The 200,145-nt window shown below is 65.3% G+C and carries 180 protein-coding genes and 2 pseudogenes; 98 read left to right on the forward strand and 84 right to left on the reverse strand.

What is annotated here, in order from left to right; all coding sequences use genetic code 11:
* Positions 1-403: 403 nt before the first annotated feature.
* Both BLV04_RS10825 and BLV04_RS10830 read right to left on the reverse strand, forming a co-directional pair.
* Positions 404-808 carry a DUF1523 family protein gene (locus BLV04_RS10825; protein ID WP_093031422.1) on the reverse strand — a complete coding sequence of 135 codons (405 nt, stop codon included), beginning with the start codon at positions 806-808 and terminating at the stop codon, positions 404-406.
* An 80-nt stretch (positions 809-888) separates the two neighbouring features.
* Complete coding sequence (locus BLV04_RS10830) at positions 889-1,221, reverse strand: hypothetical protein (protein ID WP_139191906.1); 333 nt, start codon at positions 1,219-1,221, stop codon at positions 889-891.
* A gap of 56 nt (positions 1,222-1,277) precedes the next feature.
* Between BLV04_RS10830 and BLV04_RS10835 the strand changes: the two genes are divergently transcribed.
* Together BLV04_RS10835 and BLV04_RS10840 are read left to right on the forward strand one after the other, a co-directional pair.
* Positions 1,278-1,787 (forward strand): VOC family protein, encoded by a 510-nt coding sequence (locus BLV04_RS10835; protein ID WP_093031873.1) that lies wholly within the window; start codon positions 1,278-1,280, stop codon positions 1,785-1,787.
* A gap of 223 nt (positions 1,788-2,010) precedes the next feature.
* A complete protein-coding gene (locus tag BLV04_RS10840; RefSeq protein ID WP_093031429.1) occupies positions 2,011-4,950 on the forward strand; it encodes a M28 family peptidase in 2,940 nt (979 codons plus the stop codon).
* A gap of 76 nt (positions 4,951-5,026) precedes the next feature.
* On the opposite strand, the gene BLV04_RS10845 is transcribed toward BLV04_RS10840, so the two are convergent.
* The 4 genes from BLV04_RS10845 to bchE form a co-directional block, all read right to left on the reverse strand.
* The gene (locus BLV04_RS10845) at positions 5,027-5,743 is read right to left on the reverse strand and encodes an ABC transporter ATP-binding protein (RefSeq protein WP_245731843.1); all 717 of its coding nucleotides are present in this window, start codon (positions 5,741-5,743) and stop codon (positions 5,027-5,029) included.
* Positions 5,736-6,992 (reverse strand): ABC transporter permease, encoded by a 1,257-nt coding sequence (locus BLV04_RS10850; RefSeq protein WP_093031434.1) that lies wholly within the window; start codon positions 6,990-6,992, stop codon positions 5,736-5,738. The genes BLV04_RS10845 and BLV04_RS10850 overlap by 8 nt, the downstream gene beginning before the upstream one ends.
* The gene (locus tag BLV04_RS10855; RefSeq protein WP_093031437.1) at positions 6,989-8,194 is read right to left on the reverse strand and encodes an efflux RND transporter periplasmic adaptor subunit; all 1,206 of its coding nucleotides are present in this window, start codon (positions 8,192-8,194) and stop codon (positions 6,989-6,991) included. The genes BLV04_RS10850 and BLV04_RS10855 overlap by 4 nt, the downstream gene beginning before the upstream one ends.
* 388 nt (positions 8,195-8,582) lie before the next feature.
* Positions 8,583-10,247: a magnesium-protoporphyrin IX monomethyl ester anaerobic oxidative cyclase gene (bchE, locus tag BLV04_RS10860; RefSeq protein WP_093031440.1), complete on the reverse strand. Its 1,665-nt coding sequence runs from the start codon at positions 10,245-10,247 to the stop codon at positions 8,583-8,585.
* A 204-nt stretch (positions 10,248-10,451) separates the two neighbouring features.
* Here bchE and BLV04_RS10865 point away from each other — a divergent pair, with 204 nt between their 5' ends.
* The 3 genes from BLV04_RS10865 to BLV04_RS10875 all read left to right on the forward strand — a co-directional run bounded on the left by BLV04_RS10865 (position 10,452) and on the right by BLV04_RS10875 (position 12,656).
* Complete coding sequence (locus tag BLV04_RS10865; protein ID WP_175534595.1) at positions 10,452-10,889, forward strand: hemerythrin domain-containing protein; 438 nt, start codon at positions 10,452-10,454, stop codon at positions 10,887-10,889.
* Between the two features lie 3 nt (positions 10,890-10,892).
* Positions 10,893-11,159 carry a DUF2249 domain-containing protein gene (locus BLV04_RS10870; RefSeq protein ID WP_093031446.1) on the forward strand — a complete coding sequence of 89 codons (267 nt, stop codon included), beginning with the start codon at positions 10,893-10,895 and terminating at the stop codon, positions 11,157-11,159.
* 198 nt (positions 11,160-11,357) lie between these two features.
* On the forward strand, positions 11,358-12,656 hold the full coding sequence (locus tag BLV04_RS10875) for a hypothetical protein (RefSeq protein ID WP_093031449.1): 1,299 nt from the start codon (positions 11,358-11,360) through the stop codon (positions 12,654-12,656).
* 144 nt (positions 12,657-12,800) lie between these two features.
* On the opposite strand, the gene BLV04_RS10880 is transcribed toward BLV04_RS10875, so the two are convergent.
* The gene (locus BLV04_RS10880; protein WP_093031452.1) at positions 12,801-13,442 is read right to left on the reverse strand and encodes a TusE/DsrC/DsvC family sulfur relay protein; all 642 of its coding nucleotides are present in this window, start codon (positions 13,440-13,442) and stop codon (positions 12,801-12,803) included.
* A gap of 201 nt (positions 13,443-13,643) precedes the next feature.
* Here BLV04_RS10880 and BLV04_RS10885 point away from each other — a divergent pair, with 201 nt between their 5' ends.
* The 5 genes from BLV04_RS10885 to BLV04_RS10910 all read left to right on the forward strand — a co-directional run bounded on the left by BLV04_RS10885 (position 13,644) and on the right by BLV04_RS10910 (position 17,290).
* Entirely contained in the window at positions 13,644-14,600 is a 957-nt protein-coding gene (locus tag BLV04_RS10885; protein ID WP_245731844.1) for a LysR family transcriptional regulator, read from the forward strand.
* Positions 14,597-15,268 carry a hemerythrin domain-containing protein gene (locus BLV04_RS25645; protein WP_245731845.1) on the forward strand — a complete coding sequence of 224 codons (672 nt, stop codon included), beginning with the start codon at positions 14,597-14,599 and terminating at the stop codon, positions 15,266-15,268. The genes BLV04_RS10885 and BLV04_RS25645 overlap by 4 nt, the downstream gene beginning before the upstream one ends.
* A gap of 141 nt (positions 15,269-15,409) precedes the next feature.
* A complete protein-coding gene (locus tag BLV04_RS10900) occupies positions 15,410-15,856 on the forward strand; it encodes a hypothetical protein (RefSeq protein WP_093031455.1) in 447 nt (148 codons plus the stop codon).
* The gene (locus BLV04_RS10905; RefSeq protein ID WP_093031458.1) at positions 15,853-16,488 is read left to right on the forward strand and encodes an SCO family protein; all 636 of its coding nucleotides are present in this window, start codon (positions 15,853-15,855) and stop codon (positions 16,486-16,488) included. Before BLV04_RS10900 ends, BLV04_RS10905 begins: the two co-directional genes overlap by 4 nt.
* A gap of 256 nt (positions 16,489-16,744) precedes the next feature.
* Entirely contained in the window at positions 16,745-17,290 is a 546-nt protein-coding gene (locus BLV04_RS10910) for a hypothetical protein (protein WP_093031461.1), read from the forward strand.
* 69 nt (positions 17,291-17,359) lie between these two features.
* Here the strand turns inward: BLV04_RS10910 and BLV04_RS10915 are convergent.
* From BLV04_RS10915 to BLV04_RS10980, 16 genes and pseudogenes are all read right to left on the reverse strand, one after another.
* Positions 17,360-17,839, reverse strand: a pseudogene (locus BLV04_RS10915) (Uma2 family endonuclease); the annotation flags it as partial.
* Positions 17,840-17,854: 15 nt separating this feature from the next.
* Complete coding sequence (locus BLV04_RS25270; protein ID WP_217633688.1) at positions 17,855-18,028, reverse strand: hypothetical protein; 174 nt, start codon at positions 18,026-18,028, stop codon at positions 17,855-17,857.
* A gap of 138 nt (positions 18,029-18,166) precedes the next feature.
* The gene (locus tag BLV04_RS10920; protein WP_093031464.1) at positions 18,167-20,005 is read right to left on the reverse strand and encodes a nitric oxide reductase activation protein NorD; all 1,839 of its coding nucleotides are present in this window, start codon (positions 20,003-20,005) and stop codon (positions 18,167-18,169) included.
* A gap of 64 nt (positions 20,006-20,069) precedes the next feature.
* Positions 20,070-21,173 (reverse strand): 4Fe-4S binding protein, encoded by a 1,104-nt coding sequence (locus BLV04_RS10925; protein ID WP_093031467.1) that lies wholly within the window; start codon positions 21,171-21,173, stop codon positions 20,070-20,072.
* The gene (locus tag BLV04_RS10930) at positions 21,166-21,579 is read right to left on the reverse strand and encodes a magnetosome magnetite crystal formation protein family (protein ID WP_093031469.1); all 414 of its coding nucleotides are present in this window, start codon (positions 21,577-21,579) and stop codon (positions 21,166-21,168) included. Before BLV04_RS10930 ends, BLV04_RS10925 begins: the two co-directional genes overlap by 8 nt.
* 99 nt (positions 21,580-21,678) lie before the next feature.
* Complete coding sequence (locus tag BLV04_RS10935; protein ID WP_281241835.1) at positions 21,679-22,557, reverse strand: CbbQ/NirQ/NorQ/GpvN family protein; 879 nt, start codon at positions 22,555-22,557, stop codon at positions 21,679-21,681.
* Positions 22,558-22,563: 6 nt separating this feature from the next.
* Positions 22,564-22,845 carry a cytochrome C oxidase subunit IV family protein gene (locus BLV04_RS10940; protein ID WP_093031472.1) on the reverse strand — a complete coding sequence of 94 codons (282 nt, stop codon included), beginning with the start codon at positions 22,843-22,845 and terminating at the stop codon, positions 22,564-22,566.
* 8 nt (positions 22,846-22,853) lie between these two features.
* Entirely contained in the window at positions 22,854-23,438 is a 585-nt protein-coding gene (locus tag BLV04_RS10945; RefSeq protein ID WP_093031475.1) for a cytochrome c oxidase subunit 3 family protein, read from the reverse strand.
* Positions 23,439-23,728: 290 nt separating this feature from the next.
* On the reverse strand, positions 23,729-25,387 hold the full coding sequence (locus BLV04_RS10950; RefSeq protein WP_093031478.1) for a nitrite reductase: 1,659 nt from the start codon (positions 25,385-25,387) through the stop codon (positions 23,729-23,731).
* Positions 25,384-26,613 carry a heme d1 biosynthesis radical SAM protein NirJ gene (nirJ, locus tag BLV04_RS10955; protein WP_093031481.1) on the reverse strand — a complete coding sequence of 410 codons (1,230 nt, stop codon included), beginning with the start codon at positions 26,611-26,613 and terminating at the stop codon, positions 25,384-25,386. Before nirJ ends, BLV04_RS10950 begins: the two co-directional genes overlap by 4 nt.
* A 42-nt stretch (positions 26,614-26,655) precedes the next feature.
* Positions 26,656-27,642, reverse strand: coding sequence for a siroheme decarboxylase subunit beta (gene ahbB, locus BLV04_RS10960; protein WP_093031485.1), 987 nt, complete (start codon positions 27,640-27,642; stop codon positions 26,656-26,658).
* Positions 27,639-28,217 (reverse strand): siroheme decarboxylase subunit beta, encoded by a 579-nt coding sequence (gene ahbB, locus BLV04_RS24400; RefSeq protein ID WP_139191907.1) that lies wholly within the window; start codon positions 28,215-28,217, stop codon positions 27,639-27,641. The genes ahbB (BLV04_RS10960) and ahbB (BLV04_RS24400) overlap by 4 nt, the downstream gene beginning before the upstream one ends.
* Positions 28,214-28,726: an AsnC family transcriptional regulator gene (locus BLV04_RS24405; RefSeq protein WP_139191908.1), complete on the reverse strand. Its 513-nt coding sequence runs from the start codon at positions 28,724-28,726 to the stop codon at positions 28,214-28,216. Before BLV04_RS24405 ends, ahbB (BLV04_RS24400) begins: the two co-directional genes overlap by 4 nt.
* Positions 28,723-29,946 carry a cytochrome D1 domain-containing protein gene (locus tag BLV04_RS10970; protein WP_281241836.1) on the reverse strand — a complete coding sequence of 408 codons (1,224 nt, stop codon included), beginning with the start codon at positions 29,944-29,946 and terminating at the stop codon, positions 28,723-28,725. Before BLV04_RS10970 ends, BLV04_RS24405 begins: the two co-directional genes overlap by 4 nt.
* Complete coding sequence (locus BLV04_RS10975) at positions 29,943-30,293, reverse strand: c-type cytochrome (RefSeq protein ID WP_093031488.1); 351 nt, start codon at positions 30,291-30,293, stop codon at positions 29,943-29,945. Before BLV04_RS10975 ends, BLV04_RS10970 begins: the two co-directional genes overlap by 4 nt.
* A gap of 204 nt (positions 30,294-30,497) precedes the next feature.
* Entirely contained in the window at positions 30,498-32,225 is a 1,728-nt protein-coding gene (locus BLV04_RS10980) for a nitrite reductase (protein ID WP_093031491.1), read from the reverse strand.
* 301 nt (positions 32,226-32,526) lie between these two features.
* On the opposite strand from BLV04_RS10980, the pseudogene chrA reads away from it, so the two are divergent.
* Positions 32,527-33,930, forward strand: a pseudogene (chrA, locus tag BLV04_RS10985) (chromate efflux transporter).
* A gap of 208 nt (positions 33,931-34,138) precedes the next feature.
* Here the strand turns inward: chrA and BLV04_RS10990 are convergent.
* The 4 genes from BLV04_RS10990 to BLV04_RS11005 form a co-directional block, all read right to left on the reverse strand.
* Positions 34,139-34,999, reverse strand: a complete 861-nt coding sequence (locus BLV04_RS10990; protein ID WP_093031494.1) for a formylglycine-generating enzyme family protein — start codon at positions 34,997-34,999, stop codon at positions 34,139-34,141.
* A 63-nt stretch (positions 35,000-35,062) separates the two neighbouring features.
* Positions 35,063-35,482, reverse strand: a complete 420-nt coding sequence (locus BLV04_RS10995) for a DsrE family protein (RefSeq protein WP_093031882.1) — start codon at positions 35,480-35,482, stop codon at positions 35,063-35,065.
* A gap of 276 nt (positions 35,483-35,758) precedes the next feature.
* On the reverse strand, positions 35,759-37,180 hold the full coding sequence (locus BLV04_RS11000; RefSeq protein WP_093031497.1) for a cbb3-type cytochrome c oxidase subunit I: 1,422 nt from the start codon (positions 37,178-37,180) through the stop codon (positions 35,759-35,761).
* Positions 37,181-37,205: 25 nt separating this feature from the next.
* Positions 37,206-37,658 (reverse strand): c-type cytochrome, encoded by a 453-nt coding sequence (locus BLV04_RS11005; protein WP_093031499.1) that lies wholly within the window; start codon positions 37,656-37,658, stop codon positions 37,206-37,208.
* Positions 37,659-37,843: 185 nt separating this feature from the next.
* Here BLV04_RS11005 and BLV04_RS11010 point away from each other — a divergent pair, with 185 nt between their 5' ends.
* Positions 37,844-38,563 carry a Crp/Fnr family transcriptional regulator gene (locus BLV04_RS11010; RefSeq protein ID WP_093031502.1) on the forward strand — a complete coding sequence of 240 codons (720 nt, stop codon included), beginning with the start codon at positions 37,844-37,846 and terminating at the stop codon, positions 38,561-38,563.
* Between the two features lie 154 nt (positions 38,564-38,717).
* On the forward strand, positions 38,718-40,979 hold the full coding sequence (locus BLV04_RS11015) for an NADP-dependent malic enzyme (RefSeq protein WP_093031505.1): 2,262 nt from the start codon (positions 38,718-38,720) through the stop codon (positions 40,977-40,979).
* Between the two features lie 975 nt (positions 40,980-41,954).
* On the opposite strand, the gene BLV04_RS11020 is transcribed toward BLV04_RS11015, so the two are convergent.
* A complete protein-coding gene (locus BLV04_RS11020; RefSeq protein WP_093031508.1) occupies positions 41,955-42,518 on the reverse strand; it encodes a hypothetical protein in 564 nt (187 codons plus the stop codon).
* A gap of 261 nt (positions 42,519-42,779) precedes the next feature.
* On the opposite strand from BLV04_RS11020, the gene BLV04_RS11025 reads away from it, so the two are divergent.
* The 9 genes from BLV04_RS11025 to BLV04_RS11065 all read left to right on the forward strand — a co-directional run bounded on the left by BLV04_RS11025 (position 42,780) and on the right by BLV04_RS11065 (position 52,120).
* Positions 42,780-44,354, forward strand: a complete 1,575-nt coding sequence (locus tag BLV04_RS11025) for an AmpG family muropeptide MFS transporter (protein WP_175534596.1) — start codon at positions 42,780-42,782, stop codon at positions 44,352-44,354.
* 205 nt (positions 44,355-44,559) lie between these two features.
* Positions 44,560-45,120, forward strand: a complete 561-nt coding sequence (locus BLV04_RS11030) for a L,D-transpeptidase (RefSeq protein WP_093031511.1) — start codon at positions 44,560-44,562, stop codon at positions 45,118-45,120.
* Between the two features lie 120 nt (positions 45,121-45,240).
* Positions 45,241-45,666 carry a Tat pathway signal sequence domain protein gene (locus BLV04_RS11035; RefSeq protein WP_093031514.1) on the forward strand — a complete coding sequence of 142 codons (426 nt, stop codon included), beginning with the start codon at positions 45,241-45,243 and terminating at the stop codon, positions 45,664-45,666.
* Between the two features lie 70 nt (positions 45,667-45,736).
* Positions 45,737-46,546, forward strand: a complete 810-nt coding sequence (locus tag BLV04_RS11040) for a MotA/TolQ/ExbB proton channel family protein (RefSeq protein WP_093031517.1) — start codon at positions 45,737-45,739, stop codon at positions 46,544-46,546.
* Positions 46,536-46,925, forward strand: coding sequence for an ExbD/TolR family protein (locus BLV04_RS11045; RefSeq protein ID WP_093031520.1), 390 nt, complete (start codon positions 46,536-46,538; stop codon positions 46,923-46,925). Before BLV04_RS11040 ends, BLV04_RS11045 begins: the two co-directional genes overlap by 11 nt.
* A 6-nt stretch (positions 46,926-46,931) precedes the next feature.
* Positions 46,932-47,336 carry an ExbD/TolR family protein gene (locus tag BLV04_RS11050; RefSeq protein WP_093031523.1) on the forward strand — a complete coding sequence of 135 codons (405 nt, stop codon included), beginning with the start codon at positions 46,932-46,934 and terminating at the stop codon, positions 47,334-47,336.
* A gap of 7 nt (positions 47,337-47,343) precedes the next feature.
* Positions 47,344-48,204, forward strand: a complete 861-nt coding sequence (locus BLV04_RS11055; RefSeq protein ID WP_175534597.1) for an energy transducer TonB — start codon at positions 47,344-47,346, stop codon at positions 48,202-48,204.
* Positions 48,205-48,309: 105 nt separating this feature from the next.
* Positions 48,310-49,899 carry a bifunctional metallophosphatase/5'-nucleotidase gene (locus tag BLV04_RS11060; RefSeq protein ID WP_245731846.1) on the forward strand — a complete coding sequence of 530 codons (1,590 nt, stop codon included), beginning with the start codon at positions 48,310-48,312 and terminating at the stop codon, positions 49,897-49,899.
* Positions 49,900-50,308: 409 nt separating this feature from the next.
* Entirely contained in the window at positions 50,309-52,120 is a 1,812-nt protein-coding gene (locus tag BLV04_RS11065; protein ID WP_139191909.1) for a phage tail protein, read from the forward strand.
* A gap of 60 nt (positions 52,121-52,180) precedes the next feature.
* On the opposite strand, the gene BLV04_RS11070 is transcribed toward BLV04_RS11065, so the two are convergent.
* A complete protein-coding gene (locus BLV04_RS11070) occupies positions 52,181-53,137 on the reverse strand; it encodes an acetyltransferase (RefSeq protein WP_093031531.1) in 957 nt (318 codons plus the stop codon).
* A 290-nt stretch (positions 53,138-53,427) separates the two neighbouring features.
* Between BLV04_RS11070 and ndk the strand changes: the two genes are divergently transcribed.
* From ndk to BLV04_RS11125, 11 genes are all read left to right on the forward strand, one after another.
* Complete coding sequence (ndk, locus tag BLV04_RS11075) at positions 53,428-53,856, forward strand: nucleoside-diphosphate kinase (protein ID WP_093031534.1); 429 nt, start codon at positions 53,428-53,430, stop codon at positions 53,854-53,856.
* 8 nt (positions 53,857-53,864) lie between these two features.
* The gene (gene rlmN / locus BLV04_RS11080) at positions 53,865-54,989 is read left to right on the forward strand and encodes a dual-specificity RNA methyltransferase RlmN (protein ID WP_093031537.1); all 1,125 of its coding nucleotides are present in this window, start codon (positions 53,865-53,867) and stop codon (positions 54,987-54,989) included.
* Complete coding sequence (gene pilW / locus BLV04_RS11085; protein ID WP_245731847.1) at positions 54,980-55,780, forward strand: type IV pilus biogenesis/stability protein PilW; 801 nt, start codon at positions 54,980-54,982, stop codon at positions 55,778-55,780. Before rlmN ends, pilW begins: the two co-directional genes overlap by 10 nt.
* Before the next feature lie 11 nt (positions 55,781-55,791).
* Positions 55,792-56,868 carry a RodZ domain-containing protein gene (locus BLV04_RS11090; protein ID WP_093031543.1) on the forward strand — a complete coding sequence of 359 codons (1,077 nt, stop codon included), beginning with the start codon at positions 55,792-55,794 and terminating at the stop codon, positions 56,866-56,868.
* A gap of 57 nt (positions 56,869-56,925) precedes the next feature.
* Positions 56,926-58,200 (forward strand): histidine--tRNA ligase, encoded by a 1,275-nt coding sequence (gene hisS, locus BLV04_RS11095; protein ID WP_093031546.1) that lies wholly within the window; start codon positions 56,926-56,928, stop codon positions 58,198-58,200.
* Between the two features lie 61 nt (positions 58,201-58,261).
* Entirely contained in the window at positions 58,262-58,888 is a 627-nt protein-coding gene (locus BLV04_RS11100) for a YfgM family protein (RefSeq protein ID WP_093031549.1), read from the forward strand.
* A 17-nt stretch (positions 58,889-58,905) separates the two neighbouring features.
* Positions 58,906-60,207 carry an outer membrane protein assembly factor BamB gene (bamB, locus tag BLV04_RS11105; protein WP_093031551.1) on the forward strand — a complete coding sequence of 434 codons (1,302 nt, stop codon included), beginning with the start codon at positions 58,906-58,908 and terminating at the stop codon, positions 60,205-60,207.
* 5 nt (positions 60,208-60,212) lie between these two features.
* A complete protein-coding gene (gene der / locus BLV04_RS11110) occupies positions 60,213-61,613 on the forward strand; it encodes a ribosome biogenesis GTPase Der (protein ID WP_093031554.1) in 1,401 nt (466 codons plus the stop codon).
* A 279-nt stretch (positions 61,614-61,892) separates the two neighbouring features.
* The gene (locus BLV04_RS11115; protein ID WP_093031556.1) at positions 61,893-62,363 is read left to right on the forward strand and encodes a DUF2721 domain-containing protein; all 471 of its coding nucleotides are present in this window, start codon (positions 61,893-61,895) and stop codon (positions 62,361-62,363) included.
* A gap of 177 nt (positions 62,364-62,540) precedes the next feature.
* Positions 62,541-63,902: a TrpB-like pyridoxal phosphate-dependent enzyme gene (locus tag BLV04_RS11120; protein ID WP_093031559.1), complete on the forward strand. Its 1,362-nt coding sequence runs from the start codon at positions 62,541-62,543 to the stop codon at positions 63,900-63,902.
* A 47-nt stretch (positions 63,903-63,949) separates the two neighbouring features.
* Positions 63,950-64,723, forward strand: coding sequence for a LysM peptidoglycan-binding domain-containing protein (locus BLV04_RS11125; RefSeq protein WP_139191910.1), 774 nt, complete (start codon positions 63,950-63,952; stop codon positions 64,721-64,723).
* Here the strand turns inward: BLV04_RS11125 and lexA are convergent.
* Positions 64,687-65,355: a transcriptional repressor LexA gene (lexA, locus tag BLV04_RS11130; RefSeq protein ID WP_093031565.1), complete on the reverse strand. Its 669-nt coding sequence runs from the start codon at positions 65,353-65,355 to the stop codon at positions 64,687-64,689. The two genes, BLV04_RS11125 and lexA, sit on opposite strands and share 37 nt — an antisense overlap.
* A 62-nt stretch (positions 65,356-65,417) precedes the next feature.
* Here lexA and nth point away from each other — a divergent pair, with 62 nt between their 5' ends.
* The 3 genes from nth (at position 65,418) to BLV04_RS11145 (ending at position 67,183) form a co-directional block, all read left to right on the forward strand.
* Entirely contained in the window at positions 65,418-66,056 is a 639-nt protein-coding gene (nth, locus tag BLV04_RS11135) for an endonuclease III (RefSeq protein WP_093031568.1), read from the forward strand.
* A 101-nt stretch (positions 66,057-66,157) separates the two neighbouring features.
* Positions 66,158-66,604: a DUF1841 family protein gene (locus tag BLV04_RS11140; protein ID WP_093031571.1), complete on the forward strand. Its 447-nt coding sequence runs from the start codon at positions 66,158-66,160 to the stop codon at positions 66,602-66,604.
* Positions 66,605-66,751: 147 nt separating this feature from the next.
* Positions 66,752-67,183, forward strand: coding sequence for a host attachment protein (locus BLV04_RS11145; RefSeq protein WP_093031574.1), 432 nt, complete (start codon positions 66,752-66,754; stop codon positions 67,181-67,183).
* Positions 67,184-67,287: 104 nt separating this feature from the next.
* On the opposite strand, the gene BLV04_RS11150 is transcribed toward BLV04_RS11145, so the two are convergent.
* From BLV04_RS11150 to BLV04_RS11185, 8 genes are all read right to left on the reverse strand, one after another.
* Positions 67,288-68,580: a replication-associated recombination protein A gene (locus BLV04_RS11150; RefSeq protein ID WP_093031577.1), complete on the reverse strand. Its 1,293-nt coding sequence runs from the start codon at positions 68,578-68,580 to the stop codon at positions 67,288-67,290.
* Positions 68,581-68,769: 189 nt separating this feature from the next.
* Entirely contained in the window at positions 68,770-69,477 is a 708-nt protein-coding gene (lolA, locus tag BLV04_RS11155; protein ID WP_093031580.1) for an outer membrane lipoprotein periplasmic chaperone LolA, read from the reverse strand.
* Positions 69,478-69,539: 62 nt separating this feature from the next.
* Positions 69,540-72,080 (reverse strand): DNA translocase FtsK, encoded by a 2,541-nt coding sequence (locus BLV04_RS11160; protein ID WP_093031583.1) that lies wholly within the window; start codon positions 72,078-72,080, stop codon positions 69,540-69,542.
* 135 nt (positions 72,081-72,215) lie between these two features.
* Positions 72,216-72,974 (reverse strand): P-loop NTPase family protein, encoded by a 759-nt coding sequence (locus BLV04_RS11165; protein WP_093031586.1) that lies wholly within the window; start codon positions 72,972-72,974, stop codon positions 72,216-72,218.
* Between the two features lie 177 nt (positions 72,975-73,151).
* Entirely contained in the window at positions 73,152-74,636 is a 1,485-nt protein-coding gene (locus BLV04_RS11170; protein WP_093031589.1) for a Ni/Fe hydrogenase subunit alpha, read from the reverse strand.
* 186 nt (positions 74,637-74,822) lie between these two features.
* Complete coding sequence (locus BLV04_RS11175; protein ID WP_093031592.1) at positions 74,823-75,362, reverse strand: NADH-quinone oxidoreductase subunit B family protein; 540 nt, start codon at positions 75,360-75,362, stop codon at positions 74,823-74,825.
* Positions 75,362-76,081, reverse strand: coding sequence for a 2Fe-2S iron-sulfur cluster-binding protein (locus tag BLV04_RS11180; protein ID WP_093031595.1), 720 nt, complete (start codon positions 76,079-76,081; stop codon positions 75,362-75,364). The genes BLV04_RS11175 and BLV04_RS11180 overlap by 1 nt, the downstream gene beginning before the upstream one ends.
* Positions 76,078-77,910 carry an NADH-ubiquinone oxidoreductase-F iron-sulfur binding region domain-containing protein gene (locus BLV04_RS11185; protein ID WP_093031597.1) on the reverse strand — a complete coding sequence of 611 codons (1,833 nt, stop codon included), beginning with the start codon at positions 77,908-77,910 and terminating at the stop codon, positions 76,078-76,080. Before BLV04_RS11185 ends, BLV04_RS11180 begins: the two co-directional genes overlap by 4 nt.
* Positions 77,911-78,150: 240 nt before the next feature.
* Here BLV04_RS11185 and BLV04_RS11190 point away from each other — a divergent pair, with 240 nt between their 5' ends.
* Complete coding sequence (locus BLV04_RS11190; protein ID WP_093031600.1) at positions 78,151-79,002, forward strand: Uma2 family endonuclease; 852 nt, start codon at positions 78,151-78,153, stop codon at positions 79,000-79,002.
* 27 nt (positions 79,003-79,029) lie between these two features.
* Here the strand turns inward: BLV04_RS11190 and BLV04_RS11195 are convergent, their stop codons facing one another.
* Entirely contained in the window at positions 79,030-79,416 is a 387-nt protein-coding gene (locus tag BLV04_RS11195) for a YchJ family protein (RefSeq protein WP_093031602.1), read from the reverse strand.
* A gap of 192 nt (positions 79,417-79,608) precedes the next feature.
* Here BLV04_RS11195 and BLV04_RS11200 point away from each other — a divergent pair, with 192 nt between their 5' ends.
* From BLV04_RS11200 to BLV04_RS11210, 3 genes are all read left to right on the forward strand, one after another.
* A complete protein-coding gene (locus tag BLV04_RS11200) occupies positions 79,609-80,082 on the forward strand; it encodes an Hsp20 family protein (protein WP_093031605.1) in 474 nt (157 codons plus the stop codon).
* 257 nt (positions 80,083-80,339) lie between these two features.
* Complete coding sequence (locus BLV04_RS11205) at positions 80,340-81,695, forward strand: DegQ family serine endoprotease (RefSeq protein ID WP_093031608.1); 1,356 nt, start codon at positions 80,340-80,342, stop codon at positions 81,693-81,695.
* A gap of 214 nt (positions 81,696-81,909) precedes the next feature.
* On the forward strand, positions 81,910-82,251 hold the full coding sequence (locus BLV04_RS11210; RefSeq protein ID WP_093031611.1) for a TusE/DsrC/DsvC family sulfur relay protein: 342 nt from the start codon (positions 81,910-81,912) through the stop codon (positions 82,249-82,251).
* Between the two features lie 119 nt (positions 82,252-82,370).
* On the opposite strand, the gene malQ is transcribed toward BLV04_RS11210, so the two are convergent.
* Complete coding sequence (malQ, locus tag BLV04_RS11215) at positions 82,371-83,879, reverse strand: 4-alpha-glucanotransferase (protein ID WP_093031614.1); 1,509 nt, start codon at positions 83,877-83,879, stop codon at positions 82,371-82,373.
* 184 nt (positions 83,880-84,063) lie between these two features.
* Here malQ and BLV04_RS11220 point away from each other — a divergent pair, with 184 nt between their 5' ends.
* From BLV04_RS11220 to BLV04_RS11280, 13 genes are all read left to right on the forward strand, one after another.
* A complete protein-coding gene (locus tag BLV04_RS11220; RefSeq protein ID WP_093031617.1) occupies positions 84,064-86,016 on the forward strand; it encodes a methyl-accepting chemotaxis protein in 1,953 nt (650 codons plus the stop codon).
* A gap of 14 nt (positions 86,017-86,030) precedes the next feature.
* The gene (gene cheB / locus BLV04_RS11225; protein WP_093031620.1) at positions 86,031-87,107 is read left to right on the forward strand and encodes a chemotaxis-specific protein-glutamate methyltransferase CheB; all 1,077 of its coding nucleotides are present in this window, start codon (positions 86,031-86,033) and stop codon (positions 87,105-87,107) included.
* Positions 87,107-88,576, forward strand: a complete 1,470-nt coding sequence (locus tag BLV04_RS11230; RefSeq protein ID WP_093031623.1) for a CheR family methyltransferase — start codon at positions 87,107-87,109, stop codon at positions 88,574-88,576. Before cheB ends, BLV04_RS11230 begins: the two co-directional genes overlap by 1 nt.
* A 10-nt stretch (positions 88,577-88,586) precedes the next feature.
* The gene (locus BLV04_RS11235; protein ID WP_093031626.1) at positions 88,587-90,887 is read left to right on the forward strand and encodes a hybrid sensor histidine kinase/response regulator; all 2,301 of its coding nucleotides are present in this window, start codon (positions 88,587-88,589) and stop codon (positions 90,885-90,887) included.
* 147 nt (positions 90,888-91,034) lie between these two features.
* Complete coding sequence (locus tag BLV04_RS11240) at positions 91,035-91,385, forward strand: response regulator (protein ID WP_093031629.1); 351 nt, start codon at positions 91,035-91,037, stop codon at positions 91,383-91,385.
* A gap of 10 nt (positions 91,386-91,395) precedes the next feature.
* Positions 91,396-93,201, forward strand: coding sequence for a diguanylate cyclase (locus BLV04_RS11245; protein ID WP_093031632.1), 1,806 nt, complete (start codon positions 91,396-91,398; stop codon positions 93,199-93,201).
* Positions 93,191-93,739 (forward strand): chemotaxis protein CheW, encoded by a 549-nt coding sequence (locus BLV04_RS11250; protein WP_093031635.1) that lies wholly within the window; start codon positions 93,191-93,193, stop codon positions 93,737-93,739. The genes BLV04_RS11245 and BLV04_RS11250 overlap by 11 nt, the downstream gene beginning before the upstream one ends.
* 5 nt (positions 93,740-93,744) lie before the next feature.
* Positions 93,745-94,266 (forward strand): hypothetical protein, encoded by a 522-nt coding sequence (locus tag BLV04_RS11255; RefSeq protein ID WP_093031638.1) that lies wholly within the window; start codon positions 93,745-93,747, stop codon positions 94,264-94,266.
* Positions 94,263-96,650 (forward strand): putative bifunctional diguanylate cyclase/phosphodiesterase, encoded by a 2,388-nt coding sequence (locus tag BLV04_RS11260; RefSeq protein ID WP_093031641.1) that lies wholly within the window; start codon positions 94,263-94,265, stop codon positions 96,648-96,650. The genes BLV04_RS11255 and BLV04_RS11260 overlap by 4 nt, the downstream gene beginning before the upstream one ends.
* 43 nt (positions 96,651-96,693) lie before the next feature.
* A complete protein-coding gene (gene kaiC, locus BLV04_RS11265; protein ID WP_093031889.1) occupies positions 96,694-98,433 on the forward strand; it encodes a circadian clock protein KaiC in 1,740 nt (579 codons plus the stop codon).
* Complete coding sequence (locus BLV04_RS11270; RefSeq protein ID WP_093031644.1) at positions 98,430-98,711, forward strand: circadian clock KaiB family protein; 282 nt, start codon at positions 98,430-98,432, stop codon at positions 98,709-98,711. Before kaiC ends, BLV04_RS11270 begins: the two co-directional genes overlap by 4 nt.
* Complete coding sequence (locus BLV04_RS11275) at positions 98,711-101,443, forward strand: bifunctional diguanylate cyclase/phosphodiesterase (RefSeq protein WP_093031647.1); 2,733 nt, start codon at positions 98,711-98,713, stop codon at positions 101,441-101,443. Before BLV04_RS11270 ends, BLV04_RS11275 begins: the two co-directional genes overlap by 1 nt.
* A 178-nt stretch (positions 101,444-101,621) precedes the next feature.
* A complete protein-coding gene (locus tag BLV04_RS11280; protein WP_245731848.1) occupies positions 101,622-105,599 on the forward strand; it encodes an EAL domain-containing protein in 3,978 nt (1,325 codons plus the stop codon).
* A gap of 176 nt (positions 105,600-105,775) precedes the next feature.
* Here BLV04_RS11280 and BLV04_RS11285 read toward each other — a convergent pair whose 3' ends face one another.
* The gene (locus BLV04_RS11285) at positions 105,776-106,375 is read right to left on the reverse strand and encodes a fasciclin domain-containing protein (RefSeq protein ID WP_093031650.1); all 600 of its coding nucleotides are present in this window, start codon (positions 106,373-106,375) and stop codon (positions 105,776-105,778) included.
* 330 nt (positions 106,376-106,705) lie between these two features.
* Here BLV04_RS11285 and BLV04_RS11290 point away from each other — a divergent pair, with 330 nt between their 5' ends.
* On the forward strand, positions 106,706-106,909 hold the full coding sequence (locus tag BLV04_RS11290) for a hypothetical protein (RefSeq protein WP_093031653.1): 204 nt from the start codon (positions 106,706-106,708) through the stop codon (positions 106,907-106,909).
* Here BLV04_RS11290 and BLV04_RS11295 read toward each other — a convergent pair.
* Both BLV04_RS11295 and BLV04_RS11300 read right to left on the reverse strand, forming a co-directional pair.
* Complete coding sequence (locus BLV04_RS11295; protein ID WP_093031656.1) at positions 106,894-107,787, reverse strand: glycosyltransferase; 894 nt, start codon at positions 107,785-107,787, stop codon at positions 106,894-106,896. The two genes, BLV04_RS11290 and BLV04_RS11295, sit on opposite strands and share 16 nt — an antisense overlap.
* On the reverse strand, positions 107,784-109,211 hold the full coding sequence (locus tag BLV04_RS11300; protein WP_093031659.1) for a GH1 family beta-glucosidase: 1,428 nt from the start codon (positions 109,209-109,211) through the stop codon (positions 107,784-107,786). The genes BLV04_RS11295 and BLV04_RS11300 overlap by 4 nt, the downstream gene beginning before the upstream one ends.
* A 183-nt stretch (positions 109,212-109,394) precedes the next feature.
* Between BLV04_RS11300 and BLV04_RS11305 the strand changes: the two genes are divergently transcribed.
* Positions 109,395-110,369 carry a metallophosphoesterase gene (locus BLV04_RS11305; protein ID WP_093031662.1) on the forward strand — a complete coding sequence of 325 codons (975 nt, stop codon included), beginning with the start codon at positions 109,395-109,397 and terminating at the stop codon, positions 110,367-110,369.
* Positions 110,370-110,448: 79 nt separating this feature from the next.
* Here the strand turns inward: BLV04_RS11305 and BLV04_RS11310 are convergent, their stop codons facing one another.
* From BLV04_RS11310 to BLV04_RS11325, 4 genes are all read right to left on the reverse strand, one after another.
* Positions 110,449-112,557, reverse strand: a complete 2,109-nt coding sequence (locus BLV04_RS11310; protein WP_093031665.1) for a GGDEF domain-containing protein — start codon at positions 112,555-112,557, stop codon at positions 110,449-110,451.
* Positions 112,548-113,042, reverse strand: coding sequence for a CDP-archaeol synthase (locus BLV04_RS11315; protein WP_093031893.1), 495 nt, complete (start codon positions 113,040-113,042; stop codon positions 112,548-112,550). The genes BLV04_RS11310 and BLV04_RS11315 overlap by 10 nt, the downstream gene beginning before the upstream one ends.
* 164 nt (positions 113,043-113,206) lie before the next feature.
* Positions 113,207-113,677, reverse strand: a complete 471-nt coding sequence (locus BLV04_RS11320; RefSeq protein ID WP_093031668.1) for an aminoacyl-tRNA deacylase — start codon at positions 113,675-113,677, stop codon at positions 113,207-113,209.
* 148 nt (positions 113,678-113,825) lie between these two features.
* Positions 113,826-114,626, reverse strand: a complete 801-nt coding sequence (locus BLV04_RS11325) for an inositol monophosphatase family protein (protein ID WP_093031671.1) — start codon at positions 114,624-114,626, stop codon at positions 113,826-113,828.
* A gap of 77 nt (positions 114,627-114,703) precedes the next feature.
* Here BLV04_RS11325 and BLV04_RS11330 point away from each other — a divergent pair, with 77 nt between their 5' ends.
* From BLV04_RS11330 to BLV04_RS11345, 4 genes are all read left to right on the forward strand, one after another.
* Complete coding sequence (locus BLV04_RS11330) at positions 114,704-115,495, forward strand: RNA methyltransferase (RefSeq protein WP_371828641.1); 792 nt, start codon at positions 114,704-114,706, stop codon at positions 115,493-115,495.
* Positions 115,496-115,516: 21 nt separating this feature from the next.
* On the forward strand, positions 115,517-116,284 hold the full coding sequence (gene cysE, locus BLV04_RS11335) for a serine O-acetyltransferase (protein WP_093031677.1): 768 nt from the start codon (positions 115,517-115,519) through the stop codon (positions 116,282-116,284).
* Between the two features lie 85 nt (positions 116,285-116,369).
* Positions 116,370-116,852 (forward strand): Fe-S cluster assembly transcriptional regulator IscR, encoded by a 483-nt coding sequence (gene iscR / locus BLV04_RS11340; protein ID WP_093031895.1) that lies wholly within the window; start codon positions 116,370-116,372, stop codon positions 116,850-116,852.
* A 162-nt stretch (positions 116,853-117,014) separates the two neighbouring features.
* On the forward strand, positions 117,015-117,590 hold the full coding sequence (locus tag BLV04_RS11345) for an iron-sulfur cluster co-chaperone HscB C-terminal domain-containing protein (protein WP_245731849.1): 576 nt from the start codon (positions 117,015-117,017) through the stop codon (positions 117,588-117,590).
* Positions 117,591-117,666: 76 nt separating this feature from the next.
* On the opposite strand, the gene BLV04_RS11350 is transcribed toward BLV04_RS11345, so the two are convergent.
* Positions 117,667-118,095 carry a rhodanese-like domain-containing protein gene (locus BLV04_RS11350; RefSeq protein WP_093031680.1) on the reverse strand — a complete coding sequence of 143 codons (429 nt, stop codon included), beginning with the start codon at positions 118,093-118,095 and terminating at the stop codon, positions 117,667-117,669.
* 197 nt (positions 118,096-118,292) lie between these two features.
* On the opposite strand from BLV04_RS11350, the gene BLV04_RS11355 reads away from it, so the two are divergent.
* Positions 118,293-119,279: a lysophospholipid acyltransferase family protein gene (locus BLV04_RS11355; RefSeq protein WP_245731850.1), complete on the forward strand. Its 987-nt coding sequence runs from the start codon at positions 118,293-118,295 to the stop codon at positions 119,277-119,279.
* A 34-nt stretch (positions 119,280-119,313) separates the two neighbouring features.
* Here the strand turns inward: BLV04_RS11355 and soxZ are convergent, their stop codons facing one another.
* From soxZ to BLV04_RS11380, 5 genes are all read right to left on the reverse strand, one after another.
* Positions 119,314-119,625 carry a thiosulfate oxidation carrier complex protein SoxZ gene (soxZ, locus tag BLV04_RS11360; RefSeq protein ID WP_093031686.1) on the reverse strand — a complete coding sequence of 104 codons (312 nt, stop codon included), beginning with the start codon at positions 119,623-119,625 and terminating at the stop codon, positions 119,314-119,316.
* Positions 119,626-119,679: 54 nt separating this feature from the next.
* Positions 119,680-120,153, reverse strand: coding sequence for a thiosulfate oxidation carrier protein SoxY (soxY, locus tag BLV04_RS11365; RefSeq protein ID WP_093031689.1), 474 nt, complete (start codon positions 120,151-120,153; stop codon positions 119,680-119,682).
* Between the two features lie 408 nt (positions 120,154-120,561).
* On the reverse strand, positions 120,562-122,121 hold the full coding sequence (locus tag BLV04_RS11370; RefSeq protein ID WP_245731851.1) for a M48 family metalloprotease: 1,560 nt from the start codon (positions 122,119-122,121) through the stop codon (positions 120,562-120,564).
* Between the two features lie 168 nt (positions 122,122-122,289).
* The gene (locus BLV04_RS11375; protein ID WP_093031692.1) at positions 122,290-123,609 is read right to left on the reverse strand and encodes a vWA domain-containing protein; all 1,320 of its coding nucleotides are present in this window, start codon (positions 123,607-123,609) and stop codon (positions 122,290-122,292) included.
* Positions 123,602-124,645, reverse strand: coding sequence for an AAA family ATPase (locus BLV04_RS11380; protein ID WP_093031695.1), 1,044 nt, complete (start codon positions 124,643-124,645; stop codon positions 123,602-123,604). Before BLV04_RS11380 ends, BLV04_RS11375 begins: the two co-directional genes overlap by 8 nt.
* A gap of 423 nt (positions 124,646-125,068) precedes the next feature.
* Here BLV04_RS11380 and BLV04_RS11385 point away from each other — a divergent pair, with 423 nt between their 5' ends.
* Positions 125,069-125,266 (forward strand): Alvin_2107 family globule sulfur oxidation protein, encoded by a 198-nt coding sequence (locus BLV04_RS11385; protein ID WP_093031698.1) that lies wholly within the window; start codon positions 125,069-125,071, stop codon positions 125,264-125,266.
* 133 nt (positions 125,267-125,399) lie between these two features.
* On the opposite strand, the gene BLV04_RS11390 is transcribed toward BLV04_RS11385, so the two are convergent.
* Entirely contained in the window at positions 125,400-127,889 is a 2,490-nt protein-coding gene (locus BLV04_RS11390; RefSeq protein ID WP_093031701.1) for an ABC transporter permease, read from the reverse strand.
* Positions 127,886-128,575: an ABC transporter ATP-binding protein gene (locus tag BLV04_RS11395; RefSeq protein WP_093031704.1), complete on the reverse strand. Its 690-nt coding sequence runs from the start codon at positions 128,573-128,575 to the stop codon at positions 127,886-127,888. Before BLV04_RS11395 ends, BLV04_RS11390 begins: the two co-directional genes overlap by 4 nt.
* Here BLV04_RS11395 and BLV04_RS11400 point away from each other — a divergent pair.
* The 3 genes from BLV04_RS11400 to rnk all read left to right on the forward strand — a co-directional run bounded on the left by BLV04_RS11400 (position 128,574) and on the right by rnk (position 130,908).
* Positions 128,574-129,224 carry an arylesterase gene (locus tag BLV04_RS11400; RefSeq protein ID WP_175534598.1) on the forward strand — a complete coding sequence of 217 codons (651 nt, stop codon included), beginning with the start codon at positions 128,574-128,576 and terminating at the stop codon, positions 129,222-129,224. The genes BLV04_RS11395 and BLV04_RS11400 overlap by 2 nt on opposite strands.
* 130 nt (positions 129,225-129,354) lie before the next feature.
* Complete coding sequence (locus tag BLV04_RS11405) at positions 129,355-130,482, forward strand: NAD(P)/FAD-dependent oxidoreductase (protein WP_093031707.1); 1,128 nt, start codon at positions 129,355-129,357, stop codon at positions 130,480-130,482.
* Between the two features lie 12 nt (positions 130,483-130,494).
* The gene (gene rnk / locus BLV04_RS11410; RefSeq protein WP_093031710.1) at positions 130,495-130,908 is read left to right on the forward strand and encodes a nucleoside diphosphate kinase regulator; all 414 of its coding nucleotides are present in this window, start codon (positions 130,495-130,497) and stop codon (positions 130,906-130,908) included.
* 95 nt (positions 130,909-131,003) lie between these two features.
* Here rnk and BLV04_RS11415 read toward each other — a convergent pair whose 3' ends face one another.
* The gene (locus tag BLV04_RS11415; protein ID WP_093031713.1) at positions 131,004-131,834 is read right to left on the reverse strand and encodes a TerC family protein; all 831 of its coding nucleotides are present in this window, start codon (positions 131,832-131,834) and stop codon (positions 131,004-131,006) included.
* Positions 131,835-132,181: 347 nt separating this feature from the next.
* Here BLV04_RS11415 and BLV04_RS11420 point away from each other — a divergent pair, with 347 nt between their 5' ends.
* The gene (locus BLV04_RS11420; protein WP_093031716.1) at positions 132,182-133,192 is read left to right on the forward strand and encodes a sodium-dependent bicarbonate transport family permease; all 1,011 of its coding nucleotides are present in this window, start codon (positions 132,182-132,184) and stop codon (positions 133,190-133,192) included.
* Between the two features lie 72 nt (positions 133,193-133,264).
* Positions 133,265-133,588 carry a P-II family nitrogen regulator gene (locus BLV04_RS11425; RefSeq protein ID WP_093031720.1) on the forward strand — a complete coding sequence of 108 codons (324 nt, stop codon included), beginning with the start codon at positions 133,265-133,267 and terminating at the stop codon, positions 133,586-133,588.
* A 143-nt stretch (positions 133,589-133,731) separates the two neighbouring features.
* Here the strand turns inward: BLV04_RS11425 and BLV04_RS11430 are convergent, their stop codons facing one another.
* Positions 133,732-136,455, reverse strand: coding sequence for a cation-translocating P-type ATPase (locus tag BLV04_RS11430; RefSeq protein ID WP_093031723.1), 2,724 nt, complete (start codon positions 136,453-136,455; stop codon positions 133,732-133,734).
* Positions 136,455-137,297 (reverse strand): universal stress protein, encoded by an 843-nt coding sequence (locus tag BLV04_RS11435; protein ID WP_093031726.1) that lies wholly within the window; start codon positions 137,295-137,297, stop codon positions 136,455-136,457. Before BLV04_RS11435 ends, BLV04_RS11430 begins: the two co-directional genes overlap by 1 nt.
* 228 nt (positions 137,298-137,525) lie before the next feature.
* Here BLV04_RS11435 and BLV04_RS11440 point away from each other — a divergent pair, with 228 nt between their 5' ends.
* Positions 137,526-137,732, forward strand: a complete 207-nt coding sequence (locus tag BLV04_RS11440) for a hypothetical protein (protein ID WP_217633690.1) — start codon at positions 137,526-137,528, stop codon at positions 137,730-137,732.
* A 45-nt stretch (positions 137,733-137,777) separates the two neighbouring features.
* Here the strand turns inward: BLV04_RS11440 and BLV04_RS11445 are convergent, their stop codons facing one another.
* From BLV04_RS11445 to BLV04_RS11455, 3 genes are all read right to left on the reverse strand, one after another.
* Positions 137,778-139,232, reverse strand: a complete 1,455-nt coding sequence (locus tag BLV04_RS11445; RefSeq protein WP_175534599.1) for a TrkH family potassium uptake protein — start codon at positions 139,230-139,232, stop codon at positions 137,778-137,780.
* Entirely contained in the window at positions 139,232-140,635 is a 1,404-nt protein-coding gene (trkA, locus tag BLV04_RS11450) for a Trk system potassium transporter TrkA (protein ID WP_093031729.1), read from the reverse strand. Before trkA ends, BLV04_RS11445 begins: the two co-directional genes overlap by 1 nt.
* A 118-nt stretch (positions 140,636-140,753) precedes the next feature.
* Positions 140,754-141,797 carry an FAD:protein FMN transferase gene (locus tag BLV04_RS11455; protein ID WP_245731852.1) on the reverse strand — a complete coding sequence of 348 codons (1,044 nt, stop codon included), beginning with the start codon at positions 141,795-141,797 and terminating at the stop codon, positions 140,754-140,756.
* 290 nt (positions 141,798-142,087) lie between these two features.
* Between BLV04_RS11455 and BLV04_RS25885 the strand changes: the two genes are divergently transcribed.
* Entirely contained in the window at positions 142,088-142,216 is a 129-nt protein-coding gene (locus BLV04_RS25885) for a hypothetical protein (protein WP_281241837.1), read from the forward strand.
* Between the two features lie 162 nt (positions 142,217-142,378).
* Here the strand turns inward: BLV04_RS25885 and secF are convergent, their stop codons facing one another.
* The 7 genes from secF to BLV04_RS11490 all read right to left on the reverse strand — a co-directional run bounded on the left by secF (position 142,379) and on the right by BLV04_RS11490 (position 149,199).
* Complete coding sequence (gene secF / locus BLV04_RS11460; protein ID WP_093031732.1) at positions 142,379-143,329, reverse strand: protein translocase subunit SecF; 951 nt, start codon at positions 143,327-143,329, stop codon at positions 142,379-142,381.
* A 254-nt stretch (positions 143,330-143,583) separates the two neighbouring features.
* Positions 143,584-145,440 carry a protein translocase subunit SecD gene (gene secD / locus BLV04_RS11465; protein WP_093031735.1) on the reverse strand — a complete coding sequence of 619 codons (1,857 nt, stop codon included), beginning with the start codon at positions 145,438-145,440 and terminating at the stop codon, positions 143,584-143,586.
* 147 nt (positions 145,441-145,587) lie between these two features.
* Entirely contained in the window at positions 145,588-145,926 is a 339-nt protein-coding gene (gene yajC / locus BLV04_RS11470; RefSeq protein WP_093031907.1) for a preprotein translocase subunit YajC, read from the reverse strand.
* Between the two features lie 225 nt (positions 145,927-146,151).
* Positions 146,152-147,261: a tRNA guanosine(34) transglycosylase Tgt gene (tgt, locus tag BLV04_RS11475; RefSeq protein ID WP_093031738.1), complete on the reverse strand. Its 1,110-nt coding sequence runs from the start codon at positions 147,259-147,261 to the stop codon at positions 146,152-146,154.
* A 6-nt stretch (positions 147,262-147,267) separates the two neighbouring features.
* Positions 147,268-147,981, reverse strand: coding sequence for an HAD family hydrolase (locus tag BLV04_RS11480; RefSeq protein ID WP_093031909.1), 714 nt, complete (start codon positions 147,979-147,981; stop codon positions 147,268-147,270).
* A gap of 41 nt (positions 147,982-148,022) precedes the next feature.
* Positions 148,023-148,559 (reverse strand): peptide-methionine (S)-S-oxide reductase MsrA, encoded by a 537-nt coding sequence (gene msrA, locus BLV04_RS11485; RefSeq protein WP_093031741.1) that lies wholly within the window; start codon positions 148,557-148,559, stop codon positions 148,023-148,025.
* A 346-nt stretch (positions 148,560-148,905) separates the two neighbouring features.
* On the reverse strand, positions 148,906-149,199 hold the full coding sequence (locus tag BLV04_RS11490) for a DUF2934 domain-containing protein (RefSeq protein ID WP_093031744.1): 294 nt from the start codon (positions 149,197-149,199) through the stop codon (positions 148,906-148,908).
* Between the two features lie 207 nt (positions 149,200-149,406).
* Between BLV04_RS11490 and BLV04_RS11495 the strand changes: the two genes are divergently transcribed.
* From BLV04_RS11495 to BLV04_RS11505, 3 genes are read left to right on the forward strand one after another with little or no spacing between them, the layout of a single operon-like run.
* Positions 149,407-149,958 carry a DUF2760 domain-containing protein gene (locus BLV04_RS11495; protein ID WP_093031747.1) on the forward strand — a complete coding sequence of 184 codons (552 nt, stop codon included), beginning with the start codon at positions 149,407-149,409 and terminating at the stop codon, positions 149,956-149,958.
* On the forward strand, positions 149,955-151,796 hold the full coding sequence (locus BLV04_RS11500) for an Hsp70 family protein (protein WP_093031750.1): 1,842 nt from the start codon (positions 149,955-149,957) through the stop codon (positions 151,794-151,796). The genes BLV04_RS11495 and BLV04_RS11500 overlap by 4 nt, the downstream gene beginning before the upstream one ends.
* A 12-nt stretch (positions 151,797-151,808) precedes the next feature.
* Complete coding sequence (locus BLV04_RS11505) at positions 151,809-152,006, forward strand: hypothetical protein (RefSeq protein ID WP_093031753.1); 198 nt, start codon at positions 151,809-151,811, stop codon at positions 152,004-152,006.
* 15 nt (positions 152,007-152,021) lie between these two features.
* Here the strand turns inward: BLV04_RS11505 and mdoH are convergent, their stop codons facing one another.
* Genes mdoH through BLV04_RS11520 form a run of 3 tightly spaced genes read right to left on the reverse strand, consistent with a single transcriptional unit; the run spans position 152,022 to position 156,288 of the window.
* Positions 152,022-154,133 carry a glucans biosynthesis glucosyltransferase MdoH gene (gene mdoH, locus BLV04_RS11510; RefSeq protein WP_093031756.1) on the reverse strand — a complete coding sequence of 704 codons (2,112 nt, stop codon included), beginning with the start codon at positions 154,131-154,133 and terminating at the stop codon, positions 152,022-152,024.
* Complete coding sequence (locus BLV04_RS11515; protein ID WP_139191911.1) at positions 154,130-154,726, reverse strand: hypothetical protein; 597 nt, start codon at positions 154,724-154,726, stop codon at positions 154,130-154,132. The genes mdoH and BLV04_RS11515 overlap by 4 nt, the downstream gene beginning before the upstream one ends.
* Entirely contained in the window at positions 154,723-156,288 is a 1,566-nt protein-coding gene (locus tag BLV04_RS11520) for an OpgD/OpgG family glucan biosynthesis protein (RefSeq protein ID WP_093031762.1), read from the reverse strand. The genes BLV04_RS11515 and BLV04_RS11520 overlap by 4 nt, the downstream gene beginning before the upstream one ends.
* Positions 156,289-156,979: 691 nt before the next feature.
* Between BLV04_RS11520 and BLV04_RS11525 the strand changes: the two genes are divergently transcribed.
* The 9 genes from BLV04_RS11525 (at position 156,980) to BLV04_RS11565 (ending at position 167,946) form a co-directional block, all read left to right on the forward strand.
* Positions 156,980-158,662 (forward strand): ABC transporter ATP-binding protein/permease, encoded by a 1,683-nt coding sequence (locus BLV04_RS11525; RefSeq protein ID WP_093031765.1) that lies wholly within the window; start codon positions 156,980-156,982, stop codon positions 158,660-158,662.
* A complete protein-coding gene (locus BLV04_RS11530) occupies positions 158,659-160,047 on the forward strand; it encodes a GH1 family beta-glucosidase (RefSeq protein ID WP_093031768.1) in 1,389 nt (462 codons plus the stop codon). Before BLV04_RS11525 ends, BLV04_RS11530 begins: the two co-directional genes overlap by 4 nt.
* Positions 160,048-160,207: 160 nt before the next feature.
* Positions 160,208-162,331 carry a glycogen synthase gene (locus BLV04_RS11535; protein WP_245731853.1) on the forward strand — a complete coding sequence of 708 codons (2,124 nt, stop codon included), beginning with the start codon at positions 160,208-160,210 and terminating at the stop codon, positions 162,329-162,331.
* Between the two features lie 72 nt (positions 162,332-162,403).
* Positions 162,404-163,735, forward strand: coding sequence for an alpha-amylase family glycosyl hydrolase (locus BLV04_RS11540; RefSeq protein ID WP_093031775.1), 1,332 nt, complete (start codon positions 162,404-162,406; stop codon positions 163,733-163,735).
* 153 nt (positions 163,736-163,888) lie between these two features.
* Positions 163,889-164,659, forward strand: coding sequence for a hypothetical protein (locus BLV04_RS11545; RefSeq protein WP_139191912.1), 771 nt, complete (start codon positions 163,889-163,891; stop codon positions 164,657-164,659).
* The gene (locus BLV04_RS11550) at positions 164,652-165,005 is read left to right on the forward strand and encodes a magnetosome protein MamC family protein (protein WP_093031782.1); all 354 of its coding nucleotides are present in this window, start codon (positions 164,652-164,654) and stop codon (positions 165,003-165,005) included. The genes BLV04_RS11545 and BLV04_RS11550 overlap by 8 nt, the downstream gene beginning before the upstream one ends.
* A complete protein-coding gene (locus BLV04_RS11555) occupies positions 164,998-165,168 on the forward strand; it encodes a carbon monoxide dehydrogenase (protein WP_093031785.1) in 171 nt (56 codons plus the stop codon). The genes BLV04_RS11550 and BLV04_RS11555 overlap by 8 nt, the downstream gene beginning before the upstream one ends.
* Positions 165,165-165,686, forward strand: a complete 522-nt coding sequence (locus BLV04_RS25650) for a hypothetical protein (RefSeq protein WP_245731854.1) — start codon at positions 165,165-165,167, stop codon at positions 165,684-165,686. The genes BLV04_RS11555 and BLV04_RS25650 overlap by 4 nt, the downstream gene beginning before the upstream one ends.
* A gap of 97 nt (positions 165,687-165,783) precedes the next feature.
* Complete coding sequence (locus BLV04_RS11565; protein WP_245731855.1) at positions 165,784-167,946, forward strand: heavy metal translocating P-type ATPase; 2,163 nt, start codon at positions 165,784-165,786, stop codon at positions 167,944-167,946.
* A 150-nt stretch (positions 167,947-168,096) separates the two neighbouring features.
* Here the strand turns inward: BLV04_RS11565 and BLV04_RS11570 are convergent, their stop codons facing one another.
* Positions 168,097-168,471, reverse strand: a complete 375-nt coding sequence (locus BLV04_RS11570) for a cupin domain-containing protein (RefSeq protein ID WP_093031788.1) — start codon at positions 168,469-168,471, stop codon at positions 168,097-168,099.
* Between the two features lie 231 nt (positions 168,472-168,702).
* On the opposite strand from BLV04_RS11570, the gene BLV04_RS11575 reads away from it, so the two are divergent.
* Positions 168,703-169,056 carry a heavy-metal-associated domain-containing protein gene (locus BLV04_RS11575; RefSeq protein WP_093031791.1) on the forward strand — a complete coding sequence of 118 codons (354 nt, stop codon included), beginning with the start codon at positions 168,703-168,705 and terminating at the stop codon, positions 169,054-169,056.
* A gap of 184 nt (positions 169,057-169,240) precedes the next feature.
* Here the strand turns inward: BLV04_RS11575 and BLV04_RS11580 are convergent, their stop codons facing one another.
* Together BLV04_RS11580 and BLV04_RS11585 are read right to left on the reverse strand one after the other, a co-directional pair.
* Entirely contained in the window at positions 169,241-170,335 is a 1,095-nt protein-coding gene (locus tag BLV04_RS11580) for an alpha/beta hydrolase (protein WP_093031794.1), read from the reverse strand.
* 521 nt (positions 170,336-170,856) lie between these two features.
* The gene (locus BLV04_RS11585; RefSeq protein WP_093031797.1) at positions 170,857-172,386 is read right to left on the reverse strand and encodes a helicase HerA-like domain-containing protein; all 1,530 of its coding nucleotides are present in this window, start codon (positions 172,384-172,386) and stop codon (positions 170,857-170,859) included.
* Positions 172,387-172,582: 196 nt separating this feature from the next.
* Between BLV04_RS11585 and BLV04_RS11590 the strand changes: the two genes are divergently transcribed.
* Positions 172,583-173,035: a rhodanese-like domain-containing protein gene (locus BLV04_RS11590; protein WP_093031800.1), complete on the forward strand. Its 453-nt coding sequence runs from the start codon at positions 172,583-172,585 to the stop codon at positions 173,033-173,035.
* Between the two features lie 47 nt (positions 173,036-173,082).
* Here the strand turns inward: BLV04_RS11590 and BLV04_RS11595 are convergent, their stop codons facing one another.
* Positions 173,083-173,499, reverse strand: a complete 417-nt coding sequence (locus tag BLV04_RS11595) for a hypothetical protein (RefSeq protein ID WP_093031804.1) — start codon at positions 173,497-173,499, stop codon at positions 173,083-173,085.
* 202 nt (positions 173,500-173,701) lie between these two features.
* Here BLV04_RS11595 and BLV04_RS11600 point away from each other — a divergent pair, with 202 nt between their 5' ends.
* The 3 genes from BLV04_RS11600 to BLV04_RS11610 all read left to right on the forward strand — a co-directional run bounded on the left by BLV04_RS11600 (position 173,702) and on the right by BLV04_RS11610 (position 175,505).
* Positions 173,702-174,322, forward strand: coding sequence for a hypothetical protein (locus BLV04_RS11600; RefSeq protein WP_139191913.1), 621 nt, complete (start codon positions 173,702-173,704; stop codon positions 174,320-174,322).
* A gap of 68 nt (positions 174,323-174,390) precedes the next feature.
* Complete coding sequence (locus tag BLV04_RS11605; RefSeq protein WP_093031810.1) at positions 174,391-174,969, forward strand: peptidylprolyl isomerase; 579 nt, start codon at positions 174,391-174,393, stop codon at positions 174,967-174,969.
* 344 nt (positions 174,970-175,313) lie between these two features.
* Positions 175,314-175,505: a hypothetical protein gene (locus tag BLV04_RS11610; RefSeq protein ID WP_093031813.1), complete on the forward strand. Its 192-nt coding sequence runs from the start codon at positions 175,314-175,316 to the stop codon at positions 175,503-175,505.
* A 195-nt stretch (positions 175,506-175,700) separates the two neighbouring features.
* Here BLV04_RS11610 and BLV04_RS11615 read toward each other — a convergent pair whose 3' ends face one another.
* From BLV04_RS11615 to BLV04_RS11625, 3 genes are all read right to left on the reverse strand, one after another.
* On the reverse strand, positions 175,701-175,958 hold the full coding sequence (locus BLV04_RS11615) for a type II toxin-antitoxin system Phd/YefM family antitoxin (RefSeq protein ID WP_093031816.1): 258 nt from the start codon (positions 175,956-175,958) through the stop codon (positions 175,701-175,703).
* 149 nt (positions 175,959-176,107) lie between these two features.
* Positions 176,108-176,791, reverse strand: a complete 684-nt coding sequence (locus tag BLV04_RS11620; protein ID WP_093031819.1) for a ParA family protein — start codon at positions 176,789-176,791, stop codon at positions 176,108-176,110.
* A gap of 54 nt (positions 176,792-176,845) precedes the next feature.
* Positions 176,846-177,556 (reverse strand): class I SAM-dependent methyltransferase, encoded by a 711-nt coding sequence (locus BLV04_RS11625; protein WP_093031823.1) that lies wholly within the window; start codon positions 177,554-177,556, stop codon positions 176,846-176,848.
* Positions 177,557-177,618: 62 nt separating this feature from the next.
* On the opposite strand from BLV04_RS11625, the gene BLV04_RS11630 reads away from it, so the two are divergent.
* Positions 177,619-178,020: an HIT family protein gene (locus BLV04_RS11630; RefSeq protein WP_175534600.1), complete on the forward strand. Its 402-nt coding sequence runs from the start codon at positions 177,619-177,621 to the stop codon at positions 178,018-178,020.
* 213 nt (positions 178,021-178,233) lie between these two features.
* Here the strand turns inward: BLV04_RS11630 and gloA are convergent, their stop codons facing one another.
* Positions 178,234-178,617 (reverse strand): lactoylglutathione lyase, encoded by a 384-nt coding sequence (gene gloA, locus BLV04_RS11635; protein ID WP_093031829.1) that lies wholly within the window; start codon positions 178,615-178,617, stop codon positions 178,234-178,236.
* A gap of 410 nt (positions 178,618-179,027) precedes the next feature.
* Here gloA and BLV04_RS11640 point away from each other — a divergent pair, with 410 nt between their 5' ends.
* On the forward strand, positions 179,028-179,231 hold the full coding sequence (locus tag BLV04_RS11640) for a cold-shock protein (RefSeq protein ID WP_007191453.1): 204 nt from the start codon (positions 179,028-179,030) through the stop codon (positions 179,229-179,231).
* Between the two features lie 126 nt (positions 179,232-179,357).
* Positions 179,358-180,953 (forward strand): ABC-F family ATPase, encoded by a 1,596-nt coding sequence (locus tag BLV04_RS11645; protein ID WP_093031831.1) that lies wholly within the window; start codon positions 179,358-179,360, stop codon positions 180,951-180,953.
* A gap of 43 nt (positions 180,954-180,996) precedes the next feature.
* On the opposite strand, the gene BLV04_RS11650 is transcribed toward BLV04_RS11645, so the two are convergent.
* The 4 genes from BLV04_RS11650 to BLV04_RS11665 are packed head-to-tail and all read right to left on the reverse strand — an operon-like array spanning position 180,997 to position 186,322.
* Positions 180,997-182,133, reverse strand: coding sequence for an ABC transporter permease (locus BLV04_RS11650; RefSeq protein WP_093031834.1), 1,137 nt, complete (start codon positions 182,131-182,133; stop codon positions 180,997-180,999).
* A gap of 1 nt (position 182,134) precedes the next feature.
* Positions 182,135-184,888 (reverse strand): ribosome-associated ATPase/putative transporter RbbA, encoded by a 2,754-nt coding sequence (gene rbbA / locus BLV04_RS11655; protein WP_093031837.1) that lies wholly within the window; start codon positions 184,886-184,888, stop codon positions 182,135-182,137.
* On the reverse strand, positions 184,852-185,937 hold the full coding sequence (locus BLV04_RS11660; RefSeq protein ID WP_093031840.1) for an HlyD family secretion protein: 1,086 nt from the start codon (positions 185,935-185,937) through the stop codon (positions 184,852-184,854). Before BLV04_RS11660 ends, rbbA begins: the two co-directional genes overlap by 37 nt.
* 55 nt (positions 185,938-185,992) lie before the next feature.
* On the reverse strand, positions 185,993-186,322 hold the full coding sequence (locus BLV04_RS11665; protein ID WP_093031843.1) for a hypothetical protein: 330 nt from the start codon (positions 186,320-186,322) through the stop codon (positions 185,993-185,995).
* 156 nt (positions 186,323-186,478) lie between these two features.
* Here BLV04_RS11665 and BLV04_RS11670 point away from each other — a divergent pair, with 156 nt between their 5' ends.
* A complete protein-coding gene (locus tag BLV04_RS11670; RefSeq protein ID WP_093031846.1) occupies positions 186,479-186,922 on the forward strand; it encodes a hypothetical protein in 444 nt (147 codons plus the stop codon).
* 12 nt (positions 186,923-186,934) lie between these two features.
* Here BLV04_RS11670 and BLV04_RS11675 read toward each other — a convergent pair whose 3' ends face one another.
* Positions 186,935-187,789: an alpha/beta hydrolase family protein gene (locus tag BLV04_RS11675; protein WP_093031849.1), complete on the reverse strand. Its 855-nt coding sequence runs from the start codon at positions 187,787-187,789 to the stop codon at positions 186,935-186,937.
* A 207-nt stretch (positions 187,790-187,996) separates the two neighbouring features.
* Here BLV04_RS11675 and BLV04_RS11680 point away from each other — a divergent pair, with 207 nt between their 5' ends.
* The 9 genes from BLV04_RS11680 to BLV04_RS11720 all read left to right on the forward strand — a co-directional run bounded on the left by BLV04_RS11680 (position 187,997) and on the right by BLV04_RS11720 (position 199,608).
* Positions 187,997-189,538: a DUF2867 domain-containing protein gene (locus BLV04_RS11680; protein ID WP_245731856.1), complete on the forward strand. Its 1,542-nt coding sequence runs from the start codon at positions 187,997-187,999 to the stop codon at positions 189,536-189,538.
* 15 nt (positions 189,539-189,553) lie between these two features.
* On the forward strand, positions 189,554-190,486 hold the full coding sequence (locus BLV04_RS11685) for an alpha/beta fold hydrolase (RefSeq protein WP_093031852.1): 933 nt from the start codon (positions 189,554-189,556) through the stop codon (positions 190,484-190,486).
* 88 nt (positions 190,487-190,574) lie between these two features.
* Positions 190,575-191,963, forward strand: a complete 1,389-nt coding sequence (locus BLV04_RS11690; RefSeq protein WP_093031855.1) for an isochorismate synthase — start codon at positions 190,575-190,577, stop codon at positions 191,961-191,963.
* Positions 191,960-193,750 carry a 2-succinyl-5-enolpyruvyl-6-hydroxy-3-cyclohexene-1-carboxylic-acid synthase gene (gene menD, locus BLV04_RS11695; RefSeq protein ID WP_093031858.1) on the forward strand — a complete coding sequence of 597 codons (1,791 nt, stop codon included), beginning with the start codon at positions 191,960-191,962 and terminating at the stop codon, positions 193,748-193,750. The genes BLV04_RS11690 and menD overlap by 4 nt, the downstream gene beginning before the upstream one ends.
* A 69-nt stretch (positions 193,751-193,819) precedes the next feature.
* Positions 193,820-194,635: a 1,4-dihydroxy-2-naphthoyl-CoA synthase gene (gene menB / locus BLV04_RS11700; protein ID WP_342721908.1), complete on the forward strand. Its 816-nt coding sequence runs from the start codon at positions 193,820-193,822 to the stop codon at positions 194,633-194,635.
* Between the two features lies 1 nt (position 194,636).
* Positions 194,637-195,530, forward strand: a complete 894-nt coding sequence (locus tag BLV04_RS11705) for a 1,4-dihydroxy-2-naphthoate polyprenyltransferase (RefSeq protein ID WP_245731857.1) — start codon at positions 194,637-194,639, stop codon at positions 195,528-195,530.
* Positions 195,527-196,603 (forward strand): o-succinylbenzoate synthase, encoded by a 1,077-nt coding sequence (menC, locus tag BLV04_RS11710; RefSeq protein WP_245731858.1) that lies wholly within the window; start codon positions 195,527-195,529, stop codon positions 196,601-196,603. The genes BLV04_RS11705 and menC overlap by 4 nt, the downstream gene beginning before the upstream one ends.
* Before the next feature lie 36 nt (positions 196,604-196,639).
* Positions 196,640-198,220, forward strand: coding sequence for a peptidoglycan D,D-transpeptidase FtsI family protein (locus tag BLV04_RS11715; RefSeq protein WP_093031867.1), 1,581 nt, complete (start codon positions 196,640-196,642; stop codon positions 198,218-198,220).
* Positions 198,217-199,608, forward strand: coding sequence for an FtsW/RodA/SpoVE family cell cycle protein (locus tag BLV04_RS11720; protein ID WP_093031870.1), 1,392 nt, complete (start codon positions 198,217-198,219; stop codon positions 199,606-199,608). Before BLV04_RS11715 ends, BLV04_RS11720 begins: the two co-directional genes overlap by 4 nt.
* The last annotated feature ends 537 nt before the right edge of the window (positions 199,609-200,145 follow it).

The following is a 200,145-nucleotide window of genomic DNA, read 5'->3' on the forward strand; positions in this document are numbered from 1 at the left end:
CCAGGGGGTCAGGGCCTGACTCAGGATGGGGTCATCCGGCTCATCGGCGGGCGCCGCCGCGGTATCGGGCTCCTGCGCCGCGAGCATCGGTGCGATGGCAATGGCGATCGGGAGCCACAGCCAGGGAAGAGCGAAGACACAGGGTCGTGAGTGCGACATGGGAACCACCTCGGGGGCGGAGATGGGAAAAGGGGACGGATTTATGTGTTACGGAAGTTTATCCCTCGTACCTTCGCGCTTGCGGGAGGCACCGATTCGCAAAGAAACGGCGCTTTTCGGTCTTCGGCGTTTGCGCGATTGCCTCGTCTAATCCGCCACGCCTGCGCGTGCTCGTCGTCTTCCCGGAGGCTCCGTGGGCACGCCCTCGCGACCCGCTCGGGGTCGGCGAGGGAGACCACCGCAGCTAAGAAGCGCTCTCGCCTTCTTTGCCCGGTGCTTCGCTGCAGTTCTCGGGCGCATCGATGGACGTGGCGTTGGGAAACATATCCAAGAACTGGATGCGCATGCCGTAGCCGTGGACCTTGACCGGGGTCTGCGGACAGTTCCGCGAGATGCGGCTGGCCTTGGCTTGCAGGTCCGCCGAGTCGAACTTGAAGTAGGGGAGCAGGAAGCCCGCGTCTGCGTTTCTGAAGACGAGTGTGTCCGAGGTATCGGCGTAGACCGTCTCGATCCGATACTGCACCGTGCGCCCGTCGCCGGTCATACCCGTGATTTGAACCTTCCAGGAATCTGGCCCCCAGAGCAGCCACAGAAAAGCAAGGACGATGACGACGATAACGACAGAGACAGTTATGGCTTTTTGTTTCATCTCGGGCTCCGTTGTCAATGATACGATGAAGTATAGGATCTCCGGATGGGTGGTGCTCGGACACACCCTCGGGCAGATCACTAGTCATAGCTCCGATCGGCCGAGACCTTTCCGCGAAAAATCCAGCGGATCGTGGTGATGTCGATGAGACTCACCGGGAGCGCGACCATTCCTATGCCTTGGAAGATGAAGCTCGACGAGGCCCCCGGCGCGGCGGCCTGCGCGACTGTGACTTGATAGGAAGCCCGCCAGGGCAAGAGCATGCCGATGAGGATGGCGAACGCAGTCAGGAACAGTGTCGAGGCGATCAGGCATGGCTGCCGATCACGGCGGACCCGCACGCAGTGGGAGAGCACCCGGGCTGCCGCGCTGGCAACCAGCGGATGGCCGAATGGACTGGGTCGCGCGAGCAACGCTCGACGACCCGAGAACAGAACTTCAGGTGGGCAAGAGAGCGTGGAGCGAGCTCATGAGCGCAATCATCAACATCGATGTCCCCGACATTGAGCGTGCTATCGAATTCTATACTGCGGCCACCGAATGTCAGCTTGAACGGCGCCTGGATGATACGGCCGCAGAGCTATCGTGCGGCGCCGTCAATATCTACTTGCTGGAACATGCGACGGGCAGCACCGCAAACGCCGATAACGAGCAAAAACGACACTATTCTCGTCACTGGACACCGGTTCATATCGATTTCGTGGTCGCCGACCTCGATGAGGCGATCGTAAAGGCAGAAAACGCGGGCGCTGTACGCGAATCAAATGTAGAGATCTGGCACGGCGCTACCCACGTCACCTTCTCCGATCCATTTGGTCACGGGTTTTGTCTGATTCGTTTTCGTGAAGCAACTTATGAATTGGACCCGAGGGAACCGGAGACCGACCACGGATCCGTTCCCTGCTTCCTTCCGAGAGTTCGGACCCACCGCGGCGGCATTGGCCACAAAGTCCGCATCGAGACCCGATCCGATCGATGAAATACGCGTTTCGGACTTGGTGGCCAGCCAGCAGACCCGCAGAAGGCCCGATGCATCGCATCGGCGAAATCGGTGCCATGCTCGGTGCTCGACCAATCCAACGCATGCACGATGACTTCGTGCTCGCGTCCGAGGGTTTGTGACCGCTGCCCGACGCCCTTACCCTTACGAAAATCAGAACCGCTCTAGCGGCACATCGACACCACCCGAGGATGTCCGACCCATGCACCGATTGCTCCGTTGCACGACCGCACTTGCCGTAGCCGGACTTGTCTCCGGTTCAGCGCTCGCCCTGGCCGACGCCTCCCCCGGTCACGAGGCGCAATTGCTGTCGAACCCCCGTCAGCTGATCTTCGAAGGCAGGCGTTCGGGCGAGGGGTATTTCAGCGCCGATGGCCGGCTCATGATCTTCCAGAGCGAGCGCGAGTCCGGGAATCCCTTCTACCAGATCTATCTGCTCGACCTGGAGACCGGGGACACGCGCCGCGTCTCGCCCGGCATCGGCAAGACCACCTGTGCCTGGATTCATCCGCAGGGCGATCGCGTCCTCTATGCCTCCACGCATGAGGATCCCGGCGCCGAGGCGGCGCAACGCGAGGAGCTGGAGAAACGCGCCTCGGGACAAGGCAGCCGCTATTCCTGGAGCTTCGATGCGGCCTACGAGATCTACGAGGCGGACGCCCGGGGCAACATCCTGCGCCGTCTCACGACCGCCGAGGGCTATGATGCCGAGGGCTCCTGGTCACCGGACGGTAAGACCATCGTGTTCGCCTCGAATCGTCATGCCTACGTCGGCGATCTCTCCGATGACGCGCGCGCTGCCTTGGAGCAGGATGCCTCGCGTTCCATGGAGATCTACATCATGGACGCCGACGGTGGCCAGGTGCGCCGACTCACCGACTCGCCCGGCTACGACGGCGGCCCCTTCTTCAGCGCCGACGGCAGCCGTATCGTCTGGCGGCGCTTCGACGAGGCCGGCAAGGTCGCGGAGATCTGGACCATGCGGCCCGACGGCAGCGACCAGCGGCAGATCACCCGGCTCGGCGTCATGTCCTGGGCGCCCTTCTTCCACCCGAGCGGCGACTACATCATCTTCGCGAACAACGCGCACGGCTACGACAACTTCGAGCTTTATATCGTCGACAGCGACGGACGACGCCCGCCGGTGCGCGTGACCGACACCCCCGGTTTCGACGGTCTGCCCGTCTTCACGCCCGACGGCAAGCAGCTCTCCTGGGCGAGCAGCCGCACGGTGGACAAGCAGGCGCAGATCTTCATCGCGGACTGGGATGATGCCGCCGCGCGCGCACTGCTCGGACTGGACACAACCGAGGACACCGCGACACCGCCGGACCCGACATCCGGCATGGGGATGCCCGCTCCGACCCGCGCCGAGATCGCCGCCGAGGACCTGAGAACCCGTGTGGACGCGCTCACGGCCGAGCCCATGGCCGGCCGCATGACGGGGACCGCGGGCAGTCGTCTCGCAACCGACTATGTCGCGGACGCGATGACCCGCATCGGGCTCCAACCCGCCGGCGATCAAGGCGACTGGTTCCAGCCCTATCGCTTTATCTCGGGTGTCACCCTTACCGAGGGCAATCGGCTGACGTTCACCGACACGGATGGCCGAGCCGCCGAGCTCACGGTCGACCAGGATTGGCGGCCGCTTGCCTTTTCGGGCAGCGGGGCGGTCGAGCCGGCCGAGGCCGTTTTCGTGGGCTACGGCATCGTCGCGCCCGCCGCCGAGGGTCAGCCGGCCTACGACAGCTATCGGGATCTCGAGGTCGCCGACCGCTGGGTCCTGGCCTTTCGCGGTCTGCCCGAGGACGTCTCGCCCGAGCGTCGTCAACATCTGAGCGAATACGCGGATCTGCGCTTCAAGGCGATGGTGGCGCGCGAGCAGGGCGCGCGCGGCCTCGTCCTGGTGAGCGGCCCGAGCGCCCGGTTCAAGGATCAGCTCGTCGCGCTCGAGAACGAGGCCGGCGCGGGCCCCGGCAGTCTCCCGGTCATCTCCGTGACAGATGCGCTCGGACAGCAATTGCTCGCCCCTGCGGGCAAGGATCTCGCTGCGGTCCAGCAGGCACTCGACGGCGGCGATGCCGTGTCGGGTTTTGCGCTGCCGAATCTTCGGCTGGCCGCCGACATCCGTCTGCAACGCGAGGACTCGGTCGATCGCAACGTCCTCGGGCGCCTGCGTGCGGGCGAGCGCCCGAGCGAGGAGGTGGTGATCGTCGGCGCCCATGTCGACCATATCGGCGACGGCACGAGGCTCGACTCGCGCGACGACACACCCGGACGCATCCATCCCGGCGCCGACGACAATGCCTCGGGCGTGGCCGCGCTGCTGGAGATTGCCGAAGATTTGGCGAGCCGCAAGGCCCGCGGTGCGCTCGATCTGCGTCATGACGTGATCTTCGCGGCCTGGACCGGCGAGGAGATGGGTCGGCTCGGCTCGGCCGCGTTCGTCGAGGCGCGCACCCCGGGCGATGAGGGTCTCGGCGAGCAGGTGCTGGCCTATCTCAACCTCGACATGATCGGTCGCCTGGATTCGCATCTCAGCATCCAAGGCGCCGGATCGAGCAGCCTCTGGCGCGGGGAGATCGAACGGCGCAATGTCCCGGTCGGCCTGCCGGTGCAGGTCCAGGACGATGCCTATCTGCCGACCGACTCGACCTCCTTCTATCTCGCCGGCGTGCCGGTCCTGAGCTTCTTCACCGGCGTACACCAGGATTACAACACCTCGCGCGACACCGCCGATCGGCTGAACTACGAGGGTCTGACCCGCGTCGCGCGTCTCGCCGGTCTCCTCGCCGCGGCCGTCGCGGTCCGCGACACGGCACCCGACTATATCGCGCAGGAGAAACCGAGCACGGGCGCAAGCCGCGCCAACCTCCGCGCCTATCTCGGCACCATCCCGGCCTACGACAAGACGGACCTGAAGGGTGTGCTGGTCGACGGGGTGGCCAAGGACGGACCGGCCGAGCGCGGCGGCATGCGTGCCGGCGACCTGATCGTCTCGGTCGCCGGCCGCAGGATCGAGAACATCTACGACTACACCTATGCGCTCAATGCGCTGAAGGCCGACGAGCCCGTGACCGTCACGGTCGAGCGCGACGGCACCGATCAGCCACTGTCCATCGTGCCGGCGGCCCGGGAATAGTGCCGTTGCGTGATCTGTTTGTCGCTTTCCCCGGCAATCGCCTGTCGCCTCGACGTAACCGATGACCGCTTTCGGGCTAATCCAACGCCCTTCCCTCCCCTGCCTCCTCGTGCGTGCGCCCGTCGCGGATGTGATAGATGCGCCGGAAGGTCGGGATGATCTTCTCGTCGTGGGTGACCACGATGACGGCGGTGCGATACTGCCGGGCCATGCGGTTGAGGATGCGGATGACGCCGAGGGCGCGCTCGCTGTCGAGCGGTGCGGTGGGCTCGTCGGCGAGGATCACCGGTGGGCGGTTGACCAGGGCGCGGGCGATGGCGACACGCTGTTGCTCCCCGCCGGAGAGCTGCGACGGCATGGCGCGGGCGCGATGCTCGACATCCAGCGCCGCGAGCAGCTCGCGCGCCCGCTCGCGCGACTCGCCGTTGGGACGACCCGCGAGCATCGGCAGCAGGGCAACGTTGTCGGTGACGTCCAGGAATGGGATGAGATAAGGCGCTTGGAAGACGAAGCCGATCTTGTCCCGACGCAGGGCGCGCAGATCGCGGATGCGCCAGCCGTCGTCGTAGATGGGATGATCGCCCAGGATCATGCGCCCGCCGGTGGGCTCGATCACGGCACCCAAACACTTGAGCAGGGTGCTTTTTCCGGACCCCGAGGGCCCGACGAGTCCGACCACCTCGCCCGGGGCGACGGCCATGTCGACACCCTTGAGCGCGTCTACCGCGGTGTCGCCGCTGCCGTAGCGCTTGCGCAACCCCTCGATGCGGATGCCTTGTGTGTCGTCAGCCACCGATGGCCTCCGCCGGATCGACCCGGAGCGCGGCGCGGATGGCGACCAGGCTTGCCAGCACACAGATGATGACCACGACCAGGAATCCACGCGCGGCATCGCCGGGGAGCAGCAGGACGTATTTGGGAAAGATGGGCGCCCAGAGGGTCGCCACGGTCTTGCCGACGACGAAACCGATCACCCCGAGCCCGACCGCTTGTTGCAGGATCATCCCGGCGATGGTGCGGTTGCGCGTGCCGATGAGCTTGAGTACGGCGATCTCGCGGATCTTGCCGAGCGTGAGGGTGTAGATGATGAAGGCCACGATGGCCGCGCTCACCACCGAGAGGATCACCAGGAACATGAAGATCTGACGGGCAGAGGTGGCGATCAGCTTGGCCTGGAGGATCTCGTTCATCTCGGCGCGGGTGTAGACGGTCAGGTGCTTCCAGCGTCGGATGTCGGCGGCGACCTCATCGGCGTCGGCGCCGGGCTCGAGACGCACCAGGATGGCGTTCACCGAGCTGCTCTGGGTCTGGGCGGCCAGCACGGCATCGAGCACCTCCGGCTGACCGGGTCGGTTGAAGACGGGGTTGGCCGCGGTGCGGCGACGCTGCGCGATGATGGCGTCGTTGTCCTTCAGAAACTGCGCCTCCTGGGCGTCCTTCAGCGGGATGTAGACCATGGGGTCACCGCCCGAGGAGACCGCGCGCCGGGTCAGCCCGACGATGGTGTAGAGGTTGCGGCGGATGCGCACCTGCTCGCCGAGGCGAAAGCCGGTGGTCACGTCAGCGACCGCCTCGTAATGACCGCGCGTGAGATGGCGCCCGGCGACCAGGAAGGGCGGTTGGCCGGGCTCGCCGAAACCGCCGGGGACCACGCCGACGATCATGGCGCGGCGCTCGCGCGCGGCCTCGTCGCCGGCCGGATCGCTGGTCTGATTCGAGGCGGCCTGATTGGGGGCGACGGGCCGCACCTGCATGGTCAGATAGGTGACGTTGGCCGCACGCGCGACGCCCGGCAAGGTCAGGATGCCCCGGTAGAGGTCGTCGGCGAGGGTGGACGGCTCCGCGTAAGGTCCGAGCGTGTCTTTCTGCACCGCCCAGAGGTCCGCCCCGCTGTTGTCGAGCAGCACCTCGGCATCATCGACCATGCCGCGGTAGATGCCGGCCATGGAGAGCGTCACGCCGATCAGGAGTCCGAGACCCACACCGGTAAAGACGAACTTGCCCCAGGCATGGAGGATGTCGCGCCCGGCGAGGCTGATCATCGGGGCAGGCCGGGGATCCGCTCGACGATCTCGACCCGACGGCCGGGCCTGAGCGGGACGCGGGAGTGCAGGATCACCCGATCGCCGGACGCCAGGCCGTCGCGGATTTGGACCCAACCCTCCAGGTCACGCGCGCCGGTCTCGACCGCGGCGAAGCGCGGACCGCCGTCATCCAGCACCCAAACGCCGAGCTGGCCGTCGCGACGGTGCAAGGCGGCATTGGGCAGCGCCGGGGCCGGTTCAAGCGGCTCCAGGGCCACGGTCACCTCGGCCAGCTCGCCGAGTCGGGGCAGCGGTTCGGGCAGCGGTTCGGGCAGCGTCGAAAATGCGATCTTCGCGCGAAACTCCTCGGTGACGGCGTCGGACCGCGGCTCGATCCGCAGCACCTCGCCGGGCAAGGTGTCCAGCGGCAGCGAGCGCAGCGCGATGCGGGCCCCCAGATCGGCACGCAGCGCCCCGGCGCCGAGCTGATCGAAGCGGACATCGATCCAGAGATGACTCGGGTCGATCACCTCCACGACCGACTGTCCCGCTACGACGGTGCTGCCGGGCTCGGCGTCGCGCGAGACCACCAGTGCGTCCACCGGCGCGATCAGGCGCAGATTGGCCCGCTGCTGCACCAATGCCTCGCGCTCCGCGCGGACCCGCACGAGATCCTGCTCCGCGGATTCCAGATTGGCTACGGCCAGCGCCAGACCCGCCTCGGCGACCTGGGCCTCCTGACGCTTGGCCTCCGCCGTATCCTCGCTGGCCGTGCGCGACAGCAGAAGCTGCTCGTAGCGCGCGACCTGGGCGCCGGCGAAGTCCCGCCGCGCCTGTGCATCGCCGACTTGGGCATGGGCCGCGACCACGCCGGACTCGGCGCGGCGCAGTGCCGCGTCCGCCGCGGCGACGCGGTCGTCGAGATCGACCGGGTCCATCTCCCCGAGCAGTTGGCCGGCCTCGACCCGATCACCCACCTGCACCTCGACCCGCCGCACCCGCCCGGCATAGGTCGGGCCGATGCGGTACGTATACCGCGCCTCGACCGTGCCAACCCCGAACAGGGTCGGGGTGACGGGACGCATCTCGACGGTGGTCAGGGTCACGGGCACCGGGGCCAGCGGACCCGAGGTCAGCGCCAGCCAGAGGAAGGCGCCGATGAGCGGAACGAGCACCGCGAGCAGGAAGACGACACGCAGGCTTGGCTTGGGAAGGTTCATTGGGGGCTCAAAAGCAATGGCGAGCGACTCGGGGGAGCCGTTCGAGAAGGATGGGGATGGAGCCGCGTGTCGGCCTTGACTCAGGTCAAAGGTGCGGGGTGCCCACTCTCCGGGGAGAGTCGAATCGCCGTCGGGTCTGAGAACTGGATCCGCCGCAGAGACACCACGACGGAGGTGATGGTGATCGCAGAGCGATCAGAAATCGACACGAACGCGGCGATGCCTTGATCCGCTGACACATCGGTCCAGGTTGGATGGGGCGGTAATCGGGGCGACGCACCGCGGGCGTCACGCGGCGCAGAGCGCCAAGGGGCATGCGTGACACCGCGCAACGGTGTCACGAGCCCCTGAGGGTTTGGGTGGCCGGTCTGTTGAGTGAGGCCCTTCCCTACTCGATCATCACCTTGACCGACGCCTTGGCGGCGGTCTTGGGCAGTGTCGGCGGCGCGACTGTGAGGGCATCGATCTCGGCCTGATCGAGCTGGTCCTTGCCGCCGCCGCAGGCCATGATCTGCGCCTGGACGTCGCCCTTGATCTTGCGGCTGTGCTTGGCCTTCCAGTCGGTGCCGCCCTCGGCGACACGGGTGCGTTTGGGGTCGAAGTGGAAGTCGACCTTCTTCTTGGACTGCGGACCCCAGTAGTTGACCTTGCCCAGATCGTAGAACTTGCGCTCGAAACCTGCCTTCAAGAATGCCTTCAGACAGCCGAGCAGATAACGCCGCCGCTCGCCGCTGCCTGCCCAAGGGTAGGAGAAGAGCGCCTTGTGCATGTAGAAGCGGCGATAGTTGTGCATGACGCGGTCGAGCAGCTCGGCGCGATCCATGGCGGCCGGCTTGATGATGGGCGTGACGAAGTTGTACTTCTCGTAGTCGAAGATCTCGACCTTGTCGCCCAGCTCGCGGAAGAGATCCGTGAAGGGCCAGGGGGTGTACATGGCCCAGTTGGCGAGGTCCGGCTTCCAGTCGCGCGCCATCTGGTAGGTCTCTTCGAGCGTCTCGGCGGTCTCGTTCTCGAGCCCGACGATGAACTGCGCCTCGGTGAGGATCCCGGCATCGCGCAGCAGACCGATCGCTCGCTTGTTGTCGGCGACCGTGGTCTCCTTGTTGAAGCGGTCGAGCTTGAGCTGCGCCGCGGCCTCGGTGCCCAGCGAGACATGGATCAGGCCGGCCTTGCGATAGAGCGGCAGCACGTCCTCGTCGCGCAGGATGTCGGTGACGCGGGTGTTGATGCCCCAGAGGATCCCGAGATTGCGCTCGATCAGCTCCTCGCAGAAGGCGATGAACTTCTTGCGATTGATGGTCGGCTCCTCGTCGGCGAGGATGAAGAAACCGACGTCGTGGTCGCGCACCAGGGTCTCGATCTCGTCGACAACCTTCTTGGGATCACGGATGCGGTAGTCGCGCCAGAACTTCCACTGCGAGCAAAAAGAGCAGGTATAGGGACAACCGCGGGCCATGTTCGGGATGGCGACGCGCTTGTTGAGCGGGATGTAGTTGTACTTGTCCCACTCCAGCACACCCCAGTCGGGTGTGATGGCGTCCAGGTCCTTCACGGTCGGGGCGGCCGGGGTGGCGATGATCTTGCCGTCGACGGCGTAGGCGATGCCTTTGACCTTGCCGCGCTCCTCGGGCCAACGGCCTTCGTCGATGGTGCGGACCAGATCGACGATGATCTCCTCGCCTTCGCCTCGCACGATGGCGTCGATCCAGGGCGCCTCGCCGAGGACCTGCTGATACATGAAGGTCGCATGCACGCCGCCGAGGACGGTGACGATCTTCGGATCAACCTCCTTGACGATCTCGAGCAGACGCTGGGCCTTATAGATGGAGGGCGTGATGGCCGTGCAGCCGACGATGTCGGGGCGATAGGCGACGATGGCGGCGCGGACCTGCTCCTCGGACAGATCGTTGGTCATGGCGTCGACGAAGCGCACCTCGGTGAAGCCCGCGGTCTTGAGCGCACCGGTGAGATAGGCCACCCACGCCGGCGGCCAATTGCCGGCGATCTCGGCGCCGCCCGAGTGGTAATTTGGGTGGATGAAGAGAATGCGCATGCGTCGAGCCCCCGGCCGATGGTGAGTGTCAATGAAGATTGACAGTCGACCTCCTCGTCGTCCTTGACACAGGTCAAATCCGCCCGGGCGACTCGGAAATGCAGGTCTTGCCGGCGCGATCGCGTACGATGGGATCTGACCTAGGTCAAGGACGCACCGCGCCATGCCGGGAGAATGCCGGGTCATTCAACCGGAGGATTCGCCATGACCGACTCGATCGCCACCTTCATGACCGACGACCATCAGCGCTGTGATCAGCTGCTCGCCGCCTGCGAGCAGGCGGTCTCGGGCGGCGATTGGAAGCGACTCGCGGAGCAGGCAACCGTTTTTTCGAAGGCCCTGATCGGCCATTTCGACATGGAGGAGCAGGTGCTGTTTCCGGAGTTGGTCGCCATCAGCCCCTGGGCATCCGGGCCGACCGGTATGATGACCATGGAGCACGGCCAAATGCGCGCTTTGGTGGAGGAGCTCAACGAGGCGGTCGACGAGCAGGATGCAGACGCCTGTCTCGGGATCCTGGAGACGCTCCATCTGGTGATCCAGCAGCACAACTCGAAGGAAGAAGGCATCCTCTATCCGATGGCCGAGGAGAGTCTGGGTGACCAGACCACAAAAATTCTGAACCGACTGCAGGCGGGCTAAACCATGGACAGAACACTCGACGTCAGCGATCTTCCCGCCCCGGAGCCGATGGAGCGGATCCTCGATGCGCTCGCCGACCTGCCGCCGGATGATCGCCTGTGCGTACTCCATCGTCGCGAGCCCTATCCGCTCTACGACATGCTGCGACGCATGGGCTATCGCTGGGAGATCAGCTCCGAGGACGATCGGTATCGCATCCTGATCTCGCCCGTGCCGAAGCATCAGCGTCCGGTCAGTCGATTGCGGCAACAGGGTGCGAGCCGTTTTTAAACCGCGCGCGTTGGGCCATGCGGTGTTCAGTGCTCGGATTCCAGGTTTGTCCCTGCTCACGAGCGTCGGAGCCGCGCGGTTTAAAAAGATCAATTTATTCGTTTTTTTGAACCGCGTCGCGCCAATAGCTTCAGGTGTCCGCAACGCTGCCTCTAAACGACAAAGCGACCCCAGGCGCTCCGGACGCGGTTCAAAAAAATGATGGGCACCGGCGGACTCTCACTCGATCAGGCCCCGCCGATCGACATCCCCGCGCGCTTCTTCCTGACCGCGCCGCTGTTTGCGATCGCCGCCGGGCTGCTCTTGGCCTGGCAGGGCCCGACCCTCTTGGTCTCGCGCTGGATGCCCGGCGCACTCGCCGCGACCCACCTGATTGCCATCGGGTATCTCGGTCTAATCATGTGTGGTGCACTTCTGCAGATGCTGCCCGTCGTCGCCGGTGCAGCGGTCCCGGCGGTGCGCCTGGTCGGCACGGCGACGCATCTCCTGCTCACCGTCGGTGCCGCCGGGCTGGCTTGGGGGCTAGCGGGAAGCGGCCCGACCCTGATCCGGGTCGGCGCCGGTGCCGCGGCACTGGGATTTCTGGTCTTCGTGATCCCGGTCGGCATCGCCCTGGTGCGGGCACGCGGTGCGCCGGGGACCCTGCTGGCGCTGCGCACGGCCGCCCTGGCCCTGGCGGTCACGGTTGCCTTGGGGCTGTTGCTGGTCGCCGTCCTCCAGGGGTGGATCCGGGTTGCGGAGCACACCCGTTGGGTCGATACGCATGCAGCCTGGGGGTTGATGGGCTGGGTCGGGCTGCTGGTGGTCGGCGTGGCCGTCCAGGTCCTGCCTATGTTCTACGTCACCCCGACCTATCCGGCGCCGATGCGGCGCTGGTTTGCACCGGCCGTCCTGGTCGGGGTCGGCGCGGCGAGCGCTGCCTGGATCATGGGGGCCGACCTCGTCGGGCAGGCCGTCTTCGGTACGATCGCGCTCGGTTTCATCGGCTTTGCCTTCATCACCTTGCGCTTGATCAGCCTTCGCGAGCGACCGAGACTCGACCCGACATTGCTGCACTGGTGGGCAGCGATGCTGAGCCTCTGCGGCGCTGCGCTTGCTTGGACCTTCGCAGCACCGCCGACCCTGATCGGCGTGCTCCTGCTGGTGGGGGTAGGCGTCGGGCTACCGGCCGGTATGCTCTTTAAGATCCTGCCGTTCTTGACCTGGTTTCACCTACAGCATCGCCAGCTCGGGAGCGGACGGTTCGACCTGCGCATCCCGCATATGGGTAGTCTGCTGTCGACGCGATGGGCACGGGTTCAATTCGGCCTGCATCTCCTCGCCCTGGCACTGCTCGCGGGTAGCCTGTGGGTTCCGGTGCTGGCCCGCCCGGCGGGCATCGCGCTCGCGCTGTCCTCGTTGGTGCTGCTCCTGTTGCTGATCGGCGTCGCGCGTACCTATCGACGGTTCGCTGCCCTGCTCCGGCCGGCGCCTTCAAGAGCGGGGCCGCAAACCTGAATCGACCTCATCCGACTGCGCAACCCCCTCTCCCCAGCCCTCCCCCGCGAGGGGGGAGGGAGCACGTCTAAACCAGGCATTGGCGTCTCCCCCTCCCCTCGCGTGAGGGGGCCGGGGGGGAGGGGCGTGAACGCTTGCTGGCGCTCAGTGCTCGCCCTTCGTGCGTAGCAGGCCGGCCAACCGGTTGCCTTGCTTCTGCGGCCCGCCGCGCGGAAAGAGTCGATGCAGATAGCGATTGCTGCCCTTCTCGCTGCCCCAGACCTTTCGGAAATGGGCGATCATGTCGCGCACCATGGCCTGGGTGCCATGCTTGGCATAGCTGGCTCTCAGGAAGCGAATGATCTCCCAGTGCTCGGCGTTCAGCTCGAGCCCGTCGTAGGCAGCCAAGGCGCGGGCAAAGTCCTCGGACCAATCCGACGGATCCACGAGGTACCCTTCGCTGTCTGTGAGGATCGCGCGGTCGCCGACCTGGATGCTGCGCGTGGTCATGCTCGGGTAGGCGTTGCTGCCGGAGGGAAACTCGCCCGGCAGCCCCTTCGAGTCGCGCTCGGATTGGGTGATCGACCAAAGCTCGATCGGGATCTCCCCGTCGAGGCGCCCGTCGAAACGCTCGACTCCGGACACCAACACCTTGCCGCTGGTCGGCGGCAGATCGAAGCGCGCCAGGCCCGCGCGGTCGGTGAGGACAGGCGCGGTCTCGGACCCGTCCGCGTCCAGCTTGAGGACCACTGGTGTGCGTTTCAGCGGCTCGTTCGTGACCTTCATGGACACCTTCACGTCAATCATGGTCTTGTCTCCGACTCCATCGATTTTGATCTATATCATCAAATTAGCCTCTACTTGAACCCGAGACAAACGAATCCTTTCGGCGGTAGATATCGGATCTTTCGATGCCAAAGAACTGAAGCCGCGTTTGCTCCAGCGCGTGGGGATTGATACAAAGGCGGACAAAGATGACACGAGCGCATGCCATGCCGAACGCGGCTTATGGACATTGACCAGGTCAGAACCTTCTTGGCAGTCGCCGCGCACGGGAGCTTCCAAGAGGCTGCCAACCGCGTGCACGTCACTCAATCCACGGTCAGCGCGCGCATTCAGGGCCTCGAGACTTACCTGAACGCCCGTTTGTTCGTGCGCAACCGCTCGGGCGCGACACTCACGCCCGCAGGCCGGCGGTTCCTTCGGCACGCCAAGACCCTGGTGCTCACCCTCGAGCAGGCACGCCACGACGTGGGTCTGCCGAGCCGCTTTCGGGCCAGCATCACGGTCGGTGCCCGTATCGCCTTGTGGGACGGTTTTCTGCCGCTCTGGGCCGGGCGGATGCGCGAGCTTGCCCCGGACGTCTCGCTGAGCAGCGAGATCGGTTTCGAGGACGACCTGATGCGGCGTATCGTCGAAGGCACGCTGGACCTCGCCTTGATGTACACGCCCCAGCACAGCGCCGGGCTGCAGGTCGAGCACTTGTTCGACGAGACCCTGGTCCTGGTGACCAGCGACCCGAAACGCACCGAGCTGGACGACGGCTATGTCTACGTGAGTTGGGGGCCGACCTTCTACGCCCAGCACAGCAAGGTCTACCCGGATCTGGAGCGACCGGCCCAGATGGCGAACATCGGCTGGCTCGGTCTCCAGTTGATTCTGGCCAACGGTGGAACCTGCTTCGTCCCCGAGCGGGTCGCTGCACCTTACGTGCGCGCAGGATGCCTGCACGTTGCGCCCGACAGCCCGAGGTTTCTGTTGCCGGCCTATGTGGTCTATCCCTTGGAAAGCGAATCGCCCGTGCTCGAAACGGCGCTGTCGACCTTGCGCGCCGTCATCGCGGAACGATCGCCTGCCGACGGCGGCACGTCCACGGAGTGCACGCCCGAGCCGATCGCCGGGTCCGAACACCCGCCGGAGCGTCCGCATGCACCCGGCCCGGCTCCCGAGATGAAGCAGTCGTGACCGATCGGGTCGAGCTTGCGGAGCGAATCAAGTCGGCCTGCCTGCAGGCCGCGTCGGCGGCCTATGAGCAGGCCGGCATCAGCGGTCTGTGCGGCGAGGGCCGTTGGGAGCTCGCAGTCCAGGCGATCAAAGCCCTTGATTTGGCCCCTTTGCTCGAAACCCGGACGCCCGAAACCCGGACGCCCGAAACCCAGAGACCGGCAAGCCCGAGACCAGAAGCGAGGAGAGGATCCATGCAGCGCATCGAACCCTTGCGGCGCCTGTCGAGCGAGCATCACACTGGCCTGGTCATCGCTCGGCGGGCGCGTGAGCTGGCGCGAAAAGCACCCGACGCCCGCGAGGCCGCCTGGGCAGATCTGAGGCAACGCTTCGCCGATGAGCTCGAGCCCCATTTCAAGCTCGAAGAGCGCGGACTGTTGCCGGCCCTGCAAGCGGCCGGCGAAGGCGTGCTGGTGGAGCGAACCCTGGCCGAGCATCTGAGAATGCGTGCCATGATCGATGCGGGCGGACCGGAAGACCTCGCCGCATTCGCCGAAGCGCTTGCGGATCACATCCGGTTCGAGGAGAAGGAGTTGTTCGGGGTCGCGCAGCGTGTCCTGGGGGCAGACGCACTGGAGCGGATCCAGGCGCTACACGATCGCGAGGCAGCGCCGGTCTGCCGCGCTTGATCTCCGTCAAGGGATCTGAGTCCCCTTGCTCTATGCTGAGAATCGAGCTTGGTTTTGATCCGGATGATGAGAACAGAGGTCGTCGGCGACCCGAGCACACCCGCGAAGACACCGACCCCGCCGAAACCTTGGAGGCCCCGCATGAGATTTCCGATCCTGACCGGTCTGTTGCTGATGTCCACGGGGCTCGCTTTCGCCGATCCGACCGAGTCGACCGAGGTCGGCTTCCCAGAGGTCCGGACGTTGGGAACGCTGAACGGCCAAGCGTTGGCCTGTCGGCAGTTCGATGCGTCCAGCGAGGCGAAGGCATTGATCATCGGCTATGCGCCCAAGACCCGCCGCTACGGAACCCTCTTCGAGACGGCGACCAACGCTGCCTTCCTCGCGGCGACCAAGGACGACGCGCCCTGTCCGACCGCGGCCGATCTGGCGGCGCGACTGGCGGAATCGGCGGAAGCACTGAAGGCGGTTTTCCCCGAACAAGCGAACCCGGAGCAGGCGAAACCGGAGCAGGCGAAACCGGAACCGTCGGAGCCGCAACCGCCCGGCGCCGAGCCGTCCCTGTCGAACGACGAGACCGGATCATGAAGATCCCCGTCGTCGCGCCGCTGGTTGCAGCATTGCTTCTGGCAGCCGGCATAGCCACGGGATCGGTCGACGCCGCCGATGCGCCAGCCGACGACGAGTCCCCGCCGAGCGGACGTTATCTCCTGATGGACGCCAACGGACGGGCCGTCACCAACGCCGATTTCCCCGGTCAATTCCAGCTCATCGCCTTCGGTTACACCTACTGTCCGGACATCTGCCCGACCACGCTGGTCGAGGCCGCGGCGATCCTGAAGCAGTTGGGCGATCGGGCGGAACGCGTTCAGCCGATCTTCATCACGGTCGATCCGCAGCGCGATACCCCGCAGGTGCTGGCGACCTATACCGCCTACTTTCACCCGCGCATCATCGGTCTCACCGGCTCTGCATCGCTCATCGATCGCGCCGCTCAAAACTTCAACGCCCGTTACCGGAAGGTCACCGAGCCGGGCGCACCGGCCGATCGCTACCACGTCGACCACAGCGCCGGCATGTATCTCCTCGGCCCCGACGGGAGCTATATCCGTAAGTTCGGTTACTCGACACCGGCCGCCGAGATCGCCGAGCGGATCGACGCCTTGTTGTCCGAGACACACAAGGCCGACCCGACGTGGAGCGCTCCGCCGCCACGGTGAGACTCAAGCCGAGGAAAGGCGAATCGAAGACTCTTCACTCTGGATGGGCGGGTGATCAATGCGTTTTCGTTCAGAAACGCAGATGCAACCGTCCCGGCGCGCGTGAAAATGATCCTGAGCTTCACTGCGATCACACCTTTCCCTTGTGTGCGCTGGACCGCAGGCGTCAAACTCCCGCGCGCGGCGCCGATGCCTTGGTGCAAGGGGGTACCGGCGGGGTCGCGTCGCCCACGAATCAAGAACTGGAGATTTCGGGATGAGAACAGGTGAAAAGGTCGTCGCTGCAATCGCTCTGGCTGTAGGTGCGGTATCGTCCGCGTTTGCTCAGCAGGCCCCGGGGTGGAATATCGCTTGGGGAACCGCGCAGCCAGTGCCCTTGAGTCCGTGGGCCACTGCCCTGCTCGGTTTGTTGTTGGTCGTAGCGACCTACGCCTTCCTGCGCAGGCGCAGCAAGCAGGGAGGGGTCGCCCTTATGGCCGCGGCCGCCATCTTCGGCTCGACTCACCTGCCGGAAGATCTGTGGGCAACGCCGTCATACGACTATACGATCTCCACACCCTCGGGCTCGGCGTTCGTGAGCTGCCTCAACGTCGGTGCGGGCTCGGAACGACAGCCAGCGAATGGAATCGCTTACATCTTCGTGGGCACGACACTCGAGGAAGGCGTGATCCTTTCCCGGGTCGACCCCAGCTCCCCGCTCAGTGCTGCCTCCGCGGTCACCCCGGCAATTGCCAACGAGTGCAGCGTCGGACTTCGAGTCACGCCAGCCGCACCGTGCACCTTGCCCTGCAATCCGACTTAGAGATACGTCGATCGGCCGTGTCCGCCCAAGGCGGGCACGTAGTCGACCAAAATCCGTCTCAATCCACCACTAATGATGCTGAAGACGCTGCTCCAGCTCGGCGAGTCGCGCCTCCAACGCTCGGCGCTGTCTGAGCTCCTCCTCGGCACGCGCCTCGGCATCCTGTCTTGCCTGCTCGGCGGCTTGGCTTGCCTGCTTGGCCGCTTGTCGTGCCTGCTCGGCCTCCTGCCGCGCGAACTCCGCCTCCGCATGGCTGCGCAGCGGCTCGCCGGTGGCGGAGTCATGAAAGCGCAGTTGTCCCTCCTCTAACCGCAGATCCAGGCCGAGCACGGCGCTATGCATCAGCAGATCGGAGCCCGATCGCTCCTGCACGGGCAGCGGCCAATAATTGCGCTCGATGAGCTGCAAACCCTGTAAACGTGGTTCCAGATAATCCCCGGTCGGGTCGTACTGCCAGTATTCCTTCACCCCGAGCAAGGCATAGACACCGCGTTTGGCGCCTTGGTCCTCCGAATAGGTGCTCTTGGACGTGATCTCGAGCACGATGTCGGGTGCCTTGGGTTCCTACCACAGCTTGTAGGAGGCGCGATCATGCGATGGCGCACCCATCACCACGAAGACATCGCGCGCCACGACGGTCTTGGGATTGCCCTGCTCGTAATAGACGAACATGTTTCCAGACACATAGACATCCGGGCAGTCGCGGAAATGAATCCGCAGCGACTCGACCGCGTACATCAGCGGCTCGCGTTGAAAATCGCTCTCGGCAGCGAGTGAACTCGGATGTCGCGTGCTAAACCGCGCCGGCTCCAGCGGCCGTCAAGTCTGCCGAGACCGATCCCATCCAAAAACATCGCACACCGCGCTGGGCGCGGTTTAAGCCGTCAGCCGCGCATAAAGAACCGGGAGCTGCGCCGGAAGCTCGGTGGGCCGGCGGATGACGACATAGCCGCCGGTGCCGAAGAGGTGGGGGAGATAGTCGTTGCCGCGCTCGTCGATGGTGACGCAGAAGCAGGTCAGGCCGAGGGCACGGGCTTCCTGGACGGCGCGGCGGGTGTCTTCGATCCCGTAGCGGCCTTCGTAGCGGTCGAGGTCGTTGGGTTTGCCGTCGGAGAGGATCAGCAGGAGACGGCGGCCGCCCGGCTGCGCGGCGAGCAGGCGAGTCGAGTAGCGGATGGCGGCGCCCATGCGGGTGTAATAGCCGGGCTTGATGGCGGCGATGCGCCCGCGCACGCCGGCGCCGTGCGGCTCGTCGAAGTCCTTGAGACTGTGGATCCGCACCGGATCGCGACGACGCGAGGAAAATCCGAGCATGCCGAAGCGATCGCCGGTCGCTGCCAAGCTCTCGGCGAAGAGAAAGAGACTGTCGCGGATGACATCGATGACGCGTGCGCGGTCGTCCACCCAGGTGTCGGTCGAGAGCGAGAGGTCCGAGAGCAGTAGACACACCAGATCACGCGCCCCTTTGCGCATGTCGCGATAGAGTCCGTCGGCATGGGTGCCGGCCCCGGCATGGCGATCGGTGGCGAAACGCAGATAGGCGTCCAAGTCGATCTCCTGTCCGTCGGACTGGCCGCGCTGCCAAACCCGCGCCGGGGCGAGAGCCTGAAACTGATGACGCAGCCGATGGGCCGTACGGCGCAGGTGCTCGGGCAGCTCGCAGGGTGCCGCGTCCGCGGCGATGAGCGGGACCACGCGACACTGATTCGGGCACAGTGTGCCCTTTCGCCAGTCCCACTCGGGCAAGAGGATCCCCTCCGAGAGGACGAGGTCGTCCTCGGACTCGGCCGGCAGGTCCAGGTCGAACTTGAGACGCGCGCCGGATGCCTTACGGTCGCGCGCGACCGAGATGCGATCCAGATCGGCGGCGGCGGTGCGGGCGCGCTCGAGATCGTCCTCCTCGTCGGTCCCGCGGTCGACCTGGACATGCTCGCCCCAGGTGAGGATGTTCTCCATTCGGATCGTGATCAGCCCCTGGTCCTTCTCCGGCATGGCGACCCGCTCGGCACGTCGCCGACGGCGCTCGCCGAGCGACTCGACGGCGGCATCGCGATCGATGTCCTGCGACTCGCCGCCGGAGGGGTCCGACCAGGCGCCGGCCGGGAGCTCGGGATCGGGATGCAGCCAGAGGACGACCGGATACGGCGGACGGCGCGCCGCCGGGAGCCGCGCGACACTGCCGGGATCCTCCAGCGCAAGACGGATGGCCTCTTCGCGCGCACGCTCATCCGCCGGCAGGGCACGCGGATCCGGGCGCAGGTCGAGATGGGCATCGAGCAGCCGCCGGTAGCGCGGGCGCAGGCCCGGAAAACGCTCGAGCGTCCGGCGGGCCTGGTCCTGACTCTCGACGAGCCAATCTCGGGTCGGGCCTGTCTGCTGGGCCGCGAGCCCGGCGAGCCAGATGTAGAGATCGCGATTGAGCGCCCGCTCCGGGAAGAGGTCGATCCGGGCGGGCAGACGTAAGGAGCGCTCGTCGCGCCAGGCCAGCTCGACCTTTTCGTCGAGCCCGGCGAGTCGTTGCAGGAACCCGCGACGGGCCCCGTGTGCGCTCGCCTCGGCCGCTTCGACCTGGAGTCCGCCGTCGCCGCCCAGAGCACGGAAGAAGATCCCGATCGGGACGGCCACCTCTTCGAGCGTCACCGCCGCAAAGGGGTGCCGCCGCTCCGAGAGACGGGTGATGGCGCGATGCCAGAGTGCTCCGACTTGTTCTTCCATGTCGGCGGTCAGCGGATCCGGGAAAGGCGGTCGAGCCGCAAAGGCGCACGGGATGCGACGGTGTTCATGAGGTTCGAGCCGTCGCGTCGCCTGTCTGCGCGGTCCAGGACGGGCCCATCGCGTCGCTCGGTTTGTCTTGGTGTCTGTCGGGCCTGTGCCGTGACTCGGAAGGCAGGCCGGATTCCTGATTCGGCGTGCTCGGACGTCCGGTGACGACCGGCAACGCCTCCGCACCTTCGACCCAGCGCAACAGACTCTGCTGCGGGTCGCCGTGCTGGACCTGTGTGCAGGCCGAGATGCATTCGGCGCACTCGGTGCAGGTGAACATCTTGCGCTTGATCGTGCGCGGCTTCAGACGCATCGGACAGGCATGGTCGCAGGCGTTGTCGCAATCGGCGCAGGCGGCGGCGCGGCGGGTGTCGAAGCCGACCACCATGGCCCGATCGTTGGCCATCCAGGCGAGGCTCTGGAACAGGCCGACCGCGCAGACATAGCGGCAGAAGAAATGGCGCGCGAGCAGGAACTCGACCGTGAACGCGATCGTGGCCGCCGTCAGGAAGATGCTCTGGTTGCGGGTCAGGGTGCCGTTGAGCAGGTTGTGGTAGATCTCGAAGGGCGGCAGGAGATAGGTGAGCAGGGCCAGCGCCCAAAGGAAGGCGAAGCCGACCACGGCGAGCAGGGTCGGGATCCAGTACCAGCGGTTCCAATACGGAGCCGACGCCGGGGACTTCGCGCTCGGATCCTGCGCGCCGGTCACCGTCATCGGAATCGGACCGCGCAGCGGCGGCGGCAGGGTGCGGCGCTCCCAGATGCTGGGTTTGCCGGAGGCGCGGCGCATCAGGGCGTTGATCGTCTCGACGACAGAGAAATGCGGGCACAGCCAACCGCAGTAGAGACGCCCGTAGCGCCAAGCAATGAACAAGAAGAGCGCGGCACCGCCGAAAATCGGCAAGAAACCGCGGACGAAGAGGTTGAGCGTGGCGTCCCCGATCCCGGTACGACCAGCGAGAAAGTCCTCGATCCCGAGCGTCCAGTGCTGCCCGAACAGGATCGCGTGGCCGAGCGTCAGATCGATCCGAAAGAGATCCAGCGGCGGCGCCAGCAGGAAGAGCGAAAAGAAACCGACCTGAAACCAGGCACGCCGCTGTTGCAGCCGGGTTCTAGACATGGCGTTTTGCCTGAGGACACCCGCCCGGCAGCGGCGGCCCGACCAAGGGGTAGCGCCAGCATTGTCCAGCCAACGCCTTGGTCAGGCCGAAGACACCGAGCAGGACCAGCGTGGTGTGACAGACGATGAAATAGAGGATCACCAGCGTCCAGACATACATCGCACCGGCACCGGCAATCGCCATGACCGCGGAGATCACGATGATCAGGAGCACTCCGGCCCAGAGACTCGCGCGGACCGTTTGGTCCAGATGCGCGGCCGCCAGCGGTGCGCGACCCTCGCGCCCCCAAAACGCGAGCGCCAGCAGAAGCAGGAAGCCGATCCCGGGCAGGATCAGCAGGTTGGCGAGATACAACGACTCGGCGGCGATAGCGATCCGCTGACCTTCAGGCCGGGTACTCTTCATGAGGCTTCAACCGCTTTTAAAACGCGCCGACTCCAACGGTGGTCACTTCTACCGGGGCCGATCCCCTCCAAAGACATCGCATACCGCGCCGGGCGCGGTTTAAACGAGTGTCGCATCGATCACCTCCGCGAGTGCCGCGATGGTCTCGGCATCGTCGGTCAAGGGCTCGACCAGCGCGGCGAGACAGGCGTCGCGTGGGTCCATCCCGGCCTGGATCAGCGTCGCTGCGTAGACGAGCAGTCGGGTCGAGACGCCTTCCTCCAGATCGTGGTCCTTGAGTGCGCGCAGCGAACCGGCGATCCGCACCAGCAGCTCGGCCCATGCGCTCTCGATCCCGGTCTCTCCGATCAGGATCGCGACCTCCAGGCGTGGCTCGGGAAAGCCGAGCGTGACAGCAACGAAGCGCTGACGCGTGCTCGGTTTCATCCCCTTGAGCAGGTTCTGATAACCCGGGTTGTAGGAGACGACCAGCATAAATCCGGGCGGCACCTGCAGCGTCTCGCCGGTGCGCTCCAACGGCAGGATACGTCGATCGTCGGTGAGCGGATGCAGCACCACCGTGGTGTCCTTGCGCGCCTCCACCACCTCGTCGAGATAGCAGATGGCGCCCTCGCGCACCGCACGGGTGAGCGGACCATCGCTCCAGAAGGTCCCCTCGGCGCCGATCAGATGGCGGCCCACCAGGTCCGCCGCGGTCAGGTCGTCATGACAGGCGACGGTGTAGAGCGAGCGCTCCAAGCGCTCGGCCATATAGCGCACGAAGCGGGTCTTCCCGCACCCGGTTGGCCCCTTGATCATCACCGGCAGGCGGTTGTGGAAGGCGTATTCGAAGAGCGCGACCTCGCGGCCTTGCGGCTTGTAAAAGATCGACTCGCGCTGGGTCTCGCTCTGGGTCTCGGCGGACGCCTGCGCCGCATGACCGGCCATCGCGCCGGTGTTCGGAATCGAGATCGGACGAACGGCGTGTCTGGATGTCATCTGTGCTCAGCCGGCAAGTGTGAAGGCGATGGTGATCAGGGTTCCCGGGATCAACAGCCACAGGAGAATGACGAACCGCCAGGGTCCGCGTAGGCCCTTCAGACCCATGAAGAAATCGCCGATGAGCTGACCCTTGATCAAGGCAAAGCCCAGAACGAGCAGCGACAAGACCAAGGCCCTGCTTCCCGAGAGCAGATCGAAATGGCCGACGGCGAAGGTCACCAGCGTCAGCACGACGAGCAGCAGATAGACCCGTGTGCAGGGGCGCATCGCGGTTTGCGTGTTCATGACGGTGTTCATCGCATCACGTAGACCAAGGGGAAAAGGATGAGCCACACCAGATCGACCATATGCCAATAAACACCGCCGGTCTCCATGCCGGTATGCTCGCTCGCCGAGTAGGCGCCTTGGTGCGTCTTCAGCGCCACCGCCGCCAGAATCACCATGCCGAGCACCACATGCAGGAAATGGAAGAAGGTCAAGGAGAGATAAAACATATAGAAGGTGTTGCTGCTCAGCCGCACACCTTCGCCGAAGTGGTGGACATACTCCGCCGATTTAACGACCAGAAACAGGGCACCCATGGCCAGTGCGGCAAGCAGCCAACGGACGCTCGTTTTACGTTGATCCTCGCGGATGGCCGCAAGGGCACGCACCACAAAATAGCTGCTGGTAATCAGTGTAAGGGTGTTGATCAGCGCTGCGCCCTTATCGAGCGTAGCCTGGTATTCATTGAACATCGCCACGTCACCCATGCGGGCGAAGGCATAGGAGGCGAAGAAGATGGCGAAGACCGCCAGCTCGGCGAGGATAAAGATCCAAATCGCCAAATCACCCGGCGGGTAACGGACGGGCGGCGCTGCCGTGAGCGTTGCGGACATCGAGGGCTCTTGATCAGGTCGGATCGGGTCGGATCGGGCGTCGGCGGCCCTTGATTGCCCTGCATCCTAGCGGTGCGGTCGGATATCGGCTTTGATCGACATCAAATCGGGTTGCGGCCGGAGTCGGCCTCCGGGCGGGGTTTTCGGGACCGACGTGGACGTCTGTCCTCGGGGCGAGCACTCAACAACCACCGCCAAAGCCGGTGGGTCTGCGTCATGAGCTGAACGTCCGGATACGCATCGACTCGACGAGGCGCCTAAAACTCCACCTTGAATTCCGGCGCCGGGCCTCAGTGACTGGTCCCCGTCGACCCGCTGATCTTGTTGTGGACGTTGTACTTGCCCGACGGTTTGTTCATCGGCAGGCGTTTGACCTCCTCCAGCGTGGCCGCGTCGTAGATGACGAGTGCCCCGTTCGGGGCCGGCTCCGAGACACTGACCAGGGCGTATTTCCCGTAGCGGTCGAACTCCACATGCGCGGCGGTCAGGCCGGGCGAGGGGCGTAGCGTCTTGACGATCTCGAGCGTGCCCTTGTCGATCACATGCAGGGCATCCCGGTGCGGACCGAAGAAGACGTCCACCCAGGCGTAGGGCGACGCCTCGTGGCTGCGCATGAAGAATCCGGGGCCGAGCGTCTCGATCCGCGCGATGGTGTGCCAGTCGGTCATGTCGATGACGCTGACGCGCGACTCCTTCAGGTGCGGCGTGGCCAGCACCTGACGGCCTTGATACTCCCAGGTGATGCCGGAGCCCAGGTGCGGCATGCCGGCGAGGTCGAGGTCGGCGATCTTTCGGCGTGCGTCCAGATGCACCACCTGACCTTGATCGGCGTCGCGGGCGGCGCCGAGCACCAGCCGATAACTCGGGTCGAAGAAGAAATCGTCCAGATAGTCGGCCAGCAGGGTCCGTTGCACCGGGAAGCGGCCGGTCTGGCGGGCGGTGCCCTCGCCGAGCCGATAGTCGTGCATCGGCCCGTTGTAGACCGGCAGCGGATCATCGGCCAGCTTGATCTCCCAGATCTCGGGTATGTCCTTGAGTGCGGCGACGAAGCTGCTGCGCGGCGGGGCCGCATAGACGGCACTGACGCGCGAGCCGCGGCCGGAGTCGTCGACCACCGGGATCACATTCAACGGGGTTAGATCCTCGGCGCTCAGAATGACCAAGGAGTGCGGGAGATAGTTGGCCACCGCCACATAGCGACCATCGCCCGAGAGGGCCAGATTACGCGTGTTGATGCCTGCGCGGATCTCGGCGACCGACTGCAGGCTGTGGAGATCGAACTTGCTGATCCAGCCGTTGCGCGAGGCGAAATACACGAAGCGCCCATCGGGGGTGAATTTGGGGCCGCCGTGTAGTGCCGGGTGGGTCTGGAACCGATGGATGGGCTCGAGCCGATCGCCGTCGAGGATGGTGGCGTGATGATCGCCCAGCTCCACAACCACGAACAGGTTCAGCGCATCGGCGCCGTGAATCGGCTCCGCCGGAAGGTCGGCTGGATCGACGAGACGTCGGTGGCTGGCGAGGATGCGCTCGAGCGGCCAGGTGGGTGTCTGCTCCAACGGGGTGAGGATCAGGCCGGCGAGCGCATCCGCCATCGCAGGCTCCAGCGCACCGGAGAAGCCCGGCATCTGGGTCGCGGGCCGACCCGCGAGGATGGTCGCGCGTGCGTCCTCCGGGGTGAGTCGGCCGAGCGTTTCCGGGATGAGCGCCGGCCCCATGCCGCCGAGTCGGTCCGCGCCGTGACACTGGGCGCAGACGCTCGCGTAGATGCCTGCGGCGTCCGGGGTCGGAGACGGGACAGGTGCAGAGGCGGGTAACGGCGCAGGCGTCTCTGCGTCGGCGGCTTGTGCGGGCTGCGCCGGTGCCAATGAGAGCGCCAGAGCCAGGCAGAGGCCGAGCCGGACCAAAGGCCGTGTAATCCTCGACGCAGTGACGGATCGGGATGTCATGCCGCGTTCCTCGCGACGTCCCGATCGCCGGTCGATGCGGGTCGCAGGCCAGGGGCCTCGCCGAAGGTCTCGGCGATCTCCGCGTCGGTCAGATAGCAGCCCGGGTCCTCGCTCCAGGGATCGCCGGTGAGGCGCCAGGCACGCGTGCGGCTGTTGCCTGCGCAGATGTCGAGATGGCTGCAAGTGGCGCAGCGGCCTTTGAGCGGGCGCGGGTGCTGCTTGAGTCCGTCCATCAGGGGGTCAGAGCGATCGTCCCAGATGACGCCGAAGGGGCGCTCCTTGACGTTGCCGAGGCTGTAGTCCCACCACATGGTGTCCGGATGCACCCGGCCTTCGTTGTCGATGTTGGCGATATTCACGCCCGAGGCATTGCCGCCCCAGCGACGCAGCATGGTGCGCAGCCGCGGCAGCGCATCGGGCTGCCGGCGCGCCGCCCAGTGCAGCAGATAGACCGCGTCGGCATCGTTGTTGCCGGTGACGATCTCGCGCCGACGTCCGGCGCGCACATCCGCCCAGCAGGTCTCGAACAAGAGATCCATCGCCTCGCGCGTCAGCCGGTGGTGCGGGTCGTCACCCCGGTTGCGATAGCCGCGACCGGCATAGTTGAGGTGCGAGAGATAGAACTTGTCGATGTCTTCTTCGTCCATCAGACGCAGCAGCTCCGGCAGCTCGGCGGCGTTGTCGCGCGTCAGTGTGAAGCGCAGACCCACCTTCAGGCCGGCCGTGCGACAGTCGCGCAGTCCCTGCAGTGCGGCTGCGAAGGCGCCCTCCCGGCGGCGGATGCGGTCATGGGTCTCGCGCAGACCGTCGAGACTGATGCCGACATAGTCGAAGCCGGTCGCGGCGATCTCCGCGAGGCGCGCCGCATCGATCAGCGTGCCGTTGCTCGACAGACCGACGTAGAAGCCAAGCGCCTTGGCGCGGCGGGCGATGGCGAAGATGTCCGGATGCAGCAACGGCTCCCCACCCGAGAGGATGAGCACGCGCACGCCGTAGGCGTGCAGGTCGTCCATCACGCGGTCGATCTCGGCGCGGTCGAGCTCGCCGGGGAAGTCCTTGTCGGCCGAGGTGGCGTAACAATGGCGACAGGTCAGATTGCAGCGTCTGACCAGATTCCAGATGACGACAGGGCCGGTTTGGCCGGCAGATGCCGTCGGCTGCGCGGGCCGAGTCCCGGCATCCGTCCCCGGGCGCAGTGCGTGAAGATAGCGGCTCAGACGAAACATGGTGTCGGGATCCGGTCGATCACTTGGGGTTGACGGGTCGGCCTAGCCTGCCCAACGCAGACCGGTCTTCTTGAGCACGGCGGTGCTGAAGAGCGTGGCGTGGGCGCGGCTCTCCGCGCCGATCTCATCGACGAGGCGCGCCACACGGGCCTCGACCTCCTCGCGCCCCCGGCCATGCACCATCGCAAACAGGTTATAGGGCCAGAGCGGCGGATGCCGGGGACGCCGGTAACAATGGGTCACCTCCTCGCGCGCGCCGAGCCGGCGTCCGACCTGCTCGACCCGATCGTCCGGGACATCCCACACCGTCATTCCGTTGCCGCGCAGGCCGAGCTTGTAGTGGTTGGGCACCGCGCCGATGCGCCGGACGGCGCCGCTCGCGAGCAGCTCCGCGAGCCGTGCGAGCAGGGTCTGCTGATCGGTGCCGATCTCCTCGGCGATGGCCGCATAGGGCTCGGGGACCAAGGGCAGGCCGGCCTGGGTGCTCGCGACAATGGCGCGATCGAGCCTGTCCGGCGGCCGCGCCGGGGCGAATGGTCGCGGCTCGACCCGCCGGATCCCCACCGCACCCTCGGCATCGAGATGCAGGTTGAACCCCAGATGGAAGGATTCGAGCTTCGGAAAGTCGTGCACCGGCAAGCCGGTCTCGCGCTCGATGGTCCGGATGGCGTCATCGCGCGCCGCCGTGCCCTCGGTGGCGAGCACGAACCACATGTTGAGCGGATGCTCGCGCCGGTAGTTGTGCGCAACCTCCTCGAGGGCGTTGACCTGCTCGGCGACGCGCGCGAAGTCGACCTCGGGCACCGCCAGCGCGGCCAGCGTGAAACAGCCGCCGAGCCGCTCGGCATCGAACAGAGGACCGAATCGGCTCAACCAACCCTCGTCGCAGAGTCGCCGGATACTCTGGATCAGGGTGGTCTCGTTCGTGCCGAGCTCGGCCGCGACGCCGTGGAAAGGACGCTCGACCAACGGGAAACCACCCTGAAACCGGTTGATGAAGGCGCGCTGCAGCGGGTCGAGTCCGCTCATGCCGGTACCTCCATCCGGGCGCGGGCCGCCGGACGCCGGGCCGGAGCCCGCGTCGAGGACGGCCGCTCGCCGTAAGATGCGCCGCGCTGCTTGAAACAGCGCAGGCTGAACAGGACCGCCGAGTCGATCTCGGCGAGTCCGCACTGCTGTTTGATCTCCTCGACCTGCGCGAGCACGGTCGCACGGTCGCGGCCGTGGATCATCGTAAACAATGTATAGGGCCACTCCGGAGGGCGCGCCGGGCGGCGATAGCTCAGCGTCACGCAGGCGAAGCGCCCCAAACAGCGCCCGACCTCGGCGACCCGCGCCTCCGGCAGTGCCCAGACCACCATGGCGTTCGACCCGTAGCCGAGCGCACGGTGGCGCACCACCACGCCGAGGCGCTTGATGGTGTCGTCGGCGAGCAGCCGCCCGATCCGCGTGATCACCTCGGACTCGTCGAGCCCAAGCGTCTCGGCCACCATGGCATAGGGGCGGGGGCAGAGCGGCAGCCCCTGCTGGATGACCGCGAGGAGATCCCGATCGATCGCGGAGCGACGACCTGAAGGGCCGGAAGGACTGTTTGAGTGATTCATGTCCATTGCAGTCTGAACCCAAGGTCGATGTGGTATTCCTCGAGCATCGGCAGATCCATGACCGGGATCCCGGTGCGCGACGCGATCTCCTCGAGCACGACGCGCAGTCGATCCGCATCCGGCGCGGTCAGCACGAACCAGAGATTGAACGTGTGCTCGCGCTCGTAGTTGTGATTGACCTCGGGATAACCGCTGACCACGGCGGCGACCGCCTCCAGACGCTCGGGGGCGACACGCATCGCGGCCAGGGTGCTCACGCCCGCGCGGCCCGGGCGCACGACCGGGCCGACGCGGCTGACGATGCCGGCCCGGCACAGAGACTCGAGCCGTGCGATCACCTCGGCCTCGCTGATCCCGAGCTGCTCGGCGATCTCGCGATAAGGTCGCGGCGTGAGCGGGAAGCCCTGCTGAAAATCATCGAGCAGGCGCCGGTCGAGTGCATCGAGCACAGGTGCGCGGATCGCATCGGGCGCCGGCGAGGGCGACGGGCCGGTCGGCTGCCTGCTCATAGTCCGATCCGGTGCGCGCGGGCGCTCAGAAAGATCCCGCTCGGCTTGTCCGCCGGGATGGTGGCCACGGGGGCAAGGGTCGCGGTGTCGTAGACCTGCACCTGGTCGCGATCGCGCACCGAGACCCAGACCTCCTCTCCGCGCGGCTCGAACTCCATGTGCAACACGCCGGGACCGGGCTCCAGGGACTGGACGACGGCGTTCGTCTCGGTGTCGATGACCTGGACGATGTGGTTGTGCGGCAGTGCAAAGTTGACCCACACCTGACGCCCGTCCGGTCGGGCCATGACGAACACCGGCTGACCGGCGACCGGGATCTGCCCGACCTGCTGCCAGGTGTCCAGATCCACGACCAGCACCGCGTGGTGACCGACCGCCGGGATGAAGGCCCGACGACCGGCGACGGCCCAGCCTTCCAGATGCGGCATCTTGTAGACGGGCAGCGCTTCCTCGCCACGGCCGTAGCCGCCGAGGATGCGCCGCACGCCGGCCTGCGGATGCCAAAGATCGAGCATGGCGAGCCCGTCCTCGCCGAACAGCCCGGCGATGTAATACCGCCCGTCCGGGGTCAGCAAGGCATCGTAGGGGTTGGTGCCGATGTCGGTGAACCGCTGAATCGCGGGTTCGGCGGGATCGCTCAGGTCGGCGATCCAGATCTCGCCGGCGTCCCAAAGGCTGAAGACGAAGCGCTGACCGGGGGCGTCGACCAGGCCGATCACCTTCGAGCGTGCGCCGTCGTCGCCGTACGTCGCCGGGATGTCGGCGACCGGCGCCAGTGTGGCTGCATCAAAGATCCGCACGCCGCCTGGCTCGTAGTTGGCGACGGCCACCAGGCGGCCGTCCTGCGAGATGGCCCCGCCGATACTGTTGCCGGCCTGCTCCGTCCGGCCGACCAGACGGGCGGTCAAGAGGTCGACCTTGGAGAGTCCGCCGTCCCGCCCAAACACGAATGCATAACGCCCGTCGCGCGAGAAGACGACCGATGCATGCGACAGATCGCCCAGATCGGTGATCCGGCCGATCGCGTGGTTGCCGCTGGTCTCGATGATCTGCACCGAGCCGGCCGCCCGCTCGATGACCACGCCCAGATCGCCGGTGCCGCGCTCCGCGGCGTCCACCGGCAGGCTCGGCGCCAAGCTCAGCACCGGCACAAGCACCAGTACCGCGAGCATCGAGGGCCAGCGCGTCGGCGGCCTCCGACCTGTCCACAAGGCGATCATGGCACATCCCCCTTGAGTGTCTGCGCCAGCCAGGCCGCATCCGCCGGCGAGAGCAGCGGATGCCATGGCGGCATGGCGGTCCCCGTCTGACCATGCAGGATGACGGAGGCCAGGTATTCAACCGGCTTGTTCGCCAGGGTTTCCGACAACAGCGGTGGACCCAACCCGCCCAACAGCTTGAGTCCGTGACAGGAGCCGCAGTCCTGCACCAGTAGATGCCGTAACTGGGCTTGTCGCTCGGGCGTCGGCGGATCGACGCCATCGACCGTGCTCGGATCGGCAGCCAAACCGCCCGAGAAGACAGCAAGCAGCAAGAGGGGCTTCGTAAGGGTCAATGATCGAGCCATGATCCCACCTCCATCGGACCGCGCTCGGCGCACCAGTCAGGCGCGATTCGCTCCGAGCCGGGACGCGCCCTTCGACGTCGGCGCAGCGCGGCCGAGCACAAGAAATAGAGACTCGAACCGCGTCGCGGACAGGGTGCGTCGATCGCCCGGACGCCGATCGACGCACCTCGCCGTCGGATGGCTCCGAACGCGGCTCGACCCGGCTCAGTAGACGTCGTGCACGGTGTTGTAGACGTTGAACTTGCCGGTCGGCGTCACGATCCGCGGATCGTTGATGACCTTCTTCAGGCTGAGTGTCTTGTCGTCCAACACGACCAACGCCGATGACTGGTCCTGGTTGTTCCAGACCGAGAACCAAACCTCGTCGCCCGCCTGATTGAACTCGGGCTGCACCACCCGCTTCGGGCCTTCGCCGAGATCCGCCCATTCCGCGATCGGCAGCACCTTGTAAGGCGCGCTCAGGTCGTCGATGTCGAAGACCGCGATGCTCTGCGCCAGCTTCTCGACCGAGTTCAGCGCGGTGTCGACATAGAGATGGCGCGAGTTGGGATGGGTCTTGATGAAGAGCGATCCCCCGCCCTGGCCTTGCAGCGTGCGCACCACCTTCCAGGCCGAGTCCGGGTGTCCTTGCGGATCGGTCCCGATCAGGCTGACCGAGGCGTCGCCGAGATGGCTGGTCGCCCACACCGGTCCGAACTCGGGATCGACGAAGTTCGCGCCGCGCCCGGGGTGCGGAGTGGCGCCGACATCGACCACGGCGGCAAGCCGTTGCTCCTGCGAGTCGACGACGACGATCTTGTTGGATTTGTTCGCGGCGGTCATGAAATAACGCCGTGAGGCATCCCAGCCGCCATCGTGCAGGAAGGGCGCTGCTGCGATCTCGGTGATCTTGAGATTGGCGAGATCCTCGTAGTTCACCAGCAGGACCTTGCCGGTCTCCTTGACGTTGACGATGAACTCGGGGTGCGCATGCGAGGCCACGATGGCCGCAACGCGCGGCTCGGGATGATATTCCTGCGTGTCGACCGTCATGCCGCGGGTCGAGACGATCTTGAGCGGCTCGAGGGTATCGCCGTCCATGATGACGAACTGCGGCGGCCAGTAGGTTCCGGCGATCGCGAGCTTGTCTTCCGAGCCCTTGTGCTTGGAGGTCTCCACCGAGCGGGCCTCGAGCCCGACCTTGATCTCGGCGACGGTGGCCGGGTTTTCCATCCAGAGGTCGATCAGGTTGACCCGCGCATCGCGTCCGATCACGAACAGATAGCGTCCGGAGGCCGACAGGCGCGAGATGTGGACCGCATAGCCGGTCGGGATGACGGACACGATCTCCTTGGTGTCGCCGTCGATCAAGGCGATCTTGCCGGCGTCGCGCAGCGTGACCGAGAACAGATTGCTCAGATTGAGATCATTCATCTGTTTGGTGGGCCGCTGTTCCGGCGGCACGAGCAACTGCCAGGTCGCCTTCATCTCGGCGACGCCGAACTCGGGGGGCTGCGGCGGCTCATGTTGCAGATAGCGCGCCATCAGGTCGATCTGCTCGGCGGTCAGGTTGCCCGAGGTGCCCCAGTTCGGCATACCCGCCGGCGAGCCGTAGGTGATCATCGCGCCGAGGTAAGGGGTTCCGAGCTGCCGGGTGATGTCCGTGGTGAGCGGCTTGCCGGTCGCGCCCTTGCGCAGCACGCCATGACAGCCGGCGCAACGCTGAAAGAAGATCTCTTTGCCCTGGTTGAATTCATCGACCGTCATCGGCGGTCCGTCGCCGGTGATCATGTCCTTGGTGGTCGTCGGGTCGACGCCGCTCGGAGCCCCTTCGTACTTCAATTCGCTTCCGGCGTGACCGGCGGGCGTCTCGGTTTCGGCGAGTGCCATGCCGGTCGCGACGCCGGAGAGTGCAAGCAACAAACCGACTTGGATACGCTTGGGTATCGTCATCCTGTACCTCTTGCCTGTATCGGGCTGTAGTCGAGAAGCGTCGCGGTAAAACAACTATAGTTCGCGCGGTCTTCTCAACCTTGACCTGAATCAAATCGAATTCGGGCCGTTTGACCGCCTGTATTGGATCACGAGACAGCCTCACGCGACGATTGCTGCAAGATGCATCGCGTCCAAGGGCATTTCTGATCATACTGCGCCATCACATCGATAGCCGGCCTATCGGAAACCCTTTTCGGCGTGAGCGAGGCCATTTCAGGAGACCGGCAGGCCGGAGAGGTTTCCCGTTCCGAGATCATCCATGTCGACGACACGCCTGACCGCTAAACCATCACCCGGTCGATCGCCCGCAAGAGCGCCTGCGGGCTCGCCCCCACAACCCGTGACCCTCGAGGATGCCTTTCGTTATTGGCTCAAGCTCGGCTTCATCAGCTTCGGCGGACCGGCCGGACAGATCGCGATGATGCATACCGAGCTGGTGGAGCGGCGCCGTTGGATCAGCGAGCATCGTTTCCTGCATGCGTTGAACTACACCATGGTGCTGCCCGGCCCGGAGGCGCAGCAGCTCGCGACCTATATCGGCTGGCTGATGCACGGCACGCTCGGCGGCATCATGGCGGGCGTCCTTTTCGTGCTGCCGTCGCTCGCAATCCTGATCGCGCTGACCTTCGTCTATCTGGCGTACGGCGACCTTCCGGTCGTCGCGGGCATCCTCTACGGCATCAAACCGGCGGTGACGGCGATCGTGGTGTTCGCGGCCTGGCGCATCGGGTCCAGAGCGCTGCGCAACGGCGCACTCTGGGCAATCGCCGCAGCAGCCTTCGTCGCCATATTCGCGCTGAACGTGCCTTTTCCGGCGATCGTGCTCGGCGCGGGCCTGATCGGCTATCTGGGCGGGCGGATCGCGCCGGATCGATTCAAGACCGGCGGCGGACATGGGTCCGGCAGCGGCGACTATGGTCCGGCGATCATCAACGACAACACGCCGCTGCCGGCGCGCGCTCGCTTCTCTTGGCGGCAGACCTTGGGCTACGCCCTGGTCGGACTCTCGCTCTGGGGTCTGGTCGAGGGCCTACTCTGGCTCGGCTTCGGTTGGCAAGGAACGCTGACCCAGATGGGCTGGTTCTTCACCAAGGCGGCGTTCGTCACCTTCGGCGGTGCCTACGCGGTGCTGCCTTATGTCTATCAGGGCGGGGTCGAGACCCACGGCTAGCTGACCGGGACCCAGATGATCGACGGTCTGGCGCTGGGCGAAACCACCCCCGGACCGCTCATCATGGTGGTCGCCTTCGTCGGCTTCGTGGGTGCCTGGACCAAGGAGATCTTCGGACCCGATGCCCTGCTGCTCGCCGGGATCGCAGGGGCGAGTGTAGCCACCTTCTTTACCTTCCTGCCGTCGTTCCTCTTCATCCTGATCGGTGCCCCGGCAATCGAAGCGACGCGGCATGATCTGACGTTCACCGCGCCGTTGACCGGCATCACCGCAGCCGTCGTCGGCGTCATCGTCAATCTGGCGGTGTTCTTTGCCTGGCATGTCCTCTGGCCCGAGGGCAGCGCGGCGGCGCCGTTCGACGGACCCTTCGAGTGGTTCTCGCTGGTGCTCGTGATCGCGGCTTTCGTCGCCTTGTGGCGATTCAAGGTCGGCGTCATCCCGGTGATCGCGGCCTGCGCACTGGCGGGACTGGGTTACTCGCTCCTGCGTTAAACCGCGCCCGGTGCAGTATGTGTAATTTGCTGGACTGGTTTGACCGTGCCAGCTCTGACGACTGTTGGAGTTGGCGCGGTTTAAAGTACTAAAAATATCAAACTCTAAACCGCGTCTCACCGGGATCGAGGATGTCTCCGATGCCAAACGCACATTGAAAACGACGCATGTCGCTCTAGACGCGGTTTAGTCCGGCCGCGGCCGTGGATCAGCGCTCCGGATCAAGCTCGCGCACGACCCGAAAGCCCATGTCGTCGCTGGAGCCGGTCGGGAAGTCCCGCCACCGATTCGCCGAGCGCACCTCGCGGGGCGGAAAGCTCCAACTGCCGCCGCGATAGACCCGCTGACCACAGCCCGCGGGATTCTCATGGGCGCTCCCGTCGGCAGGCGCCTTCGCGAAGGTCTCCGCGAAGCAATCGGCGACCCATTCGAAGACATTGCCCGCCGTGTCGTAGAGGCCGAAGGGGTTGGGTTGAAAGGAGCCGACCGGCGCCGTCTCGTAACCGTCCCACGCACTGCCGCAACCGGCGCAATTGGCGAGATCCACACCGAGGTCATCGCCCCACCAGAAACGCGTGTCGGTCCCGGCGCGCGCGGCATACTCCCATTCAGCGTCGGTCGGCAGTCGGTAGACGCGGCCCGTTTGCTCGCTCAGCCACCGGGTGTAAGCGACGGCGTCGTTCCAGGTCACGTTGACGACCGGGCGCCGACCCCGGCCCCAGCCGGAGTCGTCCGGCTTGACGCGGCCCGTCGCGTCGCAGAAGGCATCGAATTCATCGAAGGTGACCTCGTAGACCCCGATCGCGAACGGCCTCGAGAGGATCACATCGGTCGGAGGTTTTTCGTCGACATCCGTGCTGTTTCCCTGCAGATCGCCGCGTACAAAGCGGCCTGACGGCAGGGCCATAAGCTCCGGAGCCAGCCCGCCGCCGGCGAGCGAATCGCGCAGCGGTTCGGGCGGACGCGCAGGCGAATGCCGGTCGATATCGCCGGGCGGCTCGACCGATGAATGGACGCTCGAGCAAAAGGATGTCAGCAAGAGTGCCGTCGACAGGGGCATGCGCTTCATCGACCTGTTCTCGAGGGTGATCGAAGGGCGAAAGCCGGCAACGGCTTGGCCCTTCGAAGGGCACTACCAAGTCAGGGTTTGCGTATCGTCTTTGAAGAGTGCGCCGCCGGTCAGATCGGGGTTGCCGACCTGAGCACCGGGGATGAGATCGGCCTCGGCGACGCCGTAGTGCTTCATGCACATGGGACACACGAGCACCAGGGCGCCCTTGTCGATCATCGCGGCCAGTTTCTCTTGGTGCTCGCCGAAGGTCGCGGCATTCGCCTTCGCGCCGATGAAGACACCCTTGTCGTTGAGGAAGATGGTCAAGGGGTGGCCGCGTTCGAGCTGATTCTTCCCGAAGCTGATGCCCATGTTCGCGCGGTGCGGGTCATCGGTGGTCAGATTGATGAAGAGCGGATCGTCGTCGCTCGCCAGGACGGGCGCCATCAGGCCGCCGGCGGTCAAGGCGAAGGCCACGAGAAGCGTGGACAAAAGACGCATAGCGATGTCCTCGAGGTTGTGGTTGGTATGGTCGTCGCGATCCCGGTGATCGTTGGATCGGCAAGGGACCCGAGCACCGCGTCGAAAAGGTGATCGGGTCGAAGCAGCGTAACCCGAGAAGACGTCGCCCCGAAAGGTGTTCGGAAGCCGATTCAGCATCGGCCTCGACGTGCCGCAGCCGGCTGGCTGCGGCACGTCGCGCTCGGCATAGACCTAGCGTCCGGGGCCGAATCGGGGCCGGATTGTCGCGACCGGCCCCGCTCTGCACACCGTGACTCAGACGGCCGCCGGACTCGGTTGCACCTTACCGGCATCGATCGCCTGCGGGTGCTTGGCATCGTGCGCCGCGACGAAGAAGGACGCGATGTAGGTGCCCAAACCGCCCAGGAAGACGAGCCCGGAGATCACCCGCAGCCAATAGAAGAGAGCGATCTTGTCCTGCACCACCATGAAGGGCAGAGGCGTCTCCGTGTAGCGTTGCAGGAAGATCTGAAGAATACCCGCCGCGGTGAGGAACAGCGTAATGAACACCATGGAGACACTCATGAGCCAGAAGGCCCACATCTCCAGGATCTGCGAGCGCATGCTGTTGGCCTCCCGGCCATTCAGGAGCGGCATGGCGTAGGAGATCATGGTGATGTTGATCAGCACATAGGCCCCGTAGAAGGCGAGATGCCCATGGGCGGCCGTGATTTGCGAACCGTGGGTGTAGAAGTTCACCGGCGCCAAGGTATGCAGGAAGCCCCAGACGCCTGCGCCGAGGAATGCGAGCACCGCGGTGCCGAGCGCCCAGAGGACGGCAGCCTTGTTCGGGTGATTGCGCCGACGTTGGTTGACCATGTTGAAGGCGAACACCGTCATCATGAAGAAGGGCAAGGGCTCGAGTGCCGAAAAGATGGAGCCCCACCATTGCCAGTACTCGGGCGGACCGATCCAATAGAAGTGGTGTCCGGTGCCGATGATGCCGGTGATCAAGGCCATGGCGATGATGATGTAGAGCCACTTCTCGACCACCTCGCGATCCACGCCGGTCGTCTTGATCAGCACGAAGGCGAGCATGGCCCCCATGATGAGCTCCCAGACGCCCTCGACCCACAGATGCACCACCCACCACCAGTAGAACTTGTCGAGCACCAGGTTGGTCGGGTTATAGAAGGAGAAAAGGAAGAAGAACGCCAGACCGACCAGACCGATCAGCATGACCAGACTCACGACCGTCTTGCGTCCCTTGAGCACCGTCATGCCGATATTGAACAGGAAGGCGAGCGCGACGATCACGATACCGACCTTGGTGATCGTGGGTTGCTCCAGGAACTCGCGCCCCATGGTCGGCAGGATATCGTTCCCGGTCATCTCAGCCAGGCGCGCGTAGGGGACTGCCAGATAGCCGATCACCGTCAGGGCTGCGGCGATCAGGAAGATCCAGAACATCACGAGAGCCAGCCAGGGGGCATACAGCTCGCGCTCGCTTTCCTCCGGTATCAGGTAGTAGGCCGCGCCCATGAAACCCATCAACAGCCACACGATCAGCGTATTGGTGTGAACCATGCGGGCGACATTGAAGGGGATTTCCGGGAAGAGAAAATCACCCACGACATACTGGATACCGAGAATGATCCCGAAGATCACCTGGGCGAGAAAGAGTCCGATCGCCGCAATAAAGTACGGCTTGGCGACGGCTTGAGATTTATATTTCATCGAATGGATTCTCCGGTGCTGCGAATCAGCCTTGAATGTTCGGCGGCCAGCCTGCCGTATTGATCTCTGAGCTGTATTTCAGGAACTCGGCGATGGCGTCGAGCTCCTCGTTGCTGAAGTTGAATTGCGGCATGCTGCGGCGACCGGGGATACCCATCGCGGGGCGACTCTGGATGAACGCCTTGATCGCCTCTTTATTGTTGCCGAAGCGGGTGTAGATGTTCCCCAGCTCGGGGGCAAAATAGGCCCCTTCGCCGAGCAGGGTATGGCAGCCGATGCAGTTGTTGGTCTCCCAGAGCTCCTTACCCTTGGCGATGCGCTGACCGACCTCGGTGGAGAGGTCCAGCTGATGACGTTGATCGCGTTCGGGCAAGGCGAAGGATGTGTCGAGCGTCAGGGCGAGAAACAGCAGGATGAAGAACACGGAACCACCGTAGAAGATGTTCCGCGCCATGGATTTGGTAAAGACTTGCGCCACGGGATGAGGCCCTCGGTGATGGATCGAACTGTGGCCGCATTGCACGTTCCCGACGCATCCTCCGCCTTGATGCAAATCAAACCGATCCTGCCGTCGATCGCGGCTGGCCGGCTTGACACATCCCTCCCGCTCCCGTAGATCGATCCGAGATCCCAACCAACGGCGAACGCCCGACAAGGCATCCGATGATTGACGAGTTGAAGACCGCCCCCCTCCTCGCCGGCCTAAGCCGCGGCCAACTGGAGCGCGTAAGCCAGCACGCGACGCGTGTCACCCTCGGCGCCGAGCAGCTTCTGTTCAGTCAGGGTGAGCCCGCAGAGCGCTTCTACCTGGTTCTAAAGGGCCAGATTCAGCTCTTTCGGCTCTCGCCAGGCGGGGCGGAAAAGGTCATCGAGCTGGTGTCCCCGGGCCAGACCTTTGCCGAGGCTCTGATGTTTCTCAACGCCCCGCGCTATCCGGTTTGTGCCGGCGCATTGGCGCCATCCGAGCTGCTGAGCCTGGACGCGCGGGATTTCGCACAGATGCTGCGCGAGTCCGTCGACACCTGTTTCCTGATGCTCGGCTCGCTGAGTCAGCGTCTGCGCGGGTTGATCGGCGAGATCGACAACCTCACCATGCACACGGCAAGCAGCCGAGTCGCTCGCTATCTGCTGAGCAAAGTCCCTCCCGAGAGGCGCTCGCTTAAGCTGGACGTGCGCAAAGGCGTACTCGCCTCGCGCCTGTCGATCCAGCCGGAGACCTTCTCGCGTGTGATGAAGGAGCTTGCCGGGCGAGGCATCATCGAGGTCCACGGCGCCCAGGTCACCATTCTCGACCGTACAGCCCTCGGCGAGGTCGCGGAGCTACAAGACAATGTGGAGCTGGGTCCGCCGAGCAGCGGACCGGTGGGGCTGCTCAAAGGCTGACTCAAGAAGACGAATTCACCCCGGGCGCAACCCGAGACGAATCCGGTTGAAATCTTTGCAGCAATCTGCTGCGCCGCAGCATAATAGCCGATACAAGACGGCCTCACCGACCGAGTCGGCCAAGCACGCCGCACACCACCCAACGGAGACCCAGATGCCGGACTCATTCGACCAGAACGCGCTCGACTATCACCGCTATCCCAAGCCCGGCAAGCTGGAGATCAAACCGACCAAGCCCATGGGCAACCAGCGCGATCTGGCGCTGGCCTACTCGCCCGGGGTCGCGGCAGCCTGCCGCGAGATCGAGAAGGACGCGATGAATGCATCGCTCTACACTGCGCGCAGCAACCTGGTCGCGGTCATCACCAACGGCACGGCGGTGCTGGGCCTCGGCGCCATCGGCGCGCTTGCCTCCAAACCGGTGATGGAAGGCAAGGCGGTTCTGTTCAAGCAGTTCGCGGATATCGATGTGTTCGACATCGAGATCGAGGAGCGCGACCCGGAGAAGTTCATCGAGACGGTCGCGCGCATGGAGCCCAGCTTCGGCGGCATCAACCTCGAGGACATCAAGGCGCCGGAGTGCTTCATCATCGAGCGCGCGTTGAAGGAGCGGATGGGCATCCCGGTCTTCCACGACGACCAACACGGCACCGCCATCGTGGTCTCCGCGGCCATCCTCAATGGTTTGCGTGTGGTAGGAAAGGACATCGGCAAGGCCCGCCTGGTCACGGCCGGCGCAGGGGCTGCCGCGCTGGCCTGTGTCGATTTGCTGGTCAGCATGGGTCTACCCAAGGAGAACGTCACCCTCACCGACATCGCCGGCGTGGTGTACAGCGGCCGCACCGAGGAGATGGACCCGTACAAAGGGCGTTACGCGATCGAGACCGAGCAGCGCACCCTGCAGGAGGCCATCGAGGGCGCCGACATTTTCCTGGGGCTTTCCGCCGCCGGCATCCTCAAACCCGACTGGCTGATCAAGATGGCGGATGCGCCCATCATCATGGCGCTGGCCAACCCCGTCCCCGAGATCATGCCGGACCTGGCCCGAGCCGCCAGACCGGACGCCATCATCGCCACCGGACGGTCGGATTTTCCGAATCAGGTCAACAACGTCCTCTGCTTCCCCTTCATCTTTCGGGGCGCACTGGATTGCGGTGCCAGCGAGATCAACGAGGCGATGAAGATCGCCTGCGTCAAGGCGATCGCCGATCTCGCGATGGCGGAGCCGTCGGACATCGTGCGCGCGGCCTATGGCGGGGGCCAGTTGACCTTCGGACCCGAGTACCTGATCCCCAAGCCGTTCGACCGGCGTCTTATGGAGAACCTGGCCCCCGCGGTCGCTCGCGCAGCGATGGAGAGCGGGGTTGCCACCCGACCGATCGCCGACCTGGACGCCTATCGAACCGCCATGCATCTGCGGGCCTATCGCACCGGGATGACCATGAAGCCCGTCTTCGATCAGGCACGGGCCGCGCCCAAGCGCGTGATCTACGCCGAGGGCGAGGACGAGCGCGTCCTCCAGGTCGCTCAGCAGGCCGTCCTGGAGGGGATCGCCCGTCCGATGCTGATCGGCCGTCCGGAGGTCATCGGAAACCGCCTCAAGGATCTGAGCCTGACCATGCGTCCGGATCGTGATTTCGATCTAATCGTGCCCTGCGAGAACACCAACTTCGAGACCCATTGGCGGACCTTCTACGAGCGCGTCCAGCGTCGCGGCTACGCGCCGGACGAAGCGCGCGAATACATCCGAAACGACCCCACAGTATTGGCCGCGACTATGGTCCGCTGCGGGGACGCCGACGCCATGATCTGCGGCGTAGTCGGGCGTTACGCACGACACCTGAAGCATGTCGAAGAGGTGATCGGCACCGCGCCGGGCGTGCGTCACCTCACCGCCATGAACGCCATCGTCCTTCCGGCCGGGCCGCTCTTCATCGCCGATACCTACGTGCAGTCGGACCCGAGCGCGGAGGATCTCGCCGAGATCACCTTCCTGTGCGCGGCGCAGGTTCAGCGCTTCGGGTTGCGGCCCAAGATCGCGCTGCTCTCGCACTCCAACTTCGGAAGCCACGAGTCGCCGGCCGCGCGCAAGATGCAGGAAGCGATGCGACTCCTGCGCACCCGCGCCCCGAACCTCGAGGTCGAGGGCGAGATGCACGCCAACCTAGCCCTGGACGCCGCCGTGCGCGAGGCGCGTTTCCCCGACTCGAAGCTGAGCGGTCGCGCGAACCTTCTGATCATGCCCAACCAGGACGCCGCCAACATCGCCTTCAACCTGCTGCGGACCATCAACGAGGGCGGCGCCTTCGGCCCGATGCTCCTGGGGGCCGACCGCGCCGTCCATATCGTGACGCCGAGCACCTCGGTGCGTGGTCTGCTCAATATGACGGCTTTGGCCGCGGTGCAGGCCGAGTGACCCAAACGCGTCAGCAGATGACCACGTAGGTCATCGACGGCGGACCCCTGCATTGCGCATCGGTGTCCGCCACCCGCCTCGCCCGGTAACTCCGGTTGCTTCCGAACGGAAAACCGCCCGCCAACGGGCGGTTTATATTTTATATATATTTCAGATTGTTATATTCGTGAAGCGCTGTGCAGCAAGCGACCTGCGGTTCCGGCCGGTCGGCGAGTCCGGCCTGGCGTCGCACGCAATCGAACATTGGCACGTCCACTGCTTATTAGAGCAGCGAAGGCAGAAACCACAAATCGACAGGAGCCCAAGGGACTCAGCAGGGACCAGGACGGGACCGAGCATGGAGCATGCAGGGAGCATCGGCACGTCGCTCGATCAATCGACCGAGCGACGTGTCCCCGATCAACGGCGGCAGGAGACATCCGAAACGCATGAGTAGGCGACCCTAAAGGTACAGCTTCGGAGTCGCCGAAGGACGCACACAACGTGGCCGATCGGGCAGGTGGTCCGAATCCACTCCCGGTCAACGACATTCAGCCAAGCCAAGCAAGCACTCGGGGTCGGGCCCCCTCCTCCGCCCGCCTCCGACACTTAGGCCATCGTGATTCGCCAAGGCGAGTGCGATGGCCTTTTTATTTTCAGATCATCGCGTTGCGAGATCCGCGCTGGCGACGGACCGACGCCGGAAACCGTCACCTGATGACAGGCTTGGTCAGCGTCGCCCCCATGACAGGGCGCCCGCCCAGGACCAACCCTCATGGTGTCGTCTGGCACGGAATGTGATGTTCACGGGATGTCGGCAGTTTCAGGAACGCGAACCTGCCCCTCGAACGTTCGGGCTCGTGAGCAGGGAGGCCAAGGCGGTGACCGCCGAGGACGCACAGCTCCACGCGCACGGGTCCGGCGTAGGCCACTGCAGCCGACGGTTGCAGTGGCCGCCTTTCACTAAGGATCGCGCCTACGCGGCAAAGCACGGTTTCAGTCGGAAGATTTACCCCCGGTCAGTTTCTGCCAGACGATCAATCCCACCAAAACGGCGACGGCCAGCACCGACATCATGAGCGCGGCGTCATCGAGAAATGCGACCACGATACCGCTGACGATCAGAAATACACCGACGACCGACATCCGCGGATTGCCGTGAACCCCCGAAAGGAATGCCGTCAGTCCGAGTAGGAAGATGATCTGCAATCCGGTCAGCTCGGCGTTCAGAACATCCTTGAGCTGCGGCAAATAGAGGATCCAAACCAAGACAAACAGGGCCCCCCAATGCAGGATCGTCTTGAGCGCAAACGCGGTCCGATCCTTGGTGTCCTCGCCCGCGGAGCTCCAGCCGATCGCCAACGCAACGAGGCCGAAGACCGGGATCAAGATCTGCCAGTAGAGCAGCGCGAACTCCAACCGCATGTCGGTGAAGGCGACGCCCGCAATGACGGCGACGAAGAGAAGAACATAGGGCCATTGCTCCAGCATGAGACGAACAAGGCCGCTGCGCTGGCCGGCATCGGGCTGGGTCAGACTGGGTTGGTTTGCATTCGACACGTTTGAGTCTCCTAATGGTTGTCCTTCACTCGAGTCGCGGTTTGCGTTGTACGAGTGCGACCCGTCTGCCGGCTGACCACGCCAACGATGTGGGTTCCCGTACGGAGTCCATGGTAGTACGTCCGAGGCCCGGCGTCAGGCGAAGACTACGCGTTCGACCTTGAGCGAAGGACTCGCCGAACGGTATCCTCCGCGGCGTTTTTGCCCATTTGCAGTCGCCGCTGCACCGGCTCCGTCCGGCTCGGCGACATCGAGAGCCCCATGACGCCAGTCGATACAAACAACAAAGGGGGATGGAAGACGACGGCGCGCGAGCTCTCCAACCCGAAAGTGCTCTCAATGCTCTTCCTCGGCTTCTCGGCCGGGATCCCGCTTTTGCTGATTTTCTCCTCGCTGTCACTGTGGCTGCGCGAGGCAGGGGTCGAGCGCCAAGCCGTCACCTTTTTCAGCTGGGCGGCCTTGGGTTATTCGTTCAAGTTCGTCTGGGCGCCCCTGATCGACAAGCTGCCGCTGCCTGTCCTGACCCGTCGATTCGGACGGCGACGCGCCTGGTTGCTGGTTTCCCAGCTCGCGATCATCGCCGCCATCGTCGGCATGGCGTTGGTGGATCCGGCGACCGGCACCGGGCATGTGACGCGCATGGCGATAGCGGCCGTGCTGCTCGGCTTCTCGGCGGCAACCCAAGACATCGTAATCGACGCCTACCGGATCGAATCCGCCGCGCCGCGCCTACAGGGACTCATGTCATCGACCTATATCGCCGGCTACCGGATCGGCATGGTTGTCGCGGGCGCCGGTGCGCTCTATCTGGCCGCACTCTTCGGCTCGGAGGCAGGAGACTACAGTTTTCCGGCCTGGCAGCTCACCTACCTCGTCATGGCCTCGACCATGCTGATCGGAGTGCTGACGACGCTGCTGATCTCCGAGCCCGAGACTCGGCGTCCCGACGCGCATGTCTACGGGGCATCCGACTATCTGCGACTGGTCGGCGTCTTTCTTGTGGCCGCGGCTGCCTTTGCCGGCGGGTTCTTCATCTCGGGCGGGGCCTTCGCCGGGCTCAAGGCTTGGGCGGGCGGCGGGCCGATCGCCGGCTTCCTCCTGGAGACCCTGCATTTTGCCGTTGCCGTGTCCGCGGCGGTCGCTGTCGGGTGGCTGTTGGTCGCCGCCGGGGCCGTGAACGCCGCGATGGCGCACGAGACCTGGATCGAGCCGGCACTGGATTTCTTCCGCCGCTACGGGCTGAAGACCGCCTTGCTCCTGCTGGCCCTGATCGGGCTCTATCGGATCTCGGACATCGTGCTCGGGGTCATCTCAAATGTCTTCTATCAAGACATCGGCTTCTCCAAGCCGCAGATCGCGACCGCGGTCAAGACCTTCGGGGTCATCGTGAGCATCCTCGGCGGGCTGCTCGGCGGGCTGATGGCGACCCGTTACGGCGTCATGCGGATCCTCATGCTGGGGGCGATACTGTCCGCGGCAACAAATCTCATCTTCGTCGTCTTGGCGCTTGCGGGGCCTGACCTGACCTGGCTCTACATCGCGGTCGCGGCGGACAATCTGGCGGCCGGCCTGGCCAGTGCCGCCTTCGTCGCCTTCCTGTCGAGCCTGACCAGTGTCTCCTTCACCGCCGTACAGTACGCCATCTTCAGCTCGCTCATGACGCTGCTGCCCAAGGTCCTGGGCGGTTATTCCGGCTCGATCGTCGACGGGATCGGCTATCCCGGTTTCTTCGTCTTCACGACCTTGATCGGCGTCCCGGTAGTCCTCCTGGTTTGGCTGGCCGGCCGCAGCTTGGCGATCGACGACCGTGCAAAAGAGGCCGCTGCGGCGGCGTGAGCCCCGGAGCGTCTTAGAACAACCGGAGCGGCGCTGACCACAAGGCCCGCGGGATGCGGCTGTATGGCGCTGGAGGACTGCGGATTGGGTAATCCGAGGGCAAAGTGACCCGTACTCGACCCCGGGATTGTGGGATCGAGACGATCGGGACCTCATATAGAGGATTTATGGGAGAGGTGTCCGTCAACGGGAGCCCGCGCATATCATGGTTGTTTTGTACCGGATCTTGACTCTGCTCATCGCGGCCGCCTTCATCGTTGGCTGCGCTCAATCCCCGACCAGACCTGCGCCCGAGCGCCAAACGGGCGACGCGTCCGAGAGCGTCGACGGCGCGCGCGCATCCGACCGGGAAACGGATCGTGCCGAGGGCGAGACTGCCGTGGAGCCCGTCGCCGCACCGAGCGCGGAACAGGCGAAACGCGCCTTGACGATCCGGATCGGCAGCCAGTCGTTCGTCTACGAGGAGGGCGATCACGTCGTCCGCACCGGCCCCATCTCCTCCGGAAGCGACGGTTACCCAACGCCGCGCGGCACCTTCTCGGTGCTCAGCAAAGACAAGGACAAGGTGTCGTCCAGGTATACGAACCAGCTCGGCATGCAGGCTTGGATGCCCTACGCCATTCAGTTTTACGGCCACTATTTTCTGCACGAGGGCTGGCTTCCGGGCTATCCGGATTCACACGGCTGCGTGCGTGTCGGCGAGAAGGATGCGCGTTTTCTGTTCGAGCGCATGAAGATCGGCGACCTCGTGAGCGTCGTCGACTAAGCGTACCGAGATCCGCCGGGACCGGGCCTCGTTGGATCTCGAAATCCGATCGGCCCCGATTGACCCATGCCCCGGAGGGCGGCGAAGATCCTGGGCTCGATAGCTGACAGGATCCATCGGATGAATCACCGCAACCTCATGCAGGCCCTCCTGCTCCTGAGCATCGGCACCTTCACGGGTATCGGCAGCGCTCAGGAGATCAAGCTCGAGCTCAACAAGATGGAGCCCCAGCCCGAGACGAAGGCCTGTCGCGCCTACCTGGTCTTCGACAACAGCGCCGGACCGGCGATCGAGGCCCTGCAGCTGGACCTGATCCTGTTCGACCAAGCAGGCGTGATTGTCCGACGCCTGGCGGTCGACACCGCACCTTTGCGGGCGGCCAAGACAACCGTGAAGCTGTTCGATATCCCGGTTCTCGACTGCGCCGACATCCGCCGGATCCTGATCAACGAGGTCCTCGAATGTCGCGACGCCGAGGGCCCGCAGACCGATTGCATCGAGCGCCTGACACTGTCGACGCGCGCCGAGACGCAATTGGTGAAGTGATCGATGACGCCGCACCGCGCCGAGGCCAGCGCCGCGGCCAACACCGAAGCCAACACCGAAGAGTGACCCGATGCCTGAAACCCTGACTGCCGCCGCACTCGCTCCGCTGACCGCAGCGGCGGCCGAGGTGTCGGATCCGTTGACGACAGCGTCATCCTGGCTCGGCATGATCATGCCGTCCCCGATCGCAACCGCCATCCCCGAGCCCCTGCGCGCCCTACTCGACGCCGGCGGACCGGTGATGCTGATCCTGGCGGCGATGTCGGTCCTCGCCCTGACCATCGTCCTGATCAAGCTCTGGCAGTTTGCCCGCTTGCGCAACGGCGGCGCCGAGTCCATCGAGCCCGCTCTGCACGACTGGCAGGCCGGTCGACGTCGCGAGGCGGTCGAGCGGCTCGCGGACGCACGCAATCCGCTCGCCGAGGTGGTTCGGACCGCCATGCTCGGGAGTCTCCACGCGAACGATCCGGCGGCGCTGCGCGAAGAGGTCGAACGCCGGGCCCAGAGGCTGCTGACGGCCTTGCGCAGCCATCTGCGCGGGCTAGAGGTGATCGCGAGCCTCAGTCCGCTACTCGGTCTGCTGGGGACCGTGATCGGGATGATCGACGCCTTCCGCGCCCTGGAGGCGGCGGGCAATCAGGTCGACCCGTCAGTGCTCTCAGGCGGGATCTGGGTCGCCCTGCTGACCACGGCCGCGGGGCTGTCGGTCGCCATCCCGAGCGTCGTCGCGCTGAATTGGCTTGAACGTCTCCTCGAGGGTGTGACCCGTCGCTTGGAGGATCAGGTGACCCGCGTGTTCACCGGCGGGCTTCGGCTCGAAGAACCTGTCGAGGCGCCACAACGGCCGGCAGCGACGCAGAGGATCCCCGATGCGCTTTGACTCGCCCGGGCCGCATCGTCGACTGATCGGCTTGACGCCTTTGATCGACGTGGTCTTTATCCTGCTGGTCTTCTTCATGCTCGCCTCCAGCCTGATCAAATGGCAGGCTGTGGAGATGGGCGAGCCGGCCTCGGCGAGCGCCGGGACCCCGGTGGTCGGGTCTTGGCTGGTGCGCGTGCAGCCCGAGGGTCTGGATCTCAACGCCGAGGCGATCGCCACCGCCGAGCTCGCCGAACGGGTCGCGGCCCGGATCGGCGAAGACCCGGCGCAGCGCATCCTGGTTCAACCGGCGCCGGGCGTCAGCCTGCAGCGCCTGGTCGACGTCTTGGACCTCCTGCGCGAGGCCGAGGCGACGAACCTGACCCTTTTGCGCCTCTGAATCGCCATGAGATTGAAACGCTCCAAGCCGGCAGCCGACAGCGAAGCCAATCTGATTCCGCTCATCAATGTCGTCTTTTTGCTGTTGATCTTCTTTATGTTGGCCGGCCAACTCGCCCCGACCGAGTCGATTGCCCTGGCCCCTCCGCGCTCGGACAGCCCGCAGAGCGCACGAGCAGCGCCGCTTGTCTTGCTGATCGACCGAACGGGACGGATGAGCCTCGACGACGAGTTGCTCGACGACACGACCCTCACGGAGAGAGTCGCCGAAAAACTCGCGGAGAGCCTTCCGCACGTTCAGATCAAGGCGGACGCGACCCTCGAAGCACTTCGCTTGGTCGATCTGCTCAAGCAGTTGCGCGCGGCAGGGGTCGAAGACATCGACCTCTTGACCTTGGCGCGAGATGAATGAGCCTGGAATGATGGAGCCTCGACGCTATCAGTGGGTGCTCGCGCTCCTCTTCGCCCTCGCCGCCCATCTCGTCCTCGCGAAGCTGCTCGAGCCGCCGGCTCCGATCGAGCTGGACGATCCCGGCATCCGCATCTCGCTCGGAGGGGCCGGACCTGCCGGCGACGGCGCTGCGGGCGCGGTCGAATCCATTGCAGCCGAGGTGGTCCCGGCGGCGACCTCGGAGGCGACCGCGATCCAGGCCGTCAGCGCCCCCGCCATCGCCCCCACACTCGCGACGGCCACCGAGACCATCCGGGCCGCCGAGCCCGCACCGCCGGCGCCGATCACTGCCGTGGAGCCCGTGCGTCCGAAGCCGAAGGCCGATCCGGTCCGCAGCCGCGAGACGCCGCCGCCACGGACCGCTCGGGCCGCGCCCAAGCCCAAACCCGAGACGGGTTCGAAGACGACGAAACCCCGATCGACCTCAGCCAAGACAGCATCCGTCGATGCGAACACCGGCGGAAAACCAGGCGCAGGCGGCAAAGGTGCCGCGGCCGGAGCGGAGGGCGGCGGAACGGCCGGAAAGGGCGACGGGGGCAAGTCCAAAGACCGTTACTACACCGAGCTCGCGGCCTGGCTGGAGCGTCACAAACGCTACCCCTCCCAGGCCCGGAAGATGCGCCAGGAAGGCATCGTCAGGGTCCGCTTCGTGATCGACCGCAGCGGAAAGGTTATCTCGCATCGTATCGAGACGAGCTCGGGTCATACCGCGCTCGATCATGCCGCCTCGGAGCTGCTGCGACGGGCATCCCCCATGCCGGCGATCCCGGCGAGCATGGGCCGGTCCAGGCTCGAGATCGTGGTGCCGATCGCGTACCGATTGCGTTGACAAGCCTCGGCGAGGCGACCATTCCAGCGCAGCTCGGGCAATCCCGTTGGACGTCTCGCGCGCTTTGGACATAAGCTTTCCGCTCCGCCCGCCGATTCGCCAGCCATGAGCCTAAACACAGTCTCCGTCGCCGACGAGATGAGCCAAGACCCTGAGGTCGCCGATCTCTCGGCGGAGGGTCCGAGGCAGTCACGGTGGTCCGTTATCCTTGGGTCTTGTCTCGTGCTCGTCGCTCTTCTGGCACCGGCCCTTGCCCGGACCACCTGCGAGCCGGGCCAGGCGCTCACCCTCCTGCACTTCAACGACATCCACGGGCAGCTCGAGCCTTACGAAGACCCGCGCGACGGGACCGAGCGCGGCGGCATCGCCCGCCTCGCCGCAACCGTTGCCGAGGTTCGGGCGGAGGATCCGAGCCGACCGGTGGTCCTGTTGTTCGCGGGCGACCTCCTGCAAGGGACACTGACCTCCAGCCTCTTCCTGGGCGTGCCAGACGTCGTCCTGCTCGGACGCATGGGCGTCGACGCCGCGGTCATGGGGAATCACGAGCTGGACTACGGCCAAGAGGTCTTTCGCCGCTTGACCGAAGAGGCCGCATTCCCTTTCCTGAGCGCCAATGTGGCGTCCGACCCGGAGCCCTTGCCCGTGCTCTCTTCGGTCGTGATCGAGCGGCCGGATGCGCCCAAGGTCGCGGTCCTGGGACTCACGACACCGGAGCTGACCACCGCGACCCATCCGCGCAACATCGAGGGCATCGGCGTAGAGGAGCCGACCGCTGTCGCCCGACGCCTTGTGCCGGCGCTTCGCGACGAGGCCGACCTGGTGGTGGTGCTCTCGCACCTGGGGATTTCAGCCGATCGCCGGCTGGCCGAATCCGTGCACGGCATCGACCTGATCGTCGGCGGCCACAACCACAACCTCTACGCACAGCCGGTGTTTGTGGAGAATGTCCCCATCGTCCAGGCCGGAGAGCGCGGCGGCTGGCTGGGACGCATGGATTTGCGCTGCCGCGAGGGCCGACTGACGGGAACCGACTACGCACTGATCCCGATCGATGCCGTGAGCCCCGAGGATGCGGAGATCGCCGATGAGGTCCGGCGCATCACGCTGGACGCCGAGCTGGAGCTGAATACCGAGGTCGGCTTCAGCACGCAGGAGCTCAGCGCCTGGCGCGAGCTGATTCGCCGCGAAGAGGCCCCCTTCGGAAACTTCGTGACCGATTTGGCGCGAGAAATCACCTTGACGGATGTCGCGCTGCTCAACGGCGGCGGCTTTCGGGCCAGCATCCCCGCCGGGCCTGTCACACTCAAGTCGATCTATGAGGCCTTCCCTTTCCGCAACGAGCTGGTTCTGGGCGATTTGACCGGCGCCCAGCTGCTCGCCGCGCTCGAACGCAGCGCAGCACTGGACCCGTCGGATAACCCCGGCGGCTTTCTCCAAGTCTCCGGGGTGCGCTACACGATCGCGGACGGGCGGCTTGCGAGCGCCACCGTCGGCGACCTCCCCATCGACCCTGCCCGCCGTTATCGGATCGTGACCTCCGACTTTCTCGCGGCCGGCGGAGACGGCTATGCCATGCTCGAGGAGATGACCGATCCCGTCATGACCGGGCGCCTGATCTCGGACATGGTCATCGAGGGTTTCCGCACGGAAAGCCCGGTGAGCGTCGCGACCGACGGGCGAATCCTGCGACGCTGAATCTCGGCTCGCCCCGCAGCACCCCTCGCCAACCTTTTTCGTCGTCCCCGTCAAGGCCGACGCCTGCCATTCGGCGACGTCGGCGTGTCCATCGCCGTGCACGGAACGGCATCGCCTGCTTCCCTCGGAGCTTCGCCTGGGCCGGCATCGCGCGATCTCGTCAATGTGACCGACCGCACACTTTCCTGCCCATGACACCCCCTTCAACCGCGTTCTGCTGCCTACATCGCAGATCTGTCTCACCGCAATTGGTTAACTCGGCACATAGGGATCCGGAGACGCAGATGCGCGCGATCGGGGACGAGCCATTCGACTCGGCTCCCGAGCCCTCAAAGCCCCTCCGGGCAACGCTGAGCACAGAGTGATTCCGAGGACAGGTCTCGTCACTCGTACAGAAACGGTGAACGCCATGCTGCACACTCGGACGCTCCAAGATCACCTTCGGACCGACATTCAACTCGGTTTCACTCTGTTGGTGCAGCTGTTCTTCCTGCTCCTGTTGTCATCGGCAAGCGGCATGTCCGAGGCAGCGACAGCGGGCGAGGTCCGACTCGCGTGGAATGCAGTGAACGACAGCCGAGTGGCTCGCTATGAACTGCACTACGGGACCGCCAGTAAAACCTACAACTCGAAGGTCCAAGTCACGACGGCTTCAGCCACCGTCTCCGGTCTGACGGGCGGCTCGAAATACTTCTTCGCGACGCGTGCGTGCACGAGCGACGGAGCACTCTGCAGCACCTTCTCCAACGAGGTGAATGTCAGTATTCCGGCGACCGCCCAGTTGACGCCGGCATTGACTACCCCGAGCGGCACGGCAAACCTGACGGCAGAGGGTGCGACCGACTGGGTCCATTGGGGCATCGACAAGCCCGCGAGCATCAGCCGCAAGGCAAGTGCAGCAACGCCGATCGGGGCCTTGACAACGATCGGCGGAACTTCATCGCGCTTCGCCAACACGGCCCGTTTGGCGTACAGCTGGACCAACGGAACGCCCAAGGCCAGTGCAACGACCCGAGCAGGTCTCTACATCAGCGGCCTAAACAAGGGGTACGAGCTGCGTGTGCCGGCGGATACGAGCGCACGGACCCTGACCCTCTACCTCGGCGGCTTCAAGACGCGCGGGCGGATCGAGGTTCGCCTCAGCGACAACAGCGCACCGGCGTACACCAAAACGGTCGAGAATCTCAATGCCGCATTCGATCGGCGCCTCGCCCTGAACTATCGGGCCGCCAGTGCAGGCCAGACCCTGATCGTGCGCTACACCCAGGCCATCAGCGGCGGCAACGTCTCCATCCAAGCGGCAACCCTGCGAAACAGCGCAACAACAGCCACGGCTTCTATTAAGACCATGGCCGAAGAGCAGAACACGTCAACCGCAAGCGCCGGCGTTCCATCTGACCCGAGTACGGCTGCAAACGTGGTCGCGGCGACGGGCCCGGCGATCGAGATCGGCGAGGTGGAGATCAATCAGGAATGGCAGCGTGTCGAGCTCCGGCGCGAACTCAAAGACCCGGTTGTCGTAGTCAAGGCGTTGAGCAGTTACGACGCCGAGCCGGCGATCGTCCGGGTCGACGCGATCGACTCCAGAGGCTTCTCGATCCGCGTGCAGGAGTGGGACTCTCTCGACGGCGCGCATGACTTGGAGACCATTTCTTATCTCGTGATGGAGCGCGGACGTCATCAACTCGCCAACGGGGCGTGGGTCGAGGCCGGCTCGCTGGTCACGGGCACGACGCTGGCATTCCAACGTCATCTCTTCAGCGCCCCCTTTGAAGACGCCCCGGTGGTCTTCGCCACCGTCGCCAGCTTCAACGAGAGCGACGCCGTCACGGCACGACTGCACGCCATCGAGACCGACGGGTTCGACGTCGGGTTGCGCGAGCAGGAGGCCAATGTGCAACAGCATCTGCCCGAACGTGTCGACTTCATCGCCTGGGAGGCATCCTCGGGTGTCGTCGACGGGCTGAGATACGAGGTCGGCCGCACCGGTCGCAAGGTCGACCACAAGGCATACAACCTGGTCTACCAAACCGCCTTCGTGCAGCCTCCGGTACTCGTCGCCGACATGCAAACGACCCATGGCGACGACACGGCGGCCCTGCGGTGGCAGAATTTGAACGTCGAGTCGGTGGACCTGCGAGTGCAGGAAGAGCAGTCGCGTGATCGGGAGACGACGCACGTGCTCGAGGATGTCGGGTACTTCATCGCCGACGTCGAATAGGACTCGAACCGGGCCGTGTCCGATGCCGCAGCGCCTCTTCGGAGGCGCTGCGGCTTCTCGTTATGCGAACGCGGCGCGGAACCGATCCAGGAAGGAGTCGTATTCCGCCTCGGGGAGCAGGTTGATCCCCGCCGCCGCCTTGCGTCCGCCGCCGCTCGGAAAACTGCGACAGAGCACATCCGCGCCGTCCGGGCGCGCGAGCGGCGCGCGGACACTGACGAGAAATCCGCCCGCGGGCAACAGGGTCAGCATGGCGTGAGCCTGCTCGGGCGCCTGCTGGGCCAGCTCGTTGGCGAAAACGCCGCTGGCACGGCGCGCCCAAGGCTCGGCCGGGAGGATGAAGAGACGGTGCCGCTCGCTCTCGAACGCGGGGGCGACGGCGCGCGCTCGGGCCATGTCGTCGGCATAGCCGTCGCGCAGGGCGGCAAACGTCCGATCCTCGACGATAAAGGTCAAGGGATCGGCATAGGGCTGCAAGCTGCGGAACAGCACGTCCGGGGCAAACAAGAGGTCCTCGACCGTCTCGCCGTAACCGTTGTAGTTGAGAAAGATGCCGAGATCGCGCAGCAGCCCGAGCTCGCCTTCGGTCAGGCCCAAGGGCTCGGCGGCGCGTCGGGCGGACGTGTCGAAGTTGTCACCGAAGGTCCCGACCACGGCCCATGCGCGTTGCGCGCCCTGAAGATAGTCGTCGACCAGCAGACTGGTCCCCTTGTCGGGCAGCGTCTCGATGTGGACATCCAGCGCCGGGTGGGCCGGGATCTCGCCGGCGAAGTGGTGATCGAAATAGCGGATGCGCGCACCCTGCCCCAGCAAACGCTCGACCGCACGGCGATTCTTGTCGAACGAGATATCGAGCGCGGTGACTTGGTCGCCCTCGACCGCGTCGACCCGCTCGAGCAGGTCGATATCGCGTTTCACACCGGTGACCAGGATGCTCTCGATCGGCTCGGCCAGGCGCAGTTGCTGCAGGGCACAGAGACCGTCGGCATCGCCGTTGAAAACATCGTAATGACTCATCTGGAAAACCGTTTGCGTGCAGAAGGATGTCGGCCGATTATCCGCCGAACCGCCCGGCCGGTCCAAATCCGCATCCCCTCTCGCCGATGCCCGACGACGCCGTTCACGCCGGACATGGTCTAGCCGGCGTTGCTCGAGGCGTTCGCGATCGGTAGACTTCGTAATCCACTCAAGTCTCCGACGGGGACGGGCCGCTTGGCGAGCCGACGGGCAGATTGCCCCGAGAACCCCAGCTCGCGATTCCGGCGATCCGACCCAACCTCTTTACGCATCCTCTATTTGGAACCACCATGGCCATCGAGCAGACCCTGTCCATCATCAAGCCCAACGCGGTGGCGAAGAACGCCATCGGCGCCATCCTGAGCCGTTTCGAAGCCGCCGGGCTGCAAATCGTCGCCGCGCGGATGCTCCACATGAGCAAGGAGCAGGCTTCGGCCTTTTACGGTATTCACCAAGGCAAGCCCTTCTTCGACGAACTGGTCGCGTTCATGACCTCCGGTCCGGTGATGGTCCAGGTGCTCGAAGGCGAAGACGCAGTCGCGAAGAATCGCGACATCATGGGTGCGACCAACCCGGCCAATGCCGCACCGGGCACCATCCGTGCGGACTTCGCCGATTCATTCACCGAAAACGCAGCGCACGGCTCGGATGCCGCGGATACCGCGGCCGTCGAGATCGCCTTCTTCTTCCCGGAAGGCGTCTGCCCGCGCACCCGCTGAGGATCCCCGTGACCAACGCCGAGCTCAAGCCCAATCTACTCGACCTGGATCTTGCCGACTGCGAGAGACTGGTGCTCGGGCTCGGTTTCAAGGCGTTTCACGGCCGCAGCCTCTTCAAGTGGATCCACAAGCACGGCGTCGTCGATTACGACGCCATGACGGACCTGTCCAGGGCGCTGCGCGATGCGCTGCGCGAGACCGTCGAGATCCGCCTGCCGCGCATCATCCACGATCAGCCCTCCGCGGACGGCACCATCAAGTGGATCATGGAGCTCGAAGACGGCCAGCGCATCGAGACCGTCTTTATCCCGGAAGGACGCCGCACCACCATCTGCGTCTCCTCGCAGGTGGGTTGCGCGCTCAACTGCTCCTTCTGCGCGACCGCGACACAGGGTTTCAACCGCAACCTGACGGTCGGGGAGATCGCCGGTCAGATCTGGCATGCGACACGACAGATGGGCTCCGCGCCCTCCAACGTGGTCATGATGGGCATGGGTGAGCCGCTGGCCAACTTCGATGCCGTCGTCAAGGCGATGGACATCATGCAGGACGATTTCGCCTACATGATCGCCAAGACGCGCCTCACACTCAGCACCTCGGGTATCGTCCCGAATATTTATCGGCTGCGCGAGGTAAGCGACGTCTCGCTGGCCGTCTCGCTGCATGCACCCAACGATGCCCTGCGCGACGAGCTGGTCCCGATCAATCGCAAGTACCCGCTCGCCGAGCTGCTGCCGGCCTGCAAGGCGTACGTGGGCACCGACAAGCGCCGCCGTATCACCTGGGAATACGTGATGCTCGACGGCATCAACGACAGTCTCGCGCATGCCAAACAGATGATCCGCCTGCTCGAGGGGATTCCGTCGAAGGTCAACCTGATCCCCTTCAACCCCTTCCCCGGAAACCAGTACGGCACCTCGCCGCCCGAGCGCATCGAGGCCTTTCGTGCACGGCTCGCCGGTGCCGGCATCTTCACCATGACCCGCAAGACACGCGGCGACGAGATCGCGGCTGCCTGCGGACAGCTCGTCGGGCGGGTTGAGGATCGCACCCGTCGGCTCGGGCGCTCTGCGGTCGCGATCCCGTTGAGCGACGGGGTCCGGACCGGGAAGGCGGCGACGCCATGGCCATGACCGGTCACCTCGCCGGCCGGCTCATGACGAACGCAGTCCTGGTGACGAGCGCACTCTGTTTCGGCTTGGTCGGCTGCGCGAGCAAAGCGACTCAGCAAGATTCCGATCCGCTCGGGCTCGATCCGCAGGACAGCCCCGCGGCCCTTTACGTCGAGATGGCCGAGGAGTACTACAACCGCGGCCAGACCGAGGTCGCATTCCGTCGCGCTCAGCAGGCGATCGAGGCCGACAAGAATTACCCCAAGGCCCACGTGTGGCTGGCCTTTATGTACGAGGAGATGGGTAAGCCCGACCTCGCGGCCACGCATTACGAGCGCGCCGTCAAGCTCGCGCCGAACAACTCGGATGTCCTCTATGCGTTCGGCGCCTATCAGTGTCGACAAAAGCGCTACACCGAGGCAGATGTTTACTTCAAGAAGGCGCTGGACAACCCACTCTACTCGACTCCTTGGGTCGCAATGACCAACGCGGGCACCTGTGCGAGCAGCGCCGGTGACGCTGTGAAGGCGGAAGGCTACTATCGCGCTGCCGTCGCCGCCAACCCCGGCTTCGGCCCGGCGCTGGTGAAGCTCGCGGAGATCGAGCTCAAACGCGGCAACATGCAGGGGGCAAAGCTCTATCTGGATCGCTACTTCGAGCCGACGACCTTGCGCACCCCTGCGACGGCCCGGGAGGCACTCGCCACCGCGGTCACGACCGAACGTGCACTGGGTAACCGAGCACGCGCAGCCGAGTACGAGAAGGCGTTGCGCGCAAACTTTCCGGATGCGTCCGAGACCCGCGAGCTGTAGGGACCTCAAGAGTGACAAACCAGACACAATCGACCGACCCGAACGACCAGAACGTGGTCGAGTTCGGCGATAGCCCGGGGCGACGCCTGCGGGTGCAGCGCCAATCTCGTGGCCTGGCGATCGAGCGGATCGCCTCGCAGCTACACCTCAAGCCCGAGATCATCGAGGCGCTCGAACAGGATCGCTTCGACCTCTTGCCCGACCCGGTCTTCATCACCGGCTATCTGCGCAACTACGCGCGCATGCTCGGCCTTGACCCGACGCCACTGATTGCCGCCTACCAAGCCCACGCCGGGACACCGAAGAGCTTCGAGCCAACCCGCCCGATCCCCGGATCCGATCGCGATTCCGGCGGCACCCGCATCCTGGTGCGCCTCGTCAGCCTCGCCTTGGCCGCCGCGGTCGTCGCGATGATTGCACTTTGGTGGCACGATCGCCCCGAGCTCGCCCCGGAGCTGGGCCTCGACACGACGGAACCGGATCCGCTGGTCATGGATGCCGAGGGCAGTGGCGAGAGCGAAGGCGTCGATACGCCGGCAGCCGAGATCACCGAGCAGACGCCCGAAGCGGTGACCGAAGCGACCCCGGCGGATGGCCTCGCAACACCGGGGGAGCCCGAGGCGCCGATCACCGAGCGTTCCGAGGTCGACCCCGATCGACCCGGCACCCGCCTCGTCTCGCCCGCATCCATACCCGATTCGGCGCCCGAATTGTCACCTGAGCCGTCGACCGAGCCGACAGCCGACCCGGTCGCCGAGACCACCAGCGGGCCGCTTCAAACGGCTGCGACGTCTGATGTCGACACCACGACGCCCGTCCCCGAGACCACGACGGCGACGAAGGGCATCGTCCTTGAGTTTACGGGTCCCTCTTGGCTCGAGGTCCGCGACGCCGCCGGACAGCGCCTGATCGCCGGCGAGATGAAGGCCGGGGATCGGCAGGAGTTGACGGGGCAAGCCCCTTTCCGGATCACCGTCGGGCGAGTCAACAACAGCAGCATGACGGTCGACGGCAAGCCCTTCGATCTGGAAGGTCGTTCGCGCGGCAACGTGGCGCGCTTCTCGTTCGATCCCGCATCGCCCGAGTGACGGTGCGCTCAGGCCGAACCCATCCGAGCGTCGCCCGCACACATCGAGCCGCCGAACATGAGTAAATACATCCAGGCCATTCGCGGGATGCACGACATCCTGCCCGAGGCCGTCGCCACCTGGCATCGCATCGAGGACACCGCGCGCACCATCCTCGCGGGCTACGGCTATGCCGAGATCCGCACGCCGATCATCGAGGTCACGGATCTGTTCAAGCGCTCCATCGGCGAGGTCACCGACATCGTCGAGAAGGAGATGTACAGCTTCGAGGATCGCAACGGCGACAGCCTGAGTCTGCGCCCGGAGGGAACCGCGAGCTGCGTGCGCGCCGCGATCGAGCACGGACTGCTCGTCCAGCCCCAGCGCCTGTGGTATCGCGGCCCGATGTTCCGCCACGAGCGCCCGCAGCGCGGCCGTTACCGGCAGTTCAATCAGATCGGTGCCGAGGTCTTCGGGCTCGCGGGACCGGATATCGATCTCGAGCTGATCCTGCTGACCGCAAGGCTGTGGCGCACGCTCGGCTTGAACGGCCTGCGTCTCGAGATCAACAGCCTCGGCGACCCCGAGGAGCGCCGGCTTTATCGCGAGCAGCTGGTGAGCTATCTGGACGCGCGGCGCGAGCATCTGGACGCCGAGAGTCTGCGGCGTCTGCACACCAATCCTCTGCGCGTCCTGGACTCCAAACACCCGGAGACACAGAAGGTCGTCGCCGATGCGCCGACGCTGATGGACCACCTCGGCGAGGAGAGCCTGGTACACTTTCACGGCATCCGTCACGGTCTGGATCAGGCGGGTATCCCCTACCGTCTCAATCCGCGGCTGGTGCGGGGTCTGGACTACTACAACCGCACTGTGTTCGAGTGGATCACCGAGGACCTGGGCGCCCAAGGCACCGTCTGTGCCGGCGGCCGCTACGACGGACTGGTCGAGCAGCTCGGTGGCCGCGCAACACCGGCCGTCGGTTTCGCCTTGGGCCTCGAGCGCTTGGTGGAGCTGCTCGCGCTCGCGGGTCACGCCGGCGAGCCTACGGTGCATGCCTACCTGGTCGCGGTCGGCGATCAGGCCCAGCTCGAGGCCCCGATCTTGGCCGAGCGTCTGCGCGATGCCCTGCCCCGCCTGCGACTCATGTCTCACTGCGGCGGCGGCAGCTTCAAAAGCCAGTTCAAGAAGGCCGACAGGAGCGGCGCCACCTTCGCACTCGTCCTCGGCGAGGCGGAGCTGGTGCAGGGCATCGTCGGCGTCAAACCCTTGCGGGACGACAGCGGTCAGCAGGAGCTCGGGTTCGACGGTTTGGTCGATTTCCTGACCCGCGAGATCGAGAGCCCGGATTGATGGCCGCGGGCGGCGACGTCAGCTAGGCCGAACGGGAATCCACGCCACAACGGAGAGCGAAGTGAGTTACGAGACCGACGACGAAAAAGTCGAAGCCATCAAGACTTGGTGGAAAGAGAACGGCGTGGCGATCGTCATGGGAATCGCCATCGGCCTGGGCGCCATCGTCGGCTGGCGCTACTGGGGCGATTATCGCGACAGCGTCGCCGGCCAAGGCTCGGCGGTCTTCGATCAGGTGCTCTCAAACGCCGCGACCGGTCAGACCGAGGCGGTCGTGACCCAGGCCCGCATGCTGAGCGACGAATTCGCCTCGACGCCCTATGCGGCGCTCGGCGCGCTGGTCGAGGCGAAGGCGCTCTACGAGTCCGGCCAAGCCGAGTCGGCCATGACCGCCTTGACCGGAGTGATCGCCGCCGCACCGGACCCCGCGCTGGCCCGCATCGCAGCGCTTCGCCTGGCGCGGATTCAGGTTGCCGAGGGCCGTCTGGACGAAGCGGCCAAGACCGTTGCGGATCACGACACCAGTCCCGAGTTTGCCGGGGACTTCGCCGCGGTGCGAGGCGACATCGCCGCTGCACGGGGGGATACCGTCGCGGCACGCGCGGCCTACGAGCAGGCGATCGCCGAAGGGACCGGGTTCTCGCAGTTGATCCGTCTCAAGCTCGACAACCTACCCGCCGCCGGATAGCGGTCGGAGAGCCGTCTATGGTCACGCAATCGAAAGCGGGCGCCGCCCGACTCGGGGTACTGCTTCTCGCCGGCCTGTTGAGCGGTTGCGGAATGATCCCCTGGATCGGCGCCGACAAGGATCCTACACCACCGACCAAGCTCACGGAGATCGTGCAGACGGTCGGCTTGACGACCCTCTGGTCGGCGCGAGTGACGCGCGGCACGGCCGAGCGGCGGCTCTATTTGGTTCCGGTGCTCGCCGCCGACCGACTCTATGTCGCCGATTCACGCGGTCGGTTGGTCGCCGTCGCCGCGGACAGCGGTCGCGTCCTCTGGGAGCGCGACACGGATCTGCAGTTCAGCGGCGGCCCCGATGTGAAGGGCGACCGCTTGGTCATCGGCACCAGTCGGGGCGAGCTCCTCGCCTTCTCCAGCAGCGACGGCAAGGAGCTCTGGAGGACTCAGCTCGGCAGCGAGGTCCTCTCGGTCCCCCGCCTGACGGACACGGCGCAAATCATCGTCCACACCCTCGACGACAGCATCTACGGGATCGATGCCAACACCGGCGCCCAGCAATGGCGTGTCAATTATCCGGCGCCCGTGCTCACCTTGCGCGGCAGCAGCAGTCCGGTCGTAACACCCACCGGGATTCTCGTCGGTCTCTCCGGCGGCAAGCTCCTGAACCTCGACCCCGCCGACGGCACCCCGCTCTGGGAGGTCGCCATCACCCGCCCGAGCGGGCGTTCCGAGCTCTCGCGCATCGCCGACATCGATGCCGACCCGGTCGTGATCGGGACCATTGCCTTCGTCGGCTCCTACAACGGCGACTTGGCCGCCGTCGACATCACCACCGGCACCATCATCTGGCGACGCGAGCTCTCCGCACACGCCGGACTCGCCGCCGATGCCTCCGACCTCTTCATCACGGACTCGAGCGACCAGATCTGGGGCGCGGACCCGAGCGACGGCGCCGGGCGCTGGCGCCAGGAGGGCTTGCGCTACCGTCAGGTGACCGCCCCGGCGTTGGTAGGCAACCTGATCGCGGTGGGCGACCTGGACGGCTATGTCCACCTGCTCACGCGCGCCGACGGGCGTCTGGTCGGGCGCACCCGCATTACAGGGAAAGGGGCGATTACGGCACGACCCTTGGTCGTCGGCAACCGTCTCTACGTCTTCGCCGACGACGGTACCCTGGCCGCATTGAGCATCGGCGGTGCACCCGCCGCCAAGATGGGCCTGCGCGGCAGCGCGCCCGCCGACGCCGGTGCAGCCTCGCGCGATGTCGACACCGCACCGGCCGATTCGCCGGGATCCGCATCACCGGAGTCCAGCCCCTGAACGGCATGCTGCCCGTCATTACCCTCCTCGGCCGGCCCAACGTGGGCAAGTCGACGCTCTTCAATCGCCTGACGCACACGCGGGATGCACTGGTTGCGGACTTTCCCGGCCTGACCCGAGATCGCCAATACGGGATCGGCGTCGTGGGGCCGAGCCGCTATGTCATCGTCGACACCGGCGGCATCAGCCAGGCCGTCGACGGGGTCGAGGCCCTGATGGAGCGCCAAGTCCAGCTCGCGATCGACGAGGCGGATCATCTGCTCTTCCTCGTCGACGCGCGCGACGGCTGCACCCCCGGCGACATCGAGATCTCCGCTCGGCTGCGCCGCATGGGCAAGCCGGTCAGCCTGGTGGTCAACAAAAGCGACACCATGGACCCGGTGCTGGCCACCGCCGATTTCCATCGACTCGGTCTCGGCGAGCCCAGGGCGGTCTCGGCCACCCACGGGCGCGGCGTGCAGGACCTCATCGACGCGGTCTTCGCCGGATTTCCGGCGGCCGACGAGGAGGGTGTCGGCGCCGCGCAGACCGAGGAAGGCATCCGCGTCGCGATCGTCGGGCGCCCGAACGCGGGCAAATCGACACTCATCAACCGCATCCTCGGCGACGACCGGCTGGTCACCTTCGACAGTCCCGGCACGACGCGCGACAGCATCTTCGTGCCTTTCGAGCAACAGGGTCGCCACTACACCCTGATCGACACCGCGGGCATGCGTCGCCGCGCCCGGGTCGACGACGTGATCGAGAAGTTCAGCGTCATCAAGACACTCCAGGCGATCGACGCGGCCAACGTCGTCATCCTCGTGCTCGATGCACACGAGGGCGTCGGCGAGCAGGACGCCACGCTCGCGGGACATATCATCGAGCGCGGACGCGCACTGGTGGTCGCGATCAACAAGTGGGACGGACTGGACCCCGACCAACGCGAGCAGATCAAGACCCAGTTCGCGCGCAAGCTCGCCTTTCTCGACTTCGCCAAGATGCACCTGGTCTCCGCACTGCACGGCAGCGGCGTGGGCCTCCTGCTCGACGAGGTCGAAAAGGCCTATGCCAATGCCACACGCAACCTCTCCACACCCGAGCTGACGCGACTGCTCGAGGACGCCGTCCAGGAGCATCAACCGCCGCTGGTTCACGGGCGGCGCATCAAGCTGCGCTATGCCCACCAAGGCGGACGCAACCCGCCCATCATCATCATCCACGGCAACCAGACCGAGTCGGTCCCGGACACCTACAAGCGCTATCTGATCAACCGCTTCAGGCGCGAGCTCAAGCTCCTCGGCACCCCGTTGCGGATCGAGTTCAAGAGCGGCACCAATCCCTTCGCGGGTCGCCGCAACAAGCTCACACCCAGCCAGATCAAGAATCGCCAGCGCCTCAAGACGTTCGTCAACCGCAAGCGATAGGCGAAAACCCGGAATAGACGCGTCCGGAAGACGCCGATTCGATCTCGCTATCGGCCGCCTAAACCGCGTCCAGAGCGACATGCTCATTTTCGAGTGAGCTCGATGTTTGAACGTTTGGTGCATCCACGACCCTTAGCGGGGACGCGGTTTAAAATGATCTATTTTTTAATCTCTTAAACCGCGCCGACTCCAACGGTCGTCAAGTCTGCCGGGGCCGATCCCATCAAAAAACATCGCATACGGCACCGGGCGCGGTTTAACGCTCGACCGAGGATCGACGTGATTCAGGAATCTCCCATTACCGATATCGCGCAGATCATCCAGCTTGCGGTTGCGCCGGTGTTTCTGCTTTCGGGTATCGGCGCCATGCTCGCGGTCATGACCAACCGGTTGTCGCGCGTCGTAGATCGAGCTCGCAGGGTTGAAACAGAGGCCAAAGCAAATCTCGAGGATGGAACGGATCCGGAGCCCGAGCTCAAGCTCTTGTCTCGTCGAGCAAAGCTGATCGGCCTCTCGATCGGGCTATGCACCATCACCGCCCTCCTGGTCTCCACGGTGATTGCGATCCTCTTCCTCGGGGCCTTTCTGACCTTCGATGCAGCGGTCCTAGTGGCACTGCTCTTCATTGCCGCAATGTTCGCGTTCATCGCAGCCTTGTTGTTCTTCCTGCGCGAGGTCCTGCTGGCCACGGCCGGCCTGCGATTTTTGCGACGGCCACCAGCTTCGACGCCCGGCGTCAAGCAATCGTGACGCTGGGTTTCGTGCCGATTCTTCGGTGTGCGAGCGCGCGCGGAGTCGATCGGCAGAGGGCGCCGCCCGGATGGGATTCAAGATCGGTCACAAAACTGGCACACTTGCCGATGGACGAGAAAGACCGGCGGCGAAGATGGCCGGTCGCCATATCCACTACCGAGGTCCGACCACAGCATGAGCGACTCAGTCAAGTATCTGCTCGACGAGCAGCATCTCCCGCGCACTTGGTACAACATCAACGCCGATCTTCCGACGCCTCTCGATCCGGTGCTGCATCCGGGCACCCAACAGCCGATTACGGCGGACGATCTGGCGGTAATCTTCCCGCGTGCCGTGATCGAGCAGGAGATGAGCACCGAGCGCGAGATCGAGATCCCCGACCCCGTACGCGAGGTCTATCGGCAGTGGCGCCCGTCGCCGCTCTACCGGGCACGTCGGCTGGAGAAGGCGCTCAAGACGCCGGCGAAGATCTACTACAAGTACGAGGGCGTGAGCCCCGCCGGCAGTCATAAGCCCAATACCGCCATCCCGCAGGCCTTCTACAACAAACAGGAAGGCGTCAAACGCATCACCACCGAGACCGGGGCCGGTCAATGGGGCTCGTCGCTCGCCTTGGCAGGATCCATGTTCGGCCTCGAGATCGTCGTCTACATGGTCAAGGTGAGCTTCCACCACAAGCCGTATCGACGCGCCTTCATGGAGACCTTCGGGGCCCAGTGCATCGCCAGCCCGAGCGAGACGACCGCGTCCGGACGCGCCGTCCTCGCTGAGCATCCCGACAGTACCGGCAGTCTCGGCATCGCCATCAGCGAGGCCGTCGAGCTGGCCGCCCAGCGCGACGACACCAAGTATGCGCTCGGCAGCGTACTGAACCACGTCCTGCTGCACCAGACGGTGACCGGTCTCGAGGCACAAAAGCAGCTGGAGATGGCCGGCGACTACCCGGACATGATCATCGGCTGCACCGGCGGCGGGAGCAACTTCGCCGGCATCGCCTTCCCCTTCCTGGGCGAGAAGCTGCGCGGCGGACGCGACATCGAGCTGATCGCGGTCGAGCCCTCGGCCTGTCCGACGCTGACGAAGGGTCTCTTCGCCTACGACTACGGCGATACCGCGAAGCTGACCCCGTTGGTGAAGATGTATACGCTCGGCTCCAGCTTCGTTCCGCCTGGCTTCCATGCGGGCGGGCTGCGTTATCACGGCATGGCGCCCCAGATCAGCCATCTGACCAAGCTCGGCTACATCACGCCGACCTCCTATAATCAGTTGGACTGCTTTGCCGCCGGCATCCAGTTTGCCAAGGCCGAGGGCATCATCCCGGCACCCGAGGCCAACCATGCCGTGAAGGCCGCGATCGTGGAGGCGGAGAAGTGCCGCGAGTCCGGCGAGGCCAAGACCATCCTCTTCAACCTTTGCGGACACGGCAACTTCGACATGCAGGCCTATACCGATTACCTGGCCGGCAAGCTGAAGGATCTGACCTACGCCGAGGACGAGGTCGCGATGGCGTTGTCGGGGCTTCCGAGTATCGGCTAGATCGCAGACAGGCCAGCGCAAGCCGAGGCGACGCCAGGAGAATCACGATGACCCGGGATCGTTCTCGGCGCGCAGTGCCCTTAACGGCGATCTTGATGATGCTCGTTGCGGCTGCGTCCGGCGGCGCCGAGGCTCCGCCGGACGATCGAGAGTCGACGACCGCGCCCGATACAGAGATCGAAGCCTTGACCCTGCGTCTCCTCGGTATGGAGGGAAAGCTCAAGGAATCCGCACATGCCCGCAAGAGCGCCGATCAAGCCCGCATGGAGGCGGAGCGCCGGCTTGCGGAGGGAAGCCAGGAGATCGAGCGCCTCAATGGCGAGGTGCAGCGCCTCAAGGAGGCGCTGCTCGACCTCGAGCGGACCCTCAGCGAGCGCGACGGGAAAATCTCGGAGCTCGATGCCCGCAGACTCTCGCTCACCACTGCCCACGAGGCACTCGAGCGCCGGTTCGAGGCGCTCCGGGCACGGGTCCCTCCGCAGGACGGCGGCACACTCGATCAGGAGCAGGCGCGTCAGGCCGCGAGCGATGCCTATAGGGAGCTGCGCAAGACACTGCAGGATCCGGACGTGAAAAGGGATTCAATCGCGGGGCAGGCAGTCAATGCCGCCGAGAAGGTCCTACACCAGCGTCAACTCGCGCTGGCACGCGTGCTGGACGCTCAAGGTGCCTATCGAATCCGCCCCAACGACTCGTTGGCATTGATCAGCAGTCGATGCTACGGCGACAGCAGTCAATGGCGTGCTCTGTTCGAGGCGAATCGTCATGTCCTCGAAGACCCCGATCAACTGATGCCCGGAGTGACGCTGGTCGTACCTTGAGCCTTGCCGCTGGCGAAACGCCGAAGCAGGCCGACCACCAAGCCTTCGATGACCAGATCTTGCGTGCGCAGATCGACCGGGATCGGCTCGAAGCTCGGATTCTCGGGCATCAGATACACCCGGTCGGACCCGTTTCCTTCCCGACGCAGGCGCTTGACCGTGACCTCGTCGCCCAAACGGGCCACCACGATCTGGCCGTCGCGCGCCTCGGAGGTCGCATGGACCGCCAGAAGGTCGCCGTCGAGGATTCCGGCATCGCGCATGCTGCTGCCGCGAACCCGCAACAGATAGTCCGCGCGGGGATGAAACAGGTCCGGATTGACCGGGCATGAGTCCTCGATATGTGCAGCGGCCAGGATGGGACTGCCGGCGGCGACACGCCCGATGATCGGAAGCTCGACCGCACGAGCGGCGGCGTGATCGACAAGCCTGATACCGCGCGAACGCCCCCGCGTCAGCTCGATCGCACCGTGCCGGGCCAAGGCGCGCAGATGATCTTCGGCCGCGTTGGCGGAACGAAAACCGAAGGTCCGGGCAATCTCCGCGCGTGTCGGCGGTACCCCGGTTTCGTGGATATGCGACCTGATCAGCTCCAGGATCTGCTGCTGCCGAGGGGTCAGGTCAGTGTTCATGTCGGAGAATCGCTCGACGAAATAGGCTGTTATTTTATACAGCCTCACAGGATTATCCATCGATGAACAAAGAAAAGCGCAGGCGTCTCTTCGAGCGTCTTCGCGCCGCCAACCCGGCGCCGACCACGGAGTTGGTGTATCGCACGCCCTTCGAGCTCCTGGTGGCGGTGATCTTGTCGGCACAGGCGACGGACAAGGGGGTCAACAAAGCCACGGCGCGCCTATTCGCGGTCGCCGATACGCCCGAGGCGATCCTCGCCTTGGGCGAAGAGGGCCTCAAGGCGCATATCCGCACCATCGGACTCTTCAACAGCAAGGCTGCCAACATCATCAAGACCTGTGCGATCCTGGTCGGGGAGCACGGCGGTCAGGTCCCGCGCGAGCGCAAGGCCCTGGAGGCGCTGCCCGGCGTCGGACGCAAGACGGCCAACGTGGTTCTCAATACCGCCTTCGGCGAGCCGACGATGGCCGTCGACACCCATATCTTCCGCGTCGCCAACCGCACCGGGCTGGCGCCCGGAAAGACGCCGCTCGCGGTCGAGCAGGCATTGCTGCGCCATATCCCCAAGATCTTTCTGAAGGACGCCCATCACTGGCTGATCCTGCACGGGCGCTATGTCTGTCTCGCACGCAAACCGCGCTGTCCCGAATGCCCGATCGCCGATCTCTGCGACTATCGGGACAAGACGCCGCCGCCGTGACACAAGGATCGAACGCCATTGCCAAACGAACCGTCAAAACACGGCCTGTCCAAGGCTGTATCGAGCCCGAATCCCCTGTATTCCATCGAGATTCTCAAACCATGTTCGCAAACGACCGTGAAAGCCATCGTCGCACCTTCATCACCGCTTGGGAGAAGGCCCAAGCCGGGCAACCCCTGGAGCCTGTCGAGGCTCAGATCGTCGAGGTCCTGCACCGACACCCCGAATATCACCGTCTCATGGCGGAGACCGAGAAGACCCTGGAGCGCGACTATCTCCCCGAGCAGGGCGAATCCAATCCATTCCTGCACATGGGCCTGCACCTCGCCATCCTCGAGCAGTTGAGCGTCGATCAGCCTGCGGGCATCCGTGGGCTCTATAGCCGCCTCATACAGATCACCGGCGACCCGCACGAGACCGAGCACCGCATCATGGAATGCCTCGCCGAAGCACTCTGGACGCTGCAACGCAACCAAACACCCTTCGACGCCGCGGGGTACCTCGAGTGCGTGGAACGCGCTGCCGGCGGGAGTCGACCGGGCCACTGATTTTCGTGACGGGCCTGTTACACTGAAAGAGACGGGAGCCGCGGGGCGCGGCGACGTATGACCCCGCATCAAAGAGGCGATCGTCCCGTCTCACCCAAGGCCCCGGCCGCAGCGCGGTCGGGCTCAGCACGGGAGTAAGACGACATCATGTTGACTTGGATACTGGCCGCCGACAACAGCCGCGCACGCATCTTCGCCACCGAGAAATCGGCAGGCGCGCTGCGCGAGATCCACACGCTGACCTTCCCGGAAGGCCGGCTTCACGAGGGCGATCTGACAACCGACAAGGGCGGTCGAGGTCATGACCCCATGTCAGGGGCGCACGGTATCAACGGCGAGGAGGCGCACAAGCAGGAGAATGCCGAACGCTTCGCCGGTCTGGTTTGCGAGACGCTGGAGAGCGCGCGCAACAAAGGGGAGCTTCAAAAGCTCTACGTCATCGCTGCTCCGGCTTTCTTGGGGATGCTGCGAAAACATCAGTCCCCTTCGCTCAAACAGCTGGTTGCCGGGGAGATCGACAAAAACCTGACGACCCAGAGCCCCGAGGCGATCCGCAAGAGTCTGCCGGATTTTCTCTGAGTCGGGCGCGCCCGGGAATCTGATCTGGATCGGAGCGCTCCACGCCACGGGACCCGTGGGTTGTGCCGAGCCATGCGAGGCACAACCTCCCGTCCAGGACACGCTCAGTCTCCTCCCGCGGCCTTGTCGAGCGCTTCGAGACGCTCCAGCTTCTCGCGGATCCGGATCTCCAGACCGCGATCGACCGGCCTGTAATAGCGTCGTCCCGCCAACGCATCCGGGAGATAGGTCTCCCCCGCCGCATATCCCTCGGGCTCGTCGTGGGCATAGCGATAAGCACGGCCATGACCCAGCTCTTTGAGCAGTTTGGTCGGGGCATTGCGTAGATGGACGGGCACATCCAGCGAGCCGGATGACCGGGCGTCGGCCAGGGCCGCGTTCCAGGCCAGATAAACCGCGTTGCTCTTGGCGGCGCAGGCGAGATAGACGACCGCCTGGGCGAGTGCCAGCTCGCCCTCCGGGGAGCCGAGACGCTCATGCGCCTGCCAGGCGTTGAGTGCCAGGTCCAGTGCACGCGGATCGGCGTTGCCGATGTCCTCGCTCGCCATCCGCACGATGCGCCGCGCCACATAGAGCGGATCGCAGCCGCCGTCGATCATCCGCGCCAGCCAATAGAGCGCGGCGTTTGGGTCCGATCCACGCACCGACTTATGCAGCGCCGAGATCTGGTCGTAGAAGATGTCCCCGCCCTTGTCGAAGCGTCGCACGCTGCCGGCAATCACCTCCGCGACGGTCGCCGACGTGATCTCCTCGCCCGCCGTCATCCGGGCCGCCAATTCGAGCAGATTCAGCGCCCGACGGGCATCGCCGTCGGCGCTGCGCGCAAGCAGATTCGCGGCCTCCTCGGACAGGCGCAACCCACGATCGCCGAGTCCCTGAACCGGGTCTGAGAGGGCGCGCGCGAGGACGCGCTCGATGTCCTCCGTCTCCAAGGCATGAAGCAGATAGACCCGTGCACGCGAGAGCAGTGCATTGTTCAACGCAAACGATGGATTCTCGGTCGTAGCCCCGATAAAGGTCAGGGTGCCGTCTTCGACATGCGGCAGGAAGGCATCCTGCTGGGCCTTGTTGAAACGGTGCACCTCGTCGATGAAGAGCAATGTGGGTCGCTGCTCCAGATCACGCACCGTCCGTGCCGTGGCAACCGCGTCGCGGATGTCCTTCACGCCCGCAAGGACGGCGGACAAGCTGAGGAAGCGCGCACCCGATACCCGCGAGATGACACGCGCGAGCGTGGTCTTACCGGAGCCGGGCGGCCCCCAGAAGATCATCGAATGGAGTTGGCCCGACTCGATCGCCTCACGCAACGGCTTGCCCGGTGCGAGCAGGTGCTGCTGGCCGAAGAATCCGTCCAATGTTGTCGGACGCATCCGCTCGGCGAGTGGCGCATCAGTCATTCTGAACCGCGTCCGAAGCGGTGACCACCGGTCCACCGGAGCCCGACGCCCGGCAGTACTCGAGACATTCGCGGCGAACGCGGTTCAGAAGAAAAAATTAAACTCCTGAAGCGCGTCTGCGCCGACGCCCGTTGAGATCCGCAAGGGCGATCCGAACAGCAAACAGTACAGGTCATACCGAGACGCGCTTCAGTCGAAGGAGAGAAAATCGTCCATCGCCCCCTGCTCCATCTTGAACAGATCCGGGCTCAGCTCGGCGTTGCGCTCCGCACCCGTGAAGTTCAGCCGGGTAGTCTGCCCGAAGCTGTCTTCCATGATGAGACTTTCCAGGTTGTCCTTGCCGAATCCGAGCTCGATTCGAAGGACGTCGGTGTCCTGTGCCTTGGGGACCAGCTCGACCCAGGTCCGGCCGTCGGTGCTTTCGATCGGCGACGCCTCGAAGTGTTTTTCGATCGGTCCGCCGTCGGCCAGAAGCAGCGCCGGCGTTCCGCTCAGAGCCCGACTCTGGCTCTGATGCGAAACCTGCTTGAGCTCCAGATCGTGGAGATAGACCCGGCTGCCGTCGGCGATGATGACTTGGCGGTTCGGGGTGCTGTACTCCCAGCGGAAACGGCCCGGGCGCTGCAGATAAAGTGTGCCGCGCGACTCCATCATCCGAGTGCGCTCGGCATTGAAGGTGAACTGCTCGAAGTCGGCGCGCAGGCTGCTGAGTCCGGCCAGATAATCGTTGACCCGCTGTGCGCCCTCGGCGGCGTATGCAGTCGCACTCCCGAACAGAAGGATCAGCGGCAAGAGCACGGCGAGCACGACAAGGCGCAAGCGCGATGATCGACCGGTATTTGCAAAACGCCTCGGGTGATGCCCGAACCGATCAACCAAGCGGACGAAATCTCTCATATGAAATCCTGAATACGCCGACATGAACCACGGAAGACACGAAAAAACGCGAAAGATTCAGATCAGTCCTTGATCGGCGGAGGTGCCAACACCTCGCGATTGCCATTGGTTTCGGCCGGACCGACGATCCCGATCCGCTCCATCTCCTCGATCATGCGCGCCGCTCGGTTGTAGCCGATCTTCAGACGTCGTTGTACCCCCGAGATGGAGGCACGCCGGCTTTCGACAACAATCTGGACCGCATCGTCGAACAGCGGATCCGTATCCTCGGTGTCGCCGCGCGGCTCCGGATCGATGCCGGGCAGCACTTCGGTCGGCTCGCGCAGCACGTCCTGCAGATACTGGGGAGCACCGAACTGCTTGAGGTGCTCGACGATCCGATGGACCTCGTGATCGTCCACGAAGGCGCCGTGCACGCGCTGCGGGATGTTGCCGCCCGGCGGCAGATAGAGCATGTCGCCGTTGCCGAGCAGCTGCTCGGCGCCCATCTGATCCAGGACGGTGCGCGAGTCGATCCGCGAGGACACTTGGAAGGCGATGCGGGTGGGGATGTTGGCCTTGATGAGCCCGGTCAGGACATCGACCGACGGGCGTTGGGTGGCGAGCAGGAGATGGATACCCGAGGCGCGTGCCTTCTGTGCCAGGCGCGCGATCAGCTCTTCCACTTTCTTGCCGACCACCATCATCATGTCCGCCAGCTCGTCGATCACCACGACGATATAGGGCAGATGCTCCAGCGCAGGCACCTCGATACCCTGCTCGGCGGCGAAATCGGCCGCGATGGTGGGGTCCGGGATGGTGCGGCCTTGCGCCGCCGCGTCGGCGATCTGACGGTTGTAGCCGCCGATGTTGCGCACCCCGAGCTTTGCCATCAGGCGATAGCGGCGTTCCATCTCCCCGACACACCAGCGCAGCGCGTTGGCCGCTTCCTTCATGTCGGTCACGACGGGCGTCAGCAAATGTGGGATCCCCTCGTAAACCGAGAGCTCGAGCATCTTCGGATCGACCATGATGAGCCGCACGTCCTGCGGTCCGGCCTTGTAGAGCAGGCTCAGGATCATGGCGTTGATGGCCACCGATTTACCCGAGCCGGTCGTGCCGGCGATCAGCACGTGCGGCATCTTGGCCAGATCCACGACGACCGGCAGACCGGAGATGTCGCTGCCCAGACCCAAGGTCAGGGGCGACTTGGCGTCCTGATAGGTCGCCGAGCCGAAGGTCTGGCGCAGAAAGACCGTCTCGCGCTGCTGATTGGGGATCTCGATGCCGATCACCGACTTGCCCGGGATGACCTCCACCACGCGCACGCTGATGGTCGAGAGCGCGCGGGCCAGATCCTTCGCCAGTCCGGTGATCTTGCTGACCTTGATGCCGGGTGCGAGCTCAAGCTCGAAGAGCGTGACGACCGGACCGGGATAGACGGCGACGACCTGGACCTGGACGCCGAAATCGGCGAGCTTGAGCTCGACCTGTCGCGAGAGATCCTCGATCTGCTCGTCCGAGTAGGCGCGTCCGCTCGGACGCGGGAGATCGAGCAGGTCGAGCGGCGGAAGACTGACCTCGTCGGTCCGACCGGTTGCGGCATGGGTGGCGCAAGCAGCCTGTACCGAAGGGGCCTGTGTGGCGGGGATCTGCGGCTCCGGCCGGGTCACCGGGCGCGGCGGCGTCTTGATCCGCGGTGCCGCCGCCGGCACGGGTTTCTGACCACGCTTGAGATCATCGAGCGACAGGGTCTCTGGTTCGGCCATGGCCTCCCGGACACGCCGCGGAAGCCCCTCGAAACGACGACCGGGCCGCTCGCCGGGCTCATGACCCGGTGCTTCGGCGCCGGTTGCTTCCGTGCCGGTCGCGTCCTGCAAGCGCGAGCGCATCGATGGTCCGTCGGATTGCGTCGGGTCGATCAGGTTCAATGCCTCGGGAAGCCCGGTCGACTCCGCCGCTGCGGCAGCCTGCCGACGCAACACCAGGCCCGTCGCAGCACCCTGCACGAGATTCGCGACCCAGGCCGCGGCCTGCAGAACGGCAGCGCCCGTGTTGTCGACCACCTTGAGCCAGGAGATCCCCACGAAGAGCGTAAAGCCGACCAAAAGGGCACCGCCGAGCAAAAGATTGGTACCCGTGCTGTTGAACGCGGCGCGCATGCTACCGCTGACAAGCAGGCCCAGACCGCCGCCGGCGCCGTTCGGCAGATGGGCGCCGAGCTCGGCGAGATGGATCGCGGCATAGCCGCAGCCGGCAACGATGGTGATGAAGAACCCGATCCAGCGCAGCGCCAGGATCCAGGTGCGCGGCGCCGGCTCCTCGCCGCGGCCGCGGAACACCAGCCAGGCGCTCCAGCCGACCATCACCGGGAGCAGATAGGCGAAGAACCCAAACAGAAACAGCGTGACATCGGCAAACCAGGCACCGGCCCGTCCGGCCGAGTTGCTGACCTGCGAGACGTCGCCGACGTAGGACCAACCCGGGTCATCCGGTGAGTAGCTGGCCAGAGCGAGCACCAGATAGAGCGCCACGACCATGAGTGTCCACATGGCGCCCTCGCGGAGCGCGCGCTCCACGTAGTCGCTGAACGTCAACTGCCCGTATCGTGTCGCCTGCGCCATGACTCTCTCCGAAATTTTGGCTCCCCATAATACCGTTGCCGGTGCTTCTTAGGGTAGTTTCGATGACCGGATCCGTCCTGAACCCCGCCTGAGTCAGGGCGATGACCGCACCGGCAAGCGCCGCGGGATTTGCGGTCAGCCGGGCGAGGTCTCGTCCATTGCGCCCGTCAACCACTCCTGAACGGACTCGGCCGGCGGCTGCACCGCGAGGACCGGACCCAAGGAGGCGATCTGTTCGTTGGCCTTGCGCATCCAGACCTTGAGCCGCTGGCGATCCATCAGACCCAGCCCGCCCGGTCGACTCTGGCCGGCGGCCCAGAAGCTCGCCGCGAGATGGTCGACCTTGCGCATCGTGGCCGCGTGCAGCTCGGGGAGCTCGATGAAGCGGGCACCGACGGCCTCGGCGGCGACGCGGGCCGGAGAGTTGCGGAACGCGGAGAAATCCTTTCCGCGACCGTAGTTCTGCACCACGACATAGGAGGCCGCATCCGCATAGCGGTCGACGAGGCGCTGGAGCAAACCGATGCCGTCGGCCCCGTCGTCCATGACATGCCAGAAGACCACTCCGACCCCTTCGTCGGCAGCAAGCGTGAGAAAGTCGTTCTGATCGATCCAGCGAAACAAGGGCGCAGAGGTCTGGGCGGCCAGGTCGACCAGCACATTCTGCGGCGCCGCAAGCGCGGCCTCCATCAACTGATCGGCATCCTCGAAGGCGTCGAGCAAGACGGGTCTGGAGTAGTCGCCGTAGAAGCGGAGCATGGCCCCATGGGATTGGTCGGTGTCGAAGACCGTAAAGGGTTGGTTGTTGTCGATATGATGTTGCGCGAGCAGGCGGGCCAGCACGGACTTGCCGACGCCGCCCTTCTCGCCGCCGATGAAATGGATCTTGCTCATGTGTGGATGCTCCGGGTGTACGCGTTGATGGGCGCGGAGCATGCACCGAGGGCGAGCGTCTCGCAAGGCCCGGCCGAAGGCTGTCCCTCGGTGCCGTAGGCGATGCCGAACCGCACGACGCGCCGAGCCACGCAGGATAGATCCCGGGTCCTCGGCGTCGACACGATCGACGCAATCTCAGAGGGCGATCGAGCCATCGGCGTGCCGCACCAACCGCCCGACCCTTTGTCCATCGGCGTCGAGCAGCTCGAGCTCGAGGGGCATCTTGCCGAGCGCGTGGGTCGCGCAGGACAGACAAGGGTCATAGGCCCGGATCGCGACCTCGATGCGGTTGAGCAAGGGCTCGGTGAGCGTGTGACCGTCGAGATCGTCGGCGGCGACACGGCGGATGGACTCGTTCATCGCCTGATTGTTGTTGGTCGTGGAAACGATAAGGTTGGCGCGGGTCACCAGCCCGTCGGGGTCGATCTCGTAGTGGTGGAAGAGTGTCCCGCGCGGTGCCTCCAGCACGCCGATGCCGGTGGTTTGCAGCCTGCCGTCGCGGCGCAGGTCCGTGCCCTGCAGGTCGGGGTCCAAGAGCAGATCCCGGATCGCCTCGGCGCAATGCAGCAGCTCGATCATCCGCGCCCAATGGGTTGCGAGTGCGGCCTGCAGCGGGCGTCCCTCTCCGGCGGCCGCGAAGTCCTGACGCTCCTGCTCGGCGAGCGAGGTATGAAAATGCTCGCAGTTGTTGACGCGCGCAAGCGGGCCGACCCGATACCAACCCTGCTCCGGTCCGAGCGCCACGATGAAGGGAAACTTCATGTAGCTCCAGGGCTTGATCTCCTCGTGGATCAGCTCGGCGTAACCCTGATCGTCCGCATGATCGAAGATGGTCTCGCCCTGCGGGTCGCGCGCGCGCAGCCCACCGTCGTAGAGCTCGAAGCCACCGTCCGGTGCGACCAGACTCAGTGTATTGGCATCGACGGCGGCAAAGCGGTAGTGAAAATCGGGGCGCGTCAGGATGATGCGCTTGATGAGCTGAACTCCTTTCTCGGCCCAGTCGAGGATTCGGTCGATGTCGGCCAAGAGCAGATCGCGCTCCTCGAGGCTGACATTCTTGTTCACCCCGCCCGGCAGCGCGCCGGTGCCGTGGACACGCTTGCCCGAGGTCACACGGATGACCTCCTGCCCGAATTTGCGCAGCAGCACGCCCTGCATCGCGATCTCCGGATGATCCCGGATAACGCCGACGATGTTGCGGTGGGCCACCGCGTCGTCGATGCCGAAGAGCAAATCGGGCGAGGAGAGATGGAAGAAATGCAGCGCGTGGGACTGGAGCACCTGCCCCAGATGCATCAGGCGACGCACCTTCTCGGCCGTCGGTGTCAGCCGATCAACCCCGATGAGCCGATCGCACGCCTTGGCTGCGGCCAGGTGATGGCTGACCGGACAGATCCCGCACAGGCGCTGCACCAGTACCGGCAGCTCCCAATAGGGTCGCCCCTGGATGAACTTCTCGAAGCCCCTGAACTCGACGATATGCAGCCGCGCCTGCTTGACGTGGTTGTCCTCGTCGAGCAAAAGGGTCACCTTTCCGTGACCCTCGACGCGGGTCAGAGGTTCGATGCAGACCCGTTTGAGGGTCTCGGGGTGCCGGGCGGTCTCCAGGTTCGTGGTCATGGTAGAAACCTCGGGCGGGTTCGGGGTTCCGCGCTGAGGAACCGTTCAAAAATAAGAAAAGCAAGGCGGCGAAAGAACGCCTTTGCGTTTCGAAATGCCGGATTTAAACCGCGCCGACTCCAACGGTCGTCAAGCCTGCCGGGGTCGATCCCATCCAAAAACGTCGCATACCGCGCTTGGCGCGGTTTAATCAAAATGAATCTGCAAATAGGGAAACGCGATCGGCCTGCCCTCCAAAAACGCGGTCAGAAAGGTCCAGATGGCATCGGCCGAGGGCGGGCAGCCCGGCAAAAAATAGTCGATGGCAACCACCTCGTGGATCGGATGCACCTGGTTGAGCAGCAGCGGGATCTCGGGATCGCTCGGGATCCCCGGATTGTGCACCCCGATGCCGTCGCAATAAGACTCGCGCAGGCACTCGGCGAGGCCGAACTGGTTACGCATCGCCGGGATCCCGCCGTTGACCGCGCAGGCACCGACGGCGACCAGGGTCTTGCAGCGACGTCGAAACTCGCGCAACACCTCGACGTTCTCCGCGTTGGCGACCCCGCCCTCGATCAAACCCAGGTCGCAGTCGCCGAGCGTCTTGATGTCGGTCAAAGGGGTGCGGTCGAAGGTCACCAGATCGACCAGCTGCAGGATGCGCTCGTCGATGTCCAAAAGGGACATATGGCAGCCGAAGCAGCCACAGAGCGAGACGGTCGCGACACGAGGTTTGTCGGCCATCAGACCACCTCCTCCTCGTGTGCACGCACGTCGCCGACAATGCTGATGGGCTCGCGGTCGTAGAGGCGCTCGCCGATCGGTGTCTCGTAGCCGCGCCCCTTCGGCAGGATGGCGCCGGTCGGACAGACATGGGCCGCCTTGTCGCCCGCGGCAAAGCTGGAATCGCCCAACAGACCACTGGGCGAGTCGATCACCAGATGGCTGTCGAGACCTCGCCCGCTGATGGCGAAGACCCGCTTGCCGTCGTGGTCGCGGCTGGCACGCACGCAGAGCTCGCAGAGGATGCAGCGGTTGAAATCGATGATGACGTCCGAGTGCGAGGCATCGACCGGCCGGCGCGGGAAGAAGTGGGTGAAGTGCGGTGCGAGCATCCCGGTGTAGTAGGCGACCGCTTGGAGCTGACACGCCCCGCTCTTCTCGCAGGCCGGACAGACATGATTGCCCTCCACGAAGAGCATCTGCAGGATAGCCCGGCGCGTCTCCTGAATCGACTCGGAGCAGCTGTCGACCTCCATTCCCTCGCTCGCCGCGGCGGTGCAGGCCGAGACCTGGCGCCCGCCGATGTCGACCAGGCAGACACGGCAGCTGCCGTGCGGCGCGAACTCCGGGTTGTGGCAGAGGTGCGGGATATAGACCCCGGCGGCAAGCGCCGCATCCATGATGGTCTGGCCGGTCTCGAAGGGGATCTCGCGGCCGTCGAGCTTGAAGGTCTTGCTCATGCCGTCTCTCCCGATAGCGCGTGGATATGCGCGCCGGGGTCATTGCGGCCCGCAATTCCTCGGGCCTCCGACAACGCCGCATCCAGATCGAAAGACGGGGTGTGGGCCTCGCGCGCCAGGCGCCGTCGATAGATCGACGGGAACTTGTCCAGCGTGTTGAGCACATGGTTGGGCGCCGTATGACCCAACCCGCAATAGCTCGCTTGGCGCATCACGGCGCCGATGTGGCGTATCTCGCTGAGGTCGTATTCCGAGCCCTGACCGGCGACGACCTTCTCGACCAGGTTGCGCAGGAGCGCCCCGCCGACCCGACAGGGTGTGCAGAAGCCGCAGCTCTCGTGCGCGAAGAAGGCGGCGAAGTTGCGGACCATGTCGAGCAGGTCGCGGCTGTCGTCGAAGATCATGAAGGAGCCGGCGGTCGGCAGGTCCTCGAAGGCGATGATGCGATCGAAGTCCGCCGGCGAGAGGGTCGCTCCCGCCGCGCCCGAGATCTGGACCGCTTGGGTGTTCTCCGCCCCGCAGTCGGACAGGACGCGATGGACCGGCGTGCCGAACGGATACTCGTAGATACCGGGCCGCGCGCAGTCTCCGCTCACCGAAAGGATCTTGCTGCCGGCGGACTGATCGGTGCCTTCGCCGCGGAGCCAATAGCCGCCCCATTGGACCACCCGCGCGGCGGCGAGAAAGGTCTCGACATTGTTGACCACCGTCGGCTGATCGTCGAAGCCGCTGGTCACCGGGAAGGGCGGGCGCTTGCGCGTGACACCGCGCTTGCCTTCCAGCGACTCGATCAGCGCCGATTCTTCGCCGCAGATGTAGGCGCCCGCACCCAGGTGGATCTCGATGTCGAAGTCGAAGCCGTCGCGGCCGAGAATCCTCGCACCGAGCAGCCCCTCGGCGCGACGGCGTTGCAGCACTGATTCGAGATGCGGCAGGAGGTAAAGATATTCGCCGCGCAGATAGAGGAAGCCCCGGCGGGCGCCGATGACGCCGGCGCAGACCGTCATGCCCTCGATGACGAGATCCGCATAGTCGGTCAGCAGGACGCGATCCTTGAAGGTCCCGGGCTCGCCCTCGTCCGCGTTGCAGACGACATAGCGATCGGTCCCCGGAGCCTCGCGACAGAAGCGCCATTTGAGTGCGGTGGTAAAACCCGCCCCGCCGCGTCCGCGCAGTCCCGAACGCTCCACCTCCGCGAGCGCCGCGTCTGCGCCCTCATCGAGAAGTCGACGCAACGCAGCACCGTCGGTCGCCGGATTGCCGAGGAGAAGTCCACGCCGACGGATGTTGTTTTCGACCCGGAAGAACTCGCCCGGCCAACGGTCGAGCGGGATGCCCTCCTGCACCAGATCGGCGATCCGATCGACCCTCTGCGCATCTAGGTTGGTCACGGCCTGGCCGTTGATCAAGAGTGCGGGGCCTTGGTCGCACATCCCGGTACAGGAGGCGAGACCGACGCTCACGCGCCCGTCCGAGCGGATCAGGTCACGTCCCCACGCCGGCAGACCCATCAACCCGAGACGCTCGATCAATAGACGGATCAGACGCCGACTACCCAGCATCCTGTCGGTGATGTTGTCGCTGAAACGGATCTCGAAGGCGCCGCGCGGGCGCTCATGCAGAAAGGCGTAGAAGGCGATGGCGGCGCGCACCTGGGTGCGTGTGACATCCAGTGCAGCGGATAAGGCTTCCACCGCCGCGTCCGGGACGTAGGAAAAACGCTGCTGGACGCGGATCAGATGCTGAAGCAGGTGCCGCGGATCTCGGCCATGGGTTGCAAGCGACTCCGCCACGAACCCCTCGACCGTGACGGCTGCGGACACGTTCATCGACACCTCCCGCGGACTCAAGCATCGGGCTGGACATCGTGCTGCCTCATGGCAGTATAGAACATGGTAACGAGGACTTGCCGCCGTTCGGGCCGATCAATCTCGCAGGATGGCGGGCACCTTGGAGCCAGGGCGTCTCACCCCGGTGTCCATCGTTTGCGGTCCTCCCGATTCTCGAAACCAGGCGCACCTCGACCCTGAAAACGCAAACCGCACCCCTCCCCGACGGAGTCTCGCGCCATGACCAGAAAGCTTGGCGGTTTCAACCTCCCCGGACCCTTCCGGGCGGATCAACTCAAGCCCGGCGACCCCTACGAGCTCTCGGGCGGACACCCCATCGAGTGCCTGCCGGTCGGTGGACGGGGCTCGCGGGCCAATCTGATCGGCGCCACCATCCTCGACAGCGACCCGGACGTGGAGTCCGCCGGCGTCGACACCGGCTTCGCGCTAACGCCGGACACCCTACGCGCGCCGGATGTTGCGGTAGGCAATGTCACCGACGCGCCGGGCTGGGTGAAGGGCACGGCACCGCCGCTGGCGGTCGAGTATGCGGACACCGGCCAAGACGAGGCGGAGTTGACAGCCAAGATTGCCGACCTGCTAGCGGCCGGAACCCGCCTGGTTTGGGTCGTGCGGCTGGTCGGCCCGCACCGAGTCGAGATCCATGCACCCGAAAGCGCGATGCGACTCGCCTATCCCGGCGAGGTGCTCGCGGCCCCCGGCATCCTGCGCAATCCGGTGCCGGTCGCGGCCCTCTTCGACCGCGACGCCGCGCATGAGGTGACCTTACGGAACCTGTTGCAACGCAAGGGTTACCGTGATCTGGAGCAGGTGCGCGAAGACGGAAAGATAGAAGGCAAGCTGGAAGGCAAGATAGAGGGCAGGGCCGAGGGGCGTAGCGAGGGCGAGCTGGCGGCCTTGCGGGATGCGCTCAACCTGATCCTGGATCAGCGGGCATTCAGCATCGGACCCGGGCAGCATGCGGCGATCCGGGAGTGCGTCGATCCCGACCAATTACGCCGATGGCTGCGACTGGCGATCGGCGCCACCTCGGAATCCGAGATCTTCGGGGCGTCGGCGAATGGCGCCTGAACGGCGGCCGGACGCCGGCATCGAGACTCAGACCACTGCATCCACATAAAACCACCGACCCTCCTCTCGCACGAACCGGCTGGTTTCATGGAGACGATGTGCGCGGCCGCCGATCTTGTAGCGGGCGACGAACTCGACGATCCCGTGCCGATCACTCGGGCCGCCCGCCTCGACCCGACGCACCTGCAGGCCGAGCCAACGCGCCGGCTCGCACTTGAGATCGAGCGCCGGAGGCCGCGTGGAGGCATGCCAGGTGCTCAAAAGATAATCCGTCCGCCCCCGGACGTAGGCGACATAGCGCGAGCGCATCAGGGCCTCGGCGGTATCCGGACACAGATCCGTGTCCAGATAGCGCCCGCAACAGGCCGGATACTCCGCGGGTGCGCCGCACGGACACCGATCAAGCTGTTTCATAAGACCTCTTTAGCCGACGCTCGGAGCCTGCGACTCCCGCGAATCAAGTTGACATAACATTTTTCGCCGCACCCCTTGACATCGACCCGGCGCGATTCTACTTTACATAACGCAGGCGCTCGCAAGAGGTCTGCAGAGACCGCGGTTCACGAGAACGCGCAACTTCCATATTGCTCAACAGAGGATATGTCAATGACAAACATCGACTTTTCACCACTCTTCCGCTCCATGATCGGTTTCGATCGGATGTCGTCCGCGTTGGAGACGGCCTACCGCTCCGAGCCCGGCGGCTACCCGCCTTACAACATCGAGGCCAGCGGCGAGAACGACTACCGCATCACCATGGCGGTCGCCGGTTTCACCGAGAAGGACCTCACCATGGAGGTCAAGGAGAACATCCTGACCGTATCGGGTGCGCGGTCGGACGACGAGGACAAGGGTCAAACCAAGTTCCTCTATCGCGGGATCGCCAACCGCAACTTCGAGCGTAAGTTCCAGCTTGCCGACTATGTCCGGGTCCTGGATGCGCGGCTCGAAAACGGCCTCCTGCATGTCGACCTGCGTCGCGAGATCCCGGAGGCGATGAAGCCCCGCAAGATCGAGATCCGCGGCGAAACGGGCCGGTATCTCGAGGGCGAGGCCCACAAGACCCAAGCCGCCGCCTGATTCGAAGGTGGTGCGTCACGCGGCTCGACCGCGTGACGCCTCGGGTCGATCAAGAACGTCGATCGTAAAACAAGCCGGGCCATTGCCCGGCTTGCTCGCGTGTGCGCTGCGTTGGGTCTTGGATCCGCGCCTCCGTCGAGAGCAGGATTCCCGCCCGACGACCGATCACCCGCCAGATTGAAAGCCTTTGCGCCCTTTGCGCCTTTGCGGTTCAAATAAGCCATTCGATCAACACTCTCGACATCACATTCGGACCCATGCGTCTCTCCTCCTTGATCCGCCTGTGCTGGATCCTGCTCGCCCTGGCGAGCGGCAGCGCCCGCGCGGCTCTGCCTCTCCAGGTCGCGGGCGAGCCCCTACCGAGCCTCGCCCCCATGCTCGAGCAGGTCGTGCCGGCCGTCGTGAACATCTCCACCGTCACGCGCATCGAGGCGGCCGAGCATCCGCTGATGCGCGACCCCTTCTTTCGCCGCTTCTTCGAGATGCCGCCCGAGCATCGGCACCGCGAGGGCAACAGCCTGGGCTCGGGGATCATCGTCGATGACGAGCGTGGCCTGGTCCTGACCAATCAGCACGTCATCGCCAAGGCAAGCGAGATCCGGGTGACCCTGCACGACGGGCGCACCCTGGTGGCCGAGCTGGTCGGCGCGGACCCGGAGACCGATATCGCGGTCCTGCGCATCCCGGCCGAAGACCTGGCCGCCTTGCCGGTGGTGGACTCGGATGGGCTCAAGGTCGGCGACTTCGTGGTCGCGATCGGCAACCCCTTTGGCCTCAGCCAGACGGTGACCTCGGGCATCGTCAGCGGACTCGGCCGTTCGGGTCTCGGGATCGAGGGCTACGAGAGCTTCATCCAGACCGACGCATCCATCAATCCGGGCAACTCGGGCGGTCCGCTGGTGAACCTGCGCGGCGAGCTGGTCGGCGTGAATACGGCGATTCTCGCACCGGGCGGCGGCAACATCGGGATCGGTTTCGCCATCCCCGCGAACATGGCGCGGGCGGTCATGGATCAGCTCGTGGAGCACGGATCGGTTCGACGCGGCCTCTTCGGCGTCGCCATCCAGGATCTCACGCCCGAGCTGGCCGCCGCACTCGGCATCGCGCAACGCGACGGGGCCGTGGTCAACGCGGTGGAGCCCGACTCGGCCGCAGCAGCGGCAGGTCTTCAAGAAGGCGATGTGATTCTCGCGATCAACGGCGCTGCCGTAAAAGGGGCCGACGATCTACGCAACCGATTCGGCCTGTTGCGCGTCGGCGCGGGCGTCGAGCTCGAGATCTCGCGCGGGGGCAAGACGCGCCGGCTCAAAGGGACCATCGCCGACCCTTACGCGGCATTCGTCGAGGGGCGTCGCGTCGCCCCCGATCTCGCGGGTGCCTTGCTCGGCGAGCTCGATCGTCGCGGCGGCGTTCCGGCACTCCCCGTCGGGACCGTGGAGCCCGGCAGTCCTGCATGGAACGCGGGTCTTCGCGAGGGTGACCGCCTGCTTCAGGTCAACGGCCAACGGGTCGCAAGCCTGCGCGACGTCGCGCAGGTCCTGCGTCAAACCGGAGACATCCTGAGCCTGCGTGTCCAACGCGGCGATGATCTGGTCGTCCTGGCCCGACGCTGACCGGGCGTTCGCGATCCGTTGATCTGGATCCGGTTGCATCCGCCGGATTTCGGTCCATGATTAGCCGAAATTGCATTGACAATTGTCTAGTCGGATCTCGTGCATCAGACCACGCATAGGTCCGGCACGACCCCGAACATGGACCGAAAGCCATCGGACAGGCACAAAACCACCAAAGCAGTACCGAACCACCTCACGGGTGGAGGAGCACGCGATGTCAGCCATGCAGATCGCCGGACGGCAGCTCGAGATCAACAAGCAGGGCCATCTGGCCTATTTCGACGATTGGGAGCCTTCGGTCGCCACGGCCTTGGCGGAAGAGGAAGGCCTGAGCCTGACCGAATGTCATTGGGCAGTGATCAATTTCCTTCGCGAATATTACGCAACGCATGAGATGCCGCCGTCCCCGAAGGTCATCATCAAGACCGTCGGCGCGCATGTTTCACCGCATACGCCCTGCTCGCGCAAGCACCTGGAAGGGCTCTTTCCGGACGGGGGCTGCAAGCAGGCCTGTCGTCTCGCGGGGTTGCCCCGCTATTACTGTCATTCCTGCTAAACCGCGCCCGGTGCGGTATGCGTCATTTGGCGGATGGATTGGCCGCGCCGGCTCCGACGACTGTCGGAGCCGGCGCGGTTTAAAGGATTAAAAATCTTAAATTCCAAACCGCGCGCAGCTCAACCGGGGTAGGGCAATCGACCGTAAATCCGGCTCAGGACACGCAGCCGCTCGGCTGCGTCGTCCGTCAACATGTCCTCGCGATAGCGCCAAAGCCAGTTGCCCTCGGACGTCCCGGGGCGGTTCATGCACGCCTCGGCGCCCAAACCCAGAACATCCTGCATCGGGAAGAGCGCAAGCGCGGCGACCGACCCGAGCGCGCTGCGAATGAAGTCCCAGTGGATCTCGCTGCCGTCGCTGTTGAGATAGAGCATCGCGTTGTGTCGGGTTGTCGGGTCGCGCAGCGCCCACCATCCGAGCAGGGTGTTGTTGTCGTGGGTGCCGGTGTAGACCGCGAGGCTGGAACGATGATTGTGGGGCAGGAAGGACGAGCGTCCGAATCCGCCCTCGGTGTCCTCGAATCCGAATTGCAGGATCGCCATGCCGGGCAGCTCCAGGCCGTCGCGCAGCGCCTCCACGTCCTCGGTAATCACACCGAGATCCTCGGCGATCAGCGGCAGGCCCTCGCCGAGCGTTGCGCGCAGCGCGTCGAAGAGCGCCATCCCGGGACCCGGCATCCAACGGCCGTTGACGGCGGTCTCCTCCGTCGCCGGGATCTCCCAGTAGCCGGCGAACCCCCGAAAGTGATCGATCCGCACCAGGTCGACCAGCTCCAAGACCCGTCGTAGGCGTTGTACCCAGAAACTGTAGCCGTCCGCCGCCACCTTCGGCCAATCGTAAAGCGGATTGCCCCAACGCTGCCCGGTTGCGCTGAAATAATCCGGCGGCACACCGGCGATGACCGTCGGATGACCCGCCTCGTCGAGCTGAAACCACTCCCGATGCGTCCAGACCTCGCTCGAATCATGGGCGACGAAGATCGGCATGTCGCCGATGAGACGCACACCGCGGCTGTTGGCATAGGCGCGCAGCCCGGACCACTGCGTGTAGAAGAAGTACTGGATCAGACGTTGGGCATCGAGCTCGCGCGCATGGGCCTTGCTCCACCGCGCCAGGGCCTCCGGCTCGCGTCGGGCGAGATCGGCGCGCCACTCGGTCCAGGGGCGGTGTCCGTGGTGGACCTTCAGCGCATGATAGAGGGCGAAGTCGTCCAACCAGTCGGCATGCGCCCGACGGAAAAGGAGGTAGTCCCCGCGATCGCTCTCGCTCGCGTGCTCCTGAAACGCATGCACGGCGCGGGCGATCAGCGCACGCTTCCACGGGATGACGGCATGGAAATCGACCTGATCGCTCGAAAAATCCGGGGGATCGAGCTCCTCCGGGTCGAGCCACCCCCTTTCCAGCAAGAGCTCCGGGCTGATCAATAACGGATTGCCGGCAAAAGCGGAGGTGCACTGATAAGGCGACTCTCCGTATCCGGTCGGCCCCAACGGCAACATCTGCCACAGCCCCTGCCCCGCTGCCGCGAGAAAATCCACGAAACGTCGGGCCGAGTGCCCGAGATCTCCGATCCCGTAAGGGCCGGGCAGCGATGTCGGGTGGAGCAAAATGCCGCTGGTGCGGTGCATGCCGTGACTCCAAAGTCTGGGCGAGGGATAAAAGCCGCGAGTCTACCCAAAGCGCGCTCGAAAAGCCGCGCGGGATTGCTCGCGGGTTCTCACCGTGGCCGATTTGAATTCAGCTACACTCCCTACGTAATTTCCGCGGCGGACCGACGTCGGGCGCCCGCTTCCACATGAGAGACGCGTCCAGATGTTCAAGCAAATCCGTCTGTGGGCCAATATCCTCCTCGTGATCGGCGCCGCGATTATCCTGGCCATCACCACGCTTACACTCGTAAGCCTGCACAATCTCAAGACGGTGAGCCGCACGGCGGAGGAGTCCGAGCTGCGTCAGTTCGCGGCGATGGTCCAGACGCAGATCCGCGAGGAGGTCGACTTGGCGGAGGCATTGAGCGTTCTGGTCGCCGAGATGCCGGAGGTCCAGGCGCGTTTCTCCGCAGGCGATCGTGACTGGCTCGTCGAGCAGCTTCATCCGCCGTTCGAGGCCCTCGCGCGCGACTTCGGCGCGGTTCAGTTCCAGTTCCACACCGCGCCGGCCATGTCCTTTCTGCGTCTGCATATGCTGGAGAAGTTCGGCGACGACCTCTCGAGCTTCCGCCAGTCGATCGTGGATACCAACCGTGACATCAAGCCGCACCGCGGGCTGGAATTCGGCGTCGCCGGCCTCGGCGCCCGCGGCGTGGTGCCGGTGCTCCGCGAGGGGCGACATCTGGGCTCGGTCGAGTTCGGCATGTCCTTCGGCCAAGCCTTCTTCGACGACTTCAAAGCAAGCTACGGCGTTGAGGCCGCCTTCTATATCCTGCGCGACGGCAAACTGGAGACCTTTGCAAGTACCCATGAAGGTCAGCCCTTCCTCGGCCCGGATGCGCTCGAGGTGGCCTTCGCAGGCGAATCCCAGGTCGCAGAGCTTCAGATCGGCACGAAACCCATCGCCGCCTATGCCGAGATGATTCCGGATTATTCGGGCAACCCGCTCGGCGTCGTCGAGGTGGCGATGGATCGCACCCCGTACGTCGCCGTCCTCGACAAGACGCGCATGCAGGCCACGATCATCGGAGTGCTCGTCGCGCTGTTCAGTATCGGGATCTCGCTGATCACCGCCAGTGCCATCACCAAGCGGATCCGCCGCCTGGCCAACGAAATCAATCGCGTCACCAACGGCGATCTGAGCGGCGGCGGCGCGATCGACGGCAAGGACGAACTCGCCGACCTCGCCCGCACGCTCGACGGGATGCGCGGACATCTCAACGCATTGGTCACAGGCGTGGAGACGACCGCATTCTCGGTCCACGCGGCCTCGCGCGAGATCGCGCAGGCGATCGACGGACAGGCCGCGACATCCAGCCAGATGTCGGCCTCGGTGGCCGAGATCACCTCCACGATGGAAGAGCTCTCCGCCTCCTCGACCCAGATCGCGGAATACTCCCAGTCCGTCGTCACCATCGCCGGTCGGACCTACGACGACAGCCTGCGCGGGTCGGATGCCATGCAGCACCTAGTGGAAAAGATGCGGCGGATCGGCGAGGACAATCAGAGCGCGCTGAACGAGATCCTCGCGCTCGGCACACGCTCCAAGGAGATCTCCAAGATCATGCAGATCATCGACACGGTGGCGGACCAGACCAAGCTGATCGCCTTCAACGCCGCCCTGGAGGCATCCTCCGCGGGCGAGGCGGGAAAACGCTTCGGCGTGGTCGCCGCCGAGATCCGCCGACTCGCCGACTCGGTGACCGAATCCACCGGAGAGATCACCGGCAAGGTCGCCGAGATCCAGGAGTCGATCAACCGGCTCGTGATCAGCTCGGAGAAAGGCTCCACCGGGATCCAGCAGGGGATCGCGGACTCGGCCAGCACGGCCGACATCCTCCAGGCCCTGGTGGAGGCCGCGAGCGAGACCTCGACATCCGCCCAACAGATCAGTCTCTCTACCCAACAGCAGCGGACCGCCAGCGATCAGGTCGTGGTCGCCTTGCGCGAGATCGTCACCGCCAGCTCGGAAACCGCCGGCGCCGTGCGCCAAATTGCCGATATCGCGCGCGATATGAACGAGCTCTCGGGTGCCCTTCAGGGCAGCTTGGATCAGTTTGTGCTCAAGGGTGCACAGACGCCTTCCGCAGACGCCGGAGTATCGAGCCGGCCCTGATGACGGAGTGATCGATGCAACCTGTACGCGTCTTGGTGGTCGACGACAGCCGCTCCGCAAGGAGCCTGATCCGTGCGCTGATTGAAGCCGCACCGGGGCTTGTCGTCTGCGGCGAGGCGGCGGATGGTCGGGAGGCGGTCGAAAAGGCCCTGGCACTCAAGCCGGACGTGGTCACCATGGATCTTCAGATGCCCGAGATGGACGGGATGCAGGCGATCGAGGAGATCATGGCCCGCCAAGCCGTGCCCATTCTGGTGCTTTCCGACCTGGCCGACGCCCCCAACGCGATGGCCGCGATCGCGCGCGGCGCGCTCGAGGCCGCGCGCAAGCCGACCTTCGACGAGGGGCCGGGGCTGGCGTCGCGCCTGCGCATCCTGGCCCGGATTCCGGTCATTCGCCATATTCGCCGCAACGGCGCGCTCACCTTCAAGCAGGGATCCGACGATCCGGCATCTCCGGCCCGGCTTGACGCGCGCGTGCCGACTGAACCGAGCCGCCCCGGCTCGCCTGTCGTGGCCATCGCCTCCTCGACCGGCGGACCTCAGGCGCTCGCGCGAATCCTTCCGGACCTTCCGGCGGACTTTGCGGCCCCGGTTCTGATCGCCCAGCACATCTCCGACGGCTTTGCCGGGGCGATGGCCGACTGGTTGAGCCGACTCTGCGCGCTGCCGGTGAAGATCCCCGTCGAGGGCGAGGCACTCATGCCGGGGCAGATCTATCTCGCCGATTCCATCACCCACATGACGCTCGGTGCCGGACGCCGCATCCGCTTGGAGCAGCGTATGGAGAGCGACATGTATCGCCCGAGCTGCGATCGGCTGCTGGCCAGCGTCGCGGCGCAGGTCGGGCGCGATGCCGTCGGCGTGATCCTCACCGGGATGGGACGCGACGGCGCACAAGGGATGCTCGCGCTCGCGAAGGCCGGCGGAACGACCATTGCCCAAGACGAGGCCACCTCGGTCATCTTCGGGATGAACCGCGAGGCGATCTTTGCCGGCGGCGTGCAGATGACGCTGCCGCTCGATCTCATCGCAGGCAAGCTGTGCATGCTGGCGGGTCGTCGCGCCGTGCTCGGCATCGGGATCGCCTGATGCCGATTCAAACCTTCAAAACGTTCGTCAAGGATCGCCTCGGGCTGCATTTCGGCCCGGACGCGGATGGACGACTCCGCTCCATCCTGGCGGGCAGGATGGCGGCAACTGCCGCGGGGTCGACCGACGACTATCTGACATCCGTCGCCGCCGATCCGGTCGAGCTCGGGCGTCTGACCAGTCTGCTGACGGTCAACGAGACCTACTTCTACCGTGAGCCTGCGCATCTGAAGCTGCTCGTGGATCGGCTCGTACCTGCACGCCTGGCGCAAGCCGAGCAAGGCAATCCGATCCGGATTCTCTCCTTGGGATGCTCCACCGGCGAGGAACCCTATTCGATCGCCATCGCCTTGCGCGAGCGTTACGGCGATCTCGCCGAGCGTCTCTTCCGCATCACCGCGGGCGACGTCGACGATGCCGCACTCGAGCGCGCACGCACTGCGCTCTACGGCCCGTTCGCCTTTCGGACCCTGCCCGTCGAGCTCCGGGATCGCTGGTTCTCCGCGATCGACGGCAGGCACCGCCGCATCGATGCCGCGATCCGACGACAGGTCGATTTCATCTCCTGGAACCTGCTCGCACCCGCCTACCCGACGGCGCTGCAGGGACAAGACGTCATCTTCTTCCGCAACGTCTCCATCTACTTCGACCCGGCGACCCGCAAGGCCGTCATGGCGCGGCTGCGTGACCTGCTCAAGCCACAGGGTCATCTGATCGTCGGCACCTCCGAGACGCTGGCCAACGACTTCGGCCTGATGCGCCTGCTCGCCCTGGACGGCGTCTTCCTGTTCGAGAAGATGCCGGTCGAGCCCTCGCCACGGCGCACGCCCCGCGGACTCGATGCACGCTCGGCCACTGCCGTACAGACGCGCCCGAGCGCACGCGCGCCCCGAGCCGAAGCAGCAGGATCCGCCTCGACCGACCGACGCGATCCGTCGGTCGAGAACCCGGCCGAGCAGGGGCGCTATGAGCAGGCCCTGGCATCGGCCCGATCCGAGCGTTTCGAGGAGGCGCTTCGCCATCTCGCCCCGCTTTGCGATCGCGAGGACGCCGCCGTCGAGCATCTCGCGCTCCAATCCCATCTGCTGCTCGAGCGCGGCGACACGGCCGGTGCCGAAGCGGCCGCGCAACGCGCGCTGACGCGAGACCCCTGGTCTTCGGACGCCCTCCTTTTGCTCGGCCGATGCGCGCGTCTGCGCGGCGACACACAGGGGGCGATCAGCGCCTTGCGTCGGGTGGTTTACGACAAACCCGACTGCTGGCGGGCCCATTATCAGCTCGCCGAAACCTATCGCCAGCAAGGCGAGACGGGGCCGGCAGAACGCGAATACCGGATCGTGCTGCGCCAGCTGCGCAACGAGACACTCGCGCTGCAGGGCACGGGCGCGCTGCCTTCGCTCCTGTCGGTGAAGGATCTGCGTTTCCTGTGCGAGACGCGTCTGGCTCGTCTCGCCGACGCCGCGGCCTGAGAACCGGCTCATGTCACTCGACATCACCAAATTCATCGGCCGTTTCGTCGACGAGGCGCGCGAGCATATCGCCCGGCTGGAGACCGGAGTCGCCCGACTCGGGACGACGGACGACGGCGGCCGAGACGGGATCGACACCCTGTTCCGCTCCGCCCACACCATCAAGGGATCCTCGCGCATGCTCAAGCTCGCGAGCATCGCCGAGACCGCACACCATCTCGAAGACGTGCTCGGCGTCTTGCGCGAAGGCAAGATCCAGCCCGATCCGGCGCTCGCCGCACTGCTGATGCGGGGTGTCGATGCGATCGGCGCAATGATCGAAGAGGTCGCCGCCAACGGCGCGGGCGCGGCCTCCGGGCCGCCGGACCAAGCCCTCTGCGAGCGGCTCACCCGAGCCGCCGCGGGTGATTGGTCGGAGCCGGTCCCGACGCCCGTTCCCAACCCTTCGGCCGCAGCTGATACGCGCTCGACCCCTGTCGACACCCCGTCGGAAACCCCGACGCAGCCCTTACCCGCGCCCTCATCCGCGGCGGACACGACGCCGAAGCCCCCGCAACCGACAGGCACCGAGACCGCGACAAGCATCCGCGCACCCGAGAGCGTGCGCGTGCGTATGGACAAGCTCGACACCCTGGTCAAGCTGATGGGCGAGATGGTCTCCAACCAGGCGCGTCTGCGTCACGTCCTGGGCGAGGCGCGCCTGCTCGATGCCGCGGCCCGGACGCTCGCCGTCCGCACCGTCGGCGAAACGGCGTCCGAGTCGGCCGAGCTTGCCCGCGCGCTGCACAGATTCACCCTCGATCTGCGCGACCTGACGCTCGATCAGGAGCGACTCATCGGCGAGCTCAACGATCGCGCACTCGGCATGCGGATGCTGCCTCTGGGCACGGTCATGGATCCGATCGCCCGGGTTGCGCGCGAGCTCGGGCGCTCGCTCGGCAAGGAGATTCGGTGCGAGACGAGCGGCAGCGAGATCGAGCTCGACCGTCAGATCATCGACCACCTCGGCGATGCGCTGGTCCATCTGGTGCGCAACGCCATCGACCACGGCATCGAGTCGACCGAGGAGCGTCTGGCGGCGGGCAAGCCGGCGCTCGGGGAGATCCGTCTCTCGGCACGCCAGGAGGGCGGCGCCGTGCTGATCGCCATCGGCGACGACGGCCGCGGACTCGACCGCGCGCGGATCCTCGAGAAGGCCGTCCAGAAGGGCCTGATCGAAACGGGTGCCGGCCAAGAGATCACCGACGAGCAGGTCGCCGATCTCATCTTCCAACCCGGATTCAGCACCAGCGCCATCATCACCGAGGTCTCGGGTCGCGGTGTCGGTATGGATGTGGTCAAGCGCGCCATCACCGACGACCTCCAGGGCTCGGTCTCGATCAACTCTCGCGCGGGCGCCGGAACCACCCTGACGCTCAAGCTCCCGCTCTCGCTGGCGGTGATGCGCATCCTGCTGCTCGAAGCGGCCGGACACTGCTTCGGGATCACCGCGCCGCACGTCTCCGAGCTGATCCGCACCTCCCGGTCCGAAACGATTCAGGTCGCCGGACGCCCGGCCGTCGTGCTCCGCAACGAGCTGGTCCCTCTGATCCCCCTGGCCGATCTCCTGGGCCTGCCCGCGTCGGCCGAGTCATCCGCGCGACGGCGTCACGGACTCGACGAGGAGGCGCTCCTGGTCGTCATCATCGGGGTGCGACAAGCCAAACTCGGGCTGGTGGTGGATCAGCTGGTCGACGAGCGCGACATGGTCCTCAAACCGCTGCCCGAGCACATGCGCGGCCGGGGCGCCTTCGGCGGTCTGGTCGGCGGCGTGGTCGTCACCGGCACCAACGCCTTGGTGAGCCTGCTCCAGGCCCCTGCCCTGCTGGACGCGGCACGACGCATCCGCGGCGAGGCGATCAAAGCCGCGGCGAAGGATTCGGCGCCCCGACACGAGGGACAACAGGGCCAGCACATCCTGGTGGTGGACGACTCGCTGAATACGCGCGAGATCGAAAAAGAGGTCCTGGAGGCGTCCGGCTACCGCGTCACCCTGGCCGAAGACGGTCTCGACGGTTGGCAGAAGGCCGTGGGCGGACGCTTCGACGCGGTCCTCACCGATGTAGAGATGCCCGGTCTGGACGGCTTCTCGCTCACCGCCAAGCTGCGCGAGAACGACAAATACCGCTCCACGCCCATCATCATCGTCACCTCGCGTCAAACCCGCGAGGACAAACAGCGGGGCATCCAGGTCGGCGCCGACGCCTATATCGTCAAGGGCGACTTCGACCAATCGAATCTAGTCGAGACCTTACGGAATCTGCTCGGCTGATCACACACAGCTTATGAGGAACGGTTCAAAAATGATTGAAACAACTCGACGAGAGAACTCCTTCGCCACGGCTGTCGTTGTCGATTACGACAACGATTAGATTCGGTGCTCGACTTATTTCCGACACGTTACTATGGACGATTTGTCATGCGTATCTTGATCGTCGACGACGACCCTTTCGCCGGAGCGATGGCCGAGGCCATCCTGGATGCGGAGGGGCACGACTGTAAGCTCATGGAGAGCGGCGTGGAGGCACTCGAGTCCCTCGGCGAGGACGGCAGCGAATTCGACCTGGTCATCTCCGACATGCACATGCCGCTGTTGAGCGGTTTGGACCTGTTCCGGGAGATGCGCGATCGGGGCATGGCCACACCCTTCGTCCTCCTCACCGGCGACGACCCGGAGCCGTTGCGCGCGCAGGTATCCGGTCTTGCCGCCTGTCTGACGAAGGATGCGTCGCTCGAGGCCACCTTGGCGGCGGCCGTCGCCGAGCTCTAACGAGGAACCCATGGCCGCCGAACGGGGAAACGCCCCCATGCCCGCAGCGCCGAACAAGGCCGAATCCTTTCAGATCCGCAAGGCGCGTCTACGCGCGTCCTTTCTCTCTCAGCTGCCCGGACGCCTAGCCGATGCGCGCCGTGCCGTCGCCGAGCTGCGCGCGGGCGAGATCGATCACGCGCATCTCGACGCGCTCTACATCCTTTTCCACACCCTGAAGGGATCGGGCGCGACCTTCGGTTTCCGACAGATCAGCGATGCCGCCAAAAGCGCCGAGCAAGCCGTGCGCCGTGCTATGGACTCGGGCGGGCGGATCGAGGCCGCGCTGCCCGGCGAGCTCGAGCCCTTGATGAGCGATCTGGATGCCTTGGCGCTCGCCGCCGCGGTGCAGGTGGACTTGGAGGTGACACCTGGATTCGAGCTTCCCGAGCCGGAGCCCGAACCGGCATCCGGACAAGCGCCCGACACGGCGCCCGACGCCCGTCTCGGGCAACCCGCGGATCGCAGCCAGCGGATGGTCTATCTCTGCGACGACGACCCGGATCTTGCCGCGCAACTGGCCGGTCAGCTCGGCTGTTTCGGCTACCGCGTGCGTGCCTTCACGAACCTCGCCGACCTGCGCGAGGCGGTCGGCATCAAACGCCCGTCGGCGATGATCCTCGACGTCGTCTTTCCGGAGGACGAGAACGCCGGGCCGAAGATGCTGGCCGAGCTTAGGGCCGGAGAGGAGGAGGCGATCCCCTGCATCTTCATCTCCTGTCGCGACGACTTCGGCGGGCGCCTCCAGGCCGTACGTGCCGGCGGCAGCGCCTATTGCACCAAGCCGATCAAGACGGTCGAGCTGCTGGAATTCCTCGATCGGCTCACCAACCCGCATCCGCCCGAACCCATCAACGTCCTGGTGGTGGACGACGACCGCGAGCTGGCCCAGTTCCATGCGACGGTCCTTGAAGAAGCCGGAATGGTCGCCGAGGCGGTGAGCGATCCGGAGCAGGTGCTGAGTCTGCTCGACACCTTCGATGCCGATCTGGTGTTGATGGACATGTATATGCCGGACTGCTCGGGGCCGGAGCTGTCGCGGATCCTGCGCCAGATTCCGGGGCATGTGAGCCTGCCGATCATCTATGTCTCCTCCGAGACGGACGTGGAGCGCCAGCACAAGGCGCTCGCGGTCGGCGCCGACGGCTTTCTGACCAAACCGATCGAGCCGGACCGGCTGATCGCCGAGGTGAGTCTGCGGGCCGAGCGGATGCGCATCCTGCACTCCCTGATGGTTCGCGACGGCCTGACCGGACTCTTCAACCACAACGCCATCATGCAGTTTCTCGAGGTCGCCGTGGCAAACGCACGCCGGGCCGGAACATCCCTGTGCTTCGCCATGATCGACGTCGATCACTTCAAATCGGTCAACGACACCTACGGTCATCCGACCGGAGATCAGGTCCTGATGGCGCTGAGTCGCACACTTCGCCTGCGCCTGCGCGAGGACGATCTAGTCGGGCGTTACGGCGGGGAAGAGTTCGCGGTGGTCCTAAACGGGGTGGGTGTGAGGCAGGCCAAGTGCATCCTCGATGCCCTGCGCACCAGCTTCTCCAACGTCACCTTCTTCTCGGACGGACAGGAGTTCCGCTGCACCTTCAGCGTCGGGGTGTCGGACTTTCCGACCTTCGACAGCCCGGAGGCCATGACCGAGGCCGCCGACCGGGCGCTCTACCGGGCCAAGAAGGGCGGTCGCAACCGGGTCGAGATCGCGGCGGGGCAAGACGCCTTGCCAGAGCCTTCGTCCGAATCGACGGGGACATCCGATGGATCTTGAACGAACCGAATCGCAGGCCATGCCATCCGACCGCGACGAGCTGGACATGCTCCTGGATCGGCGGCGCGAAGCCGACGCTCGCATCGTCGAGGTCGAGACCGCCAAGGTTAAGCTCGTGATCTTCGTCGTCGGCGAGGCGTTGCTTGCCTTCCCGTCGCGCGTGCTGGTGGAGATCCTCCCCCTCGCGACCATCCATTTCGTCCCGGGCTGTCCGCCGGCGCTGGAGGGCGTCATCAATGTCCGCGGCGATATCGCCTCGGTGGTCCGCCTCGGCGATCTGCTCGGCATGACACATGTTCCGTCCGCCCGTCGCTCCGCCATTCTGCTCGCCCGGGGCACCCGCGTGCACAGCGGGTTGCGGGTCGATCGGGTGGTCGATGTCCTGGACGTCGTCGAGGAGTCCATCCAGGCTCCGCCGGACAGCTTGCCCGAGCCTCTGCGCGGGCTCGCAACCGGGGTATTCGAGCATGAGGGACAGGTCGTGATCCTGCTCGATATGGATCGGGTATTTCAGAGCCTCTTGCCCGAGCAACGGTGACGCGGATGGAACGGACACACGAGACGCGCGGAGAGGGCGGCGACGGCGGGATCGACTTGGTGGTCTTCGGCGTCGGCGCGCTGAGATTCGCCGTTGTCTCCAAGCTCATCCGAAGCATCGCGGATCCCGCCGATACCCCGGAAACACAGGCACCCGCATTGGCCGATCTCCTCGGGCTCGCGCGCCCGTCCTGCCCCGTGTCGGCCCGCACGCACGGATCACGCGAGCGTCTGGTCCGGTTCAGGCACACCTTGCGCGACGGGGCGCAGGACTCGGGGATGCGCATCGAGGAGCCGGTCTCGCTGCGGCGCGTGCCGATCGACGCGATCCATCCACTGCCCGCACTCGTGGAGGCGCTGTCCGCGCTGCCCTGCGTGCGCGGGCTCGTCGCACTCTCGGCGCCGAACGCGGAAGACTTCGCCATCCTGCTCGACCCCCGTCGGCTCCCGGAAGATGCCTTCACGCCCCCCGGCTCCTGCAAGGCGGCGCCGGCATGGATGATCGGCCAACGACGACAGGAATCATGACGCGCAATCCCAACAGCAACCCGGAAAAACCGAACCGGGACGGCCTGCACCCGAGCGGACAGGAGACTGTCGATGGCTTGCGCCTGCGGGCTGCCGAAGCCCTCGAAAGCGGGCGCTTCGATCTCGCCGACGAGATCCTGGCCGGCATCGACGGCCAAGAGCTTCAACTGGCCAAGTTGGTCGAGAACCTGCGCGTCTATCAGGCGGAGCTGGAGATCCAGAACGAGGAGCTACAGCGCAGCCAACAGCAGGCCCAAGACGCGGCCGCACGCTTCTCGGCCTTCTTCAACAATCTGCCCTTGGCCGGGTTGGTCATCGATCGACAGGGGCTGATCAAGGAGGCAAACCAAGGGGCACGGACTCTTTTCGGCCTTCGCGATCGAGTCGGACACCAGCACTTCTTCGCCCGTCTCATCGCGGATACCGACCGCGGCGAGGTGATCCACGCCTGGTCGAACCTAGACGGTGATCAACCTCGCGAGCTCGCCGAGCTCGGTTTTCTGACACTGGAAGGTGATCGCTTCGTCGGCGATCTGCATCTCGCCAAGCTCCCCTGCACCCTCGACGACGAGCCCAGGACGATCTGCGCCGTCGTGGATCGCACCGAGTCCGTGCGCCAAAGTCGCGCACTCGCGGAGGCAACCGAGCAACTGCGCCGCAGCGAACGCTTTCTCGACGCCACCGGAAGGATCGCAAAGGTCGGCGGCTGGGAGATGGACGTGTCGACCGGCCAAGTGCGCTGGACCGACATGACCTATCGCATCCACGACCTATCCCCGTCGGATGATCCGCCCCTGACCAAGGCGTTGGCCTTCTTCGATCCCGAGGATCGCCAGTTGCTCGAGCATCGCATCGACCGGGCGATTGCTCGTGCCGAGCCCTATGACCTGCAACTGCGCATGACCACCGCCAAGGACCGCGCGATCTGGGTCCAGACGACCTGTCAACCCGTCAGCGAGGGTGATCGCGTGACCAAGCTCCAAGGAACGATCCAGGACATCAGCCACCTCAAACGCTCCGAAGAGCAACTGGAGTTCCTCGCCCATCACGACCCTTTGACGGGCCTGGCCAACCGAAGCCTCTTTCGCGCGCGACTCGAGCTGTGTCTGCAACGCGCGGCGCGCAGCGGCGCGCATGTCGCCCTGCTGTTTCTGGATCTGGACCGCTTCAAATACGTCAACGACAGTCTCGGACACTCGGTCGGAGACCAGCTGCTCGAACGGGTCGCCGCGGCGCTTGCCAAGCAGGTGCGCTCCTCCGACACCATCGCGCGTCTCGGCGGAGACGAGTTCGTGGTCATCATGGACGATGTCGGCAATCCGCGCTTCGCGGGCAAATTCGCCCGGCGACTCCTCGGCATGCTGGATCAGCCATTCGCGACCGAGACACGCGAGCTCTACGTCACCGCCAGTATCGGCATCAGCATCTATCCCGAGGACGGCGCGGACATGGACACCCTCCTACGCCATGCCGATATCGCCATGTATCGGGCCAAGGAAAACGGCCGCAACGGTTTTAATTTCTACGAGCCCGCCATGTCGGCGGGCGCCGCGGAGCGTCTGCGCATGGAGCATGAGCTGCGCGGCGCCTTGGCGCGCGACGAGATGCTGCTCCACTATCAGCCGCAAGTCGCCTTGAGCGATTGCAGCCTGCGCGGCGTGGAGGCGCTCTGCCGCTGGCAGCACCCACGTCTGGGACTGGTCGCGCCCGATCAATTCATCCCGGTGGCCGAGGACAGCGGCCTGATCGGCGAGCTGACCGCCTGGGTGCTCGAGCAGGCCTGCCGTCAGCTGATCCTTTGGGACCGGGCCGGCTTCCGGATACCGCGTCTCGCCGTGAATCTGCCGATGCGCGAGATCGAGCGCACCGACCTGGTGAACCGGGTCCGCCGCACGCTCGAGCGCACCGGACTGACGCCGGATCGTCTGGAGCTCGAGGTCACCGAGTCGATGATCATGCGCCGCCTGGATCTCGCCGTGACCACACTCGATGCCTTGCGTGCACTCGGCGTGATCCTGGCGCTGGACGACTTCGGCACGGGACATTCATCCCTGGCCCACTTGAAGCGGCTTCCGCTGAATCGACTGAAGATGGACAGGTCCTTCGTCGAGCGGCTCGGCAAAGACCGCGACGACGAGGCGATCGCCCGTGCCGTGATCGCCTTGGGGCGCAGCCTCGGACTCGGGGTCATCGCCGAGGGCATCGAGACCCGCACGCAGCATGATTTTCTGCGTGACGAATTCTGCGACGAAGGGCAGGGTTACCTGTATGGTCGACCCTTGGCTGCAGCAGCCTTCCTGGAGAGTTGGTCCGTGATGGAGGGAGGGATGCACCTGTCGGCCGATCGGACGGCAGAGGCCCCCGAGCCCGAACCAGGCTCCTGATCCTATTCGAAATAGCGCTACGAGAAAAGAAATGCAGGTCACCATGACCACAGCTTCGGACAACGCCGTCATCCCGGCAGCCGACGCGGCCGAAGAGTCCACCAACAAGCAACCGATCGCCACCGGCATCGAAGGGCTCGATTTCGTCCTTCAGGGCGGTCTCCCGGCCGGGCGTCCTACACTCCTGCGCGGCGCCGCCGGCACCGGCAAGACCGTCATCGCGCTGACCTTTCTCTGCCATGGGATCGCGGCGGGCGAGACCGCGGTCTTCGTCACCTTCGACGAGGCCCCCGAGGCACTGCTCGGTCATGCCGAGGGCTTCGGGTTTCCCGCCCGGCGTTATCTGGCCGAAGGGCGTCTGCGTATCCTGGACATGCGTCCGGATCGCAACGAGGTTCAGGTCGGCGAGACCATCGAGCTCACGGCCATCCTCGCGCGCATCGGCTTTGCGCTGGACAGTCTGGGCGCAACACGTCTCGTGCTGGACGCCGTCGACGGCATGGAAACGGGTTACGCGGATCTGCCCAGCCTGCGCGGCGAGCTCACGCACGTCTTCGACTGGATCCGCGATCGCGCCGTGACCTGTCTCATCACGGTCGGCGAATATGCCGATTTCAGCACCCGCTACGGACTCGAGGACTATATCGCCGATTGCGTGATCGCCTTGACCCAAGAGGTCAGCAACCGCGTGATGACACGCGTGCTGCGCGTGGTCAAACGCCGAGGCGCGGCGCACGGCTCCAACGAGAATCCCTTCCTGCTCGACCGCGGCGGGATCTTCCTGGTCCCGGTGACCGGCTCCGTCCTCAGCGCCAAGGTGTCCGACGCGCGTCTCTCGACCGGCATCTCCGGTCTGGACGCCATGCTGGGCGGCCAAGGCCCCTACCGGGGTTCGATTACGCTCCTGTCCGGACAGGCCGGCACCGGCAAGACCAGTATCGCCTGCAGCTTTGCGCGCGCCGCCTGCGAGGCCGGGCTCTCGGTCCTCTACATCAGCTTCGAGGAGAGCCTCGACGAGCTGATCCGCAACCAGCGCAGCATCGGCATCGATCTCGACCGTTATCACCGCACGGACGGCCGCAGCGTCGACGGTCTCGGCGCCCTGCTGCTGCAGCCGGTTCGCGCGGTGGAGCTGGGTCTCGAAGAGCATCTGATGCGGGTCATCCGCTCGGTGCGCCAACATCGCCCGGCGCTCGTCATCTTGGATCCGGTCAGCGGTTTGGCCGGTCGCAGCCGCGACCCGGTCGCCAAGGAGATGCTGCTGCGCCTGCTCTACCTGATCAAGGAGGAGGGCGTCACCACGGTCGCCACCGAGCTGCTCGGCGACGACAGCGCGGGCGTCAGTCATCTGGATGTCTCCTCCATTATCGACGTCTGGATCAAGCTGCGTCGCCACGAGAACGACGGCGAGATGAATCGGCTGATCACGGTCGTGAAGGCCCGCGGCCTGCCGACCTCCGACCAGGTCAAGGAGTTCAGGATGAGCACGGAGGGACTGCGCATCGTCGATCCCTATCTCGGCGAAAGCGGCATCGTCTACGGAACCGCGCGGATGGCGCGTCAGGCCGAGGACGAAGAGACGATCGACCAGTTGCACATCGAGCTCGAGCGCGCGCACCAATTGCGCGCCGAGCTGAGCGAGATCCAGGCCGCCAATGAGCGCCTGGCGCGGGCCGAGCACGAGGTCAAGACCGCCGATCTCGACCGTCAGGTCGCCCAAATCGAGCGCCGCCTGGCAGCCATCGAGCGCACCCGTGCCGCAATCGGACGAGGACGCGCATGACGAAACATCTGTTGAGACTCTATATCGCCGGTCGGACGCCCGCTGCCGATCGGGCCGTGCACAATCTGGAGCAGCTCGCCGTCGAGGTCGCCACGGCGGATCTGGTGATCCAGATCGAGGTGATCGACATCCTCGAACGTCCGCAGCTCGCCGAGGACGAGCGCATCCTCGCCACCCCCGTGGTCATCAAGCAGCTGCCCCCGCCGATTCGACGGGTCGTCGGCGATCTGTCCGAGCGCGAGAAGGTCTTGATCGGTCTCGACCTCAGGGTCGACTGATGGGCACCGGCCGCGTCGACTTCGAGCGGATCGTCGCCCTGGCATCGGACGCCATCCTGATGCTGGACCGGCACGGCATGATCCGCTATGCGAATGCCGCTGCCGCGTCGCTCTTCGGCCGCTCGACCGAGGCGCTCGTGGGTGCGGATTTCGGCTTCGTCGTGATCCCGGACGAGCCGACCGAGATCGAGATCCCGCGTGCGGGAAGCGTGATCTCGGCGGACATGCGCAGCGTGGACATGATCATGGACGGGCATCAGGTGGCCGTGGTCTATCTGCGCGACGTCACCGAGCGCAAGGTGGCCGAGCGCGCCATCTTGACCCATCAAACGCGGCTGGAAGAGGCTCAGCGGATCGCCCGCCTCGGCTATTGGGAATGGCAACCCGAGAGCGGCGCGATCTGGTGGTCGGACATGGTCTACCGGATCTTCGGCATGGAGCCGAGCGACGCTGCGCCGAGCTACGACGCCTTTTACGCACGCGTGCACCCCGAGGACCGGGCGCTGGTCTTGGAGAACGAGCAAGAGGCGCATCTCACGGGGAGGCTCGACGAGGAGCACCGTATCGTCCTTCCGGACGGCACGCTGCGCTGGGTCCGACAGGTAGCCCGGGCCGAGCCCGACCATCCGGATCGTCCGCGCCGCTTTCACGGCACCGTCCAGGACGTCACAGACGACAAGCTCGCGGAGGCCAGACTGCATGATCGCGAGCGGCTCATTCAGATGGCCGCGAACCTCGCGCGAATCGGCGGATGGAATGTCGACCTCATCGCCAACCGGGCGACCTGGTCGGACGAGGTCTGCCGAATCCACGAGGAGCCGCCCGGCACGGTGGTGCGCGTCGAGGACGGCATTTCTTACTATGCCCCCGAATGGCGCGAGCGCATCACACGCGTCTTCACCGCCTGCGCACGCGAGGGTATCGGCTACGACGAGGAGCTGCAGATCATCACGGCGACAGGCCGGCGGGTCTGGGTGCGGACGATCGGCGCCGCGGTACGCGATATCTCGGGCCACATCACCCACGTGCAAGGTGCCTTTCAGGACATCACCGAGCGCAAGACCGCCGAAGAGCGCCTGCGCCTCTCGGCGGCCGTCTTCGAGAACACCAGCGAGGGCATCATCATCACGGATACGACCCCGGCGATCATCGCGGTCAATCCGGCCTTCACCGAGATCAACGGTTACGGCCCCGAGGAGGTCCTGGGTCGTAACCCGAGCCTGCTCAAATCCGGAAAGCATGATCCGCGATTCTACGAGGAGATGTGGCGGGGCCTGTTGGACCTGGGTCACTGGCGCGGAGAGATCTGGAACCGCCGCAAGGACGGCGAGATCTATCCGCAATGGGTCAATATCAACGCGGTGCGCTCGGCGCTGGGCCAGACGACGCACTATGTCGGCGTCTTCTCGGATCTGAGCGACGTCAAACGCTCCGAGGCACAGATCGAGCGCCTGGCCCACCGCGACCCGCTCACCGATCTCCCCAACCGGCTGCTGTTCCGCACCCGCCTGGAGCAGGCCCTGCTGCGCGCGAGCACGAGCCGAGCCCGCGTCGGTATGCTCCTGGTCGACATCGACGGCTTCCGGCACATCAACGACAGCCTCGGACACGCGGTCGGCGACCTTGCGCTGCGGGAAGTCGCCAAGCGTCTGACCGAGCTGGTGCGTATCGACGAAACCGTGGCACGCCTGAGCGGCGACGAGCTCGCCGTGCTGATCGAGGGCGACGAGGACATCGACACCCGTGCCGCGCTGATGGCCGAGCGCATCCGCGAGAGCCTGAAGAAACCCTTCACGGTCGAGGCCACGGAGCTCTTCATGAGCGCAAGCATCGGGATCGCCATCTATCCCGAGGACGGGAGCGACGTCTCCGAGCTCATGCAGAACGGCGACGCCGCCCTTTACCAAGCCCGCGAGGCCGGCGGCAATACGTACCGCCACTATGCGCGCAGCCTGACCGACTATGCGCGCGAGCGGGTGACCTTGACCTCGGAGCTGAACCGCGCGATCGAGCGCGACGAGCTGCGCCTGCACTACCAGCCGCTGGTCGACACCGAAAGCTGTCGGGTGAACGGGCTCGAGGTTTTGGTGCGCTGGCAGCATCCCGAGCGCGGCATGGTGTTGCCGGACAGCTTCATACGGTTGGCCGAGGAGACCGGACTCATCATTCCGCTCGGCGCCTGGGTGTTGCGAAGCGCCTGCATCCAGGCCCGCGAATGGGAGACTGCGGGGATTCCCTTCGGGCGTATCGCGGTGAACGTCTCGGGGGTTCAGATCCAGCGCAGTGATTTCGCACGGACGCTCGAATCCATCCTCGACGAAACCGGACTGGGCGCCGAGCGTCTGGAGCTCGAGCTCACCGAGACCTTCGTCATGGATCTACGCGAGGACGCGCAACGGCTACTCGGTGATCTCAAGCGGCTGGGGATCGCCCTGGCGATGGACGATTTCGGCACCGGCTATTCGTCGCTCGCCTATCTCAAGGGATTGCCGTTCGATACACTCAAGATCGACCGGAGCTTCATCGGCGGGCTTCCCGACGACCCCGCCAGCGCCGCCATCGTCACCGCCATCACCACGCTCGGCCACAGCCTGGGGTTCGAGGTCCTGGCCGAAGGGGTCGAGACGGAGGCACAGCGGCGGTTTCTGCTCGGGGTCGGCTGCCGCCGTGCGCAAGGCTATCTGTTCAGTCCGCCGGTGCCGCCGGAGGCGGTCGTTCGGCTCTTGTCGTGACTCGACCCATCCGGAACATCTCGGGCAGTTCATGAATCGGTCACTATGGGCCTATCATTGCGAAACCCAAGCCGGCGCGGACCGGCGGGCCGATAGCGGAGGTCGACCGTCCAAGGGCGGGCGATGAGCCGCACCATCCTGTTCCGAAGGCCACGGGGCCTCGGCGAGGCGTGACGACGTGACGACAACACATCAATTGGGCTTCGCCGAGATGACGGATCTGCGCGAGCGAGCGCGCCGGATCCTGCGCGACCATACCTTCGACGAGACCATGGATGCCTTCGAGCAGGGTAATCTCGATCTCGAGAGGCTCCTCGAAGAGCTGCATATCTACCATGCCGAGCTGTACATCCAGCAACAGGCCCTGAACGACAGCCGGCACATTACCGAGCGTGCACTCGCGCGCTTCACCCGACTCTATCGCGAGCTGCCCTTTCCGGTCTTGCTCATCAACGCACAAGGCCACCTCAAGGAAGGCAACGCGGCGGCGCAGCGGCTGCTGCCGTTCGATTGTCGACTCTTCATCCATCTCGCCGTCGAGGGACAGACGAGAGTCCTCGAAAATGCGTTGCTCGATTCACGCAGAGCCGGCCGTGCGGATTGCAGGGAGGTTCGTCTGCGGGGTCAGGGCAACAGCATCGTCACCGCCGATCTGCGTCTGATCCGTCTCCCGGAAATCGACGGAGACGAGGCGGAGATCGTCTGCAACCTCGTGGACCAGACCGAGCAGGTCGCGCAGCGCGAGGACCTGGTCGCCGCCAACCGCCGCCTGCGCATCCAGGAAGAGCGCTATCACGTCGTCGCCGACTTCGCGCCGGACTGGGCCTACTGGATGGGCGAGGACGGACGCTTCCGTTATGTCTCCCCGGCCTGCGCGCGGATCACCGGCTATCCGGCGGCCGCCTTCCTGAAGGATCCGGAGCTCTTGTCGCGGATCATCCATCCGGATGACCGTGACGGATACCTCATGCATCTCCACGGCGCACACGCAACCCATCGATTCAAGCCGATGCGTTTTCGCCTCTACACCCGCACGGGCGAATTGCGCTGGATCGAGCATCTGTGCGTTCCGGTCACCGGCGACGGCGGACGCCCGCTCGGACACCGTGGCTCGAATCTGGACGTGACCGAAAAGGTCAGGCTCGAAACGGCACTCGGCATGGCCTCCGAGGTCATCGATGCGAGCTCCACGATCGCGTTTCATTGGGCGCCCGAGCCGGGTTGGCCGGTCATCTATGCCTCGCCGAACGTTCGGCGTTGGGGCTATGCCCTCGAACAGCTCCTCTCGCGGCGCTTGAGCTACCTCGATGTGGTGCATCCGCAGGACTGCGTCCGCGTGGTCGCCGCCTTCGAAACCTTTATTCAAGAGAAGCGCGACGTCTTCCGTCAGACCTATCGGGTCTGTTGGGCGGACGGCTCGGAACACTGGGTGGACGAGGAGACGCGCGGCGTGTTTGGCCCGGACGGCCGACTCCTCTACTTTCATGGGATCGTGACCGATGTCACCGAGCGCGAACAGGCAGAACGAGGCCTGAAACGCCAATTGGACCTGCAGGCGCTGGTCGCCCGGATCTCGTCGCGGCTGATCGATGTCACGGGCGATACACTCGAGCAGACCATTGACTGGTCGCTCGAGCGGATCGGCCGCTCGCTCGGGGCCGATCGCAGCTATCTGCTTCGACTTTCCAACGACCATAAGCGCATGGATATGACGCATGAATGGTGCGCGGAAGACATACGGGCGGTCATCGACGAATGCCAAGCGCTTTCACTCGAGCATTACCGTTGGTGGGCCGAGCGTCTGGCGGAACGGGATCCCGTGTTGATTGCGGATGTTTCCGCGCTTCCCGCGGAGGCCACAGCCGAGCGCACCGAGCTCGAGCGCCAGGGCGTGCGCTCGATCGTGACCGTCCCCATGACCCGGCACGGCCGCGTTTGGGGCGCCCTCGGGCTCGATGCGATGACTCGGCCGCGCAGCTGGAGCAACGACACCGTGCAGATGCTGCAGGTGATCGGCGAGGTGATCGCGGGGGCCTTGCTCAGGACCGAGTCCGAGGTTCGTCTCACGGCCAGCGAGAACCTCTATCGGCATGTCACGGACATGATGAGCGACGTCGCTTACTCCTGCGTGGAGCGTCCCGGCGAGGGCTTCCGGATCGACTGGATGACCGACTCGGTGGAAGCGCTGACGCGTTACACCTTGGCCGAGGTGCGGGAGATGGGATGCTGGAGCCGGCTGCTGATCGACGAGGATGTCGGGATCTTCAACGACAAGGTCGCAGGACTAGCCCCGGGAGCAAGGGCCGATTGCGAGCTGCGTCTGCGCCGCAAGGACGGAGCGATTCGCTGGCTCCGCGCGACGACCGAGTGCGTCGCCGAAGACGCCGACCCGACGCAGCGTCGGCTCTACGGCGGCCTCCTGGATATCACCGAGCACAAGTCGCGCGAGGCCGAGATCGAGCGGCTTGCGCTCGTAGTCGAGCAAAGCCCGAGCATCGTGCTGATCACCGACATCGCGGGGGCGATCGAGTACGTCAACGCACGCTTCTGCGAGAGCACCGGGTATCGGCCGCAGGAGATCCTGGGTCGATCGGTCGATACCCTGCGATCCGCTACCCGTACCGCGGACGAGAATTCGGAGATCTGGAGCGCGCTGCAGCGCGGCGAGGTCTGGACGGGAGAATTCCAGGTTCGCAAGAAGTCGGGCGAGACCTATTGGGAGTACGCCCACATCACGCCGTTGCGCAACGAGCAGGGCCTGGTCACCCATTACGTGAAGCTTGCCGAGGATATCAGCGATCGCAAGGCACTCTCGCAGCAGGTGAGTTACCTGGCCCGTTACGATCCGCTCACCGGCCTGCCCAATCGGACATTGATGCGCGAGCGCGTCGAGCAGGCCCTCATCGCGGCCAGTCATGCCGACAGGGTTCTCGCGCTCCTCTCGATCGACCTGGACGATCTGAGGTCGGTGAACGACTCGCTCGGTCACCCGGCGGGCGATGAGTTGTTGCGCGCGGTGGCTGAACGTTGGCAGCCGCTCTTGCGGGACGAGGATACCCTGGCCCGCTTCAGCGGCGACAACTTCATCGCCCTGGCCACCGGGCTGCGGCGTGCCGAGGACGCCTCCAGGCTTGCCGATCGGATCCGCGACGCGTTGGCGCAGCCGATCATCCTCGGCGAGCAGGGCGTCGTGGTGAGCTGCAGCATCGGCATCGCGCTCTATCCGGACGATTCGAGCACGGCCGAAGAATTGATCAGTCACGCCGATACCGCACTGCACGGCGCCAAGATCGAAGGGCGCGGGCTGCACCGGTTCTTTACCTCGGCCTTGAACGATGATCTTCAGGAGCAGTTTCGCACCGAGCAGGCCCTGCGCCGCGCGATCGAGCGTCATGAGCTGCTGCTTTATTACCAGCCACGCGTCGACATCGTCACCGGCCGGATTCTGGGTTTGGAGGCCTTGGTGCGGTGGGATCACCCGGAGCTCGGGTTGATCCCGCCGGGTCGCTTCATCCCGGTCGCCGAGTCGAGCGGATTGATTCTGCTCGTCGGACCCATCGTCGTACGACTCGTCTGCGAGCAGATCGCTGCTTGGCGCAATGCCGGCGTTGCGTTGGTGCCGGTGGCGTTCAACCTCAGCGCCACGGAGCTTTATCAGGAGGGACTTGCGGGCCGGATCTCGACCATCGCGGCCGAGGTCGGGGTCGATCCGGATCTCTTGGAGATCGAGGTTACGGAGAGCACGGCCATGCGCTCGATCGAGCAAGCGGTCGAGGTCCTGTCGGAGCTGCGTGATCGCGGATTCACACTCGCAATCGATGACTTCGGGACCGGCTTCGCCTCCTTGAGCTACTTGAACCGATTGCCGGTACAAACGATCAAGATCGACCGCTCCTTCCTGGCCGAGATCGGCAGCGGAGGGCCCGGGGAGTCTCAGGCCGAGACGATCGTCAAGGCCATCATCGGGCTGGGCGCAAACCTCGGTCTTCAAGTCATCGCCGAAGGGGTCGAGACCGAAGCCCAGAATACCTTCCTGATCAATCACGGCTGTCGGGAGGCGCAAGGCTACCTCTTCTGTCGACCGGGACCGGCCGATCGCATCGAGGCGCTGCTTCGAGGAGGGATCGTCGAGCCGGGAGCCGAGCCGATCGACTGAGCGGCGATGGTTACGGCGGCTCCTTCGAAATGTCGGCCTCAGTCATCCACCCGCACGGTGGAATGGTTGACGATCGATTGAAAAAGGGCGCATCGCGCGGTCCGGACCGCGCCGATACGCCCTTCGAGGTCACAACGGCAACGGGGTCAGAAGGGCGGGAGACCCGCCCGATCCGACTAGAGCATCACGCGATCGATCACGTGGACGATGCCGTTCTTGGCGACGATCGACTGCGACACAGTCGCATCACCCACCTTCAGGTTGCCCTGGATGCCCACTGGAACCCGCTCGCCGGCCAGATTGGTGGCGGTCAGACCCTGCATCATCTGGGTCGCGCTCAGGCGACCCGGGGCGACGTGTGCCGAGATCAGCGACTGGAGTGCGACGGGATCCGCCAAGAGGGCCTCGAGCTGCTCCTTCGGAACCCGCGCAAAGGCCTCGTTGCTGGGCGCGAAGATCGTGTAGGGGCCGTCACCCTCGAGCATGGCCTCGGACCCCGCCGCCTTGATGGCCGCCTGCAGCTGACTGAAGATCGCCGAGCCGCCGGTGATGTCGCCGAGCGTCTTCTCCGAAGCGTAGCCCGGCGCGCGCGTGGTGTCGTATGCGTTGAGGGAATCGGACGGCGTGGCGTTGACCAGTCCGGCGCGCGCCCGCTCGCGGGTCTCCTCGTCGGCATACTTGCTGCCAAGTGCCAGTGCAGTCAGCGGACCCAGTGCCACCGCCAGAACGACGGCGATGGTCCAAGGATTCGTCTCGGGTGCCTTTTCGGTGCTCATCGTCGAATACCTCTGCGTGTTTGACCAAGTTTAAGGACTGCGACGGTGGCGGACGACGTCGAAGTCGCACTGCCACCGCATTTACCTACCGACGCGGTCAAGTATTAGGGCAACCTGAACAGAGACAAGAAATACTATTTTAAGAACATGGTCATTTTGGCTTTTGCGGTCTTGATGGCTCGGAATCGAAATCGCGCTCGCAGAGACCAGGATCCATCATGTCGGGCTCCGCACTTGATTTTGTTCGGTATCCGCAAACATAGCGGATGGGACCGACACCGGTCTTGCCCATCATTTGCACACCGGACTCAACCCACAGGAGCAATAGTCATGTCAGCCGGAGCCGTTAAGGGACTCGAGGTCTTGTTGATCGCAGGCGGCGTCTTCTGGTTCGCCTACTCGCAGATGAAGGCGTTGAAGCAGCCACCCCCCGGCCTGGAGAAGCCGGAGGGCGAGCACGACGATGTGTCGTCGGCGCAGACCGCTGCCGGCGACCCGAGACAAGGGCTGAGCTCGTCTCAGCGCGAGAGATAGGCCCGGACGGACTCTTTCAGGGTATCGAAATTCCGTCTGATCTCCGCCATGGCATCCTGAACCTCGGGGGTCACCTCCTTGGAGATCCGGCGGATCGCTGCAGCGTGCTCGTCTCGCCACTCCTCCATCCGCTCGCGTAGACGTTTCAGGGTCTCGTCCGCTCCGCCGGCCTTGTCTTTCTCGTCGTAGCCGAAGCCATATTCGACAATGTCTTCGGTCACCTCGCCCTTGAAGAGGCGGTACAGCTCGACCTGGACACACTTGGCGCTGTAGCTGAAGCGCCCATCCTTCTCCAAGCGACGCACGCTCATGCGGATCCGGGTCGACTCGAGCATGTGCAGCGGCGCATACCGGGCAGCGCGCTTGACGAAGTCGTGGTCCTCGGCGAGACGCAGCGATTCGTCGAATCCCCCGACGCGATCGAACAGCGCACGATCGACGAAGATCGCAAATCCGCCGGCATGCGGATCCGTCTTGAGGCTGAGCTTGACGAAATAGTTGGCCAGCTCGAAGAGCAGCTCGTCGAGCGGATTCTCCGAGTCCGGCTCGAACCAACAGGTGGCGAGCCGCATGTCTTCGCCGTCCATCTCCGCGAGGGCCTTCTCCAGAAAGTCATCCGGCGGCAGCACATCGGCGTCGAAAAAGAACAGACGCTCGCCCTGCGCGACGGCCGCGCCGCGGTTGCGCCCGACCGCCGGCATCCCCCCGTCGACGAGGGTCACGCCGCGCGAACGACAGATCTCGCGCGTGCCGTCGGTCGAGCCGGCATCGGCGACGATGATCTCGAAGTCGCGAAAGGTCTGTCGGTCGAGCCGATCGAGCAGCTTGGGCAGCAGATCGGACTCGTTCAACGCGGGAATAATGACGCTTGCCTTCATGGTGTTGCCCTCGCGAGGTCGTGCTCTTCGATCAGATCGAGCGAGTCGTCGAGCGCCGTGGCAAGCAAGGAGCGGTACATGGGCTCGGGGAGGTCGAACCCGCCCGTGCGGCAGACCGATGCGTACCAGTAGGCACTCGACTTGGGTGTGCGTTGCAGGGTGTCGTAGTCGACGTGGACCAGTCCGAAGCGCTTGGACAGGCCCAAGGCCCATTCGAAATTGTCCAGCAGACTCCAGACGAAATAGCCGCGAATATCGCTGCCGGCATCCAGTGCCTTGCGCAACATGAAGAGATAAGCCTCCAGATAGTCACGCCGCGCCGGGTCCTGCACGCTGCCGTCGGCCTCCACGCGATCGGCGAAGGCCGCACCGTTCTCGGTAATATAGACCGGCGGGTTATCGTATCGCTCGCGCAGCCAGGTGAGCGTGTCGAGAAAGCTGCGCGGGTAGATCTCCCAGTCCATGTCGGTATGTACCGCGTTCGGATCCGGGCTGCGCGCCAGCCGAAAACCGAGCCAGGGCAGCCGACTGCGCTCGATGATGATGCGCGAGTAATGGTTCACGCCGACGAAGTCGACCGGCTGGCCGATCAGGTCCAGGTCACCCGGGCGCAAGGTCCAGTTGAAGGCCGAGAGGAGACGCCGAACCGGGTTCGGATACCTGCCGGCCAGGATGGGATCGGCGAAGAGCCGATTCGCCAGGGCATCGATACGCTCGGCGATCCGGACATCGGCGCGCCGCCGCGGGATCACCGGAAACAGATTGAGCGCGGGTCCGACCTGCGCATCCGGCACCAGGCCGCGCAGACGCTGCAATGCCGCACCATGCGCCAGCAACAGATGATGCGCGACGCGAAACGCCATCAAGGGGTTCCGCCGACCGGGCGCATGATCGCCGGAGACGTAACCCGCGGCGACCACCGTGAGCGGTTCGTTGACGGTGACCCAATGCTTGACGCGATCCCCGAGACGGCGCGCGACGACCTCGGCGAAATCGGCGAAACGCCAGACCGTCGCACGTGCCTCCCAGCCGCCGCGCTGCTCCTCGAACCAGGGGAGATCCCAGTGATACAGGGTCGCGAAAGGCCGGATGCCGCGCTCGAGCAGCCCCTCGACCAGACGATCGTAGAAATCCAGACCCCGCCGGTTCACCCGTCCGTCCGGTCCGCTCATCACACGCGGCCAGGAGATCGAGAAACGATAAGCCCCCAGGCCAAGCGCCGCCATCAGATCCAGGTCGTCGGTAGAGCGGCGATAATGATCGCAGGCGATGCCTGCGTGGCTGCCGTCCTGCACACGCCCGGGGCGCGCCGTGAAGCGATCCCAGATCGAGGGCGCCTTGCCGTCGACATCGGGGGCGCCTTCGATCTGAAAGGCCGCGGTGGCGGCACCCCAGGTCAGGTTCTCGGGAAATTGGATTCGCATCGTCCTGGATCGCCTCCGTCCAAGCCCGCCAAAGGACAATGCACGGCGCAGCCCATGCATCGGATCCGCGTCACGCTTTCGAGCCCGGTCTTATGATAGCGTCGACCCAAGATGAAAGGATCAACCCGAACAACACACCCTTCGACCCCGTCTTTACACGACCGTCAAGGCATCGAGCAAGTCATGGACACCGAAGACACGACGAGCGATCTCGACGGGGTCGACCTCACCGGCATGGCCGCACGCATCGGCCGCACCCATCTGCGCCAACGCTTGGGTCTGGAAGACGACCATGAGGTCTTCGTGCTGCGCCGCCCCGGCGCCCACTTCTTCTACCCCGAAAATTGGTACTCGGTTCACGGTGTGATTCGTGCGTGTTTGCGTATCAGCGGACTCTACGCCCGCGCCCAGCGCAACGCCCGCAACATCCAGGTCAAACGCCACCGCGTCGCCGTCGCGAACCTTCCCTCGGCCTTCGAAGGCTTTCGCATCCTGCATCTGACCGATCTGCACGTGGACATGGAGAGCCGCAATGCCCATGCGATCAGCGATTGCGTGCGCGGCCTCGATTATGACCTCTGCGTGCTGACCGGCGACTATCGCGCCCGCACCTTCGGGCCGATCGACCGTGTGCTTGCAGGCATGGCGACGATTCGACTCCAGCTCAAGGGGCCGGTGTACGGGGTGCTGGGCAACCACGATACCCTGCGCCTGGTCCCCGGACTGGAGGCGCTCGGGATCCGATTGCTGCTGAACGAGGCGGTCGTCATCGAGCGCGATGGCCAGTTGATCCACCTCGCCGGTGTGGACGACGCCCATTACTATCAGGTCCACAATATCGATCGCGCCTCCGCCGAGATCCCGGACGAGGCATTCTCCATCCTCCTCTCGCACACCCCCGAGATCTATCGGCTGGCCGCCCATGCGGGGTTCAGCCTGATGCTCAGCGGTCACACCCACGGCGGCCAGATCTGCCTGCCCGGCGGAATCCCTGTCGTCTGGGACGCCCGGTGTCCCCGCGCCATGGCGTCGGGCCCCTGGCGCTACGGCACGCTGACCGGCTACACCTCGGTCGGCGCCGGCACCTCGGTGGTCAACGCCCGACTCAATTGTCTACCCGAAGTCACCCTGCACGAGCTGCGGCGCGCGCCCATCTAAACCGCGCCGACTCCAACGGTCGTCAAGCCTGCCGGGGCCGATCCCATCCAAAAACATCGCATACCGCGCTGGGCGCGGTTTAGGCGCCGAAGTCGACGACGCGGTTGCGCCCCTGGGCCTTCGCACGGTAGAGGGCCAAATCAGCACGACGGATCAGATCGGTCGCCTCCAACTCATGCGGATCAGCCACCGCCGATCCGATCGAGACGGTGATCCCGGGTAGATCCAGTCCGTGGCACTGCAACCGCATCTCCATGACGGCCGATCGCAGCGCTTCCAAACGACGGCGCGCATCGTCCGGGGTTGTACCGGGCAGGATCAGCATCAACTCCTCCCCGCCATAGCGGCAGACGATGTCGCTCCCGCGCACCCATCCACCCAGAAAGTGGCCCACCGCCGACAGGGCGAGGTCGCCGGCCTCGTGGCCGTAGGTGTCGTTGAATCGCTTGAAATGATCGAGGTCGAGCATCGCGACGGTCAAGGGCTCGCCGACACGGTTGCATCGCGCAAGCTCGCGCGGCAGGGTCTCTTCCAGATAACGGCGATTGAAAAGGCCGGTCAGCCCGTCGCGGATCGCCTGCTCGCGCAGCGCCTCGCGCAGCGCCAGGTTCGACAAGGTCAGTTTGATGGATTCGCCGACCGTCATCGCGAGCGTGCGCAGCTCGGCGAAGCCGCCGTCGCACAAGGTATCGGCCGCCACGATCTGCAGCAATCCCAGAGGCTGATCCTTGATCGCCAGCGGGACGCAGAGATAGCGACTTTCCGGCGGGCCTTGAAAGCGGTTGCAGCCACGACAGCCGTGCGGATCGGCGACGGCAAAGATCCCGCCCTGCCGGAAGGCTGCGCAGTCCCTCGCCGGGAAATGCGGGCGCAGGCCATGGCAGGCGCCCCAGGATGCGACAAGCGCGAGCGCTTCGCCTTGCTCATGCGCAACGACCAGCCCGCCCCCGTGCGAGCCGAAGAGGCTCACTGCGCTGTCGGCGAAGATTTCGTAGGCCGCGGCGCGACCCTCGCACGACAGCAAACGCTCGTTCATGCGATTGAGCGCGACCATTTGGGCATCGTGGCGCTGCAGGTCCCTGAGACTTCGTCGCAACGCCTCCTCGGCGTGTCTGCGCTCGGTGATGTCCTGTACTTGGGAGATGAAGTAGAGCGGTTGTCCCCGTGAGTCGCGCACCAAGGACGAGGAGACCTGTCCGTGAACGACATGGCCCAGGCGATGCCGGTAGCGTTTCTCGAAGGTCGCGTTCTCGGTTTCGCCTCGGACCGCGCGCGCGATGAATCCGGGGCTGACCGCGGCGTCTTCGGGTAGCGTAAGGGCATTGACCGACATCCCCTCGAGCTCCGCGTTCGTGTAGCCGAGGATCTCGCTCATGCGATCGTTCACCTTCAGAAACCGAGCCTGCAGATCGACCAGCACCATACCGGTATTGGCGTTGTCGAACGCCAAGCGGAATCGGGTCTCGCTCTCGCTCAGAGCCGCCGCCGCGCGTTCGCGCCCCGCGATATCGTCCTCGAGGCGCCGCTGAGCCAGCAGATAGTCGTACTCGATGCGCTGCGCGTTCATGATGATCTGGCTCAACGCAAGCAGCAGGACCGCCATGATCCCCCAGAGGATGAGCGCGCCGTGCGGTGGGGACGCCGCGAGAAAATCCGCGATCGGTGCGGCCACGACACCGGAATAGACCGCACGCGTCAGCTCGGTCAGGGTCAGAATGCCGATGGTGAATGCCTGCAGGCGGTCTCCGGAGCCGAAGTAATCGGGACGTTGCGTCATGAGCACCCGTAGCGCCCAAAGCTGCACGACGCTGGAATAGACGCCGAAGAGAACAATTCGCGCATTGATGCTCGGCGCGACGAAGGTGAACCAGGCCAACAAGGTCGCAAAAGAGAGCAGTAAGCCGAGCTCCGCCAGACGATGCGTCGGGCGGTCCCGAAAGAGCTGCAAGCCGCGTAGATACAGGGTGAGATCGGCCAGCAACAGAACATTGGCCAGAACGACCGTCAACCAGGGCGAGAGCTCGCCGCGCGACAACATGAGAATGCCGCCGAGCGTTCGGCAGAAGGTCCCGAGCACCCAATATCCAAAGCCCGGATAGGTGCGACGCGTGAAGAAGACAGTCGCCATGCCGATGTTGGTGGCGACCGAGATCGCCAACCCGGCAATCAAAAGGGTCGTCAGCTCCATCCGCGGATACTCTTGATCATGCGACGCAGGCGTGCCGAAAACGGCGTCAAGAGCAGATCGATCAGCGCGAAGGCGATCACGACGATGACGACCCCGGATGCCGAGAGATCCAAGGCAGTCATCAGCAGGATCGCCGGGATGAGTGCCTCCGGGATTTCATCCAAAAAGAGGGCGGGTTCACTGGGCTGCCGCCCCAGACGTCGTTTGATGAAGCTGGCAAGGAGATCCCCCGACATGGCGCCCAGAGCGGCGATCAGGCCGAAGAGCCAGGGCAAACCAAGCAGAACGGCAAGCCACGGCGTCGTCAGCAGAGCCGCGCCGAGACCGCGCCAGGTCTTCGAGGAACCCAGCCAAGGGCGACCGTCTCGGAAGGTGCGCCCGCCATCGAGCGGGTGCGCGAGACGATGCCCGAGAAGCAGACGCGCCAAGACCGGAACGCCGTTCGCCCAGACCACCAACGCCAGCATCTGTAGGGTCGGAGTCATCGGCGCAGCATGATTCCCGAACGGTCGCCCCTTGATCATGCCGCTCGCTTCGGAGCGGCATCCTGAAATCCATCACCCGACCGCCGGCCCTCGGATGAACGCCATCGTCGGTGCCGTCAAGACCTTAAATGAAGCACGAGGCGCTCGACGGCCCGAGTGCAGCGTCAAATATGCCGTCCGACGTCGACGACCTCTGCAACACCCATGAGGTCGGCAAACCGAGCCCCGGTGATCTTGATCAGGTGCTCGTGGTCACCGGATTCGAAGTAGACCTCCGGCAGATTCATGAGATGACGATCCACGAGCGTCCTCAGCTCGTATGCCGTACCGATCGGAGGCACGGCGCCCGGCTCGCAATCCGGGAACAGCCCCGCCAACTCGGCCTCGGTCGCCAGGCCCACCGGCTCTCCGAGGTACTCGTGAAGTCGCCCGAGGTGGACATGATAGTCGGCCGGGACGACGACGAGGAGATAGCGCCCGTCTTGATTGACGACGACCCCCTTCGCCAGATGATCCCCCGGGACGTGCGCCGCCTGCGCCGTATCCATGCTGGCACCGGTGTGAGGATGACGAACCAAGGTGTAGTCGATGCATTGCTCCTTGAGGTAGGACTCGAGCGTGCACGGGATGGACATGATGACCTCCTGCGTTGGATTGACCTACAGGGAAGTCTAGACCTTTCAACCGGGGTTCGTCGGCGTCGAACCACATCTGCGCCGACGCCCGAAGCGGACTACAGGAGCGAGATCGAGCGACCAAGGCCCCGATCCCGCCGGAGGCGGTTTAAGCCTTCAACTGCTCGGTGAGATGCGGTGTCAGGAGATCCAGCATCGCGCGATGCACCTTGAGGTTCCCGGCGATCAGATTGCCGGTCTCGAGAAAGCTCTTTCCGCCGGCGAGATCCGTGACGGTGCCGCCCGCCTCGGCGACAAGGAGCGCGCCCGCCGCGCAATCCCATTCGGCGAGACCGATCTCCCAGAAGCCGTCGGTGCGTCCGGCCGCGACATAGGCGAGATCCAGCGCGGCCGAGCCCGGCCGGCGCAGACCCGCGGTCGCCAGTGTCATGTCCTTGAACATGCGTAGATAGACGTCGATGTGGCGCTGGTCGCGAAAGGGGAAGCCGGTCCCGATCAGGGCACCTTCGAGCGAGGGGCGATTGGCGACGCGGATCTTGCGGTCGTTCAGTTGCGCGCCCTGACCGCGGGCGGCACTGTACATCTCCTCGCGCAGCGGGTCATAGACCACGCCGCACTCGAGCTGGCCCTTGTGCTTGAGCGCGATCGAGACCGAGAACTGCGGGAAGCCGTGCAGGTAGTTGGTCGTGCCGTCGAGCGGATCGATGACCCACTGGAAATCTCCTCGACCCTGCGCGCCGCTTTCCTCGGCGAGGATCGCATGATCCGGGAAGCGTGCCCGCAGCTCCTGGATGATCAGCGCTTCGGCACCGCGGTCGATGTCGCTCACGAAATCGTTGCGACTCTTGGACTCGACCTTCAGCGAGTCGACACGGTCCATGTAGCGCAGAAGGAGTTTGCCGGCACTGCGTGCGGCGCGAATAGCGATATTGAGGCTTGGGTGTTGCATAGTGTGCAAGATAACCGATGCGCGTCACCGATCAAAGATTGACAATCTACTGATGTTCTGAAGAACTTGCATCCATGATGACAGAGAACCCCGACAACGCCCTTGCGCGCATCCGTTTCGTCCTGGTCGAGCCCACCCTCGGCGGGAACATCGGGGCGGTGGCCAGGGCCATGAAGACCATGGGCCTCTCGCGACTGGAGCTGGTCGCACCCAAGCAGCTTCCGGATGCCGAGGCACTGGCCCGCGCCTGCGGAGCGGACGATCTGCTGCAGCACGCAGGGATTCATGCGGACCTGCCCGCAGCCATCGCAGACTGTCGACTCGTGATCGGCACGAGCGCGCGCCGGCGCACGCTCGACTGGGAGACCCTGGAACCGCCCGAAACTGCCCGGAGGCTCCTCGCGGAGGCCGCCGAGGGCGAGGCCGCGCTGCTGCTCGGGCGCGAGAGCTCCGGCCTGACCAATGCGGAGCTGGCGCGCTGCCAGTTTCTGGTCCACATCCCGACGAACCCGGACTTCAGCTCGCTCAACCTGGCGGCTGCGGCACAGGTCTTCGCCTACGAGATCCGCCGCTGTCGGCGCGAAGGTCTCTCCGAGCCGACGGGCGCACCCTCGAATGCCCTGTCGGGCGAGCCCGCGCGCGATCTCGCCACGGCGCAGGAGCTCGAGGGTCTGCACGCTCACCTGGCCGACACCCTGCGCGACATCGGCTTCGGCGACCCGGACAGCTCCAAGAAGCTGCTGCTGCGCCTGCGCCACCTCTTCAATCGCGCTCGCCCGGATCGCGTCGAGATCAACATCCTGCGCGGCATCCTGAGCGCCGCGCAGGGCCGCAAGAGCAGCAAACGGCCAACGCCTCCGACCGACTGACTCGTTCAAAGGCTTGTATTTATGTTCGAACGATTGAAGGAAGACATCGCCTGCGTCTTCGAGCGCGACCCGGCAGCGCGCACCGCATTCGAGGTCTTCACCACCTACCCGGGACTGCACGCGGTGCTGGTCCATCGGCTGACGCACCGGCTGTGGAAACGCAATCTCAAGTGGCTCGCCCGCGTGCTCTCCAATCTGGCGCGACTCTTCACCGGAATCGAGATCCATCCGGGCGCCGTGATCGGCCGACGCTTCTTCATCGATCACGGCATGGGTGTGGTAATCGGCGAAACGGCGGTGATCGGCGACGACTGCACCCTCTATCACGGGGTGACCCTGGGCGGCACCACCTGGCAAAAAGGCAAGCGCCATCCGACCCTTGGGCGCGATGTCGTCGTCGGCGCCGGGGCCAAGGTCCTGGGCCCGCTCCTGATCGGCGACGGCGTGCGCATCGGCTCGAATGCCGTGGTCGTGAAGTCGGTCCCGGCGGGCGCGACGGTCGTCGGCGTCCCCGGTCGCATCATCGAGCCGGCGAAGGACGCGACCACTCGCCGGCGCGCCGACACCGCCAAGCGGATCGGCTTCGATGCCTACGGCGCGACACGCGACGCCCCCGATCCGATCGCCAACGCCATCAACCGCATGCTCGACCACATCCACCACATGGACCAGCGCGTCGAGCAGATGTCCAGAGCCCTCGAAAGCCGCGGCATCATGCAGCACTTCGAGCACGACCCCACGCTCGACGCGGTCGAGATCCCGCCCGCAACCGACTCGGACTCGGTTTAATCGCAATTTCGGTATGGATTAATTGATCGCCGTGGTCGGGTACCGTATCATGCTGTGGGATATCGATTAACGGAGCGAGGTGCTCGTGAGACTGACAACGAAGGGCCGCTATGCGGTCACGGCAATGCTCGATCTGGCCATCCATCAGGGCCAAGGCCCCATCGCGTTGGCCGACATTGCCCAACGCCAAGGCATTTCACTGTCCTACCTCGAGCAGCTGTTCGCGAAGCTGCGACGGCGCTCACTCGTTACCAGCGTCCGCGGGCCGGGCGGCGGGTACAACCTGGCCCGCCAGGCAGCCGACATCCATATCGCCGAGGTGATCGCCGCGGTCGACGAGAACGTCGACACGACCCGCTGCGGCGGCGCACACAACTGCCAAAACAACGGCCCCTGCCTGACCCACGATCTCTGGCATGACTTGAGCGACCGCATCTACGACTATCTCAACCACATCAGCCTGCAGCAGCTCGTGGACCGCCGGGACGAAACCGGTAACCGCCCGGGCACAACCTGCACGGCGGTCGATGTCAAGCTCGGCGTTCAGCGCATCGTCGCGAACGCCTGAAGCGGAGCAGGCCCTCGCGGCCTCGTTGTACGAGACCGACGCCTTCCGAGCCGAAGGCGCGTCTCGACCTCGCCGCAACGATGCTCTGCGCTTGCCTTCGGTGACCTGCACGCACTAGGATTCGATCTCGGTTGTCGGATTCCGGGTCGAGGCGCGCCGCAGGTGGCAACGATCTCCGCCGTTGTGGACGGCTCCAAAAACTATTTCAATCTCTTCGATCTTCCGATCGCGTTTGTTGTCGACCAATCCCGCCTGTCCGAGCGCTACCGTGCACTGCTCGACGGGGACGCCGCAACATCCTACGGCGATCCGCGATCGGCCCACGACTCGGCGCCGGAGCAGTCGCCGATCGAGATCGAGCTGGCTTACCGGACCTTGCTCGATCCCCTGGCGCGGGCCGCCTACCTGCTCGATCTCCTGGATTGTCGAAGCGAAGGCTATGGGGCGAGCGCCGGCGAATACGGCGCCCTCGGGGGCTTCCTGATGGCCGAGATCGAGCTGCGCGAAAGCCTCGACGAGGCGGCAAGCCGGCCGGATTCGGCTGCCGCGGTGGCCGGAATCCTGACCGATCTCGCCGAGCAGGGTGCCTCTTTGGAGAAGGATCTACAGCGCGTGCTCGCCGATCCGTCGCCGCAGAATCTGACCGCCGCACGGGAGATCCTTCGACGACTTGAGCTCGTCGGTACCTGTCGGCGTGATGCGGAGGACCGTCGAGCGGCATTGACGTCCCGGGTCTGAGCGATGCCGTCGAGCCCCCCGGCGATCGCCCGACCCGGGACGGATCGGGCCGAGCGACGCGCAGCGCCTATCGGACTCAGCACTGCTCCCAAGGCAGGCCCCGAAAGCGCCAACCGCCCTGGGTGCTTCTATGGTGCTGCTCGTCGAGATCGCCCTCGAAGCCCTCGTCGACGTGATAGACGGCCTTGAGCCCGTCCTGGACCAGCGCTTTGCCGGCTTCGAGCGAGCGCTTGCCGCTGCGACAGATCAGGATGACGGGAGCGCACGGCCCGCCCGGCTCGCAGACGGCGCCGCCGAGCAACAGCTTGCGGATCTCGGTCACGAAGTGCGGGTTGACCACCCAATCCGGCTCGTCGATCCAGGGGACATGCACGGCACCCTTGGGATGGCCCACGAACAGAAACTCCATCGAGGAGCGGATATCCACCAGGACCGCCTGTGGATGCTCTTCGAGCATCTCGAAGGCCTCTTGGGGTGTCAGTGGTCTCGGATGATCATCGTTCACGCGGGGATACCTCGTTTGGTGGTTGTCGTTTTAGTCGTTGCTCGCCGCGTCGGCCCCGGTGCAGACAGGCCCCCGTGGAAACATGCGGCGGTCAGCAGTTTATCAAGCAACTCGGATCTGTCATCCGAATCGGAGGTGCGACGCAACATCGTACCCGACGGGGATCGACCGGACGCGAAGAATGAAAGGAGATGGGTTTGGGACACAAGGCGCAATCCGTCGAACGACCGAGCAGCGCAGGCGTAAAAGATGCCTTGGTACGCAACCTCATGCATCTGCTGGCCCGATTGCCGCTCGGCGTACTGCAACGCCTCGGCTCGGGCATCGGGCTGCTGATCGGGTCATGGCCGAACAAGCAAAGACGCAACGCACTCATCAATATCGCACTCTGCTTCCCCGCGCTCGACGGGAAGGAGCAGGTCCGTTTGCGCAACCAAAATCTGCGCGAGTTCGGCAAGACCTATGTCGAGATCGCTCATCTGTGGTTGCGGCCGGCGGACGAGGTGCTCGCGCTGGTGCGCGAGGTGAGAGGGGGCGAGCTGTTGGAGCGGCGCGAGGGCAAGGGCTTGATCGTGCTCTCCCCGCACCTGGGCGCCTGGGAGCTGGCAGGGTTACACCTCGCGGCACAGGGCCCGACGGCCATCTTCTACAAGCCGCAGCAATATCTCGACGACATGATCCTCGCCTCTCGCGCACGCAGCGGCGCCGAGCTGGCGCCGATCACGGCGAAGGGCATCCGGGTACTTGTCCAGGCGCTGGAGCGCGGCGATTACGTCGGCATCCTACCCGATCAGGAGCCCAAGGCCGACAAAGGCGCTGTCTTCGCGCCATTCTTCGGGATTCCGGCCTTCACCATGCTCCTGGTCAACCGACTGTCGCGCCGCACGGGCGCGCCCGTGATCTTCATGTTCGCGGAACGTTTGAAGGGAGCAAAGGGCTTCAGGATGCACTGCATCCCCGCTCCGGCCGGAATCGCCAGCGAGGACGACATCGAGGCAGCGACCGCCTTGAACAAAGGGATCGAGCAGTGCGTCTCGGTCTGCCCGGAGCAATACGTTTGGCCCTACAAGCGCTTTAGACGGCGCCCGAACGGCGCCCCGGGGATCTACAACGGACCGCTTTCGGATCGCCATACACTCGCACAGGTGTCGCGATTACACCGGAGGATGTCGGAAGTGACGTGAGCACATCCCTGTGCTCGGTCGGACGGCCCCGCGATCAGGTGATCTTGTCGGCCGCGTTCTGAGTCTCGCCCATGTTGTCGGTCCAGGTGATCTCGATCGGATCACCGACCTCGCCGCCCTTGAACTTGAACGCCAGATAGGGGTTCTTGGAAATGCCGCCGCTCCAGTTGGCGGTCATCACGACCTGATCCTTGGATTTGCAGACGACTTCCTGGATGAAGTGCGCAGGAACCAGCTCGCCGGTCTTGCTGTCCTTTCGCAGCCCGGTTTCCATCGGGTGACTCATCAAGCACTTGACTTCGGTCTCGCCGTCTTTGAGCTTGGCGCGGATCTTGATGTCTGACATCTCTGTATACCTCGAGTTTGGTGTCTATGCCGTGTCCCGCGGGGAGCGACTCGATCAGCCGCCGCAGCCGCCGATGGTGACCTTCACTTCCTTGGCATTGCTGTAGAGCTTGTCGCCGGTCTGGACCACGGCGACGACGTTGGAGGTCTTGGCCATCTTGATCCGGGTAGACACGAAGGGGACCGCGGACTCTCCCAAATCGAACGACGCAATGAGCGGCGTCTGGTTCTGGTCGGCAACGATCGCGATCGACTTGACACCTGCCATGTCCGTCTCGACGGTGACCGGCACGACTGCACCGTTTTCGGCGATATCCGGGGCCTTGATCTTGATCGCCTCGCTGGTCTCGGCGGCATCCGATCCCATCAGGCTCGTCAGGGCTGTCGGCAGATCCTTCGCATGGAAGGCCGCCTCGTTCCAGCTCGCAAGGACCAGGCTGGGGGACAGCAGACCGGCGCCGACAGCAACTCCGACGGTACCTGCGGCGAGTGAACCCTTGAGCAGGATTCGACGTTTTGCATCGATCATGGGACATCTCCTATGGAGCATGGGTGGGTGTACTGGGATGCATTGAGCATCGCGCGCGTCGGGGCAGGTTGCGGCCGAAGCCGAACCGATGCCCCCGATAGGCCGGTTCGACAAACATGCAAGCACTCGGGATATTTGTCGGGTTCGATCGACTCGGGTGCCGGCTCTCGTCCGAGATTCGGATATGGCGGCGTGGACGCCCGAGTCCTCGCGGCCCGATCCGACTCGCGTGGGGTATGAACGGTGAAATCCTCCACATCTTTTCGATCTTATTATGCGGTCGGCCGACGGCCGCCTTTTCGGCGGAAACTTCCAATACAACCGGCTTTAAATCCGCTCGTTCGAGTGCTAACCCGACATCGACACCCGGACAATGTTACCTCAGTCCTACCGGACTTGGAACGCTCTTCATCGCACGTTCGGGGTCGCCGCGCGCAGGGGGTTCCCGCCCCGCCGCTTCTCGTCGCGCTCTTCTTCACGCCATGCATCGAGGCGAACCTGAATCTGCGCCGCCTCGTGATATGGGACGTCGGGCCGACGCAAGGCCAGCTCGAGATGCCGAATGGCGGGCTCGAGGTCGCCTTCGACATAGAGCTTCTCCGCACGATAACGATCGACGGTCGACCGATCGCCAGCCTTGGTCGCCGCCTGCACGAGCGCCTCGTAGAGCATGGCGTTGGCCGGCCGCACACGCACGACGGCCTTGAACTCGTCCACCGCACGCGCGGGCTGACCCGCGGACATGAGGGCCTCCGCGTAGGCGACCCGTAAAGGCCACTGACCGGGGAAGAGGCTCACCGCCTGTTTCAGATGTGCCAAGGCGTCGGCACTGTTGCCGAGCGCGAGATCGAGCTCGGCGTCCAGGACAACGAATTCGGCCTGGCTCGGATGGGCCACGATCAGCTTGTCGCTCTCGCGCTTCGCCTCGGTAAACCGTCGCGCGCGCTGCAGTGCGAGGGCATAGCCGTAACGCTCGGCAATCTCTTCGCGAAAACGCCCACCCCGCAAGGTGTCCTCGAAATGCGCAACGGACTGCTCGGCTCGCCGATAAGAGCGCTCGCGCAGCTTGGCGCGCGTCAGCTGAAATCGCAGGCTATCCGGGCGCTGACGCACGCCGAAGCTCTCGGCACGCCCGAGTGAGTCAGAGATGCGATCGGCCGTCACCGGATGCGTGCGCAGGAACTCCGGGGCGTTCGACTCGTAGACCCGCGTGGCCTTGGCGAGTCGCTCGAAGAAGCCGGCCATCGCGAAGGGGTCGTGACCGGCACCGGCCAGCGCCTGGATCCCGATGCGGTCCGCCTCCTTCTCGTTGTCGCGCGTGAAGTTGATCTGGCGCTGGAGCGCGGCGGCCTGCACGCCGGCGATGGCCGCGGCCCCGGCGTCGGGCGAGACCTGAGCGCCGAGGATGGCCGCGGCGATGAGCAAGGCAGTCGTCGGCAGACTGAGCTTGCTCTGATCCTCGAACGAGCGCATCAGGTGGCGCTGGGTGACATGGGCTATCTCATGGGCCATCACGGCGGCGAGCTCGCTCTCGGTCTCCGCCGCCAAGACCAGTCCGGCGTAGATGCCGATATAGCCGCCGGGCCCCGCAAACGCGTTGACCACAGGTTCGTCGATCAGGAAGAAGGAAAAGTTGCCCCCGGCGGTTCGATCGGCCTCGACCAAGGCGGTACCCAAGGACTCGATATAGCTTGTGGCGAGCGGATCGTCCATCACGGGGAGGGCGTTGCGCACGCTGCGCATGAAGAGCTTGCCGAGCCGCGCCTCGGCGGACCGGGTCATCATGCTGTCCGAGGAGCTGCCCATATCGGGAAGACTGTAGGCATCGGCCGACACCGACGTAGATACGACCGCCAAGAGCGCAAACCCGCCCAACGCCAACCGCCGAAACCGACCGATAAACATACGGATCATCATGGTTTGGTGAGACGCAACGCGCCCCTCGTAGTTCCTCAAAGCGCGCGCCATGCACGACCCTTTCCGGTTTCGACGGCCAACACGTCCCCACGATCCGCGACGCTCATTCCGTGCACGCTCTCCGAACGCAATAGTCCATCTAAACCGCGTCGTGCCGAGGCTGTTGATCCCGCCATCGCCCAAGCCACCTCGATAAGCTCATGGCGCTCCGGACGCGGTTTAGTTGAGCTGAATGCGCTGCCCCCAAGGCACCTTACCACGCCCCTTGACCAGCCAGATCACCGGAAACGACGGCTCGACCGGCGGAAACTCCCCTTGGGCATCGGTGAAGTAGACCAGAAGATCCGGGCGGAGACCCTCGCGATCGATCCACTGAAAGACCGGGCGAAAGCTGGTGCCCCCGCCGCCGCGGATCGTCTCGGGCAGCCGGAAGCTCTCCCAAGGCTCGAACCGAAACGGCGCACCTTCACACAAGGCCGCATCGCAGGGCAAGAGGGTCACGCGGGCGCGCACCTGGCCCTTGAGCGCGTCGATCTCGCCGATGAATTCCTCCAGCTCCGCCGCCTGGATCGAGCCCGAGGTATCGACGGCGACAACCAGGTCGGTCTGCTGGGCACGCAGACTCGGCCTGATGAAGTCGCCGGCCCGGCGCGACGGGCGCGCGTAGCTGTAGTCCTCGCGCGAGACGGCCGTCATATAGCGGGCCAGCAGCATCCGCCAGGGCAGGCGCGGCTGCAGGAGATGGTCGATCATGCGAGCCATCTCGCGGCCGAGCTTGCCGGCCTGCTGCGCCTGTTGAGCAGCCCCGGCGAGACGCTGTTGCCATTGCACCGAGAGCGTCTCCTGCTCGTCCGGGGTCAGGGGATTGGGCTCGGGCTGGGATTGCCCGAGGCCGCTGTCGGGCCCGCCGGATTGATCGGGTTGCGCCGAGCGGTTCGCCCCCTGCCCTTCTTCGGACTCGCCCTGTTGCGATTGCGGCTGCTCCGGCTGGCGATCGAGATCCTTCTCGCTCATGCCGGAGCGGCTGCCGCCCTGCCGGCTATCGCGATCGTAGGCGTGCGTGTCCAGGGTCTCGGACTCATCGTTGTCGTCGATGAGCGGGTAGATCTCCTCGGCGGTCATGCCCTTGTAGGGCGGCATCACCAAGGCGTTCGGCGGCGGCGTCAGACCCTCGTCGATCAAGAGCGGATTGATCGCGTAATCACAGGCGAGATCCCACTTATGTTTGATGCGATGCTGTCGCCGCGCGAAATGCGACAGCGCGCAGTGCAGGGCCTCGTGCGCAAGCATGAACTGGGTCTGGTCGAGGCTCAGGCTCGCGATGTACTCGGGGTTGTAGTAGAAGGCACGCGCATCGGTCGCCGTGGTCGGGCACCACTCGGGGTTCGACGCATGCATGGGCAGGCGCAGCACCAAGGCCCCGAGAAAGGGCTTGTCCAGGATCAAGCGCGTACGGGCCGCCGCGAGCTTGGTCTCGATCACACGCCGCTCGGCATCGGATACCGCCGCGCTACCCGCACTGCCGGCACCGCTACTCATAGAGCATCACGTCGGCAACGACCGCAGCCCAATCGGCGAAGGCCGGCACCTCGAAGAGGCTGTTGCCGACCGCACGGTGCAGATCGGACACCAGCATGACACCCATCTCGCGCTGCGGAAAACGACCCGCGTAGGCGAGGATGTTGCCGATGACGCGGTCCTTGTCCGGCTCCCCCTGCGCGCGGATGGCACGCCCGACCAGGGCCGCGGCGACGGCGTATTGGAGATCGATCTCGCGCGGCACAGGCACGACCTCGCCCGCGAGAATGGCATCCAGATCCGGCATCTGATCCAGGCTGTCGACGAAGGCGGCGACCTCGATCCCCGCCGCCGGCCCGACACAGCCCTGCAAGGTGCCCTGCAGCAGCTCGGGGATGTCCTCGAACTTCTTCAGACAGCGGTGCGCGAACTCCCAGGAGCGCGGCGAGGGGAAGGCGACCGGGTTGTGCGCCGGGTCGAAATCGAACAGCAGCTCGGGGCGGAAGCGCAGAAAGCCGATGACCCGTTCGTCGATGCCCTGCGCATAGGCCCAGGCGACCCAGTCGTCCAGGTGGGTCTCGACCTCGAAGTGCGAGAAGCGGTTGGCCAGCGGCGCGGGCATGCTGTAGGTCACGCCGCGATCGCCTTGGCGATTGCCGGCCGCGAAGATCGCCCACCGGTCGGGGACGCGATACTCGCCGAGTCGCCGATCCAGGATCAGCTGATAGGCCGCCGCAGACACCGCCGGAGGCGCCGAGGTGATCTCGTCGAGAAAGAGGATCCCGGCCGACGCATGGCGCTCGGCATCCGGCAGGATGGCGGGAATCGCCCACTCCACCCGATCCCCGGCGCGGAACGGGATCCCGCGCAGATCGCTCGGCTCCATCTGCGAGAGGCGGATATCGATCATGGGCACCCGATGGCGCTCGGCGATCTGCGCGACCATTTGCGACTTTCCGACGCCCGGAGGGCCCCAGAGCATCACGGGGGTATGGTGACCTTCCGCGGTACTGGAAAACTCGCGGTCGAGGACACGGAGCAACTGGGCTGGACGCATAGCGGGTCGTCTTCCTCTTGGGTCTGGTGCGAAGGTGCCTCATCCGCGAGGCCCGGGGCGATGGCCGCCCGAGATTGGCCGGATATGGGCGCGATATCAGGTCGTCATCGCAATTGGGTTGGCATGAGAGTGGGTTTTGGCGCTCGGCTTCACAAGTCGACACCTCGCCGGGCTACAATCCGTGCCCGGCCGGGTGCGTGATCACCTTGTCACACATAAGAAAAACGCTGTATTCTTATAGCCCTTCTCGCCCCCTCATGACCCTGCGAGTCGTGCGGGCAAGGCTCCTTACGAGACTCGAGAGAGGACCCGAGGATCCGGGTCGACGCACCCGAATCCACGTCGCCAATAAGATCAAGATTTCTGAAGGCGAGGCGTTCCCAAGCCGACCCTTCGTCAACGATAAGAGCCCGGAGAGCGGACATGAACCAGTTCTATTACGACGCCGTAACCAAAATGGAACAACTCGGTGTCGACGACGAGTACATCCAAGGCTGGCAGTGCGGTTTCCTCCAGAATCCGAAGCGCGAAGAGCAGCGCCTCACCGAGGCCTACGAGGCCGGCTACGGCGACGGCGAAGAGAAGAACACCGACAATTTCGGGGACTGGGTCAAGGCCTGACCCCGATTCGGGCGAACGAAAAAGGCGGGGAGACCCGCCTTTTTTTGTGCCTGTTATTCCGAGCCTACTCGGCGACGGACAAGAGGACGCGCACCATCACGAGGTGCGAGCAGCCTCGGCGCCGAGTCGCCCCCTACCCCGCCTGCCGAAGCGTCTGCAAAGGCGGGCGAATCAACAACGGATAGGTCGCCAAGGTCCCGGCGATGCCGATCAAGGCCCCGGAGCCGAAGACACCGATCAGCCAGAGCATCGGATTGAAGCTGAAGGTCAAGCCGAAGAGCTGCTCGGCCAGAAGCCAGCCGGTCAGCTCCGCGAAGATGGAGGCCAGCGCCCCCGCGAGGATGCCCGCCGCGGTGAACTCCACGGCCAGACTGGTCAGCAGCGCCCGACGTCCGGTGCCCAGTGTGCGCAGGATGCCGTGCTCGAGTCGGCGCTCCTCCAGGCTGGCTTGGATGCCTGCGTACATGACCAGGATCCCGGCCGCGAGCGTGAAGAGAAAGACATATTCCACCGCCATCACGCCGCGGTCGACCACCTGCCGAACCTGCGTCAGCAAGGCGTCGACGTCGAGCAGGGTCAAGCTCGGGAAGCGCTTGACCAACTCCGGCATCAAGGTCTCCCGATCCTCGGGCAGATAGAAGCTGGTGATGTAGGTCGCGGGCTCGGAGCCGAGGAGCGCGGGAGAGGAGATCACGAAGAAGTTGACGTTGAAGCTGTCCCACTGGACCTCGCGCAGGCTGGTGACGGGCGCACTCACCTCGCGACCGGAGACCAGGAAGGCGATCTCGTCGCCCAAGGCGATACCGAGCGTCTCGGCGATGCCCTCCTCGACCGAAAACTCGGGAGGTGCATCCGCGCCCGACCACCAGGCGCCGGCGACGATGCGGTTGTCGGATTGCAGGTCCGCGCCCTGGCTCAGGTTGAACTCGCGCGATGCGAGCTGCTCGGCCCGCGGATTCTCGTAGTCGGACGGGACGATCTCGCGGTCGTTGATCCGCACCAGCCGGCCGCGGATCATTGGGTAGATGGCCGACTCGCCCAGCCCCCCCTCGCGCAGGAACTGGCCAAGCGGCTCGACATCCTGCGGCTGGATGTTGATCAGAAAGTGATTCGGCGCACCTTCGGGCAAGGTCTCCTGCCAGGCCGCGAGCAGATCGACGCGCACCACCGCCAGCAACAGCAAGGCGAGGATGCCGAGCCCCAGGCCGGAGATCTGCAGGACGGCGGCGGAGGGGCGCCGCGCCAGGGCCGCAAGCCCGAGTCGCCAGACCCCGCGGGCACGCCCGGCGAGGCCGCCGGCGAGACGCACCAGCACGAGCACCGTGATGACCAGGCTCGCGACCGCACCGAGCACGCCGGCCATCAGCTTCCAGGCCAATTGGAAATCATCCGCCTGCCAGATGATCAAGAGGGCCAGGGCCGATGCGGCGCCGACCACCGTCAGGATGGCCGAGCCGCGCGGAGCACCCAGATCGCGACGCAGCGCACGCAACGGCGAGACCTGCGCCAGTTGAAACAGGGGTGGCAGCGCAAAGCCCAGGAGCGCGACCAGACCCGTCGCCACGCCGACGACGACGGGCGCAAGCGAGGGCGTCGGCAGATCCGTCGCGAACCACTCCGAGAGCAGGCTCATCAGCCCGAGCTGTCCCAGCCAGCCGAGCAGACAGCCCACCAGGCTGGCGACCAGACCGAAGAGCACCAGCCGCATCATGAAGACCCGCATCAGCAGGTGATTGGGCGCACCCAGACAGCGCATCACGGCGACGGCATCGGTCTGGCGCTCGACGAAGCGACGGCTGGCCAGGGCGATGGCGGCCCCGGCGACCAGCAAGGTGACGAGTGTGGCCAGATGCAGGAAACGCGAGGCACGATCGACCGCGGATTCGAATTCGGGTCGGGCGGTGCTGCCGTCGATCAGATCGATGTTGACCGGCAGACCGGCCTCGATGGCCCTTTTGAAGCGCTCGACGGCCGTAGCCTCGCCGGCGACCAGAAGGCGATGCTCGGCCCGACTCGCCTCGGTGATCAATCCGGTCGCCGCGAGATCCGCCTGGCTCAGCATGACCCGCGGGGCCAGCGCAAAGAGCGCACCGCCGCGGTCCGGCTCGTTGCTCAGGATGGCGCCCATGCGCAGACGCGACTCGCCGAGTCCGACCTCGTCGCCGAGCGCCGCACCGAGCAGGGGCAGGAGACGCGACTCCACCCAGACCTCGCCGGGCGGCGGTCCCGTCTCGACCTCGCGATCCGGCGCGTCGAAGGCATCGCGGACGCTCAATCGCCCGCGCAAGGGATAAGCGGTGTCGACGGCCTTCACCTGGACGAGCTGCGGCCCGCCCTCGCCCACCACGACACTGCGAAACTCGATGATCTCCGCGGTGGTCAGACCCAAGCGATCCGCCTGCTCTCGGTAGTCGGCGGGCAGCGGGGTGGCCGACTCGAGGGCGAGATCGGCCGCGATCAGCTCCCCGCCCTGACGGGCCATGGCGCTTTCGACACGATCGGTGAAGAAACCGACCGCAGTGATGGCGGCAACGGTCAAGATCAAAGCCGAGGCGAGCAGATAGAGCTCGCCGCTGCGCCAGTCCTGACCCAGCAGTCGCAGGGTGATCCGCCAGGTCTTCACGAGCCTTGCTCCAGGTGGCCGGCGGTCATGTGCAGACGACGATCGCAGCGCTCGGCCAGACGCGGGTCATGGGTGACCAGCACCAGTGCCGCACCGGCGTCGCTGCGCAGGTCCAAAAGGAGGTCGATGATGTGCTCGCCGGTGACCTGGTCGAGGTTTCCGGTCGGCTCGTCGGCAAACAGCACCTCGGGACGCGGGGCATAGGCCCGAGCGATCGCGACACGCTGCTGCTCACCGCCCGAGAGCTGACGCGGATAGTGTCGGGCACGCGGGGTCAGACCGACCCGATCCAGGGCCTCGTCGGCGCGGCGTGCGGCGTCGCGCGTCCCGGTCAGCTCGAGCGGAAGCAGCACGTTCTCGCGCGCGGTCAGGGTCGGCAGGAGCTGGAAGTTCTGGAAGACGAAGCCGACTCGCCCGCTGCGCAGCGCCGCGCGTCCGTCCTCGTCGAGATCGTCGACGCGCTGACCGCACAGCCACACCTCGCCCGACGTGGCACTGTCGAGACCGGCCAAGAGCCCCAATAATGTGGACTTGCCCGAGCCGGATGCACCGAGGATGGCCACCGCCTCGCCGGCCTGGATCTCCAGGTCGAGGCGCTCCAAGATGGTCAAGCCGCCGGCCGGCCCCGTAACATGCTTCCCCACTGCGACCGCTTTCGACACGGCCCGAGGTCTTTGTCCCGACATGATCCGTCTACTCCTGCTGACCTGTATGTTGTTGCCCGCCCTGACGCTCGGAAAAACCGCGAACGACGCGTCGGCCAACTCGCCGGTCATGCCGCCGGTGATCCTGATCCTCGGCGACAGCCTGAGTGCGAGCTATGGTTTGGATCGCAAGAGCGGCTGGGTGTCGCTCCTCGAGGAGCGTCTGCGCGAGCGTGGAATGGCCTACCGCGTCGTGAATGCGAGCGTCTCGGGCGATACGACAGCCGGTGGCCTGACGCGGCTCGGTGCGCTGCTCGATGACCACGCACCCGCGATCGTTCTCATCGAGCTCGGTGCAAACGACGGCTTGCGCGGGCTGGGATTCGAGGTCATCCGCAACAATCTAACGACGCTGGTGGAGCGCAGCAGCGCGGCCGGCAGCCGAGTCGTCGTGACCGGCTTGCGTCTCCCGCCCAACTACGGTGCGGCTTACACCGACGGCTTTCAAGCGGTGTTCCGGGAGGTCGCCGAGACCGAATCCGTCCCCTTGGTGCCGGATCTGCTCGCCGGAGTCGCCGAGGATTGGGATCTGATGCAGGCCGACGGACTGCACCCGACCGCCGAGGCGCAGCCGCGTATCCTGGACAACGTCTGGCCGATCTTGGAGCCGCTGCTGGAGGCGAGTCGATAGGTCGCGGCGGCGCGCCTTGCGCGCCCCCCGTAGCCACCCTATTCGTGTCCACTTCTCCCGGTCTCACCGCCGGATCAGGGTACAATCTCAAGCATAGAAACGTCCCGTCTCGGGACCACCGGAGTCATCCATGCATCGCATCACCATCGTCGGTTCCGGATTCGCCGGCCTCACCGCCGTCCAAAGCATCCGACGCACAGCTCCCGACGCCGAGATCACCCTCGTCAGCGCGAAGCCCGAATTCATCTATTATCCAGGCCTGATTTGGGTCCCCTGCGGCATCCGCAGCGGCGAGGATCTGCGCATCGATCTGCGCCCCTTCTTCAAGCGCATGCGGGTGCGCCATCTCGCCGGAGAGGCGACCGGACTGAGCGCGGACGGGCGCACGCTCGAGACCACCGCCGGCCCGGTCGAGAACGACGGACTCATCATCGGCAGCGGCGGACGCTTCATCAAGAAGCTTCCCGGCATCGAGCATGCCATCACACCCTGCGAGGGCATCGCCGCCGCGGAGGCGATCCGCGATCGCGTCAAGGCGATGGACGGCGGCAGCATCGCCATGGGCTTCGCCGGCAACCCCAACGAGCCGAGCTCGATGCGCGGCGGACCCATCTTCGAGTTTATCTTCGGGATGGATAGCCAACTGCGCAAGGAAGGGCGTCGGGACCGTTTCCGCCTGCACTTCTTCACCCCGGCTGAGCGACCCGGCAACCGGCTCGGCCCGAAGGCGGTCGACGGCATCCTCGCGGAGATGAAGCGCCGCGGCATCGAGACCCATCTGGGCCACAAGCTCAAGTCGTTCTCGGAGTCGAAGGTGACGACCGAGGGCGGGGAATTCGACGCCGACCTGATCCTCTTCATGCCGGGTATGACCGGCAACAGCTGGTTCGACAACACCGCCCTGCCGCGCTCGCCGGGCGGGCTGTTGCAGGCGGATGCACATTGCCGGGTCGCCGGCTACGAGCGGGTCTATGTCGCAGGTGATTCGGGCAGTTTTCCCGGTCCTGACTGGATGCCGAAGCAGGCCCACATGGCGGACCTGCAAGCGCGCGCGGCGGTGAAGAATCTGCTCGGCGAGCTGCAGGGCCGCGCGCCGAGCGAGACCTTCAAGGTCGAGCTGGTCTGCATCGTGGACGCCAACGATACGGGCATGCTGGTCGCGCGCACCGAAAAGAACAACTGGGTGCTCCCTTCGACACGGCTCTTCCATTGGATGAAGCTGGGTTTCGAATGGTGGTATCTGCGCCCCTACCGTTAGGCAGGACACGACATGAGCACGCGACCCAACATCATTCTTTCGACGACGGATGCCGAGCGGCTGGAGCGGCTTCTGGACTCCGTCGATGACGCCGAGTTTCCCGGCAAAGCAGACCTGGAGGCCGAGCTCTCTCGGGCAATCGTGGTGGATGCGAAGGATATTCCGCCCAAGGTCGTCACCATGCGATCGACCGTGAAGTTTCGCATCGAGTTATCCTCGGAGGAACGTTGTTTGACGCTCGTCTACCCGAGCGACGTCGATGACAGCGGTCGGACCATCTCGATCCTCGCCCCGGTCGGAAGCGCCCTGCTGGGCCTGTCCGAGGGCGACGAGATCGACTGGCCGAAACCGGGCGGAGGCACGCTGCGCGTGCGTATCGACGAGGTGACCTACCAACCCGAGCGCGCGGGCGAATACCACCGCTGAGCCCCTCGAAAAGCAGCCTGACCGCAAGGAACGCCTGGGTTTTCCCCGCCTGAGGTCTGCCGCGCGGCTCGCCCGACGGACGAGTCGCGCAACCATCACGTCACCCTGTTCTTGCCTTCGGCTCCGATGCCCGAGCTTTGGCCGATCGGGCCGCCGGACGGCGTCGGGTCCGGGGCGACTTCGAGATCTTCGTAGAGGCGGTGCAGCTGGACGACCTCGGTCGACTTCTTTCGCAGACGCAGGTTAAGCATCTCCACCATGAAGGAGAAGGCCATCGCGAAGTAGAGGTAGCCCTTGGGCACCTCCTGCCCCGTGCCCTCCGCGACCAGCGCGACGCCAACCAAGACCAGGAACGACAGAGCCAACATCTTCACGGTCGGGTGGCGATCGACGAACTCGCCGATCGGCTTGGCCGCGAACATCATGACCGCAATCGCGATGACGATCGCGGCGACCATGACGCTGACCTCGTCCGCCAGGCCGATCGCCGTGATCACCGAGTCCAGCGAGAAGACGATGTCGATGATGGCGATCTGGACAATCACGAGCGGAAGGAGCGTGGCGACATGCTTGGGAGCCTGATGCTCCTCGCCCCCTTCCAGGCTGCCGTGGATCTCCATCACCGCCTTGTAGATCAGGAAGAGACCGCCGAGCAGGAGGACCAGATCACGGCCCGAGACGGGATGCCCCATCACCTCGAACCAGGGCTCCACGAGGCGCGCCAGCCAAGCGATCGACAGCAGCAGCAGGATGCGTGTCCCCATAGCTGCCAACAGGCCGAACTGGCGGGCAAAGGGGCGCTGATGCTCGGGCAGATTCGAGACCAGCAAGGTCAGGAAGATGATGTTGTCGATGCCCAAGACGATCTCGAGCACCGTCAGCGTCAACAGGGCGCTCCAGAGATTGATATCCCATAACCATTCCATACGAATTCGTGACCTTGCGAGGTTGTTGCCGACGTGGAAGGCTCACCACCGACACTCAAGATCGGTGATGCCGATGTGCGGTCCGGCGATGCGGTGTCTCGCCTGGCCCTTCGAGATCCTGCAGGATCAACAGCGAGGGGGCGACGACCGTGCAAAATGATCGCATACCCCGGGCGACACGAACATCCTGCAACCCGCCCGACCGCCGTGCTCGAGGCCGGGCAGACACATCTATATTCATTGATCTATTACATCAAAAACATCGATTATTATCGAAGTCTTTACAGCATTAACCTCCGGATCTCATCCCGATCATCCAAGCCCCCGTCCGGGACCCTGGAGGCACGATGTCTGCGTTTTCCAACCTGCTGATCCCGGCCGTGCTCTTCTTCGCACTGGGCTTCATCGCACGTCTGATCAAATCGGATCTGCGCTTTCCGCCCGATCTGGCGAAGATCCTGTCCATCTACCTGCTGGTCTCCATCGGCCTGCACGGCGGCGTGGAATTGGCGAAGGCGGATCTCGGCGAAGCCTTGGCCGCAGTGATCTGGGCGCTCCTGCTCGGCCTCCTGCTGCCGATCATCGGCTTCGGGCTCTTGCTCGCAACGCGCCGGGTCGGTCTGCTCGATGCCGCCGCGATCGCCGCGCATTACGGCTCGGTCAGCGCCGGAACCTTCTTGACCGCAATCGCCTTCCTCGGCAGCCAAGGGATCGAGTACGAGCGTTATCCCTTGATCATGCTCGCGATCATGGAGTCACCGGCCATCGTCGTCGGTCTCTTGCTCGCGAGCTGGAGCCGGGGGCGCGTCGCCAAGGCCGCACCGGATCGCGGCGCGCCTCGCGCCGACCGCGGGACGGGTCACATGGGCGACATCCTGCGCGAAGCCTTCACGAACGGCAGTGTGGTGCTTCTGATCGGGTCGATGCTGATCGGGGCCATCGCGAACCCGAAGGCGATGGAGTCGCTGCACCCCTTCACCACCGACATCTTTATGGGCATGCTCTGCCTCTTCCTGCTGGAGATGGGACTCGAGGCAGGGCGGCGCTTCGGCGACTTCCGGCGCGTCGGGTTGGCCCTCGGCGCCTTCGGACTGGTGATGCCGCTGATCGGCGGCGTCATCGGCGTGCTGGTCGGACACCTGATGCTCGGTTTCGGCGTCGGCGGCACGACGCTGGTCGGGGTGCTCGGTGCAAGCGCCTCCTACATCGCGGTCCCGCCCGCGATGCGCTTGGCGGTACCGGAGGCCAATCCGTCGTTTTATCTGACCTTGTCGCTCGGCGTGACTTTCCCGTTCAATGTCGTCTTCGGCATCCCGATCTATCACCAGCTGGCCCTGCTGGTGGCCGGCGGGGCCTGATCGACGCACGCGGCGCGGCCACCCGCGTGTCCCGTCGGACGTTCTCATCGCAAGCCGCAGGAGCCTACGCAGATGCACCGCCTTGTCCCTGAAAAACTCGTCACCGTCATCACCACCGACGTGCTCGAGCACCGCCTGATCGCCGCGGTGCGTCGCCGCGGCGCAAGTGGCTATACCCTGCTGCGTGCTCGCGGCGCCGGTTCCGACGGGTTGCAGTCGGGCAACCTGGAGATCGACACGAACCTGCTTCTGAAGGTCATCCTGCCGCCGGAGCGCATGTCCGGCCTGCTCGATGATCTGGACGCGCTGATCGGCCAGGGCTACCACCTGACGGTGTTCGTGGCCGATGTCGCGGTGCTCGATCATGAGAAATTCGAGCGTCCGATGGAAACCTGAGAGCGCCGAATCAACCGGCTTCATCGGGCGTCTGTCGACCCAAGACCGAGCGCACGAAAGGCGGGCTTGGCGCTGACCGGAATCACCCTCGCGGTCCTGTTCGCCAGGCATCACGTCAACGGCCGAAGCAAGGCCAACGGCGGTTAGGCGATCGGTTCGGCGCGGCGCCGATCCCAATGGGCCGCCAGGCGCTTGCGGGCATAGTCCAGACCGAACAGCACCGGGATGCCGAGCCAGGCGAGCGCATAGATCGCCGGGGCGACCGGGCCGGTGTGCAGGACGGACTGAACGGCCGGAACATAGAGGATGGCCCAGGAGAAGAGGATCTCGGTCGCGATTCCCAAGAGCAGCAGAGGGTTGGCGAGCAGACCGCAATCCAGGCCGCTGTGTCGCAACGACCTTCGGCCGACGACGTTGCCGATCTGCATCAGGACGATGCTGGCCAGAGTGATTCCCGTCGCCGAGTGATAGAGGGGCGCGTTCTGCGCCAGCTCTTGCCCCCAGCGCCAGCCGCCCTCGTGCAGAACCAGGAAGAAGAGACTCAGTGACCAGGCGGCCTGAATCAGGCCAAGAAACAGGTAAGCCGTCAGCATCAGTCGCGGTGAGAGCAGGCGCTCATCAAGGCGCCGCGGCGGCTGTTGCATCAGGTCTCGCTCGGGCGTCTCCCGGCCCAGCCCGATGGCGGGCAGCATGTCGGTCCCCAGGTCGATCGCCAGGATTTGGACAATGGTCAGCGCCAGCGGAATCGGCAGCAGGATATAGAGCAGGACGGGCACGATCTCCGGGATATTGCTGGCCAGGACATAGGTCGTGAAGCGCTGCATGTTGCGGAAGACGGCGCGCCCCTCCTCGATGCCCGCAACGATCGATGCGAAGTTGTCGTCGAGCAGCACGATGTCGGCCGCCTCGCGCGCCACGTCGGTCCCGCTCGCGCCCATCGCGATGCCGACATCGGCCGCCTTGAGCGCGGGGGTGTCGTTGACGCCGTCGCCGGTCATGGCGACGACCTGACCCAGACGCTTGAGCGCGAGGACGATCTTCATCTTCTGCTCGGGCGTAGTGCGGGCGAAGACGGTCACCCCCTCGCGCAGGCGCGCGACCAACTGCTGCTCGCGTAAGCGCTCCAGCTCGGCGCCGTGCAGGATCCGCCCCTCGGCGGGCTCGTCCGGGCGCAGGATGCCGCAGGCCCGCGCGACCGCCTCGGCCGTGTCGGGATGGTCGCCGGTAATGAGGAGCACGCGCACACCCGCGGTCTGGCAGCGGGCCACGGCGCCGGGAACCTCTGGGCGGATGGGATCATCGAGCGCCAGGAAGCCGTGCAGCACGAGACTGCGCCCCAAGGACTCCTCCGGCGCCTGCGGATCGGGCAACCGATCGAGCACCCGCGAGGCGACCGCGATCACGCGCCGACCCTGCGCCGAGAGACGATGCACGACCGTGTCGCACGCCAAGAGCCGCGGCTCGTCGACGGCGACGGTAAGGCCTTCGCCGTCGACGAGCCCATTCACCATGGGCCGCAGCGACTCCCAGGCCCCTTTGATCGCGAACCGCGCCTGCGAGCCATCGGCGAAGACACCCGCCTCGCGCCGTTTGGCCAAATCGAACGGAAAGTGACGACGCGTCTCGACGAGGATCGCGTCCGGCTGCCTGAACAGCTCTCTGTGGCGCTCGGCGATGGCCACATCCAGCGGATCGCCGGACCAGCCCGGATCCCCGTGCAGCGCTGTCCGCGCCCGCCGGACCTGGGAGGCGATCAGCGCGGCCTCGAGGAGTGCGCGCAGCGCGTCGGGATCCTCGATCGGCAGCCCCCGCACCGGATCGACCAGCGCCGCAATCACCAACCGGTTGTAGGTCAGGGTGCCTGTCTTGTCGGTGCAGACGGTGTGAACGGCACCGAGCGACTCGACCGCCTCGAGGTTTTTGACGAGCACCTGTTTGCGCGCCATGCGCAGACTGGCCATCGAGAGCGCCAGCGTCAGGGTCGGCAGCAGACCCTCGGGGACGTTGGCCACGATGATGCCGAGCATGAAGACGATGCTGACCCAGAGCGAGCGACCGGCGGCAATCCCCGCGACGAAAAACACCAGCGCCATCAGCACCGCGATCAGGGTCAGCACCCGGACCATCCGGTTGGTCTCGCGCTCCAGCGGGGAGGGCGGTCGACGCACATCGCGCGCGAGGGCCGCGATCTTGCCCAGCTCCGTGCGATGGCCGGTCGCGAAGGTGACTGCGGTCCCGTTGCCGCGCAGCAGGCTGCAGCCGGCGAACGCGATGTTGGAACTCTCGATCAGTCGGCCCTTGGCGGGCCGGGTCGCCAGCGGCTGCGAGCGGGATTCACCCGTCAAGGGTGCATTGTTGGCCAGCAGATCGTCCGCCTCGACCAGTCGCGCGTCGGCCGCGACACGGTCACCCTCTTCCAGAAGCATGACATCGCCCGGCACCAGATCCTCGGCCGACACCGTGCATTCGATGCCCTCGCGGCGCACGCGCACGCGCTGCGGCAGAAAGCGGCGCAGCGCATCCATGGCGCGCTCGGCCCGCATCTCCTGCGCGAAGGCGAACACGGCGTTGAGGACCGAGACGCCGAGCAACGCCCAGCCGAGCACGCGCATGCCCTCGCCGGGCTGGATCGCCTCGGCGACGAAACAGACGACGGAGGCGATGTCGAGCAGGATGCTGAAGAAGTTGACGACATGCTTGAACAAGACCCGCACCCAGCGCCATCGCGGGGGCGGTTGCAGGCGATTCGGACCGATCTCGGCCCGTCGCGCGGCGACCTCGCTCTGCGTCAGTCCGGAGGGGCGGCTGCGCAACAGGTCGAAGACCCGCTCCGAGACGACCTCATGGATCTGGGCCCCGTCCGCCATCAGGCCGCTCCGCGGTAGATGGCGACGTCGCAGCTCGCGTCGCGCAGAATCTGCTCGACCGGATCGCCGTACAAGAACCGCTCGGCTGGATGGCGTTCGGACACCCCCAGATACACCAGTCGCGACTTGGTGCGGTGCGCCGCGATCAGGATCTCGCGCGCCACCTGGTCCGAGACCACGACCTTGGCGTCCATCACCTCGGGCCCCAGCCCGAGCTGCTCGACGATCTCCTGCTCGATGCGCTCGCAGTAGGCTTGGCCCGGCGCGAGGAGGCGTTCGGCCAGCTCATGCGACATCCGTAGAAACCGCCGGCGGCCGACCCGTACGATCAAGACGATATGCAGGCGCGTCACTTGCGGGGCGAAGAGCCTCAGGAACGGCATGCCCGAGCGAAAGCCGTCCGGGCGCTCGGTGACCGGAATCAGCAACCGCCGCGGCGATCCCAGCAAGCCCGGATGGACCACACGCACGGCCAGGACGTTGCAGTGACCCGAGCGCAGCAGCCGTCCCGCGATCGTCTCGCGCAGAGCACCGTGGCCCGGCGCCCGAGCCGGCACGCCGCACAGCAGGAAATGCTCCGGACCGGCGGGGACGGCGGAGCGGATCGCACTCTCAAGACCCCGTTCGGCGGGCGGTAGGATCTCCTCGATGAGCCGGACCCTCTGATGCTCGCATTCCCGTCGAATCCGTCCCAGCTTGTCCTCGAGGATCGTCGGCAGGATCTGTCCGCCGCGAAAGTGGATCAACCGCAAGGTCCGGTCGTGCTGAGCAGACGCCAATTGGACGGCGTAATGGCTGACCCAGTCTCCGTTGATGGAACCGTCGTAGGCGAAATGAAGCATAGCGACCGTCCGCCGCGCCTGGATCGATCGGGGGATCGGGGCCCTGCCGCGGTCACCGACCCGAAGCGCCGCCGGGACGATAAGTGCTCAAGCGAATGCGTTGTCCCCCTCGAAAGAATTATGGCAGACCATGGCGAGGCCGGACCGGGGCGTTGGCGAGCCGGCCCTGCGGCACACGGCAACTGCTCGGCATAGACGCCCGGGAAGGGCTGGACAGGGACGACCGGCATGCCGCAGGCACAACAGGCAACGGACGAGAACACCCACGCCTTTATTCAATGGCGATCGTGCAACGGCCTGTCGTTGACCCAGGCCGCGGCGGCACTGGGTTTGACTACCCGCACGATCAGCGCCTACGGCACCGGGGCACGTCCGGTGCCGCGTTACATCGCACGGGCGTGCCGCGGGTGGGAGGCCGGGCGGCGGCAGGGATGATTGTTGGGGGTGTCCGGCGACGACGACGGCGACGACCCGTTCGCCTTACTTGCGCCAAAACCGCGGCGTAAAGAGGATCAGGAGCGAGAAGATCTCTAGCCGCCCGAGCAGCATGGTGAAGCTCAAGACCCAGATCTCGTAGTCGGTGAGGCTCTGATAGTTGGTGGCCGGGCCGACTTGTCCGAGGCCCGGACCGGCGTTGTTGATGCAGGCGATGACGGCCGTGAAGGCGGAGATGAAGTCCAACCCGCCGAAGATCAGCAGGAAGGTCAGCCCGACGATGCTCATGGCGTAGAGAAACATGAAGCCGAGAATGGCGAAGACCACCTGGTTCGGGATCTGAATGCCGCCCACCGTGACGGGTGCGGCCATGGTCGGATGGATCAGACGGCTGATCTCGCGCGAGCTCTGACGCGTCAGGATCAGGGTGCGGATCATCTTGATGCCGCCGCCGGTGGAGCCGGAGCTGGCGGTCACGCAGGAGAGGAAGAGCATCCAGAAGGGCACGAAAATGGGCCATTGCGCATAGTCGACACTCACGAAGCCGCAGTCGGTCGCGATGCTGATCAGATTGAAGCTCACCTCGCGCAGCGCGGTCAGGGCATCGCTGTAGGTGCCGACGATCAAGAGATAGAGGGTGCAGCCCAAGGTGCTGACCAGCAGGACAGCCAGCACGCCCTTCGCCTCGGCATCGCGCCAATAGGCGCGCAGGCTGCGCGCCCGCCAAGCGGTGTAGTGGGTTGCGAAGTTGAGCGCGGCGATCACCATGAAGACGATGATCACCACCTCGATGAGCGGTGAGTGGAAGGCACCGATGCTGGCGTCGCGGGTCGAGAAGCCGCCGAGCGAGAGTGTCGAGAAGGCATGGCAAACGGCGTCGAACCAGTCCATGCCGGCCAGTTTGAGCGCAATGACGCAGGCGATCGTGATCCACAAATAGATCGTCCAGAGGATGGTCGCGGTGTCGGCGATGCGCGCGGTGAGCTTGGTGTCCTTGATGGGGCCGGGCACCTCGGCGCGCAGCAACTGCATGCCGCCCACTCCCAGGAGCGGCAGGATGGCGACGGCCAACACGATGATCCCCATGCCGCCCAGCCAGTTGAGCGTGTGTCGCCAGAGATTGATGGACGGCGCGACCTGATCGAGCCCGACCATGACCGTCGCGCCGGTGGTGGTGAGCCCGGACATGGTCTCGAAGAAGGCGTCGGTGAAGCTTAACTGCTCATGCAGCATGAGCGGCACGGTGGCGATCGCGGCCGTCAGGGTCCAAGCCGCGGCGACCAGGATGAAGCCGTCGCGGGACTTGAGCTCGCGAAGATGACGGCGCGTCGCGATGACCAACAAGGCGCCGACGCCGACGCACGCGAGCAGGCTTGTCACGAAGGTCGCAAAAGTCCCGTCGCGGTAGACGAGAGCGCAGCCGATGGGCAGCAGGTAGGTCAGGCTGAAGACCAGCAGCAAGCGTCCGAGCGCGTTGATGACCGACGGCAGGCCGGACATCAGAAGAATCCAAAGCCCACTTGGAAATAACGCTCGACCTTGGGGACCAGCGATTTGTTGATCAGAAAGAGGATGATGTGGTCTTCCGCCTCGATGACGCGATCATGATGCGCGATGATGACCTCGCGACGATCCGCGCGACCCGGCTCGGGACGCGGCCCGCGCACGATGGCCCCGACCGTGACCCCGGCCGGAAGATCCAGCGTGTCGATGCGCCGCCCGATGACCTTGGATGTCCCGCTATCGCCGTGGACGACCAACTCCATCGCCTCGGCCGCCCCGCGACGCAGGCTATGCACACGAGCGACATCGCCGCGTCGGACATGGGCCAGCAGTGAGCCGATCGAGATCTGCGCGGGCGAGATGGCGATATCGATGCGATCGGCCTGCACCAGGTCGGCATAGGCGCGCCGGTTGATCAGGGCCAGCACCCGTCGCGCCCCCATGAACTTGGCGAGCAATGCAGAGAGGATGTTGTCCTCGTCGTCGTTGGTGAGGGCGAGAAAGATGTCCATGTCCTCAATCCCCTCCGACGCAAGCAACTGCTCGTCGGTCGCATCTCCGATGAGCACGAGCGCGCGATCGAGGGCTGCGCCCAAGGTCTTGGCGCGGTCTTCGTTGGACTCGATGATCTTGATCTGGAAGCGGCCCTGTGTCGCAGTCGCAAGACGTTCGCCGATGTTGCCGCCGCCGGCGACGAGGATGCGTCGCGTCGGCCGCTCGCGGCGGCGCAGCTCGCTCATCACCTGACGGATATCGCGGGTCGCGGCCAGACAGAAGACCTCGTCGCCGGACTCGATCAGGGTGTCGCCGTCGGGGATGATGGGTTGATCGCCCCGGTAGATCGCGGCGATTCGCGCGTCCAGGGTCGGGATATGGCGACGCAGGTCGGACACCGGGCGACCGACCAGGGGACCGCCGGCGAAGGCGCGCACCGCCACCAGACTGACCAACCCGTCGGCAAACTCCAGCACCTGGAGCGCCTCGGGAAACTCGAGCAGCTTGACGATATAGTCGGTGACGATCTGCTCGGGGCAGAGACTGAAGTCCACCGCGAAGTTTTTCGCGTCCAACAAATGGGGATAACGACCGTAGTCGGCCGAGCGCAACCGAGCGATCTTGGTGGGCGTGTTGAAGAGTGTCGCCGCGGTGCGGCAGGCACAGAGATTGGTCTGATCGCTTTGCGTGACTGCGACCAGCAGCTCCGCGTCGGCCATACCGGCGCGCTCGAGCACGGCCGGCAGGGCGGCATTGCCGACGACAATCCTCAGATCCAGGCGGTCCTGAAGACGCGCCAGTCGCGGCAGGTCGGTGTCGACCACCGTGATCTCGTTGTCCTCCGAGACGAGGCTTTCGGCGACCGAGCTGCCGACCTGGCCGGCACCGAGGATGACGATTTTCATGCGATTGGGCCGCCTCCATCAAGATCTGGAATACCCAGCCCGGTCGGACTGCTCTTTCACCGACCGACCGGCGCGTACCAGGGTTCGGCGACGATTGGCCCGACCCGACGGCGGCAGCTTATTCCGACTTGGACCGCGCGAGATAATCCTCGAAAGCCGGGCTCGCGACACCCCGCAGCCCGTCGCCCTCGCGAACGATGAAATAGGCTGCGATCCCCCGGGATGCGGCGAGTGCCGGCGCGCGCTGCTCGCCGAGGACCATGAACGCGGTGGCAAGCCCGTCGACGACGATCGCGCGCTCGCCTACGACGGTCGCAGACCCCAGTTTGCGCTCGATCGGAGCACCCGTCGCGGGATCGATCTCGTGTGAATAGCGTTTGCCGTCCTTCACGAAGAAGTTGCGATAGTCACCCGAGGTCGAGATGGCCTGCTCGGAGACCGGGACGATCAGGTGCACGGCGCGTTGGTCCGGCAGTGGCTCCTCGATCGCGATGGCCCAGGGTTGGCCCTTGGGGTTGAGCCCCTTCGCGCGGATGGTGCCGGCCACCGCAACCATGTAATCGGCCACCCCCCGCACATCGAGATCCGCCGCGACCCGGTCCGCACCGTACCCTTCCCCGAGCGCGGAGAGATCGATGTAGACATCCCCCCGGACCTTGCGCAGGGCCGGCGGAGAGGCGCGCAGCTCCAGCTTGCGCCAACCGACGCGTTCACGCGCGGCCTGAATCTGCTCGGGGGTCGGCAGCTCGTCAGGTCGTGCCTCGGGTCCGAATCCCCAGAGGTTGACCAAGGGGCCGACCGTGATATCGAAGGCACCGTCGCTCAGGGCAGCGATGCGCTGGCCTTCCGCGATCACGTCATGAAGCTCGGGCGAGATGGGGATCCAATCCGTGCCGGGATTCGCGTTGAGGCGGGACAGCTCGGAGGTCGGCTCGTACGTCGAGATCTCGGCGATCACCTTATCGAGGACCGACTCCACCTCGAGCTTCAGCGCATCCGTGGTCATCCCGAGCGGAGGGCGGGCGACCTTGACCGAGTAGTAGGTGCCCATCGTCGGTCCTTCGATCTCGATCGAAGGGACTGCACGCTCGCCGCAGCTGGCCAGGAGCAACGCGCACGAGACCGGAAGGAGCTTCCAGACGCGCATGCCGGAAAGACCCATACAAATCACCTCGTGAAGGAAGAACTGCTCGTGAAGACGGGCGTGACCGCCCGGTCTACAACCTGAACACCTCGCCCCCGAACCGACGGCGCGATTGTGGCACCCGCTCCGAAACACTTGCCGACTCGCGACGCGTGGGCATACCCCGGCTGCGAACACCGCGACCGAGCTCCAAACGGCATCGGCCCCACAGCTCGGTATCGAGTATCTTTCTCACACAGGAGCCGGATATCCTGCCGCCCGGCGTCGTGAAGCTGCCCTGAATCGGAGCCAACCTCAAGCGCCTGCTGGTGATCAGCAGTGCCGCGCGGATTCGCTATGTACTGGTCCTGTTTGCGGTGCTCGGCGGGATTGCGGCCTTCGGTCTGGTCGGACTTTTCATTGGAGCCATCGTGATCGCGATCCTGCTTGCCGTCTAGCCCGAATGGATCGCCGAGCCGACGTCCGGAGGCTGAGATTCGGCCGACGTCCGTGTCCCCGTTGCGCCAACCTGGTATAGGCCGCCGCCAACAGCCGGAGCACGAGGACGGCCGACCGATTCTTCCTTGCAGGTCGACAACCCGCATCGCGAGCGGCGTGACTCAAGGCAGGGTGTTGCCTGCCTCGGCACCTTCTTTGGGAACCGTCAGGAGGTCCGCGCGGCTGATACCGAGCATGATCACGGTGGCGGTCGCGACGAAGATGGTCGAATAGGTTCCGACTACGACGCCGATGATGAGCGCGAGCGAGAAGCCGCTGAGTGCCTCTCCGCCGAACGCGTAGAGCGCGATCAAGACCAGCAGCGTTGTTCCGCCGGTGATAACCGTTCGCGACATGGTTTGGTTGACCGCCATGTTGGTGATTTCAATCGCAGTCTCCTTGCGCACCTTGCGGAAACTCTCACGGATGCGGTCAAAGATCACGATGGTGTCGTTCAGAGAGTAGCCGATAACGGCGAGAACCGCAGCCAATACCGTCAGATCGAACGGAATCTGAAAAAGCGAGAAGATCCCGACGACGAAAAAGGCATCATGCAGGGTAGCCGCGACGGCACCGACGGAGAAACGCCACTCGAAGCGCACTGCTACGTAGATCAGGATACCGATGAGGGCGAAGAGCACCGCAAGACCGCCTTGCTCCCGAAGCTCCTCGCCGACCTGGGGTCCGACGAACTCGACGCGACGCAGCTCGACCTGTCCTTCGACGGCGTCGCTGAGTGCCTTGAAGACCTCCTCGCTCAATTGCGCTCCGGCCTCTTCGCCCTCCTGCGGTGCGAGTCGGATCAGGACGTCGGTGCGTGCACCGAAATGCTGAATGGTCGCGCCGGTAAAGCCTTTCGCCTCGAGCGCGGCGCGAACGTCGCTCAGCTCGGCGGGGTTTTGATACCCCACCTCGAGCACGGTACCGCCGGTGAAGTCCAGACCGAGATTGAACCCGCGTATCAGGATCGACAGGAGGAAGATCAGCATCAACGCCCCGGACAGGATAATCGCCGGTCGGCGCATGCCCATGAAGTCGATGTTCAGCTCGTTGATGACACCTAGGTCTCTCATCGAAATCGCCCTTGATTTAGGGCGCTCTCGACATCGAGCGCCCTGGATTGTGATCGTCATTGGTTAAATCGCGTTAGGCGCGGCGTGCATCGTTTCAGCGTGCTGATCGGCTAGCCATCCATCCCCAAGGTTCGGAGAGGAACGCGATTTAAGTCCTTAACCCGTTTTCACTTGAACCGCGCAACGCCGAGACCTCGGGCGGACTCGACGGCGCACCCCGCACCGGGGCAGCGAGCCCCCGCCAAGGACGCGGTTCAAATGGCCAACTTCTTCACGCGCCGTCCACCGTAGATCAGATTGATCAGGGCACGCGAGGCGAAGATGGCGGTGAACATCGAGGTCAAGATACCGATGACCAGTGTCACGGCAAATCCCTTGATCGGCCCGGTGCCGAAGCTGAACAAGACGACGGCGGCAATAAGGGTCGTGACGTTCGCGTCGACGATACTCGAGAGCGCCTTGTCGAAGCCGGCATGGATACAGGCTTGCGGCGAGCTTCCGTTGCGGATCTCTTCGCGTATTCGCTCGTAGATAAGGACATTGGCATCGACCGCCATACCGACGGTCAGGACGATCCCGGCGATTCCGGGCAAGGTCAGGGTCGCCTGCAACATCGACAGGATCGCGACGATCATGATGACGTTCGCGACCAGGACGACATTCGCCACCAAGCCGAAGACGCGGTAATAGAGCGCCATGAAGAGCAGGACCAGCGCCAAACCCACCATCACGGACATAAAGCCCTGATCGATGTTGTCTTGGCCGAGACTGGGCCCGATGGTGCGCTCCTCGACGATCTGAATCGGCGCGGCCAAGGCGCCCGAGCGCAGCAAGAGCGCAAGGTCATGCGCCTCGTTGCTGCCGTCCAAACCGGTGGTCTGGAAGCGACGCCCGAAGGGCTCGCGGATCGTCGCAACGCTGATGACCTCCTCGACCTTGCGGGTGCGCTTAACCGCCTCGCCGTCGACGACCTCGGTGGTGGTCACGTTCTCGATGAAGACGACAGCCATCGGCTTGCCGACGTTTTCGGTCGTGACATCCCGCATACGTCGGGCACCCTGCCCGTCCAGGTTCACGAAGACTGCCGGGCTTCCGGACTGACCGTCGAATCCGGCCGATGCGTCCGTGATCTGGTCACCGGTCACGATGACCCGGCGGTTGAGCAGGATCGGCGTGCCGTCGCGCTCGCGGTAGAGCCGGCTCCCGACGGGGACGCGGCCATCGAGGGCATCGGCAACGCTGTGCTCGGTGTCGACCAGGCGATACTCGAGCGTCGCCGTCGCGCCAAGCAGCTCCTTGAGACGCCCCGGATCCTGTGCGCCGGGCAACTGGACGACAATGCGACGATCGCCCTGGCGCGCGATGCTGGGCTCGGCCACCCCGAGTGCATTGACGCGATTGCGCAGGGTCGTAATATTCTGCTGCAACGCGAAGGAGCGGATCTCCTCCTGTTGGGCCGGCGGCAAGCTCGCCGCGATCGCGAAGTTGCCGCCTTCGTCGAGGGGCTGGATATCCAGATCCCGGAACTCGTTGCTCAGGGTCCGTTGGGCCTCGTCGCGCGTCGCTGCATCGTTGAATTTAACCAGGATGCGCGAGCCCTCGCGCGCAACGGTCAGATAGCGGATCTTGCGGTCGCGCAGCTCGGTGCGGAAGTCGCCGACGTAGCGCTCGAGCGCTTGGTCGAGGGCGGCATCCATATCCACGTCGATCACGACATGGATACCGCCGCGCAGATCGAGCCCCATCGACATGGGGCTGAGGCCGAGAAACCGCACCCAACCGGGCAGGTCGGCCGATAGGGTCAGCGCTGTGCGGTAACGCTCCGAGAGGCTCCGCTCGATCGCCTCCTGCCCCGCCAATTGATCGGCCGAGGAGGCGAACCGTACCAAGAGCTTACCGCCTTCGCGTGTCTCGATGTCCTTGAACGGCGCACCGGCGGTCTCGAGTGCGGCCCGCACCTCGGCGACACTGGCCTCCGTCACCTCGGAGCCGCGCGCGGCCGTAATCTCGATCGACGGGTCCTGAGAGAAGAGGTTCGGAACCGCAAGGAGCAAAGCGCCGAGTATGACGCCGAGGATCAGGAGATTCTTCCACAAGGGGTATTGATTCATTGCAATTCCAGTCGCAACAGCGGGCGCGATCGGGGATGGGCCGGACACCGGCCGGCGCCAAAGAGGGCGCCCGCGCCCTGATCCGGAGGAGTCCGGTCAAGACGCCGCGGCGCACGCGGCGCCGCGGCCGAGGTGCGGGCGAAGGGCTTACAGGTCTTTCAGCGTTCCTTTAGGCATCACGGACTCGACCGAGCTGCGCCGGATCTTCACCGCGACACCGTCGGCGATATCGAGCAGCGCAAAGTTGTCCCCGATGTCGGCGATACGCCCGGCGATGCCGCCGATCGTCACGACCTCGTCACCCTTCGCCAAGGACTCCACCATCTTGCGGTGCTCCTTCTGGCGCTTGGACTGCGGACGGATCAGAAGAAAATAGAAGACGACCGCAAAGAGTACCAGCGGGAGCATTGCCAAAAAGGGGTCACCCGCACCGGCACCGGCAGCGGCCTCGCCTTGAGCGACGGCATCGGAGATCAGGAAGCTCATCATTCATTGCCTATGGTCTGGGGATCGCGCGGTCGCGACCCGACGGTTAGTAACGAGGATGGGGCCCGCAAAGGCCGCTCAACCTCCGGAAAACTCGGCGCCGAATTATGGCATAGCGCGGAGCAAGTTGCAGCGTCGGGCAAGGCGTGTCGATCGCGACGGGCATGATTCGTCGATCGGCCCGACGTCGCCGCGGACCTTGGCCTCATGAGTATGCGTCCTGGTTCAAGCTGGATCGGGCGTTGCGCGCAGCGCTTCGAACTCGCCGACAAAGGCGGCGTAGCGGCCTGCGGCGATGGCCTCGCGCAGGCCGCGCATCAGGGTTTGGTAGTAATGGAGATTATGGATCGTCTGCAGGCGCGCCCCGAGGATCTCTTTGCACTTGTCCAGGTGGTGCAGATAGGCGCGGCTGTAATGGCGGCAGCAGTAGCAGTCGCAGAGCGGATCCAACGGCCCCTCGTCGGTGCGATTTGCGGCGTTGCGGATCCGGACCTTGCCTTGGTGTGTAAAGAGGTCGCCGTTGCGGGCGTTGCGGGTCGGCATGACGCAGTCGAACATGTCGATACCGCGCCCGACGGCGGCGACGATGTCCTCCGGTGTCCCGACACCCATCAGATAACGGGGCCGATCCGTCGGTAGCCTATCGCTGAGAAAATCGAGGATGCACAGTCGCTCGGCCTCGGTCTCGCCGACCGACAAGCCGCCGACGGCATAGCCGTCGAAACCGATGGTCATGAGTCCGTCCAAGGATTCGGCACGCGGCCGCTCGTGCATACCGCCTTGGACGATGCCGAAGAGGGCCGATGGATTATCGCCGTGGGCCTCGCGCGAGCGCGCCGCCCAGCGCAGCGAGAGCGCCATCGAGGCCCGCGCTTGCGCCTCGTCGGCCGGATAGGGCGTGCACTCGTCGAAGATCATGACGATGTCGGAGCCGAGCTCGCGCTGGACCTGCATGGAGATCTCGGGACTGAGAAAGACCGGACTGCCGTCGACCGGCGAGCGGAAGTGCACGCCCTCCTCCGTGATCTTGCGCAGCTCGCCCAGACTGAACACCTGAAACCCACCCGAATCCGTAAGGATGGGCCGCTCCCAGTGCATGAAGCCATGCAGATCGCCGCAGCGGCGGATGATCTCGGTGCCGGGACGCAGCATCAGATGGAAGGTATTGCCCAGAACGATCTCGGCGCCGAGATCGGTCAGCTCCTCCGGGGTCATGGCCTTGACGGTCCCGTAGGTCCCGACCGGCATGAAGGCCGGGGTCTCGACCGTCCCGCGCGCGAAGCTCAAACGACCGCGCCGGGCCAATCCATCGACGGCCAGGAGATCAAAGTCCATGCGTACTTACCTCGGGTCGCGCTGCGGCTCGGTGTCGAGCCAATTCAGAAATTGATGAAGGGTCGTCACCGTCAGAGCCGGCGGTGCAAGCTCGTCCGGCCAGTTCCGACCGTAGCGATTGACCCAGACCGCGGTCATCCCGACCGCCCGTGCCCCTTCGACATCCATCCAGGGATCGTCTCCGAGGTGCAGGCACTGGCTCGGCGCACAGCCGGCGTGCTCGAGTGCACGGATGAAGAGCGCCGGATGGGGCTTGGCGGCACCCGCATCCGCGGCCGTGATGCTGCGCTCGAACAACCCGCGCAGCGGCGTCGCCTCGGGGTTGGCGGTGCCGTTGGTGAGCGACACCAAGCGGTAACGCTCGGACAGCGTCCGCAGAACCGGAGCCACGTCCTCGAACGGCTCGACCCGATTGCGGTGCTCGTCGAAGAGCGCCAGCGCCTCCTCGGCCAGCCCGACCGCGTAGTCGAACGACTCCAGCAGCATGGCCAAGGAGCGACGGCGGATCTGACCCAGGTCGTGCGCGATCTCGGGCATGGCGTCCATCAGCTCGCGACGGTGCCGGCGCATGCTGGTCAGGTCGTGGGCCTCGGCCAGACGCGGCGCATGCCGGTGCAGCCAGTCGTGGAAAACCTCCTCGGCCGCTTGGATCACGGGCACGCAGGGCCAGACGGTGTCGTCCAGGTCCAGGGTGATGAGACGAAAGGATGAATCGGGCATGACGCTATCCTGCACCGCTCGCGCCGATTCGTCGACCGCGATCACTTGGCCAGGAGGGCAGCATGGCGCGCACGCAGCTTGGCCAGCTTGGGCGAGATGACCACCTGACAGTAACCTTGTCCCGGATTGCGGCGGTAATAATCCTGATGATACGCCTCGGCGGGATAGAAGGCCGGGGCGGGCTGGACCTGCGTCACGATGGGGTCCGACCAAACGCCTTCGGCGTTCAGCCGCGCGATCAGCCGCTCCGCGATCTCGCGTTGCGCATCCGAATGATAAAAGATCACCGAGCGGTACTGGCTGCCGACATCCGCACCCTGCCGGTTCAGGGTCGTCGGGTCGTGAATCGTGAAGAAGACCTCGAGGAGTGTCTCGAAGTCGATCCGGGTGTCGTCGAAGCCGACCTGGACCACCTCGGCATGGCCGGTCGTGCCCGTGCAGACTTGATGGTAAGTCGGCTGCGCGCCGGGGCCTCCGGCATATCCGGAGATCACGGACTGCACCCCCTCGACGCCCTGAAAGGCCGCCTCCAAGCACCAAAAGCACCCGCCGCCGAGTGTCGCTGTTTCTATCGCCATCTCTTGTCTCCCGTTGTGCTTGGTAACCGCGCCGTGCCGCACGGCGAGGCCGTGTCGAACCGACCGCCCGTTTCGACCCGACTCGCAGAGACAATTGGGGGCGCGGCCGATCCCGCACCAGCCTTGTCCGGAAATCGGCGTTTCGGACCGGATTCGAGGCCATCAAGCAGGTGCCTTGATGAAGGGGTTGACAAGAGAAACAGTAAATAAGAAACTGATGATGTACTGAAGCTCCGTGCTTCGGTGCACTCCTCCATCCTCCTTTGGTGGTAACTTCTGAGCGCGACGCCCGTCGCGCTTTTTTTTTGCCCTCCCTTGGCCTACCGGTGTCGCCGGACGAGCGCGCTCACGAGCGCTCGGAGCGCGGCGAAGGTCCACCCGGCAGTCCGCCGCCGAGTTTGAGCGCGTTGCGGATCCCCTCGGTCACATCCGCGCGATGCACCGAGTCGCTACCGAGCGCGCGGGCGAGTCCATCCGCGATCATGGCGTCGATGGCCTGCTCGGCACGGAGCCAGTCGGTATCCGCCCCGCCGGGAGCGAAACCGCGATGCTCGGCCAGAAAATAGGCCGCGATCTCGACCATCTTGCGGCGCTCGTCCGTGGTCGGCGCGCCGGGCGCCTGTAAGTTCGTCGGGTGCATCGACCGAAACCCCTGGTGTCGCCCGATCCGGGCTGTTCGTCATGTCCCGATTATGCCATCGAGCCGGGTGCGGCGAGGTATGGCCGGCTTGGGTAAAAAATCCACGGTCGAGCGATGGCGAACGGCGCGGTACCATGCGCACCTCGGGACGGCGCGCGATCGCACGCCACCCGATCTGATTACACCGGCCGTCACGAGGATGCTTCCATGGGCTCAGCAACGCCTTCCTTTTTCCGGAGGGCCCTCATCGCCTTCACCAGCTTCAAACGTATCTTGAAGGATCCGGGCTTCGCCCGCGCCGTCGGACTGCTCGCCAAGGGCGAGGGCGAGCACGCCATGGCGCGACCCGCCGCACCCGCGGCAGTGCCGCCGGCGAGCGCGGCACCGGATTCGGCCTTGCTCTTGCTCGGTCTACTGCAAAAACAGGGACGCCTGATCGATTTCCTGAAGGAGGACATCAAGGGCGCATCCGATCAGGAGATCGGCGCCGCCGCGCGGATCGTTCATCAGGGCTGTCGAGATGTCCTGAACGCACATCTGAAGATCGCCCCGGTGCGCGAGGAGCCCGAGGGCAGCCGCGTCACCCTGTCACCCGGTTTCGACCCCTCGGCGAATCGACCGACCGGCAACGTCCTCGGGGATCCGCCGTTCCATGGCACGCTCGTGCATCGCGGTTGGCGGGTAGTGGAGATGGATCTCCCCAAGACCACCGGCGGACATGACCTACGCATCCTCGCCGCCGCGGAGGTGGAGCTGTGAGTCACTATCGCTACGCCGTCGGCATCGATCTGGGGACCACCCATTGCGCCCTGTCGTTCGTGGATTCGGACAAGAGCGAGGGCGAGAACATCGTCCAGGGTCTCGTCTCCATCCCGCAGCTGATCGGGCCGGGCTCCGTCGAGGCGCGCCCCCTGCTGCCGTCCTGTCTCTATCTGCCTCATCCCGACGAGCTCAAGGCCGCTGACCTGGGCCTGCCCTGGCAGACCGACGTCACCCGCATCTGCGGCGAGATGGCCCGCAACCAGGGCACCACGACGCCGATCCGTCTGGTCTCGAGTGCGAAGAGCTGGCTGTGTCATCCGGACGTCGACCGCAAGTCCGCGATCCTGCCGGCCGGTGCACCGGACGAGATCCCGCGGATCTCGCCCTTCGATGCGACCGTGCACTATCTCGCCCATCTGCGCGATGCCTGGAACGGGCAGTTTCCGTACGACCAGCTGAGCCGCCAAGAGGTCACGGTCACGGTGCCGGCATCCTTCGACCCGGCTGCGCGCGAACTGACCGCCGAGGCGGCCCGTGCAATCGGCATCGAGCACCTGGTCCTGCTCGAAGAGCCGCAGGCGGCGCTCTACTCCTGGGTGAACGACACCAAGGGCGCTTGGCGGCACGAGGTGCAGGTCGGCGACATCATCCTGGTGGTGGACGTCGGCGGCGGGACCACGGATCTGTCGCTGATCGCGGTCACGGAGCAGGACGGGGCGCTCGAGCTGACCCGGGTCGCCGTCGGCGAGCACATCCTGCTCGGCGGCGACAACATGGACCTGACCCTCGCCCATCTGCTGAAGCAGAAGCTGGCGAAGAGCGGTGTAGAGCTGGATCGCTGGCAGCTGCAGGCGCTGACGCACGGCTGCCGTATCGCCAAGGAGTCGCTGCTGGCCGATGCCGATCTGGAGAGCATCCCGGTCGTGGTCCCGAGCCGCGGCTCCCGTCTGATCGGCGGCAGCATCCGCACCGAGCTCACCCGCGAGGAGGTCCGCTCGACCCTGATCGAGGGTTTCTTCCCGGCGGTCGCCGCCGACAGTCGCCCGGCCGTCCGCGCGCGCGGCGCGATCACCAAGGTCGGCCTGCCCTATGCGCAGGATCCCGCCGTGACCCGTCATCTGGCCGCCTTCCTCGGCCGCCAGACCGGGGCGACCGAGGACCTGCAGGGCTTCGTGGCTCAGACGCCTGGCTCGAGCTTCCTGCATCCGACCGCCGTGCTCTTCAACGGCGGCGTCTTCAAGGCGCAAGTCCTCCAGGAGCGCGTGCTCGAGGTGCTCAACCAGTGGCTTAGCGCGGAGGATGCGCCCCCGGCCAGACTCCTCGACGCACGCGATCTGGACTTGGCCGTCGCCCGCGGGGCCGCCTTCTACGCCCATGTCCGGCGTCACGGCGGGGTGCGGATCCGCGGCGGCACCAGCCACTCCTACTACGTCGGTGTCGAGAGCGCCATGCCGGCCATCCCCGGCATGGAGCCCGAGATCCAGGCGCTTTGCCTGGTGCCCTTCGGGCTCGAAGAGGGGTCGGATCCGGTCGCGCCGCCGCAGGAATTCGGTCTCGTGGTGGGCGAGCAGGTGCGCTTCCGCTTCTTCGGCTCAAGCGTGCGGCGCGAGGACGAGGTCGGCGAGCTGCTGGAAGAGTGGCGCGAAGATGAGCTTGAGGAGCTCGCCGAGATCCAGACCGTCCTGCCCGCGAAGGATCACAAAAAGGGCGAGGTCGTCGCGGTCCGGCTTCAGGCCACGGTGACCGAGGTCGGCACCCTGGAGCTGACGGCGATCCCGGTCGACACACCGGACGAGCATTGGAACGTCGCCTTCAACACGCGCGGTGGCGGCTGACCGGGAGCCTCGATGCTGCGGAAATGCATGGCGCGCCGCCGGATGATTGCGCGGCTCACGGCCGTTCCGAACGGCGACGAGCAATGCATCGGCCGACTCTTGGTCTCCGGGGTGGCGCAGTGGAGCGGCGCCAAACCTGCGTGCGCCGATATTCGGCTCTCGCCTGATGGCCCCTTGCTCTCGGAGCTGGTTCAAGAAGATCGGGGATGATCTTGTTCGACTCCGTCAGCTCGGCTGCGGCGATGGTGCCTGCACGGCAACCGGACCTGCCGGCGCCGACCACAGCAGCAGATGCAGCTCCTCGAGCCCGTCGCGATGCGAGAGGAGCGCCCGCTTCTCCGCCGCGCTCAGGCTGTCCGGCCCCTCGTCCTGGAGCTGGAAGATCAGACCCTCGAGGTAATGCCTGCGCCGCCGGTTGGGGATCTCTTCCGGCAAGAGCGAGGCATGCAGCGCATAGGCGCAGGGATCGATGACTGCGCGATACCACAGATCCCCGACGATCTCCTCCGAGCCCCCTTCACCCGAACCGGCGTCCGCCGAGCACAGGGCGCTTCCGGTGTTCTTCATCTGCTCGGTAAGCAGCTCGAGGACGCGCGGCGGACTGTGCTCCTCGGGTGTCAGGAAGAGTCCGAGCGCCCTCGCCCGCTTACCCGGCCAGACCCGACTGGTCGCCATCGAGACCGGGATCGCGAGCAGGAGTCCGGCCAGCACAGGCGTGAACCACCAGAAGAAGGCCGGGACGTAATAATAGGTCAGCAGCCCTGCCCCGACCGCCAACAACGTATGTCCGCCGTGAGCCCCGATCGCCTCCGTCAACCCGGTCCCGTGATCGCCCCGCTGCTGCGGTGGCCAACCGACGACCTTGCGCAGCAGGATCGAGGCGACGAACTTGCTCTGAAAGAGCATGAGCACGGGTGCATAGAGGACCGACAGTAAACTCTCGAGCAGGACGCTGAGCGTGGCGCGCGCCAATCCGCCGTAGGCTGCGCCCAGGCGCGGACGCACGGCAAGCAGCACCAGGGCGAACAGCTTCGGCAGAAAGAGCATCGCCAGCGTCACCCAGAGGACCGTGGCCATCTCGACCACATAGGAGACGGGCCAGATCGGCAGGAGATAGTCCCCGAAGAAATAGACGGGCACATCCAGGCTGTTCAGATACGCCTGCACGCCCGTGAGCAGCAGAAACAGGAGCCACAGCGGCGAGGCCATGTAGGACATGACGCCCATCGCGAGGTGGACCCGATTCAAGGGCCTGAAGCCGCCCGCGAAGACGAGCCGGGCATGCTGGAGGTTGCCTTGGCACCAGCGCCGGTCGCGCTTGGCATAGTCGATCAGGGTCGGGGGGATCTCTTCGTAGCTGCCGCCCAAGTCGTCGGCGAGCCAGACCTTCCAGCCGGCGCGGCGCAGGAGTGCGGCCTCCACGAAGTCGTGACTCAGGATCTCGCCGCCGAACGGCTCATGACCGGGCAGCTCGGGCAGACCGCAATGGGCCGCGAACGCCTCGACCCGGATGATGGCGTTGTGTCCCCAGTAATTGCTGGTATCGCCCTGCCAGTAGCTCAGCCCGGCAACGAAGATGCGCCCGTAAAGGCTGCTGGCGAACTGCAGGACACGCGCGAACAGCGAGACCCGGTTGACCGGGACCGGCGGGACCTGGATCAGTGCCACGTCCGGATTGCGCTCCATGCGCGCGACCATCTCCACGAGGGTCTCGCCGGACATGAGACTGTCGGCGTCGAGCACGATCATGTACCGATAGCGCCCGCCCCATTGGCGACAAAAATCGGCCAGGTTGCCGCTCTTGCGGCTCTTGTTTTCGACCCGGTTGCGATAGAAGACACGCTCGGGGAGACCCGCCTCGACGGCCCACTTGCGCCATTGCAGCTCTTCTTCGACCCAGATGTCCGGGTCGCGCGTGTCGCTGAGCACGAAGATCTCGAAACCATCGGCCCGACCGGTCTCCTGAAGGGATCGGTCGATCGCACGCAAACCTGCGAAGACCCGCTCGGGGTCCTCGTTGTAGACAGGCATGACCAGGGCTGTCTTGAAACCTTTATCCTGCGCCTGCGCGGCACCGCGCGCGGTCGGTGGCGGATCCTCCTCCCGCACCAGCAGGCGGATGAAACCGATGGCGGCGGTCCAGAAGGAGGCGCTGATCCAGAGGATCAAGATCGCATAGAGCAGCAGGAGCGCGAACTCCAACGGGGTGATGCCGCCCTCTTGAAAGACGCCGCTGAGCAGGCTCATGGCGCCGAACGTAGTCAGCAACACCAGAGAAAAGAAGATGATCCGACGATAAACAGGGTCGGCACGCACTTGCGAGGAGACGCCCTTCATATGGTTTGTCCGAGACTCGCACGCCGCCGATGAAGAGATCCGGGGGGCGATCCGGGGCGCATCCCGCGCAGCCGGCGCGCGAGCCGCCGAAACAGACGATAACAGCAAGGATCGATGCGTTGCGTCGCCATGGCCAGAGGCGCCGGATCCGGAACGGGTGCGAGACTGCTGGCACGGATGCGCTCGCTGATCGGCCGATCGCCGGACTGATCTCCGGTTTGGAGCGTACGTCCCGACCAAACCCCGACCCAACCGGGAACCGCGCCGCCCAGGACAACCGCGCGGGCCACGCCCCGCATCGGTCCGGGGACATCCGGACCGAGCTCGGTCGCGAGCCACTCGTCGAGCAGCTTGGACGCCTCCTCGATGCCGGTCTCGACGGCGTCGGGCACCAGGCTTGTCTCCACCTGATGCTCGAAGCGCACGCGGATCGCCGTCATCAGGAGATCGAGATCGCGCGGGTCGCGAACCCCGAGCGCGCGCAGGTAACGGGCGACGCGCGGCGCCGCCTGCTCCCAGTCGGCCGGCGACGCTGCGACCGGCTCGCCGCCGTGGAGCGGCGCATGCAATAAATCAGCGAACCTTGCGCTCACTGCGGAATCCATTCGAAGCTCCAGGTCTCCGACAGCACGTCGTTCCCGTCATAGAGGAACCCGCGCAGCTCCGCCGTTCGGCCACGCTCGGGTGTCAGCTCGAAGAACAGGCGCCAACCGCCGGTTTCCGGGTTCTTTTGCGCGATCGGGGGAGACAGCTCGCCCGATGTGGTGGTGACGGTCGCCATGACCGGGGTCTCGGCCGGCAGCTTCGAGAGGCTCTCGCCGACGAAATCCACAACGAACTTGCGACGATCGGAATCCAGGACGTCCGTGCCGGCGGCACCGATGCGGGTCGCCAGGGTCCGTCCGCCGGTCAAACGCTCCTCCGGATCGGCGGAATATCTCAGGCGATAGGCAAACTCCATCTCGGCGCCCGCTTCGACGCGGCGCTCCGGCGTCCAGAAGGCGACGATATTGTCGTAGCGCTCCGAGTTGCTCGGGATCTCGACCACCTCCACCACGCCCTTGCCCCAGTCGCCGATGGGCTCGACCTGCGCGCTCGGGCGATTGTGGTAATGGGCCTCGAGGTCCTGATAGTGGGCGAAGTCGCGGTCGCGTTGCAGCAGACCGAACATCCGCGGATTCTCGACCTGGAAGGTACTGATGCGCAGACCGAGCGGATTGACCAAGGGGCGCCAGATGCGCTCGCCGGTCCCGGTCTCGATGATGAGTCCGTCCGAGTCATGCACCTCGGGGCGGAAATCATCCATGAACCGCTCGGTGAGCTCGCCGTGCATGAACATGCTGGTCAAGGGCGCAATGCCGACCTTCTCGACCGAGTCCCGGAAGTAGAGATGGTTCTTGACGTCCATGGTCGTCTCGAGACCGGGCTTGATCACGAACCGGTAAGCCCCGGACACGCTCGGGCTGTCCATGAGGGCATAGACCGTGATCTCGACGGCGTCCTCGGCAGGTTTTTCGATCCAGAACTCGCGAAACAACGGAAACTCTTCGCGGGTCGACAGGCCGGTATCGATTGCCAGACCGCGCGTGGTGATCCCGTAATTCAGATTCTGGGCCACCGCGCGGAAGTAGCTGGCACCCAGGAAGACCGCAACCTCGTCGAAGAGATCGTCGCGATTGATGGGGTAGAGCAGACGCAGACCCGCGAATCCCAAGTCGTGCGGGATCTGCTCGGGGACCGGATTCTTGCCGTAATCAAACAGCTCGGTCGAGAACTCGACCGGTGTGACCTCATTTCCGTCGATAAGATTGATGGTCACCCGGTCTTGGAACATGAATCCGCGATGGAAAAACTGGGCCTGGAACGGCAGCCCGTCACCGCGCCAAAGGGAATGATCCGGTCGAAAACGGATATCTCGGAAACCGTCGTAGTCCAGCGATGCGAATGCCTCGGGAAGCTCGGGCGCATCGCGTTGATAAGGCGCCTGCGCCAGCTCCGCGGCACGGCGCACGACGTTCGCAAAGGTGAAGGCACCGGGCACGCCGGCATCCTCCGGCGCCGCAGCGGGCTGGGCGACAGTCTCTCCCGCCAGCGTCATCGCAAAAGCGACGAGCAGGCCGGCGGAGATTCGTTTGAGGTCGCGAGATGGATTCATAGTCGGAAGCGCCAGGTTGTCCAGTGAGAGATGCCGGTCGAAGATCGTTAAAAAGGTAGCTCATGGCGGAATCGTCGGTGCCGGGCGCGGCGCCCGTGCGGCCAGGACAACCGCCATCGAGTGGCTCGGTTATCGGCCGCAACCGTGCATCGGGATCGTCGAGGATGGATTCGGATCGCTCGCCGCGGGCTCGCCGTCGACGCACGGCCTCCGCGGAGCGGACCGACCGACCCGCGGTGAGCACCGCGAAGGTGAGGATGACCCTGGCGTGCGACGCGGCATCGATCCGAAGCAAAAGGCCCCGGCTCCTTCTCCACCGCCATCAAGCAGGTCAATTTACACGCACATCTTAAGTGAGCGTCGGGTCCGCGTGAAGCCCCCCGAAAGAGGTCGCGACGCGTGTCATCCTCGCTCGGGTCAGACGCCGACATCGCCGCCGGCGCCGCGCCTTAGATGTCGGCCGCCACCACCTAGGGCTCGAGCCCGTAGGTGGCTATTGAAGCGGGTCGATTCGGGGGTACTCAGGATCGATTCGACGATTCCCGCGCAACCGATCACGCAACCGGTCAGGCCCTAAGGCTATACTCGCGCCCGGCCAGCGTCATCCGCGACGTTGGGCCAGGGTAGCCGGAAGGGTCGTCGTGCGCTCCGCCGGCACTCGCTTCCCCGATCTCGAAGGCCCTGCTCCACCATGATTGCACTGCGCACAACCATCAGCCGCACGACCTGGAAACGTTTCCTCGAAATGCTCGCCATGCTGGCGCGCTCGGAGGTCGGCGGCAAAGCGAAGCTGCTGTTCGCCTTGTTGATCCTGCTTCTGTTCGGCATGAACGGCTTGAATGTGCTCAACAGCTACGTCGGCCGGGATTTCATGACGGCCATCGAGAACAAGGACATGGGCGGTTTCAGCCACTTCGCCCTCCTCTACGTCGGCGTGTTCGCGCTCTCAACCCTGGTCGCGGTCTATTTTCGCTACAGCGAGGAGCGCTTGGGTCTGGTCTGGCGCACCTGGCTGACGGGGCGGGCCGTGGAGCGTTATCTCGACAATCGGACCTATTTTCGCCTGCAGGACACGGGGGATCTGGCCAACCCGGATCAACGCATCAGCGAGGATATCCGCTACCTCACCGCCACGACGCTCTCTTTCGTGCTCCTTTTGCTCAACGCGAGCTTCACGGTGATCGCCTTCTCGGGCGTCATGTGGAGCATCAGCCCGCTCCTGTTCGTCGTGGCCGTTTCCTATGCCGCGCTGGGCTCGTTCATGACGGTGCTCCTCGGCAAGCCGCTGATCCGTCTGAATTACGACCAGCTCGACAAGGAGGCGAACTTTCGCTCGCGCCTGATCCATGTCCGCGAGAACGCAGACTCCATCGCGCTCCTGCGACGCGAGGCCAGACTGAAATACCAGCTGCTCGAGCGCCTCGCCGATCTGACGACGAATTTCCAACGCATCATCCTGGTGAACCGCAACCTCGGATTCTTCACCACCGGCTACAACTACATGATCCAGATCATCCCGGCCCTGGTCGTCGCCCCCTTGTTCATCAAGGGCGACGCCCAGTTCGGGGTCATCGCCCAATCCGCGATCGCCTTCGCCCACCTGCTCGGCGCCTTTTCGCTGATCGTCACCCAGTTTCAGTCGATCTCGGCCTATACGGCCGTGATCGCACGTCTGGCGGGGCTGCGCGAGGCGATGGGCGAGGACCAGCCCCCGGGGGCACCGAACATCGAGATCTGCAACGACTGCGACCGCGTTGCATTCGACGCACTGACGCTGCGCTCGCCGCGCAGCGGGCGCGACCTGGTCAATGCCTTGTCCGCCTCGGTCCCGCGCGGCAAACGCCTCTTGATCATCGCCCCGAACGAGTCGGCCAAGACGGCCCTGTTCCGCGCGACCGCCGGACTTTGGGACGCCGGCGAAGGGCGCATCCTGCGCCCGAACGACCGAGCCCTCATGTTCCTTCCGGAGCGGCCCTATCTCCCGCCCGGAACGCTGCGGCAGCTGGTCACGCCAAGCGACTCCAACGGCTCCTTCACCGACGAGCGCATCCTCGCGACCTTGCGGGCGCTCAAGCTCGAGCCCGCGCTCGTTCGGGCGGGCGGGCTTGACACGGAGCGCAACTGGAACGAGCTGCTCTCGCTCGGCGAGCAACAGCTTCTGGCGTTCGCGCGGGTGATCCTCGCCGAGCCCGCCTTCGTCATGCTCGACCACCCGACCCGGGCGCTGAGCGAATGCCAGATCGACGAGCTGCTCGCGATGCTGCGCGAGCGCGGGATGACCTACATCACGCTCGGCGACGAGGACGACGACCCCGCCGCCTACGACGAGGTGCTGTCGGTCGCTCAGGACGGCACCTGGAGCTCGCAGACATGAGCAAACCCCCAACCGAGATACGCAGCGATTCGCCGTCGCGGGACTTCCTATGGGGGGCCGCGACCTCGGCCTACCAGATCGAGGGCTCTCCGCTCGCCGACGGGGCGGGGCCGAGCATCTGGCATCGCTTCGCCAACACGCCCGGTCGCGTCTTGAACGGCGACACCGGGGATATCGCCTGCGACCACTACCGGCGCTGGCACGAGGATGTCGCCTTGATGGCGGCCCTCGGTGTGAACGCCTATCGCTTCAGCGTGGCCTGGGCGCGGATCCTCCCCGAGGGCACCGGGCGGGTGAATCAGGCGGGCCTGGATTTCTACCGATGCCTGGTCGATGCGTTGCTGGAGCAGGGGATCGAGCCCATGCTTACCCTTTACCACTGGGATCTCCCCGAGGCACTCGACACGCGGGGCGGCTGGGCGAGCGACGCCAGTCCGGGGTGGTTCGCGGATTATGCGCAGGTCCTGTATCGCGCCCTCGGCGACCGGGTCCGCCTCTGGATCACATTGAACGAACCCTGGGTCATCACTGCAGGCGGCTATCTCTACGGCGACCTGGCCCCCGGGCATCGCAGCCTGCACGAGACGCCGATCGTCGCGCACAACCTGCTGCGCGCCCATGCCGCGGCCTTGGCGAGCGGTCGTGCCGAGGGGATCGAGCGCATCGGGCTTGCCGTCAACCTCGAGCCGCAGTATCCGGCGAGTCCATCGGCGGAGGACATCGGCGCGACGGCACACCGCGACGCCTTCATCAATCGCTGGTTTCTCGACCCGGTCTTCCTCGGCCGCTACCCCGCGGAGATGGAAACCATCTTCGGCAGCGCTTGGCCGCGGCACAGTCCAAGCGAGCTGGACGCTTTGCGCGCCCCGCCGGACTTCATCGGCGTAAACTATTACTCGCGCTCGGTCGTGCGCGCGGATCCGACCGAGCAGCCTGTTGGCGCCCGCCGTGTGCGCCAAGACGCACGCCCGCACACGGCGATGGACTGGGAGGTCTACCCGCAAGGGCTGACCGACATCCTCCTCTGGATTCAGGGACGTTACGGCAACCCGCCGGTCTACATCACGGAGAACGGCGCGGCCTTCGACGACCCGCCGCCGGTCGCGGGTCGTCTGCACGACCGGCAGCGCGTCGCCTATCTACGCACCCATCTGCGCGCGGCCTCCCGTGCGCTGCGCCGAGGCGTCGATCTGCGCGGCTATTTCGCCTGGTCGCTGCTGGATAATTTCGAGTGGAGCTACGGCTACGCGAAGCGCTTCGGCCTCGTCCACGTCGATCCCGTTGATCGGCAACGCCTGATCAAGGACAGCGGTCGATTTTATCGCGACGCGATTCGCCGTTACGGCCGCGGCCCGCGGCACGGCGACCTGAGCGCGCGGGACTGATTCGGCTCGGGCCGCGTCGCGCGGGATCTTCGATCGCGACCTTCGGATGGGATCTCGCGATCACCGGCCCAAAAACGCCGGGGCGCGACGCCCGGGGTACACTAGCCCTCGGCCGCTGAGTCGTACCCGGAACGAACACCGCTGCAGGAAGAAATCAGGCATGGCGAAAAAGCCGACTGGATCCAAGCCAACCGGATCGAAAAAGGACGCCGCACGTCGCGGCGCATCCAAGCACACCGCACCCAAGTCCGCGACAACGAGCCGTCCACTGCCTGCGGGCGAGGCACAGGTCGCCGCGGTCGGCTTGGGCTCGTCCGTGCCGGATCAGGGCGTATCGCCCCCGGCAGGCACGCCCGAGAGCAAGGCGCCCGAAACCGAGACCTCCCCTCCTGCGGTCTCGGCACACACTCCCCGGACAACCGCCGCCGCGCAGCCTCAGACCGACTCAGCGCCGACGCAGGCGCCGGCTGCGGCACGCCTACCGGGCGGATCGACCGCAGGCGGCGAGACGTCGCCCGAGCCCGAACCGAAGACCGAGCCTAAGCCCGAGCAGGCGACACCGCCGGCCCGCAGCTCGACGCCCGCGGACTCTTCGGCACCGCCGCCCATGCGACCCCGACCGACGCGCGACCCGGAGCCGGCGTCCAAGCCCGCGCAAATGCCCTTAGCGGAACCCGAGCCGGTGCCCGAGAAACCATTGGCGCCTCCGCCCGAGCCGAAGCTCGCATCCGTGCCCGAGCCGGAATACGAGCAGCCACGCGAGCCCGAGCCGATCCATGCGCCGGCACCGCCCGCGCCCGCGCGGCCGAGCCTCTTCATCGTCCACATCACGCCCGAGCTGGCCTCGGTCGCCAAGGTCGGCGGGCTGGCCGACGTGGTCTTCGGTCTGAGCCGGGAGCTTGCGATCCGCGGCAATCATGTCGAGATCATCCTGCCGATGTACGCGACCCTGCGGCACGATCAGATCTTCGAGATGCACGAGGTCTACAAGGATCTCTGGGTCCCCTGGTACGACGGCGCCATCCACTGCACGGTCTTCTTCGGCTTCGTGCACGGGCGCAAGTGCTTCTTCATCGAGCCGCACTCGCCGGAGAACTTCTTCAACCGCGGCAGCATTTACGGCTTCAAGGACGACGTCCTGCGCTACGCCTTCTTCTCGCGTGCCGCGATGGAGTTCCTCTGGAAGGCGGGCAAGCATCCGGACGTGATCCACGTGCACGACTGGCAGACCGCCTTGGTCCCGGTGTTCCTCTACGAGTTTTATCAGCCGCTCGGGATGACCCATCCGCGGGTCTGCCTGACCATCCACAACTTCGCCCATCAGGGGGTCACGGGCGTGGAGATCCTGCACGCGACCGGACTGCACCGGCCGGAACGCTTTTTCAATCAGGACCGGATGGCCGACAACACCTACCCCAAGGCACTGAATCTGCTCAAGGCCGGGATCGTCTATTCCAATTTCATCACCACGGTCTCGCCGCGCTACGCCTTCGAGACCAAAGACCAAGGCCAGGGCTTCGGCTTGGAGCCGACCCTGCATACCCATCAGATGAAATACGGCGGCGTGGTCAACGGGATCGACTACGACATCTGGAACCCCGAAGTCGACCACCAGATCCCAGTGCGCTACAGCGTCGAGAGTATCGACGGCAAGTACGACAACAAGCGTGCCTTGCGGCATCGCCTGATGCTCGCCGACAACGAAAAGCCCATCGTCGCCTTCATCGGCCGACTCGACCCGCAAAAGGGTCTTGATCTGGTGCGTCACGCCATCTTCTACACGCTGGAACGCGGCGCCCAGTTCGTGCTGCTCGGATCCAGCCCGGATGAGCGTATCAACGGCGATTTCTGGGGCCTTAAACGGATGCTCAACGACAGCCCCGACTGTCATCTCGAGATCGGCTTCGACGAGGATCTCTCCCACCTCATCTACGCCGGGGCGGACATGATGCTGGTACCGAGCCGCTTCGAGCCATGCGGCTTGACCCAGCTGATCGCCCTGCGCTACGGCACCGTGCCGGTGGTCAGGGAGGTCGGCGGGCTCGCCGACACCGTCTTCGACAAGGACTATTCGCACCGTCCGCTGCACGAGCGCAACGGCTATGTCTTCCGCGATTTCGACAATGCAGGCTTGGAGTCGGCGCTGGGGCGCGCCATCGCCTGCTATCACAACCATCCCGAGCACTTCAGAGACTTGATGAAGAACGGGATGCGCAGCGACTATTCCTGGAACACGCCCGGCCAGGATTATCTCAACATCTACGACTATATCCGCGAAGGCTGAACGTCCGCCCGACGGCCTCGTCCAAGCCCCCAATCCGCCGCGCCGAGACGCGGCAAGGAGCGCATCGGCTCGATGAAGATCTACAATCTATTTCCCCGGCTTGCCGGACATTTCAAGGACTGGACGCCTCACATCGAGCGGGCGTCCCGCATGGGTTTCGACTGGATCTTCGTCAACCCGATCCAGGTGCTCGGCCAATCCCGGTCCCTCTACTCGATCGCGGATCATTTCGCGATCAACGCGACCTTCGCCGCCCCGGAGACGGGTCGGACCGCGGAGGAGCAGGTTCGAGCCATGGTCGCGGAGGCCGATCGGCTGGGTCTGGGCATCATGATCGATCTCGTAATCAATCATTGCGCCAAGGACTCCCGACTGGTGCACGCGCACCCGGAGTGGTTCGTGCGCGACGGTAACGAGGTCGCCAGCGCCTTCTGTGTCGAGTCCGACGGCAACCGCGTCGTTTGGCACGACCTCGCGCAATTCGACCACCGCGGCTCGCCCGATCGCGAGGGTCTCTTGGCCTATTGCATCGAGATGGTCGAGTACCTGATCGATCTGGGATTTCGCGGCTTCCGCTGCGACGCGGCCTACCAGATCCCGAGGCCGGTCTGGGAGCATCTGATCACTCACATCTGCAAGGCGCATCCGGACGCCGTCTTCGTCGCCGAGACACTGGGCTGCTCGCCGGAGCAGACGCGCGAAACGGCCGCCGCCGGATTCGACGCCATCTTCAACAGCTCCAAATGGTGGGACTTCGAGGGCGGATGGCTGCTCGAGCAATACGAGCAGACGCGCCGGTTGGTCCCCTCGATCAGCTTCCCGGAGAGCCACGACACCGAGCGGCTCTTCCACGAGTCCGGCGGCAACCCCAATGCCATGAAGCAGCGCTATCTGTTCGCCGCGCTCTTCTCGACCGGCGTCATGATGCCGATCGGTTTCGAGTACGGTTTCAAACGCCGGCTCGACGTCGTGAACACCCGCCCGGAGGACTGGGAGGGCACGCACCTCGATCTCACCGCCTTCATTGCCGAGGTCAACCGGATCAAAGACCGTTTCCCGGTCTTCCGGCAGGAGGGACCGATCGAGCGGCTCCATCATCCGAATCCGGCCATCCTCCTGCTCCGCAAAGGGTCCGACACGGGCCGCGACACGGCATTGCTCGCCCTGAACAAGGATCCCTGGAATCAGCAGCACCTGCGGATCGACGACATCTGCCAGGTCGCCCGCTCCCCGGACCCGTTGCTGGACGTCTCGCCCGAGTCACCCATGGACCAAATCCCGACCCCCTTCGAGCTCGAGCTCGGACCCGGCATGGGACGTGTCTGGGTGACCCCGGCGATCAGCTCCGAGGGCGACTCCATCGCCCGACAAGTCTCGGCCGACGACAGAGCGCAGGTCGCTTAAACCGCGGCCGGCAAGGCATGGAGGGTGCGTGGCGCGAGCCGGCAGCTCGCGCCCGGTTGATCACGCAAACAAGAACCGTTATCATTCCTCTCTCGTGAATCAAGGCATGGGCGGTCGACGACCGCCCCCGGAAATCTTCATGGAGCGCTGAGCATGGGCGAGCACGACAAGGGTCAACAGGGTCAAGCGGGAGGACCGATGGCTCCCGGCCAGCCGTCAATGGAGAGACAGCAGCAGGGCGCAAACCCGCAGGGCAACGCACAAGGTCAATCGCCCTCGCCCCCCGGGGCGCAACAGGGCGTCCTCCCCGGTGGCCCTCAAGCGGGCATGGCCGGCCCCGGCATGGCAAGCCCCTATCCCGGCTTTCCCGGTCCGGGCGGCTACGCCGGGCGACCCGGCTTCGTCGCGCCCGGCATGCACCCGGGGGTTGCTCCCCACCCGGCGGCCTACGGCCTCCCGCCCGGCGTCGATCCCTACTGGGCCTACCAGGCCCAAGCGCAGGCGGCCTATGCCCCGCCGCCTTACCCCTATCCCGGCCCCTATGTGGGCCCCTATGCGGGGATGGCTCCGCCGCAGGCGCCATGGCCGGGCTACGCCCCCGGACTCGAGCAGCAGGGCGGAGCGGGCCGCATGGCAGGCGGGAGACACGGTGCCGGGATGGCCGATTTGGTCGACGAGATCGCCAACGGCGGCAACGGTCTCTCCAGCCTCGGCAAGATGTTCAACCTCGAGGACTCCGAATTCTGGAAAGGTGCGCTCCTCGGCGCCGCCGCCGTGCTCTTGCTGACCAACGAGTCGGTTCAGGGGGCGCTGTTCAAGACCGGCGCCAAGACCAAGGCCGCGGTCAAGACCGGTGTGGATCGAGTCAAGGAGCGCGTGCGGCAATCGGGCGACGCGAATACGCAGGAGACGAAGGATGTCTGACCACTACCTCGTTCAGATGACGACCTATCCAAGCACCCCGAGCGGCGGGAGCGACTGCGCGACCCTCGTCAAGCTCGCAACGCTCGGCGCCGTCGTCGGCGGAAGCGTCGCCGCCGCCACCAATCTGCAGCGTGTCCAGGTCGGCGAACTGACGGCAACAGGTGCCGCTGCCGAGACAGGCAAAACCGCGCTCACCGCCGCCGTGGCGACCGCAATCGGCGGGGCCGCCGCATCCAGCATCGCCGAGCAAGGCTTGATGCGCCTCGGCATCATGTTCGCCGCCGGCACCCTGGCCCTTTACGGACTGCAACGTTGGTCGCAGGCCCGGATGAACACCGATGAGTAGTCAACAACAGCGCCAACGGCACGGCGTGCGTAAGAATATGGTCGAGGGAATCGGCGGCCTTCTGGCCGGCGCTGCCCTTGTCCTGCTTGCTCGGTCGCTGCTCAAGAAGCGGGCGGCCACGCCCGAGCCGCACAACATCGAGCCCGCGCAAGACGCCGGATGAGCCTGGTTCCCTATCACTACAAGCCGCGCAGCGACGGCGGTGCGGACAGCATCACACGGAGACGGATCGACATGAGCAGCTCCTATCAGCCTTACGGCAATCCCTACGGTTATCCGATGGCGGGCGGCATGGGATCGCCCATGGCCCAAGGGCAGCAATCGGCGGGCAGCCAAGGCACCTCGATGATGGCCGCCTATCCGGGCTACGGCTCGACCAACCCGGGTTACGGCTACGCCCAAGGCTACGGCATGACCCAGACGGGATACGCCGCTCCTCAAGCAGCGGGCCAGCCGATGTCCCGGCAGAGCAGCTTTCTGAATTTCGGCAACGACCGTTTTCTCAAGGGTTTGCTTATCGGCGCCGCCGCGACCTATCTCTTGACCAACGAGAGCGTGCAACGCACGGCGATCAAGGGGGTCGTGCAGGTCTGGTCTGCCCTGCAAGGGGGGATCGAGGAGGCCAAGGAACGCTTCCATGACGCCGAGGCCGAGTTGCACCACGCGGCTCAGTCCAAGTAAACCGCGTCCTCGCGATGACATGCGCAGTGTTGGCTTGGGCCCGACGTTGCCGCGGCCCGATGCCCCGGTGGCGGACGCGGTTTGGTGGATTGACCCGATGATGACCCACGGCTCGCCGACACTCGACCTGAGCTACCGCATCGTCCATGAGCTTCCCGGGCGACTGCGCCTGCGCATCCCGGCGCTCGGCGCGCCGGGCTTCGACCCCGACGACCTGGAAGACTGGATGGATCCGCTCGGGGTCGTCACGAGCGCGCGCGCGAGCTGCGGCGCCCGCAGTTTGGTCGTGGTCTATCGCGAGTCCGCCGGCGCCCGCGACAGCGTGCTTCGGCGACTGGATGCCTATTCCGCTCGGATCGAACCCGGTTCCGCGGGGGGCGGCTCGCGCGAGGCCGAGATCGCGCCGATGGTGACCGCCGCGGCCACCATCGCACTCCTGCCCTTTCTGAGCCGCCCGCTCCAGGTCGCGCTCACGGTGGCCAACGTCGCCTCGACCTTGGGGACCGGCGCCGAGACGCTGATCCGCAAGGGCATCAAGGTCGAGGTGCTGGACGCGCTGGCGATCGGCCTCTCCGCGGCCCGAGGCGAGCTGTATACGGCCAATATCACCGACTTCCTGCTTGCGCTCGGCAACTTCCTCGAACGGCGGACCGAGCGCCAGTCCGACCGGTTGCTGCGCAAGCTGCTGCGACCCGAGCCGGCCATGGCCTGGGTCGAGCGCGACGGCGAGCTGACGCAGATTCCGGGCGATCAGGTCATGCCCGGCGAGGTGGTTGTGGTCGGCACCGGAGAGACCATCCCGGTCGACGGCCGCGTCGTCGGCGGCAGCGCCCTGGTCAATCAAGCCGCCGTCACCGGAGAAGACGTCCCGGTACGCAAGGAGGCGCCGCGCCGCGCGGTCTCCGGCTCGGTCCTGATCGAGGGCCAGCTGCGCATCGAGGCAACGCAGGTCGGCGCGGAGACCACCACCGCACGCATCTCGCGCTTCATCCAGGAGTCGCTGGACAAGCGCTCGGACACCCAGCGCGAGGCCGACCGGCTAGCCGATCAGCGGGTCTATCTGACCTTGGGGACGGGTGCAGTGGTCTACGGCGTGACCCGCAACCTGACCCGCCTGCAGTCCGTCTTTCTAGTCGACTATTCCTGTGCGCTCAAGTTGGGTACGCCGGTCGCCTTCAAATCCGGGATGTACCAGGCCGCCGCGCATGGCGTTCTGATGAAGGGCGGCGAGGCGATCGAGCACCTCGCAGGCGTCGACACCATCGTCTTCGACAAGACCGGCACGCTGACCCACAGCGAGCTCGCGGTCACCGATGTCGTGGTGCTGAGAAAACAGGCAGGCTGCACCGAGACGGCGCTCCTCGCGCTCGTCGCCTCGGTCGAGGAGCACGCGTCTCATCCGGTGGCCAACGCCGTGGTGGAGGCGGCGCGCTCGCGCGATCTGCAGCATATCTCGCACGGCGAGGTCGATTATCTGGTCGCGCACGGCCTCTCCGCCGAGGTCGAGGGCGAGCATATTCTGGTCGGCAGCCGTCACTATCTGGAAGAGCATCGCGGCATCGCGTTCGAAGAGCATGCCGAGCAGATCGCGCGTCTCGAAGATGAGGGCAAGATCCTGCTGTTCGTCGGCAATGGGCATGGACCGGTCGGGCTGATCGCCCTGCGCGATACCCTGCGGGCCGAGACCCGCGAGACGCTCGACCGCCTGCGGGCACAAGGGATTCGTCGTCTGGTGATGATCACGGGCGACCGCCGCCAAAAGGCCGAGGCCCTGGCCCGTGAGTTGAATCTCGACGCCTTCTACGCGGAGGTCGCACCGGAGGAGAAAGCCGACCTCATCGCTCGCTTCCAGGCGGACGGCAGCCGCGTGGCCTTCGTGGGCGACGGTGTGAACGACGGCCCGGCACTGGTCGCCGCCGATGTCGGCATCGCCATGCCGCGCGGCGCGGACATCGCCCGCGCCACCGCCGACATCCTGCTGATGGACGACCGCCTCGGCGCCGTGGCCGACGCCCGCGAGATCGCAACCAAGACCATGGCCCTGATCCGCGGTAACTTCCGCGCAGCCATCGGGATCAACACCGGCATCCTGGCCGGCGCGATCGGAGGTGCCCTCTCCCCGGTCGCGAGCGCACTGCTGCACAACGGCACCACCATCGGCATCCTCTTCAATGCACTGAAGGGTGTGCGGCTCGACGGAGAAACGGACGGGTCGATGAGTGCGCGACTGGCACAGATCAAGGACATCGTCCGTCGTTAAACCGCGCCCGGAGCGGTATGCAACGTTTTCGGATGGGATCGGCCCCGGCAGACTTGACGACCGTTGGAGTCGGCGCGGTTTAAGCGATTGATTTTAAAACTCTAAACCGTACAGACTCCCAGTCACCTTGGCTGCCTCGGCATATCGACCTCAGTCAATGCCTTCGCCGGAGCTCCCGGCGCGGTTTAGACGGCGCACGGGCGCGCCGAAGAAGACCAGGACCGTCAGATCCTCCTCGACATCGAAAAAAGCATGATCGCACGCGGCATGCACGTACATCAGCGTGCCTTCGCGGACCGCGTGCTCGCTCTCCCCGACCCGCAGTCGCCCCCGTCCGCCGAGCACCAGATACAGCTCGTCCTCCTCGTGCGCGCTCGCCATGTCGCGCGAGCCGGCCGGGAGGTGATAGACCGAGCAGCTGAGCGAGGGTGTGCGCAGAAACTCCTTGAGCGACAGGGTTCCCGGCTTCACCCGCGCCATCAGGTCCTCGAGCTGGAAGACCAACCAATCATCGTCATTGTTCATCGTGCGCGATCTCGTCGTGAAAGCTGATGCATGGACCGGTAGAGCCCCGTTGCTTGTGCCTTAACGCCAGTCGATAAAAGGGATTCGGCGCGGAACTCCCGGTGGAGTGTCTGTCTTGCGGATCCGAAGACCCCGTAAGGATACCGGGAATGCGAAGGATTTGCATTTGCCGAGAGCCGGCCATACCATGCACTTGTCGTCATTTGCTCTTCCATCGCGAGGCATCCGTCCATGAGCCACTATATCCATCACGTCCCCGGCCGCCTACGGATCCGTTCCGGCTCGTTTCGTTGCGACCCGGTGAGCGCACGCCTGGCCGAGGGTGAGCTGCTCGCCACCGAGGGTGTCCGTGAGGTGCGCGTGAATCCGCGTGCAGGCAGCATCACCGTCCACTACGAGCCCGAACGCCTGACTCAAGCGCAGATCCTGGAAAAACTCGAGCAGGTTGGCTGTCTCGGTGCCTCGATCCGCACGGATGTGGGTGGGACACGCGTGCATGAGGTCTTCGGCAAGGCATTGGTCGGCGCCGTCATGCAGAAGGCCGTCGAGCGCTCGGCCGTGCGGCTGGTCAGCGTGCTTCTTTAAACCGCGTCCCGAGCGAGATGCTCATTTTCGAGTGAGCTCGACGTTTGCTGCATCCACAACCCTTAGCCTGACGCGGTTTAAAATGATTTAATTTTTGTCTTTTAAACCGCGCCGCCTCCAACGGTCGTCAAGTCTGCCGGGGCCGATCCCATCCAAAGATATCGCATACCGCGCTTGGCGCGATTTAGATCAACCGATAGGCGTTGATATCGGCCGCATAGGCCAACCGATCCTCCGCCCGCCCGCCTTCGAAGGCATCGCTGAACACCGCCTTGAGCGCCGCGTTGCGCGCCACCGGCTCGCCCGCGAAATAGCCGTGCGCGTTGCCGACGCCCTCGGCACGGGTGATGTCGATATAGCGTGCATTCGCCGCGAACAGGTTCTTGAGGTAATGGCCGAGGCGCGCCCGCTGCGCCTCGCCGGGTTTGCGACGCGACCAAGCAAGGGCGAAGTCGTTCTCGTTGATCACGACATAGAGACGGTTGCGGAACTGGATGCGCTGGACCCAGGTCTCGTGAGCCGCGTTGTTCGTATCGGCGGCAACCAGCGAAACATTGTCGAAAATCAGCTTCGCGGCGGCGGCGGCACTCGGTTGCAGTGCGTACTTGAGCACATAGTTGCCCATGCTGTGGCACATCAGATTGAGCGTGACCTTGCAGTCCTCGGCCAACAGCTGCGTGAAACGCGCCTGCACGGCCTCCCGATTGCCCCGGCCGCCGTCCTCCGCCATCGCCTGCTGCCAAAATGCCTCGCGACGCGCCTCGGTCAGCTTCTCGTGGTAGAACTGCACCTTCTCGAAGAAGCGGTTCAGTGCGTCCATCGAGACCCGCGCGTCCTGTTTATCGTCGAGGTAGTCCGCCGTCCCGCTGACCGCTCCGCCGCCGTTCGCCGGCCAACTGAAGGGCAGAACGATGACGTTGTAGAGCGCCTCGAGCGTCTCGGCTGTGCCCAGCACGTCTTTCATGTCGTTGTTGTAGCCGTGGACATAGACGAGCAGATGACGCTTCTCGCGCGCCGCCTGCTCCATGAGATCGCAGGCAACCCTCAGGCTCGCGTACCAATCCGCCCGCTCGTCGATGTCGAGCGCATGCCGACGCTTCAGCTCCCGCACCTCGGCCTGTGTCAGCTTGTCGGTAAGCAGCTCGGTGGTGTAGTGGGAGCCTTGCTTGGTGACATTCACGAGCCGCAGCTCGTTTGGGCCGACCGTGTTCGGCGTATCCCCAAAAATCTCCAGCCCTTCCTTACGGTTGTTGACCTTGCGGTTGGTGACGACGTACATGGCATCTCCTCCGGGTCGGTTTCGCGTCGGTGAGCGGAGCATGACCTTCGCCAAGACCGCTCGCTTGCTGTTCTCCTACGCGTCGTGGCCACCGAGATCGGTTCGTCCGATCCATGCGATACCTGCTTCCGGAGCGCTCGTCCTACTGCGCTGATCACCGACCAACCGGATAACCCGACGTTCGTACACTGAAAGATAGGATCGACCAGGAAACCGACTCTTTCAAGGAAACATTGCCCGGCGTGCTCGATCGTGGCATCTCAGCTCGTCCGAGTCGGTCCGACCGACTGCTCGGCAACGCCTCTGTGCAGGGTAGTAGGGACCGGTCCGAGCGCAGCAAGGCGGTTATCCAACCGGGGCTCAGAGACCGGCTTGCGTAGCCGGCTCCAAGTCATTGACCGACAAGGTCGACGATCTGTTGGCCTCGCTGCCCGTCCTACCACTGGACTGCGGAGCCGATCGGACCCACTCGGAGGTACGACTCCGGCGTTCGACGCACAATGATTTCGGTCTCGTCCGCGTCACCCGCGCCCGCGCGTACTCCCGCCGGTCAGCGAGCCCATGATCCCGCGAACTAGCTGACGGCCGATCTGGCTGCCGAGCGAGCGCATGGCGCTGGTCGCAAACGCTTCGACCGGAGTCTGGCGCGTACCCGCGCGCCGGGCGGGGGCCTTGCCGGTCGACGACGTCGGGGCGGTCTTGCCACTGCGGCCGAAATACTCGGACAGATCCGGGATCTCGGGCGCGGCCGAGGCCACGGCGGCCTGCTCGGCACGTTGCTCGAGGATCTCGTAGGCGGAGACGCGGTCGATCGAGACGTCGTAGACACCTTTCACCAGCGACTGATCCATGACGGCCTTGCGAACCTCGGGCTCGATGGGGCCGAGATGGCTTCCGGGCGGCGCGACGTTGACCCGCTGGACGATCCCCGGAATCCCCTGCTCGTCGAGGGTAGAGACCAGCGCCTCGCCGACGCCGAGCGCGGTGATGGTGGTCTCGGTGTCGAGCGCCGGATTCTGTCGGAAGGTCTCGGCGGCGACCCGCACCGCGCGCTGGTCGCGCGGCGTGAAGGCGCGCAAGGCATGCTGGATGCGGTTTCCAAGCTGCCCGAGGACAGTCTCCGGGACATCCATCGGGTTCTGAGTCACGAAATAGACCCCGACACCCTTGGAGCGGATCAGCCGCACGACCTGCTCGATCTTATCCAGGAGGACCTTCGGCGCGTCCTTGAAGAGCAGATGCGCCTCGTCGAAGAAGAAGACCAGCTTTGGCTTGTCCTGGTCGCCCGCCTCGGGCAACTCCTCGAATAGCTCGGACAGGAGCCAGAGCAGGAAGGTGGAGTAGATCTCCGGGGTGTGGATGAGCTTATCCGCGGCCAGGATGTTGATGTAGCCGTGACCCTGCTCGTCGGTCTGTATCATGTCCTGCAAGGCGAGCGCGGGCTCGCCGAAGAGGAGATCCCCACCCTGTTTTTCGATGACGAGCAGGCGACGCTGGATCGCGCCCACGCTCGCCGGCGAGACGTTGCCGTAACGGGTCTGGAGCTCCGCGGCGTTCTCGGCGACATGCGCCAACAGGGCACGCAGATCCTTCAGATCGAGCAGCAGCCAACCATTCTCGTCGGCCACGTGGAAGACGATGTTGATGACGCCTTCCTGCACCTCGTTGAGATTCAGGAGCCGCGACAACAACACCGGTCCCATCTCGGTCAGGGTGGTGCGGACCGGGTGACCCTGCTCGCCCTGGATGTCCCAGAACATCACCGGGTTGCCCGCAAAGACGAAGCCTTCCTCCTGCTCCAGGCCCATCTCGGCGACACGCTCGGCGACGCGCCGATTACCGCCTCCAGGTTGGCTGATGCCTGCGAGATCGCCCTTGATGTCGGCGAGGAACACAGGCACGCCGATGCGGCTGAACTGTTCGGCGAGCCGTTGGAGCGTCACCGTCTTGCCCGTACCCGTCGCACCCGCGACCAGACCGTGCCGGTTGGCCATGCGCGAGAGGATCGAGACCGGCTCGGGCCCTTTGCCGACGAGGATGGACTGGGTCATATCAGGCACTCCGTGTATGGCGAATGTGGATGATCCGAGGAACCGTGGCCGGCAACGCGCCGAGATGCAGCGCCGAGCGGTCGGGGCGTCAAGTATACCCGGGCGAGTCCAGCCATAAGCACGCGGCCTTGTGTCGCCTCGTCTCGCACCTATGTAGCGCGGCAGTCTTCATCAATGTTGTTGCAGGGACTTTCAGATGACATTTACACAACCCGGATCACATCTCGCCGGTGCGGCGGTCGCCGCCGTGCTTTTGCTGGTCGGATGTCTCCCGACGACGGGACCGACCCTGACCGTCCCCGAGGCGTTCGAGCGCACGAAAAGCGGCGAGGTGACCTTGATCGATATCCGCACGCCGATGGAGTGGCGCCAAACCGGGGTCGCTGAAGGTGCGCAGCGCATCGACATGCGCCACCCGAAAGGCCCGGACGGCTTCGCGGATCAGGTGTTGGCCGAGGTCGGCGGCAACAAGGACGCCCCGGTCGCACTTATCTGCCGGACCGGGAACCGCAGCGGCCACATGCAGAAAGCGCTCCTCGACCGAGGATTCACGAATGTGTACAACGTCGGCGGAGGGATGGTCGGCAGCCGCGCCGGAGCTGGCTGGATTCAAGAGCGTTTGCCGGTGGAGCCTTGTCCACGCTGCTGAGCCGAGCCGCGCGCGGCACGCGCCCAGCGGTCGGTATCGGCCGCCGCTCAGTCCGGCTCGGCGAGTGAGTCGATGTCGATCTCCCAACGGTCGAGCATTTGGCGGTAGATCACGAGCTCTGCGTCCGAGAAAAAGCCATCCGAGCGCGCCAGCAGCAGAAGGATCCGGGCCAAGGTCCGGCGCGAGATGCGATCCGTGACCGGCGCCAAGATAGTGTCGACCCAATCCGGGTCGGCGAGCCCGACGAAGCGCGCCGTGCCTGCATGGGCGATGAGGTCGTCGCAGTAGCCGTCGAAGACCTTGGCAAAGTCCTCGCGGTCGACGCCGAAGCGCTCGAAGACCCCGAGCTTCTCGAGCATGTCCATCTCCTCGTCCTTCACCTCGCCATCGCCGATGATGAAGAGAGAGATGACGCGCAGCATGGCCTCGGCGCTGTTGTCCGCGTAGGGGGTGATCTCGGGCATCCTCGTCCTGGCTCCTCAGTGATTTCGTTTTCGTGACGGTCGAGCGATGATCGCACAAACCCGAGCACGCCGCTGCGCCCGGGTCCAGCCCCTCGGGTTTGCGTTTCCGGGAGCAGAGGCTCCAAAATGACGCCGGCTCCGGGTGCGCTCTTCGCGCGACCCGGATCGGATGCTCCGCCTGACCTCCACGGACGCGACAGCCATGTTCTTCCCCCTCGACGACACGACCCGCCGCAAGGCCAAGACGCCGCATGAGCTGGCGATGGTCAACCTGATCGTCTTCAACCTGCTGATCGGGGTGGCGCTGCTCGCGGGCTCGATGGCGGAGCCGGATTCGGTGCTCGGGCGCTACAAGTGGCTTGCGGTCTCGATCCCGCTCGCCCTCTCCTTGGCGGTCATCGGCGTGACCTGGATCCTATCGCGGCGACCCGGCAAAGGCGCGAGCTGGTTTGCCGCAACCCACTGGCGGCTGGCCGCAAGCCGCTATCGGCTGATCCTGATCGCCTACCTGGTCTGTGCAGCGATCCTGAGCATCGCCTTGGTGGGCAAGCAGGACGAGACCGAGATCGCGGCGCAGCTCAGGACCCTGCCGCCGGCGATGCAGGAGATGGAGCGGCACAAGATCGAGTCGCAGGATATGGCCAGCGCCATCTGGGCACGCATCGGCGTGGTTCCGCTGTTGCTTGCCGTGATGGTCACCATCATGCTCGAGTCCGGCGCACTCTACCAAGCCGGCCGCGGCGAGCTGCCCGATGCCTTGGTCGCACGCTGTCCTCCGCCGGACGGGCTCGTCGGGAGCGAGACCGAACCGCCGGCCGCATGATGTCAGGCCGCCTCCGGCCTTTTATTCCGAGGATCACTCACAACGTTCCACCACGACAGGACTTGACCATGTCAAAACCATCCCTCTACCTCACCACGGTACTCTTAGCTGCTATGACGACACCCGCACTTGCCGACAATCCCAAGGTTGCATTGGACGTGACGATCGGCGGCGAGCCCGCCGGCACCATCACGATCGAGCTGTTCGCCGACGTGGTCCCGAAGACGGCCGAGAACTTCCGCGCGCTCTGCACCGGCGAGAAGGGCATGGGCCAAAGCGGCAAGCCGCTCAGCTACGCCGGCAGTCCGTTCCATCGCATCATTCCGGGCTTCATGATCCAGGGCGGCGACTTCACCCGCGGCAACGGCACGGGCGGCGAGTCCATCTACGGGGAGAAGTTTGCCGACGAGAACTTCCAGTTGAAGCACACCGAGGCCGGCATGCTCTCGATGGCGAACGCCGGCCCCAACACCAACGGGTCGCAGTTCTTCATCACGGTCGACGCGACACCTTGGCTGGACGGCAAGCATGTGGTGTTCGGCAAGGTCGTCGAGGGCATGGACGTCGTCGAAGCGATGGAGGCCCAAGGCTCGCGCTCCGGTGGAACCAAGACCGAGGTCGTCCTCTCGGATTGCCGAGCGCTCTGACGTCGAGAGAACCCTCGACCCGTTTCGGGTCGAGGGTCGCACCAATTCGGGGCCGCATCGGGCCCCGAGCCGCTGCCTGACCGACCGAAGCGTCCGCATCGCGCTGAGCCTGGCGGGCCGCATGGCCTGATCACGATCCGCCCTTCATCCACTCCCGACCTCGCAAGATCCGATTGATCTCCAAGCACGACTCCGACGGCGACACCGCCGCTCGGGATTGAATTTCCCGATGAATGGACTCAGAGTTTCCGAAAGATGACAGGCGTCGTAGGATTTTGGTGCAGTCTTTGCCTCAGGATCCACGTCTTCGACCTTTTTCAGCCAGAAGCACCGAGGATCCAGCCATGTACGACAGCGATCTCGACCGAGACTATCGTGATGCCCGACCCCACTCGGCGGAGTGTCTCCGCCCGGACGGCCAGCCCGAGCGACGGATGCAGACCTGGGCCGAGCTGCAGTGGGCGACCGAGCAGCAAAAACAGTTCGGCCCCTATGCACGCCAGATCGAGGCCGACGTCCTGCGCGGTCTCTACTGAGCCGCGCCCGGCGGGACATGCAACGTCGCCCGCCGGGTTCGCGAGCCGCCAAGCACTCGCAACGCAGGCGCTGCGCGGGTCAATCGGTCAATGCCGTTGAGGTGGATTTTCAAGGCCAAAGAGGCGATCGGGGGCCGGCATCTTTGTTGATGCTTTAGATGAGGATGTTGGTGTCGACGCTGAAGCGCTGCCGGCTCATTGGCCGCGCTCGTGGAGGCTATCGCGGGCGCTGCGTGTGACGCCGAGGTCGTAGCCGCGGCTCATGCGCTCCCGCAACCGCTCGCGGGCGGCGCGCTGGGCGTCGTTCAGGAGCGGCTTCGCCTCGGTGATCGGCAGCACTCGGGCGATGGGTTTGCCGCGCCGGGTGATGACGAGCTCGGCACCCTGCTCGACCCGTTCGAGGTCACGGGATAGGTGCTGGTTGGCTTCGCGGATGGAGACGATCTCTTGCATAATCCGGCAACTGTGGAATGTTCTACATACGTCGAACGTTAGGCCGTTCCAGCCGCGGCGACAAGCGTTGAGGTCTAAAGCATCTCTCGCCCCTCGCAGGAAGACGGACGATCAAATGATCTGCCATTCACACAAGACCATGTGACGGATCAGGTGCTTCTTCGGGTCGTGGGGATGGAGGCCGATCGCCTCAGGTGGCCGACAAGAGGCACTGCGCTGTCCGGTGGCTCTCCGCCGCTGAAGAGCGCGGGCCAGGAGTCGTCGCGCGGGATAGCATCGGGAAGAAGATCGAGGCCCAGGTCTGCGATTGCCGCCGCGAAGGGCGCGAGTGCTTCGTCGCCGACCTGGTTGAAGACAACGCCGGCCGCGAGGCGCGCCCCTTGACGATGAAGATCCGCGACCAGATCGGCGACGGACTCCAGCGCCCAGACATCCGGCCAGGCCGGGCGGGTGGGGACCAAGAGCCGATCGACACCCGCGAGGATCTCCATGACCTCGGGACTGACGGTCGGCGGGCAATCGACCAGGACGGCATCGAAGCGGTCGGCGCGCTCGGCCCAGTCGCGCCAGAGCGCAAACCCGCTGTCCGCCCGCACGGCGATTCCGAACCGGTCGGCGAAGCGCTCGCCCCAGGCCGCGGCCGTGCCTTGAGGATCGGTATCCAAGAGCAGCAGCCGCGCACCGGGCGCGGGCGAGTGCCGCTCCGCATAAGTCTCGGGTGCGGATCCGCCGGCCAGACGCACCGCGCAGCCGATGGCGAGACTGGTCTTGCCCGTTCCGCCCTTGCGATGCCAGAAGGCGATGCGTGGCGGCGCCATGGGGACTGTGCTCATGACGCTCCGGCTCGGTCGATGTGGTCCGGATCGTGCGCTCGGCTCATGTTCGGTTCAGTCGACCCGCCGCAACAGATCGATCCGATGCGGCTTCCACAAGCGCACGCCTTGCGGTGTCAGATGGCGCTCGAAGGCCGCGCGGATCTCGGCCAAACGGGCGGCGTCGAGATTTCGCTCGCTGTGGGTCACGTCGATGAAGCGTGCGGCGAAGCTCTCCCAGTCCGGATAGATGCCTTCGGACTCGAAGAAGACCTCTTCCACCAGCTCGAACAGCCCCGCATCGACGGCATTCCGGAGGGCCTCGAATGCGGCCTCGCGGACCAGACGCTCGTCGTCGATCAGCCGCATGATGGCGTTGAAATCACCCCAATAGACGGGCTCGCAGACATAGAGCAGACAGCTCGGGACCAGCACGCGATGGATCTCGCGCAGCGCTTGATCCATGGCCGCGATCGGGACATGGTGGAGCGACTTGAGCATGACGACGAGGTCATAGCTGGCATCCGGATCCGCGATCGACTCGGCGCCGCCGAAGCGAAAGGTCACCTGCGGCAGATCCGCGATCGCGAGGTTGCGTGCGTGCTGGATGCGATCGACCTCGGTCGCCGTGATCCGGGCCGCGCCGAACCGGGTGGCCAGCGCACGGGTCATGTAGGCGGCGCCGCAGCCCAGCTCCAGGACACGGCGGCCGCGCACATTGATCAAGTCGCCGATGAGATCGATCTCCTCGCAACGACGGTAGGCGTTCGGATCGTTGATCTGCATGATGTGCCGTAACCCCTTCGATTGATCGATTGCCGCCTTTGGAAAAACGAAGCCCGATGGTCATGACCGACTTCATCCTGCATCCCCGACTCCTTGCCGATTGCCATCAGCTCGGCCGCTTGTCCGCGAGTCACCTGCTCCTGCATCGCAACGCGGCCGTGCCCTGGTTGATCCTGGTGCCGGAAACGGACCTAGCCAATCTCTTGAATCTGCCGATCGCGCAGCGGGACGCGGTCCTCGCCGACTGCAAGCACGTCTCGGACTATCTGACGGCCGTTCTGAAATGCACCAAGGTCAACGTGGCCTGGATCGGCAATCTGGTCCCGCAACTGCATGTCCATGTCATCGGCCGAAGCCCGACCGATCCCTGCTGGCCCAAGCCCGTTTGGGGACACCTGAGCGAGGTTTGCGACTACACCTCGGACGAGGTCGACGCGATCCTAGCAGCGCTTGTAAACGACTGAGCGACCACGAGGGTGGGCGCAGCGGATCAAGATGAACCGCTCGCAACCGAAACCCGCGGCCGTGTTGATATCACATGGCGGTAGGCTGGACGAGCGAAAGCGAAGTTCACCGAGTCCTGCGCCTGCGCCTGCGCCGGTGGACTGCGCTGCGCATGTGCACCCTACGGGTCCGATCAGCGTCGTGGCCGCGTTGTATGAGCGAGCCCAACCCCCCTATCGCGCGCCGATCAGCTCGATCGGATAGCCGTCCGGGTCCTCGACGAAGGCGATGATGGTGCTGCCGGCGTTCATGGGCCCGGCATCGCGGATGATCTTGCCGCCCTTCGCCTTGATCCGGTCCGTCGCCGAGTAGACGTCGTCGACCTCGATGGCGATATGGCCGTAGCCGCTGCCCAAGTCGTAGTGCTCGACGCCCCAGTTATAGGTCAGCTCGATCACGGTCTGCTCCGACTCGTCGCCGTAGCCGAGAAAGGCAAGGGTGAACTCGCCCTCCGGATAGTCCTTTTGACGCAGGAGCTTCATCCCGAGGATCTCGGTGTAGAAGGCGATGGAGCGCTGCAGATCGCCGGTGCGCAGCATGGTATGAAGGATTCTCATCCGGGTGACCTCTTAGGTTGTCGTCGAGCCTGTGCAGATATACCGAGCACACGCGGATTTTTCGCCGCATTGCACGCCCCGCGCGCGCCAGGCCGGCGTTGCGCCGCCTCGCCGTAGGGGCCGCTACGCCTCGTCGGCGCGCCTTGTCCCGACACGCGCAGGACGCACCCTGCTTTCCGAAAAACCCACGTGTGCTCGGTATATTCTCGCATCGACCCGGGCCTGCAGAAAAACCTACAGAAAAACCTTGATAAACGATTCGTTCTTGGGCATGATGCGTCTCGTGCAGTGCTTCCTTGTAGTATTTCGGTTGTTCCTCCTCTCCGCGTGACGTGGCAGATCCTTCCGTAATCTCCCGACAGTCGCCTGCATATGTACAACACGTTTCGTTAAATCAGAGAATACCGTAAATGGCTACAGGCACAGTTAAGTGGTTCAGTGATGAGAAGGGCTTCGGCTTCATCGCTCCTTCCGACGGCTCCAAGGACGTCTTCGTCCATCACAGCGCCGTCCAAGGCAGTGGCTTCAAGTCGCTGGCCGAGGGACAAAGCGTCTCTTACGACGTCGAGCAAGGCCAGAAGGGCCCGAGCGCGACCAACGTCGTACCGAAGTAAAAACAGCCTTCAGGTGCCAGTCACCTGAGCTGAAAAAGCCCCGCCACCTGCGGGGCTTTTTGCGTTTTCAGTCCGTCGAATGTCGGCGGCCCGCCCCTCTCTTTCAGTCTCTTGCGGAACCCTCCTTTGATCTCCACAGCCAACATCACCATGCAGTTCGGCGGCAAGCCGTTGTTCGAAAACGTCTCCGTTAAATTCGGCGGCGGCAATCGCTACGGCCTGATCGGTGCCAACGGCTGTGGAAAATCTACCCTGATGAAGATCCTGGGCGGGGATCTGGAGCCGAGTGCGGGCAACGTCTCGGTCGAGCCCGGCAAGCGGCTCGGCAAGTTGCGCCAGGACCAGTTCGCCTTCGAGAACTATGGGGTGCTCGACACCGTCATCATGGGCCACGAGGAGTTGTGGCAGATCAAGAAGGAGCGCGACCGCATCTATGCGCTTCCCGAGATGAGCGAGGAAGACGGCATGGAGGTGGCCCACCTCGAGGTGCATTTCGCCGAGCTGGACGGCTACACCGCCGAGGCGCGTGCCGGCGAGCTGCTGCTCGGCCTGGATATCCCGCTGGAGCAGCACGAAGGCCCGATGAGCGCCGTCGCACCCGGCTGGAAGCTGCGCGTGCTGCTCGCTCAGGCGTTGTTCGCGGATCCGGACATCCTGCTGCTGGACGAGCCCACCAACAACCTGGACATCAACAGCATCCGCTGGCTCGAGGAGGTGCTGAACGCGCGCAACAGCACCATGATCATCATCTCGCATGATCGCCATTTCCTGAACAGCGTCTGCACCCACATGGCCGACCTGGACTACGGCGAGCTGCGCGTCTATCCCGGCAACTACGACGAGTACATGACCGCCGCCAGCCAGGCGCGCACGCGTCTCTACTCTGACAACGCCAAGAAGAAGGCCCAGATCGCCGAGCTGCAGACCTTCGTCAGCCGCTTCTCGGCCAACGCATCCAAGGCAAAGCAGGCCACCTCGCGCCAGCGCCAGCTCGAGAAGATCAAGCTCGAAGACATCAAGCCCTCGAGTCGGGTCAACCCCTTCATTCGTTTCGGTCAAGACAAGAAGCTTTATCGTCTGGCCCTAGAGGTCGAGGGCCTCGCCACGGGCTACGACGGCAAGCCGCTCTTCAGCGGTCTAGACCTGACGGTCGAGGTCGGCGAGCGAGTGGCCATCATCGGCCCCAACGGCATCGGCAAGACCACCCTGCTGCGTAGCCTCGCCGGCGACCTCGCGCCCGACGGCGGCGAGATCAAATGGTCGGAGAACAGCACCCTGGGCTATTTCGCCCAGGACCACGCGGCCGATTTTGCCGACAAGACCACCCTGTACGACTGGATGGATCAGTGGAAACAACCCGGCGACGACGAGCAGGTCATCCGCGGCACCCTGGGGCGGCTGCTGTTCTCGCAGGACGAGATCAAGAAGCCCGTGAACGTGATCTCGGGCGGCGAGCAAGGCCGCATGCTCTTCGGCAAGCTGATGCTGCAGAAGCCCAATATCCTGCTGATGGACGAGCCGACCAACCATCTGGACATGGAGTCCATCGAGTCGCTCAACACCGCGCTGGAAGACTACCCGGGCACACTGATCTTCGTCAGTCACGACCGCGAGCTGATCTCGTCTCTCGCAACCCGGATCATCGAGCTGACGCCCCGCGGCGTGGTCGACTTCCGCGGGAACTACGAAGACTATGTCGAGCGCGAGGGCACTGCGGCTTGAGTCTGTTTTCGAATCATCGCGGCATCGACGGCGGGATGCCGGATCACAGCCGACTGAGACTCACCGTCTGCCGAAAACGGGCCAGGGCTGCGGCGAATGCCAGGGCCCCAAGCCCCAGTGTCGCGGCCAGGTGCGTCCAAACCAGGTCAAGCCCGGCGCCTCGAAAGACCACGGACTGGACGAAGGCGACGAAGTGGGTCGTCGGCGAGACGAGCATCACCCGTTGCAACAGCTCGGGCATGGCATCGAGCGGGGTGTTCGCGCCCGAGAGCATGTACATCACCAGGAACACCGGGATGGAGAGCAGCCCGAACTGAGGCATGGTCCGGGCGAGCGTGGCGAGCAGGATGCCGAGCGCGGTGATCGCGAAGAGATAGACCCCGAGGCCGAGCACGAAGAGTCCGAGCGAGCCCGCAGTGGGCACCCCGAGCAGCCCCTGGACGATCGCGACCATGGCGAAGGTCGCGCCGAGGAGAATGACCAGGCCGTTGGCCCAAACCTTGGCGAGCATGATCTCGGCGGCGTTGAGCGGCATCACCAGCAGATGCTCGATAGTGCCGTGCTCGCGCTCGCGGATCAGGGCCGCCCCGGTGAGCACGATGCCGAGCAGAGTGACCATGTTGACGATCTGCATCACGGACATGAACCAGGCCGACTCGCCGTTGGGATTGAAGGCGAGCCGGATCACCGAGGCCACGGCCGGAGCCCCGGCCGGTGAGGATTCCGCGCGATCGCCTTGGAGATAGAGCAGCGGCTCCTCGACAAGCACCCGCTCCAGATAGCGCGCCCCCGCGCCGGCCATCGCCATGGCGGTCGCATCCACGATGACCTGCACGGCCGGGCGACGCCCTTCCGCGGCATCGGCCTGGAGACGCGGCGGGATGTCGATCACGAACGTATAGCGACCCGCGTCCATGGCCGCGTCGATCTCGTCCACCCCGATCTGCTCGGGTGCCTGAAAGTACGGCGGGAGCAGGGTCTCCGTCAGGCGCACCGAGAGTTGCGAGCGGTCCTCGTCCACCACCGCCACGGAGGCATGCTCGAGCTGGAGTTTCACCCCGCGGGACGGGGCGATGATGGCGAAGGTGAAGGCATAGATGATCAAGAAGACCAGCACCGGGTCATAGCGCAGGCTGATCAACTCCTTCAGCCCCAGTCGGTAGACATTCGCGAGCCGCATCTCAACGCTCCCGGGTTCGCAGCAGGGCAAGCCCGAGCAGGAAGAAGCCGAGCCCGAAGGCCGCCAGCACCAGATAATCGAGCCACAGATCAGCCAAAGTCAGCCCCTTGGTGAAGCTCCCCACGCTCACGTGATTAAACCAGGCGCTCGGGAAGCCGTAGCCCATGATGCGCGCCGGCCCGGTCAGCGCGGAAACCGGCACCAGCATGCCGGAAAAGAGGATGGTCGGGATCGTGCTGACGATGGCGGTTCCGAACACCGCCGCGATCTGGGTGCGCATGAAGGTGGACATGAGGAGCCCGAGCCCGGTGCTCGCGAAGACGAACAGGACCGCCCCGAGCGTGAGCCCGAGGAGACTCCCGGCAAGCGGCACCCGAAAGAGGAAGAGCGCCATCAAGAGCAGGATTAGGTAGCTCAGGAGCGCCAGACCCACGTACGGGAGCTGCTTGCCGAGCAGGAATTCCGCGCCCTTAGTTGGCGTGGCGTAGAGGTTGGTGATGGAGCCCAGCTCCTTCTCCCGCACCACCCCCACGGCGGTCATGGTGGCCGGGATCATGATGAGCAGCAGCATCAGGATCCCCGGCACCATGGCGTAGACGCTCTTGAAGTCCTGGTTGTAGCGAAAGCGCGTCTCGACGGTCACCGGAGATGCGGACAGCCCCGCGTAGACCTTGCTCCCAAGGATCTCCAGATACCCGCGATGCACGCCCTCGGCATAACCGCGAATGGTGTCGCCGCGGAAGGGGATGGCTCCATCGATGATGAAGCCGACCTCGGGCCTGGCGCCGCGCTGCAAATCCCGACCGAAGCCCGGCGGGATCTCGATCGCCAAGGTCAGCCGGCCGCTCTCGAGCCGCCGCCACATCTCGGCGGCATCACCCGGCGGCGCCTGCTCGGAGAACCAGGTCGAGCCGGCAAAGCGCTCCAGGTAGTCCCGACTCGCCGGGGTGCGATCGTGGTCGAGCACGGCGTAGGCGATCTCGTCGACATCGAACGAGATCCCGAAGCCCATCCCGATCATCAGGATCATCGGCCCGAGCAGGGCGAAGGCGAGTCGGATGGGGTCGCGCCGAAGCTCGGTGCCCTCGCGCCGGGTATAGGCCCAGAGCCGGCGCAGCGAAAAGCGTGCGGTCCGGCGTGCCTTTCGCCGCGGCCGGACGAGCATGGGATCCTGCGTGGTCTCCCGATCGGCGGCGGTCTCCTCGCCCGCGTCCGCCGCACCCTGCTCCATGCAGGCAATGAAGGCATCCTCCAGCGTCGCCGCGCTCTGTCGGGCCTTGATGTCCGCGGGGGTGCCTTCGGCGAGCACCCGACCGCTGTGCATCAGCGAGATGCGGTCGCAACGCTCGGCCTCGTTCATGAAATGGGTGGAGATGAAGATGGTCACCCCTTGCTCGCGCGAGAGGATCAGGAGCTGCTCCCAGAAGCGATCTCGGGCGATCGGGTCGACCCCCGAGGTCGGCTCGTCCAGGATCAGGAGCTCGGGCGCGTGGATCACCGCCACCGCGAGCGACAGACGCTGGCGCACCCCGAGCGGCAGGGACTCGGCGCGGGCGTCGATTACGCGTGCAAGGTCGAAGCGCTCGGTGAGCTCCGCGATGCGCGCGGGGATGTGCTTCGGAGGCAGCCGGTAGAGCCGCGCGTGCAGGTCCAGGTTTTGGCGCACGCTGAGCTCGCCGTAGAGCGAGAAGGACTGGGACATGAAGCCCAGGCGCCGGCGCAGCGCCGTGTCCTCCGCATCCACCGGCCGGTCGAAGACCCACGCCTCGCCCTCGGTGACCGGAAGGAGGCCGGTGAGCATCCGCATGGTCGTGGTCTTGCCGCTGCCGTTGGAGCCGAGGAAGCCGAAGATCTCGCCCTTGCGGATCGAGAGACTGACCCGATCGACCGCGGTGAAGTCGCCGAAGCGCCGGGTCAGTCCCTCGGCACGGATGGCGGGCGGCCCGTCTCCATCGGGCGTGCGAGGCGGCACCACCAGACGCCGATGGCCGCCGCGGCGCTCCTCGGGCAGCAGCGCGACGAAGACCGATTCCATGTCGCGCTCGCCGGTGGTTGCGCACAGCTCGCTCACGGTACCGGCGGCGAGCACCCGGCCCGCGTCCATCGCCACCAGGGTATCGAAGCGCTCAGCCTCCTCCATGTAGGCCGTGGACACCAGGATACTCAGATCGGGGCGACGCCGCCGCAGCCGCTCCATCAGCTCCCAGAAGCGGCGGCGCGAGAGCGGGTCGACCCCGGTGGTCGGCTCGTCGAGGATCAACAGCTCGGGGTCGTGGATCAGCGCACAGCAGAGCCCGAGCTTCTGCTTCATCCCGCCGGAGAGATGCATCGCCGGACGCTCGGTGAAGGGGGCGAGGCCGGTGGCCGACGTCAGCTCGGCGATGCGCTCCGCCCGGGTCGCCTTGTCCTGCCCGAACAAGCGGCCGAAGAAATCGAGGTTCTCCCGGACCGAAAGACTGGGGTAGAGATTGCGACCGAGACCCTGGGGCATGTAGGCGATACGCTCGATCACGGCGTCGCGCGCGCGGCGCTGCCGCAGGTCATGCCCCAGCACCTCGACCCGACCGGACTGGATCTGCCGCACCCCCGCGATGATCCCGAGCAGGGTCGACTTGCCGACCCCGTCGGGTCCGATGACACCGGTCAGCCGTCCGGCGGGAAGCTCGAGCGCCACCTCGTCCAGGGCGCCCACACCCGGATAGGCGTGGCTCAGCCCGCTCAGTCGGACGACGGGGCCGGCGGCGTGCTCGGCCATAGCGATGACCTCGGGGGCGGCAGTCTCGGTTCCAGATGCTCGGGCCAGGGCAGATCGGGCCGGAGCTGCACGTAGGCCACGCCGGGGAGCCCCGTCTTCACCAGTGCCTCATAACGCGCGAGCAGATCGGGGTCGATCCGCACCTTGACGCGGAAGGCGAGCGACTCGCGCACGCTCTGCGTCTCGACCTGTTTGGGCGTAAACTGGGCGCGCGGGGCGACGAAGGAGACCTCCGCGGGGACCACATACTCGGGAGCGGCGTCCAGGACGATGCGCGCCTGCGCACCCAGCGGGACCCGTCCGGCCGCCGGTGTCGGCAGAAAGATGACCATGTAGACGTCGCCGAGATCGAGCAGGGTCAGGACCTTGCCGCCTACACCCAGCACCTCGCCCGGCTCCGCCAAGCGGTAAAGGACCCGTCCGCCGCGCGGCGCCTGGAGGGTGCTGTCCGCAATATCGACCTCGACGCGCTCGATGCCCGCCTGCGCCGCCTCGATCGCCGCCTCGGCCGCGACCACCTGCACGCGCGACGCCCACAAGGCCGCCTCGGCGCTGCGCACGCCGGTGCGCGCCTGATCGACCTGCTCCTCGGAGACGAACTGATCGGTGCGCGAGAGCCGCTGCAGCCGGTCGAGATCGCGCCGGGCGAAGTCCAGCTCGCTCTCGCGCTGCTCCACTACCGCAAGTGCATGCTGACGCTCCTGCTCGGCCTGCCGCAGCTCGGCGCGAACCTGGCGCTGCAGCGCCGCCAAGGCGTCGGTGTCGAGCACCGCGACGACCTGCCCTTGCTCGACCCGATCGCCCTCCTGTACCCGCACCTCGGCCAGCCGTCCGGCCAGTTTGGTCGCGACATCCACCTCGGTCGCCTCGATCCGACCGTTGCCGACGGCAAAGCCCTCGGGAAGTACCGCATCGCTCAGCAGACCTCGAACCGCGCCTGTGAGCATCCGGAGGTTTCCTCCGGCGACGAGCAGCCACCCCGCCAAGGCGACGGAGAGAACAGCGACGAGGATCGCCGCGGCAAAAAGCCAGCGACGGCGTCCGATCATGAGAGGGGCCTGCGTGATCCGGGCCACAAGACGGCCGTTCGCCCCGATAGGCCAGTCATGGATGATCCTTTCGGCGACTCCGGCCGACGCGGCTCCGCAGACTGATCAGATCGTGCAGATCGCACAGCATGAAGTGGCGGTTGGCGGGATGGCCGAGATGCTTCACCGTGGCCGGATCACCGTCGTGATAGCGCCGCGCGGAGACACGGAAGGGTTCGGGCAGCGATCGATTGAATGGCGAGGGTTTGATCAACAGCCGAACGACCTGCTCGAACAGTAGCGCATAGCGATCGCTGTCGGGCTCGCGATAGAGCAAGCCGAGATCGTCCCCGTAGATTCGGAAGAGGCTTAAATAGTCCTGTTCGTCGGGCTGAGAGCGGGTCATCGGCGGCCTCCGTCGGAGCAAATCCCAAGCTCGCGCGGCGTTGCGAAGTCGGGATTTCAATCGCATCGGATAGGGTTGAACTCCGGCAGGCCGACACTTAGGCTTCGTATAATTGTAGACCCGTTCTCCACATCTGCCGGGGGCGATCCCATGGGCATGTATGCGTCTTTGACATCCGTTCTTGATCGCGCCCTCGTCCGGACCCCGGCGGCAACCGGCGACCGTCCGCTTGGTCGAAGGGCTGCGCTGGTCCTCGCAATCGCCACCACCGCCGCGGCGACAGCCGTCGTGACCGCGCCCTTCTCGGCCGCGGGCGGGATGGACCCGGATCTGGTGCGACTCCTACACGCGATGGTCGGCATCAAGGGGATCATCGCATTGGCGGCCGCAGCACTTGTGTATTGGCGGCTCGGTCATCCGATCGCGCGTCCTGTCGCGATCGGCTACGGTACCGCGATCTGCATCTCGGTGGCGGCGCTCGCCTGGCTCTGGACGCTCGCGAGTATCCCGCTCGGCTCGCTTTGTTTCTACGGCGGCTTGGCGGGTCTGATCCTGGTCGGACGTTTCGATTCGGGTCTTTCGGCAGGTCTCGGAGGCTGAGCGACCGAGACGTCATCCGCCGGCCCATTGATCCGCCTGCTTCTCCTTCGACGGAGGCTCGACCAAGGAAACAACCGCCTCGGTGGCTGCCGCGATGATGTCTCCACGCGACGATGACTCGTCGGGTGCGTCGCGTTTGCAGACCAGCCGACAGAGCCAGTCGGTGGGTGACTCGAAGTCGCAGTGCTCGGCGCCCGTGACACGCTCCACGGCGGCACGATCGGTCGCGGAGAAGACGGCGAGACCATTGTTCTCGGCGTTGCAGGGCGAGGGATCCCCGACCAGTCCGATCAGCGGGCGATCCAGACCGGCGGCCATCCCCTCGCCGAGCCGACCTGCGTCGACCAGATCGAGTGCGACGACGCCGAGCGTGCGCGGGTCGTTGCGACCCGCAACTAAAGCCGCCAGCCCGCCGGCCGAGAATCCGGCATAGACGATCCGTTTTGCATCCAGCGCATCCGCCACGCGAATCATATCCAGTCCATTGCGGACATGCCGTCCGTCCCAGAACCGCGCATTGCAAAAATCCAGGGTCACGGTCGGGATCCCCTCCTCGGCGAGTGCTTGCGCCAGATCGGCCATGCGCTCCTGGCTGCGGAGGAAACCATGCCCGAGGACGACCAGGTCCTCGGTCCGCGCTGTTGTCGGTCGATACAGGCGATAATGCAGTGCGCAGCCCGTCTCCGAGTCAACCACACCGGCCTCGACGTGCCGGTCGGAACCATCACCGCGCGATGAAAGAGACGCGCCGGGCAACGCCTCGGCGACTTCCTTGTCCAATAGGGGCGTGTGCTCGTCCTCCCGTGCGACCAGCCCGAAACAGCCCGCCAGGACCAGACAAACACACAAAATGGCTGTAAACTTCACTTGACACTTAGCCCGTCATACTGAATTGACATTTGTTGCGCCGCATCAACGCACACTCTCGAAGACTGGGGGAGGATGGGGGCGGAGACATGGACTCGAGGGTTCGATTCGACTCCGGGCGGCGATTGCCCCTTCACGTGAAGTGCGGCTGACCGACGACGAAAAAACCTCCGATGCCGAGGCGACAACCGCCGCAGCAGGGACCCGATGGCAAAAACGACGGCCGTGAGCGCAGGCGAGAACCAAGCGCCTGCCGAAGATCATCCGACGCCCGCGTCCGAGGGAGCGGGAGGGCTGTGTCTGGTCTTCGGCGCCAGCGGTTACATCGGCGGTCATTTGGTGCCGCGCCTGCTCGCCGAAAGGCGACGGGTGCGGGCAAGCTCGCGCAGCCGAGGGACGCTCGAAGCGCGCGGCTGGCCCGCGGTGGAGATCGTGCCGGCTGACGCACTGGCGCCCGAGACCCTGCCCGCGGCGCTTCAGGACGTCGAGGTCGCCTACTATCTGGTGCACTCCATGGCGGCTGGGCGCGATTTCGGGCGTCTCGACCTGGAAGCGGCCGGCAACTTTGCCGATGCCGCTGCAAAGGCCGGCGTGCGACGCATCGTCTATCTCGGGGGGCTCGTCCCCGAGGATGCCGTGAGCGAGCACATCGTCTCGCGACGCGACACGGGAGAGGTCCTGCGCCGTGGTTCAGTCCCCGTGACCGAGATCCGCGCCGGGATCATCGTCGGCCCGGGCTCGGCGGCGTTCGAGGTGATGCGCGACCTGGTTTATCATCTCCCGGTCATGGTCACGCCGCGCTGGGTGCGTGCGAACTCGCCGCCCATCGCGCTGGAGAATCTGCTGGTCTATCTTGTGCGGCTGCCCTGGGTGGAGGAGGCCGCGTCTCTGAGCCTGGACACCGCGGGCCCCGAGACCCTGACCTACACGCAGATGATGTACATCCTGGCCGACGCGGCGGGCAAGCGCCGCCCCTGGATCATCCCGGTCCCCGTGCTGACACCGGGGCTCTCGGCGCACTGGCTGCGCTTCATCACATCGGTGCCGACCAACGTAGCGCGTGCCCTGATCGAGGGTCTGCGCCATGACTTCTACGCCGACGATGCCGAGGCGCGCCGGCTGGTCCCCCAACACCTTCTGGGGTTTCGGGAGGCCGTGGATGCCGCGTTTGCGCTCGAGCGCAGCGGCGAGCCTATTACGCGCTGGACCGAGGGTGCCTTTGCCGTGCGCAATCAACGTATCGATTACGCCTATTATGCCAAGCGCGCCTCGGGCACGTCCGAGACCCGCGCGGATTCGGCCGCCGTCTGGCGACTGGTGTCCGCGATCGGCGGGGACAACCGCTATTACTACCTGGATACGCTCTGGTCCATTCGCGAGTGGATGGACTGGGCCATCGGCGGCCCCGGTCGCGTGCGCGGCCGACGCCATCCGCAGGATGTGCGCACGGGCGACCGCATCGATTACTGGAAGGTGCTCGGCGCCGAGCCCGAGAAACGCCTCAGCCTGGCCTTCGGCATGCGCGCGCCCGGTGCCGGCGTGATGGAATTCGACCTGGCCCCGCTGCCCGACGGGGGCACGCGCCTCACGGCAACGGCCTACTGGCACCCGGCCGGAGTTTGGGGGCTGCTGTACTGGTATTCACTGGAACCCATTCACCGCTTCGTCTTCAAAGGACTCACGCGTGAGATCTGTCGCCGCGCCGAGCGGGATCAACGCAGACCACGCCCGATCGAAAGCAGTACATAACGAGGTTTTATCGACATGGACACAGGTAAGGATTCGGCACTCTCGCATCCGCGAGCCGCCGCCAAGACCGGCAAGGTCGCCCTTCCGGCCGCGCTCGACGCACCGCGGCACGATCTCGCGACCGAGCACGGCGGACGCATTCATTACTATGCGGACACCTCGGCCACGGGCCGTCCGCTGGTCCTGGTGCACAGCATCAATGCAGCGCCCAGCGCCTTCGAGATGAAGCCGCTGTTCCAGCAATATCGCTCGCAGAGGCCCGTCTATGCGATCGATCTGCCGGGGTTCGGCCATTCCGATCGCAGCAACCGGCGGTACTCGCCGAGCCTTTTTGCCAACGCCATCGTCGACTTTCTGGAGAAGGTGGTCGGCAAGCCCTGCGATCTGGTGGCCTTCTCGCTCGGCTGCGAGTTTGCCGCGCAGGCGGCGCTGATCAAGCCGGAGTTGGTCGAGTCCTTGGTGCTCATCTCCCCGACCGGGTTCAGCGCACGCCGGCTGCCGACCGGTCAGGCCGCCGAGCGCGCCCACAGGGTGCTGAGCGTGCCGGTGGTGAACGACGGGCTCTTCGCCCTGCTGACCTCGCGGCCAAGCATTCGTTTTTTCTACAAGCAGGCCTTCCACGGCGCCATCCCGCCCGAGATGATCGAGTACGCCTATGCGACCTCGCATCAGCCGGGTGCCAAGTACGCGCCGCTCTACTTCCTGTCCGGTCAGTTGTTTACCCCGAACGCACGCGAAGGCGTCTACGCGAACGTGGCGCAACCCGTGCTGGTGCTCTACGATCGCGATCCGAACATCGACTTTCACGAGCTTCCGGACTTCCTGAGCCACCATTCGAACTGGCGGGCCGAACGCATCGCGCCGACGCGCGGACTGCTCCAGTGGGAGCAGCCGGCACAAACGGCGGCTGCGATCGATCGCTTCTGGTCGATCCCTCAGGCCGCCTGAGCTTTTCGAGGATGCCTTGTCCCGGATGCGGTGCTTGACGCCGCATCCGGGGAAGAGACACCAGACCGCCGGTTCTTCAAACTGACTCATGCTTGCACCGCTCAAGACCCTCGAGCAGATCCTCGCGCGCCTCGCCGAGACGATCGACAACCTGCCGCTCACGCGCTCCGAGGGGTTCGTCTCCCTTGTCCTGGAGCTGCCTCAAGCCCTGGCGATCGCGCCCGAGATCCCGGGTCCGCAGTTTCAGTTCGCGCACAATCATCGCGGCGAGGTGCGCGCCGGCTACGGGATCGCCGGCGAGTGGACCGCGCAGGGCGAGGGACGTCTTCAAACCCTGCGTACGGCAGCCAAACGGATGTCGGCCCACTGGGAGCATCTCGACCCGGACGAGACCGGCTTCTCGGGATTCGCGATGCTCGGCTTCGCGTCCTCGCCCGTGCCCGACGCACCGGCCGAGCCCGACACCTTGCCCAACGCGCTGCTCTGGCTTCCGGAGCTTGCGCTGTCCTCGCGCGCCGGACAGGCGGCGGTCATCCTCTCGACTGCGCTGCCGGTCGCACGAGATGAGCTCTTTGCGCGCTGGAAGGCGCGCTTGGAGCAGATCATCCCGCGGCTGAATCAGCCGGCGCTCGATCCGCTGACACCGGCGCGCCTCGATCAGGGGCCGACCGAGCCGGATGCGGCACGTTGGCAGGACCTCGTCGTGTCGGCCCTCGAGCAGATCGAGCAGGCGCATCTGGAGAAGGTCGTCGTCTGTCGGCGACTCAGGCTCCAGGGTCGCCGGCGCTTCGACCTGACCCGGCTAAACGCCGCGTTGGCCTATCTCTTTCCGTCCTGTCAGGTGGTGACGATCCGCCGACACGCGACCAGCTTCGTCGCGGCCACACCCGAGCGCCTCTTCACCCAACAACGCGACCGCATCGAGGTGGACGCAATCGCCGGGACGGTCTGTCGCGCCGCAAGTGCCGACCGTGATGCCGCGCTCACGAGCGCCCTGCAGACCTCGCGCAAGAACCTGCACGAGCACATGGTCGTCGTCGACGCCGTGACAGATGCGCTCGGCCATTGCAGCCGTCGCATCGAGCCGCCGGACGGACCTCGGGTGATGCAGCTCAACAACGCGCAACATCTCTGGAGCCTGGTGCGCGCCGAGCTGGATCCGGGTATGGACGTCTTTCAGCTCGCCGAGCTGCTGCACCCAACACCGGCCACCAACGGTCATCCCTGCGAGCTGGCGCGCGCCTGGTTGCGCCGCTCCGAGACGATCCGACGCGGTTGGTATACCGGGGCAGCCGGGATCATCGAGCCGGATCTCACCGGGGAGCTTTGGGTGCTGCTTCGCTGCGCCGAGATCCACGAGAGCACGGCGGACCTCTACGCCGGCGCGGGGATCGTCGCGGGGTCCGACCCGGACTCCGAGTGGCAGGAGACCGAGCACAAGCTCGCAGCCATGTCGACGGCACTGCAGTTCGCATGAGCGACGCCGAGACGCCCGATCAGGGTTGTCGCAATCTACGCTGGGCACTGGCGCTCTTCGACGGGCTGGTGAGCGGCGGTGTGCGCCGGGTGGTACTCTCGCCCGGCTCGCGCTCTACGCCGCTCGTCCTGGCCGCCCAGCGACAACCGCTGATCGAGCTGACGCCCATCCTCGACGAGCGCAGCGCCGCCTTCTTCGCACTGGGATTGGCACAGGCGTCCGCTCGGCCGGTTGCGCTCCTGTGCACCTCGGGCAGCGCCCTCGCCCATTGGTTTCCGGCCGTCATCGAATCCTCCGAATCCGGCGTCCCGCTGATCCTGCTCTCGGCGGATCGCCCGCCCGAGCTGCGCGGCTGGGGTGCGAACCAGACCATCGATCAGACGCGTCTCTTCGGCGGATTCACCCGCGAGTGTCATGATCCGGGCCCCGCCGAAGAAGGCCCGGCCGCGCTCAAGGCGATACGGGCGCTCGGGCTGCGCGCCGCGCTCGTCAGCCGGGGTCCGCGGCCCGGTCCGGTGCATCTGAATCTCCCGTTTCGCGAGCCGCTCGTGCCGGGGCCATCCTGCACGGCCGAGCCGTTTCGGGCCTTCGGAGGCGCGGAGGCCGGCCCGCACGACGGATCGGAGCTTCGGTCCTCGGCGATGGATCAGGCGTGCTGCTTCGATACACCGCAGTGGCCGCAGGAGCTTACGACACTCCTCCGCGGACGCGGCATCATCTGCTGCGGCCCCATGATGCCCTCGGACGCAGCAGCCGAGGCCATCTTCGCCTGTGCCGAGCTGCTCGATGCCCCGGTCTTAGCCGACCCGCTGTCCGGCCTTCGCTTTCGAACGGCGACGGCAGCGAGGATCACGCGCTACGACAGCCTCCTGCGCAATCCCGAGGCCGCGGCGGCGCTGAGACCGGACTGGGTGATCAGGTTCGGCGGAACAGCGGTCTCCAAGACGCTGTCGGGTTGGATCGAGGACGTCCCGTCCATCCTCGTCGATCCGGCCGAGCGTTGGACGGATCCTAACCATGATGTCATCGCCCGAATCAGCGCCGATCCAATCGCCTTTTGCCGGCTGTTGCAGACGCGCATCGAGCGCAACGCACAAGGACCCTGGATCGAACGCTGGGCCGCGGCGGAGCAGACGCTCGACCGGCTCGCCAGCGCCTTCCTGCAGCAATCGCCCTGGTGCGAGGGCCATCTCATCGCCGATCTGCTGGAACGCCTCCCCGCGGGGGACGGTCTCTTCTGCGCCAACTCGCTGCCGATCCGTCAGCTCGACACCTGGTCGGGGCAGTCGGACAAGCCGCTGCGGGTCTTCGGCCATCGCGGTGCGAGCGGGATCGACGGACAAAGCTCGACGCTCTCCGGACTGAACGCCGGACGGATCGCGCCGACACGCGGCGTCACCGGACTCCTGGGCGATCTGTCCTTCATCCACGACCTCAGCGGCCTGTTGCTGATGGAGAGGCTCGACCGCCCGTGCATTGTCTTGAATAATGGCGGCGGCCGTATCTTCGACGCTCTGCCGCAACGCGGACTGCCGGGGTTCGAGCCGCTTTGGCGAACGCCGCAGCGCGTGCAGCCGGAGGCCCTCGCGCGGGCCTTCGGGCTCGCGCATCGGTCGGTCGACGACGCCTCGGGTTTCGCGCAAGCCTGGGCCGAGGCGATCGACGCCGGCATGCGCGCCGAGCCGGCCGGGCTCATCGAGGTCCGTCTGGATGCGGAGCTGAGCCTGCGCACGCACCGCGCGTTCTGGAACGGCGTTCGCGAGCAATCCATCATCGAGAGTGAATGAGGTTCCAAGGTGTCGTCAGCGTTCAGTGAGCAGGCCGGTCAAACCGAAATCGAGGTACCGAGCCCCGTCGTGTGGGAGACGCCCCCCGGCGACCTCTATCAGGACATCCTCTACCAACAGGCGGAGCAGATCGCCAAGATCACCATCAACCGGCCCGAGGTGCGCAACGCCTTTCGGCCGCAGACGGTGCGCGAGCTCATCGACGCCTTCCGTCGCGCACATCTGGATCCGCGTGTCGGCGTCATCATCCTGACCGGCGCGGGTGATTTGGCCTTCTGCTCGGGCGGCGATCAACGCATCCGGGGCGACGAGGGGTACCGCGACGAGGCCGGGGTCGAGCACCTGAACGTGCTCGAGCTGCAGCGTCAGATCCGCACTCTTCCAAAGCCGGTCGTGGCCATGGTCGCGGGCTATGCGATCGGAGGCGGGCATGTACTGCACCTGATCTGCGACCTGACGATCGCGGCGGACAACGCCCGCTTCGGCCAGACCGGGCCGCGGGTCGGCAGCTTCGACGGCGGTTTCGGGGCCGGACTCATGGCCCGCACCGTCGGTCTGAAGAAGGCCAAGGAGATCTGGTTCCTGTGTCGTCAATACGATGCGCAGGAAGCGCTGGCGATGGGGCTCGTCAACACGGTGGTCCCGCTGCGCGAGCTGGAGTCCGTCACGCTCGATTGGTGCCGGCAGATGAACCGGCTGTCCCCGACCGCGCTGCGTGTGCTCAAGGCATCCTTCAACGCGGAGACGGACGGACTCGCCGGTATCCAGGAGCTGGCCGGGAATGCCACCGCGCTCTTCTACACGACCGCCGAGGGACAAGAAGGGCGCGATGCCTTCCTCGAGAAACGCGAACCCGATTTCGGCAAGTTCCCGCGGCGTCCCTGACGTGGCGGGCTCCGGGTCGAATCTCGCGCTCTGGATCGCGGCGGCGCGCCCGAAGACATTGGTCCTGGCCGTGGCCCCGGTCGTGGCGGGGATCGGGCTGGCCGTCTTTCAGACCGGAGAGCTTGCCGCCGTCACGGCCTTGCTCACGTTGATCGCGGCGGTCGCAATCCAGATCGGCACCAACCTGCACAACGATGCCTCCGACTACGAGCGCGGGACAGACACCGCCGATCGTCTCGGCCCCCCGAGGGCGACGGCGGAGGGCTGGTTCAGCCTTGAGCAGGTCAAGCGGGCGGCGCACCTGGCGTTCGGGCTCGCCTTCGTGATAGGGCTGGCCTTGGTGGTGCGCGGCGGCTGGCCGATCCTCGCCATCGGGATCGCATCGCTGGTCGCGGGCTATGCCTACACCGGCGGCCCGCGTCCCATCGCCTACGGCCCGTTCGGGGAGCTCTATGTGCTGTTGTTCTTCGGGCTCGCCGCCGTGGGCGGGACCTATTATCTCCAGACCCTGGCCTTCGACTGGCCGGCGCTCATGGTCGGTATCGCCTTGGGCCTGCCGGCCGCTGCCGTCTTGCTGCTGAACAATTACCGGGATCTGGAGACCGATCGCATCGCCGGACGGCGCACACTGTGCCACCATCTGGGCCGACCGAGGGCGCGTGTTCTCTATGGCCTGTTGCTGCTGGGATCGATCGCGATTCTTGGCCTGACCTTCGGCCCGACCATCGCATGGCCTCTGCTCGCGGCCGTCCCGCTCGGCACCCTTCTGACACTCAAGCTCGTTCGCGGCGCAACAGGTCGGCAGATCAATCCGCTCTTGGGACAAACGGGACTCTTCCAGGCGGCCGTGACGGTGCTGCTGCTCGTCGGATTCGGTCTGAGCCGCATCGCATGATGGATCGACTGCGGATCGATCGATTCCGGATACGCCCGTATGACCTGCCGCTGCGTCGCGACTGGCGCAGTGCTCGGGGCGGATTCGAGCGACGACGTGGCTGGCTCGTCTGCGCCGCGACAGATGGTGCCATCGGTTTCGGCGATTGTGCACCGATTCCCGCAGCGGGAACGGAGGCTCCCGAATCCGCCGAGTCGGCTTTGTTGAATGCTTGTGCCCGGGCGCCCGGCAGATCGGTCGGCGAGATGCTGGGGATGCTGGACAATGGATACGCCCCAACACCGGCCGCGCGCTTCGCGCTCGAGTGCGCACTGCTCGACCTCCTGAGCCAAGCGGAAGGCGTTCCCTTGCGAAGGCTGTTGGCACACGATGCTTCGGATACTGTCCCGGTCAACGGGATCCTCGGCGCACTGGCGACCCTGACGGCGGCTGATCTTGATCAGGCCGCAGAGGCGGGTTTCAGGGTGGTGAAGCTCAAGGTGGGCGTCGAAGACCCGCCCTCGGAGATTGGCCGCATGCTCGCGCTCGCGCCGTTCGTGCCTGCCGATATGCGCCTGCGGCTCGACGCCAACGGGGCTTGGGGATATGACGAGGCATGCCGCATTCTCGATCAGCTGGCGGGGCTGCCGATCGAATCGTTGGAGGAGCCGCTGCGGATCCCGGACCCGACCCGGCTGCATGCGCTTCAGGAGCGAGCGGGCTTTCCGCTGGCGCGGGACGAAAGCCTGGCAGGGCTGACTGCCGATGCGGATCTCGGTGGGCTGGGTGTAAAGCGCATCGTCATCAAGCCGGCCGTCGTGGGCGGGCTTCGCTCCGCACTCGACCTATCTCGACGTGCCGCCACGGCGGGTATCGAGGTCGTGGTGACCGGTGTCGTCGAGAGCGCCGCCGGGCTCTGGCCGACCGCTCAGCTGGCCGCCTCCACCGGCAGCGCGCTGCCGCACGGACTCGCCACCGCGGATTGGCTGGCCGAGGATCTCGGGGTCGCGCCGTGCTTGACCGGCGCACACCTGTCGCTCTCCGACCGACCGGGCTCCGGATTCACGCCGCATCCGGATCCGAACCCGGAGTAAGACCAAGACCGAGAAGGTTTCGATCGAAGTCCCCGCATGACGACACACCTGGATCCGGAGCTCTGGTCGCTGATTCGCGTGGCGCTGCATGTCGGCTTCTTCTTCGCTGCGGCATATCTGCTCCGGTCGATGTTCGACGCCCGCCGGGCCACCGAGCTACGCCATCTGCCGCGCCCCAAATGGTCGGTACGGGTACCGATCGCCCTCTTGATCCTTTTGTTCATCGGGATCCTGGTCTATCAAGCGACATGGCAGTTGATCGGTGCGTCTCGACCGGAGTTCATCGCCTTCATGCAGCTGCACGACAGGCGCGAGCTGAACCCGGCGCATCGGATCCAGCGCGGCCGGATCCTGGATCATCGCGGCGAGGTGCTCGCCTACAGCGAGGAGATCCTCGGACAGGTCTATCGGCTCTACCCCGATGGACCTGCCTTTGCACATGTCGTCGGCTATAGCCATCCCTGGTTCGGGGCTTCGGGGATGGAGTCGGTGGCCAACGTGCGACTCAACGGCGGCGCGCCGGACGGACTCGGCGACTGGGGGAAGCTCGGTCGCCAGCTCGTCACTCAAGATAAGCGCCCGCGCGGCCAAGACCTGACACTCACGCTCGATGCCGAGCTCCAGCGGATGGCCTTCGCCCTCCTCGAAGGGAAACAGGGGGCAATCGTCCTCATGCGGCCCGAGGACGGGGCGATCCGCACGCTCGTGAGCGCGCCATCCTACGATCCGAACCGGATCACACCTGCGCTCTTCCAGGATTCGGGGCCGGGCGCGGCCTTGCTCAACCGTGCCACCCAGGGTCTCTATCCACCGGGCTCGACCTTCAAGATCCTGCTTGCCGCCTTGGCGCTGGAACAGGGTTTCTCCGGGACACTCGAGTGTCCCGCGGACGGATTCACGACATCCCCACGCTACCGAAAGATCCGGGACCATGACTACTATACGGCCCGGAAGAGCGGCTCGACTTGGGCTGGACACGGGCGCCTCGATCTCGCCACGGCGTTCGCGAGATCCTCGAACGTCTTTTTCGCGCAGCTCGGCGTGCGCTACGGGCACGATGCCTTTTTCGCCATGACCGAACGGATGCAGCTCAATCGCAGGATCGTCCTGCACGAGACGCCCTACGGAGACTGGTCCATGCGCACGGGCGAGATCAGGCGACTCGACGCCTCGGACCAGTATGGACTTGCCCAGATGTCCATCGGTCAGGGCGCCGCGCTGGTAACACCGGCCCATATGGCACTGATCGCCTCCGCGATCGGCAACCGGGGACTCGCCGTCAGACCGCGGTTGATCGAGACGGATGAAGCTGCGCCTTTGGCCTACTTCATGAGCACATCGGTCGCCGAACGCCTATCGGCCATGCTGCGGCAGGTCGTGATCAGCGGGACCGGCCGCGGGATCGACACCCCTCGACTCGCGATCGCGGGAAAAACCGGAACCGCCGAGAACCCGCAGGGCGCGTCGCACAGCTGGTTTGTCGGCTTTGCACCCGCCGAGCGGCCTCAGCTCGCGGTGGCGGTCTTGGTCGAGCACGGCGGCTATGGCTCGGCGACGGCGGCGCCGATCGCGCGCGATCTCCTCTTGCGCGCCGTCGATCTGGGGTTGATCCAATGAGTCGGGCAAACGGACCGATCGACGTCGCGGATACTTGGGAACTACGCGCGCCCGAACGCGCACTCCTGGCCTGGTGCGTCGTCTGTATCGCGCTCGGATTCGTCATGCTCTGGGGCTCGACGTACGTCGGCGGCGGAATGGTCGACGGACTCGATCTGTTGCCGCTCGGGCTCTATACCCTTTCGCTGCTGACGCTGCATCTCATGCTGGTAACGGCTCGATTCAGGGGCGATCAACTCATCCTGGTCGCCGTCGCCTTTCTATCGGGATTCGGGATGCTTGCCCAATACCGGATGGGATCCTTCGAAACCGAGGGAACGATCTCGCTCAACCTGCTTCTCTTTCCGATCGGGCTGATCCTGATGGGAGCAACCGCCATCATCCTCATGCGCGGTCGTTATCAGGCCCTCGGGTTGGCGCACTGGATCTGGGTCTGGGCCGGACTCTCGCTCGGGCTCCTGGCGGTCTTGCTGCTGTTCGGTCAGCGCTTTCGCGGCGGCGTCTATGCCGCCGGTTTGGTCACGCCGAGCGAGATCCTGAAGGTGACGATCGTGCTGTTCGTGGCGGGATTTATCGCGCGCAACGCAAAGTCACTCGGCGCTTGGGGAAAGGGTTTGCCGCTGCCGCCATGGCGCGCCTTGCTGCCGCTCGCCGGTTTCTGGCTGGTTCTGGCGGGCCTTTTGGTCATCCAACACGACCTCGGGCTAGTCATCATTCTGAGCATCGCCTTGCTGACGATGCTCGTCGTCGGGACCGGGCGCATGGGCTATCTGGTCTTCGGCGGGATCGGCGCTGTCGCAATGGCCGCGGCCGTCTTGAAGGTTCTGCCCCATGGAGAGCGCCGGGTGACGGCTTGGCTCGAGCCTTTTCGTGATCCCACGGGAGGGAGCTGGCAGATCCTGCAGGGATTGTCCGGAATGTTTTCCGGAGGACTCTGGGGAGAAGGATTCGGACGCGGCAGCCCGGAATATACGCCCATCGCTCAATCGGACTTCATCTATTCGGTCATCGGAGAGGAATTGGGATTCGCGGGATGCGCAATCGTAATCCTCTTCTTCCTGATCCTGTTCGGCCGAAGCCTGCTTGTTGCATCCCGAGCAGCCGACAGCTATGGCCGATCCGTCGGGACCGGACTCTTGACCGTCCTCGCAACCCAGACCTTTCTCAATATCGGCGGGATCACGAAGTTCGTCCCTCTCACCGGCCTACCCTTGCCCTTCATCAGTCACGGCGGAAGCAGTCTGATCACGGGATTCATCGGTGTAGGCATACTTCTCGCCATTTCCGACGGGCAACCCACAACAGCGTCAAGGAATCGGATTGCTAAGCAGACGAATGAGATTACGGGGAAGGGTGTTCGGAGGAGTCGAAGGGCTTCGGCGGGTTGATTCTATTAAACCGCGTCCAGAGCGAGATGCGTCATTTTTATGTTGTTTCGGGCTCAAGGATTTTTCCGACCTTTGTAGTGACGCGGTTTAGAATTTAATATTTTTTAATAGATTAAACCGCGCCAGCTCCGACAGTTGTCGGAGCTGGCGCGGTCAAGCCAAGCCAACAAACAACGCATGCCGCAACGGGCGCGGTTTAAGGCGAATTCCGGAAACCGTTATGCCAAGCTGCGCATCGGAGCGCTCGACGTTGAGCGCGCTGTAGGTTGTGCCGGGCCGCGCGAGGCACAACCAACCGCCGGCGGAAGTTGTGCCTCCTATCGTCAGCACAACCTACGGGTATGGCATTTCCCGGAAATCGCCTTAGAGTCAGCTGACACAAGGCTTCGCTTCGATCGCCAGTGTCCTCCTTCCGCGGCGCATAAAAAAACCCCCGCTTGGGGGCGGGGGTTTTGGGCATAAGGCCCTGGCGGTGACCTACGTTCGCATGGGGAGGCCCCACACTATCATCGGCGAGACACCGTTTCACGTCTGAGT

It is taken from the genome of Thiocapsa roseopersicina (genome assembly GCF_900106925.1).
GTDB lineage: Bacteria > Pseudomonadota > Gammaproteobacteria > Chromatiales > Chromatiaceae > Thiocapsa > Thiocapsa roseopersicina.

Coding starts and splice junctions, on each gene's coding strand:
- BLV04_RS11590 (WP_093031800.1), top strand. CDS start 172,583: ATGACATTTACACAACCCGGATCACATCTCGCCGGTGCGGCGGTCGCC.
- BLV04_RS11490 (WP_093031744.1), bottom strand. CDS start 149,199: ATGCACCCGACGAACTTACAGGCGCCCGGCGCGCCGACCACGGACGAG.
- BLV04_RS11330 (WP_371828641.1), top strand. CDS start 114,704: ATGACAGAGAACCCCGACAACGCCCTTGCGCGCATCCGTTTCGTCCTG.
- BLV04_RS10945 (WP_093031475.1), bottom strand. CDS start 23,438: ATGTCCGCAACGCTCACGGCAGCGCCGCCCGTCCGTTACCCGCCGGGT.
- BLV04_RS11170 (WP_093031589.1), bottom strand. CDS start 74,636: ATGACCACGAACCTGGAGACCGCCCGGCACCCCGAGACCCTCAAACGG.
- BLV04_RS10880 (WP_093031452.1), bottom strand. CDS start 13,442: ATGATTGACGTGAAGGTGTCCATGAAGGTCACGAACGAGCCGCTGAAA.
- BLV04_RS11125 (WP_139191910.1), top strand. CDS start 63,950: ATGACCCGGGATCGTTCTCGGCGCGCAGTGCCCTTAACGGCGATCTTG.
- BLV04_RS10950 (WP_093031478.1), bottom strand. CDS start 25,387: ATGACATCCCGATCCGTCACTGCGTCGAGGATTACACGGCCTTTGGTC.
- BLV04_RS11315 (WP_093031893.1), bottom strand. CDS start 113,042: ATGACTCCGACCCTACAGATGCTGGCGTTGGTGGTCTGGGCGAACGGC.
- BLV04_RS11240 (WP_093031629.1), top strand. CDS start 91,035: ATGCGTATCTTGATCGTCGACGACGACCCTTTCGCCGGAGCGATGGCC.
- BLV04_RS10865 (WP_175534595.1), top strand. CDS start 10,452: ATGACCGACTCGATCGCCACCTTCATGACCGACGACCATCAGCGCTGT.
- BLV04_RS11605 (WP_093031810.1), top strand. CDS start 174,391: ATGTCAAAACCATCCCTCTACCTCACCACGGTACTCTTAGCTGCTATG.
- BLV04_RS11690 (WP_093031855.1), top strand. CDS start 190,575: ATGCTTGCACCGCTCAAGACCCTCGAGCAGATCCTCGCGCGCCTCGCC.
- BLV04_RS11670 (WP_093031846.1), top strand. CDS start 186,479: ATGTATGCGTCTTTGACATCCGTTCTTGATCGCGCCCTCGTCCGGACC.
- BLV04_RS11385 (WP_093031698.1), top strand. CDS start 125,069: ATGAACCAGTTCTATTACGACGCCGTAACCAAAATGGAACAACTCGGT.
- BLV04_RS11320 (WP_093031668.1), bottom strand. CDS start 113,677: ATGTCCATCCCGTGCACGCTCGAGTCCTACCTCAAGGAGCAATGCATC.
- BLV04_RS11235 (WP_093031626.1), top strand. CDS start 88,587: ATGTCACTCGACATCACCAAATTCATCGGCCGTTTCGTCGACGAGGCG.
- BLV04_RS10920 (WP_093031464.1), bottom strand. CDS start 20,005: ATGGAAGAACAAGTCGGAGCACTCTGGCATCGCGCCATCACCCGTCTC.
- secF (WP_093031732.1), bottom strand. CDS start 143,329: ATGAGAGACCTAGGTGTCATCAACGAGCTGAACATCGACTTCATGGGC.
- BLV04_RS11055 (WP_175534597.1), top strand. CDS start 47,344: ATGATGGAGCCTCGACGCTATCAGTGGGTGCTCGCGCTCCTCTTCGCC.
- BLV04_RS10925 (WP_093031467.1), bottom strand. CDS start 21,173: ATGTCTAGAACCCGGCTGCAACAGCGGCGTGCCTGGTTTCAGGTCGGT.
- BLV04_RS11525 (WP_093031765.1), top strand. CDS start 156,980: ATGATTGCACTGCGCACAACCATCAGCCGCACGACCTGGAAACGTTTC.
- rbbA (WP_093031837.1), bottom strand. CDS start 184,888: ATGGCCGAGCACGCCGCCGGCCCCGTCGTCCGACTGAGCGGGCTGAGC.
- bchE (WP_093031440.1), bottom strand. CDS start 10,247: ATGCGCATTCTCTTCATCCACCCAAATTACCACTCGGGCGGCGCCGAG.
- BLV04_RS11310 (WP_093031665.1), bottom strand. CDS start 112,557: ATGGAGCTGACGACCCTTTTGATTGCCGGGTTGGCGATCTCGGTCGCC.
- BLV04_RS10910 (WP_093031461.1), top strand. CDS start 16,745: ATGAGAACAGGTGAAAAGGTCGTCGCTGCAATCGCTCTGGCTGTAGGT.
- BLV04_RS11495 (WP_093031747.1), top strand. CDS start 149,407: ATGGGCTCAGCAACGCCTTCCTTTTTCCGGAGGGCCCTCATCGCCTTC.
- BLV04_RS11040 (WP_093031517.1), top strand. CDS start 45,737: ATGCCTGAAACCCTGACTGCCGCCGCACTCGCTCCGCTGACCGCAGCG.
- BLV04_RS11180 (WP_093031595.1), bottom strand. CDS start 76,081: ATGAGCAAGACCTTCAAGCTCGACGGCCGCGAGATCCCCTTCGAGACC.
- BLV04_RS11650 (WP_093031834.1), bottom strand. CDS start 182,133: ATGCGGCTCGCGAATGTCTACCGACTGGGGCTGAAGGAGTTGATCAGC.
- bamB (WP_093031551.1), top strand. CDS start 58,906: ATGGTCACGCAATCGAAAGCGGGCGCCGCCCGACTCGGGGTACTGCTT.
- BLV04_RS10875 (WP_093031449.1), top strand. CDS start 11,358: ATGATGGGCACCGGCGGACTCTCACTCGATCAGGCCCCGCCGATCGAC.
- BLV04_RS11205 (WP_093031608.1), top strand. CDS start 80,340: ATGCGTCTCTCCTCCTTGATCCGCCTGTGCTGGATCCTGCTCGCCCTG.
- BLV04_RS24405 (WP_139191908.1), bottom strand. CDS start 28,726: ATGAGCAGGCAGCCGACCGGCCCGTCGCCCTCGCCGGCGCCCGATGCG.
- BLV04_RS11720 (WP_093031870.1), top strand. CDS start 198,217: ATGAGTCGGGCAAACGGACCGATCGACGTCGCGGATACTTGGGAACTA.
- BLV04_RS10835 (WP_093031873.1), top strand. CDS start 1,278: ATGAGCGCAATCATCAACATCGATGTCCCCGACATTGAGCGTGCTATC.
- mdoH (WP_093031756.1), bottom strand. CDS start 154,133: ATGAAGGGCGTCTCCTCGCAAGTGCGTGCCGACCCTGTTTATCGTCGG.
- BLV04_RS11660 (WP_093031840.1), bottom strand. CDS start 185,937: ATGATCGGACGCCGTCGCTGGCTTTTTGCCGCGGCGATCCTCGTCGCT.
- BLV04_RS11245 (WP_093031632.1), top strand. CDS start 91,396: ATGGCCGCCGAACGGGGAAACGCCCCCATGCCCGCAGCGCCGAACAAG.
- BLV04_RS11025 (WP_175534596.1), top strand. CDS start 42,780: ATGACGCCAGTCGATACAAACAACAAAGGGGGATGGAAGACGACGGCG.
- BLV04_RS11480 (WP_093031909.1), bottom strand. CDS start 147,981: ATGCCCGATTCATCCTTTCGTCTCATCACCCTGGACCTGGACGACACC.
- yajC (WP_093031907.1), bottom strand. CDS start 145,926: ATGAGCTTCCTGATCTCCGATGCCGTCGCTCAAGGCGAGGCCGCTGCC.
- BLV04_RS11255 (WP_093031638.1), top strand. CDS start 93,745: ATGGAACGGACACACGAGACGCGCGGAGAGGGCGGCGACGGCGGGATC.
- BLV04_RS11550 (WP_093031782.1), top strand. CDS start 164,652: ATGTCTGACCACTACCTCGTTCAGATGACGACCTATCCAAGCACCCCG.
- BLV04_RS11145 (WP_093031574.1), top strand. CDS start 66,752: ATGTTGACTTGGATACTGGCCGCCGACAACAGCCGCGCACGCATCTTC.
- gloA (WP_093031829.1), bottom strand. CDS start 178,617: ATGAGAATCCTTCATACCATGCTGCGCACCGGCGATCTGCAGCGCTCC.
- der (WP_093031554.1), top strand. CDS start 60,213: ATGCTGCCCGTCATTACCCTCCTCGGCCGGCCCAACGTGGGCAAGTCG.
- BLV04_RS11405 (WP_093031707.1), top strand. CDS start 129,355: ATGCATCGCATCACCATCGTCGGTTCCGGATTCGCCGGCCTCACCGCC.
- hisS (WP_093031546.1), top strand. CDS start 56,926: ATGAGTAAATACATCCAGGCCATTCGCGGGATGCACGACATCCTGCCC.
- BLV04_RS10825 (WP_093031422.1), bottom strand. CDS start 808: ATGAAACAAAAAGCCATAACTGTCTCTGTCGTTATCGTCGTCATCGTC.
- BLV04_RS11575 (WP_093031791.1), top strand. CDS start 168,703: ATGAGCCACTATATCCATCACGTCCCCGGCCGCCTACGGATCCGTTCC.
- BLV04_RS11530 (WP_093031768.1), top strand. CDS start 158,659: ATGAGCAAACCCCCAACCGAGATACGCAGCGATTCGCCGTCGCGGGAC.
- BLV04_RS11395 (WP_093031704.1), bottom strand. CDS start 128,575: ATGTCGGGACAAAGACCTCGGGCCGTGTCGAAAGCGGTCGCAGTGGGG.
- BLV04_RS11035 (WP_093031514.1), top strand. CDS start 45,241: ATGAATCACCGCAACCTCATGCAGGCCCTCCTGCTCCTGAGCATCGGC.
- malQ (WP_093031614.1), bottom strand. CDS start 83,879: ATGCACCGCACCAGCGGCATTTTGCTCCACCCGACATCGCTGCCCGGC.
- BLV04_RS11585 (WP_093031797.1), bottom strand. CDS start 172,386: ATGACCCAGTCCATCCTCGTCGGCAAAGGGCCCGAGCCGGTCTCGATC.
- BLV04_RS11045 (WP_093031520.1), top strand. CDS start 46,536: ATGCGCTTTGACTCGCCCGGGCCGCATCGTCGACTGATCGGCTTGACG.
- BLV04_RS10870 (WP_093031446.1), top strand. CDS start 10,893: ATGGACAGAACACTCGACGTCAGCGATCTTCCCGCCCCGGAGCCGATG.
- BLV04_RS10995 (WP_093031882.1), bottom strand. CDS start 35,482: ATGCGTCTTTTGTCCACGCTTCTCGTGGCCTTCGCCTTGACCGCCGGC.
- kaiC (WP_093031889.1), top strand. CDS start 96,694: ATGACCACAGCTTCGGACAACGCCGTCATCCCGGCAGCCGACGCGGCC.
- BLV04_RS11615 (WP_093031816.1), bottom strand. CDS start 175,958: ATGCAAGAGATCGTCTCCATCCGCGAAGCCAACCAGCACCTATCCCGT.
- BLV04_RS10930 (WP_093031469.1), bottom strand. CDS start 21,579: ATGAAGAGTACCCGGCCTGAAGGTCAGCGGATCGCTATCGCCGCCGAG.
- nirJ (WP_093031481.1), bottom strand. CDS start 26,613: ATGTTTCGTCTGAGCCGCTATCTTCACGCACTGCGCCCGGGGACGGAT.
- soxY (WP_093031689.1), bottom strand. CDS start 120,153: ATGATCGATGCAAAACGTCGAATCCTGCTCAAGGGTTCACTCGCCGCA.
- BLV04_RS11445 (WP_175534599.1), bottom strand. CDS start 139,232: ATGTCCGGCCTGCCGTCGGTCATCAACGCGCTCGGACGCTTGCTGCTG.
- BLV04_RS10970 (WP_281241836.1), bottom strand. CDS start 29,946: ATGATCGCCTTGTGGACAGGTCGGAGGCCGCCGACGCGCTGGCCCTCG.
- BLV04_RS11065 (WP_139191909.1), top strand. CDS start 50,309: ATGCTGCACACTCGGACGCTCCAAGATCACCTTCGGACCGACATTCAA.
- BLV04_RS11420 (WP_093031716.1), top strand. CDS start 132,182: ATGTCTGCGTTTTCCAACCTGCTGATCCCGGCCGTGCTCTTCTTCGCA.
- BLV04_RS11175 (WP_093031592.1), bottom strand. CDS start 75,362: ATGGCCGACAAACCTCGTGTCGCGACCGTCTCGCTCTGTGGCTGCTTC.
- ahbB (WP_093031485.1), bottom strand. CDS start 27,642: ATGAGCGGACTCGACCCGCTGCAGCGCGCCTTCATCAACCGGTTTCAG.
- BLV04_RS10885 (WP_245731844.1), top strand. CDS start 13,644: ATGGACATTGACCAGGTCAGAACCTTCTTGGCAGTCGCCGCGCACGGG.
- BLV04_RS11210 (WP_093031611.1), top strand. CDS start 81,910: ATGTCAGCCATGCAGATCGCCGGACGGCAGCTCGAGATCAACAAGCAG.
- BLV04_RS11630 (WP_175534600.1), top strand. CDS start 177,619: ATGACCGACTTCATCCTGCATCCCCGACTCCTTGCCGATTGCCATCAG.
- BLV04_RS11370 (WP_245731851.1), bottom strand. CDS start 122,121: ATGGCGCGCGCTTTGAGGAACTACGAGGGGCGCGTTGCGTCTCACCAA.
- BLV04_RS11060 (WP_245731846.1), top strand. CDS start 48,310: ATGAGCCTAAACACAGTCTCCGTCGCCGACGAGATGAGCCAAGACCCT.
- BLV04_RS11715 (WP_093031867.1), top strand. CDS start 196,640: ATGACGACACACCTGGATCCGGAGCTCTGGTCGCTGATTCGCGTGGCG.
- BLV04_RS11070 (WP_093031531.1), bottom strand. CDS start 53,137: ATGAGTCATTACGATGTTTTCAACGGCGATGCCGACGGTCTCTGTGCC.
- BLV04_RS11600 (WP_139191913.1), top strand. CDS start 173,702: ATGTTCTTCCCCCTCGACGACACGACCCGCCGCAAGGCCAAGACGCCG.
- BLV04_RS11535 (WP_245731853.1), top strand. CDS start 160,208: ATGGCGAAAAAGCCGACTGGATCCAAGCCAACCGGATCGAAAAAGGAC.
- BLV04_RS11290 (WP_093031653.1), top strand. CDS start 106,706: ATGTCAGCCGGAGCCGTTAAGGGACTCGAGGTCTTGTTGATCGCAGGC.
- BLV04_RS11160 (WP_093031583.1), bottom strand. CDS start 72,080: ATGGCGCAGGCGACACGATACGGGCAGTTGACGTTCAGCGACTACGTG.
- tgt (WP_093031738.1), bottom strand. CDS start 147,261: ATGGACTTTGATCTCCTGGCCGTCGATGGATTGGCCCGGCGCGGTCGT.
- BLV04_RS11375 (WP_093031692.1), bottom strand. CDS start 123,609: ATGAGTAGCGGTGCCGGCAGTGCGGGTAGCGCGGCGGTATCCGATGCC.
- soxZ (WP_093031686.1), bottom strand. CDS start 119,625: ATGTCAGACATCAAGATCCGCGCCAAGCTCAAAGACGGCGAGACCGAA.
- BLV04_RS11150 (WP_093031577.1), bottom strand. CDS start 68,580: ATGACTGATGCGCCACTCGCCGAGCGGATGCGTCCGACAACATTGGAC.
- menD (WP_093031858.1), top strand. CDS start 191,960: ATGAGCGACGCCGAGACGCCCGATCAGGGTTGTCGCAATCTACGCTGG.
- BLV04_RS11220 (WP_093031617.1), top strand. CDS start 84,064: ATGTTCAAGCAAATCCGTCTGTGGGCCAATATCCTCCTCGTGATCGGC.
- BLV04_RS11680 (WP_245731856.1), top strand. CDS start 187,997: ATGGCAAAAACGACGGCCGTGAGCGCAGGCGAGAACCAAGCGCCTGCC.
- BLV04_RS11620 (WP_093031819.1), bottom strand. CDS start 176,791: ATGAGCACAGTCCCCATGGCGCCGCCACGCATCGCCTTCTGGCATCGC.
- BLV04_RS11520 (WP_093031762.1), bottom strand. CDS start 156,288: ATGAATCCATCTCGCGACCTCAAACGAATCTCCGCCGGCCTGCTCGTC.
- BLV04_RS11275 (WP_093031647.1), top strand. CDS start 98,711: ATGGGCACCGGCCGCGTCGACTTCGAGCGGATCGTCGCCCTGGCATCG.
- BLV04_RS11270 (WP_093031644.1), top strand. CDS start 98,430: ATGACGAAACATCTGTTGAGACTCTATATCGCCGGTCGGACGCCCGCT.
- BLV04_RS10905 (WP_093031458.1), top strand. CDS start 15,853: ATGAAGATCCCCGTCGTCGCGCCGCTGGTTGCAGCATTGCTTCTGGCA.
- BLV04_RS10840 (WP_093031429.1), top strand. CDS start 2,011: ATGCACCGATTGCTCCGTTGCACGACCGCACTTGCCGTAGCCGGACTT.
- BLV04_RS25650 (WP_245731854.1), top strand. CDS start 165,165: ATGAGCCTGGTTCCCTATCACTACAAGCCGCGCAGCGACGGCGGTGCG.
- BLV04_RS11000 (WP_093031497.1), bottom strand. CDS start 37,180: ATGAAATATAAATCTCAAGCCGTCGCCAAGCCGTACTTTATTGCGGCG.
- trkA (WP_093031729.1), bottom strand. CDS start 140,635: ATGAAAATCGTCATCCTCGGTGCCGGCCAGGTCGGCAGCTCGGTCGCC.
- BLV04_RS11140 (WP_093031571.1), top strand. CDS start 66,158: ATGTTCGCAAACGACCGTGAAAGCCATCGTCGCACCTTCATCACCGCT.
- BLV04_RS11665 (WP_093031843.1), bottom strand. CDS start 186,322: ATGACCCGCTCTCAGCCCGACGAACAGGACTATTTAAGCCTCTTCCGA.
- BLV04_RS11120 (WP_093031559.1), top strand. CDS start 62,541: ATGAGCGACTCAGTCAAGTATCTGCTCGACGAGCAGCATCTCCCGCGC.
- BLV04_RS11570 (WP_093031788.1), bottom strand. CDS start 168,471: ATGAACAATGACGATGATTGGTTGGTCTTCCAGCTCGAGGACCTGATG.
- BLV04_RS11015 (WP_093031505.1), top strand. CDS start 38,718: ATGCCGGACTCATTCGACCAGAACGCGCTCGACTATCACCGCTATCCC.
- BLV04_RS11625 (WP_093031823.1), bottom strand. CDS start 177,556: ATGCAGATCAACGATCCGAACGCCTACCGTCGTTGCGAGGAGATCGAT.
- BLV04_RS11555 (WP_093031785.1), top strand. CDS start 164,998: ATGAGTAGTCAACAACAGCGCCAACGGCACGGCGTGCGTAAGAATATG.
- BLV04_RS11435 (WP_093031726.1), bottom strand. CDS start 137,297: ATGCTTCATTTCGCCTACGACGGTTCCATCAACGGAGACTGGGTCAGC.
- lexA (WP_093031565.1), bottom strand. CDS start 65,355: ATGAACACTGACCTGACCCCTCGGCAGCAGCAGATCCTGGAGCTGATC.
- BLV04_RS10940 (WP_093031472.1), bottom strand. CDS start 22,845: ATGAACACGCAAACCGCGATGCGCCCCTGCACACGGGTCTATCTGCTG.
- BLV04_RS11425 (WP_093031720.1), top strand. CDS start 133,265: ATGCACCGCCTTGTCCCTGAAAAACTCGTCACCGTCATCACCACCGAC.
- BLV04_RS11325 (WP_093031671.1), bottom strand. CDS start 114,626: ATGCAACACCCAAGCCTCAATATCGCTATTCGCGCCGCACGCAGTGCC.
- BLV04_RS10980 (WP_093031491.1), bottom strand. CDS start 32,225: ATGACGATACCCAAGCGTATCCAAGTCGGTTTGTTGCTTGCACTCTCC.
- BLV04_RS11285 (WP_093031650.1), bottom strand. CDS start 106,375: ATGAGCACCGAAAAGGCACCCGAGACGAATCCTTGGACCATCGCCGTC.
- pilW (WP_245731847.1), top strand. CDS start 54,980: ATGGCCATGACCGGTCACCTCGCCGGCCGGCTCATGACGAACGCAGTC.
- BLV04_RS11540 (WP_093031775.1), top strand. CDS start 162,404: ATGAAGATCTACAATCTATTTCCCCGGCTTGCCGGACATTTCAAGGAC.
- BLV04_RS11640 (WP_007191453.1), top strand. CDS start 179,028: ATGGCTACAGGCACAGTTAAGTGGTTCAGTGATGAGAAGGGCTTCGGC.
- BLV04_RS11580 (WP_093031794.1), bottom strand. CDS start 170,335: ATGTACGTCGTCACCAACCGCAAGGTCAACAACCGTAAGGAAGGGCTG.
- BLV04_RS11610 (WP_093031813.1), top strand. CDS start 175,314: ATGTACGACAGCGATCTCGACCGAGACTATCGTGATGCCCGACCCCAC.
- BLV04_RS11195 (WP_093031602.1), bottom strand. CDS start 79,416: ATGAAACAGCTTGATCGGTGTCCGTGCGGCGCACCCGCGGAGTATCCG.
- ndk (WP_093031534.1), top strand. CDS start 53,428: ATGGCCATCGAGCAGACCCTGTCCATCATCAAGCCCAACGCGGTGGCG.
- BLV04_RS11190 (WP_093031600.1), top strand. CDS start 78,151: ATGACCAGAAAGCTTGGCGGTTTCAACCTCCCCGGACCCTTCCGGGCG.
- BLV04_RS10900 (WP_093031455.1), top strand. CDS start 15,410: ATGAGATTTCCGATCCTGACCGGTCTGTTGCTGATGTCCACGGGGCTC.
- BLV04_RS10990 (WP_093031494.1), bottom strand. CDS start 34,999: ATGAAGCGCATGCCCCTGTCGACGGCACTCTTGCTGACATCCTTTTGC.
- cysE (WP_093031677.1), top strand. CDS start 115,517: ATGTTCGAACGATTGAAGGAAGACATCGCCTGCGTCTTCGAGCGCGAC.
- BLV04_RS11250 (WP_093031635.1), top strand. CDS start 93,191: ATGGATCTTGAACGAACCGAATCGCAGGCCATGCCATCCGACCGCGAC.
- BLV04_RS11230 (WP_093031623.1), top strand. CDS start 87,107: ATGCCGATTCAAACCTTCAAAACGTTCGTCAAGGATCGCCTCGGGCTG.
- BLV04_RS11685 (WP_093031852.1), top strand. CDS start 189,554: ATGGACACAGGTAAGGATTCGGCACTCTCGCATCCGCGAGCCGCCGCC.
- BLV04_RS11305 (WP_093031662.1), top strand. CDS start 109,395: ATGGACACCGAAGACACGACGAGCGATCTCGACGGGGTCGACCTCACC.
- rnk (WP_093031710.1), top strand. CDS start 130,495: ATGAGCACGCGACCCAACATCATTCTTTCGACGACGGATGCCGAGCGG.
- BLV04_RS11400 (WP_175534598.1), top strand. CDS start 128,574: ATGATCCGTCTACTCCTGCTGACCTGTATGTTGTTGCCCGCCCTGACG.
- cheB (WP_093031620.1), top strand. CDS start 86,031: ATGCAACCTGTACGCGTCTTGGTGGTCGACGACAGCCGCTCCGCAAGG.
- BLV04_RS25270 (WP_217633688.1), bottom strand. CDS start 18,028: ATGTACGCGGTCGAGTCGCTGCGGATTCATTTCCGCGACTGCCCGGAT.
- BLV04_RS11565 (WP_245731855.1), top strand. CDS start 165,784: ATGATGACCCACGGCTCGCCGACACTCGACCTGAGCTACCGCATCGTC.
- lolA (WP_093031580.1), bottom strand. CDS start 69,477: ATGAGAGATTTCGTCCGCTTGGTTGATCGGTTCGGGCATCACCCGAGG.
- BLV04_RS11030 (WP_093031511.1), top strand. CDS start 44,560: ATGGTTGTTTTGTACCGGATCTTGACTCTGCTCATCGCGGCCGCCTTC.
- menC (WP_245731858.1), top strand. CDS start 195,527: ATGATGGATCGACTGCGGATCGATCGATTCCGGATACGCCCGTATGAC.
- BLV04_RS11185 (WP_093031597.1), bottom strand. CDS start 77,910: ATGAACGTGTCCGCAGCCGTCACGGTCGAGGGGTTCGTGGCGGAGTCG.
- BLV04_RS11505 (WP_093031753.1), top strand. CDS start 151,809: ATGCTGCGGAAATGCATGGCGCGCCGCCGGATGATTGCGCGGCTCACG.
- msrA (WP_093031741.1), bottom strand. CDS start 148,559: ATGGCGATAGAAACAGCGACACTCGGCGGCGGGTGCTTTTGGTGCTTG.
- BLV04_RS10975 (WP_093031488.1), bottom strand. CDS start 30,293: ATGGCTCGATCATTGACCCTTACGAAGCCCCTCTTGCTGCTTGCTGTC.
- BLV04_RS11010 (WP_093031502.1), top strand. CDS start 37,844: ATGATTGACGAGTTGAAGACCGCCCCCCTCCTCGCCGGCCTAAGCCGC.
- BLV04_RS11300 (WP_093031659.1), bottom strand. CDS start 109,211: ATGCGAATCCAATTTCCCGAGAACCTGACCTGGGGTGCCGCCACCGCG.
- BLV04_RS11200 (WP_093031605.1), top strand. CDS start 79,609: ATGACAAACATCGACTTTTCACCACTCTTCCGCTCCATGATCGGTTTC.
- ahbB (WP_139191907.1), bottom strand. CDS start 28,217: ATGAATCACTCAAACAGTCCTTCCGGCCCTTCAGGTCGTCGCTCCGCG.
- BLV04_RS11545 (WP_139191912.1), top strand. CDS start 163,889: ATGGGCGAGCACGACAAGGGTCAACAGGGTCAAGCGGGAGGACCGATG.
- BLV04_RS10850 (WP_093031434.1), bottom strand. CDS start 6,992: ATGATCAGCCTCGCCGGGCGCGACATCCTCCATGCCTGGGGCAAGTTC.
- BLV04_RS11050 (WP_093031523.1), top strand. CDS start 46,932: ATGAGATTGAAACGCTCCAAGCCGGCAGCCGACAGCGAAGCCAATCTG.
- BLV04_RS11380 (WP_093031695.1), bottom strand. CDS start 124,645: ATGCGTCCAGCCCAGTTGCTCCGTGTCCTCGACCGCGAGTTTTCCAGT.
- BLV04_RS11455 (WP_245731852.1), bottom strand. CDS start 141,797: ATGGGTCTTTCCGGCATGCGCGTCTGGAAGCTCCTTCCGGTCTCGTGC.
- BLV04_RS10855 (WP_093031437.1), bottom strand. CDS start 8,194: ATGAACCTTCCCAAGCCAAGCCTGCGTGTCGTCTTCCTGCTCGCGGTG.
- BLV04_RS11595 (WP_093031804.1), bottom strand. CDS start 173,499: ATGCCCGAGATCACCCCCTACGCGGACAACAGCGCCGAGGCCATGCTG.
- BLV04_RS11165 (WP_093031586.1), bottom strand. CDS start 72,974: ATGAGCAAGATCCATTTCATCGGCGGCGAGAAGGGCGGCGTCGGCAAG.
- BLV04_RS11440 (WP_217633690.1), top strand. CDS start 137,526: ATGCCGCAGGCACAACAGGCAACGGACGAGAACACCCACGCCTTTATT.
- secD (WP_093031735.1), bottom strand. CDS start 145,440: ATGAATCAATACCCCTTGTGGAAGAATCTCCTGATCCTCGGCGTCATA.
- BLV04_RS11415 (WP_093031713.1), bottom strand. CDS start 131,834: ATGGAATGGTTATGGGATATCAATCTCTGGAGCGCCCTGTTGACGCTG.
- BLV04_RS11295 (WP_093031656.1), bottom strand. CDS start 107,787: ATGAAGGCAAGCGTCATTATTCCCGCGTTGAACGAGTCCGATCTGCTG.
- BLV04_RS11260 (WP_093031641.1), top strand. CDS start 94,263: ATGACGCGCAATCCCAACAGCAACCCGGAAAAACCGAACCGGGACGGC.
- nth (WP_093031568.1), top strand. CDS start 65,418: ATGAACAAAGAAAAGCGCAGGCGTCTCTTCGAGCGTCTTCGCGCCGCC.
- BLV04_RS11430 (WP_093031723.1), bottom strand. CDS start 136,455: ATGGCGGACGGGGCCCAGATCCATGAGGTCGTCTCGGAGCGGGTCTTC.
- BLV04_RS10935 (WP_281241835.1), bottom strand. CDS start 22,557: ATGACATCCAGACACGCCGTTCGTCCGATCTCGATTCCGAACACCGGC.